At 71.1% G+C, this 229,767-nt stretch carries 197 protein-coding genes, 2 tRNA genes, 3 rRNA genes and 3 pseudogenes (2 of these 205 running past the window's edge); 60 read left to right on the top strand and 145 right to left on the bottom strand.

The features are described from left to right. Positions 1-1,050, top strand: the 3' portion of a protein-coding gene (locus HW566_RS12105; protein ID WP_178013208.1) for an O-acetylhomoserine aminocarboxypropyltransferase/cysteine synthase family protein. It extends 291 nt beyond the left edge of the window; 1,050 of the gene's 1,341 nt are visible here — the last part of the coding sequence; the start codon falls outside the window, past its left edge; the stop codon is at positions 1,048-1,050. Beyond that, on the top strand, positions 1,047-2,372 hold the full coding sequence (locus tag HW566_RS12100) for an NtaA/DmoA family FMN-dependent monooxygenase (RefSeq protein WP_178013206.1): 1,326 nt from the start codon (positions 1,047-1,049) through the stop codon (positions 2,370-2,372). Before HW566_RS12105 ends, HW566_RS12100 begins: the two co-directional genes overlap by 4 nt. A 27-nt stretch (positions 2,373-2,399) precedes the next feature. Here the strand turns inward: HW566_RS12100 and HW566_RS12095 are convergent, their stop codons facing one another. Both HW566_RS12095 and HW566_RS12090 read right to left on the bottom strand, forming a co-directional pair. Continuing rightward, positions 2,400-4,886, bottom strand: coding sequence for an MMPL family transporter (locus tag HW566_RS12095; protein ID WP_178013204.1), 2,487 nt, complete (start codon positions 4,884-4,886; stop codon positions 2,400-2,402). A gap of 57 nt (positions 4,887-4,943) precedes the next feature. Beyond that, positions 4,944-5,498, bottom strand: a complete 555-nt coding sequence (locus tag HW566_RS12090; protein WP_178013202.1) for a TetR/AcrR family transcriptional regulator — start codon at positions 5,496-5,498, stop codon at positions 4,944-4,946. Positions 5,499-5,536: 38 nt separating this feature from the next. On the opposite strand from HW566_RS12090, the gene HW566_RS12085 reads away from it, so the two are divergent. Further along, positions 5,537-6,166, top strand: a complete 630-nt coding sequence (locus HW566_RS12085; RefSeq protein WP_178013200.1) for a LuxR C-terminal-related transcriptional regulator — start codon at positions 5,537-5,539, stop codon at positions 6,164-6,166. 50 nt (positions 6,167-6,216) lie between these two features. Here HW566_RS12085 and HW566_RS12080 read toward each other — a convergent pair whose 3' ends face one another. Then, positions 6,217-6,807 carry a DoxX family protein gene (locus tag HW566_RS12080; protein ID WP_218621628.1) on the bottom strand — a complete coding sequence of 197 codons (591 nt, stop codon included), beginning with the start codon at positions 6,805-6,807 and terminating at the stop codon, positions 6,217-6,219. Between the two features lie 219 nt (positions 6,808-7,026). Here HW566_RS12080 and HW566_RS12075 point away from each other — a divergent pair, with 219 nt between their 5' ends. Beyond that, entirely contained in the window at positions 7,027-7,446 is a 420-nt protein-coding gene (locus tag HW566_RS12075; protein ID WP_178013196.1) for a CinA family protein, read from the top strand. A 280-nt stretch (positions 7,447-7,726) separates the two neighbouring features. Here the strand turns inward: HW566_RS12075 and HW566_RS12070 are convergent, their stop codons facing one another. Next, a complete protein-coding gene (locus HW566_RS12070) occupies positions 7,727-8,704 on the bottom strand; it encodes a Gfo/Idh/MocA family protein (protein ID WP_178013194.1) in 978 nt (325 codons plus the stop codon). 25 nt (positions 8,705-8,729) lie between these two features. Next, a complete protein-coding gene (locus tag HW566_RS12065; protein WP_178013192.1) occupies positions 8,730-9,026 on the bottom strand; it encodes a hypothetical protein in 297 nt (98 codons plus the stop codon). 170 nt (positions 9,027-9,196) lie between these two features. Between HW566_RS12065 and HW566_RS12060 the strand changes: the two genes are divergently transcribed. Next, positions 9,197-9,496 carry a DUF7882 family protein gene (locus tag HW566_RS12060; RefSeq protein WP_178013191.1) on the top strand — a complete coding sequence of 100 codons (300 nt, stop codon included), beginning with the start codon at positions 9,197-9,199 and terminating at the stop codon, positions 9,494-9,496. Between the two features lie 3 nt (positions 9,497-9,499). Here HW566_RS12060 and HW566_RS12055 read toward each other — a convergent pair whose 3' ends face one another. The 5 genes from HW566_RS12055 to HW566_RS12035 form a co-directional block, all read right to left on the bottom strand. Continuing rightward, on the bottom strand, positions 9,500-9,946 hold the full coding sequence (locus HW566_RS12055) for a MarR family winged helix-turn-helix transcriptional regulator (RefSeq protein ID WP_178013189.1): 447 nt from the start codon (positions 9,944-9,946) through the stop codon (positions 9,500-9,502). 89 nt (positions 9,947-10,035) lie between these two features. Next, the gene (locus tag HW566_RS12050) at positions 10,036-11,490 is read right to left on the bottom strand and encodes a phytoene desaturase family protein (protein ID WP_178013188.1); all 1,455 of its coding nucleotides are present in this window, start codon (positions 11,488-11,490) and stop codon (positions 10,036-10,038) included. Next, positions 11,487-11,927 carry an SRPBCC family protein gene (locus tag HW566_RS12045; RefSeq protein ID WP_178013186.1) on the bottom strand — a complete coding sequence of 147 codons (441 nt, stop codon included), beginning with the start codon at positions 11,925-11,927 and terminating at the stop codon, positions 11,487-11,489. Before HW566_RS12045 ends, HW566_RS12050 begins: the two co-directional genes overlap by 4 nt. Before the next feature lie 24 nt (positions 11,928-11,951). Then, complete coding sequence (locus HW566_RS12040) at positions 11,952-13,127, bottom strand: zinc-dependent alcohol dehydrogenase (RefSeq protein WP_178013184.1); 1,176 nt, start codon at positions 13,125-13,127, stop codon at positions 11,952-11,954. Beyond that, positions 13,124-13,339 (bottom strand): multidrug transporter, encoded by a 216-nt coding sequence (locus HW566_RS12035; RefSeq protein ID WP_178013182.1) that lies wholly within the window; start codon positions 13,337-13,339, stop codon positions 13,124-13,126. The genes HW566_RS12040 and HW566_RS12035 overlap by 4 nt, the downstream gene beginning before the upstream one ends. A 106-nt stretch (positions 13,340-13,445) precedes the next feature. Here HW566_RS12035 and HW566_RS16140 point away from each other — a divergent pair, with 106 nt between their 5' ends. Next, positions 13,446-13,568 carry a hypothetical protein gene (locus HW566_RS16140; RefSeq protein WP_256728700.1) on the top strand — a complete coding sequence of 41 codons (123 nt, stop codon included), beginning with the start codon at positions 13,446-13,448 and terminating at the stop codon, positions 13,566-13,568. Between the two features lie 93 nt (positions 13,569-13,661). On the opposite strand, the gene HW566_RS12030 is transcribed toward HW566_RS16140, so the two are convergent. Beyond that, positions 13,662-14,174 carry a MarR family winged helix-turn-helix transcriptional regulator gene (locus HW566_RS12030; protein ID WP_178013180.1) on the bottom strand — a complete coding sequence of 171 codons (513 nt, stop codon included), beginning with the start codon at positions 14,172-14,174 and terminating at the stop codon, positions 13,662-13,664. Between the two features lie 177 nt (positions 14,175-14,351). Here HW566_RS12030 and HW566_RS12025 point away from each other — a divergent pair, with 177 nt between their 5' ends. Continuing rightward, entirely contained in the window at positions 14,352-14,708 is a 357-nt protein-coding gene (locus tag HW566_RS12025; protein WP_256728699.1) for a DUF7882 family protein, read from the top strand. Positions 14,709-14,818: 110 nt separating this feature from the next. Here the strand turns inward: HW566_RS12025 and HW566_RS12020 are convergent, their stop codons facing one another. From HW566_RS12020 to HW566_RS12010, 3 genes are read right to left on the bottom strand one after another with little or no spacing between them, the layout of a single operon-like run. Then, a complete protein-coding gene (locus HW566_RS12020; protein ID WP_178013179.1) occupies positions 14,819-15,646 on the bottom strand; it encodes a BglG family transcription antiterminator in 828 nt (275 codons plus the stop codon). 44 nt (positions 15,647-15,690) lie between these two features. Continuing rightward, positions 15,691-17,142, bottom strand: a complete 1,452-nt coding sequence (locus HW566_RS12015; RefSeq protein ID WP_178013177.1) for a family 1 glycosylhydrolase — start codon at positions 17,140-17,142, stop codon at positions 15,691-15,693. Beyond that, on the bottom strand, positions 17,129-19,033 hold the full coding sequence (locus HW566_RS12010) for a beta-glucoside-specific PTS transporter subunit IIABC (protein WP_178013175.1): 1,905 nt from the start codon (positions 19,031-19,033) through the stop codon (positions 17,129-17,131). The genes HW566_RS12015 and HW566_RS12010 overlap by 14 nt, the downstream gene beginning before the upstream one ends. 217 nt (positions 19,034-19,250) lie before the next feature. Between HW566_RS12010 and HW566_RS12005 the strand changes: the two genes are divergently transcribed. Together HW566_RS12005 and HW566_RS12000 are read left to right on the top strand one after the other, a co-directional pair. Next, positions 19,251-19,946 carry an SDR family oxidoreductase gene (locus HW566_RS12005; RefSeq protein ID WP_178013173.1) on the top strand — a complete coding sequence of 232 codons (696 nt, stop codon included), beginning with the start codon at positions 19,251-19,253 and terminating at the stop codon, positions 19,944-19,946. Positions 19,947-20,026: 80 nt separating this feature from the next. After that, positions 20,027-21,415 carry a glycosyltransferase gene (locus HW566_RS12000; RefSeq protein ID WP_178013171.1) on the top strand — a complete coding sequence of 463 codons (1,389 nt, stop codon included), beginning with the start codon at positions 20,027-20,029 and terminating at the stop codon, positions 21,413-21,415. Here the strand turns inward: HW566_RS12000 and HW566_RS11995 are convergent. From HW566_RS11995 to HW566_RS11980, 4 genes are read right to left on the bottom strand one after another with little or no spacing between them, the layout of a single operon-like run. Continuing rightward, positions 21,412-22,206, bottom strand: a complete 795-nt coding sequence (locus HW566_RS11995) for a glycosyltransferase family 2 protein (RefSeq protein ID WP_178013170.1) — start codon at positions 22,204-22,206, stop codon at positions 21,412-21,414. The two genes, HW566_RS12000 and HW566_RS11995, sit on opposite strands and share 4 nt — an antisense overlap. Beyond that, positions 22,203-23,216 (bottom strand): glycosyltransferase, encoded by a 1,014-nt coding sequence (locus HW566_RS11990; RefSeq protein ID WP_178013168.1) that lies wholly within the window; start codon positions 23,214-23,216, stop codon positions 22,203-22,205. Before HW566_RS11990 ends, HW566_RS11995 begins: the two co-directional genes overlap by 4 nt. Positions 23,217-23,226: 10 nt before the next feature. Continuing rightward, positions 23,227-24,339: a glycosyltransferase gene (locus HW566_RS11985; RefSeq protein WP_178013166.1), complete on the bottom strand. Its 1,113-nt coding sequence runs from the start codon at positions 24,337-24,339 to the stop codon at positions 23,227-23,229. Continuing rightward, entirely contained in the window at positions 24,336-25,463 is a 1,128-nt protein-coding gene (locus HW566_RS11980; protein ID WP_256728698.1) for a glycosyltransferase, read from the bottom strand. The genes HW566_RS11985 and HW566_RS11980 overlap by 4 nt, the downstream gene beginning before the upstream one ends. A gap of 115 nt (positions 25,464-25,578) precedes the next feature. Between HW566_RS11980 and HW566_RS11975 the strand changes: the two genes are divergently transcribed. Together HW566_RS11975 and HW566_RS11970 are read left to right on the top strand one after the other, a co-directional pair. After that, on the top strand, positions 25,579-26,619 hold the full coding sequence (locus tag HW566_RS11975) for a hypothetical protein (RefSeq protein WP_178013164.1): 1,041 nt from the start codon (positions 25,579-25,581) through the stop codon (positions 26,617-26,619). Beyond that, the gene (locus HW566_RS11970; RefSeq protein WP_178013162.1) at positions 26,616-27,896 is read left to right on the top strand and encodes a glycosyltransferase; all 1,281 of its coding nucleotides are present in this window, start codon (positions 26,616-26,618) and stop codon (positions 27,894-27,896) included. The genes HW566_RS11975 and HW566_RS11970 overlap by 4 nt, the downstream gene beginning before the upstream one ends. A 19-nt stretch (positions 27,897-27,915) precedes the next feature. On the opposite strand, the pseudogene HW566_RS11965 reads toward HW566_RS11970, so the two are convergent. Further along, positions 27,916-28,622 (bottom strand): annotated as a pseudogene (locus HW566_RS11965) (hypothetical protein). Positions 28,623-28,686: 64 nt separating this feature from the next. Then, complete coding sequence (locus HW566_RS11960) at positions 28,687-30,753, bottom strand: beta-galactosidase (protein WP_178013161.1); 2,067 nt, start codon at positions 30,751-30,753, stop codon at positions 28,687-28,689. A gap of 61 nt (positions 30,754-30,814) precedes the next feature. Here HW566_RS11960 and HW566_RS11955 point away from each other — a divergent pair, with 61 nt between their 5' ends. Continuing rightward, complete coding sequence (locus tag HW566_RS11955) at positions 30,815-31,438, top strand: TetR/AcrR family transcriptional regulator (protein ID WP_178013159.1); 624 nt, start codon at positions 30,815-30,817, stop codon at positions 31,436-31,438. A 31-nt stretch (positions 31,439-31,469) separates the two neighbouring features. Here HW566_RS11955 and HW566_RS11950 read toward each other — a convergent pair whose 3' ends face one another. The 3 genes from HW566_RS11950 to HW566_RS11940 all read right to left on the bottom strand — a co-directional run bounded on the left by HW566_RS11950 (position 31,470) and on the right by HW566_RS11940 (position 34,006). Beyond that, positions 31,470-32,279: a sugar nucleotide-binding protein gene (locus tag HW566_RS11950; protein WP_178013157.1), complete on the bottom strand. Its 810-nt coding sequence runs from the start codon at positions 32,277-32,279 to the stop codon at positions 31,470-31,472. A gap of 44 nt (positions 32,280-32,323) precedes the next feature. Continuing rightward, positions 32,324-33,043: a copper homeostasis protein CutC gene (locus tag HW566_RS11945; protein ID WP_178013155.1), complete on the bottom strand. Its 720-nt coding sequence runs from the start codon at positions 33,041-33,043 to the stop codon at positions 32,324-32,326. Positions 33,044-33,193: 150 nt separating this feature from the next. Continuing rightward, positions 33,194-34,006, bottom strand: coding sequence for a sugar kinase (locus tag HW566_RS11940; RefSeq protein ID WP_256728697.1), 813 nt, complete (start codon positions 34,004-34,006; stop codon positions 33,194-33,196). Between HW566_RS11940 and HW566_RS16135 the strand changes: the two are divergent. The 4 genes and pseudogenes from HW566_RS16135 to HW566_RS11925 form a co-directional block, all read left to right on the top strand. Next, positions 33,942-34,127 (top strand): annotated as a pseudogene (locus tag HW566_RS16135) (LacI family DNA-binding transcriptional regulator); the annotation flags it as partial. The gene HW566_RS11940 and the pseudogene HW566_RS16135 overlap by 65 nt on opposite strands. A 76-nt stretch (positions 34,128-34,203) precedes the next feature. Next, on the top strand, positions 34,204-34,341 hold the full coding sequence (locus tag HW566_RS16130) for a hypothetical protein (protein WP_256728983.1): 138 nt from the start codon (positions 34,204-34,206) through the stop codon (positions 34,339-34,341). A gap of 303 nt (positions 34,342-34,644) precedes the next feature. Further along, a complete protein-coding gene (locus HW566_RS11930) occupies positions 34,645-34,818 on the top strand; it encodes a hypothetical protein (protein ID WP_256728696.1) in 174 nt (57 codons plus the stop codon). Further along, positions 34,805-35,476: a Fic/DOC family protein gene (locus HW566_RS11925; protein ID WP_178013149.1), complete on the top strand. Its 672-nt coding sequence runs from the start codon at positions 34,805-34,807 to the stop codon at positions 35,474-35,476. Before HW566_RS11930 ends, HW566_RS11925 begins: the two co-directional genes overlap by 14 nt. A gap of 505 nt (positions 35,477-35,981) precedes the next feature. Here the strand turns inward: HW566_RS11925 and HW566_RS11920 are convergent. The 4 genes from HW566_RS11920 to HW566_RS11905 form a co-directional block, all read right to left on the bottom strand. Further along, a complete protein-coding gene (locus tag HW566_RS11920; protein WP_178013147.1) occupies positions 35,982-37,064 on the bottom strand; it encodes a CU044_5270 family protein in 1,083 nt (360 codons plus the stop codon). Then, the gene (locus tag HW566_RS11915; RefSeq protein WP_256728695.1) at positions 37,039-37,632 is read right to left on the bottom strand and encodes an RNA polymerase sigma factor; all 594 of its coding nucleotides are present in this window, start codon (positions 37,630-37,632) and stop codon (positions 37,039-37,041) included. Before HW566_RS11915 ends, HW566_RS11920 begins: the two co-directional genes overlap by 26 nt. 223 nt (positions 37,633-37,855) lie before the next feature. Next, positions 37,856-37,944: transfer RNA gene (locus HW566_RS11910), tRNA-Ser, on the bottom strand. A gap of 81 nt (positions 37,945-38,025) precedes the next feature. Continuing rightward, complete coding sequence (locus tag HW566_RS11905) at positions 38,026-39,336, bottom strand: LCP family protein (RefSeq protein WP_306171774.1); 1,311 nt, start codon at positions 39,334-39,336, stop codon at positions 38,026-38,028. Positions 39,337-39,705: 369 nt separating this feature from the next. On the opposite strand from HW566_RS11905, the gene HW566_RS11900 reads away from it, so the two are divergent. Continuing rightward, positions 39,706-41,448, top strand: a complete 1,743-nt coding sequence (locus HW566_RS11900; RefSeq protein WP_178013143.1) for a helix-turn-helix transcriptional regulator — start codon at positions 39,706-39,708, stop codon at positions 41,446-41,448. On the opposite strand, the gene HW566_RS11895 is transcribed toward HW566_RS11900, so the two are convergent. Then, positions 41,391-43,040, bottom strand: coding sequence for a RecQ family ATP-dependent DNA helicase (locus tag HW566_RS11895; RefSeq protein WP_256728694.1), 1,650 nt, complete (start codon positions 43,038-43,040; stop codon positions 41,391-41,393). The two genes, HW566_RS11900 and HW566_RS11895, sit on opposite strands and share 58 nt — an antisense overlap. 242 nt (positions 43,041-43,282) lie before the next feature. On the opposite strand from HW566_RS11895, the gene HW566_RS11890 reads away from it, so the two are divergent. Further along, positions 43,283-45,757: an acyltransferase family protein gene (locus HW566_RS11890; RefSeq protein WP_256728693.1), complete on the top strand. Its 2,475-nt coding sequence runs from the start codon at positions 43,283-43,285 to the stop codon at positions 45,755-45,757. Between the two features lie 19 nt (positions 45,758-45,776). On the opposite strand, the gene HW566_RS11885 is transcribed toward HW566_RS11890, so the two are convergent. The 3 genes from HW566_RS11885 to serS all read right to left on the bottom strand — a co-directional run bounded on the left by HW566_RS11885 (position 45,777) and on the right by serS (position 48,220). After that, a tRNA-Ser gene (locus HW566_RS11885) sits at positions 45,777-45,864 on the bottom strand. Between the two features lie 125 nt (positions 45,865-45,989). Then, positions 45,990-46,814, bottom strand: coding sequence for an HAD family hydrolase (locus HW566_RS11880; RefSeq protein ID WP_372955803.1), 825 nt, complete (start codon positions 46,812-46,814; stop codon positions 45,990-45,992). 140 nt (positions 46,815-46,954) lie between these two features. Then, positions 46,955-48,220, bottom strand: a complete 1,266-nt coding sequence (gene serS / locus HW566_RS11875; protein WP_178013138.1) for a serine--tRNA ligase — start codon at positions 48,218-48,220, stop codon at positions 46,955-46,957. 125 nt (positions 48,221-48,345) lie between these two features. Between serS and HW566_RS11870 the strand changes: the two genes are divergently transcribed. The 3 genes from HW566_RS11870 to HW566_RS11860 all read left to right on the top strand — a co-directional run bounded on the left by HW566_RS11870 (position 48,346) and on the right by HW566_RS11860 (position 52,205). Continuing rightward, entirely contained in the window at positions 48,346-49,560 is a 1,215-nt protein-coding gene (locus HW566_RS11870; protein WP_178013136.1) for a diacylglycerol/lipid kinase family protein, read from the top strand. 179 nt (positions 49,561-49,739) lie between these two features. Beyond that, positions 49,740-51,110 (top strand): cryptochrome/photolyase family protein, encoded by a 1,371-nt coding sequence (locus HW566_RS11865; RefSeq protein WP_178013134.1) that lies wholly within the window; start codon positions 49,740-49,742, stop codon positions 51,108-51,110. A 48-nt stretch (positions 51,111-51,158) separates the two neighbouring features. Next, complete coding sequence (locus HW566_RS11860) at positions 51,159-52,205, top strand: LLM class flavin-dependent oxidoreductase (RefSeq protein ID WP_178013132.1); 1,047 nt, start codon at positions 51,159-51,161, stop codon at positions 52,203-52,205. 71 nt (positions 52,206-52,276) lie between these two features. Here the strand turns inward: HW566_RS11860 and pheA are convergent, their stop codons facing one another. Continuing rightward, on the bottom strand, positions 52,277-53,239 hold the full coding sequence (gene pheA, locus HW566_RS11855) for a prephenate dehydratase (protein WP_178013130.1): 963 nt from the start codon (positions 53,237-53,239) through the stop codon (positions 52,277-52,279). Beyond that, positions 53,196-54,137: an EamA family transporter gene (locus HW566_RS11850; protein ID WP_178013128.1), complete on the bottom strand. Its 942-nt coding sequence runs from the start codon at positions 54,135-54,137 to the stop codon at positions 53,196-53,198. Before HW566_RS11850 ends, pheA begins: the two co-directional genes overlap by 44 nt. A 72-nt stretch (positions 54,138-54,209) precedes the next feature. Here HW566_RS11850 and HW566_RS11845 point away from each other — a divergent pair, with 72 nt between their 5' ends. Together HW566_RS11845 and pgm are read left to right on the top strand one after the other, a co-directional pair. Further along, a complete protein-coding gene (locus tag HW566_RS11845; protein ID WP_178013126.1) occupies positions 54,210-55,118 on the top strand; it encodes a LysR family transcriptional regulator in 909 nt (302 codons plus the stop codon). Positions 55,119-55,179: 61 nt separating this feature from the next. Further along, entirely contained in the window at positions 55,180-56,820 is a 1,641-nt protein-coding gene (gene pgm / locus HW566_RS11840) for a phosphoglucomutase (alpha-D-glucose-1,6-bisphosphate-dependent) (RefSeq protein ID WP_178013124.1), read from the top strand. Between the two features lie 148 nt (positions 56,821-56,968). Here the strand turns inward: pgm and HW566_RS11835 are convergent, their stop codons facing one another. Further along, positions 56,969-57,463, bottom strand: coding sequence for a MarR family winged helix-turn-helix transcriptional regulator (locus HW566_RS11835; RefSeq protein ID WP_178013122.1), 495 nt, complete (start codon positions 57,461-57,463; stop codon positions 56,969-56,971). 101 nt (positions 57,464-57,564) lie between these two features. On the opposite strand from HW566_RS11835, the gene HW566_RS11830 reads away from it, so the two are divergent. Further along, entirely contained in the window at positions 57,565-58,494 is a 930-nt protein-coding gene (locus tag HW566_RS11830) for an NADP-dependent oxidoreductase (RefSeq protein ID WP_178013120.1), read from the top strand. A gap of 150 nt (positions 58,495-58,644) precedes the next feature. On the opposite strand, the gene HW566_RS11825 is transcribed toward HW566_RS11830, so the two are convergent. From HW566_RS11825 to HW566_RS11775, 11 genes are all read right to left on the bottom strand, one after another. Beyond that, the gene (locus HW566_RS11825; protein WP_178013118.1) at positions 58,645-59,265 is read right to left on the bottom strand and encodes a bifunctional 4-hydroxy-2-oxoglutarate aldolase/2-dehydro-3-deoxy-phosphogluconate aldolase; all 621 of its coding nucleotides are present in this window, start codon (positions 59,263-59,265) and stop codon (positions 58,645-58,647) included. Continuing rightward, positions 59,262-60,194: a sugar kinase gene (locus HW566_RS11820; RefSeq protein WP_256728691.1), complete on the bottom strand. Its 933-nt coding sequence runs from the start codon at positions 60,192-60,194 to the stop codon at positions 59,262-59,264. Before HW566_RS11820 ends, HW566_RS11825 begins: the two co-directional genes overlap by 4 nt. Continuing rightward, on the bottom strand, positions 60,191-61,027 hold the full coding sequence (kduI, locus tag HW566_RS11815) for a 5-dehydro-4-deoxy-D-glucuronate isomerase (RefSeq protein ID WP_178013116.1): 837 nt from the start codon (positions 61,025-61,027) through the stop codon (positions 60,191-60,193). Before kduI ends, HW566_RS11820 begins: the two co-directional genes overlap by 4 nt. 35 nt (positions 61,028-61,062) lie before the next feature. Further along, positions 61,063-61,827, bottom strand: a complete 765-nt coding sequence (gene kduD / locus HW566_RS11810) for a 2-dehydro-3-deoxy-D-gluconate 5-dehydrogenase KduD (RefSeq protein ID WP_218621627.1) — start codon at positions 61,825-61,827, stop codon at positions 61,063-61,065. Further along, complete coding sequence (locus tag HW566_RS11805) at positions 61,824-62,687, bottom strand: fumarylacetoacetate hydrolase family protein (protein WP_256728690.1); 864 nt, start codon at positions 62,685-62,687, stop codon at positions 61,824-61,826. Before HW566_RS11805 ends, kduD begins: the two co-directional genes overlap by 4 nt. Further along, positions 62,684-63,880: a glycoside hydrolase family 88 protein gene (locus HW566_RS11800; RefSeq protein WP_178013115.1), complete on the bottom strand. Its 1,197-nt coding sequence runs from the start codon at positions 63,878-63,880 to the stop codon at positions 62,684-62,686. Before HW566_RS11800 ends, HW566_RS11805 begins: the two co-directional genes overlap by 4 nt. A 20-nt stretch (positions 63,881-63,900) precedes the next feature. Then, positions 63,901-64,572, bottom strand: a complete 672-nt coding sequence (locus HW566_RS11795) for a DUF624 domain-containing protein (RefSeq protein ID WP_178013113.1) — start codon at positions 64,570-64,572, stop codon at positions 63,901-63,903. A 4-nt stretch (positions 64,573-64,576) separates the two neighbouring features. After that, positions 64,577-65,497: a carbohydrate ABC transporter permease gene (locus HW566_RS11790; RefSeq protein WP_178013112.1), complete on the bottom strand. Its 921-nt coding sequence runs from the start codon at positions 65,495-65,497 to the stop codon at positions 64,577-64,579. Then, the gene (locus HW566_RS11785; protein WP_178013110.1) at positions 65,497-66,432 is read right to left on the bottom strand and encodes a carbohydrate ABC transporter permease; all 936 of its coding nucleotides are present in this window, start codon (positions 66,430-66,432) and stop codon (positions 65,497-65,499) included. Before HW566_RS11785 ends, HW566_RS11790 begins: the two co-directional genes overlap by 1 nt. Positions 66,433-66,526: 94 nt before the next feature. Then, positions 66,527-67,810 carry an ABC transporter substrate-binding protein gene (locus HW566_RS11780; protein ID WP_178013108.1) on the bottom strand — a complete coding sequence of 428 codons (1,284 nt, stop codon included), beginning with the start codon at positions 67,808-67,810 and terminating at the stop codon, positions 66,527-66,529. After that, complete coding sequence (locus HW566_RS11775; RefSeq protein ID WP_178013107.1) at positions 67,807-69,825, bottom strand: DUF2264 domain-containing protein; 2,019 nt, start codon at positions 69,823-69,825, stop codon at positions 67,807-67,809. The genes HW566_RS11780 and HW566_RS11775 overlap by 4 nt, the downstream gene beginning before the upstream one ends. 182 nt (positions 69,826-70,007) lie before the next feature. Here HW566_RS11775 and HW566_RS11770 point away from each other — a divergent pair, with 182 nt between their 5' ends. From HW566_RS11770 to HW566_RS11760, 3 genes are read left to right on the top strand one after another with little or no spacing between them, the layout of a single operon-like run. After that, a complete protein-coding gene (locus tag HW566_RS11770; protein ID WP_178013105.1) occupies positions 70,008-71,921 on the top strand; it encodes a heparinase II/III domain-containing protein in 1,914 nt (637 codons plus the stop codon). Further along, positions 71,918-73,030: a substrate-binding domain-containing protein gene (locus tag HW566_RS11765; RefSeq protein WP_178013104.1), complete on the top strand. Its 1,113-nt coding sequence runs from the start codon at positions 71,918-71,920 to the stop codon at positions 73,028-73,030. Before HW566_RS11770 ends, HW566_RS11765 begins: the two co-directional genes overlap by 4 nt. Further along, on the top strand, positions 73,027-74,691 hold the full coding sequence (locus HW566_RS11760) for an acyltransferase (protein ID WP_178013102.1): 1,665 nt from the start codon (positions 73,027-73,029) through the stop codon (positions 74,689-74,691). The genes HW566_RS11765 and HW566_RS11760 overlap by 4 nt, the downstream gene beginning before the upstream one ends. 38 nt (positions 74,692-74,729) lie before the next feature. Here the strand turns inward: HW566_RS11760 and HW566_RS11755 are convergent, their stop codons facing one another. The 14 genes from HW566_RS11755 to HW566_RS11690 all read right to left on the bottom strand — a co-directional run bounded on the left by HW566_RS11755 (position 74,730) and on the right by HW566_RS11690 (position 90,530). Then, positions 74,730-75,728 (bottom strand): Gfo/Idh/MocA family protein, encoded by a 999-nt coding sequence (locus HW566_RS11755; RefSeq protein ID WP_178013100.1) that lies wholly within the window; start codon positions 75,726-75,728, stop codon positions 74,730-74,732. Then, positions 75,725-76,888: a glycerate kinase gene (locus HW566_RS11750; RefSeq protein ID WP_178013098.1), complete on the bottom strand. Its 1,164-nt coding sequence runs from the start codon at positions 76,886-76,888 to the stop codon at positions 75,725-75,727. Before HW566_RS11750 ends, HW566_RS11755 begins: the two co-directional genes overlap by 4 nt. Beyond that, complete coding sequence (locus tag HW566_RS11745; RefSeq protein ID WP_306171773.1) at positions 76,885-77,919, bottom strand: LacI family DNA-binding transcriptional regulator; 1,035 nt, start codon at positions 77,917-77,919, stop codon at positions 76,885-76,887. The genes HW566_RS11750 and HW566_RS11745 overlap by 4 nt, the downstream gene beginning before the upstream one ends. Positions 77,920-77,928: 9 nt before the next feature. Further along, positions 77,929-78,813, bottom strand: a complete 885-nt coding sequence (locus tag HW566_RS11740) for a sugar phosphate isomerase/epimerase family protein (RefSeq protein ID WP_178013096.1) — start codon at positions 78,811-78,813, stop codon at positions 77,929-77,931. Next, entirely contained in the window at positions 78,810-80,012 is a 1,203-nt protein-coding gene (locus tag HW566_RS11735; RefSeq protein ID WP_178013094.1) for a dihydrodipicolinate synthase family protein, read from the bottom strand. Before HW566_RS11735 ends, HW566_RS11740 begins: the two co-directional genes overlap by 4 nt. 14 nt (positions 80,013-80,026) lie before the next feature. Continuing rightward, entirely contained in the window at positions 80,027-81,154 is a 1,128-nt protein-coding gene (locus HW566_RS11730; RefSeq protein WP_178014907.1) for a Gfo/Idh/MocA family protein, read from the bottom strand. A gap of 233 nt (positions 81,155-81,387) precedes the next feature. Then, entirely contained in the window at positions 81,388-82,911 is a 1,524-nt protein-coding gene (gene arfA / locus HW566_RS11725; RefSeq protein ID WP_178013092.1) for an arabinosylfuranosidase ArfA, read from the bottom strand. A gap of 58 nt (positions 82,912-82,969) precedes the next feature. Beyond that, the gene (locus tag HW566_RS11720) at positions 82,970-84,253 is read right to left on the bottom strand and encodes an ABC transporter substrate-binding protein (protein ID WP_178013090.1); all 1,284 of its coding nucleotides are present in this window, start codon (positions 84,251-84,253) and stop codon (positions 82,970-82,972) included. 74 nt (positions 84,254-84,327) lie between these two features. Next, the gene (locus tag HW566_RS11715; RefSeq protein ID WP_178013089.1) at positions 84,328-84,996 is read right to left on the bottom strand and encodes a hypothetical protein; all 669 of its coding nucleotides are present in this window, start codon (positions 84,994-84,996) and stop codon (positions 84,328-84,330) included. Between the two features lie 2 nt (positions 84,997-84,998). Next, positions 84,999-85,925 carry a carbohydrate ABC transporter permease gene (locus tag HW566_RS11710; RefSeq protein WP_178013087.1) on the bottom strand — a complete coding sequence of 309 codons (927 nt, stop codon included), beginning with the start codon at positions 85,923-85,925 and terminating at the stop codon, positions 84,999-85,001. Then, complete coding sequence (locus HW566_RS11705) at positions 85,922-86,914, bottom strand: carbohydrate ABC transporter permease (RefSeq protein ID WP_178013085.1); 993 nt, start codon at positions 86,912-86,914, stop codon at positions 85,922-85,924. The genes HW566_RS11710 and HW566_RS11705 overlap by 4 nt, the downstream gene beginning before the upstream one ends. A gap of 72 nt (positions 86,915-86,986) precedes the next feature. Further along, positions 86,987-88,285, bottom strand: a complete 1,299-nt coding sequence (locus HW566_RS11700) for an ABC transporter substrate-binding protein (RefSeq protein WP_178013083.1) — start codon at positions 88,283-88,285, stop codon at positions 86,987-86,989. A 182-nt stretch (positions 88,286-88,467) separates the two neighbouring features. Further along, positions 88,468-89,442 carry a family 43 glycosylhydrolase gene (locus HW566_RS11695; RefSeq protein ID WP_178013081.1) on the bottom strand — a complete coding sequence of 325 codons (975 nt, stop codon included), beginning with the start codon at positions 89,440-89,442 and terminating at the stop codon, positions 88,468-88,470. Beyond that, positions 89,439-90,530, bottom strand: coding sequence for a Gfo/Idh/MocA family protein (locus HW566_RS11690; RefSeq protein ID WP_178013079.1), 1,092 nt, complete (start codon positions 90,528-90,530; stop codon positions 89,439-89,441). The genes HW566_RS11695 and HW566_RS11690 overlap by 4 nt, the downstream gene beginning before the upstream one ends. A gap of 100 nt (positions 90,531-90,630) precedes the next feature. On the opposite strand from HW566_RS11690, the gene HW566_RS11685 reads away from it, so the two are divergent. Further along, positions 90,631-92,625, top strand: a complete 1,995-nt coding sequence (locus HW566_RS11685) for a DUF6807 family protein (RefSeq protein ID WP_256728689.1) — start codon at positions 90,631-90,633, stop codon at positions 92,623-92,625. A 27-nt stretch (positions 92,626-92,652) separates the two neighbouring features. Next, complete coding sequence (locus HW566_RS11680; RefSeq protein ID WP_256728688.1) at positions 92,653-93,954, top strand: family 43 glycosylhydrolase; 1,302 nt, start codon at positions 92,653-92,655, stop codon at positions 93,952-93,954. Positions 93,955-93,957: 3 nt separating this feature from the next. Here the strand turns inward: HW566_RS11680 and HW566_RS11675 are convergent, their stop codons facing one another. From HW566_RS11675 to HW566_RS11655, 5 genes are all read right to left on the bottom strand, one after another. Beyond that, the gene (locus HW566_RS11675; RefSeq protein WP_178013076.1) at positions 93,958-95,736 is read right to left on the bottom strand and encodes an ABC transporter ATP-binding protein; all 1,779 of its coding nucleotides are present in this window, start codon (positions 95,734-95,736) and stop codon (positions 93,958-93,960) included. 103 nt (positions 95,737-95,839) lie between these two features. Beyond that, a complete protein-coding gene (locus HW566_RS11670) occupies positions 95,840-96,565 on the bottom strand; it encodes a cupin domain-containing protein (RefSeq protein ID WP_256728687.1) in 726 nt (241 codons plus the stop codon). Then, positions 96,562-97,536, bottom strand: a complete 975-nt coding sequence (locus tag HW566_RS11665) for a PmoA family protein (RefSeq protein WP_178013074.1) — start codon at positions 97,534-97,536, stop codon at positions 96,562-96,564. The genes HW566_RS11670 and HW566_RS11665 overlap by 4 nt, the downstream gene beginning before the upstream one ends. Next, on the bottom strand, positions 97,533-98,648 hold the full coding sequence (locus HW566_RS11660) for a Gfo/Idh/MocA family protein (RefSeq protein ID WP_256728686.1): 1,116 nt from the start codon (positions 98,646-98,648) through the stop codon (positions 97,533-97,535). The genes HW566_RS11665 and HW566_RS11660 overlap by 4 nt, the downstream gene beginning before the upstream one ends. 101 nt (positions 98,649-98,749) lie before the next feature. Beyond that, complete coding sequence (locus HW566_RS11655; RefSeq protein ID WP_178013070.1) at positions 98,750-99,772, bottom strand: LacI family DNA-binding transcriptional regulator; 1,023 nt, start codon at positions 99,770-99,772, stop codon at positions 98,750-98,752. A gap of 136 nt (positions 99,773-99,908) precedes the next feature. On the opposite strand from HW566_RS11655, the gene HW566_RS11650 reads away from it, so the two are divergent. Beyond that, positions 99,909-101,213, top strand: a complete 1,305-nt coding sequence (locus HW566_RS11650; RefSeq protein WP_178013068.1) for an ABC transporter substrate-binding protein — start codon at positions 99,909-99,911, stop codon at positions 101,211-101,213. Between the two features lie 92 nt (positions 101,214-101,305). Here HW566_RS11650 and HW566_RS11645 read toward each other — a convergent pair whose 3' ends face one another. After that, on the bottom strand, positions 101,306-102,061 hold the full coding sequence (locus HW566_RS11645; RefSeq protein ID WP_178013066.1) for a hypothetical protein: 756 nt from the start codon (positions 102,059-102,061) through the stop codon (positions 101,306-101,308). A 395-nt stretch (positions 102,062-102,456) separates the two neighbouring features. Here HW566_RS11645 and HW566_RS11640 point away from each other — a divergent pair, with 395 nt between their 5' ends. Continuing rightward, a complete protein-coding gene (locus HW566_RS11640) occupies positions 102,457-103,899 on the top strand; it encodes an HNH endonuclease signature motif containing protein (protein WP_178013065.1) in 1,443 nt (480 codons plus the stop codon). Positions 103,900-104,149: 250 nt separating this feature from the next. On the opposite strand, the gene der is transcribed toward HW566_RS11640, so the two are convergent. The 25 genes and pseudogenes from der to HW566_RS11515 form a co-directional block, all read right to left on the bottom strand. Beyond that, a complete protein-coding gene (gene der / locus HW566_RS11635) occupies positions 104,150-105,676 on the bottom strand; it encodes a ribosome biogenesis GTPase Der (protein WP_178013063.1) in 1,527 nt (508 codons plus the stop codon). Next, complete coding sequence (cmk, locus tag HW566_RS11630; RefSeq protein WP_256728685.1) at positions 105,676-106,377, bottom strand: (d)CMP kinase; 702 nt, start codon at positions 106,375-106,377, stop codon at positions 105,676-105,678. The genes der and cmk overlap by 1 nt, the downstream gene beginning before the upstream one ends. Beyond that, complete coding sequence (locus tag HW566_RS11625) at positions 106,370-107,497, bottom strand: prephenate dehydrogenase (protein WP_178013060.1); 1,128 nt, start codon at positions 107,495-107,497, stop codon at positions 106,370-106,372. Before HW566_RS11625 ends, cmk begins: the two co-directional genes overlap by 8 nt. Further along, positions 107,494-108,270 carry a pseudouridine synthase gene (locus HW566_RS11620; protein ID WP_178013058.1) on the bottom strand — a complete coding sequence of 259 codons (777 nt, stop codon included), beginning with the start codon at positions 108,268-108,270 and terminating at the stop codon, positions 107,494-107,496. Before HW566_RS11620 ends, HW566_RS11625 begins: the two co-directional genes overlap by 4 nt. Next, positions 108,267-108,860 carry an SMC-Scp complex subunit ScpB gene (gene scpB, locus HW566_RS11615; protein ID WP_178013056.1) on the bottom strand — a complete coding sequence of 198 codons (594 nt, stop codon included), beginning with the start codon at positions 108,858-108,860 and terminating at the stop codon, positions 108,267-108,269. Before scpB ends, HW566_RS11620 begins: the two co-directional genes overlap by 4 nt. Beyond that, positions 108,850-109,701, bottom strand: coding sequence for a segregation and condensation protein A (locus HW566_RS11610; protein WP_178013054.1), 852 nt, complete (start codon positions 109,699-109,701; stop codon positions 108,850-108,852). Before HW566_RS11610 ends, scpB begins: the two co-directional genes overlap by 11 nt. Then, positions 109,685-110,569, bottom strand: a complete 885-nt coding sequence (locus HW566_RS11605) for a ParA family protein (RefSeq protein ID WP_178013052.1) — start codon at positions 110,567-110,569, stop codon at positions 109,685-109,687. Before HW566_RS11605 ends, HW566_RS11610 begins: the two co-directional genes overlap by 17 nt. Before the next feature lie 201 nt (positions 110,570-110,770). Then, complete coding sequence (locus tag HW566_RS11600) at positions 110,771-111,400, bottom strand: vitamin K epoxide reductase family protein (RefSeq protein WP_178013050.1); 630 nt, start codon at positions 111,398-111,400, stop codon at positions 110,771-110,773. Positions 111,401-111,515: 115 nt separating this feature from the next. Beyond that, positions 111,516-112,439, bottom strand: coding sequence for a site-specific tyrosine recombinase XerD (xerD, locus tag HW566_RS11595; RefSeq protein ID WP_256728684.1), 924 nt, complete (start codon positions 112,437-112,439; stop codon positions 111,516-111,518). Between the two features lies 1 nt (position 112,440). Beyond that, complete coding sequence (locus HW566_RS11590; protein WP_178013046.1) at positions 112,441-113,007, bottom strand: NUDIX domain-containing protein; 567 nt, start codon at positions 113,005-113,007, stop codon at positions 112,441-112,443. Then, a complete protein-coding gene (locus HW566_RS11585) occupies positions 113,000-114,694 on the bottom strand; it encodes a CTP synthase (RefSeq protein ID WP_178013044.1) in 1,695 nt (564 codons plus the stop codon). The genes HW566_RS11590 and HW566_RS11585 overlap by 8 nt, the downstream gene beginning before the upstream one ends. Positions 114,695-114,712: 18 nt before the next feature. Next, entirely contained in the window at positions 114,713-116,404 is a 1,692-nt protein-coding gene (recN, locus tag HW566_RS11580) for a DNA repair protein RecN (RefSeq protein WP_178013042.1), read from the bottom strand. Further along, a complete protein-coding gene (locus HW566_RS11575; protein ID WP_178013040.1) occupies positions 116,401-117,336 on the bottom strand; it encodes an NAD kinase in 936 nt (311 codons plus the stop codon). Before HW566_RS11575 ends, recN begins: the two co-directional genes overlap by 4 nt. Beyond that, entirely contained in the window at positions 117,333-118,139 is an 807-nt protein-coding gene (locus tag HW566_RS11570; RefSeq protein ID WP_178013039.1) for a TlyA family RNA methyltransferase, read from the bottom strand. Before HW566_RS11570 ends, HW566_RS11575 begins: the two co-directional genes overlap by 4 nt. Beyond that, the gene (locus HW566_RS11565; protein ID WP_178013037.1) at positions 118,136-118,318 is read right to left on the bottom strand and encodes a hypothetical protein; all 183 of its coding nucleotides are present in this window, start codon (positions 118,316-118,318) and stop codon (positions 118,136-118,138) included. Before HW566_RS11565 ends, HW566_RS11570 begins: the two co-directional genes overlap by 4 nt. A 20-nt stretch (positions 118,319-118,338) precedes the next feature. Next, positions 118,339-119,376, bottom strand: a complete 1,038-nt coding sequence (locus tag HW566_RS11560; protein ID WP_178013035.1) for an HAD-IIA family hydrolase — start codon at positions 119,374-119,376, stop codon at positions 118,339-118,341. Continuing rightward, on the bottom strand, positions 119,376-120,959 hold the full coding sequence (locus HW566_RS16125) for an MSCRAMM family adhesin SdrC (RefSeq protein WP_256728682.1): 1,584 nt from the start codon (positions 120,957-120,959) through the stop codon (positions 119,376-119,378). The genes HW566_RS11560 and HW566_RS16125 overlap by 1 nt, the downstream gene beginning before the upstream one ends. Positions 120,960-121,025: 66 nt before the next feature. Then, positions 121,026-121,142, bottom strand: a 5S ribosomal RNA gene (gene rrf / locus HW566_RS11550). Between the two features lie 100 nt (positions 121,143-121,242). Continuing rightward, positions 121,243-124,348 (bottom strand): 23S ribosomal RNA (locus HW566_RS11545). A 375-nt stretch (positions 124,349-124,723) separates the two neighbouring features. Further along, positions 124,724-126,245 (bottom strand): 16S ribosomal RNA (locus HW566_RS11540). Together the 16S, 23S and 5S rRNA genes form the textbook arrangement of a ribosomal RNA operon. Positions 126,246-126,839: 594 nt before the next feature. Further along, positions 126,840-128,420, bottom strand: a complete 1,581-nt coding sequence (gene guaA / locus HW566_RS11535) for a glutamine-hydrolyzing GMP synthase (protein ID WP_178013033.1) — start codon at positions 128,418-128,420, stop codon at positions 126,840-126,842. Beyond that, positions 128,417-128,938 carry a DUF3817 domain-containing protein gene (locus HW566_RS11530; protein WP_178013031.1) on the bottom strand — a complete coding sequence of 174 codons (522 nt, stop codon included), beginning with the start codon at positions 128,936-128,938 and terminating at the stop codon, positions 128,417-128,419. Before HW566_RS11530 ends, guaA begins: the two co-directional genes overlap by 4 nt. Before the next feature lie 10 nt (positions 128,939-128,948). Beyond that, on the bottom strand, positions 128,949-129,776 hold the full coding sequence (locus HW566_RS11525; RefSeq protein ID WP_178014901.1) for an SURF1 family cytochrome oxidase biogenesis protein: 828 nt from the start codon (positions 129,774-129,776) through the stop codon (positions 128,949-128,951). 70 nt (positions 129,777-129,846) lie between these two features. Further along, entirely contained in the window at positions 129,847-130,965 is a 1,119-nt protein-coding gene (locus HW566_RS11520; protein ID WP_178014899.1) for a GuaB3 family IMP dehydrogenase-related protein, read from the bottom strand. Positions 130,966-131,022: 57 nt separating this feature from the next. After that, a pseudogene (locus tag HW566_RS11515) lies at positions 131,023-132,462 on the bottom strand (ATP-binding cassette domain-containing protein). 198 nt (positions 132,463-132,660) lie between these two features. Between HW566_RS11515 and HW566_RS11510 the strand changes: the two are divergent. Continuing rightward, positions 132,661-133,740 carry an FAD-dependent oxidoreductase gene (locus HW566_RS11510; protein ID WP_178013029.1) on the top strand — a complete coding sequence of 360 codons (1,080 nt, stop codon included), beginning with the start codon at positions 132,661-132,663 and terminating at the stop codon, positions 133,738-133,740. A 153-nt stretch (positions 133,741-133,893) separates the two neighbouring features. Here HW566_RS11510 and HW566_RS11505 read toward each other — a convergent pair whose 3' ends face one another. Both HW566_RS11505 and guaB read right to left on the bottom strand, forming a co-directional pair. Beyond that, positions 133,894-134,757, bottom strand: a complete 864-nt coding sequence (locus tag HW566_RS11505) for an endonuclease domain-containing protein (RefSeq protein ID WP_178013027.1) — start codon at positions 134,755-134,757, stop codon at positions 133,894-133,896. A 176-nt stretch (positions 134,758-134,933) separates the two neighbouring features. Continuing rightward, the gene (gene guaB, locus HW566_RS11500; protein ID WP_178013025.1) at positions 134,934-136,439 is read right to left on the bottom strand and encodes an IMP dehydrogenase; all 1,506 of its coding nucleotides are present in this window, start codon (positions 136,437-136,439) and stop codon (positions 134,934-134,936) included. A gap of 249 nt (positions 136,440-136,688) precedes the next feature. On the opposite strand from guaB, the gene HW566_RS11495 reads away from it, so the two are divergent. The 5 genes from HW566_RS11495 (at position 136,689) to HW566_RS11475 (ending at position 141,989) form a co-directional block, all read left to right on the top strand. After that, entirely contained in the window at positions 136,689-137,963 is a 1,275-nt protein-coding gene (locus tag HW566_RS11495; RefSeq protein ID WP_178013023.1) for a branched-chain amino acid ABC transporter permease, read from the top strand. Between the two features lie 5 nt (positions 137,964-137,968). Continuing rightward, a complete protein-coding gene (locus HW566_RS11490) occupies positions 137,969-138,949 on the top strand; it encodes a branched-chain amino acid ABC transporter permease (protein ID WP_178013021.1) in 981 nt (326 codons plus the stop codon). Then, entirely contained in the window at positions 138,939-139,970 is a 1,032-nt protein-coding gene (locus HW566_RS11485) for an ABC transporter ATP-binding protein (protein ID WP_178013019.1), read from the top strand. Before HW566_RS11490 ends, HW566_RS11485 begins: the two co-directional genes overlap by 11 nt. Continuing rightward, complete coding sequence (locus HW566_RS11480; RefSeq protein WP_178013017.1) at positions 139,967-140,689, top strand: ABC transporter ATP-binding protein; 723 nt, start codon at positions 139,967-139,969, stop codon at positions 140,687-140,689. Before HW566_RS11485 ends, HW566_RS11480 begins: the two co-directional genes overlap by 4 nt. 301 nt (positions 140,690-140,990) lie before the next feature. Continuing rightward, entirely contained in the window at positions 140,991-141,989 is a 999-nt protein-coding gene (locus HW566_RS11475) for a hypothetical protein (RefSeq protein ID WP_178013015.1), read from the top strand. A 245-nt stretch (positions 141,990-142,234) separates the two neighbouring features. Here HW566_RS11475 and HW566_RS11470 read toward each other — a convergent pair whose 3' ends face one another. The 3 genes from HW566_RS11470 to groES all read right to left on the bottom strand — a co-directional run bounded on the left by HW566_RS11470 (position 142,235) and on the right by groES (position 145,191). After that, positions 142,235-143,599 (bottom strand): ABC transporter substrate-binding protein, encoded by a 1,365-nt coding sequence (locus tag HW566_RS11470; protein WP_178013013.1) that lies wholly within the window; start codon positions 143,597-143,599, stop codon positions 142,235-142,237. Between the two features lie 218 nt (positions 143,600-143,817). Then, on the bottom strand, positions 143,818-144,756 hold the full coding sequence (gene rarD, locus HW566_RS11465) for an EamA family transporter RarD (protein WP_178013011.1): 939 nt from the start codon (positions 144,754-144,756) through the stop codon (positions 143,818-143,820). A gap of 138 nt (positions 144,757-144,894) precedes the next feature. Further along, complete coding sequence (gene groES / locus HW566_RS11460) at positions 144,895-145,191, bottom strand: co-chaperone GroES (RefSeq protein ID WP_023954390.1); 297 nt, start codon at positions 145,189-145,191, stop codon at positions 144,895-144,897. A 133-nt stretch (positions 145,192-145,324) separates the two neighbouring features. Here groES and HW566_RS11455 point away from each other — a divergent pair, with 133 nt between their 5' ends. Beyond that, on the top strand, positions 145,325-146,512 hold the full coding sequence (locus tag HW566_RS11455) for a class I SAM-dependent methyltransferase (protein ID WP_178013009.1): 1,188 nt from the start codon (positions 145,325-145,327) through the stop codon (positions 146,510-146,512). A gap of 14 nt (positions 146,513-146,526) precedes the next feature. Here the strand turns inward: HW566_RS11455 and HW566_RS11450 are convergent, their stop codons facing one another. The 10 genes from HW566_RS11450 to coaA all read right to left on the bottom strand — a co-directional run bounded on the left by HW566_RS11450 (position 146,527) and on the right by coaA (position 156,155). Continuing rightward, positions 146,527-146,820 (bottom strand): hypothetical protein, encoded by a 294-nt coding sequence (locus HW566_RS11450; RefSeq protein WP_178013007.1) that lies wholly within the window; start codon positions 146,818-146,820, stop codon positions 146,527-146,529. Continuing rightward, positions 146,817-147,884, bottom strand: a complete 1,068-nt coding sequence (tsaD, locus tag HW566_RS11445) for a tRNA (adenosine(37)-N6)-threonylcarbamoyltransferase complex transferase subunit TsaD (RefSeq protein WP_178013005.1) — start codon at positions 147,882-147,884, stop codon at positions 146,817-146,819. Before tsaD ends, HW566_RS11450 begins: the two co-directional genes overlap by 4 nt. Beyond that, a complete protein-coding gene (rimI, locus tag HW566_RS11440; RefSeq protein ID WP_178013003.1) occupies positions 147,881-148,375 on the bottom strand; it encodes a ribosomal protein S18-alanine N-acetyltransferase in 495 nt (164 codons plus the stop codon). The genes tsaD and rimI overlap by 4 nt, the downstream gene beginning before the upstream one ends. Further along, complete coding sequence (gene tsaB, locus HW566_RS11435; protein ID WP_178013002.1) at positions 148,372-149,037, bottom strand: tRNA (adenosine(37)-N6)-threonylcarbamoyltransferase complex dimerization subunit type 1 TsaB; 666 nt, start codon at positions 149,035-149,037, stop codon at positions 148,372-148,374. The genes rimI and tsaB overlap by 4 nt, the downstream gene beginning before the upstream one ends. Before the next feature lie 40 nt (positions 149,038-149,077). Beyond that, positions 149,078-149,581: a tRNA (adenosine(37)-N6)-threonylcarbamoyltransferase complex ATPase subunit type 1 TsaE gene (gene tsaE / locus HW566_RS11430; RefSeq protein WP_178013000.1), complete on the bottom strand. Its 504-nt coding sequence runs from the start codon at positions 149,579-149,581 to the stop codon at positions 149,078-149,080. Further along, positions 149,578-150,723, bottom strand: a complete 1,146-nt coding sequence (gene alr, locus HW566_RS11425; protein WP_178012998.1) for an alanine racemase — start codon at positions 150,721-150,723, stop codon at positions 149,578-149,580. Before alr ends, tsaE begins: the two co-directional genes overlap by 4 nt. Beyond that, positions 150,720-151,076, bottom strand: a complete 357-nt coding sequence (locus HW566_RS11420; RefSeq protein ID WP_178012996.1) for a holo-ACP synthase — start codon at positions 151,074-151,076, stop codon at positions 150,720-150,722. The genes alr and HW566_RS11420 overlap by 4 nt, the downstream gene beginning before the upstream one ends. Positions 151,077-151,101: 25 nt before the next feature. Beyond that, a complete protein-coding gene (glmS, locus tag HW566_RS11415) occupies positions 151,102-152,952 on the bottom strand; it encodes a glutamine--fructose-6-phosphate transaminase (isomerizing) (protein ID WP_178012994.1) in 1,851 nt (616 codons plus the stop codon). A gap of 48 nt (positions 152,953-153,000) precedes the next feature. After that, positions 153,001-154,236, bottom strand: coding sequence for an esterase/lipase family protein (locus HW566_RS11410; RefSeq protein ID WP_178012992.1), 1,236 nt, complete (start codon positions 154,234-154,236; stop codon positions 153,001-153,003). Between the two features lie 962 nt (positions 154,237-155,198). Next, complete coding sequence (gene coaA / locus HW566_RS11405) at positions 155,199-156,155, bottom strand: type I pantothenate kinase (RefSeq protein ID WP_372955775.1); 957 nt, start codon at positions 156,153-156,155, stop codon at positions 155,199-155,201. A gap of 61 nt (positions 156,156-156,216) precedes the next feature. Between coaA and HW566_RS11400 the strand changes: the two genes are divergently transcribed. Next, complete coding sequence (locus HW566_RS11400) at positions 156,217-157,161, top strand: Ppx/GppA phosphatase family protein (RefSeq protein ID WP_178012989.1); 945 nt, start codon at positions 156,217-156,219, stop codon at positions 157,159-157,161. Here HW566_RS11400 and HW566_RS11395 read toward each other — a convergent pair. Next, positions 157,122-158,858: a hypothetical protein gene (locus HW566_RS11395; protein ID WP_178012987.1), complete on the bottom strand. Its 1,737-nt coding sequence runs from the start codon at positions 158,856-158,858 to the stop codon at positions 157,122-157,124. The two genes, HW566_RS11400 and HW566_RS11395, sit on opposite strands and share 40 nt — an antisense overlap. 112 nt (positions 158,859-158,970) lie before the next feature. Continuing rightward, entirely contained in the window at positions 158,971-159,417 is a 447-nt protein-coding gene (locus HW566_RS11390; protein ID WP_178012984.1) for an adenylyltransferase/cytidyltransferase family protein, read from the bottom strand. Positions 159,418-159,799: 382 nt separating this feature from the next. Between HW566_RS11390 and HW566_RS11385 the strand changes: the two genes are divergently transcribed. Both HW566_RS11385 and HW566_RS11380 read left to right on the top strand, forming a co-directional pair. Next, complete coding sequence (locus HW566_RS11385) at positions 159,800-161,278, top strand: sugar transferase (protein ID WP_178012982.1); 1,479 nt, start codon at positions 159,800-159,802, stop codon at positions 161,276-161,278. Next, the gene (locus HW566_RS11380) at positions 161,278-162,591 is read left to right on the top strand and encodes a glycosyltransferase family 4 protein (RefSeq protein ID WP_178012980.1); all 1,314 of its coding nucleotides are present in this window, start codon (positions 161,278-161,280) and stop codon (positions 162,589-162,591) included. The genes HW566_RS11385 and HW566_RS11380 overlap by 1 nt, the downstream gene beginning before the upstream one ends. A 300-nt stretch (positions 162,592-162,891) precedes the next feature. On the opposite strand, the gene HW566_RS11375 is transcribed toward HW566_RS11380, so the two are convergent. After that, positions 162,892-168,417 carry a LamG-like jellyroll fold domain-containing protein gene (locus tag HW566_RS11375; protein ID WP_178012978.1) on the bottom strand — a complete coding sequence of 1,842 codons (5,526 nt, stop codon included), beginning with the start codon at positions 168,415-168,417 and terminating at the stop codon, positions 162,892-162,894. 182 nt (positions 168,418-168,599) lie between these two features. Between HW566_RS11375 and HW566_RS11370 the strand changes: the two genes are divergently transcribed. Beyond that, on the top strand, positions 168,600-169,295 hold the full coding sequence (locus HW566_RS11370; RefSeq protein ID WP_178012976.1) for a CDP-alcohol phosphatidyltransferase family protein: 696 nt from the start codon (positions 168,600-168,602) through the stop codon (positions 169,293-169,295). Between the two features lie 6 nt (positions 169,296-169,301). On the opposite strand, the gene HW566_RS11365 is transcribed toward HW566_RS11370, so the two are convergent. The 3 genes from HW566_RS11365 to HW566_RS11355 are packed head-to-tail and all read right to left on the bottom strand — an operon-like array spanning position 169,302 to position 171,977. Further along, positions 169,302-170,060, bottom strand: coding sequence for an SGNH/GDSL hydrolase family protein (locus HW566_RS11365; RefSeq protein ID WP_178012975.1), 759 nt, complete (start codon positions 170,058-170,060; stop codon positions 169,302-169,304). Then, entirely contained in the window at positions 170,057-170,761 is a 705-nt protein-coding gene (locus HW566_RS11360; RefSeq protein ID WP_178012973.1) for an acyltransferase, read from the bottom strand. Before HW566_RS11360 ends, HW566_RS11365 begins: the two co-directional genes overlap by 4 nt. After that, a complete protein-coding gene (locus HW566_RS11355; RefSeq protein WP_178012971.1) occupies positions 170,754-171,977 on the bottom strand; it encodes a hypothetical protein in 1,224 nt (407 codons plus the stop codon). Before HW566_RS11355 ends, HW566_RS11360 begins: the two co-directional genes overlap by 8 nt. Before the next feature lie 170 nt (positions 171,978-172,147). Between HW566_RS11355 and HW566_RS11350 the strand changes: the two genes are divergently transcribed. The 4 genes from HW566_RS11350 to HW566_RS11335 all read left to right on the top strand — a co-directional run bounded on the left by HW566_RS11350 (position 172,148) and on the right by HW566_RS11335 (position 175,917). Further along, positions 172,148-172,684 (top strand): DapH/DapD/GlmU-related protein, encoded by a 537-nt coding sequence (locus tag HW566_RS11350; RefSeq protein WP_178012970.1) that lies wholly within the window; start codon positions 172,148-172,150, stop codon positions 172,682-172,684. Next, positions 172,681-173,781, top strand: a complete 1,101-nt coding sequence (locus tag HW566_RS11345) for a glycosyltransferase (RefSeq protein WP_178012968.1) — start codon at positions 172,681-172,683, stop codon at positions 173,779-173,781. The genes HW566_RS11350 and HW566_RS11345 overlap by 4 nt, the downstream gene beginning before the upstream one ends. A gap of 136 nt (positions 173,782-173,917) precedes the next feature. Beyond that, positions 173,918-174,943, top strand: coding sequence for a GDP-mannose 4,6-dehydratase (gene gmd / locus HW566_RS11340; RefSeq protein ID WP_178012966.1), 1,026 nt, complete (start codon positions 173,918-173,920; stop codon positions 174,941-174,943). Next, positions 174,940-175,917 (top strand): GDP-L-fucose synthase family protein, encoded by a 978-nt coding sequence (locus tag HW566_RS11335; RefSeq protein ID WP_178012964.1) that lies wholly within the window; start codon positions 174,940-174,942, stop codon positions 175,915-175,917. Before gmd ends, HW566_RS11335 begins: the two co-directional genes overlap by 4 nt. Here the strand turns inward: HW566_RS11335 and HW566_RS11330 are convergent. Then, positions 175,861-177,360, bottom strand: coding sequence for a hypothetical protein (locus HW566_RS11330; RefSeq protein WP_178012962.1), 1,500 nt, complete (start codon positions 177,358-177,360; stop codon positions 175,861-175,863). The genes HW566_RS11335 and HW566_RS11330 overlap by 57 nt on opposite strands. Positions 177,361-177,477: 117 nt before the next feature. Between HW566_RS11330 and HW566_RS11325 the strand changes: the two genes are divergently transcribed. Then, entirely contained in the window at positions 177,478-178,953 is a 1,476-nt protein-coding gene (locus tag HW566_RS11325; protein ID WP_178012960.1) for a polysaccharide biosynthesis tyrosine autokinase, read from the top strand. Positions 178,954-178,968: 15 nt separating this feature from the next. Here the strand turns inward: HW566_RS11325 and HW566_RS11320 are convergent, their stop codons facing one another. Then, positions 178,969-180,831 (bottom strand): endo-1,3-alpha-glucanase family glycosylhydrolase, encoded by a 1,863-nt coding sequence (locus HW566_RS11320; protein WP_178012958.1) that lies wholly within the window; start codon positions 180,829-180,831, stop codon positions 178,969-178,971. Positions 180,832-181,409: 578 nt separating this feature from the next. On the opposite strand from HW566_RS11320, the gene HW566_RS11315 reads away from it, so the two are divergent. Beyond that, complete coding sequence (locus HW566_RS11315; protein WP_178012956.1) at positions 181,410-182,603, top strand: NAD(P)/FAD-dependent oxidoreductase; 1,194 nt, start codon at positions 181,410-181,412, stop codon at positions 182,601-182,603. Positions 182,604-182,609: 6 nt separating this feature from the next. On the opposite strand, the gene glmM is transcribed toward HW566_RS11315, so the two are convergent. The 3 genes from glmM to rplM are packed head-to-tail and all read right to left on the bottom strand — an operon-like array spanning position 182,610 to position 184,940. Continuing rightward, positions 182,610-183,968: a phosphoglucosamine mutase gene (gene glmM, locus HW566_RS11310; protein WP_178012954.1), complete on the bottom strand. Its 1,359-nt coding sequence runs from the start codon at positions 183,966-183,968 to the stop codon at positions 182,610-182,612. Between the two features lie 5 nt (positions 183,969-183,973). Continuing rightward, positions 183,974-184,465, bottom strand: coding sequence for a 30S ribosomal protein S9 (gene rpsI, locus HW566_RS11305; protein ID WP_178012952.1), 492 nt, complete (start codon positions 184,463-184,465; stop codon positions 183,974-183,976). A 28-nt stretch (positions 184,466-184,493) separates the two neighbouring features. Beyond that, positions 184,494-184,940: a 50S ribosomal protein L13 gene (gene rplM / locus HW566_RS11300; RefSeq protein WP_178012950.1), complete on the bottom strand. Its 447-nt coding sequence runs from the start codon at positions 184,938-184,940 to the stop codon at positions 184,494-184,496. A 227-nt stretch (positions 184,941-185,167) separates the two neighbouring features. Here rplM and HW566_RS11295 point away from each other — a divergent pair, with 227 nt between their 5' ends. Together HW566_RS11295 and HW566_RS11290 are read left to right on the top strand one after the other, a co-directional pair. Next, positions 185,168-186,874: a sensor histidine kinase gene (locus tag HW566_RS11295; RefSeq protein WP_178012948.1), complete on the top strand. Its 1,707-nt coding sequence runs from the start codon at positions 185,168-185,170 to the stop codon at positions 186,872-186,874. Between the two features lie 46 nt (positions 186,875-186,920). Beyond that, on the top strand, positions 186,921-187,982 hold the full coding sequence (locus tag HW566_RS11290) for a PAS domain-containing sensor histidine kinase (RefSeq protein WP_178014897.1): 1,062 nt from the start codon (positions 186,921-186,923) through the stop codon (positions 187,980-187,982). Here HW566_RS11290 and HW566_RS11285 read toward each other — a convergent pair. The 6 genes from HW566_RS11285 to HW566_RS11260 all read right to left on the bottom strand — a co-directional run bounded on the left by HW566_RS11285 (position 187,954) and on the right by HW566_RS11260 (position 193,733). Continuing rightward, complete coding sequence (locus HW566_RS11285) at positions 187,954-189,624, bottom strand: ATPase (protein ID WP_178012946.1); 1,671 nt, start codon at positions 189,622-189,624, stop codon at positions 187,954-187,956. The genes HW566_RS11290 and HW566_RS11285 overlap by 29 nt on opposite strands. A gap of 82 nt (positions 189,625-189,706) precedes the next feature. Beyond that, a complete protein-coding gene (locus HW566_RS11280) occupies positions 189,707-191,359 on the bottom strand; it encodes an alpha-amylase family protein (protein ID WP_178012944.1) in 1,653 nt (550 codons plus the stop codon). Further along, entirely contained in the window at positions 191,356-192,366 is a 1,011-nt protein-coding gene (locus HW566_RS11275) for an LLM class flavin-dependent oxidoreductase (RefSeq protein ID WP_178012942.1), read from the bottom strand. The genes HW566_RS11280 and HW566_RS11275 overlap by 4 nt, the downstream gene beginning before the upstream one ends. An 87-nt stretch (positions 192,367-192,453) precedes the next feature. Continuing rightward, positions 192,454-193,065, bottom strand: a complete 612-nt coding sequence (locus HW566_RS11270; RefSeq protein ID WP_256728681.1) for a sigma-70 family RNA polymerase sigma factor — start codon at positions 193,063-193,065, stop codon at positions 192,454-192,456. A gap of 160 nt (positions 193,066-193,225) precedes the next feature. Then, positions 193,226-193,396 carry a CsbD family protein gene (locus HW566_RS11265; protein WP_094260399.1) on the bottom strand — a complete coding sequence of 57 codons (171 nt, stop codon included), beginning with the start codon at positions 193,394-193,396 and terminating at the stop codon, positions 193,226-193,228. Positions 193,397-193,523: 127 nt separating this feature from the next. Next, positions 193,524-193,733, bottom strand: a complete 210-nt coding sequence (locus tag HW566_RS11260; RefSeq protein WP_178012940.1) for a hypothetical protein — start codon at positions 193,731-193,733, stop codon at positions 193,524-193,526. A gap of 104 nt (positions 193,734-193,837) precedes the next feature. Between HW566_RS11260 and HW566_RS11255 the strand changes: the two genes are divergently transcribed. After that, positions 193,838-194,734, top strand: a complete 897-nt coding sequence (locus HW566_RS11255; RefSeq protein WP_178012938.1) for a hemagglutinin — start codon at positions 193,838-193,840, stop codon at positions 194,732-194,734. Positions 194,735-194,753: 19 nt separating this feature from the next. Here the strand turns inward: HW566_RS11255 and HW566_RS11250 are convergent, their stop codons facing one another. The 13 genes from HW566_RS11250 to HW566_RS11190 all read right to left on the bottom strand — a co-directional run bounded on the left by HW566_RS11250 (position 194,754) and on the right by HW566_RS11190 (position 206,996). Then, the gene (locus HW566_RS11250) at positions 194,754-195,290 is read right to left on the bottom strand and encodes an ASCH domain-containing protein (protein ID WP_178012936.1); all 537 of its coding nucleotides are present in this window, start codon (positions 195,288-195,290) and stop codon (positions 194,754-194,756) included. Further along, on the bottom strand, positions 195,287-196,780 hold the full coding sequence (locus HW566_RS11245) for a purine-cytosine permease family protein (protein WP_178012934.1): 1,494 nt from the start codon (positions 196,778-196,780) through the stop codon (positions 195,287-195,289). The genes HW566_RS11250 and HW566_RS11245 overlap by 4 nt, the downstream gene beginning before the upstream one ends. Positions 196,781-196,853: 73 nt before the next feature. Beyond that, positions 196,854-197,675 carry a nitrilase-related carbon-nitrogen hydrolase gene (locus HW566_RS11240; protein WP_178012933.1) on the bottom strand — a complete coding sequence of 274 codons (822 nt, stop codon included), beginning with the start codon at positions 197,673-197,675 and terminating at the stop codon, positions 196,854-196,856. A gap of 121 nt (positions 197,676-197,796) precedes the next feature. Then, on the bottom strand, positions 197,797-198,807 hold the full coding sequence (locus HW566_RS11235; protein ID WP_178012931.1) for an SDR family oxidoreductase: 1,011 nt from the start codon (positions 198,805-198,807) through the stop codon (positions 197,797-197,799). 109 nt (positions 198,808-198,916) lie between these two features. Then, positions 198,917-199,426: a hypothetical protein gene (locus HW566_RS11230; protein WP_178012929.1), complete on the bottom strand. Its 510-nt coding sequence runs from the start codon at positions 199,424-199,426 to the stop codon at positions 198,917-198,919. Positions 199,427-199,509: 83 nt separating this feature from the next. Continuing rightward, a complete protein-coding gene (locus HW566_RS11225; protein WP_178012927.1) occupies positions 199,510-199,851 on the bottom strand; it encodes a hypothetical protein in 342 nt (113 codons plus the stop codon). A 148-nt stretch (positions 199,852-199,999) separates the two neighbouring features. After that, entirely contained in the window at positions 200,000-200,296 is a 297-nt protein-coding gene (locus HW566_RS11220) for a DUF7882 family protein (RefSeq protein WP_178012925.1), read from the bottom strand. Between the two features lie 248 nt (positions 200,297-200,544). Further along, positions 200,545-202,044 (bottom strand): HNH endonuclease signature motif containing protein, encoded by a 1,500-nt coding sequence (locus HW566_RS11215; protein ID WP_178012923.1) that lies wholly within the window; start codon positions 202,042-202,044, stop codon positions 200,545-200,547. Between the two features lie 245 nt (positions 202,045-202,289). After that, positions 202,290-203,819 (bottom strand): SulP family inorganic anion transporter, encoded by a 1,530-nt coding sequence (locus tag HW566_RS11210; protein WP_178012921.1) that lies wholly within the window; start codon positions 203,817-203,819, stop codon positions 202,290-202,292. A gap of 179 nt (positions 203,820-203,998) precedes the next feature. Continuing rightward, positions 203,999-204,400, bottom strand: a complete 402-nt coding sequence (locus tag HW566_RS11205) for an arsenate reductase ArsC (protein ID WP_178012919.1) — start codon at positions 204,398-204,400, stop codon at positions 203,999-204,001. After that, positions 204,397-205,398 carry a metalloregulator ArsR/SmtB family transcription factor gene (locus HW566_RS11200; protein WP_178012917.1) on the bottom strand — a complete coding sequence of 334 codons (1,002 nt, stop codon included), beginning with the start codon at positions 205,396-205,398 and terminating at the stop codon, positions 204,397-204,399. The genes HW566_RS11205 and HW566_RS11200 overlap by 4 nt, the downstream gene beginning before the upstream one ends. After that, complete coding sequence (arsB, locus tag HW566_RS11195) at positions 205,395-206,492, bottom strand: ACR3 family arsenite efflux transporter (RefSeq protein WP_178012916.1); 1,098 nt, start codon at positions 206,490-206,492, stop codon at positions 205,395-205,397. The genes HW566_RS11200 and arsB overlap by 4 nt, the downstream gene beginning before the upstream one ends. Before the next feature lie 114 nt (positions 206,493-206,606). After that, entirely contained in the window at positions 206,607-206,996 is a 390-nt protein-coding gene (locus HW566_RS11190) for a MerR family transcriptional regulator (protein WP_256728680.1), read from the bottom strand. 228 nt (positions 206,997-207,224) lie between these two features. Between HW566_RS11190 and HW566_RS11185 the strand changes: the two genes are divergently transcribed. Continuing rightward, positions 207,225-207,680 carry a MarR family transcriptional regulator gene (locus HW566_RS11185; protein WP_178012914.1) on the top strand — a complete coding sequence of 152 codons (456 nt, stop codon included), beginning with the start codon at positions 207,225-207,227 and terminating at the stop codon, positions 207,678-207,680. A gap of 12 nt (positions 207,681-207,692) precedes the next feature. Here the strand turns inward: HW566_RS11185 and HW566_RS11180 are convergent, their stop codons facing one another. The 4 genes from HW566_RS11180 to HW566_RS11165 all read right to left on the bottom strand — a co-directional run bounded on the left by HW566_RS11180 (position 207,693) and on the right by HW566_RS11165 (position 212,016). Continuing rightward, positions 207,693-208,817, bottom strand: coding sequence for a hypothetical protein (locus HW566_RS11180; protein ID WP_178012912.1), 1,125 nt, complete (start codon positions 208,815-208,817; stop codon positions 207,693-207,695). Next, positions 208,814-209,218, bottom strand: a complete 405-nt coding sequence (locus HW566_RS11175; RefSeq protein WP_178012910.1) for a PadR family transcriptional regulator — start codon at positions 209,216-209,218, stop codon at positions 208,814-208,816. Before HW566_RS11175 ends, HW566_RS11180 begins: the two co-directional genes overlap by 4 nt. Positions 209,219-209,272: 54 nt before the next feature. Beyond that, positions 209,273-210,973, bottom strand: coding sequence for a LuxR C-terminal-related transcriptional regulator (locus HW566_RS11170; protein ID WP_178012908.1), 1,701 nt, complete (start codon positions 210,971-210,973; stop codon positions 209,273-209,275). Positions 210,974-211,047: 74 nt separating this feature from the next. Continuing rightward, positions 211,048-212,016 carry a hypothetical protein gene (locus tag HW566_RS11165; protein ID WP_178012906.1) on the bottom strand — a complete coding sequence of 323 codons (969 nt, stop codon included), beginning with the start codon at positions 212,014-212,016 and terminating at the stop codon, positions 211,048-211,050. 87 nt (positions 212,017-212,103) lie between these two features. On the opposite strand from HW566_RS11165, the gene HW566_RS11160 reads away from it, so the two are divergent. From HW566_RS11160 to HW566_RS11150, 3 genes are all read left to right on the top strand, one after another. Next, positions 212,104-212,892 (top strand): hypothetical protein, encoded by a 789-nt coding sequence (locus tag HW566_RS11160; protein ID WP_178012904.1) that lies wholly within the window; start codon positions 212,104-212,106, stop codon positions 212,890-212,892. Between the two features lie 285 nt (positions 212,893-213,177). Further along, positions 213,178-215,016 (top strand): PTS transporter subunit IIC, encoded by a 1,839-nt coding sequence (locus tag HW566_RS11155; RefSeq protein ID WP_178012902.1) that lies wholly within the window; start codon positions 213,178-213,180, stop codon positions 215,014-215,016. Further along, the gene (locus HW566_RS11150; RefSeq protein ID WP_218621625.1) at positions 215,016-215,708 is read left to right on the top strand and encodes a sugar isomerase domain-containing protein; all 693 of its coding nucleotides are present in this window, start codon (positions 215,016-215,018) and stop codon (positions 215,706-215,708) included. The genes HW566_RS11155 and HW566_RS11150 overlap by 1 nt, the downstream gene beginning before the upstream one ends. Here the strand turns inward: HW566_RS11150 and HW566_RS11145 are convergent. Then, positions 215,659-216,405, bottom strand: a complete 747-nt coding sequence (locus HW566_RS11145; protein WP_178012899.1) for a GntR family transcriptional regulator — start codon at positions 216,403-216,405, stop codon at positions 215,659-215,661. The genes HW566_RS11150 and HW566_RS11145 overlap by 50 nt on opposite strands. A 116-nt stretch (positions 216,406-216,521) precedes the next feature. Here HW566_RS11145 and HW566_RS11140 point away from each other — a divergent pair, with 116 nt between their 5' ends. Continuing rightward, positions 216,522-217,121 carry an arsenate reductase/protein-tyrosine-phosphatase family protein gene (locus HW566_RS11140; RefSeq protein WP_178012897.1) on the top strand — a complete coding sequence of 200 codons (600 nt, stop codon included), beginning with the start codon at positions 216,522-216,524 and terminating at the stop codon, positions 217,119-217,121. 51 nt (positions 217,122-217,172) lie between these two features. On the opposite strand, the gene HW566_RS11135 is transcribed toward HW566_RS11140, so the two are convergent. Further along, on the bottom strand, positions 217,173-218,435 hold the full coding sequence (locus tag HW566_RS11135; RefSeq protein WP_178012895.1) for a hypothetical protein: 1,263 nt from the start codon (positions 218,433-218,435) through the stop codon (positions 217,173-217,175). Positions 218,436-218,543: 108 nt separating this feature from the next. Here HW566_RS11135 and HW566_RS11130 point away from each other — a divergent pair, with 108 nt between their 5' ends. Together HW566_RS11130 and HW566_RS11125 are read left to right on the top strand one after the other, a co-directional pair. After that, positions 218,544-219,914, top strand: a complete 1,371-nt coding sequence (locus tag HW566_RS11130; RefSeq protein ID WP_178012893.1) for a polysaccharide biosynthesis tyrosine autokinase — start codon at positions 218,544-218,546, stop codon at positions 219,912-219,914. A gap of 92 nt (positions 219,915-220,006) precedes the next feature. After that, positions 220,007-221,467, top strand: coding sequence for a polysaccharide biosynthesis tyrosine autokinase (locus HW566_RS11125; RefSeq protein WP_178012891.1), 1,461 nt, complete (start codon positions 220,007-220,009; stop codon positions 221,465-221,467). Positions 221,468-221,547: 80 nt separating this feature from the next. Here HW566_RS11125 and HW566_RS11120 read toward each other — a convergent pair whose 3' ends face one another. Both HW566_RS11120 and HW566_RS11115 read right to left on the bottom strand, forming a co-directional pair. Then, positions 221,548-223,017 carry a hypothetical protein gene (locus HW566_RS11120; protein ID WP_178012889.1) on the bottom strand — a complete coding sequence of 490 codons (1,470 nt, stop codon included), beginning with the start codon at positions 223,015-223,017 and terminating at the stop codon, positions 221,548-221,550. A 2-nt stretch (positions 223,018-223,019) separates the two neighbouring features. Further along, entirely contained in the window at positions 223,020-223,811 is a 792-nt protein-coding gene (locus HW566_RS11115; protein ID WP_178012887.1) for a glycosyltransferase family 2 protein, read from the bottom strand. Between the two features lie 63 nt (positions 223,812-223,874). On the opposite strand from HW566_RS11115, the gene HW566_RS11110 reads away from it, so the two are divergent. Next, a complete protein-coding gene (locus HW566_RS11110) occupies positions 223,875-224,324 on the top strand; it encodes a GtrA family protein (protein ID WP_178012885.1) in 450 nt (149 codons plus the stop codon). A 47-nt stretch (positions 224,325-224,371) separates the two neighbouring features. On the opposite strand, the gene HW566_RS11105 is transcribed toward HW566_RS11110, so the two are convergent. Beyond that, positions 224,372-226,651 carry a hypothetical protein gene (locus HW566_RS11105; RefSeq protein ID WP_178012884.1) on the bottom strand — a complete coding sequence of 760 codons (2,280 nt, stop codon included), beginning with the start codon at positions 226,649-226,651 and terminating at the stop codon, positions 224,372-224,374. A gap of 38 nt (positions 226,652-226,689) precedes the next feature. Beyond that, positions 226,690-228,519, bottom strand: coding sequence for a DUF4012 domain-containing protein (locus tag HW566_RS11100; RefSeq protein ID WP_178012882.1), 1,830 nt, complete (start codon positions 228,517-228,519; stop codon positions 226,690-226,692). A gap of 258 nt (positions 228,520-228,777) precedes the next feature. Here HW566_RS11100 and HW566_RS11095 point away from each other — a divergent pair, with 258 nt between their 5' ends. Next, positions 228,778-229,767, top strand: partial view of a sugar transferase gene (locus HW566_RS11095; RefSeq protein WP_178012880.1) — the 5' portion only. Its footprint extends 459 nt past the window's final position; only the first 990 of its 1,449 coding nucleotides appear in the window; its start codon is at positions 228,778-228,780; its stop codon lies off the right edge, out of view.

The raw sequence follows: 229,767 nt of genomic DNA, 5'->3' as shown, positions 1-229,767 counted from the left end.
ACGGCGCTGCTGACGATCCTCGAGGCCGGTGACCACGTCGTGGCCGCGTCGGCGATCTACGAGGGGACGCGCGAGCTGCTGCGCTCCGACCTCGGCCGGCTCGGCATCACCACGGACTTCGTCGACGACCCGCGCGACCCGGCGGCGTGGGAGGCCGCGATCGGACCCCGCACCCGGGCTCTCGTCGCCGAGTCGATCGCCAACCCCCGCGGCGGCGTGCTCGACATCCCCGCGGTGGCCGACATCGCGCACCGCCGCGGCATCCCGCTCGTGATCGACTCCACCCTCGCGACGCCCTACCTGCTGCGGCCGCTCGAACTCGGCGCCGACATCGTCGTGCACTCCGCATCGAAGTTCCTCTCGGGGCACGGTTCGGCCCTCGGCGGCGTCATCGTCGATGCCGGACGCTTCGCCTGGGCCGCCGCGCCGGGCCGCTACCGGCAGATCGCCGGCGAGACCGGGCCCGACGGGCTCACCTTCGTCGAACGCTCCGGCCCGCGGGCGTTCCTGGATGCCGCGCGGCGGGTCGCCATGCGCTTCGGCCCCTCTCCCTCTCCCCTCAACGCGTTCCTGCTGCTGCAGGGCATCGAAACCCTCTCCCTGCGCGTCGAGCGTCAGTCCCAGACGGCCGGAGTGCTCGCGACGTGGCTGGAGAGCCGTCCCGAGGTCTCCGGCGTCGACTACAGCGGTCTGCCCTCCCATCCCGATCACGACCTGGCCGAGCGGCTGCTGCCGCGGGGCCAGGGAGCCCTGTTCTCCTTCACGCTCGCCGGCGGCCGCGCCGCCGCCGAAGCCTTCACCCGCGCGGTCCGGCTGTTCACCCCCATGACCCACCTGGGCGACGTCCGCTCGCTCGTGCTGCATCCGGCCACGACGACGCACGCGCATCGCACCGACGACGATCTCCGCCGTATCGGGGTGGGTCCGGGCCTGCTGCGCCTCTCGGTCGGCCTCGAGGACGCCGCCGACCTCGTCGCCGACCTCGAGCGGGGTCTCCACGCCGCGAGGCGGGTCGCGGGCGTCGCTGTCCGCGAGGCGGTGCCGGCATGAGCCGCGCGCAGCACTTCGGCTGGTTCCTCTCGCGCGGATTCGGCCCGCACGGGTGGGCGCGCCCCTATCAGCGCTGGAACTGGGCCTGGCAGAAGCCCGACCTGTACCAGCATTCGGCTCGCGAGCTCGAACAGGCGGGGTTCGACTTCGTCCTGATCGAGGACGCCCTCTCGATCGGGATCACCCCCGAGACCCTGAACCTGCGCGTGCGCAAGGCGTACGGCGGTCCCAAGCACGATCCGTGGGCGCTCGCTCCCTACCTCTTCGCCGCCACGCAGCACCTCGGCGTCATCCCCACCGTGAACCCGGCGGCGTGGCCTCCCTACCTCGCGGCCCGTCAGTTCGCCTCACTGCAGCACCTGAGCGGAAGCCGCCTCGGACTCAACGTCGTCACCGACGTGGGATCGGCGCATCACTTCGGCACCGAGCGCCTCGACCACGACGCCGCGTACGACCGTGCGCAGGAATGGCTCGACGCGCTGCGTCTGCTCTGGCACAGCTGGGACGACGACGCTCTCATCGCCGACCCCGATACGCAGATCTACGCCGACGGCTCGAAGATCCACGCCGTCCGGCATCGCGGCGAGTACTTCTCGTTCGACGGTCCGCTCAACGCCGAGCCGCTCCCCGCGGGCGACCCGATCGTCGCATCCCCCGGCGGCTCGCCGCGGGGCATCGGCTTCGCCGGTGCGAACTCCGAGATCCAGCTCGCCCTGTCGAACCTCGATCCGGCGAGCATCCGCGCCTACCGTGCGCGAGTGCGCGAGGCCGCCCTCGCCGCGGGCCGCGACGCGGACGCGATCAAGACCTTCTTCGTGTTCAAGCCGATCGTCACCGCCTCGATCGAAGAGGCCGACCGCATCGTCGAGGCCTCGCGGCACCCCGACGAGGCTGCGCTGCGCGAGGTCGCCGAGGCCTGGTCGAGCGACCTCGAGACCGACCTCACCTCGCTCGACCTCGACCGCCCGCTCGACCCCGCGATCTTCGGCGACCACGTCTCGAAGGGAACGATCAGAGGATTGCTCGGTCGCTTCGGCGACTTCTCCGAGGCGCCGCTGCGCGACATCCTCGCGGGCAAGTCGCGGCTGGGACGCGTGACCGACGGCGCCGGCGGCACGGTCGGCACCGCCGAGGAGATCGCCGACGTCATCCAGGCCCTCGGCGACGATGCCGACAACGACGGCCTCATCTTCTCGGGCGACCTGCACCCGGTCACCCTGCACCGCGCACTCGACGAGCTGGTGCCGGTGCTGCGCCGACGCGGCATCCTCCGCACCGAGCACACCGGCCAGGGCCTGCGCGCAGACCTCGACGCCTTCTGACCCCGGACCCCCGGCCCCGACCGCGGGTCAGGCGTGGGGGTGGGTGCGCTCGAGCTTCGCCCCCTCGACGTCGACATCGGGCAGGATGCGGTCGAGCCAGCGGGGCAGCCACCAGGCGCCGCGGCCGATGATATGCATGAGCGCGGGCATGAGCAGCATGCGCACCACGAGCGCATCGACGAGGATGCCGAAGGCCAGGCCGAAGCCCATCGATCGGATGATCGTCGCCTCGGCGAAGATGAAGCCGCCGAACACCGACACCATGATCAACGCCGCGGCGATGACGACCGACCGGCCCGCGCGGAAGCCCTGCATGACCGCCAGCCGCGCCTCCGACCCGTGGACGAACGCCTCGCGCATGCCCGAGGCGAGGAAGAGCTGGTAGTCCATCGCGAGCCCGAAGAGGATGCCGACGAGGATGACGGGCAGGAAGTTGAGGATCGGGCCCGTGGTGTGCAGGCCGATCAGCTCGGCGCCCCATCCCCACTGGAAGACCGCGACGACCGCGCCGTAGGTCGCGAACAGCGAGAGGATGAAACCACCGGTCGCGATGAGGGGCACCACGAGCGAGCGGAACACCACGATCATGATGAGCAGCGAGAGCCCCACGACCACCGCGAGGTAGACGGGCAGGATGCCCACCAGACCCTCGGAGATGTCGATGTTGATCGCGGCCTGACCCGCCACTCCGAGCGCATACTCGCCCTCCACGGGTGGCAGGGTGCGCAGGTCGCGCACCAGGTCCTCGGTCTCGACGCTGCTCGGCCCCGCGGTGGGGATCATCTGGAACGCCGCGACGGTACCGCTGTCGGATACGGCGATCGGCGCGACGGCGGCCACGTGATCGCGCCCCGCGATCGTCTCGGCCACCGCCACCTGGGCGCGGAGCTGCTCGGTGTCGTCCAGTCCGCCGGGCAGACTCGCGGTCACGAGCAGCGGCGAGTTGGCTCCGGCGCCGAACGCGTCGTCGGTGAGCTCGAAGGCCAGCTGACCGTACGAGCCCTCGGGCTCGGACGCGCCGTCGGGCAGCCCGACGCGCATCGAGAGCGCGGGCACGGCCAGCACCAGGAGGAGCCCCACCGAGACCACCGCGGTCGTGATCGCACGCCAGGTCGGCATGGCCCGCGTCGGCGTCGCGACCGCGTCGGGCGCGCCGATGCGGGCACGGGCACGGCGACCGAGGACGCGCGTCCCGAGCAGGCCGAGCAGAGCCGGCAGAAGGGTGATCGCGATGAGAACGGCGATCGCGACGCACACCGCGCCGGCCGTGCCCATCAGCCCGAGGAACGGGATGCCGGTGATGTTGAGGGCCAGCAGGGCGACGACGACCGTGGACCCGGCGAAGACGACCGCGTTGCCGGCGGTGCCGCCGGCCAGCCCGATCGACTCGTGCAGCTCGACGCCGCGCAGCAGCTGCTTGCGGTGGCGGTTGAGCACGAACAGGGCGTAGTCGATCCCGACCGCGAGCCCGAGCATGACCCCGAGCACGGGCGTCACCGATGCCATCTGGACGACACCCGACAGCGAGAGGACGCCCAGCACACCGGCGCCGACGCCGACCATGGCCGTCAGCAGGGGCAGGGCCGCGGCGATGACGCTGCCCAGCATCACCAGCAGCACGATCGCGGCGACCGCGACACCGACCGCCTCGCCGATGCCGAGGATCTTGGGCACGCCCTGCGAGATCTCCGTCGAGAACCCCACCTCGACACCCGCGATCGGCTTCTCGGTGAAGTGCGCGACGACCGCCTGCTTCGATTCCTCCGCGAGCTCGAGGCGCGCGACGGTGAATCCGACGTTGACGGTCGCCGTGGCGCCGTCGGCCGAGACGAGGGCGATGCCGTCGGCGAGCTCCAGCAGCCGTGCGCCGAGCTGAGCCGTCTCGGCCCGGGCCTCGAGCTCGGTGCGGCCGGCGTCGAGGGTCTGCTGTTCCTCGGCCAGCTGCGCACGGGCGGCGTCGAGGGCGGTCTGCTGCGCCTCGAGCGGGGCGAGCTGCGCGACCGGCGCTCCCGCTGCCTCGGCCTGTGCGCGGGCGGCGTCGAGCTGGCTCTGGCCGGACTCGAGCTGAGCCGTGCCCGCGTCGAGCTGCGCCTGGCCGGCGTCGAGCTGCGCGCGAGCGTCGTCGAGCTGGGCACGGCCGTCGGCGAGCTGCTGCGCCTGCGCCTGGCGCTGCGCCTCGGCGGCGAACGGGTCGGTGACCGTCGCGACGTCGGGCAGGTCGGTGGCCGACGCGACGAGGTCCGAGATCGCAGCACGCTGGTCGTCGGTGAGCGGACCGTCCTCGGCGTGGAAGACGACCGTGCCGGCCGCCCCGGCGAAGTCGGGCAGCTCATCGGCCAGCTGATCGGTGACCTTCGACGATGCCGTCCCGGGGATGTCGAAGCTCGACGACAGCCCGCCGAAGCCCAGGGCGAACGCGCCCCCCGCGATGCCGAGGACGGCCACCCACGCGACGATGACGAGCCACGCGCGTCGCGCCGCTCCCTTGCTCAGGCGGTACAGCAGCTCGGCCAACGGCGTTCTCCTTCGGGGTGAGAGCGCGCCTTGACGAGACGCGGCGTCTCGTCAAGTTTAACCCGGCACCAGGGTGCGGACGAGCGAGCGGATGCTGTCCGGTGTCGGACTCGACCCCATCAGCGCCTGCAGCACGATCCAGCCCGCGATCGCGTCGCCGACGTCGTCCGCCGGGAGCCCCGCGTCGCCGTGCGCCACGACCCGCGCCCGCACCCCGCCGTCGGCGCTCAGCTGATCGCGCAGCAGGGCCCCGATCGCGGGGTCCTCGGTCGCCGCGGCGAGCAGCGAGCGCAGAAGCACGCGCCCCTCGGGAGCGTCGAGGATGCCCGACACCCGCTGCATCCACTCGGCCAGGTCGTGACGGAGATCGCCGGTGTCGCGCACCGACAGCTGGTGGCGGAAGATCAAGCCCTCCAGCAGAGCCTCCGACAGGATGGCCGCCCGTGAGGACCACCAGCGGTAGATCGTCTGCTTGCCCACACCCGCGCGCCGCGCGATCGCCTCGATCGTGAGGTTCTCGTACCCGCGCTCGGCCAGGAGCTCGGCGGCGGCGCCGAGTACGGCCAGTCGGGCCTGCTCGCTGCGCCGCGGCCCCGCGCGGTGCTCGTCCATCCCTTTACCGTAGCCAGCCTCCCGGTACCGTGGTGCCCATGCTCGGCGTCCTGGTGATCGAACGCTTCGATCTCATGCGCCGCGGTATCGCCGACACGATCGACGCCGCCGTCGGCATGCGCGTGGTCGCCGAAGCTTCCACGGTGCGCCAGGCTCTCACCCGCGCGGCGGTGACAGGCCCGGACGTCGCCATCATCGACGCGCACCTCGCCGTCGGCGACGGCGCTGCGGCGTGCGCGGCGTTGCGGGCGACCAGGCCCGGTGTGCGATGCCTCGTCCTCGCCGACACCGACGAGGACGAGGCGCGCGCCGCGAGCGCCGCAGCGGGTGCGGACGGATTCCTCGTCAAGCACGTCCGCGCGCACGAGTTGGTCGATGCGGTGCGCCACGTCGCCGCCGGCCATCCGCTCAGCGCGACGCTGCGGCCTCACTCCCCCCTGTCCGCGACATCCGAGCCGGACCCGACGTCCACGCTCACCCGGCGCCAGCGCGCTGTGCTCGAGCTCCTCGCCGAGGGGATGTCGAATCGCGAGATCGCCGAGCGTCTGGGCCTCGCCGAGAAGACCGTCAAGAACCACGTGACGGCGATCCTCCGCACCCTCGGGGCCGAGCGACGGACACAGGCCGCGCTGATCGCCCGGCACTCCCCCGTCCATCGGCGCCCATGACGAAGACGCGGACCCCGGAGGATCCGCGTCTTCGTGGGGTCGGCTCGATGTCAGACGAGCCACCGGAAGCGCTGCACGAGAGGCAGGTGCTTCCATGCGGCGCCGAGGCCCCAGGTGTCGCCGGCGTGGAGCGCGGCGATCACGATCAGCGCGAGCGCGTAGACGATGTGGTAGTCGACGAGGGGGTTGGTGGATGCCGCGCCCCAGGCGAACGGCCACTCGGCGAGGTACATCAGCAGCATGACGACGCTGCCTGCGACGGCGGCGACGCGCAGGCCGACACCCGACATCACCGCGAGACCGATCGCGAGCATGCCGCCCATGAACAGCACGTCGGCGATCGGGCTCGCCATCGACTGGAACCACGGCTGCAGCGGGCCGGTGACGGCGGGGCTGTTCAGGAAGCCCTGCGCCGGGATTCCGCCGTTGATCCACGCCCGCTCGAACGGCGTCGAGAACCCGAGGCCGAGCAGCTTGTCGAGGAACGCCCAGAGGAAGATGAAGCCGGTCGCGTAGCGCAGGCCCGCGAGGGCGCGGCGCCCCACCGCCGAGGTCACGACGTCTTCCTGCCGGGCGATCGCCTGGGTGCGGGTCCGAGCCTCCGTGCGGGGGATGGCTGCGTGGACCGCGTGCGTGGTCATTTCTGTCTCCTTGCCGCTCATCACCCGTCGGGTGGGAGCTTCTCGTGTGTGGTCTGACCACATAACTATCTCGCACATCGACGGGGGTTGACCGGGACGAAAGTCCCGATTACCCCACTGCAGCGAAGACCGGGTCCGTCGATATCACCGCAGCCGCACGAGGGCAATCCCGCTGGTCGCGCTCGTTGGCCGACCGTAGGGTCCACCGCAGGAGGAAGCATGACCGACATCGAAGAACTCGCCCGCCGCGCACAGGACACGGGGACCGTCGTCGCCGTCGCCGAATCACTCACCTCCGGCAACCTCGCCGTAGCGATCGGAGTCGCCGAGGGCGCCAGCGAGTGGTTCGCCGGGGGCGTCGTGGCTTATGGGACCGCCACGAAACACCGCGTCCTCGGCCTTCGCGAGGGCGTCGACCCGTGCTCGGCGGAGTGCGCGGAGCAGCTGGCGGCCGGCGTGCGGGAGCTCGTCGGGCCGATCTCGCCATGTCCGTCACGACCTGCTGCTGAGTCGGATGCCGCGGCGCTGACGGCGCGGCATCCCGTCAGCTCGTCGACAATGGCGGCCGGTGCGCGATGGGCACGGGCTTCGTCGACATCGGCGACGTCACCTGCCGCGCTGCGGCGTACCGCTGCGTGACAGCCCGTTCCGCGACCTCGAGCGACGCGAACGTCTCGGTCCCCGCGGTGCCGCAGAGCCAGACGATCTCGAACACCCCGTCATTGCGGCGCTCCACGTAGGCGATCACGGCGTCGGCGTCGGAGGCGGGACGGGAAGGGTCGCAGACCCTCCAGGCATCCTCGGCGATCTCATCCCAACGCAATCCCGTGTGGTGCATGATTCGACGATGCAGGCCGCTCCCCCGCAGTCACAGGGCCTTGACAGGCGGAGACCGGGGTGTTCCAGCCGCACGCGGAAGTCAGCGCGTCGTGACGGCCGCCGCCCGGATCCGCTCGAGCGTGCGCAGCGTGGCCGCCGTGCGCGCCTGATCCACCGCTGCCGCATCCGCTGCGACGGATCCCCCGAGCGCGACGAGGTCGACGAAACGCGCCACCTCGCCGTCGAGGGTGTCCACCGGCCCCGGGACGACCGTCTCGGTCGTCGCGGCCCCGTCGATGCGGGTGAGCAGGCGCGGGCTGGCGAGGTGGTCGATGACGAGCGTCGCCGCCTCGCCTTGGATCTCACTCGGCCGCGTGGAGGTGGTGATCTTCGAGTAGGCGACATCGACCACGAGCCCGGAGTAGGTCAGCAGCGCGACGCCGGCCCCGTCGACGCCCGTGACGATCGGCACCGACGATGCCTCGACGCGCGTGGGCTCGCCGAAGAGCAGGATCGCGGCGTGGACGCCGTAGACGCCGAGATCGGCGAGCGCGCCTCCGCCCATGGCGGGATCGAAGATGTTGGGGACGTCGCCGGCGAGCACCGCGTCGTAGCGCGACGACCGCTTGGAGTAGTGGAACGAGGCACGCCGCACCGGGCCGAGCGAGGCGACGGCCTCGCTCACCGCGGCCATGCCCGGGTCGTAGGCCGTCCGCATCGCCTCGACGACGACCACCCCGGCCGCCCGCGCGCGCACGACCAGGCCGTCCCACTCCTCCGCCGTGCCGACGGCGGGCTTCTCGACGAGCACGTGCTTGCCGGCGTCGATGGCCGCGGCGACCTGACCGCCGTGGGCGGAGTTGGGTGATCCGATGTACACGGCGTCGATGTCGCCCGCCGCGAGAACCGCGTCGAGGCCGCCGTAGGCACCGGCCACTCCGAGCCGGTCGGCGAAGGCGCGGGCCTTGGCCTCATCGCGCGACGACACGGCCGCCACCTCGATGCCGGGGGTGCGCGAGACCGCCCCGATGAAGGCGTCGGTGATGACGCTCGTGCCGACGGTCGCTACGCGGATCATGCCTCCAGCCTACGGAGGCGCGGGGTCAATGCCGTCGCGTCGAACGCAGGGTCTGCACGGCGTCCTCGAAGCGCAGCGTCTGTCGCAGCTCCACGCTCGCCGAATACCACGGACCTCCCAGCGCGACGTACACCGCGCCGACCACGTCGATGTAGCCGAGGACGACCTGACCTTCGCGCACCTCGTACCGGTCGACGTCCACGAGCTCCCAGCACACGGCCGCGTCCGTGCGCGCCGGTTCCGGGCGCCGGGTGGGGAGCTGGCGAAGAGCGTCGGAGGTGGCCAACCGGAGGGCGCTCGGCTTGCGGGCGATCGGTGACATGTCCAGGACCATGACGACTCCGTTCTCGTCATCCGAGTGTGGACCCGGACCGACCGATCACCGAGCCACTTGACACGCGAGCTCGGCCCCGTTAGTCACCGCTCCAGCTGACTAGTTCGGCTAACTAACCGGAATTAGTTAGCCACGACCCCGCGCGTACCCTCTCGTTCGTGGGTTCACTCGTTTACGGAAGCCAGGGACGGACGTTCGACGTCGAAGACCGTCTGCTGGCGCATCTCCGCGTCGTCTTCATGAACAAACTGCGCCGCAACGAGCCCTTCATGTTCCACCGCTCGATCGACAACGGACTGTTCAGCGTGTGGGTGCACCCGGCTGTGCCCATCGTGTTCCTCTTCAGCGGCAGTCGGCCCCCGACCATCAACCGCCACTGGGTCGAGGCGCTCATGATCGAGGCCGGCGGAGCCAACGGGCTGCGCGTCGTGCCGGAGCCGCCCTCGACCGAGGGCTGAGCCTCAGCGGCACTCCTCGTCGACCGCGTCGGCGATCGCGTCGAGCATGGCCGTCAGCTTCGCCGAGGTGTCGTCGTCGAGCGCACGCGCCATATCGCGTACGCGCCGCGTGAGGGGATCGACGCCCTCGACGTCGGAGTTCCGATCCGTCGGGACGACGTACTTGCTGCGCCCGTCGTCGGGGTTGCGCTCGAATGCGACGAGCCCGCCGTCGTGGAGTCGCTTGAGCATCGTGGTGGCGGTGGGCGTCGAGACGCCGAGGGTGGCAGCGATGTCGGTCGGCGTGACGCGCTTCCCGGCATCCGCGCTGTCGTACACGATGCGCATGGCCGCCCGCGCCGTCTCACTCGGACCGCAGTCGCTCTGCCGGCGCCGGGCCAGACTCGCCTCGGCGAGACGCAGCCTCTCCACGGCACGAGCGACGGACTCGGGCTCGGACGGATCGGACACGGTGGAACCTCCCGTAGACGGCATGATCCGTCCACTGTAGAAGCCCGCCCCGCGCACGTCGGCGCACTTGACTCGGCTACCCGCCCGCCCTAGGGGCGGGGTGAGAGGTCGGGTCGGGCGCGCACGGCGAACTCGTGCCGCAGGGCGCTCAGCGCGGCCCACCAACCGCCGAGGCCGTGGACGCCCGGTCCCGGGCTCGTCGAAGCCGAGCACAGGTAGACCCCTGGCATGGGCGTCCGCCAGGGGTCGCGGGCGAGCACCGGACGGGCGATCAGCTGATCGAGCGAGGGCACCCCGGCCGAGATGTCGCCGCCGGGATAGTTGAGATTCCGGCCGGCGACCTGCTGGGCCGTCTCGGTGTGGGTGGCGATGATCGTGTCGCGGAAGCCCGGGGCGAACCGTTCGATCTGGCGGACGATGGCCTCGGTGCGGTCGGCCGTGCTGTCGGCGGGGACGTGCGTGTACGCCCACAGCGTGTGGTGCCCGGCGGGGGCGCGGGTGCCGTCGAACAGCGAGGGCTGCGCGACCAGCGCATACGGCGACTCGGGAAGGCGCCCCGCCCTCACCGCGTTCTCGGAGACGGCGATCTCCGCCCGGGTGCCGCCCACGTGTACGGTGCCACTGGCGGCGACGGCCGGATCGCGCCAGGGCACCGGGGCCGAGAGGGCGAAGTCGACCTTGGCGACCGCCCCGCCGTAGCGGAAGCGTTCGAGGCGGCGCCGGTACCGCAGCGGCATTCGTTCCCCGCTCATCTGGATGAGCGCGCGGGGCGTCACGTCGAGGAGGACGGCCCGCGAGGACGGCAGCTCGTCGAGCGAGCGGACGCGATGCCCCGAGAACAGCTCACCGCCGTGAGCGCGGATGTCGTCGACCATGGCCGCGACGATCGCCCCGCTGCCGCCCACCGGGATCGGCCAGCCCTGTGCGTGGCCATAGGTGGCCAGCGTCAGGCCGCCGCCGGCCGCGGCCAGACTCGGGAGCCCGAGGATCGTGTGCGCGGCCACGCCTGTCACGAGCGCGGGCGCCGCCTCCTCGCGGAAGCGCAGCCGCCACGCCGGCGTGCCCTGCTCGAGGGTGCGCGCCCCGAACCATCCCACCGCGACCGGGTCCCCCGGCATCCTCAGCAGCGAGCCGCCGGTGAAATCGGCGACACCGCGTACCCGGTCGACGAGGGGGCGCATGAGACGGGCGTAGGCGCGACCGTCGCGGCCCAGTCCCTCGGCGGTGCGATCGAGGTCGCGATGGGCCAGGGCCGCCCCGTCGTCGAGGGGGTGCGCGTACGACACATCGGGTACGACGAAGTCCACCCGTCGCCGCAGACCGAACTCGCGGAAGAATCCGGACTCGAACGCGAGCGGATGAACCGCCGAGCAGAGATCATGGAGGTACCCGGGCCGGGTGATCTCCCCCGTCGCCGCTCCGCCGCCGAAATGGTCCTCGGCCTCGAACACCGCCACCGCCAGTCCCGCACGGGCGAGCGTGACGGCGGCGGCGAGCCCGTTGGGGCCGGAGCCGACGATGACCGCGTCGTAGTCGTCTCTCACCGACCGGCGCCGCCCTCGGCGAGATGGGCGAGACGCCGCAGGGTCTCGGCGTTGCGCCACGACAGGGGCACGTCGAGCAGGGGCTGCGGGATGAAGGACCCCGGACCCTCCGCCGCGAACTCCTGCAGGCGGACGACGCATCCGTCCTCACGCGCCTTCACGTCGAGCGTGATGCGGGCCTCTCCGATCGGCCAGCCGCGCGCCTGCATCACCATGCGGTGCGGCGGGTCGAACTCGAGCACCGAGGTGCTGTCGTCGATCAGGAACGGCCAGACGCCGAAGGAGTGGTGCAGCCGTGAGCCCACCGTCGGCCAGGATGCCGCGACCTCGCGCATCCGTGAGGCCCCCACGACCCACGCCGGGAACAACCAGCCGTCGTTGACCACGGCGAAGACGTCCTCGGGGGCGCACCGCATGACCCGTACGTTACGCGCCATGGTCGCCGCTCCGCTCGACGGCGTTCACGGCTGGAGCACCACCTTGATGCAGCCGTCCTGCTTCTTCTGGAACATCTCGTACAGCGCCGGCGCGTCGGCCAGCGGCGCACGATGGGTGGTGAGATCCATCACGCCCAGCGGGTCGGCGGGATCCTCGACGAGGGGCAGCAGGTCGTCGATCCAGCGCTTGACGTTGCACTGTCCCATGCGCAGGCTCACCTGCTTGTCGAACATCGTCTTCATCGGGAGCGCGTCGGCCTCGCCCGCGTACACGCCGCTGAGCGAGACGGTGCCGCCACGGCGGACGACGTCGATCGATGCGTGCAGTGCGGCGAGCCGGTCGAGCCCCGCGGTCTCCATCACCTTCTGGGCGAGCGCATCGGGCAGCAGCCCCATCGCCTTGTGCACGGCAGAGACGCCCGGGTTGCCGTGGGCCTCCATGCCGACCGCGTCGACGACGGCATCCGCTCCGCGTCCATCCGTCAGGTCGCGCAGTTCATCCACGACCGAGTCGGTGAGGTCGAACACATCGGCCCCGTGCCGCTCGGCCATCGCCCGACGCTCCGGGACCGGGTCGACGGCGAGGACGCGATAGCCGCGGTGGACACCGACCCGTGCGACGAACTGCCCCACGGGGCCGAGCCCCATGACGGCGAGGGTGCCGCCTTCGGGGACGTCGGCGTACTCCACCCCCTGCCAGGCGGTGGGGAGGATGTCGCTGAGGAACAGGTATCGGTCGTCGGGGAGGTCGGAGCCCACCCGGATGTGGTTGTAGTCGGCCAGCGGCACGCGCAGGTACTCGGCCTGACCGCCCGGAACCTGCCCGTACAGCTTGGTGTAGCCGAACAGCGAGGCGCCGCTGCCGTACTCGGTGACCTGGGTCGTCTCGCACTGCGACTGCAGTCCGCGCCGGCACATGAAGCAGTGCCCGCATGAGATGTTGAACGGCACGACGACGCGATCGCCGACCGCCAGGTCGGTCACGGCCGACCCCACCTCGACGACGACGCCCATGGGCTCGTGCCCGAGCACGTCGCCGCTGTCGATGAACGGCCCGAAGATCTCGTACAGATGCAGGTCGGACCCGCAGATGGCGGTCGAGGTGATCTTGACGATCGCATCGGTCGGTTCGAGGATCTCGGGATCGGGCACGGTGTCCACCGAGACGTTCCGCCGCCCCTGCCAGGTGAGCGCCTTCACCGCGCCATCTCCGCGTCGCCGTCGGCCTCGGGGGTGCCGGGCCCGGGTCCGGGCCGCACGGCCGCGGTGTCGGCGATGTCGATGCGCGTGATCCCGTCGTGCTCGCTGGTCTCGATGCGAGGGGCGGCGTCGGCCTCGGTCGAGCCGCCGGCGCGCAGCAGTTCCTCGCGTCGCTTGTCTTCGTCGGTCTGGAGTTCGGATGAGTCGGACATAGGGCGACCGTAGGCACGCTCGCCCCGCGAGGGCGAGGGGATGGCGACGACCGCGCATGCGTGATAGCCAGGGCGGGAAACCGCATCACCGAGAGAGGACGACGACATGTCGCGAGACGACGCCAAGCCCAGCCAGGCCGAGGGAGAAGATCCCGAACACCCCGACACCGGCCAGGCGCCCGAGGAGATGCCCGGTCACCCCTCGCAGGCCGAGGGCGAGGACGGCTGAGGATCGCCCACTCGGCCGGCGTGCGCTCCGGCGCGCCACCGGCCGGGTCGGGCACCGAAGCCCGGGGTGAGGTACGGAGGGTCGAGGCGGGTGTCAGCCGCCGGATCGCGCGGCGACGTCGTCGAGAGCGCGGGCGATGAGGTCGATGACGTCGGCGGCGACCGCGGCGCGCTCCGGGTCGAGCTCGTCGATGACGGTGACGATCGCGCGATGATGCGCGGCGAACGCCTCGTCGACGCGCGTCACGGCCTCGGGGGTGGGGACGAGATAGTGCGCGCGGCGGTCTGAGGGATGCTGCACGCGCTCGACGTAGCCCTTCGAGGCCAGACGCTCGACGACGTTGGTCACCGTGGCGCTCGAGGTGGCGAGCATGACGATGAGGTCCTTCGGTCCCAGGTCGCGGCCGTCCCGGTGGCCCTGCACGAGGTAGCGCAGTGCGGTCAGGTCGATGGCCGACAGCTCGGAGGCGCGCACGGCGAGCCCGGCCTGAACCTGCTCGGCGCGACGCAGCCGCAGCACGGCATCGCTCAGCTTGCGACCGATCTCGTCGCGCGGCTGGTCGGCGTACAGGTGCAGTCCTTCATGACGGACGACATTTTGAGGCATCGGGTTGCCACCTCCTCGCGAACCACATCATAGAACACTAGCCGGGCATGACAGATTCTGTCTTTCACAGGCGGCGAGATACATAGAACGAGGAATTGACAGAAAGTGTCTTGTCTGGCTAGATACTTAATGAGGGACACACAGATTCCTCATCCCCGTCGATCTCAGGAGGACAGCATGGGACAGCTCCACTACGGAAACTCCGACACGCGCATCGAGATCCCGGACCGCCTGCTCGCGCACCTCAAGGTCGTCATCGCGACCAAGCTGCGCCGCAACGAGAGCTTCATGATGTCGTGGACCGCCGACGACACCCGGTCGTCGATCTGGCTGCAGCCGTCGATCCCGCTGCGGTTCGTCTTCGAGAGCGCCGACATGGAGGTCCTCAACCCCCAGTCGATCCGCGACATGGCCAATGCCGCGACCTCGTCCGCCGGGCTCGTCGTCGCCCTCGACCAGGAGATCCCTGCGGCGCCGCAGCGCGAGCTCCGTCCGGTCACCGCGGGCGTCCCGCGGCTGAAGGTCCCCGCCTGACCCCACCTCCCCGTCGCACCGCCGTCGTTCGCCCCCGCCCGGGGTGAACGACGGCGGTGTCGTCGTTGTCGGGGCAACATGTCCGAGACGCCGGCCCCGGGGCGCCCGGATCAGCCCGGCACGGCCCGCGCGATGTGCAGCGCCAGGTAGGCGACCTCCTCGTCCGGGATCTCGATGCCGTGCTGCGTGCGCACCAGAGCCCGCACACGCTCGGCGGTCGCCGTGGCCCGGGGATGGCGACCGCTCATGCTCTCGAAGAGGAACCCGTCGTCGGTGTCGAGCATGCGGCCCGCGAAGACGCGCTCGGCGAAGAACTGCAGGTGCACCAGGAAGCGCGAGGAATGCAGGTCGTCGCCGAACGCGATTCCGGTCGTGTTGGTGACGATGGTCGTGACGGCGGAGATCAGCCGCACGACGTGCATCGTGTCGGCGCCTGCTCGACCGTTCGCGGCGTTCGCGAGGTGGAAGGCGATGTTCGCCGCCTCCTCGTCGGGTACGTCGACCCGCATGCGAGCGCGCAGCAGGTCCACACCGCGACGCCCCACCGCGTACTCGTCCGGGTAGACCGTCCGCAGCTCCCACGCCAGCCGGTTCACCACGACAAGGCCGCGTCGGTGCCGTTCCACGGCGAAGTGCAGATGATCGGTGAGAGCGAGATAGATGTGCGGGTCGAGATCCAACCCGGCGGCGACGGCATCGCGCACGATCTCGCGGGTGAGCTCGACGAACTCCCCCGGGATCTGAGCCAGGAGCTCGACGAGGTTGCGCTGGTCTGCGTCCTCGAGCGCGACGAACACCCGGTCCGTCGCCTCCTCGTCCACGGCTCCCCCGGGTTTGGCCCCGAAGCCGATGCCCTTGCCCAGGAGCACCCGCTCGACGCCGCGCTCATCCTCGACGAGCACGACGCTCGAGTTGAGCACCTTCTTGATGATCTGCATGCCTGTCCTCATCGACCCGGCGGCCCGCTCGTGGAGCCGAGCGGTCACCCGAGATCTGCGCCGTTGGTCGCGATGACCCGCTGGTACCACCAGAACGAGTCCTTGCGCCGGCGCTCACCGGAGCCTCGACCGAGATCGTCGAGGTCGACGTGGATGAAACCGTATCGCTTCGAGATCTGCGACGACGATGCGCTGATGATGTCGATGGGCGCCCAACTGGTGTAGCCCATCAGCTCCACCCCCTCGTCGACGGCACGGATCATCTCTCGGAAGTGGGCCCGGAAGTAGTCGATGCGGTACGGGTCGTGCACGCGGCCGTCGTCGGTCAGCTCATCGCGCATGCCCAGGCCGTTCTCGACGATGAACAGCGGCTTGCCGTAGCGGTCGTAGAGGTCGATGAGCGAGATCCGCAGCCCGACGGGGTCGATCTGCCAGCCCCACTCGCTGGACTCGAGGTAGGGGTTCTTCACCCCGAGCACCGTGTTGCCCGGGGTCCGCTCGGCATCCGGATCGACCGACTCGGCCAACGTCATGTAATACGACAGCGACACGAAGTCGACGGGGTGCTCGCGCAGCAGTTCCGCGTCGCCATCGGCGAACGGGATGGTCACGCCCTGCCGCTCGAGCGCGTTCAGGGCGAGCCGGGGGTAGGCGCCGCCGGCCTGCACGTCGGTGCAGAGATAGAGCAGCCGGTCCTTCGCCTGCGTGGCCGCGATGTCGTCGGGGTGGCAGGTCAAGGGGTAGGTCTTGAGCATCGTGAGCATGCAGCCCAGCTGCGACTCCGGCCACATCTCGTGCAGCATCCGGGTCACCGACGCCGAGGCGACGAACTGGTGGTGCAGCGCGGTGTAGCACGCCTGCAGCACGCTGCCGTCGACGGTCTCCTCGATGATGCCGCCGGAGGTGAGGGGATGCCGCACGATGCCGTCGATCTCGTTGAACGACAGCCACAGCTTGACGAGGTGACCGAAGCGCTCGAAGCACGTGCGTGCGAAGCGCTCGAACAGCGCGATCGTGCTCCGGTCGACCCAGCAGTTGTTCTTCAGCGCGAGCGCGAGAGGCGGGTCGTAGTGCGAGAGGGTCACGAGCGGTTCGATGCCGAGCCGGCGCATCTCGGTGAACAGCGCGTCGTAGAAGGAGATGCCCTCCTCGTTCGGCTCGGCCTCTTCGCCGGTGGGGTACAGGCGGGTCCAGGCGATCGAGACGCGGAGCACCGTGAACCCCATCTCGGCGAACAGTGCCAGATCCTCGCGGTGGCGGTGGTAGAAGTCGATGCCGCGGCGCTTGGGGTAGTACGTCTCGTCGTCGTCGGCCATCGCGGCGGTGATGCTCTCGACGGTGTGGGCGTGGTGGATCGCGTACTCGCGCGGGTCGACGTCCGGACGATACTTCGCGATGTCGGAGACGGCCGGCCCGCGGCCGCCCGTGCGCCAGGCGCCCTCGGCTTGGTTGGCGGCGAGCGCGCCGCCCCACAGGAACGATTCAGACAGTGCCACGAGCGGCCTCCTTGGTGAGTGCGGTGAAGATGCCGGTGCCTGCCTCGACAGGACCCATCAGGGCCTCGACGACGTCGAAGGCGTCGCCGTTGAGCACGACGACCGGCGTGATGGTGTCGAAGCCGGCGCGACGGATCGCCTCGAGGTCGGCTTCGAGGACGAGCTGACCACGCTCGACGCGGTCGCCCTGCGCGACGTGCGCGACGAACGGCGCGCCGTCGAGCTTGACGGTGTCGAGCCCCACGTGGACGAGGACCTCGACGCCGTCGTCGCCGGTGATGCCGAAGGCGTGCTTGGAGGGAAGCAGGCTCGAGACGACACCCGACAGCGGCGCGTAGACCGCACCGCTGCTCGGACGGATCGCGACGCCGTCGCCGAGGATCCCGCCACCGAAGACCGGGTCGTCGACACGGTCGAGCGCGACGACCTCCCCGGCGACGGGAGCCACGAGACGACCGTCGGCGAGGGTATCGGCGGCAGCGGCGGCGACACCGCCGGTCTGGGCCTCCAGCGCGCGGATCGTGCCCGAGTCGGAGTCCTTCCAGATGACGAGGGCGACGACGAAGGCTGTCGCGAAGGCCACGAGAGCGCCGATGACGGCGTGGATCAGGTTCCACGGGTTCAGCACGTCGATGAACATCGAGATACTGGCGGCTCCCGGGCTGACCAGGGCGAAGGCGCCGACCGCCGCGATGCCGAGGTAGACGCCACCGGTGAGGGATCCGGCGAGGACGGCGAAGAGGGCGCGCCGGTTCTGCAGGGTCACGCCGTACAGTGCCGGCTCGGTGATGCCGAAGAAGGCCGAGATGCCCGAGGAGATCGCCGTGCCCCGCAGCGTCTTGTTGCGCGTGCGGATCGCGACGGCGAGGCTCGAGCCCGACTCGGCGATGTTGTGCGCCAGCGATGCCACGAGGTAGAAGGGGTCGCGACCCTGCTGGGCGACGGTGGCGATCGTCGGCGGGATGAAGGCCTTGTGCATGCCGACGGAGATGATGAACGGCAGCACGACGGCGAGCAGGGCGATCGCGACCCATCCGAGCGTGCCGTAGAGCCAGAGCATGCCGCCCGTGAGCAGCGAGCCGAGGCCGTAGCCGAGCGGGCCGAGCGCGAAGATCGTGATCGGCGAGACGACGATGAAGCACAGCAGGGGCACGAAGAACGTGCGGATGGGCCCCGGGGTGATCCTCGTCGCGAGCTTCTCGACCGGCCAGAGCAGCAGGACGGCGAGGATCGGCGGGAAGACCTGGGCGTTGTAGGCGATCGCCGGGATCGGAAGCCCGAACAGGGCGACGCCGCCCTCCTGGTTCAGCAGGGCCGAGAAGCCCGGGAAGACGAGGAGGCCCACGATGCCGAGGGCGAGCGGGATGTTGACCCCGAGCTTCTTGGCCGCGGTGTAGGTGACCAGCAGCGGCAGGAAGAAGAAGACGGCATCGGGGATCGCCGAGAGCACCTGGTAGCTGGGATCGGTCGTCTGCATCCAGCCGAGCGCCGAGGCGAGGATGAGGAACGACTTGAAGATGCCGGCGCCGGCGATCGCGGGGATGATCGGGGTGAAGACCCCGACGACGAAGTCCATGATCGCCGAGCCCGCACGCTTCCAGGTGAGCCGCGGGCGAGCCTGGCCGCCGGCGGGAGCGGCGGCGCGACCGCCGCGGAGCTTCTCGATCTCGGTGAAGTAGTCGCCGACCTTCGACCCGACGATGATCTGGGTCTGCGGTCCGCGCACGACGCCGATGACGCCGGGCACGGCTTTCAGCGCCGCCTCGTCGGCTCGAGCGTCGTCGACGAGGTTGAACCGCAGTCGGGTCGAGCAGTGCTGGAGCGCAGCGATGTTCTCGGGCCCGCCGACGTGCTCGAGGATCGCGCCGGCGGCATCCTTCGTGGTGGTCATTCGTTTTCCTCCTGTGGAATCCCGGACCGTGCCGCCGGAGCGGCTCCGCTCCGGACCCGGCCGGAGGCAATAAAAAAGGACCCGACCGCCGTGCGATGCACGAACGTTCGGATCCTGCCTGCTTGACCAGTCACATGTCCGCCACGATCGTCGCACGTTCGCGCACCGGACGCAAGCACGCGGCGGATGCGCACCGCGCGGATGGGACGATGGGTGCATGACGCAGACGCACCTCATCACCGGAGCCGGCTCGGGCATCGGGCGGGCGATCGCCCGACGCCTGTCGGGACGTGGCGACCGACTGGTGCTCGTCGGCCGCGACCGCGCTCGGGCCGACGAGCTCGCGGCGCTCTTCCCGGGATCGATCGGGATCGCGGCAGACCTGCGTCAGCCGTCGTCGATGGCGGCCGCTCTCGACGAGGCCGACGTCCCCGACGCGCTCGACACGGTCATCCACGGTGCCGGGATCGTCGAGCTCGGGCCGGTGGGGCAGCTGTCCGCACGGTCGTGGACGGAGCAGCTGACGGTCAACCTCGTCGCCGCCGCCGAGCTGACCCGCCTCACCCTGCCCGCGGTGCGTGCCGCGCGCGGACAGGTGCTCTTCGTCAACTCGGGCGCCGGCCTCACCGCGCACGCGGGCTGGAGCGCCTACGCCGCCTCGAAGCACGGACTCAAGGCGCTCGCCGACGCGCTGCGGGCGGAGGAGAGCGAGCACGGCGTGCGCGTGACCACCGTCTACCCGGGCCGCACCGCCACGCCCATGCAGGAGGAGGTGCACCGGCAGGAGGGACGGGACTACGACGCCGCGGCGTTCATCGATCCCGAGTCGGTGGCGACGACCGCGCTGGCCGCACTCGACCTGCCGCGCGACGCGCTCGTCCCCGACGTCTCCGTGCGTCCGGGACCGCGGTGACGGCCGGCATGGCCGGTCCGGAGCTCCCGCGGGGGCGACACTTCGCCCTGACGTGGGGCATCACCGCACCCTACGGCGGTATGACGACGGCCCTCCTCGATCGCAGCCGTCTGTTCGCCGAGGCGGGGACTCCCGTCGACGTCCTCACCCTCGATGATCGCGCCCGTCCCCTCGGCCCCGACAGCGGCGTCCCCATCGGCGCGGGGGTCCGGATCAGGAACCTCTACGACTGGGCACGGTCGGGCTCGATGTCGCCGGGAACGGCCCTGCCGGAGGCGCCGGCGGCGCTCGACACCGCCGACGACGGGGTGATCGTCGACGAGGCCGACGGCGTGGTGCTCCGCCTGCTCCGGCTGGGCGGGAACGGCAAGCCGCGCGACATCGACCACCTGCGGCCCGATGGGACGATCGCCCTCTCCGAGCGCCGGGTCGGCACGCGCGGCCGCATGCTGCTCGCGCGCGACGCGGCGGGGCGTCCGGTGCGTGCATGGCGTCTTCGATACGACCTCTACTCCGCCTGGCTCGACCACCTCATCGACACGGACGAGGCGTTCGTCATCGTCGACAGCAAGACCGTCGCCCCCTTCGCGGCGGGGTACCACCGTCGTCGCGCGACGACGGTCCACGTCGTCCACGGATCGCACCGCGGCCCCACACCCGGGTCCGTGCGCGCCTCTCGTCAGGCGGTGTTCTCGCGACTGGCGGACTTCGACGCCACCGTGTTCGCGACCGAGGCGCAGGCGGCCGATGTCCGCGAGATCGTCGGAGGGCGGCCGTTCCTGACGAACATCGCGCACCCGGTACGGACGATCCCGCCCGCCGCGCTGCCGCGCGAGGGCAAGCGCACCGGTGCCGTCGTCCTCGCCCGTCTCGAACCGATCAAGCGCGTCGAGGACGCGATCGCGGCGCTGCTGCTGACGCGCGGGCGATCGGGAACCGACATCCCGCTCGACGTATACGGCAGGGGTTCACGCGCCGACGACCTCGCCGCTCTCGCCGCCGGGGATCCCGGCATCCGCTTCCACGGGCACACCGACGATCCCGCGGCCGCCCTGAGCTCGGCGAGCGTGCTGCTGCTCACGAGTCGCTCGGAGGCCTTCGGCCTCGTGCTGCTCGAGGCGATGGCGGCGGGCTGTCTGCCGATCGCCTACGACATCGCGTACGGACCGGCCGAGCTCATCCGCGACGGCGTGAACGGTTGGCTCGTCCCCGAGGGCGACGTCGACGCGCTCGCAGACGCGGTCCGCGCTGCCGCCGAGCTCGACCCCGACCGGCGTGCCGCGATGCGAGCCCGCGCCCGGGCCACCGCTGCCGAGTACGACGGAGCCCGCATCCGTCGGCGGTGGGCCGGCGTGCTGCGCCGTGCCCGACGCCGCCGGCGGCTCCGGGGCGGGATGCGACGCGTGCTGAGCACGGCACGCGGGGTGGCCGGAGCGCTCAAGCGGCGCCTGTCGCCGAAGCGTCGCTAGTCCGCGCGTCGCCATCCGGCCCCGTCGCGCTCGACGGCACCGGCCTCGGCGAAGGCCTCGAGCCACCCGGTCATGGGCCATTCGCCCCATCTGGCCGCGAAGAGGGCACCGTTGCGCAGGATGTCGTCGAGGTGCTGCCAGGGCGGCGAGGAGGTCTCATGGTGCTGGTGATAGGCGTCGGCTCCGCCGACCCACATCATCGGCACCGCGCGTTCCCGGAGTGAGAACGCGAAATCGGTGTCCTCTCCCCCGTACCCCTCGTACGCCTCGTCGAACCCGCCGACAGCACGCCACACGTCGGGTGTCGTCGCGAACGACAAAGACCAGAACAGCGGGTAGTCCGCTCTCGCGGCGGGCTGCACGACCCCGCTCGCCGGCGCCGGGCGGGCCGGGTGGGGCGATGTGGCCGCGCGCAGGGAGTCCGGATCGAGGGCGGCTCCCGCGGGCAGGTAGGTGACGGGGCCGCAGAGCACGGCGTCCGGATGCGCGACCGCCGCGGTGCGGTAGCGCTCGATGAGCTCGGGTCCGGGGATGCAGTCGGCGTCCAGGAAGACGAGCAGGCGTGCGCCCAGCGCCTCGGCGGCGCGAGCGCCCGCGTTGCGTGCGGCGGCGAGCCGGAGGCCCGCGGCCCCCGGGCGCACCCGGACGATCGTCTCGGCATCGAGGTCCGGCGCGTCGTCGTCCCCGATCCAGACGACCACGCGGGGCAGGCCGGCGGTCGCGCGCAGCTGATTGCGCAGGTGCGCCAGCCGCGGCGCGGAACAGAGCGTCACGACGGCGACCTCGCTCATGCGCGACCTCCGGGGCTCGTCGCCGCCAGGATCACCGCGGCGGCACGCTCCGCCGCCCCGTCGGTCCGCCACGCGCCCCACGCATCGCCGAGTTCGGTCGCCTCGGCGAGGAGTTCCGGCCACCGCTCGGCGTCGGGCCATTCGTCCACGGCCACGGCCAGCCCCGCGCGCGCCAGGGCGAGGGCCGTTGCCCGCTGCTCGGAGAACGGTCGCTCCTGCGGGATGATCACGGCGGGCGCCGCCGCGGCGGCGAGGTCGGCGACGGCGTTCTGCCCGCTCCACGACACGACGACGGACGCCGTCGCCAGCGCGTCCCACGGATCGGCGATCCACCCGGCCCCGCCCGCGCCCAGCACGTGCCACGTCCGCGCCGTCGCGCGTTCCGCGTCGGCGATGTCGGACGGGGCGACTCTCGCACCCCCACCACCCCCGAGCAGCACGACGGCGCCGTCGCGCGATCGCGGCCCGGACGGCACTCGGCCCGCGAACCGCGAGATCCCCCCGACGAAGGCGACGCGGTCGCCCAGGGCGCTCAGGTGCGGCGGAGCATAGATCTCGCCCGGCCACGGCGCGATGATCCGCCGTGCCGCCGCGAAGGCGAGCCGGTGCGGCTCGTCGACGCGCTCGCCCGGTTGCGTGATGATCACGACCGGCACGCCGAGCAGCCGGACGAAGAGGGTGACCTCGGCCGACACGTCGACCACGAACGCCCCGACTCCGCCCGTCGCGACAGCCGCCGCGATGACGGCGAGCCGCGACCGGTGTCCGCCGTGGCCCAGCGGCGCCCAGTGCAGGAGGCCCCCCGCGGTCGGGTCGTCAGCGGGGAGGGTCGGGGCCGGGTCGTCGTCGCGGGCGAGCTCGACCCACGAGACGTTGGCCGGCAGCTCGCTCGGAGCGGCTAGCGAGCTGAAGCAGACGACCTCGAGGGGCAGGTGCGGCGCGATCGCGAGCATCCGGGTCAGGTGCCCGCGGCCGTGATGATGCACGTACCAGCCGACCCGCCTCGTCATGCCGGGCCCGTCATGCCGGCAGCTCGGCGGGCGTCGCATCCGCGCTCAGCGCCGCGAAGACCTCTTCGAGCGCCGAGGTGCGGGCATCCAACGAGAAGCGCTCGACGGCGCGCGCCCGGACGGCGGCGCGGAATCGGGGCTCGCGTGCCCGGTCCCACATCTCCTCGACGGCATCCGCCATCGCTACGACGTCACCCGCCCAGACCAGACGCATCCCGATGCTCGCCGCCGCGATCTCGGGCACCCCGCCGACCGCGAAGCCCACGACGGGTGTGCCGCACATGAGGGCTTCGGGACCGACGAGACCGAACGGCTCCGCCCACGCCGGGGTCGCGAGCGCGAGCGCAGAACGACCGACGAGCGACGCGAGGTCGGACGGGGCGAGCTCGCCGACGAACGAAACGTCATCCCCCAGGAGCGGCCCGAGGACACCCTCCGCGTACTCGCGATCGCCGACCCGACCGGCGATCGTGAGCCGGCGGCCGAGGGCGCGAGCCACGGCCACTGCGAGATGCGGCGCCTTCTCCGGCACGATCCGGCCGAACCAGACGAGCTCGTCGCCGCCGGGGCCCGCCGTCCACACGTTCGGATCGACGCCGTTCGACAGCAACGTCGACGCGACGCCGGCGTGCTGCCATTCGCGACGCGTGTGCTCGCTGACCGAGAGGAAGATGCTGCCGCGACCGGCCGCCGCGCGGTGTGCGCGCACGAAATCGTCGTCGACCGGCGTGTGCAGGGTGGTCACCATCGGCACATCCAGCTGCGGTGCGAGCTGCAGGGGCAGCGCGTGCAGGCAATGGTTGGAGATGACGTCGAACTCCCGCGCACCGATCGTCTCGACGGCGCGGCGCAGCATCGGCACGCTGAGGGTCTCGTAGGCCGGCGGATACGTCTTGTCGGTGCGCACCGCGTCGGCACCCCAGCCGAGCTCGGGCATCTCCCACACGCTTCCGCGCTCGACGTGCTCCGACCCGGTGACCGCGACGACGGTCACCGCGTGACCGCGGGCGCGGAGCGCCTCGACCTCGGACCACACCGCGGCTTCGAGACCGCCCGCGTGGGGCCGACGGATGGGGAACCGCAGCGGGGCGATGACGGCGATGCGCAGCCTGCGCCCGCTCACGAGACGCCCTCGCTGCGGAGTCGGCGGTACAGCGCGGCGTGGGCCGTCGCCGTCGCGGCATCCTGCTCACGGCGGTGCGAGCGACGCTCCTCGATGAGCTCGGCACGGGCGATCGAGCCGGGACGGGCCGCCTCATGACGCGACAGCAGGGTCTGCAGGGCCTCCGTCAGCGTGTCGGCGTCCCCCGGTCGGAAGCTCGCGGTGGAGGCGTCGTCGTGCTGGTCGGCGAAGTGCCCGACGTCGGGCGCGGCGACGGGGACCCCGAGGTCCCAGCACAGCTCGAGCCAGCCGGAGTGACTGCCGAAGCGGTAGGGCAGGACGCACACGTCGAGCCCGCCGAGCGCCGTGTTCAGGGCGGCGTCGGGGAGCCTCCCCTGCTCGACGAGCACGGCGAACGGGTGACCCGCCACGGCGGCGCGGACGTCGTCGCGGGCTGCCTCGTCGCGCACCGACCGGTGCATGCGGATCTCCGCCACGACGTGCCGGCCCTGCGCGCGCAACCGCTCGACGGCCGCGACGAGCGTGCGGGCGCTCCCCGGCCCATCGGTGCCGGGCCGGAGGTCCTTCAGGTGCATCCCGATCCGGAGGTCCTCGCTCAGCGCGACCACGGTCGGGGACTCCCCGTCGCGGAGGATCGCGGGATGCGGCAACACGACGGCCTCGCGTCCCCAGCGCTCCCGCACCTCGGCGGCCGCGCCCGCGGTCAGGGTGACGAGCGCATCGGCACGCGGGATGAGCTCGTCGAGCTGCGCGGCGTACCGGCTCTGGTCCATCAACTGCGGATGCGTGAGATCGTGCACGGTGAAGACGACGACCCAGCCGGCCGCGTGCGCCGCCTCGACGCACGCGGTGAGGTGCCCGGCCGCGAAGGACTCGGTGCCGAAGTGCACGTGCAGGACGTCGGCGCGGTCGGCATTCGCGTGGATCCAATCGGGATCGAGCGCGACGGGAGGCCACCACACGCCCTCGGCCGCACCCGGCACGGGCGGGTCGGGGAGCAGCTCGATGCCCGCGGCATCCGTCACCCGCTGAACGTAGGGATGCCCGGCGGGCACCGCGACGACGCGTACGTCGGGCACGCCGGACATATCGTCCAGGGGCGCGCTGACGGTGGCGACGGTCACGGTTCTCCTTGCTGGAACCGCCGGGGTGAGGGGGGTCCGGTTCGGACGCTATCGGAGCGCCCGGGGCGCCGCCTCGCACTTGCGCGAAGCACAGGCGAGCGGTAACGATGACCGGATGCCCGCCGCCGCCCCTCCCCTCTGCCTCGTCTGGGGCCCCCGCGGCCACGGGGTGACCGACTACGGCTCGGATGTGGCCGCCGCCGCGCGGCGCCGGGACGAGCGGACGCGCGTGGTCACCGTGACCGGGCTCGCGGCCGCTCGGGGCGCGATCGAGCCCGGTGAGCGCGTGCACCTGCACGCGACCGACCGGCTCCTGGGCTCGAGTCTCGAGGACGCGGCCGACACGGTCGAGGCCCTCTCCCGCTTCTGCCGGCTGACGCTGACGCTGCACGACCTGCCCCAGGACTCCGACGGGACGAAGTACGACCGCCGCGTCGCCGCCTACCGCCGGTTCTTCGGCGCCGCCGAGGCCGTCGCCGTCAACAGCGAGCACGAGCGGCTGCTCGTCGCCGAGCACCTCGGCGACGCCCTGCAGCCCGCGGTCATCCCCCTCGGCACCCGCGTGCCGGAAGCACCCGACGGCGACGATCCGGCCGCTCCGACCGATCTCGTCGTGCTGATAGCCGGATTCGTGTACCCCGGGAAGGGGCACGAGGTGGCCCTGCGCGCCGCGGCGGCGGCCGTGGCCTCCCTCCGCGCGGCCGGACGACCGGTCGGCACCGCCGTCGTGCGCGCGCTCGGCGCCGCGTCGCCGGGCCACGACGGCGACGTCACCGCCCTCGAGCGCCTGGCCGACGATCTGGGGGCTCGGTTCGAGATCAGCGGGTTCCTCGACGACGACGTGTTCGCCCACCGCCTCCGGGAACCCGGCATCCCCGTGGCCGCGCACGAGCACGTCTCGGCATCGCGATCGATGCTCGACTGGATGGAAGCGGGCCGACGCCCCCTCATCGTCCGCTCGCGCTACAGCGACGAGATGGACCGGCTCCGCCCCGGGACGTCGGTCCTGTTCGACCCTCCCGAGCTGGCCGATCGCCTCCTCGCCGCCTGGGAGGACCCCGCGGGCACGCGCATGACGCCAGGTCACCCGCTGCGGCCCGACCTCGCCGTTGTCGCCGAGGCCTACCTCCACTGGTGGCGCGGGATGCCGCGATGACCCGGCGCCGACAGGGCGTGGCGCTGCCCGGCAACCGGTGGGACCTCCTCGACGGCCGCTGGCCCGATGAGGCCCCCGCGGTCTCGGTGATCGTCGCCCACTACCGTCAGCCCGCGCAGCTCGCCCTCACCCTCGCCGCGCTCCGGCTGCAGGACCACCCCGCGGACCGGCTGCAGATCATCGTGGCGGACGACGGGTCGCCCGAGCCCCCGGCCGTGCCCGGCGACGTCGAACTGGTCCGGCACGACGACCGCGGGTTCCGTCTCGCCGCGGTGCGCAACCTCGGCGCCGCGGCGGCGCACGGCGACGTGCTGATCTTCCTCGATGCCGACACGACACCCGAGCCCGCCTTCGTCCGCGAGCTGTCCCGTCTGCCCGCCCTCGCGCCCGACTGCGTCACCGTCGGTCGGCGCCGCCACGCCCACCTCGCCGGGGTGGCGGCGGACCGGCTCGCCGTCGACGCCGCGCAGCGGGCGCTGCCCGAACCGTCCTGGCTCGCCGAGGAGTACCGGCGCAGCGAGAATCTGCTCCACGCCGGCGATCGCAGCTACCGCCACGTGATCGGCGCGGTGATCGCCTGCTCGCGCGAGATGTTCGACGCGACGGGCGGCTTCGACGAGTCGTTCACGACGTACGGCGGCGAGGATTGGGAGTGGACGTACCGAGCCTGGCTGCGCGGCGCGCTGCTCGCCCACGTGCCGGACGCCGTCGCCTGGCACGACGGACCCGACGCCGCGGGACGCGACGAGGGTGCCGTCGCGCGGCGCAACGCCGAGACGCTCCGGCTGAGCGACCTCATCCCGGTGTCCGGCTCCGCCCCGCGGGGTGTGCGACCCGCGCATGCCGACATCGCGATCGTCCCCCCGGCGGGCACCAGCGCGGGACAGCGGTTCCTCGCGGTCGACAGCACGATCGCCGCGCTGGGCGCATCGGCGGTGCGGGCGGGCGTGCAGCCCGGCCCGGACGACGAGGACGCCGGTGCCGCGTTCGATCGCGTGCGGGTCGTCGTCGAGCTGCTGCGACCGATCCGTGTGGCGGCCGACACCGACGTCCTCTCGTCGGCGGTCGCACGTCTGGAACGCGAACGGCTGGGCGAGATCACCCTCACCACGCCCGCCGGCGATCCCCTCGTGCGGGTCGCCTCGACGCGGGCTCGGGCCCGGGCCGAGCGCTGGCGACGGTCGGACCTCTTCGCGACGGCGTCGGTGCCGACGACGGCCATCCTCCCCGTCACCGACGAGCCGGATCTCGCCGCCTACCTGGGCGGGTGGGGCTGAGCCCGTCCCACCCGCGCGGTCAGCCCTCCCGGGCCGCGTCCCACCACCGCAGCACCCGCCGGGCGCGGAAGGTCAGCCACGGCGACGGCTCGCCCTGGGCGACGTCGATCTCGAACCAGACGCGGCCGGCGAGCGGTGCGCCCTGATGCCAGGTGCCGTCCGCATCACGGGCCTGGCGCACCATCGCCACCGCGTCGGCCAGTCGCGGGTCCGGGGGCGTGCCGTCGTGCAGCGACGCCGCCCGGAAGTGGTCGAGCGCGGCGAGCGCGCTGTAACGATGACGGTCGGGGTAGACGAAGTCCGTGACGAAATCGCCCACCGGCTCCCCCGTCGACGCCCGGAATGCGAGCCGCCGCGACAGCAGGTACTCCTCGCCGCGGTGCCGGCTGTCGCGCAGCACCGGCTCGCCGGTGGTCCGCTCCCATGCGAGCATGCCCTGCAGCGCATTGAGGGTCGAGTGGAACGAGCCGCGCGTCGAGCGTCCCTCTTCGGCCTCGCAGTTCCAGCCGCCGTCCGCGCGCTGATGCCCGGGGAACCACGTCCCATTGACTGACCGTCCTCGCCCTGATGCGCGAGCAGCCGGGCGCCGTTCCCCTCGGTCGCGACGCGCCGCCGTGTGGCCTGCCACACCGCGGGCGCGGCATCCGCGAGATCCCGCTCGACCTGCCAGCGCAGCGACGGGTCGGAGTCGAGGAGCCACGCCACGACACGGTCGACGACGGTCATGCGCACCATTGTGACGGTGCGGATGCGGGAGCGACAGCCCTCTGGGCGGTCGCTCCCGCGGCGCTCACGCCGAACCGGCCGCCGATGCCTGAGCGATCACCGCGACGCCGCGCGGCGCGATCGTGAGCGTGTCCGACGAACCGCGCGCGGCGGGTCCGGCGAGCAGATCCCCAGCCGCCGAGACGGTCACCTCGTCGTCCGTCCGGTTGGCGAGGAAGACGTACCGGGCATCGGCGTCCGCGCGCACGATGACGTCGAGGTCGCCCCCGACGGCGAGCGCGTCGGCGGCGAGCGCACGGATGTCGCCCGCGAGCCCGCGCAACACGTCCCCGGCGCCCTCGCGCCCGATCGACGCCGACACGTACGTCGCACTGCCGCCGTTGACGCCGACGCGGCGTCGCGTGATCGCGGGCGCACCGTCGAGGTCGCCCCCGCGGTAGGCCGCGACGACCTCGACATCCGGCTCGACACGCGAGATCCGCTCGCTCCAGTCGCGCACCACGGCGCCCGACGACAGGGCGCCCGTCTCCCCCGGGAGCAGCGGCACGAACTCCTCCACCGTGACGCCGAGCAGGTCGCGGAGGGCACCCGGATAGCCGCCGAGCCACACCCGGTCGTGCTCGTCGACGACGCCCGAGAAGTACGTCGTGACGAGGTGGCCTCCCGCCGCGACGAACGCGACGAGGCGGTCGCGCGTCGACGCCGGGACGACATGGAGCATGGGAGCCAGCACGACCTCGTACGCGCCGAGATCGGCCGCGACCGGAACGACGTCGACACGGACGCCGAGGTCGAGGAGGGCGCGATACCACTGCAGTGTCTCGTCGTCGTAGGCCGGACGCTCGGAGGGGTGCGAGTCGCGCCCGCTCACCCACCACGACTCGTAGTCGAACACGAGCGCGACGCGCGCCTTCTCGCGGCGACTCCCCGTCACCGTCGCGAGCGCCTGGAGCTGGGCGCCCAGATCGACCACGTCGCGGAACACCCGACTGTCGGCGCCCGCGTGCGGCACCATGCCGGAGTGGTAGCGCTCGCCGCCGGCGCGCGACTGGCGCCATTGGAAGTAGCAGACCGCGTCCGCACCGTGCCCGACGTGCGTCAGCGCATCACGGACGAGCTCGCCCGGGCGCTTGGGCGGGTTGACGGCGCGCCAGTTCACGGCGCTCGTCGCATGCTCCATCAGGAACCACGGCCGTCCGCCCGCGAGGTTGCCGGTCAGGTTCGCCCAGAACGACAGGTCGTCGCGGCCGATCTCACCCGGGCGCAGGTAATGGTCGTTCGAGACGAAGTCGACGTCGTCGACCCACGACGCGTAGTCGATGTCGCGGACGTTCTGGGCGACCATGAAGTTCGTCGTGCGGGGCACGCCGGGGGTCACCTCGGCGAGGACGGCGTTCTCGGCGCGCAGGTGGTCGCGCACGGCATCCGAGGAGAACCGCTCGAAGTCGAGCTGCTGGCCGGGGTTGCGCTGCGTGGGCGCGGTGCGCGGCGGCAGGATCTCGTCCCACTCCCCGTAGTGCTGCGACCAGAACGCCGTTCCCCAGGCCTCGTTCAGCGCGTCGAGGGTCGGGTAGTGCTCCTGCAGCCAGAGCCGGAAGGCCCGCGCGGCGTCGTCGGAGAAGTCGTAGAGATTGTGGCATCCGAGCTCATTGGAGATGTGCCACGCGACGAGTGCGGGGTGGTCGGCGTACCGCTCGGCGAGCGCGCGCGTCAGCCGCAGGGCGTGCTCGCGGAAGATGGGCGAGGTGGGCCGCCAGTGCTGGCGGGCGCCCGGCCAGAGGGTGGTGCCGTCGATCGTCTGCGGCAGGATCTCGGGGTGGCGCTTGGCCAACCACGGCGGCGGCGAGGCCGTGGCCGTGGCGAGGTCGACGTCGATGCCGTTCTCGTGCAGCAGACCCATGATCTCGTCGAGCCAGCCGAAGTCCCACTCGCCCGGGCGCGGCTCGAGCAGCGCCCACGAGAAGATGCCCAGCGAGACGATGTTCACGCCCGCCTCGCGCATGAGCCGGACGTCCTCGTCCCAGACCTCGCGCGGCCACTGCTCGGGGTTGTAGTCGGCGCCGTAGCGCATCCGACCCGCTCCCAGTGATCCGTCCTTCACCCAGCGATACGTCGTGTCGTCCGTTGCCATGCGACCAGCGTAGACCGAAAAACGTGCAGATGCACGGTTTAGTGTGGCCTACGCTCGGGGCATGACATCCGACGCCGAGGGCCACAGCCGCGGCCCCTACGCCAAGAGCGCCGCGCGGCGGGCCGAGATCATCGCATCGGCGACGCTCGTCTTCGGCACGCACGGGTACCGCGGCGGATCGCTGCGTCAGATCGCGAAGCAGCTCGATCTGGGACTGACGACGGTCATGCACCACTTCCCCACGAAGGCCTCGCTGCTGGCTGCCGTGCTCGAGCAGGAGGATGCCGCCGACACAGACTTCTCGGCGCGCTCGGAGCGGGACGGCTTCATCGCGAGCGTGCTCGCGATCGTCGAGCGCAATCTCGGCCGGCGCGAACTCGTCCGCATGTTCTCGATCGTCTCGGCCGAGGCGACCCACCCCGATCACGAAGCACACGCCTGGCTGCTGGAGCGCTACCGCGCCGTCACCGCCACCTACACCGACGCGATCGCCGCCGACCGCGACCGCGGCCGCCTGCGCGCCGGCGACGACCCGCGCGCCCTCGCCGACCTGGTCGTGAGCGGCTGGGAGGGCATCCAGATCCGCTGGCTCACCGACGACACCGATCCGGTCGCGGCGATGCGGCTGCTCCTCACCCGCCTGCTCGAACCCGCTCCCCCGGGTTCGCACCCCTGGCCCGACTAGCCTCTGTCGGGCCGGCGGAAGCCGCCGCGACTCAGGGCCGATCGGCGATCATGCGTCCGTAGCCCTCGGCGAAGGTCGGGAACTCCAGCTCGCCGACGAGCGCCGCCAACCGAGACCCGTCGAGGACCTTGCCGCGGTCGGCGCCGGGTCGCGGCTCCGCGCGCGGCGGGGCATCCACGCCGAGCCGGTCGGCGATGAAGGCGACCACCTCGCCGAGGGTGGCCGGACGACGGTCGACGCCGTGGAGCAGCGCCGGCGGCTCGTCGGCCGAGAGCAGCAGCTCGATCGCGCGCACGAGATCGACCTCGTGGATCCGGTTGGTGCGTCGGTCGTAGTCCACCGCCTCGCCCGCCAGCACCTGCCGGATCAGCCGCTCGCGCCCGGGACCGTAGATGCCGGCGGGGCGGACCACGACGGCGTCGAACAGCTCCACCGCCGCCCGCTCGCCGTCGACCAGCTGCTCGCCGCGCTCGCTGTCGGGTCGGGGCTCGTCGTCCTCGTCGAGGGGGCGGCCGACATCCCATCCCTCGAACACGCGGGTCGACGAGACGAACACGGCGCGCGCCGGCGCGGCGGGCAGGGCATCGGCGAGACGGGCCAGGACGTCGCGGTAGAAGCGCGGATCGTCGCCGGGGGGCAGCGTCACGACCATGGCGTCGACGGCGGGCAGCGGCGTGTCGAGCGGTGCCGCCAGATCGGCGACGAGGGGGGTGAACGTGGGACGGATGCCGGCGGCGGTGCGTCGGATCGCGACGACCTCGCCCCCGGCGGCGACGAGCCGCTCGCCGAGGCGCGTGCCGACCTTGCCCGATCCGACCAGAAGCGTGCGTCCAGGTGTCATCCCGACATCCTCGCAGGCGCGGCCGAGGGTCCGGCCCGTCAGCATCACGGACGGGCGCCCGCCCTCCCGACCAGGCGTCGCAGGGTCGCCGCCTCGTCCTCGTCGGTCACCTCTCGAGCGGCGTCGCCTGCCGACCCGAGGGCGAGTCCGGCACCCGCGCGGAGCGCCTTCGCCGAGGCGTGGATCGCATCGACACCCGTGGCCATCACGCTCGCGACGTTCGCGCGGGTCACCCCGCCGCCGGCCATCACCTCGATCGCGCCCGCGGCGGCACGCACGAGTCGGGTCAGCCCGGCGCGGCCGTCGGCGGCGCGGTCGGCGCCGCCCGACGTGAGCACACGCCGAACGCCGAGCTGCGCGAGCTCGATCAACGCGCCGCTCGGATCCGCCACCACATCCAGCGCACGGTGGAAGGTCACCTCCCTGTCCTCCGCCTCGGCCACCACCGCGCGAACCAGGTCGGCATCGATCCGGCCGCCGCGGGTACCGCCGACGACGACGCCCGCGGCCCCGGCGTCGCACGCCCATCGCACGTCGCGCACGATCATCCGCCTGCCGTCGGCGTCGAAGTCGAAGTCACCGGCGCGCGGGCGGATCAGCACGTGCACCGGCACACCGGCCCCCACCGCCCGCTCGATCAGGCCTGCCGAGGGGGTCAGTCCGCCGAGGGCGAGGGCCGAGCACAGCTCGATGCGGTCGGCACCCGTGCGCACCGCGACGTCGACGCCGGCGCCATCCTGGATCGCCAGCTCGAACGCGACCATCAGGCCGCCGTCGTCGTGGGTCCGTAGAGCATGTGGGTCCTCTCGTCATCGAGCGGGTCGGGCCGGTGGGGCACTCGCCGCCACGGCGATTCTGGCGCACGGCGCCGAGATCGTCATGCTCCTCGTGTCCGCCGCCCGGGGCCGGCTCGCTCAGCGCCGGACGGGATCCGCGCCGACCGCGTGGAAACGGTCGAGGTCCGCGTGGGTCGGCGAGGCCTCCCAGTCGCCGGGGCCGAGACAGGCGATGGCGCCGCACGTGTTGCCGCGGCGCAGCGCCTCGACGACCGAGCCCTCCGCGCCGGCGGTGTCGACCGGGTCGATCGCGAAGCCGGGAGTATCGACGACCTCGCTGCCGACGTGCGCGGTGGCGCCGTCGGCCCCGCGCTTGATGACGACCTCGGCGACCCCAGCGGCGCGCAGCGCCACCGCGGCGGTGTCGGCATCCGTTCCCGAGATCAGTTCGAGTTCGGCCGTCCCGCCGAAGACGATGTCGGCGCTCTCGGCGATCTCGCGCAGCAGCGGCGCCGCGACGACGGATGCGGCCAGCGCCGAACGGTAGTTGACGTCGAAGCTCACGGGCACACCCGCTGCGCGAGCACGCGCCACCGCCTCGCGCACGGTGTCGGCGGCGGTCGACGACAGCAGCGGCGTGATCCCGGTCACGTGCAGGAGCGCCGCTTCCTCGATGCGGCCCGCGGGGATGTCTCCCGCCGCCAGACGGGAGCCCGCCGAGCCGGCACGGTAGTAATGGACGGCCGTCGTCGCCGCCGTCGGTCGCTCTTTCAGCATGAGACCCGTGGGTGCGCCCGGATCGACGCGCACGCCGACCTCGACGCCCTCGGCGCGGAGCTCGCGCACGACGCGCTCGCCCAGGGGGTCGTCGCGCCGATCATCGACCATCGAGCAGGCGTGCGACCGCCACGAGGTGACGCTGACCCGGCTCGGCCACCAGGCGGCATCCATCCAGGGCCGACGCGCCGCCGCGGCCCCGACGGCGGCGAGCGGCGCGACCGCCGTCATCGCCTACAACGACCTCATCGCGCTCGGCCTCGAGGCCGGGCTCTCGGAACTCGGCCTCGCCTGTCCCGACGACATCAGCATCGTCGGGATCGACGACATCGACCTGGCCGGCGCCGTCACACCCGGGCACCGCCGTCCGCATGCCGATCGCCCGCTGCGGCGCGCTCGCGGTCGATCTGCTCGCCGAGGCGATCGCCGGCACCGCGCCCGGCCGCTCGGCCACCCTCGGCTCGCAGCTGATCGTGTGCGCCTCGACCGCCGCTCCCGCCCGCCGCTGATCGGGCGTCCGCGTCCGCGATCGCGGAGCGGACGCGGGAGGCGGGCGGGCGGGCGGAACGACGAAAGCCCCGGCGGACCGGGGCTTTCGGGTGGCGGAGACGGAGGGATTTGAAATCGCGCCGATGTCGATCGAAACGGACTGAATCCGCATGATTCCGCGGAATCTGACGTCGCTGGCATCCGCGAGGAGCATCCATCAGTCGCGACCATGAACTCCGAGTCGGCCCGCTGCTGACCAAGCCACTTTCCAGCTGAAGTCCGACCCTCTCGTTAGAATGGTCAGGAAGGCGGGGAGGGTAAGCGTGTCGATCACAGAAGAGCGGGCGAAGCAGGTCGAAGCGGCGATCCACAGCGCCGAGATCGAAGGACTTACGGTCACCTCGGCAACGCGCGCCGACGCGGACTCCTACGTCGCAGGCACCATCGATTCAGCGGAGCTGCTGGAGCGGGTCCGCTCTCGATATGGCCTCTCCTGAACCGCTCGACCCGTACCTCATCCCGGGAACCGCCGTCCTCCGTAACCTCCTGGGGATCACGACTTCTGACGAGCTGTCCGCGGCCGAAGCCGACCTCTCCTTCGCCCGCGCACTGCAACTCGTCGAAGAGCCGGTCGCGGCGACGAACGACCTGACCGAGCTGCAGCGCATCCACTTCCACCTCTTCCAAGACGTCTACGACTGGGCCGGACAGATCCGCACGATCGACGTGCGCAAGAACATCCCCGGCGCGGAGTTCTTCCTCCCCCACGGCTACATCGAGCATGCCGCGGCACTCTGTTTCGCCGAGCTCGCCGAAGACGGCCACCTCGCAGGGCTCCCCCGCGTCGAGTTCGTCCGCAAACTCGCGTACCACTACGAGAAGATCAACTACATTCACCCGTTCCGGGAAGGGAACGGTCGGATGCAACGCATCTATTGGAATCGCGTCGCCCTCGCCGCCGGATGGCAACTCGACTGGCGAACCGTCCACGGCGAAGAAAACCACTCCGCCGCCCGCGCCGGCTCCGACCAACAGGACCTCGGCCCCCTCATCAGCATGTTCGACAAGATCGTCACCACCCCAGATGCCTCCCGCACCGAGGATTGGGCCGACGACGAGATCAGACGACTCTCGATCGCGCCGACGGACGAGTAGCGCCCGACGAACCACTCCGATCCTCGCATGTGCGGCACGAGGGCGCGCGGCGCCATGTATCCGGTTACCCGGGACTGATCGTCCGCTTTCAGCCGGTAGGTAGCCGTGAACCGTGTCCGATCGTCCGACCAGACGCTCCCCCAGCGCCTCGAGCGCCGACTCGCCTGTGAGGACGAGCGCAGCCTCGGATATCGCGGGATGCCGCGCGGTGAAGCGACGCACGATGATCTGCTGCGCCACCTTGCGCCACAACCTATCCACCTCCGTGGGCCGGATCAGGTCACGCGTCCGCGCATCGGTCGCGTCGGTCGCGTCGGCGCCGGACAACGAGCCTCGGACAAGTCGTGGCCCCTCGCGGATCGCGAGGGGCCACGTCGTCACGGCATCAGGTGAAGTCAGCTCTTGTCACTCACAACAGCGGGCTGATGCGGATCGAGAGGGATCGCCAGCGACTCTGTCGGAGGCAGGATGAGGCTCGCCGGTTCAGCTCCGACGGCTGTTCGCGTCAGCATTGCCCGGTCTCGGGGTTGATGGTCATCTTCCCGCATACCGATCCGCCCTCGGGCGCCTTGTCGACGACGGAGGAGGTGACGCTGGTCCATCTCAGGGCGGTTCCCGCCGGGATTCCGTCCTGGTCCCGGAGGAGAACCTCGCGATCGCCGATGAATGTGCCGGTATCGGGGTCGATGATGATGTCCACCCGAGTGCCCCACGCGTCCTCGACGCGGCCGATCGCAACCCCCGTGCGGCCGTCGAGGGTGGCCTCACCGCTGACGAACGTGACGCCCGGGATCATGGCCGCAGCCTTGTACATCGCGGCGCGCAAATCGGCAGGAACGTTCCCGATCCGCAGCCGGTCGGCCATGTAGACAAGCGCCTCGGTGTCGGGCGACGGGCCGGCCCCGAGGGTGACGCGGTAGATGTAGTTGAGAAGACGATACGGATCGCGCGGAAGCTGACCCAGGTCGGCGAATCCCGCCCCAGCGTCACCCCCGTAGAAGGTTCCGCCCGGCGCCCGAAGGAGATCGCCTGCTTCGAACGAATCCGACGAGGACGAGACGGCGTCCCACCACGCGTTCGCCATCTCCTCGGAAGCCGGGCCGAAGGTCGCCGCGATGGACTGCGGACCGCGCACCCACACCCAGTCATCAGAAGAATCTGCGGGGCGGTAGAGGGTGTCGTCCGACGCATATTGGTACGACGCCACGACATCACCGATGCCGCCGCTTGCGACATGCACTCCCGTCGTACTCACCTTCAAGTACTGGCCGGGCTGCACCACGGGATCGATCGAGGTGATCGCGGCGGCGCTCGCCTCCTCAAGGACGGTCGCGGCAGCAGCATCCGCGCCCCCGCGCCACCCCGCGAACCCGACCACGTCCGTCAGCACGAGCCCCGCCACCAGTGCCGCGGCGCCGACCGTGCTCAGTCCGCCGATCGCGAAACGCCGGGCGCGTTTCGCTCGACTCGGCGTGCTGGTGTGCTGCTGAACAGGGCCGGCGGCTGCGGCCAGCAGCGCCGCCCTCCCCCGATTCAGCGCCGCTTCCGGGGGTTCGGTCTCGCTACGCGTGTTGCGCAGCAGCGTCAACTCGTCCATGTTCCTTCTCCAGATCGGGATCGGTCGTGCCGGCCGCGGTCCGCAGGATGCGGCGGGCACGGTTCAGTCGTGAGCGGACGGTGCCGATCGGCACGTCGAGAGCGCGTGAGATACCCGCGTAATCGAGGTCGCCCCAGGCATACAGCAGCAGGGTGTCGCGATCGGACGCGGGCAGGCCACGCAGCGCCGAAGCCAAGCGCCGCGTGAGCCGTGCCGCGTCCAACCGCGCGCCCGCCTGCTCGATCATGTCGGGCGAGAGCTGCGCCGCGAGATCCGCGACCATGCCCTTCCATGCCCGCGCTTCCAGCCGCACACGCTTACGCATCAGGCGGGTGGCGATCCCGAACAGCCAGGGGCGAGCATCGACGATCGCGAGGTCGTACGCCGCTCGCTTTTCGAAGGCGACGAGGAACGTCTCCGACATCACGTCCTCGGCACTGCCCTCTTCGAGTCGCTGCACCGCGTAGCGGTAGATCGCCGGCGCATGTCGATCGAAGAGCAGTGCGAACGCACTCGGCTCATTCGCCGAACGTTCGATCACCTCGTTGTCTGTGCTCACGTCTGTATTGCTCATTCCTCCCGTTTGAGTTCACGATCCACGACATCAACGCCTAGGACGCGCGAAACGGTGGTGCGACTGAGCTCCAAACGTGCAGCCTGTTCAGCCGCGCGAGGACCGGCTGTCGATTTGGTGAACGCGGACATTGCCGAGAATGTGGCAGAAGTGGCAGATTTCGCGGCAGAAGCCGGAGAAAATGAAACCTGACCAGGGATTTTCAGAGCGGAGACGGAGGGATTTGAACCCTCGGTCCCCTTACGGGGACTCCACCTTAGCAGGGTGGTGCACTAGGCCTGACTATGCGACGTCTCCACGGCATCCGACGCGAGACGGCGCGGATGCACCCGGCAATCATAGCCCGCTCCGAGGCAGGCTCCGAATCGAGCCGGCGTCTTACTGCTCCGCCACCGTGCAGGTGACCTGCGCGGCGCTCGAGCCGGAGATGTCGCTCGGCAGTTCGACGTACTCGGTCGGGGTCTCCGGCGCCTGGGTGGCGTTCGGGTCGGGAGTCTCGCCCTCGGGCGCGGCGCTCTCGCCGGGGGCCGGTGCGGCGGGCTGCTCGGCCTCGCCGATGACCTCCACGCCGTACCCCTGGCTCGCATCGCCGGTCAGCTGAATCGCCCTGTTCTCGGCGAGCGCCTGGAACAGCACGTCGGCGGAGGTCGTGTTCGGCAGCACCCGGAGTCCGTCCGAGGCATAGGTCGTCGGGTACTGCAGGAAGTTGATGTCCGAGAAGGGGACGTCCTTGACCGCCATGGCGATCTGCACCATGCGGGTGGGGCTCGCGAGCGACTCGCTCAGCTGCAGCTGCTGGCTGTTGACCTGCTGGAGCGCGGTCGTGGCGATGCTGAACAGGGCCTGCGGGTTGGCGAGGACGGCATCCGACTGCAGCTTGCGGACCATCGAGCTCATGAACTGCTGCTGGTTCGAGATGCGGGCGAGGTCGGATCCGTCGCCGATCCCGTGTCGGATGCGGAGGAACTGCAGCGCCTCGGCACCGACGAGCGTGTGGGTGCCGGCGGTCAGGTCCAGACCGGTGTGGCGGTCGCTGATGTCCTGCGAGACGCAGACGTCGACGCCGCCGATGGCGTCGGACATGTTGATGACGCCGGTCCAGCGGATGGACGCCGCGAACTGGATGTCGATCCCCGTGAGCTCCTCGACGGTGAGCACGGTGCACGGCAGACCGCCGTAGCCATACGACGAGTTGATCATCTGCGCGCTCATCGCCGCGTGCCGCCCGCCCTGGCCGTCGGGGCACGAGGGGATCGGCACGATCATGTCGCGGGGGAACGAGACGACCGTCACGCGCCGCGGCTCGTCGCTGATGTGCAGCAGCATCGTGACGTCGTTGCGCTCGAGCCCGTCGTCGTCGACGCCGCAGCGCGGGAAGAGCGCGAGATCCTGTCCCTCGCACGAGTCGGTGCCGGCGATGAGCATGTTCACACCGCCCTCGATCTCGCCGATGGACGGCGGCAGCTGGCCGACATCGTCGCCCTCGAGGGCGATGCTGTTGTCGGACACGGAGCGAGCGGCATCCCAGACGGCGAACGCCCCCACCGCGATGCCGCTGACGGCGACGACGGCGACCATCACGCCGAAGACCGCGAGCATCTGCATGAAGGGATTCGGCGAGCGCAGTTCGCCATGTCGCGCGACGGGACGGCGTCGGCGGGTCGCCTTCGCATCGGAACGTGCGCTCACGGGTGTCCTCTCGACGGGCCGGTGGAGAGTGCTCCCGGATGTCGCGACGCCGCACGTCGCAGACAGGGCACTCCCCCGTGACCGACTCATCATAGGGAGGGATCCCTGGAAAGTGCGTGAGCGCGACGGGCATGCGAGGTGGTGACGCCCCCCAGTCGACCGTCACCACCCGACATGCCCCTGCCGCGCTCGTATCGACGGTAATCACCGCCGACGACACCCGTGGAACGGAACGGGCGAAACTGGTAGCCGATCCCAGGGGGACGTCGACGCAACTGGTAATCGTCGGTCCCCGACGGCCGCCCTGTGTCAGCATGGGGCGAACCGCGGGCGGGAGCCGCCGGCGGTTCGCACCCGAGGAGGCTCCGCATGTCCCACCCCGAAGCGGGAGCGCACGGGCTGCCCGAGGACGCTCCCTCGCGAGCACGGGACGCGTGGGCACGGTCGGACTGGGCCACGCTCGCCGACGAGCTGTTCGCCCTCGCCGCCGCCCGGGGCGACTCCCGACTCATCGCCCCGATCCTCCGCGTCGACCTCGAACTGCTCACCGAGCCCCAACTGGTCACGCGCGCCGCCGCCCTGCGGGACCTGCCCCCGGACGCGGTCCGCGACGCCGGTCTGGCGTTCGTCTCGCTGATCACCGACGGCGACGCCGAGCGCGTGGTCGCCCCCGTCCGCTCGGCCGTCGTCGGACTCGAGGGCCACGACGACCTCCTCGCCGCGGCGCTCGCGTCCTGCGCCGCGCTGATCCTCGTCGACCGCGCTCGCTGGGTGGATGCCGCGTGGTTCGTCACCGCCGCCGAACGCGCCATCGGCGAGGCGCGCGATCGTCACGGCGAGATCGACGCGGTGACGGCGGCGTGGTTCCGGATGATGGCGCCCGCCGTCCTGATCGAATGGAACACGTACGACGGCGCAGCGCGTCTCGATTCCCTCGCGGCGGCTCTCGCCGGGCCCCGTTCGCGCAATCTGCTGCGCTCGCACCACGGGCCCGCGCTGGTGGCCATGGGGCAGGTGCTCGCCGCCCGGGGGGAGTTCGGTGCGGGCGCGGTCAGCATCGCGCGCGGCATCCCCCTCTTCGCGCCCCGTTCGCACCTGCAGGCGTCGGCGTACGCGCGCCTGGCGTACGTCAAGTACCGCCAGGGCGACTGGGTCGGTGCCCGCCGCGCGGCGCGGCAGGTGCGCGACGGCCTGCGCCCGTCCTCGGCCTGGACGGACAGCCTGCTCTCGGCCGTCGAGACGCTGGAACCGGCCACGGGCGGCGATCTGGCGGCCGCAGCGACCCGTATCGACGAGGCGACGCGCGCCCTCGCGGTCCAGCCCAGCGTCCAAGCCGAGACGATCCTGCTCCACGCACGACTCGCCCTCACCATCGGCGCCCGGGACTGGGTCGGGATGAACCGGCTGCTCGACGACGCCGAGGAACCGGGATGGCGACGCGTCTTCACCGACCACGAGTGGCGGGCGCTGCGCGGCATGGCGCTGCGCAACCTCGGACGTACCGACCGCTACCGCGAGCTCGTGACGGCGTGGGGCGACGAGCCCGGGGCCGCCGACAGCGCCTACTATTGGGCGCACGTGGCGATGCTCGAGCAGATCCGGGGGGACGCGGCATCCGCGCTGGCGGCGGCGCACCGCTCACGCGGGCAGGTGAGCGACGCGGACGACCCCCTCGGTCGAACGTGGGTGCGCATCGTGGTCGGGACCATCGTGTCGCTCTACGGCGACGCCACCGAAGGCATGGGTTCGTACGAGCAGGCGCGCGTCGAGCTGGCGGCGATCGGTGCGAACGGATTCGTGCGGCTGTGCACCCGCATCATCGAGGATGTGGCGGGCCAGCTCGCCCGCGCCAGCGGAGACGCCCTCACGGCCCTGACGGCGCAACAGCGTCGCGTCGCCGAGCTCGTCGCCGAGGGCTTCACGAGCGCCGAGATCGCCGAGATCCTCTACCTGTCGAAGAAGACGATCGACTTCCACGTCGCCAACATCCTGTCGCGGCTGAAGCTGCGCTCGCGCCGCGAGCTCGGTCGCTGGATGGGGCGGGCGCGCGACGCTCAAGCGGAGGCGAGCAGTCCGCGCTCCGCCACGAGCTCGATCGACAGGACCTTGTAGCCCTGCGAGTCGAAGAAGACGGTGACCCGGTCGTCCTCGACGGCCATGACCGTGCCCTCGCCCCACTCGTGGTGGCGCACCACGTCGTCGACGGCGAACGGTGCGGCATCCGGGCGGGCGTGGTCGCCATCACGGTCGGCGCCCTCGGCGGCGGCCGTGCGCTCCGCGGCCGTCGTGAGGCAGACGTCGCAGTTGTCGCACGGCTCGACGTAGTCCTGCCCGAAGTACCCGAGCAGGATCGCGCGACGGCACCGCCGCGTCTCGGCGTAGCCGCGGAGCATCTCGATGCGCGAGCGGTCGATGCGCTCGCGCTCCTCCGAACGCTCGAGCGCCGCATCGACGGCCCGCTCGACAGTCATGCCGCGACGCAACGCGACGCCGGCGCGGCCCGCCCGCACGGCCCCGGCGTCGATGAGCACCGTCAGCAGCGCCGTGACCCGACGCGACGACAGGCCGCCGGCGGCGGCGAGCTCGGCGCGTCCCCGCGTCGCGCCCGCGATCGCCGACACCAGTCGCTTCAGCTCACCGCGCTTGGGGGCGGATGCCGCGAAGAAACGGCGGAGCGCGAGGTCCTCGGGTCGGTAGTGGAGGGTCGCCGTTGCGGGCTCTCCGTCGCGTCCGGCCCGACCGAGCTCCTGGTAGTAGGCGTCGACGGAGTCGGGGATGTCGGCGTGGACGACGAAGCGCAGATCGGCCTTGTCGATCCCCATCCCGAAGGCCGACGTGGCGACCACGACGTCGACCGCGCCGTCGTGGAAGGCCTCGTGCACGCGGGTGCGATCCGTGGCCGAGAGGCCGGCGTGGTAAGCGACGGCCCGCAGCCCGCGCTGGTCGAGCTCGTCGGCGTACTCCTCCGCCGCGCGTCGGGTGGCCGTGTAGAGCAGTCCCGGCTGTGCCAGCCCGACGACCTCGTCGAGCACCGCGTCGCGCTTGCCGGATTCGTCGTTGTGCCGGCGCACCTGCAACGCGATGTTCGGCCGGTCGACGTCGCCGACGAGGATCGTGGGATCGTCCATGCCGAGCCGATCGATGATCTCGGTGCGGACCGGGCTCGTGGCCGTCGCCGTCAGAGCCAGGATCGGCGGGCGACCGAGCCGCTCGGCGACGTCGCCGAGCATCAGATAGTCGGGACGGAAATCGTGGCCCCAGGCGGCGATGCAGTGCGCCTCGTCGACGACCAGCAGCGAGACGCCCGCCGCGGCGAGCTCGGCCACCACATCGTCCTTGGCGAGCTGCTCGGGGGCGAGGAGGACGTACGACGCCTCGCCCGATCGGATCGCATCCCAGGCCTCGCGCTGTGCGCGGACGCCTCGGCTGGAGTTCAATGCGACCCCCTGCGGCGCATCGGGGGCGTCCTCGAGACGGGCGAGCTGATCCTCCTGCAGCGCGATCAGCGGCGAGACGATGGCCGTCAGTCCCGGACGCAGCGCGGCTGCGACCTGGTAGACCGCCGATTTGCCCGCGCCGGTGGCCCAGACCACCAGCACGTCGCGCCCGGCCACGGCCGCCTCGATCGCGTCGAGCTGTTGCGGTCGCAGCTCCTCGATGCCGAAGGACTCTCGGGCGACACGGGCGATCTCGTCGGGCTGCACGGCATCAGTCCACCTCGATCCGCCGTCGGCCGCATGCCGGTTGCGATCGGCGGCGCTCTGTGGAAGACGAGGCGCCCTCCTCGATCGACCGCTGCACGGCGTCGTACGGAGGGCTGCCGCACGGCGCGCACACACGCAGCGGTCCGGGCTCCGGGGCGCAGTCGCCTGCCCGCGACGCGGAGCCGGCAGCACGAATGGGATCGCTCCCACTACACTCGGGTCTGCCCTTCCCGGACCGGTACGTGAACATCCCGACATCCCCGCACCCGACTCCGCGACGCGACATCCAGGGGCTCCGCGCCCTGGCCGTCGTCGCGGTCATCGGCGCGCACGCCGCGGGATGGCCGCGCGGCGGCTTCGTGGGCGTGGACGTCTTCTTCGTCGTGTCGGGGTTCCTCATCACCGGCGCCCTCCTGCGTGAGATCCGCAGCACCGGCGGCATCCGCCTCGCGGCCTTCGCGGGACGCCGCGCGCGCCGCATCCTCCCGGCGGCTCTGGTCGTGCTCGCCGTCACGGCCGCCATCGCGTCCGCGATCTTCCATCGCGCCCGCGCCGAGCAGACCCTCCTCGACGCCCTGTGGTCGGCGGGATTCGCGGCGAACTGGCGTTTCGCGGCGCTCGGCACCGACTACTTCCACGCGGACGACGCCGTGTCGCCGCTGCAGCACTACTGGTCGCTCGCGGTCGAGGAGCAGTTCTATCTCGTGTGGCCGCTGCTGCTGCTCGCCGTGGTCTCGCTCCTGCCCGCGGCGACGCGACGCGGGCCGCGGGCCGCGGTCGCCGTGGGCACGCTGGCGGCGGCGGCGGCGACGGCCTCGTTCGCCTGGGCGCTCGCGCAGAGCGGCGACGCGGCCGTCGCCGCGTACTTCTCGACGCTGACCCGCGCATGGGAGCTCGCCGCCGGCGCGATCGTGGCGACCTGCGTCCCGGCGCTCGCACGGATGCCGCGGGCGCTCGGCGGCACGCTGAGCTGGCTCGGGCTCGCGGCGATCGTCGTGGCGTTCGCCGTGATCGACCCCGAGGCTGCGGGCTTTCCGGCGCCGTGGGCGCTGCTGCCGATCGGAGCGACGGTGCTCGTGCTCGCCGGCGGAGCAGCCGGCGACCCGCGTCATCGTCACCTGTTCCCGCTGACCAACCCGGTGAGCGTGGCGGTGGGCGATCTGTCGTACTCGCTGTACCTGTGGCACTTCCCGGTGATCGTCTTCGCGGCGGTTCTCCTGCCCGCGCGAGAGGCGTCGACGTGGCTCGTCCTGGGGGTGATCGGCGTCCTCGCCCTGGCCTCGTACCACCTCGTCGAGCGGCCGTTCCGCTACGCCCCGTACGCGGCCCACCGGGCGACGACGGCGCCCGCGGCCACGGTCGCTGCCGTCGGGGCCCCGAGCTCGACGCCGACCCCCGCCCCGGATCCGATCCCGGCCCCGGACGCAGCTCCGGGTGCGGGTCTGGGCCCGGCGCCGGGCGCGGGTCTGGGCAGCCGCCCGGCGGGCTGGACGCCCGGGACGCGGTACTACCCGGGCATGACGCGTCCTGTTCCGGCGGCGGCCGCGTCCCCGGCGGCGGCCACCCCCGAACCGACCGGCGCGACCGACGCCGTCCCGCAGGCGATCGCCTCGACGTCGACGAGCACCCCCGCACGCGAGACGCCCGCAGCCGCAGCGCCGACGACCGGCGGGATCCCGGTGGCATCGTCGCCCTGGAGCGCCTGGCGTGCGCGGTTCGGCCCTCCCGCTCTGCTGGCCGCATCGGGGCTCGGCATCGCCGCCCTCGCCGTGGTCCTCGTCGTACAGAACGTCTTCGGCGGGCTCAGCGCGCCGCCCATCGCCCGTCCGCCCGCGAGTGCCGCGGACTCCGCGCCGGCGGCGGACGGAGAACCGCTCGACCCGATCGCCGCTCTCCAGGACGAGCTGGCCTCCGCGGCATCCGCGAGCGCGTGGCCCGAGCTGCATCCGTCACTCGACGAGGTCATCGCCCGCTCATCGGCGAGCAACCCGGCGCGCGACTGCTTCTCGCCCGACATCACCCCGACGGCGGCGGGATGCAGCACCGGCAGCGCCGATGCCGCCACCCGCATCTATCTCGTGGGCGATTCGACGGCCATGGCCTACGCCCCGGCGTTCCGCACCCTCGCGGACCAGAGCGACGGCGGCATCCGTGTCACGACGGTGGGCCTGTACGGATGCCGCTTCACCGACGTCGCCGTGCAGAACGACGGCGTCGGCGTGATGGCGGCCTGCCCGCAGCGCAAGGCCGACGTGCGCGCGATGATCGCCGCCGAGGAGCCGAGCCTCGTCGTGATGAGCAACGCCTACACGCTCGGTCACACACCCGACGGCTCCGACCTGTCGGCCGATGCCCTGCTCGCGGCGCAGGAGGCCGAAGCGGACGCCTACGGTCTGCCCGGGCGGATCGTCCATCTCGCGCCGCCGCCCGAGGGCGCGGATCTGGGCCGCTGCTACTCCCCCGCCACCTCGCCCTACGCGTGCGCCGCCGGCGTATCGAGCACCTGGGGGCAGATGGAGGCCGCCGCCGAGCAGGTCGCCGCCGCGTCGGGCAACCATGCGATCAGCTCATTGCCGTTCACCTGCTGGGAGCTCGTGTGCCCGGCCTTCGCCGGCGACATCCCGACGCGTTACGACAAGACCCACCTCACGGTCGCATACGCCGAGCACATCGCCCCGGCCCTGCGCGCCGAGCTCGTCGGCCGCGGCCTGCTCTGACGCGCAGGACGGCGACATCTGGCGGAGGGTGTGGGATTCGAACCCACGGGACATTGCTGCCCACCAGTTTTCAAGACTGGATCCTTCGGCCGCTCGGACAACCCTCCCAGCGGCGCGAACCGCTGAGCTTCGATCCTACCCGGGGCGGCTCACCCCCGAGAAAGCGACGCCCACGCAGGGAATCCGCGCCCGGTGACCGGGCGATGCCACACCTTCGCGACGTGCCGGGGTGTCAGAGTGCACGGAGGATGGCGGCGACGCCGCCCTCCTGCACCGACACCGTGGTCTCGGACGCCTCGGCAAGCACCTCAGCCGGGCCCTGAGCCATCGCGATGGCCCGGCCGCCGTGCTCGCGCGCCCAGCGGAACATGCCGACGTCGTTGCGGCCGTCGCCCATCACGAGCACATCGCTCGGGACGATGCCCAGCCAGGTGCGAACCCGCTCGAGCGCGGTCGACTTGTCGACGCCCTGCGGCGCGATGTCGAGCCACGCCGACCACCCCACCGCGTACGAGACCTTGTTGAGCCCGATGCGGTCGACGAGCTCGACGAAGTCCGAGTCGGTCTCCTCGGGCGAGACGACCACCACGCGGCACACCTCCTGATCCGACAGGCGCTCGAACGCGACCTTGTCGGCGTCGCGCAGGTTCCAGTCGTGCAGCTCCTCGGTGTAGAGCCGGCTCCCATCGGGCAGCTCGACCATGTACCGCGCATGCGGCAGGTGCTCGCGCAGCAGGCCCAGCACCTCGGTCGGATCGAAGGTCTCGATGTAGAACCGCTCGTATGCGAGCGCATCGGCGAACGCGTCGTCGGTGCGCTTGAGGATGACGGCGCCGTTCGAGCAGACGACGTAGTCGGGTGTCAGTGCGAGCGCACCGAGGATTCCGTGGGTCCCCTCCCACGATCGCCCCGTCGCGAGCATCACCTCGTGCCCGGCGGCGTGGGCGTCGGCGACCGCGTCGACCACACCGGGGCTGAGGGTCTCGTCCTCGAGCAGCACGGTGCCGTCGATGTCGAGCACGATCAGCAGCCGGGGCGAGCCCGCACCCGCCGGCATCCCCTCGGCGACGTCCTCGACGATCTCGGCGGCGTCGCGGGGTGCGACGACCTCGATCCCGCCGGCGTCGGGAAGCGCGTCCGGAACGACCTCCGCGACCGTGTCGGTGGCGTCGGTCATGCCGCCGTCGGCACCGCCGGTCATGCCAGCGGCTCCGCGACCTCGAGGCCGCCCAGGTACGGGCGCAGCACCTCGGGGATCACGACGGAGCCGTCGGCGCGCTGGTGGGTCTCGAGCAGGGCCACGAGCCACCGCGTGGTGGCGAGGGTGCCGTTGAGCGTCGCGACGGGCTCGGTCTTGCCTCCCTCGGGACGGTGGCGGATGTCGAGGCGGCGCGCCTGGTAGGTCGTGCAGTTCGAGGTCGAGGTCAGCTCGCGGTAGGCGCCCTGGGTGGGCACCCAGGCCTCGATGTCGTACTTGCGGGCGGCGCTCGAGCCCAGGTCCCCGGCGGCGACGTCGATCACGCGGTACGACAGCCCGAGGTCCTGCAGCATCCGCTCCTGCATCGCGACGAGGCGCAGGTGCTCGGCCTCGGCGTCGGCCGGGGTCGTGTAGACGAACATCTCGAGCTTGTTGAACTGATGCACCCGGATGATGCCGCGCGTGTCCTTGCCGTACGAGCCGGCCTCGCGGCGATAGCAGGTCGACCAGCCCGCGTAGCGCTTCGCGCCGCGATCGAGGTCGAGGATCTCGTCCATGTGATACCCGGCGAGGGGAACCTCGCTCGTGCCCACGAGGTACGCGTCGTCCTCCTCGAGGTGGTACACCTCGGCGGCGTGCTGCCCGAGGAAGCCGGTCCCGCGCATGACCTCGGGACGAACGAGCGTCGGCGGGATGAGCGGCGTGAATCCGGCGGCGAGCGCACGGTCGAGGCCGAGCATCATGAGAGCGAGCTCGAGACGGGCGCCGATGCCGCTGAGGAAGTAGAACCGGCTGCCCGAGACCTTCGTGCCGCGCTCCATGTCGATCGCGCCGAGCTTCTCGCCCAGGGCGAGGTGGTCGAGCGGTGTGAAGTCGAAGGCCGGCGGCTCGCCGTGGGTCCGCAGCGTCACGAAGTCCGCCTCGCCGCCGGCGGGCACGTCGTCGATGACGATGTTCTCGATCCGGGCGAGAGCGACCTCCGCAGCCTCCTCGGCGGCGGCCACGGCGTGCTGCGCCTGCTTGACCCGCTCGCTGAGCTGCTTCGCCTCGGCGACGAGGGCGGCCTTCTCTTCCTTCGGAGCCTGCGCCACCTTCTTGCCGTGGGCGTTCTGCTCGGCGCGCAGCCGCTCGAAGGCGGTGAGGGCTTCGCGGCGGTCGCGGTCGGCGGCGAGCGCCGCGTCGACGGTGTCGGCCGATTCGCCGCGCTTCACCTGCGAGAGTTTGACCAGGTCGGGCTGTTCACGGAGGAGGGCGAGGTCGATCACCCGTCAAGTCTAGGGTCGCGGGACGCCGGGGCAGCCGGACGCCCGGCATCGACGGCGCCGATGCTCGCGAGGCCAGGCGGCGCAAGGGGCAATCCTGCATCCCCGGGCACCTCTATGGTGTAGCCATGGCGACCCAGTCCGGCGACACCTCCCCTCGGGAGCGCTCCGACGATCTCACCTCCACGGCGAACGACCGGACGGATGCCGCGGCTCCCGACCCGGAACAGGCGGCGGCCCCCGACGACGTCATCCGCGAACCCGAGGACGTCGCCCCCGACACCACCGACGGCGAGACCGGGGAGGCGCGTCGCGTCGGCCCCGAGGGCGAGACCGAGCCGATGGGCGGAGGCGCCGAGAAGCCGAACCCGAAGGCCGCGCTGGTCTACAACCCGACCAAGGTCGACGGCGATGCCCTGCGCGAGCAGGTGCTCCGCGCCTCGGAAGAGGCGGGATGGGAAGAGCCTCTCTTCTACGAGACGACCGTCGACGACCTCGGCGACGACGTCACGCGTCAGGCCCTCGAGGCCGACGCGAGCGTGGTGCTGGTCGCGGGCGGCGACGGCACGGTGCGAGCGGTGTCGGGCGAGATGAGCGGCAGCGGCATCCCCCTCGCGATCGTCCCGAGCGGCACCGGGAACCTGCTCGCCCGCAACCTCGGGCTGCCCCTGACCGAGCCCGAGACCATGATCGAGGCGGCGTTCACCGGCGACCGGACGCCGATCGACGTCGGCTGGGCGCGGATCACGCGCGAAGGCGGCGAGGTCGAGGAACACGCGTTCGTCGTCATGGGCGGCATGGGACTCGACGCCGCGATGATCGCGAACACCAACCCCCAGCTGAAGAAGAGCGTCGGCTGGGTCGCCTACGTCGACGGCGCCACCCGCTCGCTGGTCAAGGCCAAGCCGTTCCGGGTCGTGTACCAGCTCGACGGGCACCGGATGCACGCCGCCCGGGTGCAGAGCGTGCTGTTCGCGAACTGCGGGTCGCTGCAGGCCGGCATCGAGCTGATCCCCGAGGCATCGATCACCGACGGCGAGCTCGACGTCGTCATCATGCAGCCCAAGGGGTTCTGGGGCTGGCTCCTCGTCTGGCGCCGGGTCGCGTGGGACAACAGCTTCCTGCGGAAGTTCCGCGCCGGCCGCCGCGTGCTGTCGCTGCGCACCAAGGACAGCGCCGTCGTGTACTCGCGCGGCCGGGGCGTCGCGCTCGCTCCGCAGGAGCCGCACCCCGTGCAGCTCGACGGCGACGAGTTCGGCGAGGCCAAGCACGTCCAGACCCGCCTCGACGCGGGCGGACTCATCGTGGCGATGCCCGCCGGCCACGAGCTGCCCGGCGACTGAGCGAGCCCGCGGCGCGATGACTCCTCAGATACGGCCGGCATGCCGGAGGCCGCCGCTGCGACGGCGCGGATGTCGGCGCGCGAGGTCGAGGTTCTGAGGAGTTCGCGCGGAGCCGCACCGGGCACGACGCGGCTGTCAACCGTTCGCGCCGGTCGTCGCCGTGCAGCCAGGATGACGGGATGAGCTCGCCCTCGATCGTCTGGTTCCGCGACGACCTGCGCCTGGCCGACCACCCTGCCCTGCGCGCCGCCCTCGACCGGGGCGAGCCGGTGATCGGGCTGTACGTCCTCGACGAGGAGTCCGACGGCATCCGCCCGCTCGGCGGCGCGGCACGGTGGTGGCTGCATCACTCGCTCGCCTCGCTCGCGTCCGACCTGCGCGACCGGGGCTCGACGCTCGTGCTGCGCCGTGGACCTGCGGCCGACGTCGTCGCCTCGGTCGTGGCCGACACCGGCGCCGGAGCGGTCTTCTGGAACCGGAGGTACGGGGGCGCCGAACGCACCATCGACGCCGGGCTGAAGGAGCGCCTGCGTGCCGACGGAGTCGAGGTGCGCTCGTTCGCGGCGTCCGTGCTGTTCGAGCCGTGGACGGTGAAGACCGGCAGCGGCACGCCCTTCTCGGTCTTCACCCCGTTCTGGAACGCCGCACGCAACCTGCCGGCCCCTCGCGAGCCGCTCCCCCGCCCGCAGCAGATCCCGGGGGTGCGCTCCGCGCCCGCCGGCGACGACCTCGACGACTGGGAGCTGCTGCCCACGAAGCCCGACTGGGCCGGCGGCCTGCGCGAGCGCTGGGTGCCCGGCGAAGCCGCGGCCCGCGCTCGGCTTCGCGAGTTCCTCCACGAGGATCTCGGCTCCTACGATGCCGCCCGCGACGAGCCGAGCGCCGGGGCGACCTCGCTGCTGTCTCCGCGCCTGCGCTGGGGCGAGCTGAGCCCCCACGCGGTGTGGCACGCCGGGGTCGAGACCGGCGGCGGAACCGGCGCGCACGCGGCATCCGCCTCGCGATTCCTCTCGGAGCTCGGTTGGCGCGAGTTCGCCTGGCACACGCTGTACCACTTCCCGGATCTCGCGACGGCGAACTGGCGCAAGGGGTTCGACGCCTTCCCGTGGCCGCAGCTCGACCCGAGCCACCTCACCGCGTGGGAGAAGGGCGAGACAGGGGTGCCGATGGTCGATGCCGGCATGCGCGAGCTCTGGCACACCGGCTACATGCACAACCGGGTGCGGATGGTGACGGCATCCTTCCTCACCAAGAACCTGCTGATCGACTGGCGCCTCGGCGAGCAGTGGTTCTGGGACACGCTCGTGGATGCCGACGGCGCGAGCAATCCGTTCAACTGGCAGTGGGTCGCGGGGTCGGGCGCCGATGCGTCGCCGTACTTCCGCATCTTCAACCCCGAGCGGCAGGCCGAGAAGTTCGATCCGCGCGGGCTCTACATCGGGCAGTGGGCGCCCGACAGCGCCGACCGCGATCCGATCGTCGACCTCGCCGCGACCCGCAAGGCGGCCCTGGCAGCCTATGACCACGTCAAGCGCGCCGCCACGTCCTAGCCTCCGCGCGGGAATGCCGACGGATGCCGCGGGGTTCACCGAAGGGATATGACTGATGCAGCCCGCCCCGCCCTGTCCGTGCTCGATCTCGTGCCGGTGCGCACCGGGCAGACCAGCGCCCAGGCGATCGCCGCCTCGCTGACCGTGGCCGAGCGGGCCGACGAGCTCGGCTACCGCCGCTACTGGTTCGCCGAGCACCACAACATGCCGGCGGTCGCTTCGACGACCCCGCCGGTGCTGATCGCCGCCGCCGCAGCCCGCACCACCCGCATCCGGGTCGGGTCGGGGGGCGTCATGCTTCCGAATCACTCGCCGCTGGTCGTGTCCGAGCAGTTCGCGGCGCTCGAGGCGATCGCACCGGGCCGCGTCGACCTCGGCATCGGCCGCGCGCCCGGCAGCGATCCGGTGATCACCCAGCTGCTGCGCCAGTCGGGCACCACGAGCGACGTCGACCGGTTCCCCGACAACGTCCGCGACATCCTGGCGCTCGTCTCGGGCGACGGCGCGACCGTGCGCTTCACCTCGGGCGGCACGTACGACGTGCACGCGACCCCGTCCGCCACCACCGTCCCGGAGGTGTGGCTGCTCGGCTCGAGCGACTACTCCGCCCAGCTCGCCGCCGCGCTGGGGCTGCCCTACGTCTTCGCGAACCACTTCTCGGGCGAGGGCCTCGACCGCGCGCTCGGTCTCTACCGCGACCAGTTCCGGCCGTCCGAGACGCTCGAGGCGCCGCGGACCTTCCTCACCGCCAACGCCGTCGTCGCCGACACCGCGGCCGAGGCCGAGGCGCTCATGCTCCCTCAGGCGCGCATGATGGCGCGATTGCGCAGCAACCGACCGCTGGTCGCGCTCGAGACGGTCGAGGAGGCCGCGGCCGCCGAGGCGTCCGATCAGCTGGCGACCCCGTTGCTCGACGCGCTCCGCTCGCGATGGTTCGTGGGCACCGGCGCCGAGGCCCGGGCCGCGCTCACCGCGTTCGCCGCGCAGCACGGCGTCGACGAGGTCATGGTCTCGCCCGTCTCGGCCGCTTACGACGGCGAGCAGCCCGATGCCGCCCCGGCGCGCATCCGCACGCTGGAGCTCCTGGCCGCCTGACCCGGCCCCCGGGCCGGGCGGGCCCCCGGGCCGGGCGGGCCCCCGGGCCGGGCGGGGCAGAGTCGTCCGGTTCAGACCTCGGGTTCGCCCGAGAGGAGAGCCCGCAGCCAGTCGCGCGCCTCCACGAACACGTCGTCGGAGTAGCGCTCGGGGTAGCGGACGATGGCGCGGTCGGCGCGTGGGTACGAGCCGAGGAACAGCACCTTGGGGCTGAATCGACGCAGGCCCATCAGGGCGTCCGCCATCCGCTCGTCGGCGATGTGGCCCTCGGCGTCGATGACGAATCGGTAGCGGCCGAGGGCGTCGCCGATGGGCCGCGACTCGATGAGCGAGAGGTTGATGCCGCGGGTCGAGAACTGCTCGAGCAGTTCGAGGAGAGCGCCCGGGTGATCGTCGGGCAGCTCGGCGATCAGCGAGGTCTTGTCGGCACCGGTCGGCGGTGCCGGCGCGACCGTACGGCTGACCAGGACGAACCGGGTGACCGCGTGCTGGTTGTCGCCGATGTCCGAGGCGAGCAGCTCGAGATCGTAGTGCTCGAGGATGCCGGGGGGCGCGATGGCCGCGTCGGCGTCGCTCGCTCCGTCGACCAGGCCGACGGCGGCGGCGACGTTGCTCGCGGCCGGCAGGTGGGCGTGCTCGGGAAGGGCCTTCAGCAGCCACTGCAGGCACTGCGCGTACGCGACCGGATGCGCGGCCACCAGCGAGACGTCCGCGAGGGTGGCACCGGGCCGGGCGACCAGCACGAAGTTCACCGGCACGAGGTACTCGCCGATGATCCGCAGGCCGGGCATCGTGGCCAGGGCGTCCTGCGCGGTCGAGACGCCGCCGTCGACGGAGTTCTCGATCGCGATCATCGCGGCGTCCGATCGTCCTTCGACGACGTCGGTCAGCGCCTCGCCGACGTTGCGCACCGGGCGCCAGATCTGATCGCGCGCCTCGGGCACCTGCGCGAGCGCGGCCTCGGTGAAGGTTCCGGCCGGCCCGAGATAGCTATACGTGCGGCGGGTGGGCGTGGTCTCGTGCTCGGGCGTCACGGGTCGAGCCTAGACGGCCCGGCGGCCGGCTCCCACGCGCAACGGTGGTCACCAGCACGCCGACGACGAGCAGCACGCCTCCCACCACCTCGGCGGGCGCGGGTGTCTGCCCGAGCAGCAGGGCCGCCGTCACCATCGCCACGACCGGGGCGAGGAGTACCCAGGGCACGACGGCCGCCGACCGGTTGCGCGCGAGCAGGCCGTTGAACACGGCGTAGCCCACCAGGGTGCACAGCCCGGCGGTGTAGACGGTCGAGAGGGCCGCCTGCCACCCGAAGGCGCCGAGACCCGCGACGACGGCATCCGGACCGTCGACGACGAGCGCGAGCAGCAGCGCCGGAACGGGCACCACCGCCGCCGACCAGACGGTCAGCGACAGCGCACCGAGCCGTCCCCGCCCGCCGACTGCCCCCGCCCGGCGCGAGATCACGTTGCCGATCGCCCACGACAGCGCCGCGGCGAGCGCGAACACCACCGCGATGGCGGGGGCATCGCCACCGCGCCCGAGCGCGACGACGGCGAGCCCCAGCACGCCGACGGCCACTCCCGCCGCTTGACCGCGGGTCGGGACCTCGCGCAGCACGCCGGCGGCGATGACGACGGTGAACACCGCCTGCGCCTGCAGCAGGAGTGCGGCGAGCCCGGGCTGCAGCCCGAGCGCGAGCGAGGTGTAGAGCAGACCGAACTGCCCGAGGCTCATGAAGACGCCGACGCCCCAGATCGCCCGTGCGGATGCCGCGGGCCGGGGCACCACCACGACGAAGGCCGCGACGACGGCGAACCGTATCGCCACGAAGAGCAGCGGCGGCACGCCCGCCATGCCCCACTCGATGACGAGGAAGTTGAAACCCCACAGCGCCGCCACCGTGGCGGCCAGGATCATGTCGCGTCTGCTCACGGCATCAGTCCACCCCCGCCATTCATGAAGCACAAGCGATGGTTTCTGCACGTAAATCGGTAGCATTGCTGCATGATCGATCTGGACGCCGTGCAGTCGCTGCGCACCGTCGCTCGCGAGGGCAGCGTGTCGGCGGCCGCCGCCGCGCTGGGCTTCACACCCTCGGCGGTCTCTCAGCAGATCAAGCGGCTCGAGCGCGAGACCGGCCTCGCGCTGCTCGAGCGGGTCGGGCGCGGTGTCGCGCTCACCGACGCGGGCACCCAGCTCGTCGTCGGCTCGACGGCGATCCTGGCCGACCTCGAACGGCTGCGGGCCGACCTGCACGCGGCCGCGCCCGACGACGGCACCGTCGCCGGAGAGCTGCGGATCGCCGCGTTCTCGACGGTCGTGCGCGGCCTCTTCGGGAGCGTCCTCGTCGACCTCGCCCGGGCGCACCCCGGGCTGCGGGTCCTGCTGCGCGAGAGCGAGCCGTGGGAGACCGTCGCCCTCGTCGCATCCGGCCAGCGCGATCTCGGCATCGTGCACCAGTGGGGCGGGGTGACCCTCGCCATCCCCGATCACGTCGTGGTGACGCCGCTGTTCACCGACGTCGCCGACGTCATCGTGCACCGCGGGCATCCCCTGGCCTCGCGTTCCGTGCTCCGCCCCGCCGATCTGGCGCAGGAGCAGTGGGTCGCCACCTTCGACACCTCCATCTGCCGGCAGTGGCTCCGGCGCCTGTTCGACGGCGTGCGCAATGCGCCGCGCGTGGTCTACGAGTCGATGGAGTTCGACAACCACCTCGAGCTCGTCCGCACCGGTGCCGTGATCGCGCTCGTACCCCGTCTGGGACGCGGCGACCTCGGCCCCGATCTCGTGGCGATCCCCACCGCCGAGCCCGCGTCCACGCGGGACATCGTCGCGGTCCACCGCCGATCGCAGGCCGATTCGCCCGCCGTGCGGGCGGCGCTGGGGGCTCTCCTGGCCCACAGCGCTCCGTGAGTGCCGTGGGTGCCGTGTCAATCGGCGACACGAGGGTCCGGGAACAGGCAGACTAAGCACCATGAGCCGTGCAGGAGCGCCCGCAGAAGCATCCGACCTCATCGACATCGATGAGCTGATCGCCGCCTACTACGACCGCAAGCCGGATGCCGCTGTGCCCGCGCAGCGCGTCGCCTTCGGCACGAGCGGCCACCGCGGGTCCTCGCTCGCGACGAGCTTCAACGAGGACCACATCCTCGCCACGACCCAGGCGATCGTGGACTACCGCCGCGCGCAGGGCATCGAGGGGCCGCTGTTCCTCGGTCGCGACACCCACGGCCTGTCGCTGCCCGCCGAGCGCAGCGCCATCGAGGTGCTCGTCGCGAACGGCGTGGACGTGCGCGTCGACTCTCGCGACTCGTGGGTGCCCACACCGGCGCTCAGCCACGCGATCCTGACCTACAACCGGGGCCGCGCGCTCGATGACGCGGGCCGGGCCGACGGCATCGTGGTCACCCCCTCGCACAACCCGCCGCGCGACGGCGGCTTCAAGTACAACCCGCCGCACGGCGGCCCGGCCGACACCGACGCCACCTCGTGGATCGCCGACCGCGCCAACGAGCTCATCGCCGCCGGGCTCGAGGGCGTGCACCGCACCCGCCACGCCGACATCGACCTGGAGTCGCTCGGGCAGTACGACTTCCGCGGCGCCTACGTCGACGATCTCGCGACCATCATCGACATCGACGCGATCAAGGCCGCCGGCGTGCGCATCGGAGCCGACCCGCTCGGCGGGGCATCCGTGGAGTACTGGGCGCTGATCGCCGAGGTCTACGGGCTCGACCTGACCGTGGTCAACCCCGAGGTCGACCCGACCTGGAAGTTCATGACACTCGACTGGGACGAGAAGATCCGCATGGATCCCTCTTCGCCCTCGGCGATGGCCTCGCTCGTGGCGCGCAGCGCCGAGTACGACATCCTCACCGGCAACGACGCCGACGCCGACCGCCACGGCATCGTGACGCCCGACGCCGGGCTGATGAACCCCAACCACTACCTCGCGGTCGCGATCGACTACCTCTTCGCGAACCGGCCCGGCTGGCCGGCGGATGCCGCGGTCGGCAAGACCCTCGTGTCGTCGATGATCATCGACCGCGTCGCCGCCTCGCTCGGCCGCACGCTCCTGGAGGTGCCGGTCGGGTTCAAGTGGTTCGTACCGGGCCTGCTCGACGGCTCGGTGGCGTTCGGCGGCGAGGAGTCGGCCGGGGCGTCCTTCCTCCGCAAGGACGGCACCGTGTGGACGACCGACAAGGACGGCATCCTGCTGTGCCTCCTCGCCGCCGAGATCCTCGCCGTGACCGGCAAGACCCCGTCGCAGCGCTACGCCGAGCTCGAGGCGGAGTTCGGCTCCTCGGCGTACCAGCGTGTCGACGCGGCGGCCACGCCCGAGCAGAAGGCGGCCCTGGGCAAGCTGTCGGGAGACGCGGTATCGGCGACCGAGCTCGCCGGCGAGCCGATCACGGCGAAGCTGTCGCACGCGCCGGGCAACGGCGCGGCCATCGGTGGCCTGAAGGTGCAGACCGAGCACGCCTGGTTCGCCGCGCGCCCCTCGGGCACCGAGGACGTCTACAAGCTCTACTCCGAGAGCCTGCGCGGCCCCGAGCACCTCGCCGAGGTGCAGGCCGAGGCCCGCGCCGTGGTCACCGCCGCCCTCGGCGGCTGAGCCCGCGACATCCTCGCATCACACGCCCAATGCACGGCTGAGCACCGAGTGCACGGCCTTCGAGCATGAGCAGGCCGTGCGCTCGTGGCGAAGCCGTGCGCTCGTGCGAGTCCGCGGCGAGCGCGCGGACGCGGACGCCCGGTGCCGGTCAGGACGGACGGCGCCGGGATGCCGAACGCGGCGGCGCCGAGCGCAGGTGCCCAGTCACGCTGCCGAGGATGCGCGCGAGGTCGGCGGCATCCGTGTCGGACAGCGGCGCGAAGAGCAGGCGGTGCACGGTCTCGATGTGCCCCGGGAACACCGCGGTCAGCACGTCGCGCCCAGCGCTCGTCAGGGCGACCACCGTGCTCCGCTCGTCGTCGGGCGACGGTGATCGAGTGACGTATCCGCGCTGTTCGAGCAGCGTGGCCTGGTAGGTCAGGCCGCTGCGGCTGTACACCACCCCGTCCGCGAGGTCGGTCATGCGCAGGGTGCCATCCGGGGCGTCGTTCAAGCGCGCCAGCAGCTGAAACTGCACGTAACTCAAGCCGCCGGCATCCTTCAGCTGCGTCTCGACGGCCGGGCGCAGCAGGCTGCCCACCTCTGTGAAGGCGAGGTAGGCCTCGAGCTGCGTCGACGTCAGGGAGCGTGGCGCGTTCGTCATGCTTCGAGCCTACCCGTTGCTTCACATTCGAAGTAGTGGTACCTTCGGTTCAACGCTTCGAATTCGAAGCACCTCGAACGACTCGGACGAAGGATCACATCATGAAGGCAGTGCAGTTCTCCCAGACCGGCGGTCCCGACGTCCTCGAGGTCGTCGACATCGACCGCCCCGAGCCGGCAGCCGGGCAGGTGCGCATCCGGGTCGTCGCGTCGGCGTACAACGCCGCTGACGGCGGAATGCGCGGGGGCTTCCTCCCCATCCCGATCGAGCTGCCCCACGTGCCCGGGTACGACGTCTCGGGCTCCATCGACGCCGTCGGCCCGGACGTGACCGACCTCGCCGTGGGCGACGCGGTGATCGCCTTCCTCCCCATGGAGCGCGACGGCGGTGCCGCGGAGTTCGTGCTCGCACCCGCCGAAGCCGTGGTCGCCGCGCCGACGAGCGTGCCACTCGCGGACGCCGCCGCGCTGCCCTCCGTCGCGCTGACCGCCTGGCAGGCCCTCTTCGACGACGGTCGTCTCGAGTCGGGCCAGCGGGCGCTGATCGTGGGCGCGGGCGGCGTCGTGGGCAAATACGCCGTCCAGCTCGCCCGGCGTGCCGGCATCCACGTCACCGCCACCGCGAGTCCCCGCAGCATCGACGGCGTCCGCGCCGCCGGCGCAGACCGGATCGTCGACCACACCACGAGTGACGTGCTCGCCTCGCTCGACGGGAAGGTCGACGTGCTGCTGAACTTCGCGCCGATCGACCCCGATCTGTTCGAGAGCTACGTCGCAGCCGTCGCCGACGGCGGCGCCGTCGTCAGCACGACGGCCTTCATGGCCACGCCCGGCGACGAGGAACGGAGCGTCCGCGCTGCGACGGTGTTCGTCCGCCGCGACCGCGAACGCCTCGCCGAGCTGGTCGGGCTCGTGGACGAGGGCGCGCTGACCGTCGAGGTCACACGTCGCATCCCCCTCGACGAGCTGCCTGCGCTGCACGCGGAGGCCGCCGAGAGCGGCATCGCGGGCAAGGTCATCGTCCTCCCCTGAGCGAGGTCGCCTGTGGCCCTGGGCCGGGGAAGAAGCCCCGGCCCAGGGCATCCTCGCATCACACGCCCAATGCACGGCTGAGCACCGAGTGCACGGCCTTGGAGCGTGAGCAGGCCGTGCGCTCGCGGCGAAGCCGTGCGCTCGAGCGCGTCAGCGGGAGAGCAGGGCGGCGAGGCGGGGCAGCTGCGACTCGTCCTCGAGGGCCGAGCCGACGGCCACCACGCGCACGCCGGCATCGAGGAAGGCCCCGGCGTTCGTGGCGTCCATGCCCCCGGTGGCCACGAACCGCACGCCCGGGAACGGGCCGCGGATGTGCGTGAACCAGTCGGCGCCGAGCCACTGCGCGGGGAACGCCTTCAGCCACGTCAGGCCGAGGCCCACCGCCTGCTGCACCTCGCTCGGCGTCGAGACGCCGGGCAGGACCGGGATGCCGCGCTCTTGCGCTGCCCGCACCACCTCGGGGTCGAGCCCCGGCGAGACCAGATAGGCGGCACCGGCCGCCACGGCCTGGTCGACCTGGGCGATGGTGAGGATCGTGCCGGCGCCGACCGCTTTGCCGCGCACGGCGCCGAGCCGCACCACTTCGCGCAGCGCCCGCTCGTCCTCCGCCGTCTGCAGCGGCACCTCCACCGAGTCGATGCCGAGGTCCCAGGCCGCCGTCGCGAGGCGCACAGACCGGTCGAGCCCCATCCCCCGCAGGATCGCCATGAGCGGCGCCCCGGCGAAGATGTCGTCGAGGGCGGCGGTCGGGTCGGTGGAGGCGATGGTCATGACGGGGTCCTTTCGGAGAACGGGGTGGAGGCGACGACGGCGCCGTCGGGGAAGTCTCCGGTCGTCGCCATCGTCAGCGCGGCGCGGGCGTGGCCCGAACGGAGCCGATCGGATGCCGGCGCTCCGGCGAGGAGCGCCGCGAGATAGCCGCCGGCGAACGCGTCTCCCGCGCCGACCGGCTCGACCACGTCGACCACGAGGGCGGGTTCGAACACCCGCTCGTCACCCGCGAAGAGCGTCGCACCGACCGCACCGTCCTTGACCACCAGCTGCGGCACCGCCACGAGCAGTGCCCGCGCGGCGTCGGCCGTCGCGGCGTCCCAGAGCGTCTCGGCCTCGTCGCGGCCGACGAAGACGATGTCGGCGCGGCGCGCGAGCGCGAGGAGGGGCTCGGAAGCCGCGTCCGCGCGCCACAGCGGCGCGCGGTGGTTCACATCGACGCTCACCAGCACCCCGGCCGCCCGCGCCCGGTCCACGACGCGGTCGAGGAATGCCGGGGCGGTGCCGCCGAGCGCCGCGGTGATGCCCGAGACGTGGAGCACGGCCACCCCGTCCCACGACAGCTCGTCGGCGTCGGCGATCGTCAGGTGCGCCGCGGCCGATCCGGCGCGGTAGTACGCGACACCGGCGCCCGGGTCCTTCACGTACAGGCCCGTCGGACGGTCTCCGTCGACCACGACGCGCGAGACGTCGACCCCGCGCGCGCGGATGCGGCCGAGCACGCGACGCCCGAGGGCGTCGTCGCCGAGCCGCGAGAACCACGCCGCGGGCTGCCCGAGGGCGGCGACGTGGGCAGCGACGTTGGACTCCGCTCCCCCGGCGTCGACGCGGAAGAGCTCGGCCTGCTCGACCGGCTCCGCGGCGATCGGCGCGACCATCGCCATGGTCTCGCCGATCGCCAGCAGCATCCGGTTCACCGATCCGGTCACTTCAGGGTCGTGACGGGCGCGGCATCCATGTCGTCGAACGTCTGGTTCTCGCCCGCCATGGCCCAGATGAACGAGTAGGCGGCGGTTCCCACGCCCGAGTGCAGCGACCAGCTGGGCGAGATGATGGCCTGCCGATCGGCGACGACGAGGTGACGGGTCTCCTCGCGCTCACCGAGCAGGTGGATGACGCGGGCGTCCTCGGGGACGTCGAAGTACAGGTAGCACTCGGTGCGGCGGTCGTGCGTGTGCGCGGGCATGGTGTTCCACATCGAGCCCTCGTGCAGGCTCGTCACCCCCATGACGATCTGGCAGCTCTTCACGCCGTTCTCGTGGATGTACTGGTTGAGCGTGCGGCGGTTGCTCGTGGCCTGGTCGCCGAGCTCGCGCACCGTGCCCTCGCCGGGCGAGACGAGCGCGGCCGGGTAGGTCGTGTGCGCCGGAGCGGAGAACAGGTAGAACTGCGCCCCCGCCTCGGCGCCCTCGGCCGCGTCGGCGAAGACGACGTCGCGGATGCCGCGCCCGAGATACAGGCAGGCGCCCGTGACCAGCGTGTAGACCTCGCCGTCGGCGGTGACCGTCCCGGTGCCGCCGACGTTGATGATGCCGACCTCACGGTGCTGGAGGAAGTAGTCGCTGCGGATCTCCGGGTATCCCGGCAGCACGAGGTCGCGCCCGGCGGGCACGGCGCCGCCCAGGACGATGCGGTCGTGGTGGGTGTAGACGACCGTGATCTCGCCGGGCAGGAACACCTCGGGGACGAGGTACTGCTCGCGCAGGTCGGCGGTGGTCATGCCGGGGATCTGTGCGGGGTTGGTCGCGTAGCGCTGCTGCATGGGTTTTCCCTTCCGGGGTCGTTCGGGGGTCGGGGTCAGCGGACGAGCCAGCCGCCGTCCACCGGCACGATGGCCCCGGTGACGTAGGCGGCGGCATTCGAGGCGAGGAAGACGAAGGCTCCCTGCAGGTCGCCGGGAGTGCCCCAGCGGGCCGCGGGGATGCGGGCGAGGATGGATGCCTCGCGGTCGGCGTCGGCGCGGATGGGCGCGGTGTTGTCGGTGGCCATGTAGCCGGGGGCGATGGCGTTGACGGTCACGCCCGACGCCGCCCATTCGTTGGCCAGCGCCTTGGTGAGCCCGGCCACGGCGTGCTTGGAGGCGGCGTAGCCGGGAACGAGGATGCCGCCCTGGAAGGAGAGCATCGAGGCGACGTTGAGGATGCGGCCCGATCCCTGCGCGATCATGCGCCGCCCGGCGGCCTGCGAGAGGTGGAACACGGCGTCGAGGTTGACCGCGAGCACCTCGTTCCAGTCGGCGACGGGGTGCTCGGCGGCGGGGGCGCGGCGGATCATGCCGGCGTTGTTGACCAGGATGTCGATGCGACCGAGCTCGGCGACGGTCTCGTCGACGGCAGCGGCGAGCTGATCCGGCGTGGCGGTGGCCAGGTCGAGCCGGATGCGATGCGCGCGGCGGCCGAGCGCCTCGATCCGCTCCGCGGTCTCTGTGGCGTCACCGCGATCGAGCAGCGCGACGTCGGCGCCCGCCTCGGCGAGCGCGATGGCCGCGCCCTGGCCGAGGCCGCGGGTGGAGCCGGTCACGAGCGCGACGCGGTCGTCGAGGCGGAAGGAGTCGAGGATCATGCGGGGCCTCCGATGAAGGTGGTGGTGAGCTCGCCCAGCCGCTCGATGCGCACGGTGACCGCGTCGCCCGGGCGGAGCGGTCGATGCGATCCCTGCGCGGCAGGGAGCTTCTGGGGGGTGCCGGTGGAGATGATGTCGCCGGGCTCGAGGGTCATGACGCTCGAGAGGTACGACACGACGAAGGCGACGGAGAAGATCGTCGTGGCGGTCGACTGCGAGACGGTGACGACACCGTCGCGCACGACCTCGACGAGCATGTCCTGCGGATCGCCCGCCTCGTCGGGGGTGACGAGCCAGGGCCCGAGCGGCGCGAAGCCGTCGAAGCACTTGCCCATCGCCCACTGGCTCTGCCGGCGCTGCCAGGAGCGGTCCGACACGTCGTTGAGGATCGTGAAGCCCGCGACGTGGTCGAGGGCATCGTCGATGCCGACGTCCTTCGCTCGGCGTCCGATGACCACGGCGATCTCGCCCTCGTAGTCGACGTCGTCGGCCACGGCGGGCACCACGACCGGGTCGGCCGGGCCGCCCAGGGTGTTGGGCGTCTTCACGAACACGTCGGGGAAGTCGGGGTCGTCGGCGGTCGGATCGACGCCGTCGGGCACGTGACCGCGGTAGTTGTAGCCGAGGCAGAGGATCTTGCCCGGGCGCACCGGCGCCTCGAGTCGCACGTCCGACAGCAGCGGGGCCGCTGCCGCACCGGCGGCGATCGCGGCGTGCAGCGGCGCCGACCCTGCGGCCAGGAGCTCGGGAAGGGTGTCGGCGCCGAGGTCGACGACCCGGTCGACGCCGGCCACCTCGACGACGGCACCCGAACGGGCGACGTCCCCGCCGAGCGGGGACCGATAGCGGACGAGCCTCACCAGTACGGCTTCCAGTCGGGGCGCGCGGCGCGCACGAGGGCCTCGAGGTAGAAGTAGTCGCCCCACAGGGTGCCCTCGTCGACGCCCACCGACTTCGGGAAGTCGTAGACGCTGTGCAGGATCACCGCGTCGGACGCTTCGGGCGTCTCGGGCGTGTAGTTCTCGATGAGCGAGGCGAGGATCTCGTACGCGGCGGCGCGATAGCGACGCGCGGCCTCGGGGTCGGTCTCGACGCCGGCGAGCTCGAACAGGCCCGACACGGCGATCGCCGCCGACGAGCTGTCGCGGGGGGCGTCGGCACCGTCGGTGTAGACCATGTCCCAGAAGGGCACGCGGTCGCTCGGCAGGTGAGAGAGGAACCGCTCGGCGCAGCGACGCGATGCGTCCAGGAGCGCCGGGTCTCCCGTGGCGCGGTGGTTGAGCGCGAAGCCGTAGACGCCCCACGCCTGCCCGCGCGCCCAGCACGAGTCGTCGAAGGCGCCCTGCTCGGTGGCGCCCCGGAGCGGCTCGCCGGTCTCGGCGTCCCAGTAGAAGGTGTGGAAGGTGGTGTCGTCGTCGCGCAGGATGTGGGTGCGCAGCTGCGTGGTGTGGCGCCGGACGGCGTCGGCGAAGCGGCTCTGCCCCGTCTGCTCGCCGGCCCATGTCAGCAGCGGCATGTTCATGAGGCTGTCGACGATCGTGCGCCCGCGCTGGGCCGGGTCGGAGAGGTCGCCCCACGCCTGGATGATGCCCGCGGGTTCGAGGAACCGGCGCATGAGGTGATCGGCCGCCTCGAGCGCGGCTGCTCGGGCGTCCTCGTCGCCGAGGAGCCGCGAGGGTGCGACCGAGGCGAGCGTGTAGAGGAACCCGAGGTCGTGGGTGTCGAGGTCGTCCTCCTCGCGCACGCGACGCGCGAAGTCGGCGGCGTGGGCGAGGCCGGCGTCGCGGAAGAACGTGTCGCCGGTGATCTCCCACGCGATCCACATCATCCCGGGCCAGAAGCTCGTGGTCCAGCCGCGGTTCGCACCCGCGGCGAAGCCGCCCGCCGCGGGGCGGATCGGATAGCGGTCGCCGTCGGTGGTGTCGTCCGGGTAACTGAGGCCGAACGTCTCGATGTTGCGGCGCAGGGTCGCCAGGGCGTCGGCGATCGCCGCGTCGATCGCGGCGGTGGCCGCGGGCGAGACGTCGAGGTCGGTGCCGGGGAGGGATGTCATTGCGAGGGTTCCTTCGGGGGTCAGACGGTCTGGGGCTCGGGGTCGCCGAGAACCGGACGGAGGATGTAGCGGGCGTTGGCCCACGCGAGATAGAGCGCCGGTGCGGCGGTGAGCCCGATCGCGATCGCCGGCATGGTGACGAAGAGTCCGGCCTGCAGCGCGATGACCGCGAGTGAGACCAGGCTCAGCCACCAGCGCCGGACGCTGAGGTACAGCGCCGCGCGGGCGATCGCCCGGAAGGTGGCGCGCGGCTCCTCGGCCAGGGCGGCGAAGGCCACGAGTGCGCTGGCGAGCAGCAGCACCGTGAGCACGGCCAGCACCGGCACGACCGCGACCCCGGCCTGCAGGGGCGCGAAGAAGCGCACATCCACGAGCACGATGACGAGCCCCGCCGTGGCGGCGGTGCCCAGCAGCATCGCCTTGCGCCACGAGCGCTTCCAGTTGCGGGCGAAGGTGCGCACCACCTGGTTGTCGCCCTCGCCGTGGGCGCGGAAGGTCGCGAACGCCGCCGTGATGCCGGGTGCGCACGGAGGGGCGACCACGGCGAGCAGCGGCCACGACAGCGCCGGATCGGTGATGACCAGCAGGATCACGAACGGCAGGCACGACGCGAGCAGCAGCAGGTTGGTCATCAGGCCCAGATAGACCACGCCGAAGACCGTCGCGTAGGTGTTGTGCGAGATGCGCTTCACGGCCTCAGCCCTTCATGCCGCTCGTCGCGATGCCCTCGACGAAGTACTTCTGCCCGAGCAGGAAGATCAGCGCGATCGGGACCACCGAGATGACCAGGCCGGCGAACAGCAGCGCGTAGTTCGTGTCGTACAGGTTGCTCACGAAGCTCTTCAGGCCGAGCTGGATCGTCCACAGGTCGGGGTTGCGCAGGTAGATGAGCGGCCCGAGGTAGTCGTTCCAGGTGTTGACGAACGTCAGCAGCGTGAGGCTCGCGAGGGCCGGCACCGACAGCGGCAGCATGATGCGGCGCCAGATGCCGTACTCGCTCAGTCCGTCCAGGCGCGCAGCCTCGGACAGCTCCTCGGGGATGGTCTCGTAGAACTGCTTCATGAGGAACACCCCGAACGCGCCGAAGGCCTGGATCAGGATGATCGCCCACAGCGTGTTCGACACCTTGACGTTCGAGAGCAGGATGAACTGCGGGATCATGTACGACTGCCACGGCACCGCGATGGTGCCGATGTAGGCGAGGAAGAGCACGTCGCGACCGGGGAAGCGGATGCGGGCGAACCCGTAGGCCGCGAACGAACCGGTGAGCACCTGCAGGAAGGTCACGACCACCGCGAGCACGAGCGTGTTGCGGATCCAGGTCAGCATCCCGGACTGGCTCCAGATGTCGACGTAGTTCTGCCAGATGAAGACCTCGGGGATCCACTGGATCGGCACCGAGAACACCTCGTTCGCCGTCTTCAGCGAGCTCATGATCATCCAGAAGAACGGCAGCAGCAGCGCTGCGGCGGCGATGATGAGCGCGATGTAGCCGGCGATGCGGCCCACGCGGCGAAGCGGGGTGACGGTGTCGGGGCGGTGGCCCTCGGGGGTCGCGTCGGCGGCGAGCTTGCGCAGCGCGCGACGGTCGTCTTGGGGCACGAGCAGATCGGTCATCAGACGTTCCTCCGCTTGTTCCAGATGAACTGGATGATGGTCACGAAGATGCAGAGGAAGAAGAGCGCCACGGCCGCCGCGGAGGCGTAGCCGAACTGGTTCTCCTCGAACCCCTTGCGGTAGATGAACTGCGAGATCACGAGCGTCGACTGACCCGGCCCGCCCTCGGTCATGACGAGGATGAGGTCGAAGATCTTGAACGAGTTGATCGTGAGCATGACGGTGACGAAGAACATCGTCGGCCGCAGGCACGGCAGCGTGACGTTCACGAAGCGCTGCCACGCGTTCGCGCCGTCCATGCGGGCCGCCTCGTACAGCTCGCGGGGCACCGTCTGGAGCCCGGCGAGGAAGAGGATCATGTAGTAGCCCATGTCACGCCAGGTGCTGACGATGACGACGGCGGGCATCGCCCATTCCGACGAGGTGAGCCATCCGGGCGGGTTGGCGATGCCGATTCCGCGGAGGATCTCGTTGATGGGGCCGTACTCGGGGCTGAAGAGCAGGTTCCACACCACGGCGATCGCGACGATCGAGGTGATGTAGGGGAAGAACGCGGCGGTGCGGAAGAAGGCGACGCCGCGGAGCTTGTTGTTCAGCAGCAGGGCGAGACCGAGCGAGGCGACGATCGTCAGCGGGATGTGCAGCGCTGCGTAGTAGAGCGTGTTGACGAACGAGATGCGGAAGCTGCCGTCGCCGAGCAGCCGCTCGAAGTTGGCGAGCCCCACCCAGTTGGCCGTGCCGAAGATGTTCCAGTTCGTCAGCGACATGTAGAACAGCGTGATGACGGGAACGAGCGTCAGCAGGGCGAATCCGACGAAGTTGGGGAGGATGAAGCTCCACCCCAGCAGCGTGTTGCGCAGGGTCAGCTTCGATCGCCGACGGCGCTGCGTCGGCTCGGGGCGGCCGGCCTTCGGGGCGGCGGCTGTGGTGGTCATGGGTTCTCCTGGGGAGGACGGAGGGGGATGCGGCCGGCGCGGGCGCGCCGCGCCGGCCGCAGGTGCCGTCGCACGAGGCGACGGCGGGGCGGGCTCAGTCGAGTCCGACCTCGCTGGCGACGCGGTCCTCGGCCTCGGTGATGGCCTGGTCGACCGGAGTCGAGCCGGAGAGGATCGCGCTGTGCATGTCGTTGAGGATGTTCTGGATCGCCGCCGTCTTGTTGGACGTCGGGTTCTCCGGAGCCACCTCGCCGGTCGACCAGGCGAACTTCGACAGGTCGTCGGTGGGTGCACCCTCGACGGCGAAGTAGGCCTCGGTGACGTCGTCGTTGGCGACGGCCGGCGTGATGCCGATCTTCGCGAGCTCCTCCGCGGCCTCGAGGCTCGCGGCGTAGGCGAGGAAGTCCTTCGCCGCCTGAGTCTTGGCGCCGTCGATGTTCGCGTTGATCGAGAAACCGGTCGGGTCGCCGAAGGTCACCGGGGTGTTGTCGGTGCCGGCGGTCGAGTCGTCGAGCTGCGGGATGGGTGCGATGCCCCACTCGAAGTCGTTCGCCTCACCCGAGGCCTGCTGCGAGATGAGGGTCGCGACGTACCACGTGCCCATGGGCAGCATGGCCGCCTTCTGCGTGCCGAACTCGCCCTGGTAGGTGAGCTGGTTCGCGGTCGAGGTGTTGAAGTCGACCTGGGCGCCGGCGCTCTGGAGGTCCAGGACCCGGTTGTAGTAGTCGGCGAAGTAGCCGTAGTCGCCCGAGAGCACGTCGGTGTCCTCCTGCGCCGAGGCGAAGCCCTGGACGGTGGACTGCCAGCGGTGCTGGTAGGCGCCCTTGGCGACGCCGGCCTCGTTGATCGCCTCGGCCGCTGCGTCGTAGTCCGCCCACGTCCAGCTGCCGTCGGGGTACTCCTGGCCGGCGGCGTCGAACAGCGCCTTGTTGTAGAACAGCACCCAGCGGTCCTGGCGGTACGGCACGCCGTAGGCGGTGCCGTCGATCTCGTACGAGGATGCGCCGCCGACGCCGTCGGGGAGCTCGACGTCGGAGACGTCCATGAGCTGCCCGCCCTCCTGGAAGGTCGTGACGAACTTCACTTCCTTCTGGGTGATGATGTCGGGGCCGACGCCGGCTGCCAGGTCGGCGGTGACCAGCGTGTTGTACTCGGCGGCGTCGTACTGCTTCAGCTCGACGGTGACGTCGGGGTTCTTCTCGTGGAAGGCGTCGGCGAGGACCTGGAACTCCGGCGTGGTGTCGAGGCTCCACCCCGACAGCGTCAGGGTGACGGGTCCGTCGGCGGTCTCGGCGGGCTCGGATCCCCCACCGCAGGCGGCGAGCGACAGGGTGGCGACGACCGCCACACCCGCCGCGGCTGCGAACTTGCGCTTCATGCGTGCTGCTCCTTTGCGATTGCGTGCGAGGTCCCACTTCGGACCTCGTGGTGCCGAGCCGCCGGGGCGGGCGATTCGGAGTCGGTGAGGCGGCTGACGGTGCGGACCCCATCGGGCCAGCGGACCGTCACCGCGCCGTCGTCGAGGACGACGGCGGCCGTCGGGGCGATGCGCTCGCCGCCGGCCAGGTCGAGCAGGACCACGACGGGTTCGCCCGGTCGCACCGGGTGCTCCGTCGTGGGAACGAGGGTGCGGACCCCCAGCGGGTCGGCGTCGGTGCGTGTCACCACGCCCGGCACGGCGTCGCCGCCCAGGCTCCGGATGCCGCTGCTGCGTCCGCGCCCGTGGACCCAGGCGCCGGTCTCGTCGCTGCCGCCGGCGGGCTCGTCGCCCGAGAGCGGCCACCCGCCCACCCGCAGCCGCAACGCGGCGGCATCCTGCCCCGGAGCCAACTCGTCGACGACGACGATGCGCACCTCCGCCGAGCCGCGCACGAGCGAGTGCACGGTGATGCGCCCGACCGAGGTCGCGGTGCCGGCCAATCCCGAGCCGTGACGGTGGGCGGTGGGCGCGGGCTCGACGAGATGGGCGTCCCACGTCGAGGCGGCGATGCCGATACGGCCGCCGTCGTCGTCCTGCACCCGGGCTCCGAGCAGGGTCATCGCCGTGCGGTGCGTCGCCCGGCCGTCGGGGTGGACGAGGGCCACGGACTGCTCCAGCGGCTCGAGCCAGCCGCGCTCGTCGACGATCGGCGAGGTCGCGGTCGAGTACCCCAGGCGGGCGTACAGCGGGGAGTCGGCCGTGCGGGCGACGGGGAACGCGTGGTCGGTGCCGTGATTGACGACGCGCACGATGCCGTCATCCGTCGTGCCCGAGACGATCCAGCCCGGCGACGCGATCGCGCGGAGCAGATCGCCGCGCTCGACCGGGAGCGCTTCGGCGGGGGCGCTCCACACAGGGTGATCGGCGGGCAGCAGCAGACCGAGAAAGCCCTTGACCGCCCAGTACGGCGACCCCGGCCCCGAGTACGACTGCGCGAGCTCCCGCCAGGTCCCGTGCCAGCCCATCGTCAGGATGCCGTCGGTGTCGGGGGCGCCGTGGTCGGCGAAATGTCCGACGATGCGGTCGGCGGCGTGCCGCAGCGCTCCGGCGGAGTGGGAGGGCACCTCGGCGACGGCGCCCGCCCAGAACGGGGCGGCTGCGGCGAAGCGGTAGATGAGGCTGCGGCCCTGGATGAGCGGCGAGCCGTCGCCGCCGACGAGCGCCAGGGCGTCGTGGAGGAACTCGTCGAGGCGCGCCACGTCGGCGGCCGTGCGGTCGCCCGCCAGTTCCGCGGCCCCGGACATGCGCGACCACAGGATGGGGTACACGTGCAGCGCCCAGCCGACGTAGTGGTCGTAGGAGCGTTCGTCGCCGTCCGAGAGCCAGCCGCCCTCGCGCACGAAGGAGTCGTGCCGGGCGAGGTCGGCGGCGATGTCGTCGGCCGACCACGGGCCGTCGACCGAGCGCAGGAAGGTCTGCACGACCAGTCGGAACCAGACCCAGTTCGTCTGGGGGTAGGTGTCGTCGCCGACGACCGGCGCGAGGTACGAGACGACGCGCTGCTGGGTCGTGGTGTCGAGTCGGTCCCAGATCCACGGGCGCGTCAGGTCGAGCACGAGCGCGATGGACGCCGCCTCGACCTTGGCCTGCGCGTGCTCGTCCATCCGCACCCAGCGATCGTCGGCGTCGGGGTCGACGCCCGCGGCGATACCGCGGGAGTACTGCTCGATGAGGTCGTCGACTCCCGCGCCGCGGGCTCCCGCGATGCGGAATCCGGCGAGCAGGAACGTCCGCGCGAAGCCCTCGAGACCGTCGACCGCGTGACCGTAGCCGCCTTCGGCTCCCGGGAAGTGGATGCGGCCGCCGCCGGGTGTCGCGTGGCGACGGGCGGCGTCGAGCAGGACGTCGGCGCGGGCGATCCAGGCGTCGCGCGTCGCGGCGCCGTGGGGCGCGTTCGGTTGCTCGGGTGCCACCGGTTCTCCTTTGAAGGGCTGTCTCGGTCGTCGTCGTCGATCTCGACCGATTCGGAGATTAGCAACGCATTTCGATCATTGCAAGATCTTCTTCGTTTCCTTATGATCGATTCTGATCGGTTCGCAGGACCGACGCCGGAGATCGCACCACGCGGATCCGTTCGAACTCGACGAGGAGTCCCGTGCTCTGGAACACCGACGGCTTCGCCGGCCCGCTGGCCGCGCTCTGCCGCGACGTCGCCGCGACGCTGCTGCCCGTGGGCCGCGCCCTGCCGGTACCGGCCGCCGGGCTGCGCGGTGGGCGCGGGATCCCGCACGCCACGCTCGCGCCGCTGCTGGCCCGCGCTCGCGCCGATCTCGACACCGCGTGGCCGCAGCCGCTGGCGAGCCAGGCGGCCCGGGTGCACGGCGACGGCGATCGCGACATGTACGAGCAACGGGTCTTCGAGCGTCAGCGGAGGCTGAGCCGAGCCGTCGTGGCTGCGCTGGTCGACGACGACCCGCGATGGCTCGACGAGGTCGCCGACGGTGTCTGGCTGCTGGCCGAGCAGTCGTCGTGGTGCTGGCCGGCTCACGATGACACCCGCAGCCGGCACGGCAGCGTGCTGGCGACCGTCACCGATCCCTTCCTCGATCTGGGGGCGGGCGAAGTCGTCGGGCAGCTGGCGTGGATCGACCACGTGCTCGGCGCGCGCCTCGACGAGCGGTACCCCGGCGTGCGACGGCGCGTGCGACACGAGGCCGAGGTGCGCGTGTTCGCGCCGTTCCTGGAGCGCCGCGACTGGCACTGGATCGGCCTCGACGGCGACGTGCACAACTGGAACCCGTGGATCCACGGGAACGTCCTCGTGGCCGCGCTCGCCCTCTGCGACGACGAGGTGCGCCGGGAGCGGCTGGTCGCGCTCGCGGCCCAGGGCATCGATCGCTACGTCGCCGCCCTGCCGGGCGACGGTGCCATCGACGAGGGCTACGCGTACTGGTGGAACGGCGCGTGCCGCGCGCTCGAGGCCCTCGACCTGCTGGCCTTCGCCACCGGGGGCGCGTGGGATCCCGTCGCCGCGGTTCCGGCGCTGCGCGAGACGGTGGCCTTCCCGCACCGCTCCCACCTGGGCGGGCCCTGGTACGTCAACCTCGCCGACGGCCCCGCCCGGCCACCGGCCGACCAGCCTTGGCACGCCCTGCACCGCGCCGCCCGGGTCGTCGACGATGCGGCCGCGCAGCGCCACGCCATCGTCGCCCAGCGCACGCTCGACGGACCGGCGGCCGGCGAGGACGCCGGGCTGGGCCGGATGCTGCGCGCCCTCGCCGACCGCGAATGGCTCGCCGCGACGAACCCGGAGACCCCCGCGCCGGAGGCGAGCCCCCTGCCGCGCAAGGTATGGCTCCCCTCCACGCAGGTGTGGCTCGCCCGCGCGTCCGAAGGCTCGCCCGCCGGGCTGACCGTCGTGCTCAAGGGCGGCCACAACGACGAGAACCACAACCACAACGACGTCGGCTCGGTGATCGTCGCCTCGGACGGGGTGCCCGTGATCGTCGACGCGGGCCGCCCGACCTACACCGCGCAGACCTTCGGCCCCCACCGCTACGACATCTGGACGATGCAGAGCGACTGGCACAGCGTGCCGCGGGTGTCGGGCCTGTCGCAGCCGCCCGGGCGCGCATTCGCGGCATCCGATGCCCGCCTCACCCGTTCGGATGAGATACCGGCGATGGATGTCGAGATCGGCGGGGCGTACCCGCCGGGCGCCGTGGCGACGTGGCGGCGGCAGACGAGCCTGGACCGTCGGGCCGCTCGGGTCGAGATCCACGACCGCTGGCAGGGTGCGGGCCCGGCGACAGCGGTGCGCCTGCTGCTCGCCGGCGAGGTCACGGCGGGCCCGGGCTGGGCGCGCGTGGTCCCGCTCGACGGCGCGGGCCCCGTCCGCATCGCGTGGGCAGCCGACGCGCCCCACACCCTCGAGGCCCGCGACCTCGACGACCCGATGCTCTCGGATGTCTGGGGCCGCAGCCTCACGCGACTCGAGATCGGCGTCGACGGCCGCACCGAGCTGCGTGTCACGGTAGAACAGGAACGGAACGAGGACGAGCGATCATGACCGACCCCACACCGGCGCTGCTGGCCGCCGAACGCCGTGCGCACATCCTGGCCGCCATGGAGCGCGAGGGCGCCGTGCGCATCTCGCAGCTGACCGACGAGCTGGGCGCCGCGACCGTGACGCTGCGCCGCGACCTCGCCCAGATGGAGCAGGAGGGCCTGCTGCAACGCGTGCACGGCGGGGCGATCCCCACCGGCGCACAGCACGCCGGCCCGACCGCCGCCCCCGCCGCCCGCGAGCGCACCACCGGATCGATCGCCGTGCTCGTCCCCTCGCTGAACTTCTACTGGCCCGGCGTCGTTCGCGGCATGGAGACCGCGGCACGACGCCACGGCCTCAAGGTGCAGCTGCGCGGCGCCTCGTACGAGCTGCAGGACGAGCGCCCGGTGCTCGAGCGGCTCGTCGCCAGCGGCGACGTGCGCGGCCTCATCGTCGCCCCCAACACCGACACGCCCCACTCGCAGGACGTCGTGCAGTGGCTCGCGGAGTGCGGCACGCCGAGCGTCCTCGTCGAGCGCGACGCGACCGTGCAGCCGGCAGGGGTCCCGGTCGAGGCGGTGACCACCGACCACGCCCTCGGCGCGGTGCTCGCCGCCCGCCACCTCGCATCGCTCGGGCACCGCAAGGTGGGCCTGGTGCTCTCGCGCAACTCCCCCACCTCGCGCAAGATCGCCGCGGGCTGGCAGTCGGCCTGCGAGGAGCTCGGACTCACCCCGGGCGAGCACATCGAGACCACCCTCCCCGACCGCGCGAGCGCCGAGTTCTCGGCGGCGGTGGACGCGACGCTCGACCGGGCGCTCGGCAGCGGCGTGACCGCCCTCCTGGTGCATTCCGACCCCGAGGCGATGGCGTTCGTCGACCTGGCGCTGAACCGCGGCATCTCGGTGCCGGAGGACCTGTCGATCGTCGCGTACGACGACGAGGTCGCCGAGTTGTTCACCCCGGCGCTGACCGCCATCGCTCCCCCGCGGGTGAGCGTGGGCGAGACCGCGGTCGAACTGCTCGTCTCGCGCATGGCCGACCCGGGCCGGCCCACCCGCCGGGTCATGCTCAACCCCACCCTCGTGGTCCGCGAGTCCACGGTCGCGCCCCGGACGGACCCGGCATGATCGAGCGCCACGACTACTCGCCGTGGGACTTCTGGACCACCGCCTCGGATGAGGCGCGGGCGGCTCAGCGGAGCCGGCAGGACGACGCGCTGCGCGAGCATCCGACCTGGTCCATCGGCGAGGGGTGCTTCGTGTCATCGCTCGCAGCGCTCGACGCCGACGCCCTCGCGCTCGGCGACCGCTCGTACATCGCTGCCGGCGCGTACCTCACCGGCACGCTGCGAATCGGCGCCGACTGCTCGATCAACCCGTCGACGGTCGTGCGCGGCGACGTGGTCTTCGGCGACGGTGTGCGCATGGGCGCGCACAGCTCGGTCCTCGGCTTCAACCACTCGATGGAGCCGGGGACGCCGGTCTTCCGGCAGCCGCTGACCAGCCGCGGCATCCGTGTCGGCGACGACGTGTGGATCGGCTCCCACGTCGTCGTGCTCGACGGGGTGAGCGTCGGCGACTCGGCCGTGCTGGCGGCCGGAGCGGTCGTGACCAAGGACGTCCCGGCCGGTGCGATCGTCGGCGGGAACCCGGCCCGGCTGCTGCGATGGCGGGTGCCGCCGGCCGAGGGCGCACCCGTATCCGACCCGACGGTCCCCGCCCGCGCCGGCTCGCGCGACCGGCCCGCCGACGCCGCTCGCGACGCGCGGCTGCGGGTCTTCGCCGACACCGCCCGCGCCGAGGCCGTCGGCATCCTCGAAGGCGCGCTCGACGACCGCACCGGGCTGTTCGCCGACCGCCCCGGAGCAGCCGCCACGGTGCGCGCACAGGGCGACGCGATCGAGATCGCCGACCTCCTCCTCGGCACCGTGCCCCCGCGAACCGACCGCGACGAGCTCGTCGCCCGCCTTCGGCGGTGGCAGGATGCCGTCACCGGTGCGGTGCCTCCGCTCGGCGCCATCGCCCCGCCCGACTGGACCGACGGCGACACCGCCTACCACGTACTGAGCACCGGCTACGCCCTCGACCTGCTGGGGTCCTCGTTCGCGCACCCGGTCGGGCTCATCACCGACGCCACCCCGGCCTCGCTGATCGCGCGCCTGGAGGAGCTGCCGTGGGAGAGCGACCCGTGGAACGCCGGACATCACGTCGACGCCCTCGGCACCGCGCTCCTGTGGGCGCGGCGCCGCGGTGACGCGCTCGCTCCCGGTGCCGCCGAGGCCCTCTTCGGCTGGCTCATCACCCGAGCGGATGCCGCGAGCGGCATGTGGGGGCGAGCCACGCCCGACCGCGGCCTGCTGCTGCTCGTCAACGGGTTCTACCGCGCGTCGCGGGGGACGTTCGCGCAGCACGGGCTGCCGCTGCCGCATCCCGAGGCCGTGATCGACACGGTTCTGCGCCACGCCCGGGACGACCGGTGGTTCTCGCCCGGCGCCTTCGACGCCTGCAACGTGCTCGATGTCGCGCACCCGCTGTGGTTGACCCGCGCGAGCGGACACCGCCGCGCGGAGGTCGACGAGCTCGCCGGGCGCCTCCTCGATGCAGCCCTCGACGGTTGGCATGCCGGTTCTGGAATGAGCTTCCGGCTCCTCGGCGACGACCCGGGGCTGCAGGGCACCGAGATGTGGCTGGCCATCGTCTGGTACCTCGCCGACCTGCTCGGGCACGCCGAAGCGCTCGGCTATCGGCCGCGTGGCGTGCACCGCCCGGAGCCCGCTCCCCTTCGCTGATCTCGCCCGGCCTTTCCCGGTCAGGGTCGCCCGCGCGGTCAGGCGTGGCGCAGGGCCGCGGCCCAGTCATCGAGCAGACGCGCGACGGCGATGCTGTGCGCCCACGGCATCGCGGGCGACTCGATCTCGCCGCGGACGAGCAGCTCCGCCACGGCGTCGGCCTCGGCGGCGAACGGATTCACCACGGCGGGCCGCTCGACCCGCTCCCCCGCGTCGTCGACGATCCGCAGCTCGCCGGCCGAGGCGAGCCGCGAGCCCCACGCGTCGGGCAGGACGACACGGCCCCGGTCGCCGACGACCTCGGCCGAGCGCGGCAGCTCGGAACGGATCGAGGTCTCGACGTGCGCGGTGAACCCGGGAGCGATGACGACGGCCCGGGCGTGCTCGTCGACGCCGGTGGGCCCGATCCGCCCCGCGACGTCGCCGATCCGGAGAGCGCCGAGCGCCACACCGGCGGCCTCGGCCACCTGCACGGCGAGAGCGAGCGGGTATCCGCCCACATCCAGCAGAGCACCGCCGCCGAGTGCCGGATCGAACAGACGTCCCTCCCGGGGCTCGGCCCGGAACCCGAACGAGGCGCGCAGGCGCAGGCCGCCGCCGATGCCGCCGAGCGCCACGGCGGACTCCAATGCCCGCGCGAACGGCGAGAAGCGGTTCTTGTACGCCTCCACGAGGGGAACGCCGACCGCGGTCGCGGTCGCGATCAGATGGGCCGTGTCCGCAGCCGTCAGGGTCAGCGGCTTCTCGCACAGCACGGCTCGGCCGGCACGGAGGGCGGCCTCGGCCAGCTCGAGATGCGCCGGGTGGATGCTCGAGACGTACACGGCGTCGACGTCGTCCCGGCCGATCATGTCGTCGTAGCGTCCGGCGTGCTGGGCACCGAGACGATCGGCGACGGCGCGCGCGCGGTTGGGATCGGAGCTGCCGATGCCCGCGAGCACCCCGGTCCGGGTCTCGCGCAGGCCGGCGACGAAGCTCTCGGCGATCCGGCCCGGCCCGAGCACCGCCCAGCGCACCGGGCCCGCCTCGCCCGTCACGGCGCGTTCGACGACGCCGCGCCGTCGCGCCGTTGTCGCTGCGCCAGCATCGCTCCGGCCTCATGCAACCACCGGGCGGGTTCGGCCAGCGACGCCGCGGCGCTCCCGGCCCGCTCGGTGAGCGAGACGGATGCCGCGAACGCGGCGGTGTCCGCGTCGGCGGCGATGCGGCCGGCGACCAGAGCCGCCGGCGCGCCCGCGCGTGCGGCGAGCTCGGCGACGAAGGCCGGCACCTTGCCGGCGGCGGACTGGCCGTCGAACGATCCCTCGCCGGTGATCACCAGCTCCGCCTCGGCGACGGCCTCGGCCAGGCCGATGAGCTCGGCGACCTCACGCGCCCCGGGCGTCAATCGCGCGCCCCAGGCGAGCAGTCCGAACCCGGTGCCGCCGGCCGCGCCGGCGCCCGGTGTCGCCGCCAGCGACGCGCCGTCCGGCACGCTCGCGCTCCACCGCGCCAATCCCGCCTCGGCATCGGCGACGCCGGCCGGCTCGAGGCCCTTCTGCGGGCCGAACACGGCGGCGGCGCCGCGCTCTCCCAGGAGCGGGTTCGAGACGTCGCTGAGCACGACCGCTCCCCCCGCCGGGAGCGGTCGCAGCGCCGACAGGTCCACGTCGGCGATGGCGGACAGCCCGCGGACCCCGGGTGCGACCTCATGACCGGTGGCGTCGGTGACGCGGGCGCCGAGGGCGCGCAGCATCCCGATCCCGCCGTCCGTCGACGAGCTCGACCCGATGCCCAGGACGAGGCGGTCCACGCCGGCGTCGAGCGCGGCGGCGATGGCCTGGCCGAACCCGCTCGTGTCGGCGTCGAGGCCGCGACGCCGGGCGCCGAGCAGCTCGATGCCCGAGGTCGAGGCGAGCTCCACGACGCCGACCGTTCCCGCCGCGCCGCCGTGACCGGCGGGCAGGAGCAGCCAGGATGCCGCCACCGCGGTGCCGGCGGGACCGATGACCTCGACGGGCATCCGGCGCGCGCCGGGCACCGCGGCGGCGAACGCCTCGAGGGTGCCCTCGCCGCCGTCCGCCATCGGGCGCAGCTCGACGGCCGCCTCGGGGTCGACCGCATGCCAGCCCGCGGCGATCGAGCGCGCAGCGTCGGCGGCCCCGATCGAGCCCTTGAAGCTGTCGATCGCGACGACGACGCGGGACGTGCCGGTCACGGGCGCGCAGGGGTGCTCTCGCGCACCAGCACGTCGAGCGGCAGCGACGACGCGTCGGCACCGGCATCGCCGTCGACCGCCGCGCGGAGCGCGCGGTAACCGACGTCGGGCAGGGGGACGCGCACGGTCGTGAGCGGCGGGGTGACGTCGCGCCCGGTGGGGATGTCGTCGAAGCCGGCGAGGGCGATGTCGGCACCCGGCTCGCGGCCGGCTGCCCGCACCGCCGTCAGCGCGCCGATCGCGACGACGTCGCTGATGCCGAACACCACCGTTCCCGGGGCGACGCCGTCGGCGAGCGCGGCCGTCATGGATTCCGCGCCCGACTCACGACTGAACCCGCCGCGGTACACGCGCGGCTCGGCGCCGCCACCGGCGGTGAACCCCGCGGCGAAGCCGGCGAGTCGGTCGTCGCTGGTGACGACGCCCTCGGCGGCGGCGAGCACGACGGCGTCGCGGTAGCCCCGCTCGGCCAGCGCAGCCCCGAGCGCGTGCGCCCCGCCCCGGTTGTCGATCGCGATGCTGCGCACCCCGGGGGCACCCGGGCCGAGGGCCACGACGGTGCCGCCGCCGGCGGAGATGAGGTCGAGCTCGGCCGCCAGCTCGGGGGTCATCTCGCGCGAGGTGCGCGAGGCGGCCAGGATGATGCCGCGGGGACGCTGCCCGCGCAGCGCCCGCACGAGGCGCAGCTCACGGGCGGGATCGCGCTCGGTGATCGCGACGGTGACGACGAGGCCGGCCTCGTCCGCGCCGCGCGCGACACCGGCGGCGAGCTGGCCGAAATACGGGTCGGCGATGTCGGCGACCAGCAGCGCGACGATGGCCGAGGTGCCGCGGGCGGTGGCCTGGGCCGACAGGTTCGCGGTGTAGCCGAGGCGGGCGGCTGCCTGTTCGACGCGCTCCCGATAGGCGTCGGCCACCTTGCGTGTCGATCCGTTGAGGGCGCGCGATGCCGTCGCCAGCGACACCCCGGCCTCGCGTGCCACGTCGTGCAGCGTGGCCGACCCACGCGGCGACATCCCCGTCTGTCCCACGAGCAGAGTCTAGGCGGTGGCCGCTCGCGCAGCCGCGAGGTGCGGCGACACGACGGCGCCGAAGGCCGCGGCGGTGCGCTCCACCACGGCGGCGGCATCCGTCGCCCAGATGTCGGCGTTGAAGATCTCGACCTCGATGTCGCGGTCGTACCCCGTCGCCTCGACCGCACGGGTCAGGGTCGCGAAGTCGATGACCCCGTCGCCCGGGTAGTGCCGGCTCAGCAGCACGTCCGCCGGCAGCGGCGTCTTCCAGTCGCACACCTGATAGGTGGCGATGCGACGCTCGCGGCCCGCGCGCTCGATGGCGGGCAGGACGTCGGGATCCCAGAAGATGTGGAACGTGTCGACGGTGGCGCCGACGACCTCCGGCTCGAAGTCCGCCGCGATGTCGAGGGCCTGCCCGAGCGTCGAGACGACACACCGGTCGGAGGCGAACATCGGATGCAGCGGCTCGATCGCCAGCGTCACGCCCGCGGCCTTCGCGTGCGGCGCGAGCTCGCCGATCGCGTCGCGGACCAGCTCGCGGGCGCCGACGATGTCACGCGACCCCTCGGGGAGGCCCCCGGCGACGAGCACCAGGATCGCGGTGGATCCCGCGGCGCCGGCCGCCGCGAGGGTGGCCGCCTCGTCGATGGCGACGCGGTTGTCGTCGAGGGAGGCGCGGCGGGCCGGGCCCTCGGGCATCGTGAAGAAGCCCGCGCGGCAGTGCGTCGTGAAGCGCAGGCCCGAGTCCGAGAGCATGGCGGACGCCGTGGCGAGCCCGACCTCCTGCACCGGTTCGCGCCAGAGCCCGATCGCCTCGACGCCCGCTGCCGCGGTCACGCGGAGGGCCGTGGCGAGATCGGCGTACTTGATCGTGGCCTGGTTGATCGACAGCCGCGGGTCCGCGCTCATGCGCCGAGCCCGTTCAGACGGAGCATGCCGTGCCAGCGGTCGGCGGCGAGCTCGGGGTCCTCGAGAGCCGACGCCGCGTTGGCGAGCTCGACGATGCGCGAGAGGTGGGGCAGGCTGCGCGCGGAGTGTAGTCCGCCCACCATCTGGAAGGCGGCCTGATGGCCGTTGAGCCACGACAGGAAGGCGACGCCCGTCTTGTAGTAGAAGGTCGGGGCGGCGAACACCTGGCGGCTGAGCTCCTCCGTCGGCTCGAGGATCGACAGATAGCGTTCCGCGTCGCCGGCGTCGAGGGCCTGGATGGCCGCCGAGGCGACCGGGGTGATCGCCGCGAACGCGCCGAGGAGCGCGTCGGAGTGCTGCCGCGACGAGGCGGCATCCCGGTCGGGCTGACGCGCCTGCGGTACATCGGCGCCACCGATGAGGCCGACGTAGTTGAAGTCGTCGCCGGTGAACATGCGTACGCCCTCGGGGAGCCGCTCCCGCACCGAGACCTCGGAGGCGGCATCCAGCAGGCTCATCTTCACGCCCGCGACCTTCTCGACGTTCTCGCCGATGATCTCCACGAGCACATCGGCCGCGATCCGCCAGTCGGCGGCGCCGAAGTATCCCGCCAGGGTGGGGTCGAACGCGGTGCCGAGCCAGTGGAGAACGACGGGCCCCGACGCCGACGCGAGCACCTCGCGGTACACGTGGCGGTAGTCCTCGGCCGACTGCGCGGCGCGCGCCAGGTGGCGCGAGGCCATGAGCACGGGACCGGCACCCTGCTCCTCGGTGAAGGCGAGCTGGCTCTTGTACGCGTCGATCACCTCGTCGAGCGAGATGTGCTCGGCCTCGACGTGGTCGGTGTTGACGCCCACGACGACCGAGCCGCCCTCCTCGCGCGCGACCTCGGCCGAGCGGGCGATGAGCTCGCGCGTGGCCGCGGCGTCGAGGCCCATGTTGCGCTGGGCCGTGTCCATCGCATCAGCGACGCCCAAGCCCCAGGAGTACACCGCCCGACGGAAGCCGAGGGTCGCGTCCCAGTCGATCCGCGCCGGCTGGCCCGGGGTGTTGTCGCCGTGGGTCAGCGGCACGACGTGTGCCGCGGCGTACGCCACGCGGCTCCGCAGCGGGGCGGTGGGGCGGGTGAACGCGGGGGCGTCTGCGAGGGCGACGGACGACAGCGCGCCGTCGGCGCCCAGGAGGGTGAGCTCGGTCATCGTGATGGTCCCGTTCAGTCCAGCGCGAGGACCGGCAGCTCGACCTTGCGGCCTTCGCGGCTCGAGCGCAGGCCCGCCTCGGCGAGCTGCACACCGCGCGCACCGGCGAGCAGGTCGAACTCGTAGGGCGTCTCGGTGACGTAGGAGGTGAGGAACTCCTCCCACTGCTGGCGGAAGCCGTTGAGGAAGACGTCGTTGGTGGGGACGTTCTGCCAGTCGGCGTCGTAGTCGTGCCCGTCTTCGAGGTCGGGGTTCCACACCGGCTTCGGGGTGGCGTTGCGCGGCTGGATCTTCGCGCCGAACAGGCCCACGACCGCCGAGCCGTGGGTGCCGTCGACGTGGAACTCCACGAGCTCGTCACGGTTCACCCGCACGGTCCACGACGAGTTGATCTGCGCGACGACCCCGCCCTCGAGCTCGAAGACGCCGTAGGCGGCATCCTCTGCCGTGGCGGTGTAGTGCTCGCCCTGCTCGTCCCAGCGGTCGGCGATGTGCACCGCTGCCTGGGCGTAGACGGTCTTGACGCCGCCGAAGAGGTTCTCGAGCACGTAGTTCCAGTGCGGGAACATGTCGACGATGATGCCGCCGCCGTCTTCGGCGCGGTAGTTCCACGACGGACGCTGCGCGGGCTGCCAGTCTCCCTCGAAGACCCAGTAGCCGAACTCGCCGCGCACCGAGAGGATGCGGCCGAAGAAGCCCGAGTCGATGAGGCGCTTGAGCTTCTGCAGCCCGGGCAGGTAGAGCTTGTCGTGCACGACGCCCGTCTTGACGCCGGCCTCGGCGGCGAGCTTCGCCAGCTCGATCGCCTCTTCCACCGACTCGGCGGTGGGCTTCTCGGTGTAGATGGTCTTGCCCGCGGCGATCGCCTTGCGCAGAGCCGTGGCGCGCGCCTTCGTGACGAGGAAGTCGGCGTAGATCTCCCAGCGGGGATCGGCCAGCGCGGCGTCGAGGTCGGTCGTGTAGTCGTCGATGCCGTGGCGCGCGGCGAGCTCGGCGAGCTTGGCCTCGCTGCGTCCGACGAGGAGCGGCTTGACGGTGACCTTCGTGCCGTCGGGCAGCTCGATGCCGCCCTGGTCGCGGATCGCGAGGATCGAGCGCACGAGGTGCTGGCGATAGCCCATGCGCCCGGAGACGCCGTTCATGATGATGCCGATCTCGCGGACCTGCGGGGCGGTCGCCGAGGCCGGCGCGGGGCTGAGGGTTGTCGTCTCTGACACGGATCGTCCTTCGAATCGTTCGCTGTCCACCCAGAGTGGTAAGCGCTTTCCCATACTGTAGATCGAGGTGGTTGCCCCGCGCAACCGATCTCCGGCGAGAAGGTGGCGCACGCGCCGGAACCTCGACGGGACACCCGGCGGAAGCGCCACCTCCGCCGTCAGGACAGCCGGACGGCCGCCCAGGAGATCGGGGGCAGCGACAAGCTCAGTTCGCCCTCGTGCGTGCGGACGTCGGGCAGGGCCCGCACGCCGACGCGTTCCGGCTCGGCGAGGGTGTTGGCCGCGTACCGATCGTCCTCGTGGAGCAGGTGCGACTCGGCGACGCGCAGGTCCCGACCGAAGGATGCCGCGACCGCGGCGATGTCGATGCTCAGGGCCTCGGTGTCCGTCGTCGACCGGTTCACGACGAACAGCGACACCCCCTCGCCGTCGATGGTCGCGACGGCGTTGACGTTGGCGACCGTGCCGAACCGCTCGCTGTCGAACGACCCCGACGAGACGGGCACCGAGACGGCCCGCTCCCCCGCCAGGCGGGAGGTGAGGGCGAACGGGAAGAAGGTGGTCTGCCGCCACGCCGGGCCGCCGGGCTCGGTCATGATCGGCGCGATGACGTTGACCAGCTGCGCCAGCGACGCCGATCGCACGCGATCGCTGTGCTGGAGCAGCGTGATGAGCAGGTCGCCGAAGACGACGGCGTCCAGCGCGTGATAGCGGTCCTCCAGCAGGCGGGGCGCCACCGGCCAGCCCGCCTCGAGCGGCTTGTCGTCCTGACCGCCCTCGTCGTTGTGGAGGTACCAGACGTTCCACTCGTCGAAGGAGATCATGATGCGCTTGTCGCTCTTCTTCGTCGCCGCCACCGCGTCGGCGATCGAGACGACCGAGGAGATGAACCGCGACATGTCCACGCCCGAGGCGAGGAACTCCTGCGCATTCCCGAAGCGCTCCTGGTAGTAGGAGTGGCACGAGATGAAGTCGACGTCGTCGAAGGTGTGCTCCAGCACCGTGCGCTCCCACGAGCCGAACGTCGGCATGCCGCTGCCGGACGACCCGCAGACGACCAGCTCGACGTCGGGGTCGAGCATCCGCATCGCCTTGGCGGTGCGCGAGGCGAGCTTGCCGTAGTCGTCGGCGTTGCGGTGGCCGAGCTGCCACGGGCCGTCCATCTCGTTGCCCAGACACCACATGCCCACCCCGAACGGCGACGGCCGGCCGTTCGCCGCCCGTCGGCGCGTCCACGCCGTGTCGGCGTCGGCGTTGACGTATTCGAGCAGGTCGATGGCCTCCTGCGTGCCGCGCGTGCCGAGGTTGACCGCGAGCATCAGATCGCTGCCGACCAGCTCGAGCCACCGGGCGAACTCGTGGAGACCCACCTCGTTGGTCTCCGTCGAATGCCACGCGAGGTCGAGCCGGCGCGGTCGATCCTCCCGGGGGCCCACGCCGTCCTCCCACCGGTACCCCGACACGAAGTTGCCGCCGGGGTAGCGGATGGTCGAGACCCCGAGCTCGCGTACGAGCTCGATGACGTCGGCTCGGAATCCGTCGGCGTCCGCTGCCGGATGCCCGGGCTCGTGGATGCCGTCGTAGATGTGACGGCCGAGGTGTTCGACGAATCCGCCGAACACCCGGCGGTCGATGCGAGCGATCTCGAACCGGGGATCGATGACGGCGTTCGGGGTGGTCATGGGGTCTGCTCCTGGAATGGGCGGGGCTGCCGCGACGGTGCACGGCAGCCCCGGATGATCATCCGTTGATGACGACGTCGGCTTCGGAGAAGAACTGCTCCACCGCCTGGTCGACGGTCGTCGTGCCGAGGCCCAGCGACTTGCCGAGCTCCCAGAACGTCTGCTCCAGCGTGCCGTAGCCGGCGATCGGAACCGGCGGGGCGTCGCCGATGCGGTCGGCCGCGGACTCGATGTAGTCGGCGACCTGCTTGTCGGGCCCCTCGAGGGTCGCACCCTCGAGCTTCGAGGTCGAGGCCGGGAAGCCCAGCGTCGTGCCGAAGATCTCGCCTGCGGCGGCGGAGTTGACGACGAAGTCGAGGAAGAGCGCGGCGGCCTCGGGGTGCTCCGTCTTCGACGAGATCGCCACCTGCAGCCCGGCCTGACGGTACAGGTCCTTCGAGCCGGCCTTGGCGGTGGGCGGGGCGACGATCGAGATCGACGATGCGCCCGAGTCGGCGAGGTAGCCGCCGAGGAAGTTGCTCCAGCTCATCTCGCTCGCCGTCAGAGCAGCGCCGAAGCCGGACTTGGGCGAGAGCTCCTCGAGGCGCTGCTGCGGCACGGTGATGCCCTCGCGCAGTTCGGCACCGCTCTCCCAGTAGGCGCGCAGGTCGTCCTCGGTGAATCCGAGCTCGCCCTCCTCGGTGTACAGGTTGCCGCCGTCCGCACGCAGCGCGAGCTCGAAGCCCTGGATGCGCTGCGTGTAGTCGGTGCCGCCGTACACGGCGCCGCCCGTCTTCTCGGTGACCTCCGCCATCCAGTCGTCGAACTCGGCGACGTCGGTGCCGGACTCGGGCGCGGCGACGCCGGCCTGGGCGACGAGGTCGTCGTTGACGAAGTTCGCCCAGAGGCTGTAGCCCGTCGGGAGCGAGTACTGCGTGCCGTCGAGCGCTCCCGTCCCGAGGAGCCCTTCGTCGAAGGTCGACATGTCGATCTGGTCGGAGACCTGAGCGAGGTCGAGGAGGTTGCCCGATTCGCCGTACTGGCGCAGGTAGCTGTCGGAGAACTGGAAGACGTCGGGCAGACCGCCGCCGGCAGCCTCGGTCTGACGCTTCTCCCAGTAGCTGGGGAAGTCGGTGAAGCTGACGTTGACGGTGATGTTCGGGTATTCCTCGTTGAACGCCGCGATCAGCTGATCGTAACGCTGGGCGCGGTCGTCGTTGCCCCAGAACGCGTACGTCAGCGTGACCTTCTCGTCGGGGTCGAACGCAGCTGCGGTCGGTGTCGCTGCGCCGCCGCATCCGCTGAGGGCCAGCGCACCGGCGGCGGCGATGCCGATCGATGCGAGCAGCCGGGTGGTCTTCATGGGTGTCCTTTCATCGGGAATGAGCCCGGGGGGACGGGTCGGAGGGAGGCCGCCGGGGCGGCGTGCGGTGGCGGTCAGCCCCGGCGCGGGCGGGCGGGGATGGCGACGACCGCGAGGGCGGCGCAGCCGATGCCGGCGAGGAACAACGGCGGGAGCGCCCAGGTGACCACGACGACGAAGCCGGCGGTCGCGACGAGGTAGAGCACGCCGACGACGTCGCCTCGGGCGGCATCGGGGATGGCACGGACCGCGCCGCGCCAGCCGAGCTCGGGGCTCCAGGCCCCCGCGGCCAGGAGCAGCGCGACCGACACGACGGCGAGCCCGGCCCAGCCGACCGACTCGACGAGGGCGCCGCCGGGGAGGAACCCCGAGCGGGCGAGGTCGATGTCGATGAGCAGGACGAGCGTGGCGACCAGCGCGGCCGCGCCCACGGCCGAGCCGCCGAGGAGGCCGGAGCGGACGTCGACCCAGAACAGCGCGAACCGCGAGTCCTCGGCGGCGACGTAACGTCGCAGGTGGCGGATGCCGGCGGCGAGCGCCGCGGGCAGGGTGACGACCGCGAGCGACACCACGGTCACGAGCAGCCCCACGATCAGCACCTCGCCCAGCAGCGCGAAGGCACCCGCAGCGCCCGGGTGGCGCAGCTGCGGACGGGCGTCGCGGGTGGGCCCGCTGCCGGTACGGTCGGCGCGGATGGCCGCCCGCTCGTCGCGCCGCGTGCGCGGCCGCTCGTCGGTCGACATCGCTAGCCCTTCAGACCCTGGGTCGCGACGCCGTCGACCAGGAACTTCTGGAAGACGATGAAGAACAGCAGGATCGGCACCAGCGCGATGAACGAGGCGGTGACGGTGGCACCGTAATCGCTCGACGACGTCTGGTCGTTGTAGAGGCGCAGCGCGATGGGCAGCGGGTAGTTCTCGGGGCTCGTGAGGTACAGCAGCGGCCCGAGGAAGTCGTTCCACGACCAGATGAAGCTGAAGATCGCGCAGGTGATCAGCGCGGGCTTGATCAGCGGCAGGATGATCGACCAGAAGATCCGCAGGTGACCGGCGCCGTCGATCTTCGCGGCCTCGTCCATGTCACGGGGCATCTGACGGATGAACTGCACCATGAGGAAGACGAAGAACGCCTCGGTCGCGAGGAACTTCGGCAGCAGGAGCGGCCAGTAGGTGTCGACCATGCCGAGGTTGTTGAACAGGATGTACTGCGGGATGATCACGACGTGGAACGGCAGCAGCAGCGTGCCGATCATCGCCGCGAACAGGATCCCGAGACCCTTGAACTGCAGGCGGGCGAAGGCGTACGCCGCGAGGGCCGACGAGATGACGGTGCCGATGACCGAGACGCCGGCGATGAGCAGCGAGTTCGCGAAGAAGCGCCACATCGGCACGCCCGCGATGCCCTCGGCGACCTTGACGTAGTTGTCGATGGTGGGGGCCTCGGGCAGCAGCCCCATGTTCTGCCCGAACTCGCTGTTCGGCTTGAACGTCGAGAAGAGCAGCCAGACCAGCGGGTAGAGCACCACGACGGTGATGACGATGAGGACGGCGAACCAGAGGACCGTCTGCCAGGTCTTGCGCTTGACCCGGCGCCGCCGCGGCGGCGTCGGGGTCGTCTGCTGAGCGGCGAAGACGATGTCGGTCGCCAGCGGGGAGGTCGGTGAGGTGGTCATCGGTTGTCTCCCGAGTAGTGCACCCACGACTTCTGGGTGCGGAAGAGGATGAGGGCGATGATGGCGACGGCGACGAGGAGCACCCACGCGATGGCGGCGGCGTAGCCCATGCGTCCGTCGGCGAAGCCGGTCTTGTAGAGGTAGACCGTGATGAAGTTCGTCATGCCGGCGGGGCCGCCGGTGCCGTTCGAGATGATGTAGGCCGACCCGAACACCTGGAACGCGCCGATGAGGCCGAGGAGCAGGTTGAAGAAGATGACCGGAGAGAGCATCGGCACGGTGACCGCACGGAACCGGCGCCAGGCGTTCGCGCCGTCCATCTCGGCCGCCTCGTAGAGCTCCTTCGGTACCTGCTTGAGGCCGGCGAGGAAGATCACCATCGTCGCGCCGAACTGCCAGACGGCGAGGAGGATCATCATCGGCAGGATGAGCGAGGGGTTGCCGATCCAGCCGCCGAGTTCGATGCCGAGGACGTTGAGGCCGCTGTCGACCGGGCCGTCGGTGGCGAACATCGCACGCCACACGATCGCGACCGACACCGAGGCGCCGATGAGCGAGGGAGCGTAGAAGGCGGACCGGAAGAACGCGGCGCCCTTGTCGCGGTAGTTCAGCAGCAGGGCGATGAGCAGCGCCGCGATCAGCGAGATCGGGGTGCCCACCAGGACGTACACCAGGGTGATCTGCGCCGACTGCATGAAGCTCGGGTCGTCGGTGAACAGCCGGATGTAGTTGTTCAGGCCGATCCACTTGGGCGGCGAGAAGATGTTGTAGCTCGTGAACGACAGGTACAGCGAGTACGCCATCGGCACGAGGGTGAGGCCGAAGAAGCCGACGAGCCACGGCAGCAGGAAGGCGTACCCCGCGACGTTCTCGCGCACCGCGCGCTTGCGGGCGCCGGGCCGGTCGAGGCGTTCGGGACGCTGCTTGCGGACGAGGCCGCGACGCGACGAGTCCTTGGTGACGATCACCCGGGTGGCGGTAGTGGTCACGATGCTCCTGAGGATGCGGGGAGGAAGGGGAGCCCGTGGGCCGGCGCTGCGCGCCGGCCCACGGGGATCGGGTCATCCGTTGAGGACGATGTCCATCTGCGAGAAGAAGCGGCTCACCGCGTCATCGACCGTGATGGTGCCGAAGGCGAGCTCGAGGCCGATCTGGCGGAACTCCTCCTCGAGCGTGCCGTAGCCGACGATCGGCACGGGCGGGGCGTCGCCGAGGCGGTCGGCGATGGCCTCTTCGTAGTCCTTCACCTGCTGGCTCAGCGGGTCGAGGTCGGCCGCGTCCAGCGCGGTCTGCGAGGCGGGCAGACCACGGTTGGTACCGAAGATCTCACCCGACTCGGGCGAGTTCACGAGGAAGTTCACCAGCGTGGCGGCGGCCTCCGGGTGCGCGGTCTTGGCCGAGATCGTGTGCAGCATCGAGGGCTTGAGGTAGAGGTCCTTGGTGCCTTCCTCGGTGACGGGCGGGGCGACGAGGCCGAGCTCGGTGTACCCCTCGCCGAGTCCGCCGAGGTAGCCGGCGCCGAAGTTGTCCCACGTGAGTTCGCTCGCCGTCAGGGCGGAGTCGAAGCCGCCCTTCGGGGCGAGCTCCTCGACGCGGGCCTGCGGGATGATGGTGCCGTCCTCGCGGATGTCGGCGCCCTCTTCCCAGAACTCCGCCAGGCGCTCCTCGTCGAAGCCGGGCGTGCCGTCCTCGTTGAAGAGGTTGCCGCCCTCGGAGCGCAGCTGGAGCTCGAAGTTCTGGATGCGACCGGTCCAGTCGCCGCCGCCCCAGAACGCGCCGCCGGCACCCTCGGTCACCGAACGCATCCAGTCGTCGTAGTCCTCCCAGCTTCCGCCGGCGAACTCCTCGACTCCGGCCTGCTCGAGCAGGACGGGGTTGGTGAACAGGCCCCACGCGTTGGTGGAGGTGGCGATGCCGTAGGTGGTGTCGTTCACGACGCCGATGCCGAGGATGTTGTCGGCCAGGCCATCGGTCTCGATGATGCCGCCGAGGTAGGGCTCGAGATCGAGCAGGAGGTTGTTCTCGGAGTACTGGCGCAGGTACGAGTAGTCGAACTGCATGACGTCGGGGAGGCCGCCGCCGGCAGCTTCGGTCTGACGCTTCTCCCAGAACTCGGGGAACCCGAGGAACGTCGAGTTGACCGTGATGTTCGGGTACTCCTCGTTGAACGCCGCGATCGCCTCGTTGTAGAGCTCGGCGCGAACGTCGTTGCCCCAGAACGCCAGGTTGAGGGTGACCTCTTCGTTCGGGTCGAACGTGGCCTCGCCGGCCGGGGTGTCGCCGCCGGCGCATCCCGCCAGGGCCAGAGCGGCGCCGGTCGCGATCGCGACTCCGGTCAGTGCTCGCTTTCTGGTGAACATCGTTGTCCTCTCTGCCGAACGTCGTCGTCTCGGTGCGCGCGAACGTCCATTGTCCGTGTGTGCAGGTGCGCGCGTCCCCATCCGGGAAAGCGCTTGCCGGCAACCGTACTACGCCGTGAAACGTTTCGCAAGGATGACGGCGCATCCGATTCCATCCCGTGATCTCGGGGCTGTTACCGGTCTCAGTCCGCCGCCTCAGCCTCGCACACGAGACGGCCCCCGTCGACCCGCAGGCGCACGCGGTAGACCGCGCAACGGCGCGCATCGATCCCGTCGGCCGACGCGCCGTCGTCGCCCGCATCCGGTGTCGCGGCAGGCTGGGCGAAGAAGTAGTACCAGAGGTCCTCCCCGTCGCGCGCCGGGGCGCCGTGATGCCCGCACCCCGTTCCGGGCACGGTTCCCGGCCCGAGCACGACGTCGTCGGCGCCGCCCTGCCGGCGCCAGCTGACGGCGTCGTCCGAGACGTGCACGCCCATCCCCCGCCACTCGTCGACGATCATCCACCAGCGCCCGGCGAGCTCGAAGACGCTCGGGCCCTCGTGCGGACGCCCGCCGATCGCGACGCCCTCGTCGCGCCACGAGTCCAGGTCCTCCGACACCGCCGCCATGGTCACCGAGTCGGCCGCCTCGTCCTTGTACCACAGGCGCCACCGGCCGTCGGGGGTGCGCGCGACGGCGGCATCGATCACGCGATCGCTCGAGAGCGCGAGCGGGCCGACGCGCCGCCACACGGAGAGGTCGGCCGAGACGTACTCGACGATCGCCCGTGCGTGACCGGGCCAGCGGTCGGGAACGCCGTCGATCTCGGTGAGGTACATGCGCCACGAGTCGCCGTCGAAGACGACCTCGGGGGCCCAGTGGGTGCGGTCGGTCTCGCTCGGCGGTGCACCCGGTTCGAGGCTCAGGCCCGCAGCATCCGGCTCGAGCGTCCCCGCGTAGCGCCACGCGACGCCGTCGGCGGAGCGGGCGACACCGATGCGCGACCCGTGCACCCACGCGACCCCCGGGCCGGGGTCCGGGTGCGTCGCGCGGCGCTGCGTGTAGAACATCCACCAGCCGTCGGGCGCCACGACCACTACCGGGTCGGTCGCCCCGTCGTAGACCGGGTCGCGGTACAGCTCCGCGGGCCCGCCCCGCGCCGCGCCGTCGGCGGTCACGGGTTCGGCCGCAGATCGACGACCGGGCTCGCGAACCCCCGCCGATGGGTCGGATGCCCCGCCAGGTCGGTGGGCGTCACCACGGCCCCGTCGGCGGCCGCCGACGCGTAGACGGCGGCGACGAGCTCGAGCGAGCGCGCCGGGTCGGATGCGGTGTCGGGCAACGGCGTGCCGCCGATGATCGCATCGAAGACGTCGCGCAGCAGGGGCGCGTGGTCGCTGCGCTCCTCGGCCTCGGGGAGCGCCCACGCCCGCGCCTCGTCCTCGAATCCCGGCGCAGGCGTGATGGCCCAGTTCTCGTGGCCGTGCCCGTAGAGGTGGTCGACGGTGACCGTGGCCTTCTGTGTGTCGATGCGGATCGAGCTCGTCTCGCGCGGCGACACCGCGCTCGTGACGACCTGTGCCACGACGCCGCTGTCGAAGAGCACGGTCGCCGTCGAGGCGTCCTCGGTCTCGGTGTCGCGGTCGAGGCGCCACAGCCGCGCCTGGACCGTCCGCCAGTCACCGAGCAGGTACGCGAGCAGATCGAGCTGATGGATGCCGTGGCCCAGAGTCGTCCCACCCCCCTCGGTCTGCCAGGTGCCCCGCCACGGCACGGCGAAGTAGTCCGCCCCGCGGTACCAGAGGGTCTGGCAGGTGGCGATGAGCGGCCGCCCGAGCGCTCCGGAGCTCAGCAGCGACCGCACGTGGGCGGCGGCCGTCCCGGTGCGCTGCTGGAAGACCACCGCGAGGTGGCGGACGGCGGCCGAAGCCGCCGCACGCATCTCGTCGAGCTCGTCGAGCGAGGGCGCCGGCGGCTTCTCGACCACGACGTGCGCCCCGGCGGCGAGCGCGGCGAGCGCCTGGTCGCGATGCACCGCCGGCGGTGTGCAGATCAGCACGACATCGGGGCGCTCGGCGCTCAGGAGGGCGTCGAGGTCGTCGTGCACGCGCGGATCGCCGTAGCGGCCGGCGAAGGCCTCGGCCGCGCCCCGATTCACATCGGTGACGGCGACGAGCTCGGCCCGCGGGTGGGCGGCGACGGCTCGGGCGTGCAGGTTGGCCACCGAACCGGTGCCCACCAGAGCACAGCGCAACACAGGGCTCATCGATTCTCATCTCTTTCGGCGGTCGGGAACATGGTAGACGGCGCCGGCCGCCGATGGGAAAGCGCTTGCTGACATGATGGACGAGTCGTCAGGAGCCCGGATGCCACGCCCCACCACCATCGCCCTCGTAGGCGTGCACGGCTACGGAGCCGTTCACCTCGACAACCTCCGCCGCCTCGGCGATCGCGTCCGACTGGTGGCCGCCGCCGATCCGCGGGAGCCCGACACGGGCACACTGCCGAGCCACACCCGCGTGTTCCCGGACCTCGCCTCGCTGCTGACCGCAACCGACGGGATCGACGTGGTCATCGTCGCCACGCCGCTGCACACCCATCTCGAACTCGCCCGACTGGTCGTCTCGCGCGGGATCGATCTGTACCTCGAGAAACCCCCCGTGCTGACCCTGCACGACCTGCAGGTGCTCGAGGAGGCCGCCGACCGCTCCGGCACGCAGGTTCAGGTGGGTTTCCAGAGCCTCGGGTCCCGCGCGCTCGCGGCCTTCGCCGCGGACCGGTTCGACCTCGGCCCGGTCCGCGCGATCGGCGCCGTCGGACTGTGGTCTCGCGACCGGGCCTACTGGCAGCGCAGCCGATGGGCCGGGCGGCGGGAGCTCGACGGCGTCGCGGTCGTCGACGGTGTCACGACCAATCCGCTCGCCCACGCGACGGCCACGGCGCTCGCCCTGGCCGGGACGACCGCGGCGTCGGAGATCGCCCAGGTGACCGCGGACCTGTATCGCGCCAACCCCATCGAAGGCGACGACACGAGCCTGGTGCGGGTGACGACCACCGGCGGCATCCGGGTCACCGCCGGGCTCACGCTCTGCGCCGACGACCCTCACGAGCCCTACGTCGAGGTGCACGGGCGGCGCCGGTCGGCACGCTTCTTCTACACGGAGGACGTCGTCGAGGTCGACGGGCGCCGCGAGCGCTTCGACCGCGACGACCTGCTGGAGAACCTGCTCGACCATCGCGACGCGGGCACTCCCCTGCTCTCCCCCCTGTCGGCCGCCGGCGCCTTCGTCGCGGTCGTCGACGTCATCGGCCGCACCCGCCCCCTGCCCATCGACCCGGCGTATCTGACGGCGCACGGCGACGGGCTCGCACGCCGTGTCGTCGTGCCCGGGATCGAGGACGCCATCACGCGCGCCGTCGATGCCGAGGCCACCTTCGCCGAGCTCCACGTGCCCTGGGCCCGCCCGGCGACCGCTCCCGAGCCTGCGCTCGTTCTGCCGGGTCCGGACGACCCGCTCGCGGTCCTGGTCGACGGCACGGGCACGGCCCGGTCGTCGAGTCCGCGGCCCTACCTGCACCCGCTCCGCACGCCCGGCGGCGTCGTCGTCACCGATCACCACCCGGCCGACCACGACTGGCATCTCGGCGTCGGCGTCGCGCTGCAGGACGTCGACGGCGCGAACTTCTGGGGCGGACGCACCTTCACGCCGGCCGCGGGATACGTCTGGCGGGGCGACCATGGCCGGGTCGACATCGAGCGCGTCGAGCCCGGTTCCGACGGCGCGACGCTCGATCTGCGATGGGTCGGCCCCGACGGCAGCCTCCTGCTGCGCGAGCACCGCAGCATCCGCCTGCTCCGTCGCGCCGACACGAGCGTGGTCTGGGAGATCGACTTCGCGCTGACACCGGCATCCGATCGGACCGTGCTGCTCGGAAGCCCCGGCAGCAACGGCCGCGCGGGCGGCGGATACGGCGGCCTCTCCTGGCGTCTGCCCGCGTGCACCGACGTCGATGTGCGGACCCCGCACGCGCGGGGGGAGGGAGCCGTGCACGGCTCCCTCTCGCCGTGGCTCGCCTGGTCGGCGAGCTTCGCCGTGGCGCCCGGCGACGAAGGCACGCGCCACGGCCGCGACGACCTCGGCGACCGGGCGGCGACGATCGCCCTCGCCCCTGCCGATGAGGCCTCGGCCCGGGACCCGTGGTTCGTGCGCGTCTCGGACTACCCCGGCGTGGGCGCGTCGCTGGCCTGGGATCGTGCCGTGGCGGCATCCCGCTCGGCACCGGTGCGGCGTTCGTACCGCGTGCTCGTCGCGGACGGGCGTCTCGGCGACGATGCCGTCGCCGAGCTCGTGGCGCCCTGACCCGATCCCCGACTCGAAGGAGCGCCCGTGCCGCAGCATCCGATCCCCGTCGTCAGCGGCGTCGCCTGGTTCGACGACTCCGGCTCGCCCGTCAACGCGCACGCCGGCTGCATCGTCCGAGAGGGCGACCGGTTCTTCCTCTTCGGCGAGTACAAGACCGATGACCGCAACGCCTTCGCGGGGTTCTCGTGCTATTCGTCCCCCGACCTGGCGACCTGGACGTTCGAGGGACTCGCGCTCCCGCCGCAGCCCGACGGCCTGCTCGGCCCGGATCGCATCGGCGAGCGCCCGGCCGTGATGCGGTGCCCGAGCACAGGGCGATACGTGATGTTCCTGCACGCCGACGACCTCGGATACACCGACCCGCACATCGCCTTCGCCGTCGCCGACGACCTCCGGGGGCCCTACGTGCTCGGCGGACCCGTGACGTTCGCGGGTGAGCCGCTGCGCCGGTGGGACGTGGGGTCCTTCCAGGACGACGACGGCACCGGGTACCTCCTCGTCCACGAGGGCGATGTCTACCGGCTCGCCGAGGACTACACGAGCGCCGCGGAGAAGGTCGCCGCCGGGGTGGCGCCGGGCGGGGAGTCGCCCGGGATGATCCGGGCGGGCGGCCGGTACCACCTGCTGTTCTCGAACAAGACGAGCTGGGAGCGCAACGACAACTACGTCCTCAGTGCGCCGTCGCCCGCCGGACCGTGGGAGCCCTCGGGTCTGCTGGCGCCCGCGGGTACGCGCACCCACGACTCGCAGTGCGGGTTCGTCTTCGTCGACGCCGGACCCGAGGCGCCGCCGATGTACCTCGGCGATCGCTGGTCGTTCCCCCGCCAGGCCTCGGCGGCCACGTCCGTCTGGCAGCCGCTGCATCTCGACGATGCGGGCGTGCCCCGTCTCGGCCCCTTCCTTCCGGCTTGGCTCCCGACCTCGGGCGAGGCCGTCGACCTGCTCGCCGACGCGGCCGTGCTGCCCGCGGCAGCCGACCTCACCGCCGGGCGGTCGCACGTCACCGCACCGTTCGCCATCGACGCGGGAGACCGCGTCGCCCTCATGGGCACGGTCGGCCCCGACAGCGGCTACGCCCGCGTCACGCTCGAGTCGTCGGCTGCGGACGGCGACGGCGACCGTCTCACCGCGATCGTCGACTTCTACAGCGGTGTCGCCGCCGACGGCATCCGGTTCCTCACCGGGCCGCTCGCGGCGGGGCGGTATCGGCTGCGGGTCGAGGCGACCGGAGAGAGGCCGACGTGGAGCACGAAGGACGGCACGCCCTACGGCGCAACGGACTGCCGCGTGCGCACGAGCGCTGTGCGGGTGCTCCCGGCGACCTGACGCTCAGCCGGCGAGACCGGCCTGCGTGGCGTGCAGGTGCGCGTAGCGCCCGGCGGCGTCGAGCAGCTCGTCGTGCGTGCCCTGCTCGACGATGCGGCCCCGCTCGAGCACGACGATGCGGTCGGCCTGGCGAACGGTCGACAGCCGGTGCGCGACGACGAGCGTCGTCCGGCCGCGCATGAGGCGGCTGAGGGCGTCCTTGACCAGCTCCTCCGACTCGGGGTCGAGCGCCGAGGTGGCTTCGTCGAGCAGCAGGATGCGCGGGTCGCGCACGAGCGCACGGGCGATCGCGAGCCGCTGCCGCTGCCCACCCGAGAGCCGCGCGCCCCGCTCGCCGACCACGGTGTCCCATCCGCGGGGCTGCTCCTGCACGAACTGCCACGCGTTGGCGTCGCGCAGCGCCCGCTCGATGCGCTCGTCGGTGACATCGGGCAGCCCGTAGGCGACGTTCTCTCGGATGGTCCCCTCGAACAGCACCGACTCCTGCGGCACGACCGACACCGACCGGCGCACCGTGCGCAGGTCGAGTTCCTGTACATCCGCGTCGTCGATCGTGAGGCGGCCCGAGGTGGGGCGGACGAAGCCGAGAACGAGGTTGAGCAGGGTCGATTTGCCCGAGCCCGACGAGCCCACGAAGGCGTACGTGCGCCCGGCGGGGATGTGCAGGTCGATCTCGTGCAGCGCGTCGTCATCGGCGCCGGCGTAGCGGTGACTCGCTCGCTCGAGTCGGATGTCGCCGGTCACGGCGTCGACGCGGCGCTTGCCCTCGTTCTGCTCGAGGTCGGGCTCCTGCAGCACCTCGGCGATCGACCGCACCGATTCCAGACCGCGGGCTCCCACCGGGATGAGCATCAGCAGCTGGGTCAGCCCCTGCGTCAGGAGGGTGAAGTAGGTCGAGAGCAGCACCACCTCGCCCGGGGAGATGGGAAGGATGCCGGTCAGCGAGAAGATCGCGGCCAGGACGAGGCATCCGACCCCCAGCAGCTGCATCGCGACCCACGAGATCGAGGCGACGTGGCCGTTGAGCATGTCGAGGTGCAGCCCCGCCCGCCGCACGCCCTCGGCGCCCGTGCTGACCCGGGTGACCGCGGTCTCTTCGAGGCCGTGGGCTCGGGTGACGGGGATGAGGGAGGCCATCTCGCCCACACGGGCGGAGAAGACCTCGACCTCGCGGCGGAAGACCTCGTTGCGCTGCCTCGACCGGTTGCGCATGCCGTACCGGATGCCGATGGCGATCGGCACGGCGAGGGCGTACACGGGCAGGAACTGCGGAACGGCGACGGCCGTCATCGTCAGCGCCCCGATCATCACCATGGTGGCCGAGAGGAGGGGGTGCGTGACCTGCTGGAGCATGAGCTCGACGTTCTCGACGTCGCGTACGACCTTGGTCTGCACGATGGAGGAGCTCACCCGCGAGTGGTAGCCGATCGAGAGGCTCTGCAGCCGGGCCGCGAGCGCATTGCGCAGGTCGGCGCCGGTGTCGCGGACCACGGTCATGAAGTTGCGCGTGTACAGGATGTGGTTCGGGTAGTTCTGCAGCAACAGCGCCACGGCGAGGATGAACCACCCGACCACCGAGCTCACCGCGCCGCCACCGGCGACGATGTCGATGATCGCCGCCGTGATGACCGGGAGGAACCACAGCGGGATCTCTTTGAACGTGAACGCGAGCACGGCCAGCGACATCCGCCCGGGACGACGGGCCAAGAGCCGCAGGACGGATCGAGCGGGGTGAGCGCCGTCGATCAGGTCCGCGGGTCGGGAAAGCGGTTTCCTTGCCACCCCTCCATGCTAGGCCCGCCGCGGTGCATCACAAGGCCCGGGCCGGAATCGGATGCCGCCCGTTCCGCGCGGCCCGCGGCGCGTGCCCGCCGGCCGCGACGCGTCAGTCCGAGACGTCGTAGGGGCGCAGCCGCCCGCACATGCCGAAGCCGCGGGGTCCGTCCGCCGACGGGGCCACGTGGACCGCGGCCGCGGCGAGGTGTCCGCCCTCGCCGCGGGCGATGGCCGCGGCGCTCGCGACCGCCTGTTCCGCGAGGCGGAGCGGTCGCTGCCGGACGATCTCCTCCCATCCGGCGGCCCGCGGCGCGACGATGCGCACCGCGGCCGCATGGAACTCGGCGAGCGCGTCGGCGTCGCCGGCCTCGACGTGTTCCCGGAGTCGGTCGAATCCACGCACCGCCTCGTCGCGGCGGGCGGCCGCGGCGGCGGCGCGGTCGCGCTCGTCGGCGTCGGTGGGGATGCGAGCCGTCCGCGCGTAGCGCGCGGGATCGGCCAGCACCTCCGGGGGAAAGGTCATCACGGCGTCGCCCGCCTCCGGGAGCCCGGCGTTGCTCATGACGACGACGACCCGAAGGTCGCCGGTGTTCACGGCGCGGTGGATCGTTCCCGGGGTGAACCAGACCACGGCTCCCGGTGCCAGCGCCGTGCGCCGGAAGCCGCGGGCGTCGATCGTGTGCAGCTCGCCGGTCCCCGCGGTGACGATGTAGGCCTCGGTCGAGGCGAGGTGCATGTGCGGGGTCCCCCCGCAGATGCCGTCGGGCGCCGCGTCGGCATAGACGGCGAGGTCGGTGACCGAGGTGCCGCCGGGAAAGCTCGAGGGCGCGATCACGCCGCACCCGTCCGCCCGGCCGCGGCGGTGCCGGCGCCTTCTCGCGCAGCGAGCACCGAGCGAACGGCCGTCGCGACGGCCCCGGCGGCGTCGGCGTCGGCATCGGCGATCCCGACCCCGTATCGGAAGGCGACGGTCTCGCCTGCGGGCACGACGACCTCCTCGCTGAAGAACGGCGCGGGGTTGAGGCACGCGAACTCCTCGGAGCGCGCGAACCACTGCGGCGGGTGGTGCGGGTTCTCGGCGGCGTCGACCATCACGATGAGCGACGAGGCGTCGACGTCGTCGTGGCGCCCGGCGAATCCCATCCACTCGTGGCGCTGCCCCCGCACGTCATCCCCCGACCCGGTGCCGTCCGCGGTCACGAGCACCCCTCCGGTGAACGAGCGCGGCCCGCGCCAGAACAGCCCGCCGTATCCCGCGTTCTCACGTCCCTTGGTCGTGGGCGACCCGATCGCGATGGGCTCGGCGGTGACGTTGGTCATCTCCGTCTCGAAGGTCAGCGCCCAGCACGCTTCGTCGACGATGCGCGCGGTGATCGTGCGGCGCTCGGTGAACATCCGCACTCCGCCCTGCGAGATCCACTCCAGGTCGTGCGCGACCCGGGCGACCCGCCCCTCGGCGCTGCCCTCGGCTGCGGGGTCGACGGACAGCCGCGTGATCGCTTCGTGGCGCTGGGCGCCGTCGTTGTCGAGCTGCACGTAGAAGCGGCCGTGGATGTAGGTCGGGCCGCCCCAGAAATTCTCCTCCCCCACAACCGGCAGCGACCAGGCGATCCCCTTGTGCCAGACGTGGTCCCACGGGCGGAACAGGCTCACCGTGCGCCCGGCGCGGGTGCGGATCGGATGCAGGAACGGCTTGGGCGACTCCAGCTGCGGCGAGTCGGGCTCGTAGGTGTATCGGAAGAGCTCGACGTCGTCGTCCCGGACCGCGAGGGCGGTGCCGAGCTCGTGGACGATGGACAGCGTCATGCGGTGGCCTCCTTCAGTGCCGGCCACGGCACGGCTCCGCCGTCCATGGCCCGGTAGAACGGGTCGTCGGGGGCGATCTCGCCCGCGAGCACGGGCGCGCCACGGAAGGCGGACGCGTAGGTCGCCGCCGCGAACTCCAGCGTGCGCCGTGCCTCCTCCGCGGCGACCCCCGGGGTGCGTCCCTCGGCGAGCGCGTCGAGCACGGCGGCGAGCTGCGAGGTGTGGCTGCTGCGCTCGTCGGCGGGAGCGGCCGCCGACGCGGCATCCCATCGGTCGGCGAGGGCCTCGTGCCCGGGAGCGGCGGTGAAGGTCCAGTCCGCTTCGGTGTAGCCGTAGAGGTGCTCGACCTCGACGGTCGCGTACTCGAAGTCGAATCGCAGCCGCGAGACCTCGCGCGGAGAGACGATCGAGTTCGTGACGTTCGCCAGCGCGCCGTTGGCGAACTCGACGACAGCGAGCGAGACGTCCTCGGTGTCGGTGGGGAGCGCCTGGCGGGCGGCGAAGGCGGTCAACCGCCGCCAGGGACCGAGCACCGCGAGCAGCAGGTCGAACTGGTGGATGCCGTGACCCATGGTCGGGCCGCCTCCCTCGACGTCCCAGCGACCACGCCACGGGAGGTCGAAGTAGTCGGGGGTTCGGTGCCAGAGCGTCTCGCAGGCCGCGACCAGCGGGCGCCCGAGCACTCCCTCGTCGAGCATGGCCATCAGGCGCTGCGCCGGCGCGCCGAAGCGGTGCTGGAAAACGGTGAGCGCGGGCACGCCGGTCTCGTGCGACACCGCGACCAGCTCGTCCATCTCGGCCAGGCTCAGGGCGGTCGGCTTCTCGATGAGCGCGGGCGTTCCGGCACGGAGGGCACGCACCGCGAGGGGAACGTGGGTCTGCGGCGGCGTGCAGATGTGGACGAGGTCGAGGCGCTCCTCGCGCAGCAGCGCGTCGAGGTCGGCGTGCACCGCACCGGCGCCGAAGCGTTCGGCGAAGGCGCGCGCCCGCTCGGAGTCGAGGTCGACGACGGCGACGAGCTCGACGCGCGAGCCGAGAGCACGGATGGCCTCGGCGTGGGCATGGGCGATGGCACCGGTGCCGACGATGGCGGCACGCAGGAGGGTGTTCACGGATGTCCCTCTCGGGGAGTGGATGAGCATTCGATCGACAGTGAACGATCACTATTCAATGGCGACGGTAGCCAACGGTCGCAGGCCGCGTCAACCGGCGCTCACTCCGGACGGTCCGGGCGACCGACGTCGGGCCCGGTCGACTCCCGCCAGATCACGCGCTGCATGCCCTGCGGCGGGCCGTCGTCGAGGGGCGTTCCCGACATCGCCGCCACGAGGCGACGGGCCTCGTGCGCACCGAGCACGTCGAAATCGCTCTGGACGGTCGTCAGCGAGGGGAAGAGGAGCCCGGACAGCGGCAGATCGTCCCAGCCGGTGACGGCCACCCGCTCGGGCACCGGGATGCCGCGCCGCGCGAGCGCGCGCACCATCGCGGCCGCGACGACGTCGTTCGCCGCGAGCACGGCGATCGGCTCGCCCTCGGCGACGAGCTCGGCGGCCACCTCACCGGAGGCCGCCGACCAGTCTCCGATGTGCACGAAGTCGGGCCGGATGCCGTGAGCGCCGACCGCCGCCTCGAACGCCGTACGGCGGGCGCGTGCCGAGGCGTACGCGAGGTCTCCGGTGATGTGGGCGAAGCGGCGGAAGCCGCGGTCCACGAGCCCGTCGACGAGCTCGACCACCGGCGAGCTGTCGGCCAGCGCACCGATCACGCGACCGGCGTCGTCGTAGTCGGAGGAGGCCAGCACCGTCACGCCGCGGTGGCTGCCGAGCAGATCGCTCGGGAGCGGGGCGAAGCTCAGCACGCCCTCCACGGCCCCGGAGCCGACCAGCTCGCGCACCCGCTCGGCGCGCACCTCGCCCTCGCCGTCGACGGTGAGGATCTCGACGGCGTACCCCGCGTCCTGGACGACCTGCGACGCGCCCGCCAGCAGGCGTCCCGGATTGTGCACGCCGCTGCCCGCGAGGACGAGCGCAACCCGTCCGGATCGACGCGTCCGCATCGATCGGGCGACGAGGTTCGGCCGGTAGTCGAGTTCCTGGATCGCGGCGGCGATCCGCTCGCTCGTGGCAGGCTTCAGCCCACCGTTGAACCGGAGGTACCGCGACACCGTCTGGTGCGACACCGCGGCGCGCGTCGCGACATCGTGGATCGTCGCCGGCCGTCTGCCCTCACCGCTCATCCCGCACCCTCCCGCCGCCCGCCGGGGCCGCGGGATCAATCTAGTGCTTGACAGAAAAGTGATCGATCACTCACAGTGTGATCGATCACTTTCGCGTCGGCAACGTCGCCCGCGAACGAAAGGAACTGGCCCGATCATGAGACACCGCCCATTGCTCTCCGCCTGCGCCGCCCTCGGGACCGTCGCGCTCCTCCTCACGGGCTGCGCCGCCCCTTCCGGGGCCGATCCCGCCGCATCGCTCGACCCGGACGAACCCGTCACCCTCGACTTCGCGTTCTGGGGAAACGACGTCCGAGCGGAGATGTACGACGAGGTGCTGGCGGCTTTCGAGGACGAGCATCCGAACATCACCGTGCGGACGACCTTCCTCGACTACACCGCCTTCTGGGAGAAGCGTCAGACGGAGGCGGCGGGCGGCGGGCTGCCGGACGTCTTCCAGTTCGGCACCTCGTTCATGCGCCAGTACGACCAGAACGGGCTCCTCCTCGACCTCACGCCGTACCTCGGAGACGTCATCGACACCGAGCCGCTCGCCGAGCCGGTGCTCGCAACCGGTCGGATCGACGAGCGCACGGTCGCGGTCACCATCTCGACGAACTTCTGGTCGATGTGGTCGAATCCGACCCTCATCAAGCGCGTCGGCGCCGATCCGTGGGACGGCGGGACGTGGGACGAGTACGCCACGTGGATCTCCGACTTCACCGATCGCGCCGTGGCGGCCGGTGTCGAGGCATGGGGCGGCACCGACTATGCAGGCCGCATCCAGTCGTTCGAGCTGCAGCGGCGCGCGGCGGGAGAGGACCTCTTCACGGCAGACGGTGAGCCCGAGTTCACGGAGGACGACCTGGCGGAGTTCTGGAACAGCACCGCCTCCCTGCGCGAGAGCGGGGCGGTCGCTCCGCAGCAGCGGATCGAGGAGGCACTGCCGAAAGCCGCCTTCGATTCGGCACTGACGGCGACGGACGTCTCATGGGACAGCCTGGGCGCCGGATTCCTCCTCAATCTCGGGCCCGACTATCCGACCCTCGACCTGCAGGCCCCGCCCACCGGCGCACCGGGGGCGGCCGACATGTACCCCAACGCGGGCATTCAGCTGGCGGCATCCGCGCGGACGGAACACCCGGCGGCGGCGACGACGCTCATCGACTTCCTCGTCAACTCTCCGGTCACCGGCGAGGTCTTCGGCCTGAACCGCGGGATGCCGGCATCCGAGACGGCCCTCTCCGGGGCCGAGCTCAGCGGGCTCGACGCCGAGATCGTCGAATACGAGCAGTCGCTGGGCGACCGCGTCGGGGATCCGCCGCCGACCCCCATCGTGGGGTACGGCACGCTCGAGGAGAAGTTCCGCCAACTGGGCGTCGAGCTCAACTTCGGCACGATCACCGTCGACGAGGCCGTCGCGCAGTTCTTCTCCGAGATGGACGTCGTCATCTCGGAATGACGCCGACGCACCCGGACCCCTCCCACCCTGCGGGGTAGAGGGGTCCGGGTGCGTGACGCCGCGGGCATGCCGGCAGGGTGTGCCGGAGGCGGTCAGCCTGCGGCGGGCAGCCGGTCGATGAACAACTGGGTCGCCTGCGGCACGTAGTCGGTGTTGGTGGCGGGATCCCAGCCCACGAGGGCGATGGCGTTCTGCCCCACCCGGACGGTGGCACCCACCAGCGCGAACGGCGTCCCGCCGACGTCGCCGGTCACCCGCCAGCCGCGCGATTCGTCGGCGCCCGAGAGCGAGAGGTCGAACGGCTCGACGCTCGTGGTGACCGGCGTGCCCTGCATCGCGAAGAGCTCCTGCCCGTCGGCGCACCGGGCGATCGCGTCATCCGCCTGCGTGACGAGGTCGGTGGCGGCGGCGTCGTCTGCCGTGGCCGCGACCACGGCCGTCATCGACCGGTCGTTGCTGGTGCCGAACTCGACGGCACTGGCGGCGGCGGACTCCCACCCGGCACCGAAGGGGGCGAGGCAGCTCGCGTCCGAGACGGTGAGCCCCGGATAGATCGACTCGAGCATCGCGGCCGTGGTGTCGTACTGCCCCGGCTGGAACTGGATGCCGGTGAAGAGGGCCTCGAGATCGGCGTCGCTCAGCGCCGCCGATCCGGTCCCGGCCTCGACTGTCGGCGTCGCGCTCGCCTCGGGCGCCACTGAGGAACTCGTCGGGGCTCCGGAGTCGGGAGAGTCCGCCGGGGTGCAGCCGGCGAGGGCGACCAGCCCGACCGCGGCGACGATCACACCGACGTGGGTGCGGGCGATCGCGCGCTTCGAGGGGGCGGGGGTCTTGGTCACGAGCGGCATCACGTCACGTTCTCCTGGGGTCGATGGTGACTCGACGCTATCCGCCGGCCCAGACGCCCGTCGACGGGGAGCGCTGCCCATCGCCGACGCGGCCCGAGTGCCGTAGTGTGTCGCCTCGCGCGGTGCCGTGCGGTGCGGTCGTGGGGCGGTGCGGTGCGGTGCGGTGCGGTCGTGGGGTGGTGCGGTGCGGTCGTGGGGCGGTGCGGTGCGGTGGGGGCGGGGCGGTCGTGGGACGGTGCGGTGGGCGCGGCGCGGTGGGCGCGGCGCGGTGGGCGCGGTGCGGTCGTCGGGTCCTGGCGCGATGCGTGTTGCGGTGCGCAGCGACTCGCGCCGATCCCGTCGGAAGCCCGACCTCGATCCGGGTCGATGTCGGAGGTCCGTGACATGATTCGAACATGCATTCGAGTGTGGGGTATGGCAGCGACGGAGACGTCGCCGCGCTGGCCGCGCTCGTCGGAGACGCCGGGGCCGCGAAGGATGCTGTGCGGTTCGGGCAGATCCGCGAGGTCCGGGTCCTCGCCGCAGCCGGGCAACTCGCCGAGAAGCAGGCCGCCGGCGCGTCCGAGCGGGTGAAAGCCCACGAGATGGCGTTGCGGTCGATCGCCGCGGAGTTGGCGGGGGTATTCGTCGCCACCGACCGCACCCTGCAACGCCGGATCGATGACGCCCAGGACCTGGTGGAGAACTACCCCGCGACCATGTCCGCGTGGGAGGACGGCCGCCTCGTTCGCGGGCACGTGCTGGTGATCCAGGATGCCGGGGCGATCGTGCCGGGTGAGGTGCGGGGCGAGTTCGAACGGCAGGCCATCGTGGCCTGTGAGGGTGAGACCCCGAACCGGGTGCGGGAGCGTCTGCGGATGCTCGCCGAACGGTTGCACCCGCGGACGTTCACCGAACGCCACCGGGAAGCAGCAGCGGGACGTTGCGTTCGGGTGCAGCCCGGGGTGGACGGGATGTCGGACCTCGTCGCGACCGTACCGACCGTGATCGCGGAGGGGATCGTGGATCGCCTCACCCAACAGGCCCGGGAGATCGTCCACGCCAGAGACCGGGCGGGTGCGACCGAGCCGATCGACCCGCCGGGCTCGTCGTTCGTGGGCGACGCGCGCACGATCGATCAGGTCCGCGCGGACGTGTTCTCCGACCTCCTCCTCGCCGGAACACCCAGCCTGGACCCCACCGACACCGGAGACGGCAACGGGACCCTCGGCGCGATCCGCGCGAAGGTGCAGGTCGTGGTCTCAGCGCTCACCCTCGCAGGGCAGGACGAGCACCCCGCTGACCTCGTCGGCCGAGCCCCCATCGACGCCGCCACCGCACGGGTCCTCGCGGGCGAGAACACGTCCTGGGACCGGCTCCTCACCCACCCCGTCACCGGCACCGTCCTGGAATGCGACACCTATACGCCGACTGCGGCGATGAAACGGCTCCTCCGTGCCCGGGACCGGCACTGCCGGTTCCCCGGATGCCGGCAACCCGCCATCCGCTGTGAAAACGACCACACCATCGCCGCATCCGAAGGCGGACCCACCCACATCTGCAACCTCGCCAACCTCTGCAAACGACACCACGACACCAAACACCACACCCGATGGCGAGTCAGACAACTCCCCGGCGGAACCCTCGTCTGGACCTCACCCACCGGACGCACCTACCGCGACAACGCACCACCACCCCTCGTCACCTTCACACCCGCCGCGGGCTTCCCGGCAGAGCAGCCACCACCGCTCACCCCACCAAGGGAGAAACAACCCGGGGAGAAATCACCCGGGGAGAAACCACCCGGGGAGAAACCACCGGGCGAACCGCCCGGCCGGCTCGAACCACCCCCGTTCTGAGCCCGAACGCGCGCGGCCTGATCCCGCACGTGCCTGTGGAAGCCCGCTACCGCGCCTCGATCTCGACGCCACGGCTCCGAGCGCCCCGCGACTGCTGCGCCCACCCACCGCGCCACGGTGGTTTGCGCGCCCACGCACACGCACACCAGCGCCGAGCCCGAGCAGCGGCCCGGAAACGCCGACGGCCGCGGCATCCGATCTCCGGAGCCGCGGCCATCGGTGCGGTGGCAATCCTCGCCACCGCCGCGCTTCAGCGCTGGCGCTTCTCGCGTACCCGCATGTTGGTGACGATCGGCGTGCCCTCGAAGCCGAAGATCTCGCGCAGGCGCCGCTGGATGAAGCGACGGTACCCCGGGTCGAGGAACCCGGTGGTGAAGAGCACGAATGTGGGCGGGCGCGTCGACGCCTGCGTTCCGAACAGGATGCGCGGCTGCTTGCCCCCGCGCAGCGGGTGCGGGTGCTCGGCCACGAGTTCTGCGAGGAACGCGTTGAACTTTCCGGTCGGAATGCGCTGGTCCCACGACTGCAGCGCCGTCTCGAGTGCGGGCACGAGCTTGTCGAGGTGGCGCCCGGTGCGCGCGGACAGGTTCACGCGCGGCGCCCAGGTCACGTGCGCGAGGTCCTGCTCGATCTCCCGCTCGAGGTATCGCCGGCGATCGGCGTTGTCCATGTCGGTGTCGTTCAGGCGGTCCCACTTGTTGAACGCGAGCACGAGCGCGCGTCCGGATTCGAGCACCAGGTCGATGATGTTGAGGTCCTGCACGCTGATCGTCTCGGTCACATCGAGCACGACGACGGCGACCTCGGCCTTCTCGAGCGCGGCGGACGTACGCAGCGATGCGTAGAAATCGGCGCCCTGCTGCAGGTGCACCCGGCGGCGGATGCCGGCGGTGTCGACGAGGCGCCAGAGCTTGCCGCCGAGCTCCACGACCTCGTCGACGGGATCGCGGGTGGTGCCCGCGAGGTCGTTGACGACCACGCGCTCCTCGCCCGCCGCCTTGTTCAGCAGCGACGACTTTCCGACGTTCGGACGACCCAGGATCGCGACCCGGCGAGGACCGCCGAGCTCGTTCTTCGCGACGGCCGAGACCTCCGGCAGCACCTTCATGATCTCGTCGAGCAGGTCGGCCACACCACGACCGTGGATGGCCGACACCGGGTGCGGCTCCCCGAGACCGAGGTTCCAGAGAGCAGCGGCCTCGGGCTCCTGGCGAGCATCGTCGATCTTGTTCGCGACGAGGAAGACCGGCTTGTCGGACTTGCGCAGCAACCGCACCACGGCCTCATCGGTCGCCGTGGCTCCGACCATGGCGTCGACGACGAACATCACCACGTCGGCGAGGTCGATCGCGACCTCGGCCTGCGCCGCGACGGAGCGATCGATGCCGCGCGCGTCCGGCTCCCACCCGCCGGTGTCGACGAGCGTGAAGCGACGGTCCATCCACTCGGCCTTGTAGCTGACGCGGTCGCGCGTGACACCCGGGGTGTCCTCGACGACGGCTTCGCGCCGACCCAGGATGCGGTTCACGAGGGCGGACTTGCCGACGTTCGGGCGTCCGACGATCGCGACGACCGGCAGCGCCGGCAGCACCTCGACGGCCTCGCCGCCCGCGGTCAGCCCTGCAAGGAGCTGAGCGTCTTCGTCGTCGAGCTCGTAATCGGCCAGCGTCGCCCGAAGCGCCGCCGCCCGCTGCTCGGCGAGCTCCTCGTCGAGGTTCGCGAGCTTCTCCTCGATCTGGTCGGGGCGACCCTCGTACTCGTCGTCGGTCGTAGCCATCAGTTCTCTCCTGTCGCGGTGCGCACGACGTCGATGACGGCGTCCACGGTCCGATCGAAGTCCAAGTCGGTCGAGTCGACGACCACCACGCCGGGAGCGGCGGTGAGGAAGTCGACGACCTGCGCGTCCGAAGCATCCCGGCGGTGCAGCGCCTCCGCGACAGCGGCGGCATCCTCCCCCGTCAGCTCGGCGCTGCGGCGCGCGGCGCGCACCTCGGGAGCGGCGGTGAGCAGGATGCGCACCGGCGCGTCGGGGAAGACCACCGTCGTGATGTCGCGTCCCTCGACCACGACACCGGGAACCCCCGATGCGGCAACCAGCGCGCGGAACAGCGCGGTGACGTGCTCGCGCGCACGCGACACCCGGGCGACGCCGCTCACGGCTGCCGTGACGCGTGGCTCGCGGATCTCGGCGGTCACGAACGTGTCACCCACGCGCACCCAGTGATCATCCGGATCGAGCGAGATGGCGTAGTCGAACGTGTCGAGCGCACCGGTCACGGCATCCGCGTCGGCGGTGTCGTCACCGCGCGCGAGCACGTGCCAGGCGAGCGCACGATAGGCCGCGCCGGTGTCGAGGAAGCCGTATCCCAGCATCCGCGCCACCTGCTTCGAGACGCTCGATTTGCCGCTACCGGCCGGGCCGTCGATCGCGACGGTCGCGGGCTGGACGGGGTCGGGGGTGGTCACGGTGTCAGGCACGGGGCACGCTCGCGATCTTCCAGCCGCGCTCCTCGAGCCCGGCGACGGCATGGTGGACGACGCTCGGCACCACGCTCAGCTCGGCCAGACCGAACTGGGCGCCCGGGGAGTGCTCGAGTCGGAAGTCCTCGACATTGACCTCGAGCTCGCCGAGGTCGCCGAACAGGCGGCCGAGCTGACCCGGCGTGTCGTCGACACGGACGACGACCTGCTCGAACCGGCGGTTCTGACCGTGCTTGCCCGGGAGTCGCTCGACCCCCTCGTTGCCGCGCCGGATCGTGTCGGCCAGCGTGCGGCGGGCACCGGGGGCGGCCGGTGCGCGCAGTGCCCCCGCTACAGCGCGCAGATCGTGGGCCAGCTCATCGAGCACGGCGGCGACGGGCGCGGCGTTCGCACCGAGGATCTGCACCCACAGCTCCGGAGCGGACGCGGCGATACGGGTGGTGTCGCGCACGCCCTGGCCGGTCAACCGCAGCGATCCCTCGGGTGCCGCGACGAATCGGCCGGCCAGCAGGCTCGCGACCAGCTGCGGCACGTGCGAGGTCAGCGCCACAGCCTCGTCGTGCTCCTGAGGGGTCATCTCCAACGGCATCGCACCGAGGTCGAGCGCCAGCCCCTCGACCACGGCGAGGTCGGCGGCGAGCGTCTCGTCGTCGCGGCAGACGACCCACGGCCGTCCCACGAAGATGTCCGCCCGTGCGGAGATCGCGCCGCCACGCTCGCGACCGGCGAGCGGGTGGGACCCGATGTAGTGGGCCAGGTCGACGCCGCGCGAGCGCAGCTCGAGGTAGGGCTCCAGCTTGACGCTCGCGACATCCGTCACGACGGCTTCCGGATGCTGCCGCAGCTCGCGCTCCACGACGTCGGCGGTGACGTCCGGCGGGACGGCGACGACGACCAGCGCCGGACGATCGTCCGCGGCGGCGAGGCGTCCCGCGCCGTAGTCCACGGCGAGGCGCAGCTGGGCGGGCGAAGCGTCGTCGAGCACGACATCGACCCCGAGCAGGCGCAGAGCATGACCGATGCTCGATCCGAGCAGACCGGCACCGACGATGCGCACGGTGCCGGCCGTGCGCGCGGCACGGCCGGGGCGCACGGGATCGAGCGAGGAATCGGTCACGGGTTCTCCGGAGAAGTCGGGTGCTCGGCGGCACCGTCGGCGCTGCGCGAGAGCGTCAGCAGCGCACCGCGTTCCACTGTAGTCAACTCGCGGGCACGCCCCGCCGGGAGGGTTCCCAGGTGCAGCGGACCGAACTGGCGTCGGACGAGCTCGATGACCGGGTGCCCGACCTCCGCCATCATCCGGCGCACGATGCGATTGCGGCCCGAGTGCAGCGTCAACTCGACCAGACTCGTCTCTCCGGAGGTGTCGAGCAGCCGCGCCTTGTCGGCCGCGATCGGGCCGTCCTCGAGCTCGACGCCCTTCGTCAGCCGCGCGATCACCTGCGGGGTGACGCGGCCTCGCACCTTGGCGATGTAGACCTTGGTGACGCCGAACGAGGGATGGGCGAGCACGTGGGCGAGCTCGCCGTCGTTGGTGAGCACGAGCAGCCCGCTCGTCTCGGCGTCGAGCCGGCCGACGTTGTAGAGGCGCTCGTCCCAGTCCTGGGTGAACTGCCGCAGGTCGGCCCGCCCCTTCTCGTCCTTCATCGAGCTGACGACGCCGGTCGGCTTGTTGAGCATCACGTAGCGCTTGGTGGCATCCAGCTGCACCGCGGTGCCGTCGACGTCGACGATGTCGCGCTCCGGGTCGATGCGACTGCCGAGCTCGGTCACCGTGACGCCGTTGACGCGCACCCGCCCCGCGACGATCATCTCCTCGCACACGCGGCGCGACGCCACGCCCGCATTCGCCAGAACCTTCTGCAGGCGTACGCCCTCGGCATCCGTCATCGGATCCCCTCTCCCTCGAAACCCTCGGTGCCGTCGTCGAGCAACGGCGAGATCGGCGGCAACTCGTCGAGCGAGTTGATACCCAGATTCACCAGCAGCGCGTCCGTCGTGCCGTACAGGATGGCGCCGGTCTCGGCGTCGTTGCCCATCTCGGTCACCAGCCCGCGCGAGAGCAGCGTCCGAACCACCGAGTCGACGTTGACCGCGCGGATCGAGGCGACCTGACCGCGCGAGACCGGCTGCTTGTAGGCGATGACCGCGAGCGTCTCGAGCGCGGCCTGCGACAGCCTCGACGGCGCCTGCGTGTTGACGAACTCGCTCACGAGGGCGTCGTGCTCACCGCGCACGTACAGCCGCCACCCCCCACCGACCTCGCGCAGCTCGAAGCCGCGGCGGGGGCCGCCGGTGTCGCCGTCGTAGTCGGCGACGAGGCCGGCGACGGCCTGACGCACGGCGGCGACCGGGGAGCCCACGGCGGCGGCGAGCGCGACCAGGCTCTGCGGCTCGTCGACCACCAGCAGGATCGCCTCGAGTCGCCGCGCGACATCGGCGATCGGGGTGGCGACGGTGGGCGTCGGATCATCGGTCATAGTCGGCTCCCAGGGTGGCGAGGTTCTCCTCGGACCAGCGCTCGGCGGTCCAGCGCAGCGTCAGCTCACCGAGCGGCTCGAGCTGCTCGAACGACAGCGCCGCGTGCCGGTAGAGCTCCAGCACGGCGAGGAAGCGGGCGACGACGATGCCGGGCTGGCCGACACCGGCGACGAGGTCTCGGAAGTTCAGGGTACCCGCGCCGCGCAGCAGCGTGACGACGATCGCCGCCTGCTCGCGGATCGACACGAGCGGCGCGTGCAGGTGATCCAGCCCCACGACGGGGATCTCCTTCGGCGCGAAGGCCAGCATCGCCAGTGCCGCGAAGTCGTCGGGGGTGAGAGTCCACACGAGCTCGGGCGCCGCGGCCCGGTACCTCTCGTCGAGGCGCACCGAGCGGGTGTGCCGGCGGTCCTCGGCGACGACCCGCTCGGCGAACCAGCTCGACACCTGCTTGAACGCCCGGTACTGCAGCAGGCGTGCGAACAGCAGGTCGCGAGCCTCGAGCAGCGCCACCGACTCGGCATCGATGAGCTCGCCCTGGGGCAGCAGCCCGGCGACCTTCATGTCGAGCAGGGTTGCAGCCACCACGAGGAACTCCGATGCCGCGTCGAGCTCTTCGGGCTCGAGCCCGCGGAGATAGCCGATGAACTCGTCCGTCACCTTGCTGAGCGACACCTCGGTGATGTCGAGCTCGTGCTTGCCGATCAGGTTCAGCAGCAGGTCGAACGGGCCGTCGAAGTTGGTCAGCGAGACGCGGAAGCCGTCGCCGGAGACCGCCTCAGCGGCATCCGCGGGCCGGCCGGCGGCGGGATCGACGGTGTCGTCAGGCGACGGCGCCACGGGCGACGAGCTCCCGCGCGAGGCGCAGATAGGCCTGCGCGGCCTGGTGCTCCGGCGCGAAGGTGGTGATCGGCACGCCGGCGACCGACGCGTCGGGGAACTTCACGGTGCGGCCGATCACGGTCTCGAGCACGTCGTCGCCGAACGCCTCGACCACTCGCTCGAGCACCTCGCGGGAGTGCAGGGTGCGGGGGTCGTACATCGTGGCGAGCACGCCGTCGAGCATGATCGACGGGTTCAGCCGGTCGCGCACCTTGTCGATCGTCTCGATCAGCAGAGCCACGCCGCGCAGGGCGAAGAACTCGCACTCGAGCGGGATCAGCACGCCGTGGCTGGCGGTGAGCGCATTGACCGTGAGCAGACCGAGTGAAGGCTGACAGTCGACGAGGATCACGTCGTAGTCGGCGGCGACGTTGCGGAGCACGCGCGAGAGGATCGTCTCGCGCGCCACCTCGTTGACGAGGTGGACCTCGGCGGCCGACAGGTCGATGTTCGCGGGGATCACGTCGAGCCCGGGCACCGAGGTCGAGACGATGACCTCGCGCGGGTCGCGCTTGGTGTCCAGCAGGAGGTCGTAGATGGTGGGCACGTCGTGGGTCGCGATGCCGAGGCCCGCCGAGAGCGCACCCTGCGGGTCGAAGTCGACCGCGAGAACCTTGCGCCCGTAGTCGGCGAGCGCGGCGGCCAGGTTGATGGTCGTCGTGGTCTTGCCGACGCCACCCTTCTGGTTGCACAGCGCGATGATCCGCGCCGGGCCGTGACCGTCGAGCTTCGGCGGGGTCGGGAAACCTCGGTAGGGCCGACCGGTGGGTCCGATCGGGGTGTCTTCCGTGGGGGCCTTCCCGGCCTTCCGCGACTTGTCCGTCACCGAGACTCCTGCTTTCCGTAGCGTGCGATCGATTCTCGCACAGGCACGCACCGCGTGCCGTGACTCCTCGCGGCGGGGCGCCGGCGGCGGACCCCGCCGAGCTGCGTCTGCCCGGTCGCCGATGCCGGTGAGGCGTCGCACGGCTCCGACGACGACACGAGCCCCGCCGCTGCGACGGACGCACCGCTGCGGAGGTGCGTGTCACAGACTCCCGAGGACGTCGAGGCGCAGCTGCGCGGCGACGGCGATCACCAGGTAGTCGAGGACGACGATCAGCGGCGTCCACGCGAGGATCACCGCGCCCAGGCTCTCGACGCGGCGGCCCCAGATACCGGCCCGCAGACTCCATCCTGCGGTCGTCCAGAACAGCGGGATCGTCACGAGCCACACGACCATGCACCACGGGCAGAGCGAGCCGTACTCGAACACGCTGCGGTACGCGAAGACGTGGACGAGCACGACGGCCGCCGCGACGAACAGCGCGTACACCCGCCAGTACCACCGCCGCAGGCCCGCCGGCGCCGCGAGCGACGAGACCCCCGCGAACACAGCTCCCGGGAACAGCACGATGCCGATGATCGAGTTGCTGAAGCCGAGGAGATTACCGCCGGGGCTCAACAGGTTCGGGCCGCAGGTGACGATCGGGCTGATGTCGCACGAGATCATCGCCTCGGCCCCGGTGAGCTGGCCGATGTACTCGTGGTAGAGCAGAAACGACACCACCCACCCGACGACGCCCGCCACGACCCACACGATCGCGACGGCCGTTCCGGGCGCGACGGCGTGCCCGGGCGCGACGGCGCGCCCGGGGGCGACGGATGCGGTGGACATGCCGCCATCATCCGGCGGCGCGGTCGCGGGCGGCGGGGTCCGGGGCCGGGAGAAATCGACCGGCTCGGCGGCGGACCCCGCGGGCCCAGGCCCGACTCGGGGGCTCGTGCCCCGCTCAGCGGGCGCGGGGATGCGAGGTGGCGTAGATCTCGCGCAGCGCGTCGACCGTGACGTGGGTGTAGATCTGCGTCGTCGCGACCGAGGCGTGGCCGAGGAGCTCCTGCACGACGCGGACGTCCGCGCCGCCCTGCAGCAGATGGGTGGCGAAGGAGTGCCGCAGCGTGTGGGGCGATACGTGTGCGGTCAGGCCCGCGCGCTCGGCCGCCTGTTGGATGACCAGCCATGCGCTCTGTCTCGACAGCGGCGCCCCGCGCAGCCCGAGGAAGAGCCGCGGCGTCGCCCTCCCCCGCCGCGAGAGCTCCGGGCGGGCACGGGCGAGGTACGCGTCGACCGAGGCCCGCGCGTACGACCCCACCGGCACGACGCGCTCCTTCGCACCCTTTCCGCGCACCCGCAGCACATCGCCGCGGGCCAGGTCGTCGACATCGAGCTGCACGATCTCCGAGACGCGGGCCCCCGTCGCGTACAGCAGTTCGAGCAGCGCTCGGTCGCGGAGGCCGCCCAGGTCGGTCTCGGCCGTGTCGCCGGGGGCCGGGCCCGCGGCATCCAGGAGGCGCTCCACCTGGTCGATCGTCAGCGCCTTCGGCAGCCGGCGCGGCGTCTTCGGAGGTGTCAGGCGCTGCGTCGGATCGTCCGGGACGAGCCCCTCACGTGCGAGGAAGCGGTGCAGCCCGCGCAACGACGACTGCAGCCGCGCGATCGACGTCGCCGCCGGCGGTGGATCGGCCGACGCGGCATCCTCGGCGAAACGCGCGACGACCTCCGCGGTCACCGCGGTGACATCGTCGATTCCGCGCTGCGCCAGCCACGACGTGTAGGCGTCGAGATCACGCCGGTACGCGGCCACGGTGTGCGCCGACAGGCCCCGCTCGACCGAGATGTGGCGCAGGTACGCCGCGACGGCTCGGTCGAGTCGCACGTCAGCCCCGGCGCAGCCGTTCGGCGGCGGCGAGCACTCCGGTGGCGAGGATGCCGTTGCGGAACCGGCCCGCGAGCACGCCGTCCACCGCATCCGCCAGCGGCACACGCTCCACGCGCATGTCGGCCTCTTCGTCCTCGCGCTCGTAGGCGCTCGGGGCCGGGCTGAGTCCGCGCGCGAGGAAGACGTGGATGACCTCGTCGTTCCCGCCCGGCGTCGTGAAGATGCTCACGAGCGGCTCCAGGGTCTCGGCGACCAGGTCGACCTCTTCCGCGAGCTCGCGACGCGCGGTCTCGATGGGGGGCTCGCCGGCGACGTCCAGGAGTCCGGCCGGGATCTCCCAGTCGCGATGCCGGATCGGGTGGCGGTACTGCTGGATGAGCACGACGCGCTGCTCGTCGTCGATCGCCACCACCGCCGCGGCACCGGGGTGGTCCACGAACTGGCGCGTGATCTCACCGTCGCCGAACCGCACCGTCTCACTGCGGACGTCCCAGACGCGGCCGGAGTAGACCAGCTCGCTCGAGACGACATCGGGCTCGACGGGCTCGTCGCGCAGCTCAGGCATCCTCGACCTCGAACAGCTCGCTCGAGCGGTGCCGGTCCAGCGCCGCCGCGATGAGACCGCGGAACAGCGGGTTCGCCTCGGTGGGGCGGGAGCGAAGCTCGGGGTGGGCCTGCGTGGCGATGTAGTACGGGTGCACGTCGCGGGGCAGCTCGACGTACTCGACGAGGTTGCGGTCGGGCGACAGGCCCGAGAACACCATGCCCGCCTCGGCGATCTGATCGCGGTAGCGGTTGTTCACCTCGTAGCGGTGACGGTGACGCTCCGAGGCCTTCGTCGCGCCGTACACCTCGGCCGCGAGCGATCCCTCGGCCAGCTCGGCCTCGTAAAGACCGAGCCGCATCGTGCCGCCCAGGTCGCCGCCGGCGATGATGTCGACCTGCTCGGCCATCGTCGCGATGACGGGGAACTCCGTGTCGGGGTCGAACTCGCTCGAGGAGGCGCCGGTCAGCCCGGCCTCGTTTCGCGCGTACTCGATGACCATGCACTGCAGGCCGAGGCAGATCCCCAGGGTGGGGATGCCCTGCTCGCGCGCGAACTTCAGCGCGCCGAGCTTGCCCTCGATGCCGCGGATGCCGAACCCGCCGGGAACCACGATGCCGTCGACGGCGGCGAGCGCCTTCTCGGCGCCCGCGGGGGTCTCGCACAGATCGGAGGGGATCCAGGTGACGTTGACCTTCGTCTCCTGCGCGAACCCGCCGGCCTTCAGCGCCTCGGTGACCGACAGGTAGGCGTCGGGCAGATCGATGTACTTGCCGACGAGACCGATCGTCACCTCGTGCTTGGGGTTGTGGACCGCGTCGAGCACCTTGTTCCAGCGCGTCCAGTCGACCTCGTCGGCCTTCTCGGCCAGCCCCAGACGACGGGCGATGTAGGCGTCGAGTCCCTGGTCGTTCAGCGTCGAGGGGATGTCGTAGATGCTGGGCAGGTCGACCGTGTTCACGACACCTTCGACGTCGACGTCGCACATGAGCGCGATCTTGTTGCGGTTGCTCTCGCTGACGGGCCGGTCGCTGCGCAGCACGAGCGCGTCGGGCTGGATGCCGACCTGGCGGAGGGCGGCGACGGAGTGCTGGGTGGGCTTGGTCTTCTGCTCGCCCGAGGCGCCCATGAACGGCACGAGCGAGACGTGGACGAAGAAGACGCTGTCGCGCCCGAGCTCGTGGCGCAGCTGCCGGGCCGCCTCGAGGAAGGGCTGCGACTCGATGTCGCCGACCGTGCCGCCCACCTCGGTGATGATCACGTCGGGGCGGGGGTCCTCGGTCGCCTGCAGGCGCATGCGGCGCTTGATCTCGTCGGTGATGTGCGGGATCACCTGCACCGTGTCGCCGAGATACTCGCCGCGACGCTCCTTGGCGATGACCTGGGAGTAGATCTGGCCGGTCGTGACGTTGGCCGCCTGGCTGAGCTCGATGTCGAGGAAGCGCTCGTAGTGGCCGATGTCGAGATCGGTCTCGGCGCCGTCATCGGTGACGAAGACCTCGCCGTGCTGGAACGGGTTCATCGTGCCCGGGTCCACGTTCAGATACGGGTCGAGCTTCTGCATCACGACACGCAGACCGCGGGCGGTGAGCAGATTGCCGAGGCTCGCGGCGGTCAGTCCCTTCCCGAGAGAGGAGACGACACCGCCGGTCACGAAGATGTGCTTGGTGGTGTCGAGAGAAGAGGCCGCGCGATGAGTGTCCGTCACGGGCTTCTAATCTATCAGTCAACTGCGGGCGAGGCTCAGCAGTTCGCGCGCGTGCTCGATCGCGGCATCCGAATCGGGCAGTCCCGACAGCAGCCGCGCCATCTCCGCCTCGCGTGCACCGCCGTCGAGTCGCCGGACGCTCGAGGCCGTCACCGAGCCGTCGTGGGACTTCACGACCGTCAGATGGTTCGAGGCGAAGGCGGCGACCTGCGCGAGGTGCGTCACGACGATGACCTGACTGTTCTCGGCGAGCCGGGCCAGGCGGCGGCCGACCTCGATGGCCGCGGCGCCGCCGATACCGGCGTCCACCTCGTCGAAGACGAACGTCGGCACCGGGTCGGTCGCGGCGATGACGACCTCGATCGCCAGCATGACGCGACTGAGCTCTCCGCCCGACGCGCCCTTGGCCACCGACCGCGGCTCGGCACCGGGATGCGGCGCGAGCATGATCGTCACGTCGTCGCGACCCGCGGCCGACGCCGCGCCGGGTTCGACGGTGACGACGAGGCGCGCGTCGGGGAGCGCCAGCTCGCGCAGCTCGGCCGTGACGGCGGACCCCAGGCGCTCGGCGGCGGCCACGCGGGCGGCGGTCAGCTCGCCCGCGGCGGCATCGACACGCGCGGTGAGCTCGTCGCGCTCGGCCCGCAGCCTCTCGATGCGGTCGCCGTCGTCGTCGAGCTCGACGAGGCGGGCCGATCCGCTCCGGAGCAGGTCGAGGGCATCGTCCAGGGTGCCGTGCACGCGCAGCAGGGACCCGAGCGCGGCGCGGCGCTCCTCGACGGCCGCGAGCTCCTGCGGTCCTCCCTCGTCGAGGTCGGCGAGGTAGGCGCTGAGGCCGGTCACGAGGTCGGTCGCACGGTAGCCGAGGTCGGCGAGCGGTTCGACGAAGGCCGCCAGCGCGGGGTCGCTCGTCGAGGCACGCTCGACCGCGCGTCGAGCCTCGGCCAGCAGCGAGACCGCGTCCGGGAGCTCGTCGTCGTTCGAGAGCGCATCGTGCGCGACGGCCGCGGCCTCGCGCAGTCCCTCGACGTTCGCGAGCCGCTCGGCCCGCTCGGCGAGGACGGCGTCCTCGCCCGGCTGCGGATCCACCGCCTCGATGTCGGCGATGCGGGCGCGCAGGTCGTCGGCTTCGCGGCGTCGCGACTCGCGGTCGGCGTCGAGCTGGGCGAGCTCCGCGTCGACCGCGCGCCAGGAGTCGTACGCCTCGCGGTACCGTGCGCGGACGGCCACGAGGTCGGGGCCGCCGAAGCGGTCGAGAGCATCGCGCTGGGCCACCGCCGACTTCAGCCGCAGCTGATCGGACTGACCGTGCACGACGATCAGCTGCTCGGCGAGGTCGGCGAGCACGGCTGCGGGCGCGGGACGCCCGCCCACGCTCGCCCGGCTGCGCCCCTCGCTCGAGAGCACCCGACCGAGGTAGAGCTCGGCCCGGCCGCCCCCGATGGGCTCGACCTCTCCCCCGGCTTCGCGCACGCGTTCGGCGACGGGGCCGTTCTCGTCGACGATCCAGACGCCGTCGACGGATGCCTGCGCGGTTCCGGCGCGTACCGCACCGGAGTCCGCCCGCTGCCCGAGCAGCAGTCCCAGGCCGGTGACGACCATGGTCTTGCCCGCCCCGGTCTCACCGGTGATGGCGGTGAACCCCGGCCCCATCGGCAGCGTGGCCTCGGCGATCACACCGAGTCCGCGCAGCCGCATCTCCTCGATCACGACAGACCGCCCAACCGGCCCGGCGAGGGCCCGCGCCAGCCCACCACGGGCAGCCGGAACTTCTGCACCAGACGGTCGGTGAAGGCCGCGGGATGCAGCCGCGCGAGGCGCACCGGCGTCGCCGAGCGCCGCACGACGACGCGCGCCCCCGGGGGAAGCTCGTGCGAGCGGCGTCCGTCCGCCCAGAGGATGCCGGTGCCGTTGGTGCCCGCGCCGACCTCGATCGCCACGGACGCCTCGGGGCTGATCACCAGGGGGCGCGCGAACAGCGCGTGCGCCGAGAGCGGGACGACGGCGACGGCCTCGACCGTCGGCCAGATCACCGGTCCCCCGGCGGAGAAGTTGTAGGCGGTGGATCCGGTGGGGGTCGCGATCACCACACCGTCGCAGCCGAAGGCCGACAACGGGCGGCGGTCGACCTCGAGCACCACCTCGAGCATCCGCTCGCGGCTCGCCTTCTCGACCGTGGCCTCATTGAGCGCCCAGGTCTCGTAGACGACGGCGCCGGTCTCGTCCTTCACCCGCACCGAGAGCGCCATGCGCTCCTCGACGTCGTAGTCGCGGTCGATGGCCCGGCGCACGGCGTCGTCCATGTCGTCGGCCTCGATCTCGGCGAGGAATCCGACGTGACCCATGTTGATCCCCAGCACGGGGGCGGCGCCGCCCCGGACGAGGTCGACCGCGCGCAGGATCGTGCCGTCGCCACCGAGAACGATCGCCAGTTCGAGGTCGGCGACCGTGACGTCGCGATCGAGGGTGAGCACGCCGTCGAGCTCGCCGAGTTCGGCCACCAGCTCGGCCCGGTCGTCGGCCGCCAGCACCGGGCGCGCGCCCGCGCCGGCGAGCGCCCCCAGGACGCGCTGGGCCGCCGCGACCGTGGCGGGACGGCGCGCGTGAGCGACGACGAGGATGTTGCGCTGCGCGTCGGTCATCGGGCTCCCGCCAGTCGGTCCACGGTACGGATCCATTCTGTCGGATTGCCCGCGTCGCCTTCGCGGGCTCGCAGGTGGACGAGGTACTCCTGATTGCCGTGGGTACCCGGCAGCGGCGACGAGGTCACCCCGTGCGTCCCGAGTCCGGCATCCCAGGCAGACCACAGCACGCCGGCGACGGCATCGGCGCGCAACCCCGGCGAGGTGACCAGGCCGCCCTTGACGGCTGTGCGCCCGACCTCGAACTGCGGCTTGACCAGCAGCACGACATCCGTGCGGGGTCCCGCCACCGAGCGGACCGCGGGCAGCACGTGGGTGAGCGAGATGAACGACAGGTCTCCCGTGACGATCTCGGGCGACACCGTCCGGCCGGCCGCCTCGGCCAGCGTGTCGGGGGTGAGGGCGCGGACGTTGAAGCCCTCGACCGGGATCACGCCGGGGTCGGCGGCGATCTCGTCGGCGAGTTGCCCGTGTCCGACGTCGACGGCGACCACCGGCTCGGCTCCGCGCTCACGCAGCACCTGGGTGAACCCGCCCGTCGAGGCCCCCATGTCGAGCGCCACCCGACCGGAGACCTCGATGCCGAAGGCGTCGAGGCCCGCGATGAGTTTGTGCGCGGCCCGACTGACGTAGTGATCGGCGCCCGCGACGACGATGACGGCCTCGTCGGTGACGACGTGCGCGGCCTTGACCACGGCCTTCCCGTCGACGCTGACCAGACCCGACGAGATGAGCCCGGCGGCGTGGGTACGCGAGCGCGCCATACCTCGCGCGGCGAGCGCCGAATCGAGTCGGGGACTCACGCGTTGTCGGACGGGCCGGAGTCGAGCCGTCGCGACAGCTCGTCGTGGAGAGCCGCGTACGAGGCGGAACGCTCACTCAGCGGCTGGTCCTCGATGACGTCGAGGGTCGAGACGAGGTCGTCGCGCCAGCGATCGGCGACGCTCTCGCCGGCGGCGGGGTCAGCGGCATCCATCGACATGACTCCCACGATACGCGTGCTCAGGGACGGTGGAACGGATCCGCGTACAGCCGTTCGGGCACCCGGAACCCGTAGATCGCACGTCCGGTGGACCAGATGGCGGCCGCACCGGCTCGCACGAGGTCGATGGGCCGGTCGCCCTCATCCAGGATGACGATGTCGGCACCGTCGATGCGCACGCTCGCGCGGCCCACCATGGTGATGTCGCCCTTCGTGCGCGTCTCGGGATAGGGCTCGTGCAGTTCGCGGAGATCACCGACGATGTAGGTCGGGCGGGCGTTGCTCGGCGCCGCGAGCACGTGCTTGGGCCGGTCGATGCCGGTGAGCACGAGAGCGGATCGGATGCCGGCGGCCTGAGCACCGGCGATGTCGGTGTCGAGCCGGTCGCCGATGAAGAGGGCATCGCCCGCACCGAAGCGGGCGACCGCCTCATCGAAGATCGGACGCTCCGGCTTGCCCGCGACCGTCGCCAGCCGCCCGACGGCGGTGTGCACGGCCGACACGAGGGTGCCGTTGCCCGGCGCGACGCCCCGGGACTGCGGGATCGTCCAGTCGGTGTTCGTGGCGATCCACGGGATGCCGCCCTGCTCCTCGGGCAGGGCGAGGGCGTACGCCGCCTCCGCGAGCTGCGCCCACCCCACGTCCGGCGCGAAGCCCTGCACGACGGCCGCCGGTGCGTCGTCGGCGGACCGCGTCGGCACGTACCCGGCTTTCTCGAGCTCGTGGACGAGACCGTCCCCACCGACGACGAGGATCGTCGAGCCGACGGCCACGCGATCGCGCAGCAGCCGCATTGCGGCCTGCGGGCTCGTGATGACGTCCTCCGGGCGGGTGCGCGAGAGTCCGAGGTCGCGCAGGTGCTCGGCGACGACGGCGTCGCGCCGTGAGGCGTTGTTGGTGATGTAGCCCAGCCTGCGGGTCTCCCCGGCGAGATTCAGGCTCTCGACGGCATGCGGCAGTGCGCGTGCACCGGCGTAGACGACCCCGTCGAGATCGGCCAGCACCGCGTCGGTGCCGTCGAGCGGTGTCGCCCCGGCGCCGCGGGAGAACAGGCCCATCAGCGGGACGCCTCCTCGTCGGATGCCGCCGGCGCCTCGCTCCCGCCGTCGGCCCGGTCAGCCGTCTCGCCGGTGTCGCCTGTCGCATCGGCCTCGGCCGTGTCGTCGGTGTCGGACGTCTCGTCAGTGTCGGACGTCTCGTCAGTGTCGGACGTCTCGTCGGTGTCGAGAGCCTCGTCGAGCGTCTCGTCGATGTCGTCGACGACGATGAGTTCACGAGCGGCATCGGTCGCGCCCAGCGCGTCCTCCGCAACGACCGCGCGACGCTGCCACAGGGCGGCCTCGTCAGCACGCCCGAGATCCTCGAGCACCGCAGCGCGGGCGGCGAAGAGCGCCGGACTCCACGAGAACGCCCGATCGGGGTCGAGCTCGGGGATGTCGAGCTCCTGCAGGGCGCGCTCGGTCTCGCCGAGATCCAGGCGTGCTCCCGACATCGCGATGGCGAGTTCGACGCGCACCTCGATCGGCAGTGAGGCCCGGTCGACGGCACGTCCCACTTCGAGGGCCCGGTCGGGGCGGCCGACACCGCGTTCGCTGTCGACCATCAGCGCGATCTGGTCGTCGTTGCCGGAGATGCGGCGGTAGGTGCGCAGCTCGCGCAGCGCGAGCGCGTAGTCGCCCGTGGCGTACGCCGTGATGGCGACGGTCTCACGAACGACGCCGACGCGTCCGGCACGACGGGATGCCGCGAGCGCGTGCTCGTGCGCAAGCGCAGGATCCTCGTCGATGAGCTGAGCGACCATCGCGAGGTGGCGAGCCACCTGTTCGGCGTTCTCCTTGCTCAGGGTCTTGAGCTCGTTGCGGGCGGCGCCGGGAAGGTCGCGGGCGGTCACCTCGTCGGGGATCTCCGGCCCGCGCGGAATCTCGCGCCGATCGGACCCCTGCGGGGGACGGGATGCGCGATCGCCGTCACGACGCGGATACGACGGGCGATCCCCGTCGCGGCGGGGACGAGCGTCGCCGTCGCGGCGCGGGTACGAGGGACGATCCCCGTCGCGGCGCGGATACGAGGGACGGTCGCCGTCGCGGCGCGGATACGAGGGACGGTCGCCGTCACGACGCGGACGGGCATCGCCGTCGCGCTGCGGACGCGAGTCACCGTCGCGACGCGGGTAGGACGGACGATCCCCGTCGCGGCGCGGGTACGAGGGACGGTCGCCGTCACGACGCGGCCGCGAGTCGCCGTCGCGCCGCGGACGCGAGTCGCCATCGCGACGCGGGTACGACGGGCGATCACCGTCGCGACGCGGCCGCGAGTCGCCGTCGCGCTGGGGACGGGAGTCGCCATCGCGACGCGGACGGGCATCGCCGTCACGCTGCGGACGCGAGTCACCGTCCCGACGCGGGTACGAGGGACGATCCCCCTCGCGACGCGGCCGCGAGTCGCCGTCGCGCTGCGGACGGGCATCGCCGCCGCGCCGCGGGCGATCGGAGTTGTCGCGGCGCGGGCGATCGGAGTTGTCGCGGCCGGGACGGCCGTCGCGCTTCGGCGCATCGCCGTCGCGACGAGGGCGCCGTGCACCGGAGTCCGCAGCGGAGTATCGGGGCTTGCGCTCCGATCGCGGGCGGTCTTCTTCAGTCACGACGTTCCTTTCGTCCCGGAAACGAGAAATGGCCACCCAGCGTTGGGTGGCCATTTCACGAAAGAAGTCCGGCGGTGTCCTACTCTCCCACAGGGTCCCCCCTGCAGTACCATCGGCGCTGTGAGGCTTAGCTTCCGGGTTCGGAATGTAACCGGGCGTTTCCCTCACGCTATGGCCGCCGAAACACTATTGATGTTTCAGTCTGCACAACGATCAATTCGTTATGCGGTTCTCGACCGTACATCGAGAACCACTCAGTGGACGCAAGCACCAAAAACGGTGTGTTATCAAGTCATCGGCTTATTAGTACCGGTCAGCTTCACGTGTTGCCACGCTTCCACATCCGGCCTATCAACCCAGTAGTCTGGCTGGGAGCCTCTCGCCCGAAGGCATGGAAATCTCATCTTGAGGCCGGCTTCCCGCTTAGATGCTTTCAGCGGTTATCCATCCCGAACGTAGCTAACCAGCGGTGCTCCTGGCGGAACAACTGGCACACCAGAGGTTCGTCCAACCCGGTCCTCTCGTACTAGGGTCAGATCCTCTCAAATTTCCTACGCGCGCAGCGGATAGGGACCGAACTGTCTCACGACGTTCTAAACCCAGCTCGCGTACCGCTTTAATGGGCGAACAGCCCAACCCTTGGGACCTACTCCAGCCCCAGGATGCGACGAGCCGACATCGAGGTGCCAAACCATGCCGTCGATATGGACTCTTGGGCAAGATCAGCCTGTTATCCCCGAGGTACCTTTTATCCGTTGAGCGACAGCGCTTCCACAAGCCACTGCCGGATCACTAGTCCCGACTTTCGTCCCTGCTCGACCTGTCAGTCTCACAGTCAAGCTCCCTTGTGCACTTACACTCGCCACCTGATTGCCAACCAGGTTGAGGGAACCTTTGGGCGCCTCCGTTACTTTTTGGGAGGCAACCGCCCCAGTTAAACTACCCACCAGGCACTGTCCCTGAACCGGATTACGGTTCGAAGTTAGATATCCAGAGTGACCAGAGTGGTATTTCAACAATGACTCCACGGTAACTGGCGTCACCGCTTCAAAGTCTCCCACCTATCCTACACAAGCCACACCGAACACCAATACCAAGCTATAGTAAAGGTCACGGGGTCTTTCCGTCCTGCTGCGCGTAACGAGCATCTTTACTCGTAATGCAATTTCGCCGAGTTCGCGGTTGAGACAGTTGGGAAGTCGTTACGCCATTCGTGCAGGTCGGAACTTACCCGACAAGGAATTTCGCTACCTTAGGATGGTTATAGTTACCACCGCCGTTTACTGGGGCTTAAATTCTCAGCTTCGCCTTGCGGCTAACCGGTCCTCTTAACCTTCCAGCACCGGGCAGGCGTCAGTCCGTATACATCGTCTTGCGACTTGGCACGGACCTGTGTTTTTAGTAAACAGTCGCTACCCACTAGTCTCTGCGGCCTCCACACCCTTTCGGAGTAAATCCTAATAAGTGGAAGGCCCCCCTTCTCCCGAAGTTACGGGGGCATTTTGCCGAGTTCCTTAACCACGATTCTCTCGATCTCCTTGGTATTCTCTACCTGACCACCTGAGTCGGTTTGGGGTACGGGCAGCTAGAACCTCGCGTCGATGCTTTTCTCGGCAGCATAGGATCACCCACTTTTTATCCGCATCGTGTCTCAGCCTATGTGAGAGACGGATTTGCCTATCTCTCGGCCTACGCACTTGCCCCGGGACAACCATCGCCCGGGTTGGGCTACCTTCCTGCGTCACACCTGTTAATACGCTAGCCGCACCAGCATGGGTTCGAGCGTTAGACCGGCCGGCATCACCCCGAAGGGATCCACTCAGCCGGGTTAGGACTCTTAGCACCACTGGATTAGCTTGGGCGGTTCTTCGCCGGTACGGGAATATCAACCCGTTGTCCATCGACTACGCCTGTCGGCCTCGCCTTAGGTCCCGACTTACCCAGGGAAGATTAGCTTGACCCTGGAACCCTTGGTCTTTCGGAGGACGTGTTTCTCACACGTCTTTCGCTACTCATGCCTGCATTCTCACTCGTGTGGCCTCCACGGCTGGTTCACACCGCCGCTTCGCTGGCCACACGACGCTCTCCTACCCATCAACACGGCTGGACCACGAAGGCCTACCAATAATGCTAATGCCACAACTTCGGTGGCGTGCTTGAGCCCCGTTACATTGTCGGCGCGGAATCACTTGACCAGTGAGCTATTACGCACTCTTTCAAGGGTGGCTGCTTCTAAGCCAACCTCCTGGTTGTCAAAGCAACTCCACATCCTTTCCCACTTAGCACGCGCTTTGGGACCTTAGTTGGTGGTCTGGGTTGTTTCCCTCTCGACTATGAAGCTTATCCCCCACAGTCTCACTGCTGCGCTCTCACTTACCGGCATTCGGAGTTTGGCTGACGTCAGTAACCTTGTAGGGCCCATCGGCCATCCAGTAGCTCTACCTCCGGCAAGAAACACGCAACGCTGCACCTAAATGCATTTCGGAGAGAACCAGCTATCACGAAGTTTGATTGGCCTTTCACCCCTATCCACAGCTCATCCCCTCAGTTTTCAACCTAAGTGGGTTCGGTCCTCCACGACGTCTTACCGTCGCTTCAACCTGGCCATGGATAGATCACTTCGCTTCGGGTCTAGGACACGCGACTGAATCGCCCTATTCAGACTCGCTTTCGCTACGGCTACCCCACACGGGTTAACCTCGCCACGTATCGCTAACTCGCAGGCTCATTCTTCAAAAGGCACGCTGTCACCCCTACTAAGGAGGCTCCAACGGTTTGTAAGCAAACGGTTTCAGGTACTATTTCACTCCCCTCCCGGGGTACTTTTCACCTTTCCCTCACGGTACTTGTCCGCTATCGGTCATCTGGGAGTATTTAGGCTTATCAGGTGGTCCTGACAGATTCACACGGGATTTCTCGGGCCCCGTGCTACTTGGGATACTCTTCACGCCAAGAGAAGCATTTCGACTACGGGGTTCGCACCCTCTATGACCAGGCATTCAAACCTGTTCGTCTATACCTTCTTGTAACGTCGACCACTCGGCAGAATGATCAAAAAAGTCCCACAACCCCCAACGTGCAACGCCTGCCGGCTATCACACACGCAAGGTTTAGCCTGTTCCGGTTTCGCTCGCCACTACTAACGGAATCGCGGTTGCTTTCTCTTCCTGTGGGTACTGAGATGTTTCACTTCCCCACGTTCCCTCTACCCGCCCTATATATTCAGGCGGGAGTCACTAGGTCGGCACGCCGCCCAGCGGGGTTTCCCCATTCGGACACCCTCGGATCACAGTGTGCTTATCCACTCCCCGAGGCTTATCGCAGATTGCTACGTCCTTCTTCGGCTCCAGATGCCAAGGCATCCACCGTTTGCTCTTAAAGACTTGAAATCACATGAGTTGAATCGTCAAAAAATTGACTAATGATCTTTAAGATCATCTTCACGACACAACACCCGAAGGTGTCGCATCGAAGATGCTCGCGTCCACTGTGTAGTTCTCAAAGTACGGGCGGTACCCTCCCCCCACACCGACCAGCAGCATGAAGAAAAGGCCCAGAGGTTGCGGACTCTCATCCGGTCCCTCAGGACCCAACAGCGTGCAGGTGCGACACCCGAAACCCTCCCCGTTCCCACCGCAAGCGGCGTACTAGAGAAGAACCTCATCCTTCGCACCATGTCAAATGTTCCACCCATGAGCTCCCAGCGAAGAACATGTGCCTTCGAACTGGGTTCTGGAAGTCCGAAGACTTCAGATGCTCCTTAGAAAGGAGGTGATCCAGCCGCACCTTCCGGTACGGCTACCTTGTTACGACTTAGTCCTAATTACCGATCCCACCTTCGACGGCTCCCTCCACAAGGGTTGGGCCACCGGCTTCAGGTGTTACCGACTTTCATGACTTGACGGGCGGTGTGTACAAGACCCGGGAACGTATTCACCGCAGCGTTGCTGATCTGCGATTACTAGCGACTCCGACTTCATGAGGTCGAGTTGCAGACCTCAATCCGAACTGGGACCGGCTTTTTGGGATTCGCTCCACCTCACGGTATTGCAGCCCTTTGTACCGGCCATTGTAGCATGCGTGAAGCCCAAGACATAAGGGGCATGATGATTTGACGTCATCCCCACCTTCCTCCGAGTTGACCCCGGCAGTATCCCATGAGTTCCCACCATTACGTGCTGGCAACATAGAACGAGGGTTGCGCTCGTTGCGGGACTTAACCCAACATCTCACGACACGAGCTGACGACAACCATGCACCACCTGTTTACGAGTGTCCAAAGAGTTGACTATTTCTAGCCCGTTCTCGTATATGTCAAGCCTTGGTAAGGTTCTTCGCGTTGCATCGAATTAATCCGCATGCTCCGCCGCTTGTGCGGGTCCCCGTCAATTCCTTTGAGTTTTAGCCTTGCGGCCGTACTCCCCAGGCGGGGAACTTAATGCGTTAGCTGCGTCACGGAATCCGTGGAATGGACCCCACAACTAGTTCCCAACGTTTACGGGGTGGACTACCAGGGTATCTAAGCCTGTTTGCTCCCCACCCTTTCGCTCCTCAGCGTCAGTTACGGCCCAGAGATCTGCCTTCGCCATCGGTGTTCCTCCTGATATCTGCGCATTCCACCGCTACACCAGGAATTCCAATCTCCCCTACCGCACTCTAGTCTGCCCGTACCCACTGCAGACCCGAGGTTGAGCCTCGGGATTTCACAGCAGACGCGACAGACCGCCTACGAGCTCTTTACGCCCAATAATTCCGGATAACGCTTGCGCCCTACGTATTACCGCGGCTGCTGGCACGTAGTTAGCCGGCGCTTTTTCTGCAGGTACCGTCACTTTCGCTTCTTCCCTGCTAAAAGAGGTTTACAACCCGAAGGCCGTCATCCCTCACGCGGCGTTGCTGCATCAGGCTTGCGCCCATTGTGCAATATTCCCCACTGCTGCCTCCCGTAGGAGTCTGGGCCGTGTCTCAGTCCCAGTGTGGCCGGTCACCCTCTCAGGCCGGCTACCCGTCGACGCCTTGGTGAGCCATTACCTCACCAACAAGCTGATAGGCCGCGAGCTCATCCCTGACCGAAATTCTTTCCAACTGCTGAAGATGCCTTCGCAGCTCGTATCCGGTATTAGACGCCGTTTCCAGCGCTTATCCCAGAGTCAGGGGCAGATTGCTCACGTGTTACTCACCCGTTCGCCACTGATCCACAGAGCAAGCTCTGCTTCACCGTTCGACTTGCATGTGTTAAGCACGCCGCCAGCGTTCATCCTGAGCCAGGATCAAACTCTCCGTAAAGAAAATTTGCTGACCCCGATCGGAAAAAGACCGGAGCAGCGAGTTTGATGCTGACCAAAGAGATAAATCATTGCTGACTATCCATTGCCTCCCCGAAGGAAGGTCTTTGATCCAAAGGAATCTCACCCCACCGAAGTGGAGACGAGGTTATTTGGCATTTGACAAGTGCACGCTGTTGAGTTCTCAAGGATCGGACGCTCCCCCAACTGACCTCACAGCCAGCCCAGAGGGCAACTTCACAACCATACCCACCCCGCGCGCTTCTGACTGCTTCGGAGATCGAGCTCCGCGACAGTCGAAGACTGATGTTCGGGGTGGAGTTTCCATCCTAGACGCAAGCGTCTTGTTCTCGCAAGGAGGTTTGGGATGGGATTCGTTCTCCGCTTGAGGGGGCGTAGGCCTTCCGGCCTTCTCGCTCTTCCCTGTGGGGCGAACAAGTAATAAGTTACGCGGCGCGGGCCGACGTGGCAAAGCGGAGTGACATCCCGGGCGTGTCGCGCGGGCGCCGACGCCGCGGGATCCCTGTCACGACGCGGAAAACGGCGGATGCCGCGACCCATCGGCCGCGGCATCCGCCGTCGTCGCGCGAAGCGCTCACTCCCACTCGATCGTCCCCGGGGGCTTGGACGTGACGTCCAACACGACCCGGTTGATGTCTCGCACCTCATTGGTGATGCGGTTCGAGATCTTCGAGAGCACGTCGTAGGGCAGCCGCGTCCAGTCCGCCGTCATCGCGTCCTCGCTCGACACGGGTCGCAGCACGATCGGATGCCCGTACGTCCGGCCGTCTCCCTGCACCCCCACGGAGCGCACGTCGGCGAGCAGCACCACCGGGCATTGCCAAATCTCGGAGTCCAGCCCCGCCTTCGTCAGCTCGGCGCGCGCGATGGCATCGGCCTCACGCAGGATCTCGAGACGGTCAGCGGTGACCTCGCCCACGATGCGGATTCCGAGGCCGGGCCCCGGAAACGGCTGACGCCCGACGATCGCCTCGGGCAGCCCGAGCTCGCGACCGATCGCCCGCACCTCGTCCTTGAACAGGGTCCGCAGAGGCTCGATCAGCTCGAACTGCAGATCTTCGGGAAGACCGCCCACGTTGTGGTGGCTCTTGATGTTCGCGGTGCCGGCGCCTCCACCGGACTCGACGACGTCGGGGTAGAGCGTCCCCTGGACGAGGAACCGGATCGGCTCACCGTCCGCTGCCGCCTCGGCCATCAGGTCGCGTTCGGCCTGTTCGAAGGCGCGGATGAACTCCCGCCCGATGATCTTTCGCTTCTGCTCGGGGTCGCTCACACCCGCGAGCGCCTCGAGGAAGCGTTCCCGAGCGTCCACCGTGATCAGTCGCACGCCGGTCGAGGCGACGTAATCGTTCTCGACCTGCTCGCGCTCGCCCTTCCGCAGCAGACCGTGGTCGACGAAGATCGCGGTGAGCTTGTCGCCGACAGCCTTGTGGACGAGGGCCGTCGACACGGCGGAATCGACACCTCCCGAGAGCGCCGAGATCACCCGTCCCGAGCCGACCTGCTCCCGGATCCGGTCGACCTGCTCGGCGATGACGTTGCCGCTGTTCCAGTCGGCGGGGAGCCCCGCGGCCTTGTGCAGGAAGTTCTCGATGACGCGCTGGCCGTGATCGGAGTGCTTCACCTCGGGGTGCCACTGGACCCCGTAGAACTTGCGCGCATCGTTGGCGAAGGCAGCCACCGGCGTCGCCGCCGTCCGCGCGAGGACGTCGAAACCGTCGGGAGCCCGCGACACCTGGTCGCCATGGCTCATCCACACGTTCTGCTCGGGCGGCTGCCCTTCCAGCAGCGTGCCCTCGGTCACCACGGTGGCATCGGTCGCACCGTACTCGCGCAATCCCGTGTTGGCCACCTCGCCGCCGAGCGCCTGCGCCATCACCTGGAAGCCGTAGCAGATGCCGAGCGTCGGCACCCCGAGGTCGAACACCCCGGGGTCGAGCGACGGCGCGCCCGGTTCGTACACCGACGACGGACCCCCCGAGAGGATGATCCCGACAGGATCCTTCTCGGCGATCTCCTGCGCCGAGGCGGTGTGCGGAACGAGCTCGCTGTAGACGCCGGCCTCGCGGACGCGACGGGCGATCAGCTGCGCATACTGCGCGCCGAAGTCGACGACGAGGACGGGCCGCTGGGACGTTTCGGTCTGAGTGGTCACCGGGTGCCTTCCGTGGCGGGGATGGATGCGGCGGACTCCGCGGCTTCGCGCTCGGCGAGGTAGGCCCTCACCTCACGCCCGACGCGGGCCTCCATGAAGAACGAGAGGGCGGGGACGACCCCGCCGAGGGCGAGCAGGATGAACCGCGGGAACGTCCAGCGCATGAGACTCCACACGCGGAAGCACGCGAAGAGGTAGACGACGTAGAACCAGCCGTGCACGACGAGGATCGCGAGCGAGATGTTGAATCCGTCGCCGGTCGAGATCATCTCGCACGAGTTCGTCTGCGGCACGAACAGCGACCACCACTCGCAGTCGGCTCCGGCGATCACGGGAGCGAACCAGAGCAGACCGCCCGTCCCGCCGGCGAAGAGCTCGAGGTGGATGGGCGTGTACTTCAGGATCATCTCCGCCAGCAGCAGGAGCAGACCGACACCGGTGATGACCGAGCAGATCTGGTAGAAGCGCAGGGCGTTCCGGATCGCCGGGAACGTGGCGAGTTTCGGGGCGCGAGGCATGCGGTCCAGTCTAGTCGCGGGGCGCGGACGGGCTTCCCGTCGCGACGGGCGCATCGTTGGGGCCGGCGGCGACATCGCCCTCGTCCTCGAGGTCCTCGAGCTCCTTCTCCCACGCGTCCTTGGCGAGGCGGTACCACATGTAGAACGCGAAACCCGCGAACACGGCCCACTCGACGGCGTAGAAGATGTTGAGCCAGTTCACGTTCGACCGCTCGTCGGGCGCCGGCGAATCGATCGCGGTCAGACCCGCCAGCGGCTCGGCCGAGGTCAGATACCCGCGGTACACATCCAGTCCGGCGGTGTCGCTCCACCGGCCGAGGAGGGCTGCGGGCGACATCCGCGTCATCTCCTGCGGGTCGGCGCCCCGGGCGGGCGCGGCCGGCCCCTCGTCGGAGATGATGCGTCCCGTGAGCGAGACGTCGCGGGGCGCATCGGCGTCGAGCGCGGCTGCCGCACTCTCCGCCTCGGTCAGCTCGGCCGTCCAGCCGACCGCGACGGCCAGCGACGTCGGAGCCGCAGAGCGGGCATCGGCGGGGTCGACCCGCAGCTGGCCGGTCACCCAGTAGCCCTCGACGCCCTGATCGAAGCGCGACGAGACGATGTCGAAGTCACCCGGCACGAACGACCCCCGCACCTCGATGCGCTGGCCGACGAGCGGCTCCGGCAGGTACTCCCCCGGTGAGGCGACATCGGCGAGCGGGCGCACCTGCTCGGTCTGCCCGGGCGCCGGCGGCGAGGTGTCGACCGCTCGCGAGAGCTGCCACTGCCCGAGCCACGCGAACACCGCCGCCACGAGCAACGCGAAGGCGAGCATCCCGAGCCACCAGGGCCGGAGCATGACCTCGCGCAGCGTCGGCGCGAAGGCCGAGGCCGACGCGGCCGGGGGTGCGGAGCGGGTCGAGCTCATGTCACCGCACGCTGTAGGGCGCGACCACGACCTCCACGCGCTGGAACTCCTTGAGATCGGAGTAGCCGGTGGTCGCCATCGACTTCTTGAGCGCCCCGATCAGGTTGGCGGTCCCGTCGGCCACCGGTGCCGGACCGTAGAGCACTTCCTCGAGCGGGGCGACCTGCTCGACAGCCACGCGGTGACCGCGCGGCAGCTGGGCGTGGTGCGCTTCAGGACCCCAGTGGAAACCATGGCCGGGAGCATCGGTGGCACGGGCGAGCGCGACGCCGAGCATGACGGCATCCGCCCCCATGGCGAGCGCCTTGACGATGTCGCCCGAGGTGCCCACGCCGCCGTCGGCGATGACGTGCACGTAGCGGCCGCCGGACTCGTCGAGGTAGTCGCGACGGGCGCCGGCGACGTCGGCCACCGCCGTCGCCATGGGCGCGTGGACGCCGAGGGTGACCCGCGTCGTGGACGCCGCGCCACCGCCGAAGCCGACGAGGACGCCAGCGGCACCGGTGCGCATGAGGTGCAGCGCCGCGGTGTAGGTCGAGGCGCCGCCGACGATCACGGGGACATCGAGGTCGTAGATGAACTTCTTGAGGTTCAGCGGCTCGTCGACGCTCGAGACGTGCTCCGCCGAGACGGTGGTGCCGCGGATGACGAAGAGGTCGACGCCGGCGGCGACGACGGTCTCGTAGAGCTCCTGGGTGCGCTGCGGCGTCAGCGAACCGGCGACGGTCACGCCGGCGGCTCGGATCTCGGCGAGGCGGTCGCGCACCAGCTCGGGCTTGATCGGCTCGGCGTAGAGCTCTTGCATCCGGCGCGTCGCCGACGCATCGGGCAGAGCGGAGATCTCGGCCAGCAGCGGCTCGGGGTCGTCGTACCGGGTCCACAGCCCTTCGAGGTCGAGCACGCCGAGCCCGCCGAGCTGCCCGAGCATGATGGCCGTGCGCGGGCTGATCACGGAGTCCATCGGAGCGCCCAGCACCGGGATGGAGAACTGGAACGCGTCGATCGACCAGGCGGTCGACACGTCCTCGGTGTTGCGGGTGCGCCGCGAGGGCACGACCGCGATGTCGTCGAACGCGTAGGCCCGACGGGCGCGCTTGGCGCGGCCGAGCTCGATCTCCATGGTCACCCCCTCAGCCTACCGGCCGCCCCGGACGCGACATCCGGAACGGCCGCCCTCTCACCGCGCACGGACGACACGTCGCTCGTCCCAGACCGCCTCGTCGGACTCGTAGACCCGCCCGTCGCCGCCGAAGACGACGAACCGATCGAACGAGCGCGCGAACCATCGGTCGTGCGTCACCGCCAGGACGGTCCCCCTCGAATGCGGCGAGCGCCCGCTCTAGCGCCTCCGGTGCGTCTGGGCGAACCAGCCGGGGACGACACGCGCGCCGAGCGTCGCCCTCCCGGCGTGCGCGACGGGCTCGAGGGCGGCGCCGACCGCGGTGACGTGCCCGAGAAGGGAGTCCGGGGCCGATCCGCCCGCGGCGAGGAGGCGGAGGAAGTGCGACTTCCCCGAACCGTTCGAGCCGAGCACCGCGACGCGGTCGCCGAACCACACCTCGAGGTCGAACGGTCGCATGAGCCCGGTGAGCTCCAGTCCGTCGGCGACGACCGCTCGTTTGCCCGTGCGCGAGCCGCGCAGTCGCAGCTCGAGGTTCTGTTGCGGCGGACGTTCCTCGGGCGGCCCGGCATCCTCGAAGCGGCGCAGCCGCGTCTGAGCCGCCCGGTAGCGGGAGGCGAACTCGTCGCTGGCCGCGGCCTTCGCCTTCATGTCGGCGACGAACCTCTTCAGCTTCGCGTGCTCCTCGTCCCAGCGCCGACGCAGCTCGTCGAGGCGGGCCATCCGATCGTCGCGGGCGCGGTGGTAGGTCTCGAAGCCCCCACCGTGGACCCACGCCGTGCTGCCCGCCGCCCCCGCCTCGAGGGTGACGATCCGATCGGCGGCGCGTGCGAGCAGCTCGCGGTCGTGCGAGACGAGGAGGACCGTCTTCGCCGTCTCGCGCAGACGCTCCTCGAGCCACCGCTTGCCCGGGACATCGAGATAGTTGTCGGGTTCGTCGAGCAGCAGCACCTCGTCGGGACCGCGCAGCAGCGCTTCGAGCGCCAGCCGCTTCTGCTCTCCCCCCGACAGCGTCGTCAGCTCGCGGTAGCGCGCCCGCTCGAACGGGATGCCGAGGGCCGCGGTCGTGCAGGTGTCCCAGACGGTCTCGTACTCGTAGCCGCCGGCATCGGCGTAGTCGGCGATCGCGGCGGCGTAGCGCATCTGCGTGTCGAGCTCGTCGGAGGCGATCACGGCGTTCTCGGCGTCGTCGAGCTCGCGCGCGGCTCGGCGGACCCGCTCGGGCGCGACCGAGATCAGCAGGTCGTGCACGGTGTCGTCGGCACCGCCGTGTCCGACGAACTGGTCCATCACCCCGAGACCGCCGTCGATCTGCACGACGCCGCCGTGCGCCGCGGCATCCCCGCGGACGATACGCAGCAGGGTCGTCTTGCCCGCGCCGTTCTGGCCGATCAGCGCTGTGGTCGAGCCCGCGGAGACGCGGAACGCGACCTCGTCGAGCAACGGTCTGCCGTCGGGGAGGGTGAACGAGACACCCAGGATGTCGAGCGATCCCATGGTGGACCGGGCCTTTCCGCTCCGCTGCGGAGCCGACCAGGCTATCGCACCGCGGTGCGGCATGACGCCCGGGTTCGGCGGGACGGACGAAGCTCGGAGGATCGCGCGGGAGTCGGATGCCGCGGGCGGATGAGTCCGAAGATGACGCGTTCGTCCGACGACGACCCTGGCGCACGGGGTGGGTGGGAGGCTGGCCGCATGACTCGCATCGTGATCGTCGGGGCCGGCGTGATGGGCCTCGCCACCGCGTGGGCGCTGACCCGGCGCGGTGAGCGGCCGCTCGTGCTCGAGCGCTTCGGACGCGGACACGCGCACGGGGCGTCGCACGGCGAGACGCGTAACTTCAACGACGCCTACGCCGAGGCGCACTACCTCGATCTGCTGCAGCGGGCACAGGAGGGCTGGGACGCGCTCGGCGAGGTGGGCGGCGAACCGCTCCTGCGGCGGCACGGGCTCGTCACCCACGGCGGCGCCGGACTCGAGACGATCGCGCGAGGACTGCACGACCGCGGCATCCCGACCCTGATGCTGTCGGGAGCCGAGGCGCGAGCGCAGTGGCCGGGCATGCGCTTCGAAGCCGACGTGCTGTACTCGCCGGGCGCCGGCGTCGTGCGGGCGTCGGCAGCGCTGCTCGAGCTGGAGCGACGGGTGCTGGCAGCGGGCGGCGAGGTGCGGTGGGGCGCGCCGGTGGCGGGGCTCGACGACCTCGGCGAGCGCGGCGCGCGCGTGCGGCTCGCGAGCGGGGGCGAGATCGAGGCGGACGTCGTCGTCGCGACGGTGGGCGCGTGGACCGAGGGTCTGCTCGCCGGCATCCGCATGCCCCGCTTGACGGTGACCGAGGAGACTCCGGCGCACTTCGCGCCGACGATCGGTCCGTGGCCCTCGTTCAACCATCGGATCGACCCGGGACGCTATCCGGCCCCGGTCTACGGCATGCCGACGCCGGGCGAGGGGGTGAAGGTCGGCTTCCACCGCGTCGGCGACGTTGTCGATCCGGACGAGCGCCCGCACCGCGTCACGCATCACGACGCACTGGCCGAGTACGTGCGCGAATGGATGCCGGGGCTCGACCCGGACTCGGCGGTGCACCTGTCGTGCACCTACACCTCGACCGACGACGGCGCGTTCGTGCTCGATCGCGTCGGCTCGGTCGTGGTGGGCGCCGGCTTCTCGGGCCACGGGTTCAAGTTCGCCCCGGGCGTCGGCGCGACGCTCGGGGCGCTCGCGCTCGACCCGGCCGCGCGTGCGGCTGCGCCGTTCCGGCTGATGGCCGCCTGATCGGGCCGCGGACTGATCGGGCCGCGGGCACGTGCGAGACACCAGCTTCGGACGATGTCGCGGAATTCGGACCGATCAGCTCGATCCCTCCGACTTTCGGGGTCCTCTCCGACTTTCGGGGTCCTCTCCGATGTCCGCGCGGGCATGCCGGGCTCAGGGCCGGAGGTGGAGCCGTTGGGCGAGGGCGCGCTGGAGTGTCCACTCCACGCCGGCCCGCTCATGCACCAGCTGCCGATAGGTGAACCGCAGCACCGTGTAGCCGCGCAGCCGCAGTTCGGCGTCATGCGCGACATCCGCCGTGCGCTGCGCGCTCGAGGAGTGGAAGGCGAACCCGTCGACCTGCAGGACGAGCCGGTCACCGACGAGTGCGTCGACGAAGCGACCCGCGATCTTCGCCTGCTGCACGACGGGGAGGCCGCGCTCGCGCAGTGGCGCGAACAGGATCGTCTCGAGGCCCGAATCGGCCAGCCCCGTCACGGCGGAGGCGAGCTCGCGCGCCGCAACAGATGTCCACGGCACGGCCTGGAGGGTCTCGGGCGCGAGCGCCTCGACACGGGCAGCCGACTCCCAAACCACGAGTGCGTCGTTCCACGACAGGCACTGGGCGATGTGGCCGAGCGCGTCCTCGATTCCGGCTTCGAGATCGGTCCGGGCCACGGGGCACAGGGGCCGGGTCCAGTGCGTCGCCGTCGCGGCGTCGAGTCCGGTCGTCGACGCATGCGGCACGAGGTGTACGTGATGCTGCGCCGGGATGCCGTCCGGCATCCACCACCCGCGCCGCCGCGCGAGCGAGACGCAGGTCAGCCTTCCGCCGGCGGATGCCGCGGCGAGCAGATCGCCGGGAGCGGCGCCGGACACGCACCAGGCGCGGCGAACCATCCGCAGCTCTCCTCCGGCGACCGACTCGCGGAGCACGCCTACCGGGAATCCCGCAGCCAACACCGCGCTGCGATGCGCGATGCCGCCGGCGGCATCCACCCAAGCGGTGACATCGGATGAGGCGGGACGGCGCGGCATCCCGTCATCCTGGCGTCGATACCGCGCCGCGCGGCATCCCACCCCCGAACCCGGGACAGCCACCCGTCCCGGGCGCTCTGGGGAGGAGCCGGGGTCGGACGTCGGGGAATACGACGAAAGTCGGACGATCCGGGGGGATCGGTCCGACCTTCGTCAGAAACTCCGCTGCTCGCGGGTCAGCGCTTGTAGTTGGGCGCCTCCACGACGATCTGCACGTCGTGGGGGTGCGACTCCTTGAGCCCGGCAGAGGTGATGCGCACGAACTTGCCGCGTGCCTTGAGCTCGTCGACGGTGCGGGCACCGACGTAGAACATGGACTGACGCAGGCCGCCGATGAGCTGGTAGGCCACAGCCGACACCGGGCCGCGATACGCGACCTGGCCCTCGATACCCTCGGGGATGAGCTTGTCGTCGCTGGGTACGTCGGCCTGGAAGTAGCGGTCCTTCGAATACGACGTCTTCTTGCCGCGCGTCTGCAGCGCACCGAGCGACCCCATGCCGCGGTACTGCTTGAACTGCTTGCCGCCCTGGAACACGATCTCGCCCGGCGACTCGTCGGTTCCTGCGAGCAGCGAGCCCAGCATGACCGAGTCGGCACCCGCTACCAGGGCCTTGGCGATGTCGCCCGAGTACTGCAGGCCGCCGTCGGCGATGATCGGGATGCCGGCTTCGCGCGCGGCCAGCGACGCCTCGTAGATCGCGGTGACCTGCGGCACGCCGACACCGGCGACGACGCGCGTGGTGCAGATCGAGCCCGGACCGACGCCGACCTTGACGGCATCCACGCCGGCGTCGATGAGCGCCTGCGCGCCCTCGCGGGTGGCGACGTTGCCGCCGATGACGTCGATGTGCTCGAAGGATGCGTCGGACTTGAGGCGGCGGACCATGTCGATCACGCCCGCGGACTGACCGTTCGCGGTGTCGACGACGATGACGTCGACACCGGCGTCGCGGAGGGCCTCGGCACGCTGCCATGCGTCGCCGAAGAATCCGATCGCCGCGCCGACGCGCAGCCGGCCCTGATCGTCCTTCGTGGCCAGGGGGTACTTCTCGCTCTTGTCGAAGTCCTTGATGGTGATGAGACCGGCGAGCTTGCCGTCGTCGTCGATCAGCGGCAGCTTCTCGACGCGGTGCTGCGCGAACAGGGCGATCACCTCGTTGGCACCGATGCCGACGCGGCCCGTGACGAGGTTCTCGCGGGTCATGACGTCGCGCACCTTCGTGGTCTGGCGCTCGAAGCCCGAGACGAAGCGCATGTCGCGGTTGGTCACGATGCCGAGCAGGTGGCCCTCGTCGTCGATGACCGGCAGTCCCGAGATGCGGTACTGGCCGCAGAGGGCATCGACCTCGTCGATCGTGGCGTCGGGGGTGGTGGTGATCGGATCGGTGATCATGCCCGACTCGCTGCGCTTGACCCGGTCGACCATGGAGGCCTGATCCTCGATCGAGAGGTTGCGGTGGATGATGCCGAGCCCGCCCTCCCGGGCGATCGCGATGGCCAGTCGCGACTCCGTCACCGTGTCCATCGCTGCGGACAGCAGCGGCGTGGCCACCGTGATGCGGCGCGTCACCCGTGACGAGGTGTCGGCCTCGGAGGGGATGACGTCGGTATGCCCCGGAAGCAGGAGGACGTCGTCGTACGTGAGGCCGACGAATCCGAACGGGTCGTTGTAGTCACTCATGCGCGCTCCCTTGAAAGTCTCAACGATTCTAAGCGCCGCGAGCGCCGCGGAATTCCCGGCTCGCGGTCACGAAACCGACACACCGCGATCGAAGTTGCGCACCGGTAACACGCAGGCAACAATCGGCGCATACGTTCAGGTGTCGCCGAAGCCACCGAACCGGTACCTCTCGGCGCGTTCGACCACTTATCTCAGGAGGTGCCAGTGGCGATCACTTCGATGACGCGCGCTGCTCGTCGCCCGAGGCGCATGTTCTCGACGTTGATCGCCGGCCTCCTGGCCGCCGTGGCGTTCCTGGGCATCGCCTCTCCCGCAATGGCCGCTGGCGACGATTCCGAGTCGTTGCCCTTCACGATCGCCGGCAACGTCCGCACCGGCGGCGAACCGGTCGAGGGGGTGACCATCACCGTCACCGGCGGCGACTTCGAGGCCGAGGGCGAGACGGGTGAGAACGGCAGCTTCGCGATCGGCGTCCCCACGAAGGACGTCGCCTACACGGTCGAGCTCGTCGAGGACAGCCTCCCCTCGGGTGTGAGCGTGCCGGATGGCTTCGAATCGACCATCGAGGTCGAGTTCGGGGCGACGAGCACCATCACCCGCAACTTCACCCTCGAGGCCGCCGAGCGCCAGACCACGAGCTTCGTCGACCAGCTCATCTCGCGGACGGTCAACGGATTGAACTTCGGTCTGATGCTCGCCCTCGCCGCCATCGGCCTCTCGCTCGTGTTCGGCACCACCGGGCTGTCGAACTTCGCGCACGGCGAGATGGTGACTTTCGGAGCGCTGGCCGCACTGCTCTTCTCCGCCGGCCTCAGCCTGCCGATCTGGGTGGCCATTCCCCTGGCGGTGGGCGTCTCGGCGTTGTTCGGGCTCACGATGGATGCCGGACTGTGGCGGCCGCTGCGCCGCCGGGGCCTCGGCACCGTCCAGCTGATGATCGTCTCGATCGGACTCTCGCTGGCCCTGCGCTACGTCTTCCAGATGTTCGTCGGCGGCGGGACGGCCCAGCTGCCGGGCGGCTCGACCACCGTGATCGCCGGTCTCGGACCGGTGCGGCTGACCGTGACCGACCTGGTCAGCATGGGCGTCTCCCTCGCCGTGATCGGCGTGTTCGCCTGGTGGCTGATGCGCACGCGCATCGGCCGGGCCACGCGCGCCGTGTCTGACAACCCCTCGCTGGCGGCCGCCAGCGGCATCGACGTCGACGCGGTGGTCCGGGTCGTCTGGGTCGTCGCCGCTGCACTGGCCGGCCTGTCGGGCGTGCTCTGGGCGTACTTCCGACCCGGCATCAAGTGGGACATGGGAACCAGCATCCTGTTGCTCATCTTCGCCGCGGTCACCCTCGGCGGACTGGGCACGGCCTTCGGCGCCCTGCTCGGCTCCATCATCGTCGGGCTCCTCGTCGAGGTCTCGACGCTGTGGATCCCGTCCGACCTCAAGTACGTCGGCGCGCTGGTCGTGCTGATCGTCATCCTGCTGTTCCGCCCGCAGGGTCTCCTCGGGCGCCGAGAGCGAATCGGATAGGCATCGTGAACTTCCTCCAGATCCTCAGCAACACCGCGGCGCAGATCCTCGCGCCGGCCACGCTCGGCTACGTGCTCGCGGCGATCGGCCTCTCGGTGCACTTCGGCTTCGCCGGGCTGCTCAACATGGGCGTCGCCGGCTTCATGGCGATCGGCGCGTACGGCTTCGCGATCTCCATCCTGACGTTCGGACTGGCGTGGCCTGTCGCCGCGCTGATCGGGCTCATCGCCGCCGTCGTGTTCGCCCTCGTGATGGGCATCCCCACGCTGCGGCTGCGCGGCGACTACCTCGCGATCGTCACGATCGCGGCCGCCGAGGTGCTGCGGCTGCTCTTCCTCACCTCGGCCTTCCGCAACCAGACCGGATCGGCCGACGGCCTCTCCGGCTTCCAGGCCGGATTCCGGGCGAGCAACCCGCTCCCTCCCGGGCGCTGGGGCTTCGGCCCGTGGACCTATCAGTCCGACCAGTGGTGGGTCATCATCGTCGGCGTGATCGCGATCGCGATCGTGGTGACGCTGGTGTGGCTGCTGATGCGCAGCCCCTGGGGCCGCGTCATCCGCGGCATCCGTGAGGACGAGGATGCCGTGCGCTCGCTCGGCAAGAACGTCTTCGCGTTCAAGATGCAGGCGCTCATCGTCGGCGGTGTCATCATCGCCGCCGGCGGCATCGTCACGGCGATGGGCACCAACGTCAACCCGAACGTGTACGTCACCTCGCAGACGTTCTACGTCTGGACCGCCCTGCTGCTCGGCGGCGCCGCGACCATCTTCGGCCCGGTGCTGGGCGCGGTGCTGTTCTGGGTGGTGCGCGCGTTCCTGTCGAACCTGCTGCCCGCGCTCGTCAACATCGGATGGCTGCCGTTCCTGACCACCGAGCAGAGCCAGATGCTCGTGTTCGTCCTGGTCGGCGCCGCGCTCATGCTGCTGGTGATCTTCCGCCCGCAGGGCATCCTCGGAAGCAAGAAGGAGCTGACCTTTGTCCGCTGATGTCGTACCCCCCACGCCGCGCCCGAAGGCGACCGGTCTTCACCACGACGACGGCAGCGGCGAGATCCGCCCCGGCGTCGCGAAAGTCGACCCGATCATCGTCGCCGACGGCGTCAAGCGCGTCTTCGGCGGCCTGACCGCCGTCGACGTCGAGCACCTCGAGATCCCCCGGGGCGCGATCACCGCGCTCATCGGGCCGAACGGCGCCGGCAAGACCACGCTGTTCAACCTGCTGACCGGGTTCGACAAGCCCAACGCGGGGTCGTGGTCGTTCGACGGCACCAACCTCGCCGGGATCCCCGCGTACAAGACCGCCCGTATGGGACAGGTGCGCACGTTCCAGCTGACGAAGTCGCTCGGGCTCCTCACGGTGCTCGAGAACATGAAGCTCGGAGCCCCCAAGCAGACCGGCGAGGGCATCTTCGCCGGCATCCTGCCCTTCCTGTGGCGCAAGCAGGAGAACGAGATCGATGAGAAGGCCCGCGGCCTGCTGGCCCGCTTCAAGCTCGACGCCAAGGAGAAGGACTTCGCCGCGTCGCTCTCGGGCGGTCAGCGCAAGCTCCTCGAGATGGCCCGCGCCCTGATGAGCGACCCGGTGCTCGTCATGCTCGACGAGCCGATGGCGGGTGTGAACCCCGCGCTCACGCAGTCGCTCCTCGACCACATCCTGGATCTGAAGGACCTCGGGATGACGGTCGTGTTCGTCGAGCACGACATGCACATGGTGCGCCACATCGCCGACTGGGTCGTCGTCATGGCCGAGGGTCGGGTCGTCGCCGAGGGCCCGCCCGAGAGCGTGATGCAGAACCCCGCGGTGATCGACGCCTACCTGGGCGCCCACCAGGACGTCGACCTCGGCGTCGTCACCGGCCGCCATGCCGGTGAGCTACCGCCCGAGGCGGAGGATCTCGTCGAGAGCGTGAACGAGCTGGACCACGCGATCGACGAGGCGCCCGTGGCGGCTGCGGACGGCCCGACCTCGGGTGCTTCCGTCGACCAGAAGGCAGAGGACCAGAAGTGACCGATTACGTCGTCGAGCTCGCGGATGTGCACGCCGGGTATCTGCCCGGGGTCAACATCCTCAACGGCGCGAACCTCACCGCCGCGAAGGGCGAGCTCGTCGGGATCATCGGCCCGAACGGAGCCGGCAAGTCGACGATGCTCAAGGCCATCTTCGGCCAGGTCAAGGTGCGCTCGGGGTCGGTCAAGCTCAACGGGGACGAGATCACCGGGCTGCGGGCGAACAAGCTCGTCTCCAAGGGCGTGGGCTTCGTGCCGCAGACCAACAACGTCTTCCCGAGCCTGACGATCGCCGAGAACCTGCAGATGGGCGGCTATCAGCGTCCCAAGGCCGTCGCCGAGCGCACCGACTTCGTCACCTCGATCTTCCCCGACCTCGCCAAACGCCTGCAGCAGCGGGCGGGCTCGCTGTCGGGCGGTGAGCGCCAGATGGTCGCGATGGGCCGCGCGCTCATGATGGACCCCTACGTGCTCCTCCTCGACGAGCCGTCCGCGGGCCTGTCGCCCTCGCGTCAGGACGAGGCGTTCCTGCGCGTCTCGGAGATCAACAAGGCCGGCGTGACCACCATCATGGTCGAGCAGAACGCCCGCCGGTGCCTACAGATCTGCGACCGCGGCTATGTGCTCGACCAGGGCCGCGATGCCTACACCGGCACCGGGCGCGAGCTGCTGAACGACCCCAAGGTCATCGGCCTGTACCTGGGTACCCTCGGCACCTGAGCCCGGGCGGCGCGGGCTGTTTGCTGAGCGGCCTGTGTGCCGAGCCGGCGTCCTGGCCACCCGGGCCGCATGTCGAGCGTGGCCGCATTCGCCTGGCACCCGCCGCCGCGATCCTTCGAGGATGCGGGCGGCGGGCGCCAGGCGAATGCGCTGTTGCGGCACCTCCCTGGCGGGGGGCTCCTCCCCGGGCGGGGACTCATCCCCGGGCGGGGACTCATCCCCGGGGCGGAGCGCGAGACGGGTGTCCACGGATCGCGCGCGTGTGCACCGAGACGGAGGGCGGTCGGTCGACGCTCGGAGCATGTCCCGGCCACCTGCACCTCTGCCGAGCGCCCTCGGCGGCGAGTTCTCGTGCTCCGCCGCATCCGCGATCGGGATCTCAGCGAAACGGATGCGGGCACGCGACCTCGAGACACCGTTCCGCGGCGTGCGGCGCCGCGTTCCTCCCGCCGGCGACGGTGCCGCCACCGATGCCGCCGACCACACGCCGCTCGCCGCGGACCGGGCCCTCGAACGCCGAGTCCGCGCGGACGCTCGTGCCTATGCGCTGATCATGGGGCCGGGCTCCTTCTTCTGCGGCCGAACGGCGGCAGTGCTGTTCGGCATCGGCATCGGCCACGGTGACGAGCTCGAGGTCGGCGTGATCGCGCCGGCGCGCGCGCCGCGCCGGCGCGGCATCCGGGGCCGGCAGTGGGCCCCGAGCCATGTCGAGGTCACCGAGGTCGCGGGCCTGCGGGTCTCGACGCCGGCGTCGACGTGGGCGATGCTGGCGCGGGAGTCCGACGTCGCTGAGTTGGTGCGTGCGGGGGACGGATTCGTCCGCGTGCCGCGCGGTCCCGGCAGGCACCCGATGCCCCTCGACCGGCTGGCTACGCCGGAGGAGCTGGCCTCCGCCGCATCCGCGGGCAGGCGGGTCGGCGCCGCCAGGCTCGCTGAAGCGCTGACGCTCATCCGCGTCGGCTCGATGTCGCCACTCGAGACCGACTGCCGCCTCGTCCTGACGGCCGCCGGGCTGCCCGAGCCCGTGCTGGACGTCGAGATCCGCGATCGCGCCGGAAGGCTGGTCGGTATCGCGGACGCCGCGTGGCCCGACTACCGCGTCCTCGCCGAAGTCGAGGGCGACCACCACCGCACCTCGCGCCGGCAATGGGTACGCGACATCGAGAGGCACGCGGCACTCACCGCTCTCGGGTTCGACGTGGTCCGGCTGACCTCCGCGCACATCAGGCATCCGCGACCCGCCGCAGTCTCTCTGGTCGGCGACGCGCTGCGCCGCCGAGGCTGGTCGCCGCAAGCCTGAGCGTCTCACCTGATCCTCCGGGCGCTCACCTGGCAGCTCGTGCCCCCGCTCCCTCGGGACAGCGGCGCCACCTGCCAACCCAAGCCACACAGGACCCAACCCACTGCATCCAACCTGGCAGCTCATGCCCCCTCCCCCACGGGACAGCGGCGCCACCTGCCAACCCGACCCGCGCCCACCCCAGCCCCGGGGCAAAAAGGTGGGCCCCGGTCCGAAGACCGGGGCCCACCCTGTGTGTGACGAGATCAGCCCACGCGGACGAACTCGTAGTTGTTGTCGTCGCCGTACTCGAAGACACCGATGGATGCCTCGGTCGGGTCGCCCACCTCGTTGAAGGTGATCGGACCCGAGACACCGTCGTAGTCGGCGGCCTCACCGGCGATGATCAGGTCGGCGCACTCCGCGAACGTCGTGCACTTCGTGCCGTCGCCGGCACCACCCGAGACAGCCTGCAGGTTCGCCGCGACGTCCGGGCCAGCCGTGGATCCCGCCTGCAGCGCCGCGAGGGCGAGCAGGACGACGGCATCGTACGACTCCGGTGCGTAGGTGTAGTCCTGCAGCTCGGCGTTGCCGGCGCCCGTCCAGAACGCCTGGAGCTCGTCGCGGAACGACGAGATCGACGCGGGGTCGACCGCCGGGTAGGTGCCCTTGGCACCGGCGAGCGTGCCCGCCTCGAAGTCCTCGCTGAAGTTCGCGAGGTTGCCGTCGACGAAGTACAGCTTGTCGGCTGCGAAGTCGGCTCCGATGAGCTCGGGGATGATCGTCTTGACCTCCTCGAACGTGATCAGCGCGATCGCGTCGGGGCCAGCGGCCAGAACGTCCTCGACCTGAGCCGAGAAGTTCGTGTCACCGGTGTTGTACAGCGAGGTCGCGACGACCTCACCGCCGGCGGCCTCGAAGGCGGCCTTGGTGAAGCAGGCGAGGCCCGTGCCGTACGAGTCGTTGAGCACGATCATGCCGAGCGTCTCGTTGCCGTCGGCACCGATGAGGTTTCCGAGCACCTCGCCCTGGAGGACGTCGGAGGGAGCGGTGCGCCAGTAGAGGCCCTTGTCCTCGTAGCCGGTGAACGCCGCCGAGGTGTTGGCCGGGGAGAACTGGACGGCGCCGGCCGCGATCACCTGGTCGATGAACTGCAGCGACGTGCCCGAGGACGCCGCACCCACGATCGCCGTGGCGCCCTCGCCCAGCAGACGCGGGATCTCCGTCTCGTACGCCTTGTTGTCGGTGTCGCCCGAGTCGCCCTGCTTCAGGTCGATGGTGATGCCCTTGGCGGCCGCGTTGATCTGCGACGCGGCGAACTCGGTCGCCGAGATCTCGGGCGGGCCGAGGAAGGCGAGGTTACCGGTCTGCGGCAGCGCCGTGCCGATCGTGTAGGTGAGGTCGGTGCCGGGGCCGGTCGAGGTCGAGCTGTACTCGGGCGTGTAGGACGCGGGCTCGGCAGCGGCGCAGTCGATCGGGAAGTCGGCCGCCGCCGAATCGCCGCCGCCGGCGTCACCCGAGGCTGCGGGTTCGCTGCCTCCGGCACATCCGGCGAGGACGAGGGCACTCGCGCCGATCACGGCGATACCGCCGAGGACCTTCGCAGTGCGGGAACGGGTGAGAACGCCCATTGTGCTCCTTGATGAGTGGGAACGCGCGGCCGAAGCCCCGCGAGGTTGGGTCAAACCTAGTGGCGGCGCCGCACCGGGGATGTTGCGATGTGTTAACGGTCTGTTACGCGACCGAATCGTTACCTACGGGCCCGACTGTTCCGCGTCGCGGCGCGGATGGTACCGGTGCCACACCGCCCCTCGCCGCCCCGGGTCGGGGCGCCTGCGACGGACCGAGGTCAGACGACCGGAGCGACGTCGGCAGGGCCGCCCCGCCGCGGTCGGCGACCAGCGCGCAACGAGTCCAGGCTCAGCACGACGAGGGCGAGCCACACGAGGCCGAAGCCGATCCAGCGCTCGATCGGCATCGGCTCACCGAGGATCCAGGCGCCGGTGATGAACTGCAGGATCGGCGCGGCGAACTGCAGCAGACCGATGACCGTCAGGCTGCTGCGCCGCGCGCCCGCGGCGAAGAAGAGCAGGGGCGTCGCGGTGACCACGCCGGCCAGCAGGACCAGGAGGGTGTGTCCGCCGCTGACCGAGCCGAGCACCAGTCCGCCGGTGACGGCGACCACGATGGCCTGCACGATCGCGATGGGCGCGAGCCAGAGCGACTCGAGCGTCAGCCCGCTGACCGCGTCGACCGACGGCCCGATCTGCTTCTTGACGAGGCCGTAGGCGCCGAAGCTCGCGGCGAGCGTGAGCGCGATCCAGGGGAAGTCGCCGTAACCGACCACGATGACGCCCACCGCCACGACGGCGATGCCGATCGCGACCCACTGCGCCGTGCGCAGCCGCTCCTTCAGCACGAGGACGCCCAGCAGCACGGTCACGATCGGGTTGATGAAGTAGCCGAGGCTGCCCTCGATGACATGACCGGTGAGGGTGCTGATCAGGAAGACCTGCCAGTTGACGTAGATGAGGATGCCGGCGACGATCGTCCACAGCACGAGCCGGGGCGTGCGCAGGATGGCGATCAGCTTGGGCCACGCCCGCAGAACCGTGAGCAGCACGGCGCAGAAGACGAGCGAGAACAGGATGCGCCACGACACGACCTCGAACGGGCCCATCGGCGCCAGCACCAGGAAGTACAGGGGCATGAAGCCCCAGAGGACGTAGGCCGCGAAGGCGTAGACACCACCGAGCGTCCGTTCGCGGGCCGGGTCGAGGGGTGTCACGGGCCAAGCCTAGTTCGGTCGTGACATGCCCGCGGTCCGCGCGACTGCCAACGATCGCCGCTCCCCTGCCACGACCCGCCCACCGGGAACGACGAAGGCCCGGGTGCGGAGCACCCGGGCCTTCGGAAGAGCGTCGCGTCAGCGAACGACGACGGCGAGCACGTCGCGCGCCGAGAGCACGAGGAACTCGTCGGCACCGAACTTGACCTCGGTCCCGCCGTACTTGCTGTAGATCACCCGGTCGCCGACGGCGACGTCGAGCGGAACACGGTTGCCGTTGTCATCGATGCGGCCGGGGCCCACGGCCACGACCTCGCCCTCCTGGGGCTTCTCCTTGGCGGTGTCGGGGATGACCAGACCACTCGCGGTGGTCTGCTCGGCCTCGACCTGCTTGATGACGATGCGGTCCTCGAGCGGCTTGATGGAAACCGACACGGTCTACCTCTTTCTTCGACAAGACTGGTTGGCAATCTCACCCTGAGAGTGCCAAGTCCGAGTGTAGAGCGACGTTGGCACTCACGCAACGCGAGTGCCAATCCGATGCGGGGTCGGGGCGTAGGCTGGCCGAGTGGATCACGCCGAGCTCGCCGCGCTGCTGACCCCCGAAGGGCTGCGGCTGGTCGACTCGCTGCAGATCACCTCCACCGCCGACGCCGCTGCCGCCGTCTCGCGGCTGCGGCGCGAGGGGCTCTCGCCCGATCTCGTCTCCGCCGCCGTCGGACAGGCTCGACTTCGCGAACGTGCGATCCAGAAGTTCGGTCCCTTCTCGTCGCGGATGCTGTTCACCCGCGCGGGTCTCGAGCAGGCCACGCGACTCGCCGTCGCCGCACGCCACGCCGGGCGTTTCCGGGACGCCGGCGTCCGCCGCGTGGCGGACCTCGGCTGCGGCATCGGCGGCGACGCGCTGGGTTTCGCCGGCATCGGGCTCGAGGTGCTGGCCGTCGACGCCGACGAGACGACCGCGGCGATCGCCGCCTACAACCTCGCCCCGTTCGGCGATGCAGCGCAGGTGCGCCACGGCCTCGCCGAGGAGACGGCGCTCGACGAGGTCGATGCGGTATGGCTCGACCCTGCTCGTCGCACGGCCGGGCACGGCGAGACACGGCGCGTGACGGCATCCGCCTACACGCCCTCACTCCCCTGGGCGTTCGATCTGGCCCGTCGGCTGCCGACGGGGATCAAGCTCGGTCCCGCGTTCGATCGCGAGGACCTCCCCGGCGATGTCGAGGCCCAGTGGATCAGCGCCGACGGCTCGACGATCGAGCTCGTCCTCTGGTCGGGGTCCCTCGCCCGGGAGGGTGTGGGACGCGCCGCGCTGGTGCTGCGCGGCGACAGCGCGGCCGAACTCACCGCGACGGGCGACAGCCCCGACGCCGAACCCCGACCGCTCGGCGCCTACCTGCACGAGCCGGACGGCGCGGTCATCCGAGCACGGCTGATCGGCGAGGTCGCTCGATCCCTCGACGCCGGCATGCTCGAGGGGGGCACCGCGTATATGACCTCGGACGACGGGCGACGGAGTCCGTTCGCCACCACCTTCCGTGTGCGCGAGGTGCTGCCTCTGAAGACCCGCGACATCGACGCGGTGCTGCGCCGCGAGGGCATCGGGACCCTGGAGATCAAGAAGCGGGGCGTCGACATCGATCCCGCGCAGTTCCGCAGGAAGCTCGCACTGTCGGGCGGTGCCGCCGCGACCCTCTTCCTCACCCGTGTGGGCGAACGGCGCGTGGCCGTGCTCGCCGACCGTCTGCACTGAGCCGCAGCACGCGCTCAGCCGCCGATGAGCCCCGCACGGAACGCGCCCCACGTCAGCCACCCGGCGCTGTAGACGAGCGAGAGCGCTCCGAGCGCCAACGCCCAGCCCCCGACCAGCCGGCTCTCCCACGGGCGGCGGAGCGAGAGGACGGCCAGCACGACGGCGGCGATGCCGAGCGGGAACGCCCACCCGACGAGGAGCGAGAGGGCCAGCCCGACGACGGCCAGGGCGAGGGCCCATCCCCCCGACCGCGGCAGCACCTCGGGCTCGGGAGCCCACTCCACCCGGGGGCGTGCCGGCTCGGTCATCCGTGCACCTGGATCTCGGTGACCGGCAAGGTCGAATCGGCTCCGAAGCCGAGGGTCGACGGCGCCGCCCCCGACGCGATCAGCTCGGCGGCGAGCGCGGCGATCATCGCGCCGTTGTCGGTGCACAGGCTCAGCGGCGGGATGCGCACCGCGACCCCCGCCGCAGCGGCGCGCTCGAGTGCGACCTCGCGCAGACGCCGGTTGGCGATGACCCCGCCGCCGAGGAGGAGCCGCGGGACCCCGTGCTGCGCGCAGGCGTCGAGCGCCTTCGTGACGAGGACGTCGACCACCGCCTCGCGGAACGAGGCCGCGACGTCGGCGACGGGCACCGGGTCACCGGCCGCCTCGCGCTGTTCGATCCAGCGCGCGACGGCGGTCTTGAGTCCCGAGAACGAGAAGTCGTATCGATGCGCGGCGAGGTCGGAGGCTCGGGAGAGCCCCCGCGGGAAGCGGATCGCACCCGGGTCGCCGGTGGCAGCGGCGCGGTCGATCTCCGGGCCGCCCGGGTAGGGAAGACCGAGGATGCGGGCGATCTTGTCGAAGGCCTCGCCGGCGGCGTCGTCCATCGTCTCGCCCAGCATCTCGACGTCCGAGACGAGGTCGCGCACGAGCAGGAGCGAGGTGTGTCCGCCGCTGACGAGCAGGGCGACGGTGGGGTACTCCACGTCGTCGCCGGTGAGGATGTCGGCGGCGATATGCCCGACGAGGTGGTTCACGGCGTAGAGCGGCTTGTCGAGGGAGACGGCCAGCGACTTGGCGGCGCCGATGCCGACCATCAGGGCGCCCGCGAGCCCCGGGCCGCTCGTGACGGCGACGGCATCGAGGTCGGCGAGGGTGACGCCGGCCTCGGCGACCGCGGCCTCGATGGCGGGCTGAAGAGCCTCCAGGTGGGCGCGGGCCGCCACCTCGGGCACCACACCGCCGTAGCGGGCGTGCTCGGCCATCGAGCTGGCGATCGTGTTCGACAACAGGGTGCGCCCCCGGACGATTCCGATGCCGGTCTCGTCGCAGCTCGTCTCGATCCCCAGGACGAGGGGCTCGGCGCGGTGGTCGACGCGCGTCATCGGTCGGCCTCCCCGGCACGTTCGGAGCCCGGGCCGCCGGCGGGCGACGCGAGACGCAGCTGCATGATGATCGCATCGACGTCGTCGGGCTGGTAGTAGCGGGGACGCCGGGCGATCTCGACGAAGCCCTCCGAGAGGTACAGGCGCTGGGCGACGGGATTGTCGGCGCGCACCTCGAGGAACACCTCGCGCGCACCCCGATGGCGGGCCTCGTCGAGCAGCGCGCGCAGCAGGCCCCGGCCGCGTCCGGTGCCGCGGGATCCGGGGGCGAGCGCGATCGTCTGGATGTCGGCGTCGTCCGCTCCGCGCGCGGCACGCACCCCGCCGTACCCGATGACACGGCCGTCGTCGTCGTCGACGAGGTAGCGACCGTGCGGCGAGGCGAGCTCCGCCGCCATGGCGGTGCGACTCCAGGCGTCGGTCGGGAAGGACTCCTGCTCGAGCGTCATGATCGCGTCGAGGTCGTCGCGGGTCGCCGCGCGCAGCGTCACGTCCCCACCTTCTTCGGCCCGGCGGGCACCGTCACGTCGGGGGCCCGGAGATACAGCGGCTCGATCGCCGACACGTCGGCCGTGCCCGCGCGCAGGCGCGACGCGGCGATGCGGGCCAGCGCGACCGCGCTGATCCCGGTCGTCTCCGGCAGCCGAGCAGCGGGGAAGCCGAGCGGGTCGACGGTGTCGGCCGACGCGCGGAGAACCAGGCGGGGCTCGGCGACGCGGACAGGCGCGCCGTCCTCGACGCGGTAGACCGACACGGCCAGCTCACGCCGGCGCGCATCGGTGACGATCGCGAAGTGCTCCCCCTCGACGGCCGCACCGACGCCGTCCTCGTCGCCCGTCGGGTGCGTCCGTTCGAGGGCGGCGGCGTCGTGGCTCGCGACGGCGACGACGGGGATGCCGCGCCCGAGCGCGAACGCCCGCGCCGCGGCGATCCCGACGCGCAGTCCGGTGAACGGCCCCGGTCCCATCCCGGCCGCGACAGCGGTGATGTCAGCGGCACGGATCCCGGCCTGCGAGAGGGCACGCGCGAGCAGGTCGCCGATCACCTCGGCGTGACCTCGCGCGTCGCCGCTGACGGCCTCGGCGCGTACGGCCCCGGCCGGGTCGACGATCGCGACGGCCGTGCCGATCGAGGTGTCGATGCCCAGAATCACGTGATCCAGGGTAGTCGGCCCCGGCGCCGGCGCGTCCCTGTCAGGGGCGACGGCTGACCGTGACGATGCGGGGAGCGGCATCGGCCATCTCGGCCGCCGCGGGGCCGCTCGTGCCGCAGGCGTTGTCGAGGCCCGTTCCGCTCCAGCCGCGTTCGAGCTCGATCTCCCACCAGCTCTCGCGCAGTCCGTCGACCATGCCGCGCCCCCATTCGACGATCGTCACCGAGGCGTCGAGGTCGAGGTCGAGGTCCGACAGCTCCGCCGCGGACCCGAGCCGGTAGGCGTCGACGTGAACGAGCGGGGGGCCGTCGACGAGCGAGGGGTGGGTGCGGGCGATGACGAACGTCGGACTCTGGATCGGCCCGCGCACGCCGAGGCCCGCCCCGATTCCGCGGGTCAGCGTGGTCTTACCCGCCCCGAGGGGCCCGGTCAGCACCAGGAGGTCGCCGGCGCGCAGCCGCTCTCCGATCTCGCGACCCCACGCCTCCATGTCGCCGGCGGAGGTCACCTCGCGCTGACCCAGGTACTCGTCCAGTGAGCTCATGATCCGTCTCCCGTCGCCTCGTCCGTGACCGTGATGCGTCGCACGCGCGGCCCGACCCGCGTGACGATCTCGTAATCGATCGTGTCGGCGGCATCCGCCCATTCCGCGGCGCTCGGCGCGCCCAGGGTCGGGTCGCCGAACAGGACCACCTCGTCGCCCACCGACACCTCCGCGTCCCCCACGTCGACCACGAACTGGTCCATCGCGATACGACCCGCCACGGTGAACCGGCCTCCGCCGATCACGACGGGGCCGCGGCCCGATGCCTGCCGCGGGACGCCGTCGGCGTAGCCGATCGGCACGAGGGCGAGCGTCGTCTCGGCGGCCGCTCGGTGGGTGTAGCCGTAGGAGACGCCCTGTCCCGCGGGAACGCGTCGGACGGCGGCGACGGTGCTGCGCAGTGTCATCGCCGGGCGCAGCCCCAGGTCGGCCGAGGTGCGGTCCGGCGTCGGCGAGAGCCCGTACACGGCGATGCCCAGCCGCACGCAGTCCAGTCGCGACTCCGGAAGGGCGAGCGCCGCGTGGGAGGCGGCGATGTGGCGCAGCCGCGGCGAGACCCCGACCGCTGCCGCATCGGCCACGGCCTCGTGGAACCGCGCGAGCGCGGCACGGTCGTCGTCGATGCTCGTGTTGGAGAGATGACTGAAGACACCCACGACACGGATCCGGCCGATGCGCTCGAGCCGGGCCGCCTCGGCGCACACCCGACGCCATTCGCGCGGCTCGACACCGTTGCGGCCGAGACCCGTCTCGACCTTCAGATGCACTCCCACCGGGCTCTCCCCCGTCGCGGCCGCGGCGGCCGCCTCGAGCTGCGCGAAGCTCGAGATCCCGAGCTCGACGCGGTGGGCGGCCGCGGCGCGGAAGTCGGCGTCGGGGGCGTGCAGCCAAGCGACCACGGGGGCGGTGATGCCCGCCGCGCGCAGCGCGAGCGCCTCGTCGATGTCGGCGACGCCGAGGCGCGCGGCCCCGCCGGCCAGGGCCGCCTCGGCGGCGCGCACCGCGCCGTGCCCGTAGCCGTCGGCCTTGACCACGGCGATGACCTCGGTCTGCACGAGGCGACGCAGATGCCGGACGTTGTGCTCGATCGCGGCGACGTCGATGAGCGCTCGGCGCATGCTCGCGTGCGTCGATCCGCTCATGCGGACGCCTCGGCGATCACGTAGGCGGTGGCGATGTTCGCGTCGTGCGAGAGCGACAGGTGCAGCGCCGCGACACCCCGCGCCGCCACGGTGCGGGCGGTGTCGCCGGTGAGCGCGAAGACCGGGCGGCCGGATGCCTCGGACGCCACCTCGATGTCGACCCAGTGCACGCCCTCCGAGCCGCCGAGCGCCTTGATCAGCGCCTCCTTGGCGGCATAGCGCGCCGCGAGCGAGCGCGGCTTGAGCGTCCGTTCGGCGGGCGAGAAGAGCCGCTCGAGCAGGCGCGGCGTGCGCTCCAGCGAGCGCTCGAAACGCGGCACGTCGACCAGATCGACGCCGATGCCGACGATCACGGCATCCCCTCTCGCCCCGACGGGCTCACTCGACCGTGACCGACTTCGCCAGGTTGCGCGGCTGGTCGACGTCGAGCCCCTTGGCCGTCGCGAGCCCCATCGCGAAGATATGGAGCGGGACCACGGCCAGCAGCGGCTCGAACAGCGGCTCGGCGAGCGGGATGCGCAGCACCTCGTCGGCGAACGGCAGCACGGCGGCGTCGCCCTCCTCGGCGACCGCGATGATGCGGGCGCCGCGGGCGCGGATCTCCTGGATGTTGGAGACGACCTTGGCGTGCAGCAGCGGCGAGCTGCTGGGCGACGGCACCATGACGAACACCGGCTGACCGGGCTCGATGAGCGCGATCGGACCGTGCTTGAGCTCGCCCGCCGCGAAGCCCTCGGCGTGGATGTACGAGATCTCCTTGAGCTTGAGGGCTCCCTCGAGGGCGATCGGGTAGCCGACGTGACGGCCGAGGAAGATCACCGAGCGGGTGTCGGCCATCCAGTGGGCGAACTGCTCGATGTGCTCCTGCTCGGTGGCGAGGACACGCGCGATCTTCTCGGGCACCGCCTCGAGCTGGCGCACCTGGTCGGCGATCGTCTCGGGCGTCAGGCTGCCGCGCACCCGCCCGATGTGGAGGGCGAGCAGGTAGAGCGCGGTGATCTGCGCGACGAACGCCTTCGTCGAGGCGACGGCGACCTCGGGACCGGCGTGCGTGTAGACGATCGCGTCGGACTCGCGCGGGATGGTCGCGCCCTGCGTGTTGCAGATCGACAGCGTGCGCGCACCGGCCTCGCGGGCGAACTTCACCGCCATGAGCGTGTCCATCGTCTCGCCGGACTGGCTGATCGAGACCACGAGCGTCCGCTCGCCGATCACGGGGTCGCGGTAGCGGAACTCGTGCGCGAGCTCGACGTCCACCGGCACCCGCGCCCACTGCTCGAGGGCGTACTTGCCCACCATCCCGGCGTAGGCCGCGGTGCCGCACGCGATGACGACGATGCGGTCGATGCCGGTGAAGATCTCATCCAGCCCGTCGAGCTCGGGGATCTCGACGAGCCCGTCGTGGACCCGGCCGCGGATGGTGTTGGCGACGGCCTCGGGTTCCTCCGAGACCTCCTTGGCCATGAACGAGGACCAGCCGCCCTTGTCCGCGGCCGCGGCGTCCCAGACGACCTCGAACGGCTCGACGTCGACCGCGTCGCCGGAGAAGTCGGTGACGGTGACCTCCTGCGGCGTGATCGCGACGATCTCGTCCTGCCCGATCGCCAGTGCGTGGCGGGTGTGCTCGACGAAGGCGGCGACGTCGGAGCCGAGGAAGTTCTCGCCGTCGCCGAGACCGATCACCAGCGGTGAGTTGCGGCGCGCACCGACGACGAGGCCGGGCTGGTCGCGGTGGAGGGCCAGCAGCGTGAAGGCGCCTTCGAGACGCGACACGGTGGCCCGGAAGGCCTGCACCAGGTCGCCGGTCGCCGCGTACTCGCGGCCGAGCAGCACGGCGGCGACCTCGGTGTCGGTCTCGCTGCGGAACGTGTGTCCCTCGGCGACGAGCTCGGACTTCAGCTCGGCGAAGTTCTCGATGATCCCGTTGTGGATGACGGCGAGCTTGTCGTCGTCGGCCAGGTGGGGGTGCGCGTTGAGGTCGGTGGGGCCGCCGTGCGTTGCCCAGCGCGTGTGGCCGATGCCGGTCGTGCCGTCGGCGAGCGGGTGCGCCGCGAGATCGTCCCGCAGCACCTGCAGCTTGCCGGCGCGCTTGCGGGTGCCGAGCACCCCCTCGCCGTCGATGACGGCGATGCCGGCGGAGTCGTAGCCGCGATACTCGAGGCGGGCCAACCCCGAGATGAGGATGTCCTGCGAGGGCCGGGGGCCCACGTAGCCGATGATTCCGCACATGGGCTCCATCCTAGATCGCGCGAGCCGCGCGGCCCCGCGACCGGCCGGCTACCCCTGGGCCCGCGCCGTGGGCGGGTGACCGAGGTCCGAGAGCACGGCGTCGACGACCTCGAGGTTCGCGAAGATGGCGTCGTGTCCGCACGCGCCGCCGAACGGCGGCGCCGCCACCTCCCCCGACAGCACGCTCAGGATGCCGCCGAGGCCCGGGGCCAACTGCGTGCGGCACGTCACGACGGTCGCATCGTCGCTTCCGGCCGTGGCCGACGGCTCGGCGACCAGGCCGTCGCCCAGGTGCGCATCCCACGTCGCCCCGGTGGCCAGTGGCAGCGAGACCACCGCGTCACCGGCGATCGCGTGCACCCGCAGCCCGGAGGGCCAGTCCGGAAGGTCGGCGAGGTCGTCCGACCCCGCCCGCAGAGCCGTGCCACCCGGTCCGAGAGCGGCGATCCCGGTGCGGATGACCGGCGGCAGGTCGCAGCCGTCGAGAGCGTCGCCGGCGAGCTGGTTGTTGCAGACGGCCCCGATCCACGGGAGCACCAGGGTCTGCAGCACGGGCAGGGTCGACATCGTGGCGCGGATGACGGCGGCGATGTCGACGGCGACGTTGGCGATGTCGGAGCCCTCGGTGGGGGTCCCGACCGTGACCACCTCGCCGATGAGGTCGGTCAGGCCGGGGGTGTCGCGGAGGGCGTATCGCAGCGCGAGCCCGCCCATGGAGTGCGTCACGATGTCGACCGGTCCGTGCACGGCGGCGGCGATCGAGCGGATGGCGGCGGCGAGGTTCTCGGCCGACCCGTTCGAGCCCACCCAGCCCGCCGAGTTGGCCGAATAGTCGAAGGCGTACACCGCCAGGCCGGGCACCGCTTCGAGCCGCTGCTGGAGGGATGCCGACATGCCGCGTCCCACGGGTTCCCCCGAGCCGTCCTTCCACTGCACCGGACGGGCGAACGGCGAGCGCGCGAAGGCGGATTGGCCGGCTTCGGTCGGCAGCGTCGTGCTCAGCCATCCGTGCACCAGCAAAACGGCTCGTCCGTCCTCGGCCGCGGCGTCGCCGAAACGGACCACCCGGTCGCCCGCGGCGGCGGCCGCAGGGCCGGCCACCGTCGCCGGAGCGAAAGCGGACGAGGCTGCGGCCGGGGCCAGGGTGGCGGTGGCGGCCAGGAGCGCCACGGTGCTCAGCGCGACGGCGCCACGCCACCGGGAGGCCCGGGCGCGACGCCGCAGTCGTACACGCATGCGGACGGTCGCGCGCACGAGCGCGCGTGAGCGACGCCCCAGTTCCATGGATTCATACCTAGCAGGTCGTGATGACGGGTGCGTAACACGATCCGGCGCATGTATCGTTCGCCGGACGAAGACGAGGGCCCTCTCGAGTCAGCCATTTGGGGACTGATTTACTCGAGAGGGCCCCGCAACCCACGCGCTCTCGGTCGGGCCGTTGGGGACGGCGGGGCGACCGAATCACCGCTTGGGGAACGGTTCGAGTACTACGCAGGCGGTTGAAGCCTACCGGATGCGCGCGGCGAGAACACCGATCGCGGCGAGAAGTCCGACTCCCGAAACTGGCGTGTCCCCCTATTGGCGGACACCGACATCGGTTGTACGATCAACCACGACGCGCAGGCTCCCTGCTTTTGGGGGGTGTGGGAGTCACGAAAACGCGTCGAACTCAAGGTGTCGATGGGGATCTGTGCACCGTGAGGGCGTTGTGCAGTGCGCAGCCGCGCACGCGCACTGCACAACGCACACGGTCCGCTCTCGGTTCGGTCGCAAACCTTGCGAGATTCATGCTTCCGGCAACCACGACGCTCTGACATACTGAGCGCAGTCCGCGGCCACGGCCCGGACGAAACGCAGAGTGATTCGACACGCCGGGATGGGACCCGGCGCGATCGGCTCGGCGGTGTTGGGGAACGGGATCACGGCTACGGCCGGTCCCGCTGGGGAATTGGGGACGAGCATGACGAGGCGATTGCATGCGCTCGCACGGCTGCTGGGGAGCAGTCGTCGCGCCGGCGCACGCCGCGTCGGACCGACTCCGCCCGCGCGGCTGCGGCCGACGTCCGAACACGCGCCGTACGGATGTGGCGGCTTCTGCTCGATCACCGCGACCCGGGCCCCGGCCTCGACGGCTCTGCCGACCGGACCGCTCGGTTTCGGGTCGTACCCCTCCCCCTGAGCGGGGGCCGTCCACACCAGGTGTGCCCGTCGATCCTCCGGGGTCGGCGGGCATGCCGCTCTCGGGCTCAGACCTTGCGCAGCAGGACCCGCTCCACGGCGTGGGATGCACCCTTGTGCAGGATGAGCGTCGCGCGATGCTTCGTCGGCAGGACGTTCTCGACCAGGTTCGGCAGGTTGATGTCGTTCCAGAACGTCCGCGCCATCGCGACCGCCTCCTCGTCGTCGAGGTCGGCGAAGGTGTTGAAGTACGACGACGGATTGTTGAAGGCGCCGGCCTTGAGCGTCATGAACCGGTCGACGTACCACCGGCTGATGTGCTCGACCTCGGCGTCGACGTAGATCGAGAAGTCGAACAGGTCGCTCACCGCGACCTCGTGGGGCGCCGGCGGCGGCGCCAGGACGTTGAGCCCCTCGACGATGACGACGTCGGGTCGACGGACGGTGATCTGGGCGTCGGGGACGATGTCGTACCGCATGTGCGAGTAGAAGGGGGCGTGCACCTCGGCTGCGCCGGACTTGACGTCGGTCAGGAACGACAGCAGGGCCCGGCGATCGTACGACTCGGGGAACCCCTTGCGCGCCATCAAGCCGCGGCGCTCGAGCTCGGCATTGGGATAGAGGAAGCCGTCGGTGGTCACGAGCTCGACCCTCGGCGTGCCCGGCCACCGGCTCATGAGCTCGCGCAGCAGGCGCGCCACGGTGGACTTGCCCACCGCGACCGATCCGGCGACGCCGACGACGAAGGGCGTCGTGCTGTCGTCGTCGCCCAGGAAGGCATCGGTGTCGGCACCCAGCCGCCGGGTGGCGCTGGCATACAGCGAGAGCAGCCGGCTCAGCGGCAGGTAGACCTGAGACACCTCACCGAGGTCCATGCGATCGCCCAGACCTCGAAGCTGCACGATCTCGGTCTCGCTCAACGGCTGCAGCGCGCCGGCGGCCAGCCGAGCCCAGTCGGCGCGATCGATCTCGCGATACAGCGAGGGGGCGAGCGGCGCCAGCGCCAGCAGATCTTCAGGTGACATCGCGCTCATCGTAACGTCCTCGGGCCCCGCCGGCCCGGCACCCGGCCGCTACTGTGAAGCTGTGCGCCTGGGAGTCCTCGACATCGGTTCGAACACGGTCCACCTGCTCGTCGCCGATGTGCGCCCCGGTGGCCGGCCTCTGGCACGTACGAGCAAGCGCACGGTGCTGCGCCTCATGCGGTACCTCGAGCCCGACGGCTCGATCAGCGCGGACGGCGTGAGCGCCCTCGTCTCGGCCGTGAGCGAGGCGGTGGCTGTCTCGCGCACCGAGAACGTGGTCGAGCTGCTGGCCACGGCCACCAGCGCCGTGCGCGACGCGACGAACGGCGCGGCGGTCATCGCCGCGATCGAGGATGCCCTCGGCCAGGACCTGCAGGTGCTCGGCGGCGAGTCGGAAGCGCGGTTCACCTTCTTGGCGGTCCGGCGCTGGTTCGGATGGTCCGCCGGGCAGATCCTGCTCTTCGACATCGGCGGCGGGTCGCTCGAGGTCGCCGCGGGCGGCGACGAGCTGCCCGACGTCGCGGCATCCGTCCCCCTCGGCGCCGGCCGCATGACCGTGCAGTTCCTGCCCCAGGACCCGCCGGGCGAGGACGCCGTGGAGCGCTTGCGTGACCACGCGCGCGCCACGCTCCGGCCGGTCGTGGCCTCGATGGCCGACACGGCGCGGCCGGATCACGTCGTCGGCTCGTCCAAGGCGATCCGCTCGCTCGCGAAGCTGGCGGGCTACCCGGTGCCGGGGTGGTCGGGGATCGAGCGGATGACGCTGCCCCGGTCCGCGCTCGGATCGTGGATCCCGCGCCTCGCCCGCCTCCCCGCGTCGGCGCGCCAGGAGCTGCCGGGGATCACCGCCGACCGTACGTTCCAGATCGTCGCGGGAGCGGTCGTGCTGCACGAGGCCATGCGCGCGTTCGATGTCGACGAGCTCGAGGTCTCGCCGTGGGCGCTGCGCGAGGGCGTGCTGCTGCGCTACATCGAATCGCTGTCGTGGAGTGCACCGCCGGCCTGACCGGCACCCACGAGACCGGTTCCCCCGGCGGGCACCGACGCCTCGAGGACGACGTCGCCGGAGCGCTGGAACACCCGGGCCGTCGGACCGAGGGCGATGATCCCCAACCCCCCGCGCGCCGGATCCTCGCGCAGCTCCCCGGGGCTGATGACCCGCACCGTCAGCCCGCCGTCGGCGGCGCTGGTCACCTCGATGAACGCCGTCCTCTCGGACGCGTGTTTGACCGCGTTGACCAGCCCCTCGGCCACGACCGCGACCACCTGCACAGAGACGAGCGGGTCGGACATCGCGGACTTCGCCCCCGCGTCCACCCGTGACTCGACGGCCAGCACCGGCTGCCATGCCGCGACGGTCTCGTCCAACCCGGCGACCCTTCTCGTTCCCGGCCCGGTGGTGCCGAGCGCGTCGGTGAGCGCGTCGGCCACCGCGGCTTCGAACTCCTCGATGTCCGACGCGGTCGCGAGATCATCGTCCACCCGGGCAGCGAGCACGACACAGGTCCCCTGCACCCGCCCGTGGAGGACGTCCGACGCGTGGACGAGCGACTGGCGCGTCGCCGTCGAACGCTCGGCCGCCGAGCGGACGACGGCGCGCAGCGCGCGTCCGAGACGTCGCGCCTCGACCCGGCCCCGGTGCACGGCGTCGGCGCACAACGCCGCGATGACGGCGATCCCCGGCAGGGCGATGATCGTCACGAGCGGGACGAGCCCCCCGGCGCCCGCGACCGCCGCCCCCGCCCCTGCCACGACGAGCCCGGTGATCGACCACACGATCACGAGGATCGCGCCGCGGTCGCGGACCGACCGGTGTCGGGAGAGCCGTCGCACCCCGTGATCGGCGACCAGCGACAGCCCGAGCACACCCGACGCGACCACCAGGAGCAGAATCGGGCCACCCGTGCGGAATGCGAAGGGCGCGCTGCCCGCCGCGAAGATCGTCCCCGCCAGGGCGACCGGGGCGGGTCGCAGGCGCGCGAGGAACGACCGGCCGGGAGGCGGAGGGAAGATCGTCGCGCGATCGGGCAGGACGTCGGCGAGTGCCGTCCGCGCGCGTGCGCGGGCACGATGGCTGGCCGTCCGCACGATGTCGGAGAAGTCGCGGACGTTCTCGAACTCGAGCTTCGACAGCAGCAGCGCGGAGAGCGCATCGCGGAGGGTGCCGATCTCGGCCTCGAGGAACTCACGGCTCTCGCGCTCGAAGCGGCCGGCGCGGCGCTGCTCGTCGCTCACGGCGCGCAGCGCGTCGCTCAAACGCGCCATCGCGGCGTGCGAGCTGGCATACAGCTGCTCGGTGATCGCCACGAGCGAGAGCACGCTGACCCACGCGACGACGTTCGTGAGGATGCGCTCGAACCAGGCGGGGTCGGGAGAGAGCCCGAAGACGCCGACGGTCGCCGCCTCGTTGAGGAACGGTCGGGCCGCGGCAGCGGCCACGAGCGAGGTCAGGACCACCACGCCCCGCGCGGCGCCCCACGGCAGCCGGCGCTCCGCGAGCGCAACGGGCACCAGGACCACGATGAGCACGACGGTCACCGCCAGCGACGACACCAGAGCGGCACCCAGGTCGGACGCTGCCTCGACGGAAGCGTAGGGGGCGAGCACCAGGACGCCGAGGGGAAGCGCGACCACGACGCTCCATATGGTGAAGAACCGTCCACTCGTGACGGCATCCCACCACATCGCGGTCCCCGGGCGCACGCGCGGACGACGTCGCGACAATTGCCCCCGGGTCACATCCGCCCCCTCGAACTCGGCGGGTCGATCTCTCGCTGGCCGAAAGCTTAGCGAACGCCGCGACCAGCCGGTGACGCTACGCGGAGGCTGCGGCGCGACCCCGATCTGCCGCGGCGGTGAGCGCACGGCGCAACTGGGTGCTGGAGGTGTGGGCGGTGTACGGGAAGTACACCACCTCGACCCCCACCCGCGCGAAGCGCCGCTCGAGCTCGCGCCCGCGCTCGGTGTCGCGCCAGTCGTCGCCCTTGAAGAAGTGGGTGAAGCCCACCTCGCGCCAGGCGTCGAGCTTGTCGGGCACCCGTTCGATGTGGACGTCGTCGACGAAGTCGATGTGTCGCACGATCTCGGCGCGTTCGTCGGTGGGGATGAACGGCGAGATGCCCTTGGTGCGCAGGAGCATCTCGTCGCTCACCACCCCTGCGATGAGGACGTCGCAATGCTCCCGCGCACGCCGAAGGATCTGCAGGTGCCCGATGTGAAAGACATCGAACGCCCCGGCGGCATACCCGATCCGCTGTGTCATAGCGCCCCCAAAACGCATGTCACGTCGACCCCCGGTCCCACCCGGCGGACGAATTCCCCAATACCGGCGTAGAGCCGGTGCGATCGACAGTACACCGCAATGACCCGTATTCGGTACTCGGCGTGTCGCGGCTCACGGGGCGCCCCCGACGACGCGCCGGGCAATGCCTCCGCAGCACTTCCCCCGGAGCCGCCGATGGTGTAGAAATCGAGAGCACGGTCGTTTTGGGACGGCCGCGGAGAGATCCGACGCAAACGGGTGCGCGCTTGGGAACGCGTGTCCGTCTGAGCGACATCGTCGCGATGTTCCATTGGGGGGAGCAGATCATGCGTGTTCGTCATGCGACCGATCGGATGCCGGAATCCGGCGTCGGGTCGAGGCAATGACCGCCGTCGACGACCGCGCCGGAATGACCTCGGGCGATGTCCGAGATCCGGCCGTGTCGCCGCGGCGGCAGCCGAGCCTCGCCCTGCGACGTCAGCGGGAACGCCGCTACGCACGGCGGCTGCGCGTCACCGACACGCTGAGCACCGTCGGCGCCGTCGGCGCGGCCGGGGTGCTCACCGTTCAGACCGGCACGTCGGCACCGGTCGCCTTCGCGACGGCAGCGGCGACGCTGCTGGCGTGGCTGACGGCTCTGACGCTCTTCGGTTCGCGTGAGCCGCGCATCATGGGCACCGGATCGACCGAGTACAAGCGGGTCGCCAATGCCACGGGCGTGGCGTTCGGCATGCTCGCCGTGGCGTTCGAGATCGCGCAGTGGAACGGTCTGCGCATGCAGATGCTCATCGCCCTGCCCGCCGGTCTCGCGGCCCTCCTGGTCGCCCGATGGCGGTGGCGCGCCTGGCTGCGCACGCGACGGCGACGGGGCGAGTACGCATCGCCGACGCTGATCACGGGGCGCCGCCGCGACGTCGACTACGTCACGCGCCAGCTGGCCTTGGCCGACAACGGCTTCGCAGTCATCGCGCTCGCCCTCACCGACCACGACGGCGTCGGCGATCCCGGTCGGGTGCACGCGGTCCACTCCGCAGCCGACATCGCACGGGTCGCGCGGGAGGTCAACGCCGACACCATCGTCGTGGCGAGCGTGCCCGATGACGATCCCGATTTCACGCGATCGCTCGCGTGGCAGCTCGAGGGCACGGCGGCCGAGCTCATCGTCTCGAGCCGCCTCGCCGACGTCGCCGGCCCGCGCATCAGCCTGAGTCCGATCGAGGGCCTGCCCCTCATCCACGTCAAGATCCCCGTCTTCGAGGGCGCGGCCCACACGCTCAAGCGCCTGCTCGACCTCGCGGTCGGGGCGCTGGCCTCGGCCGCCGTCGCATTCGCGACCCCCGCGATCGCGCTCGCGATCAAGCTCGACTCCCCCGGGCCGGTGTTCTTCCGTCAGCAGCGCGTGGGTCGCGACGGGCGGGAGTTCACCATGTACAAGTTCCGCTCGATGACCGACACCGCCGAACAGGAGCTCGCCGAGCTGCTTCCCGGCAACGACGGCGCCGGGCCGCTGTTCAAGCTGCGGGACGACCCGCGGGTCACCCGCGTCGGACGCATCCTGCGCCGCTACTCGCTCGACGAGCTGCCACAGTTCTTCAACGTGCTGCGCGGCGAGATGAGCATCTCCGGACCCCGCCCACCGCTGCCCTCGGAAGTGCGCAACTACCAGGGTCGCGTCTTCCGGCGCCTCTACATCAAGCCCGGCATCACCGGCCTCTGGCAGGTGAGCGGCCGTAGCGACCTGTCGTGGGAGGACAGCGTCGCGCTGGACCTCCGCTACGTCGAGAACTGGTCGGTGACCCTCGACCTCATGATCATGTGGCGCACCGTCAAGGTGATGCTCCGACCCGTGGGAGCCTACTGATGAGCCCGCAGCCTCACTCCGTCCCCGGCTCCGTCCTGTTCGTGGGCATCAACTACGCGCCGGAGCCCACCGGCGTCAGCCCGTACACGACCGGAATGGCCGAGGGTCTCGCCCGCGAGGGGTGGGACGTCCGCGTCATCACCTCGTATCCGCATTACCCCTGGTGGCGCACGCCTGACGAATTCCGCGGCCTCCCCGCGGAGGCGACGGTGTCGGGGGTCAAGGTGCGGCGGGTGCGCCATTACGTCCCGCGTGTGCCCAGCACGATCAAACGGGCCCTGTTCGAGGTGTCGTTCGGTGCGCGTGCGCTGATGTGCCGTTGGGACGACCCCGACGCCGTCGTGGTGGTATCCCCCGCACTCCTCGCATCTCGTCTGATCGCCCTCCGTGCCAGGATGCGGCGCATCCCCGTCGTGACCTGGGTGCAGGACATCTATGCGCTCGGCGTCCAAGAGGCCGGCGGCGGGACGGGCGCGGGCGCCATCGGCGCGGTCGAGGCCGGCCTGCTCGCGGCATCCGAACGCGTGGTCGTCATCCACCGGCGCTTCCGCGCCGCCCTCGAGCAGCAGCTCGGGGTCACCCGGCCCATCGATGTCGTGCGCAACTGGTCGCACGTGCCCGAGACCGCGCCTCACGACCCCGCCGACACCCGGCGCCGTCTGGGCTGGCGCGAAGACGAGATCGTCGTCCTGCACACCGGGGCCATCGGCGCCAAGCAGGGCCTCGAGAACGTCGTGGAGGCCGCCGTGATCGCGCGCGCCCAAGGGTCGCGCGTGCGCTTCGTCCTGGTGGGCGACGGCGGTCAGCGCGCGGCGCTCCAGCAGCGTGAGGGCGCGGATGCCGTCACCTTCATCGATCCGCTGCCCGAAGCGGACTACCTGCAGGCGCTCGCGGCCGCAGACGTGCTTCTGGTCAACGAGCGTCCCGGGCTGACCGAGATGTCGGTGCCGAGCAAGCTCACCTCGTACTTCGCCGCGGGGAGGCCCGTGCTCGCGGCGGTGGATACCACCAGCACCACCTTCGCGGAGATGGAGGCAGCAGGAGCGGGACCGATCGTTCCCGCGGCGGCACCGGCGGCACTCGTGACGGCCGCCGAGCAGCTCGCCGCCGATCCGCAGCGGGCTGCACGCTATGGCGCCGCGGCGCAGAGCTATCGCCGACGCATCCTCACCGAGGAGGCCGCCGTCGCGGCCTTCTCACGCAGCCTGGGCGCCGCGATCGCGAGCGTCCGCTCCACCGTGCGTCGCACGTCGAGCCCGGCCCGACCGGGCGGCTCGACCACGACGCTGTCGGCGCGTCGCGCGCCGTCGTGAGCCCGCCACCGTCGTCGGGCTCACCAACGGACGGGGGTCGCGTGATGCGGCCCCCGTCTCGTCGTTCTCGGCACCTCGTGGTCGGGGCCTGAGCCCCCCTTTGGAACGCCTCTCTCAGACCCTCTCGGAACACCCCTATAAGACCCTCTCGGAACACCCCTATAAGACCCCCTCGGAACACCCCTATAAGAGGTGTGTGCGACGGAGTCCGCAGTGCGGGTGACGCGAGCAGGACGAAGGGCCCGGATGACGGTGCGATCATCCGGGCCCTTCCCGCGACACTCGTGCCGCGGCGCGCCCTCAAGGGAGGGTGTAGGTGAGCGTCAGCACGGGCCGCTGCGCGGCCGAGCCGGCCTCGCGCGAGAGGAAGCGGAGGTTGTCGCTTCCCGCCGTCGAGACGCGGACCGTGACCGCCTGCCCGAGCAGTGGCGCGAGCTGGTCGATGGCGAGCGCGGCGGTGTAGGCGGTGTTGGTCGCGGTGGCACCCGTGAGCGATCCGAGCGCCGTCGTGCCGCGCACGGTGGTCGGGCGGTTGTTCCAGGTCAGGGTCGCCTCGTCCCACGCGCCGTCCATCAGATGGAGCTCGTGCGCGCCGGAGCTGCCCGCCGTCGGGTCGGTGGAGGTTCGGAGGCCCAAGCTCGCCGACACCAGGGAGGCGCCGGACGGCAACGTCGGCAGGGCGAGCCTCAGGAAGCTCTGCTGCCCGACGTCACCGCGTGAGACCAGCTGGTTCAGCGTGCCGTAGTTCTGGGCCGGCGTACTGGCATAGCCGGCGGCATCCGCCTCGACCGGCACCGTGACGGTGACCGTCTGCACCGGCGCGACGAGTGTCGCCGACGCCGCGTCCGAAGGTGCGCCGGTGTTGCCGGCCGCATCCCGCGCCACCACTCGGTACCAGTACGTCCCCGGGGCGAGCGGGCCATCGGCGTGCGACGTCGTGGTGACGGTCGCGACGCGCGAACCGGCGTCGGGCGTGAACCCTGCGCTGGCACCGCGGTACACGTCGTAGCTCACCACCGCGACGTCGTCGGTACTCGGTGCCCACGAGAGCTGCGCGCTCGTCCCCGACACCGTCACCGCCGGGGTGCCCGGGCCGCTCGGTGCCGTCGTGTCGGGCGCGGTGATCGTCACCGCGGCCTCGGCCGAAGCGGGCCCGGCGTTGCCGGCCCCGTCGACCGCGACGACGCGGTACACGTACGTACCGGGCTGGAGCGGCCCGTTCTGAGCGCCGAGGCCCGTGGTCTCGGCGACCTTCGTGGCCGCCGAGACGGCGAAGCCCGGTGTGGTGCTGCGGTGGATGTCGTATCGCACGACGCCCCGGTCGTCGGTGGCCGCGGTCCAGGCGAGCGACACCGTGCCGCCCGCCGCACTGGCCTGCACTCCCGACGGTGCCGTGGGCGCGGCCGTGTCGGGTGCCGACAGCGGGGTGAACTCGAGCACGAGGCTCGGGCGGTAGGTCGCGTTGGCCGCCTCGGACGACCACAGCCGCAGGTTGTCGGCGCCCGTTCCCGTCATCCGCAGGCTCGCGGTCTGGCCGAGGAGCGGCCGCAGGGCCGCCGCCGAGAGGTCCACCGTGTAGGCCGTGTTCGTCGCCGGGGCCTGTGCGAGCCGGCCCAGCGGGCTGCCCGCGCCGGTGGGCCGGGTGTTCCACGTGACGGTCGACTCGTTCCAGCTGTCGGGGATCACCGCGACATCGGTCGCCTCCACGCTCGCGGCCGTCGTGTCGGTGGACGTGCGCAGTCGGAGCGTGACCCGGGTCAGGGTCGTACCGTTCGGCGCGGCCGGGAGCTGCGCCGACAGCAGCGACTCGATGAGGCTCGATCCACCGCGGGCGGAGATCTGCGTGTTGGCGCCGTAGTTGGTGCCCGGCACCCCCTGCACGACCATGGCGTCGTCGGCGATCGGCACGGTGACCACAACCGGTTCGACCGACTCGATCGTCACGGCGACCGATACCGCGTCGCCCACGTTGCCGGCCGCGTCGACCGCCCGGATCTTGTAGTGGTAGACGCCGGGGGCCAGCCCCGGGTCGTCGAACCGGAGGTCGGCGACCTCCCCGATGCGGTTCGCCGCGTCGGGGACGAAGGCGGCGTCCGAGCCGCGATGCACGACGTAGCCCGTGACGGCGCGGTCGTCCGTCGCGGCCGTCCACCGCACCTGCACGGTGCCGTCGACCAGTGTCGCCGTCGCTCCCGCCGGTGCGCTGGGCGCCGTGGTGTCGGGAGCGGCGACGGTGCCCGAGGTCGCCGGCGACGCGGCGCTGACGTTCCCGGCCGCGTCGGTCGCGACGACACGGTAGTAGTACGTGCCGGGCGCGGGCGAGGGATCGGTGTACGCCGGACCCGCGACCGTGGCCAGCACAGTGGCGGCCGAGACCGTGAAGTCGGCGGTGGAGCCGCGATGCACGGTGTAGCCCGTGACCCCCACGTCATCCGTCGCCGCGGCCCACGTCAGCGCGACGCCCTCGGCCCCCACCGTCACCGACGGTGCGGCCGGAGTCTGCGGCGGTGTCGTATCGGGCAGCTCGACCTGCACGGCGTCGGTGGCCGGGCCGGCGTTGCCGGCGCCGTCGACCGCGATGACGCGGTAGTAGCGCGTTCCCGGCACCTGGGCGGAGTCCACGAAGGTCGTCGTCGTGCTCGTCCCCAGCCGGGTGTCCTCGCTCACGGCGAAGTCCGGCGTCGTCCCTCGGTAGACGGTGTAGGAGACGACCGCGTGGTCGTCCGTCGCCGCCGTCCACGAGAGGTGCACACCGTCGGCGAGCGCCTCGGCCCCGAGCCCCGAAGGCGCCGTGGGAGCCGTGGTGTCGGCCACGCCGATCGCATAGTGACGGGCGACGTCGGCGGCATCCAGGGTCGTGCCGTAGATCGCGAACTCGTCGAGCTCGCCGTCGAAGTAGAAGGAGCTCGGCTGCCCGGGCCAGCCGCCGAGGTTGCCCCCGCCGACGCGCCAGCGTCCCTGACCCATCTCGGCACCGGTGACGTTGCTCGAGGCGACGAGCTGTCCGTCGACGTACAGCTTGCGCCCGGTCTCGTCGATGACGGCGACCGCCTGGTGCCACCGGTTGTCGTTGTAGGCCTGCGGCGATTCGATGACCGCCGCAGAACCGATCCACGAACCCCAGACCAGTCGCCCCTCGTTGGTCATGTAGAGGTGCTTGTCGTAGTTCCCGCCGTTGCCGGTGAGGGTGTTCTCGAAGCCGAACAGCTTGCCGCCGGCGGTGGTGTCGGTGCGGAACCAGATCTCACCCGATGTGGTGCTGGACGGAGCGGTGGGCTCGGTGAGTCCCACCGTGCCCGACTCGTTGCCGGGCAGGATGATCGAGCCGCTGCCCGATACCGCTCCCGAGGGCTGGGTCGCGGCGCCGGTGTTGTAGGTTCCCCGGCTCCCGCCGAACAGCGAGGCGTCGTCGGCGATACCGGTGGTGTCGTCGAATCGCCAGTACAGCGCGGGGTCGCCGGCGAACACGGCGGCGCCGTAGGCGTCTGCCGGCGCGGAGTTCAGGTCGAGCGTGCGCCCCGAAGCGACGTAGTGCGCGGCGACCCGGTTGGCCGTGAGCGCGGTCGGGTAGATCGCCACCTCGTCGATGAGGCCGGCGAAGAAGTTGCTGGCGGGTTGACCGGGCCAGCCGTTGAGCTGATCGCCGCCCACGCGCCAGACGCCCCAGTAGGCCTGCTGGTTGGGGGTGGTGTTCGCACCCACGCGCAGTCCGTCGACGTACAGCGCCATACCGCCCGGCCCCTGCGTGGCCACGACGTGGTGCCACTGGCCGTCGTTGAGCGCCTGCGGCGTGGTCAGGATGGAGGCTCCCCCGGTCCAGACGCCGAAGGTGACGCGGCCGTCGTTCTGCATGTAGACGTGCCGGTCGTAGGAGCCGCTGAGGTTCGAGATGTTCGAGCCGGTGCGGGGCCGCCCGTTGCCGAAGCCGGCGATCTTGCCGCCCGCGGTCGTCGTGGTGTTGATCCAGGCCTCGACGGTGTAGGTCGAGGGGCCCGAGCGCAGCTGGTCGGTGATGGCGTAGTCGTTGACGCCGTCGAACTGCAGCGATCCGCCGCCGGCCGGCACGGCGCCGGTCGCCGAGACCGTCGCGCCGTCCATCAGCGCGGCGGGAACGGCATCCGTGCGCGTCTGCGCAGCGGCGGAGTCGTGCACCCAGGTGCCGTTGGTCGAGCCCGACCACAGGCTCGTCGGGCCGTCGGCACGGACGGCGGCGGGGTAGTCGGCATCCGCCGACCGTGCCGTCGCGCTGACCGCAGCCGATCGCGCAGAGGTGTTGGTGCCGTCGCTCGCGGTGACACGGTACGAATAGGTAGCCCCGGGGGTGACGGCCGCGTCGACGAAGGTGACCTGCGGCCGCTCCCACCACAGCGAGCGTCCCGTTCCGGTCCAGATGGGCTCGGCGGCGTTGTTGCGGTACACGCTGTAGGTCAGGTGGCTGTCGTCGGCGTCGACCACGGTGCGGAAGCGCACCTGCACGGTGCCGTCGCTCGTGGCCTGCGCGCTCGCGACCGGCGTGGGCGGAGCCCCGGTGTCCTGCGGGCCGAAGCGGGTCAGCCCCTGCTGGGCGCGGCCGTTGATCGAGGTGAAGTCACCGCCGGACCACAGGAACCGCTGGCCGGTGGTGCGTCCGGTCGCGACGACCAGCGCACGCGGGCCGATGCCCTCGCCGATGCCGTCGTTGCCGAGCGGGAGCCAGCCGAGCACCTCCATCGAGTCGGGGTTCTGGGCCATGAAGTAGCGCCGGATGCCGTCGTTGAAGGCGTTGATGCCGCTGCAGTCGTGCGCGTGGCTGGCCGAGTACAGGGTGCCCTCGTACATCACGAGCGACTGCGTCGCACCGAGGCACGTGTCGCGCCACACCTGGTCGCCCGTCGCCCACGAGAAGGCGGCCCTGCCGTCGAACACGCCGCCGCCGGTGCCCTCGTTGCCGATGTAGAACCGGCCGTCGCCGCCATCGATGATCGCCTTGGTGATCGAGTGATCGTGGATGAAGTGCCGGTCGTAGGCGCGCAGGACGGTGCCGCCGGAGCCGTCGACGGCGTCCGCGCCGCTCACGATCGCGATGGAATGCGACTCCACTCCGTTGACGCGCGCAAGGTCACCACCGATGACGACCTTCGACCCGTCGGGCGAGACGGCGACCGCGCGCCCTTCGCCCATCTGCTTCGGAAGCTCCGGTTCACCCGGCCCGGGCGTAGCGCGCACCGCGTTGGCCGTCCAGGGCAGCAGCGCACCCGAGGTGGCGTTGAAGGCGGCGAACGCCTCGCGGGTCTGGCCTCCGACCGTCCTGAACAGACCGCCCGCGTAGAGCACGTCGCCGTGCAGTGCGAGCGCGGTCACCGTCGAGCCGGGCAGCGGCGCACGGAAGGGCGCGACGGTGCAGGCCTGCACGTCGAGCACCGCGACGCGCGCGACGTTCACGCCGCCGACGGCCGAGAAGTTGCCGCCGATGTAGACCCGCGACTGGTCGGCGCTGACGGCGATGGCGCGCACCGTGGGCGTGCCACCACCGAGCGTGACCGGGAACTGGCACGCGTCGGGCTCGCCGGTCTCTGCGTCGAGGACGACGAGCGCGTTGGCTGCGCGGGCGGCGTCGGACCGACCTGCCGGCGGCCGGATCTGCGAGAAGGTGCCGCCGGCGACGACCTTGCCACCCGCGGCTCCCAGCGCGTAGACGGTTCCGTTCGTCTGCCACGTCGTCTGATCCTCGGCCGCGAAGGCGACTCCGGGCGACAGTGCCGACGCGGAATCGGCGACGCTGACGACGCCGGCTCCGATGATGAGTGCCAAGACGGCAGCGGCGACGGCCGCGATGCGTGTACGCACGTGTATTCCCCAAGTGTTTCGCGCCCTCGCGGACGCTCCCCCGAGCGCACGACCCCCGCCGCACGCTTTCCCCAGTGCGTCGGACGCATGCCCCAGCACGAGTCCGACTGGGTGCATCGTACACTGTCGTTCAGGGGACGCATAGGTCGGATCGGGCCGGCCGGGCGGAAATGGGGATATCGATGCGATTTCGGGATGCGTGGAACAGTCTGCGGGCGGCACAGAAGGGCAAGCGGGGGGTCTCGCTCTACTCGCGGTGGGTGAACCGTCCGCTGGGCCGGATCTTCGCTGCCGGGGCGGCGTCGGCGGGCATCGGCCCGAATGCGGTCACGGGGGTCTCGGCTCTCGCGACGATCGCCGCCCTGGTCGTCGTCGCGGCGGTGCCGATGAGCATCGGGAGCGGGATCGCCGCGGCGACGCTCCTCGTGCTCGGATTCGCGCTCGACGCTGCCGACGGGCAGGTGGCGCGACTCACGGGTGCGTCCTCACGCGCGGGCGAGTGGCTCGACCATGTCGTCGACGCGGGCAAGATGGTCGGCGTGCACGCCGCCGTCCTCATCGGCTTCGTCGCGAGCGGACGCGCCAGCGGGCCCTGGCTGTTGCTGCCCCTGGCCTACGCGCTCGTCGCCGTCGTGCTGTTCGCGGGCCTCACGCTCTATTCGCTGCTGGCCCCGCCCGCTGACGCCGGCAGCCGACCGCCCTCGACCCTGCGCGCGGTGCTGCTGCTGCCGGCGGACTACGGCGTGCTCGCCATGGCGTTCGTGCTGTGGGGCGCACCGACCGTGTTCATCGCGGTCTATGCGGCGCTGCTCCTGGCGACGAGCGTCATCACCGCACTGCTGTGCCGCAAGTGGTTCCGTTCGCTCGCCGCCGCGTGAGCGCGTTCACTCCAGGGCGCTGATGACGGCACGGGCGATCGCCGCATGGCCGGCATCGCTCGGATGGATGCCGTCGTCCGCCAGCAGCTCGCCGCCGCCGGCGAGCGGCTGGCCGATGTCGAGCCAGGTCGCGCCGATGCGCTCGGCGTCGTCATGGACGACGTCCGAGAGGCGCGCGACCGCCTCGGGCTCCTGTTCGTGCCAGAGGACGTCGGTGACGTAGATCCGGCTGCCCGGATATGCCGCGGCCACCGTTTCGAAGAAACCGTCGACCTCGGCGTCGACCGGGTCGCCGCCGACGTCGTTGCGTCCGCCCGAGACCACCACGATGTCGGGCAGCAGCGACGCCCCCTCGATCGCCATCTGTCCGAAGGTCGGACACACGTCGCGGCCGCACGCCGCGGGGGCGTCGTCGCCGGTGACCGTCGAGGCGAACCCCGTCCCGCCACGGGCGAGGTTGCGCACGCGCCAGCCCTCCGCCTCCCCGACCAGGCTCGCCCATCCTCGCGCCCTGTCGGAGGCCCCGACCCCGGCCGTGTAGGAGTCACCGAGGAAGACGACGATCGGCGAAGGCACGTCCTCGACCGCCTCGCTCGGACGCAGCGCGGCTCCGCCCGCGATCAGGCCGCCGACGGCGGCGACCGAGAGCACCACCGACCACACCGGCATCCCGCCCCAATCGCGCTGCCACCAGTGGGCGCCGCCGATGCCGCGGTGTCGACGCGGTGGGGCCGCCGCACGGCGCGATCGCGACCGCTGGATCATCGGCCGCTCACGATCGTGTCGGTCTCGGGGATCCACAGATCGTGGGTGGAGGTCTCGTCACGGTCGAACCAGGCACCCGAGACCGCCCCCCGGTGCCGCGCGGGCACGCCGGCCCACAGGCCCGGCTCCGGGTCCGGGCGCGAGCGCGTGAGCACCGACCCGGCGCCGAGCACCGACCTCGGCGGCAGCATCGCCCCGCCCAGGATGAGCACGCGCGTGCCCACGAAGGAGCGCTCGCCGATCACGACCGGGAACGCCGCCTGCGCGTTGCGGGTCAGGTCGACGCTGTGCGACATGACCCGGCTCTGGTGCCCGGCGATCGACGCGAAAGCGCCCAGGGTCACCGAGCCGGAGCAGTCGAGCTGATGCCGACTGGTGATCTTGGCGTGGTCGCCGAGGATCAGCGAGCCGCCGCCGGGAAGGTGCCGGACGAACAGCGGGTGCGACGACATCAGGTTCCAGCGCCCGATCATCGCGTCCGCCCCGAGGCTGATCCGGCTCATGTTCTTCACCACGTTCGCCGAGCCGAACGAGGCCCGCGGCCCGAGCTCGAACGAGCGGACGCGCCAGACGATGCTGGACCGGGCTCGCGCGGCGGGATGCACGCGGTGCCCCGCGCGGCGCAGCAGGGCGTTCTTGACCTGGCTCGCCGGCAGCAGCCAGAGCGCGAGCAGCAGCAGGTCGCGGACCTTCTCAGGCATCGATCTCCTCCCGGACGATGACGGTGTCGCTCGACCGGATGGTGCGCGAGGCGGCGACCACCTCGACGGCGCACCGGGTGAGCAATCCGACGACGACGGCGGCCAGGGCGCCCACGGCGCCCCAGAAGACGGCTCCGACGGCGACGAGCGGCAGGGCGACGAGCGTGCTGACGATCGTCGCGTGGGAACCGATCCGCAGGCGCCCGAGCGAGGGCAGCAGCGCCTTCGCGACGAGCGACTCGAAGAAGTTGATCGCCACGAACAGCGACATCAGCACCACGGCCAGCGGGGCGACGGCGATCTCGCCGCTGCCGAGCCAGCGCAGCGCCGGATCACCGGCGAGCACGACCGCGACGCCGATGACGAGGGCGGTGCCGCCGCCCACCAGCAGCGCGCTGCGGGCGCGGGACGCGCTCTGGGCGGCGTCGCGCCGCGGGACCCATCCCTGCGCGACGGTGATGACCGGCTGCAGGGCGACGCTGATCTGCCGCTGGAACTTGTCGACGAGGGCGAAGACCGGTTGCGCCGCCGGAGCGAAGACGGTGACGACCACGAGCGGGAGGGCGATGTACGCCGCCGAGCCGAGGGCGGATCCCATGCCGTGACGCTGATCCGACAGCACTCGCGCGAGACGCGCGGGTCGCGGCGCGAGCGCGCGGTCGCGGCGCGTCCGCAGCAGGATCCAGGTGGTCGAGCACACGAACGCGGCGACCATGCCGCCGAGCATGCCGCCCAGGCCGGCGGCGCCGCCGGCTCCCCCGAGCATGAGCGCGATGCCGACGGCGGTGCCGATCACGCGGGGCAGCGTCTCGGCGAGCAGCAGCGCGTACGGCGCACCGACGCCGACGAAGTACCAGTTGGCCGAGACGCCGGCGGCGGCGGCGGCGACCGCACCGAGAACGGCGAGCGCCGGCGACTGCGGAGCCAGCAGCGCCGCGGCGAGGCCGCTGAGCGCGGCGATCGGCGCGAAGAGGGCGAGTCGCGCGCGCACGGACTCGACGTAGGCGGTGCGGCGGAGCGGGCCGTCCGAGACGGCGATGCGCGCCGGGCCCGACACGCCCCAGCCGAAGCCGATGGCCGCGGCGGCGATCGCGCCGACCGCCTGCCCCAGCGCGATCGCGCCCCAGCCGCGGTCGCCCTCGGCGGCCACCATCACCGGTATCGCTGCCAGCGATGCGATCGCCAGCAGACCGATCGACAGAGCGAAACCCGACATCCTGCCGAGCCCACCCGAAAGACGGCGCAATCGCCGTCGCACGTCGGACATCCCCCAACACCCCCGATTCCGGGCGACGTCCCCACGTCCGCCCGTACGGGGAGACCGTACCGCATCCGCGGACGCTGTGTCTGCAGCGCGGACGCGCCCCGTGTGTACGATGAGGCGCCATGGGGGCAGGGCGACACCTCGCTGGGTTCAGCGGAACGGGATACGACAAGGGCCGCGGGCTCATCTGGCAAGCGGCATGGCAGCTCGCATCGGCGGTCGCGGTGATGCCGTGGTTCGTGCCGGTGCGGGTGCGCGTAGCGGTGCTGCGCGCGTTCGGAGCGCGGATCGGGCACGGGGTGAACCTCCGCGCCGGGGTGCGGGTGCACTGGCCCTGGAAGCTCGAGATCGGCGACGACACGTGGATCGGCGAGCGCGCCTGGATCCTGAACCTGGAACCCGTGACCATCGGCAGCGACGTGTGCATCTCGCAGAGCGCGCTGCTGTGCACCGGCAGCCACGACCGCCGCTCGCCCACGTTCGAGTTCGACAACGCGCCGATCGTCGTGGAGGACGGCGCCTGGGTCGCCGCCCGGGCCACGGTGCTGCGCGGGGTGCGGATCGGCGCCGGTGCACTCGTCGGCGCGACGGCGCTCGTCGTCCGCGACGTCCCCGCCGGCGGGACCCTGCTCGCCCCGGCCGCGGTCGTGCGCTCGTGAGGGTCCTCGCGGTCGTCACCCTGGTCAGTCCGCACGGGGAGTACGGCGGACCCGTGCGCGTGGCGGTCAACCAGCTCGCCGCCCTCCGCGACCTCGGTCACGACGTGGTGCTGGCGGGCTCCGCCCGCGGCTACGACACGATGCCGACCGAGGTCGACGGCGTGCCGGCCCGCCTGTACCCCGCCCGCACGATCGTTCCCGGCATCGGCTTCGCGGGCGTGGGCTCACCCGCACTCCTGCGGGCGCTGCGGCGTCACGTCGGGGAGTTCGACGTGGTGCACGTGCACGCCGCGCGCGATCTCGTCACCCTGCCGGCGGCGCGCATCGCGCAGGCGCGCGGCATCCCGACCGTCCTGCAGACCCACGGCATGATCGACGAGACGTCGAACCCGCTCGCGGTGCCCCTCGATGCGCTTCTGACGCGGCCCGCCCTGACCGCGGCTCGCGTGGTCACCCACCTGACCCCTCGCGAGCGAGCGTCGCTCGAGGTGGTCGGACGCGGCCGGGCCCGCCTGACCGAGCTGCCCAACGGCGTCCCCGCGGGTCCCGCCGCCGCCGCCGACGGGCCGGAGCTGCTGTACCTCGCGCGTCTGGCTCCCCGCAAGCGGCCCGGCCACTTCGTCGAGGCCGCCTCGATCCTGGCGGCGGAGTTCCCGGCGGCGCGCTTCACGCTCGTCGGGCCCGACGAGGGCGAAGGCGACGCCGTCCGCGCGGCCATCGCGGCGTCGGGTCACCACGACCGCATCCGCTGGGAGGGCGCCCTCGCGCCGGCACTGACCGGCGAGCGGATGCGGCAGGCGACCGGCTACGTGCTGCCCGCCGTCGACGAGCCGTATCCGATGTCGGTGCTGGAAGCGATGTCGGCGGGGCTCCCCGTGGTCGTCACCGACACGTGCGGGCTCGCCGGCGCCGTGCGCACCGCGGACGCGGGCATCGTCACCGACGGCGGGCTCGACGACCTCGTCGTGGCCATGCGCAGACTGCTCGAGGACCCCGCTGCCGGTCGGGTGCGCGGCGAACGCGGCCGGGCCCTCACCCGGGAGCGATTCACGATGCCGGCGATCGCCCGGAGGTTGGTCGGTCTGTACGCGGAGTGATCCGCGCTTGCCGTGAGGCGATCCGCATCCCTATACTCGCAACACCGTCGATTTGGGGATCGGCACGCGCCGGGTGGAGGGGTCCACACGGGTCGCGCGACGGGGCTGCAGCGCCGAGGCTTTGGGGGAGACGCTCATGAAGCGTGCATTCATCACCGGTATCACGGGCCAGGACGGCTCCTACCTCGCCGAGCTGCTGCTCGCGAAGGGGTACGAGGTCCACGGACTCGTGCGTCGCGCCTCGACGTTCAACACGTCGCGGATCGACCACCTCTACGTCGATCCGCACGAGGTGGGGGCACGGCTGTTCCTGCACTACGGGGATCTCAGCGACGGCGTGCGCATGACCACGCTGCTGGCGCAGATCCAGCCCGACGAGGTCTACAACCTCGGCGCGCAGTCGCACGTGCGCGTCTCGTTCGACGAGCCCGAGCACACCGCCGACACCACCGGCACCGGCTCGGTGCGCCTGCTCGAAGCGGTGCGCATGGCCGGGATCCAGACGAAGTTCTACCAGGCGTCCTCGTCCGAGCTCTACGGCGCGACACCGCCGCCGCAGAGCGAGACCACGCCGTTCTACCCGCGTTCGCCCTACGCCGCCGCGAAGCTGTACAGCTACTGGATCACCAAGAACTACCGCGAGGCGTACGACATGTTCGCCGTCAACGGCATCCTGTTCAACCACGAGTCGCCGCGCCGCGGCGAGACGTTCGTGACGCGCAAGATCACCCGCGCGGTCGCCGCCATCAAGCTCGGCGTGCAGGACCACGTGTACCTCGGCAACATCGACTCCGTGCGCGACTGGGGCTACGCCGCCGAGTACGTCGAGGGCATGTGGCGGATGCTGCAGGCCGACGAGCCGGAGGACTTCGTGCTGGCCACGGGCATCGGCATCACGGTGCGCGACTTCCTGTCGGCGGCCTTCGAGCACGCCGGCCTCGACTGGCAGCGCCACGTGCGCTTCGACGAGCGCTACCTGCGCCCGACCGAGGTCGACGCACTGATCGGCGACCCGAGCAAGGCCGAGGAGAAGCTCGGCTGGAAGGCGACCGTCGGGCCGCTCGAGCTCGCCCGCATCATGGTCGACGCCGACATCCGCGCCCTCGAGTACGCCGGCCGGCCCTGGATCGACACGGTCGCACTCTCGGGTTGGGCAGCGTGAGCGACGACCTGTCGTTCACCCCGAGCCGTCTCGATCGCCACGCGGCCTTCTTCGTCGCCGGCCATCGCGGGCTCGCGGGCAGCGCGGTGCTGCGCCATCTCGAGGCCGAGGGCTTCGACCGTCTCGTCACCCGGACCTCGTCCGAGCTCGATCTCACCGAGCGCGACGCCGTGTTCCGGTTCTTCCGCGACGAGCGGCCGCGCTACGTGGTGCTGGCTGCGGCGAAGGTCGGCGGGATCCTGGCCAACAGCACCTACCCGGTCGACTTCCTGAGCGTCAACCTGCGGATCCAGTCCAACGTGATGGATGCCGCGGCCGAGGTCGGTGTCGAGCGGCTCGTGTTCCTCGGGTCGTCGTGCATCTACCCGAAGTTCGCGCCGCAGCCGCTGCGTGAGGACAGCCTGCTGACCGGGCATCTCGAGCCGACCAACGACGCCTATGCGATCGCCAAGATCGCCGGCATCCTGCACGCGCAGGCGGTGCGCCGTCAGTACGGGCTGCCGTGGATCTCGGCCATGCCGACGAACCTCTACGGCCCGAACGACAATTTCTCACCACTGGGCTCGCACGTGCTCCCCGCCCTGATCCGCCGCTACGACGAGGCCGCCGCGTTCGGCAGCCCCGTCGTGACGAACTGGGGCTCGGGGCGTCCGCGCCGCGAGTTCATGCATTCGGACGACCTCGCCGCCGCCATCCTGCACCTCATGGAGCGCTACGACGGCGCATCGCACGTGAACGTCGGCACGGGAAGCGACACCACCATCCGCGAGGTCGCCGAGCAGATCGCCGACATCGTCGGCTTCCGCGGTGAGACGCGGTGGGACACCGACAAGCCGGACGGCACCCCGCAGAAGCTGCTCGACATCTCGCTGCTGCGCTCCACCGGCTGGGAACCGGGCATCGGACTGCGAGGCGGACTAGCTCGGACGATCGCCTGGTACCGGCGCAGCCACGCCGAGCTGCGCGTCGCCTGAGGCGACGCCACCCGAACCCTCGTCGCCGGGCGAACCCAGACGCCCGGCGACGAGAACCAGGCACACGATCATGACCGTCGTGGCCCCTGTGGCCTGCAGCAGCGAGCCCCGCATGAGGATGGTCATGTAGACCGGGAGCACCGCTCCCACGATCGCCCAGACTCCGCCGGTCGGGAACGCCGATACGATACGCACGTCCATCGCCCGCAGCAGCAGCCCGAGGGCGGCGAAGACCACGACGACCGCGATGACGCCTCCGTTGACCATGGCTTCGGCCCACAGGGGTGCCGACAGGTTGTCGAAGCTGTAGCCGCGGTACTCCGCGAGCACGATGCCCGTGTCGGTCGGCTTGTCGGCCCAGACCGCTCGCGGCACCCAGAACAGGATGCTGCCGAGGAACTGTCGCGCGGGCTCCACCAGCCCGTCCAGCCAGTACGCCAGCGAGTTGGCGACCTGCCAGAAGGCGTCGTAGTCGGGGTTGGCGAGGTACTCCCCGAAGAAGCTCGTGCGGTTCACCCGGACCTCGTCGGTGCGGAAGGCGTCGGCGATCGGGAAGAGGAACAGGAACGCCACGATGGCGCCGAGCATCGTGACGCGGGCCCGCAGCCGCGTCGCTGCCGCCCCGGCGAAGATCGCCAGCGCGACGGCCACGGTGCCGAAGGTGTAGCGGGCGCTCGCGATCGGGTTGACGATCAGCAGCAGCACGACCGCCGCGGCGACCGCGGCCGCCGTATAGGCGATGCGCACCGAGCGGGAGGTCGCCGACCGCCGCAGCTGCGCCATCGCGCCCGTCGCGATCAGGAGCGGGTAGACGGCGGCGGCGTACATGACGGCGCGGACGGCGGGGTCGGGCCAGCGGGCCTCGCGGGCGTCGAACGCGGCCTCACGGCTGCCGAGGGCGGCGGCCGGGCCGAGCTGCACCACGAAGAACGCGCTGATGCCGAGACCGATCACGGCCAGCGCGATCGCGCGTACGGGAGCGACGCTCCGTGGCACCTGCGCCGTGCGGGGCGGCCGGGAGTGCTGACGCAGCATCCACGCGGCGCGGGCGAGCTCGTAGCATCCGATGCCGAGGGCGACGATACCCGCGGTGGGCAGGTCGAAGGCGGAGTCGATGCCGGGAGTCGTCGTCGACACGGCGTCGGCGCGGATCTGCGCGGTCGGGGCGAGCCCCATGAAGATGTACCCGAAGACCCAGAAGAAGAAGTCGAACAGGTGCGGCCGGCCCGACACCCACGTCACCGACAGGCGGATGCCGCCGTAGATCATGATGAGCAGCGTCACGATCCACGCGTCGCTGCGCCCGCTGTCGGGGATGTCGGAGACCAGCGCCACGGGCAGCGCGACGCTCAGGACGCCGATCGACAGCGCGAGCAGGGCGATGCGAGCGCCTCCGCGCAACGGCGCCTCGGACGCGACGTGCGCGCCCGGGTCCGAGAACATTCCGGTTTGCTTCCCCACGAGCCCCCCCTCGCATATCATGTCAGACGGGGGTCCGCGTGTTCGTCACGCGGCGTATTGGGGCCGCGTCGAGTGATCGACGCGCGAATGGGGGACGCTATGGAGTCCAATCGTGTTCTGCGGGTGATCCGCTATCACTGGATGACGGTCATCGTGCTGATGGCGCTGGGTGCTTCTGCAGCACTCGCCTACGCCTGGTCGGTGCCGCGCGAGTACACGGCGCGAGCCGACGTCTTCGTCGCGGTGACGGGCAGTTCGACGACGGGAGAGCTGGCGCAGGGAAGCAACTTCTCGCAGCAGCAGGCGCGGAACCTCAGCACCGTCGCGACGCGCGAGATCGTCCTCGCGCCGGTCATCGACGAGCTGGGGCTCGGGGATTCGACCGCCGAGCTGCGCTCCCGCGTGACGACCGCGGTGCCGCTGAACACCTCGATGATCTCGATCTCGGCGGTGGACCCGTCGCCCCGCGAGGCGGCGCGCATCGCGAACCTGGTGGCGGCCAAGCTCGCCGAGGTCGTGCCGACGCTCTCGCCCCAGGTCGACGGCACGTCGCCGGTGCGGCTGCGCGTGATCGAGAACGCCGTGCCGCCGAACCTGCCGTCCGCACCGCACACCCCGATGCTCGTCATCCTCGGCGCGCTCGGCGGCCTCGTCGCCGCCGCCGTCGTCGTGCTGATGCGTCTGATGTTCGGCACGCGCGTGCGCACCGTCGAACAGGCGCAGGAGGCGTCGGGCGCCGCCATCATCGGAACGGTGAGCTCGGATCGCACCGCCGACCGCGCCCCGCTCGCGCTCCTCTCGGCCCCGCACTCGCTGCGGTCGGAGGACTACCGGCGTCTGCGCGGCAACCTGCGGTTCGTACAGGCCTCTCAGGCGCACCGGGTGTTCGTGTTCACCTCGTCGGTGCCCAGCGAGGGCAAGAGCACCACGGCTGCCAACGCCGCCGTCGCGCTCGCAGCGACAGGCGCGTCGGTGTGCCTCGTCGAAGCGGATCTGCGACGCCCGAGCCTCGGCCGCATCCTCGACCTGCCGCCCGACCTCGGTTTCACAAGCGTGCTGGCCGCCGAGGCGACGCTCGACGACGCCCTGGTGGCCTGGGGCCCCGACCGCCTGCACGTGCTGCTGGCCGGGCCCATCCCGCCGAACCCGTCGGAGCTGCTGGAGTCGGATCGTGCGCTCGAGATCCTCGAGAGCCTGCGCGAAGCGCACGACATCGTGATCATCGACGCCCCTCCCGTGCATCCCGTCTCGGATGCCGCCGTGCTGGCACGTGTCTTCGGGGGCGCGGTGCTCGTCGTCGGGGCCGGCCGGGCACGCGAACGCGACGTGCGACGCGCGGTGGCGCGTCTGACGTCGGTCGGGGCGACGATCCACGGCACCGTGCTGAACCTGGCACGTCCCTCCCGCGCGGACCGTCGCAGTTACACGACCTACTCGGCCGCGCCCGAGACGCCCCGCCGCACGCGCGGGCGCGGCACCGCGACGCCCGCGGATCCGGGACCGGCGCCGGAGGGAGACGACCGCCCCGCGGCCGACGCGCTCCGGGAGGAACGGTCGCCCGCGGGGCGGCGGTGATGAGTGCCGGGGGTGTCAGCCGAGGCTGCTCACCCCGTAGTAGCTGAGGTCCTGCACGGTCGGAGCCTTGACCACCCGGTAGGGCGACGTCAGGGCGATCACCTGGCGGCCCGAACGAGAGACCGTCGCCGAGACGACGCCCTCGCGCAGCGGAACCGTGTGCACCGATCGGCCGGCGGGAGCGGCGAACGTCGTCGACGTCCCCCCGGCGGTGATCGTCAGGGTCGCCGGTGCCGTGAGGTACACGACGGCCTCGACCTCGTCGGTCACCGTCCCGGAGGTGCCGCCGAGCGTCGGCGTGGCCAGCAGATGCCCGATGGTCGGGCGTGCGCCGGCGAACTGGGTGCGGTGCACCAGGAACGCCTGGTCCTGGGTCACCCGGGGTTGGGTGCCGGAATGGAACCAGTCGAGGTAGGGCCTGCTGATGTCGAGGAACGTGTCGCCGTGGTCGGCCGACGGCGCGAACTGGGTGCTCTCGCTGTAGTCGTTCCAGGTGACGAGCTGCACGTACTGCGCGCCGCTGTCGATGGCCCGCTGCCACGACGCCCGGAGGTTGTCGGTGTTCCCCGACTCCGCGAACACGCCGGCGCGCGGGCGGTAATCCTGCACCGACACCGGCGCGATCCACGTCTTACCGAGGGCGGCCGCGCGAGCAGCGTAGTCGGGCCCGTTCGACGTGTGCCACGCGGTGCGGACGCCCCAGTTGCCGTAGCCGTCGGCGATACCGCGGAACGCGGACATGTTCGCGTCCGAGGCGTTGAGGAACACCGCCTGGAAGGTGATGGGAACCCCATGGACCCGTTGCAGCCGGTCGATGATCCGAGACCACCAGTCGACGCTCTGCTTCTCGGCCGCGAACGACGACAGCAGCAGCCGGTCGTCGACCCGGAATGCCGCGCTGGAGCGGTACAGCTCGGCGAGACGATCGGCCACCGTCGCCGGGTCCGAGTTGCGCACCGATGCCGACGCGTCGATCATCGGCACGACGGCGAACCCGCCCTGCCGCTCGGCGGCCGTGAAGAGGTTCTTCGTCGCCTCCCAGTTCGTACCGCTCAGACTCATGATGTTGACGGTGAAACCGTCGAGACCGGCGGCCTTGGCCTGGCGCACCTCGCGCTGCAGATTCTCGAGCTTCCACGACGACGACCCCGACGGCGCCACCGGGGCGGGGCGGTCGCGCAGCAGACCGCCGTACCGGGCGTGCTTGCCGTTCTCGCCGTTCGGGGCGAGGTAGTTGCGGGTGTAGTAGTCGGCGTCGGCGGGCTTGTTGTCGATCGACACGGGGTACGGCGGGAAGTAGTGCGCGAACACCGCGCGCCCCTCCTCCCCCGTCGCCGGCGGCGCGGGCTGGGCCGGCGGCGCGGGTTGAGCCGGCGGCTTGGTCGGGGCCGGGGCGGCTGCGGGCTTGGGCGTGTAGGTCACCTTGAGCGTCGGGGCCTTGTCGCCGGTGCGGTAGAACGTCGTGGAGACGTGCTTCTGCCGATAGGCGACGCGCAGCGAGAGCTGTCCCTTCGCGGCGATCTTCGCGACGTCGCCCAGCGACACCGTCAGCCGAGCGCCGGAGCGCGCGGCCGGTGCCGACTGGCTCAGGCGCTCACCGGCCTCGGCCGGGCGATTGGCGTACGTGAGGTTCGAGCTCGACCACGACCCGCTCTCGCGGAAGACGTCGATGCCCGCCGCGGTCGCCGTGGTGTGGCGGACGGTGAGCGAGAACGAGGCCGAGACCGGCTTCGTGACGTCGATGTCGGCGGGCAGCGCGAACCGCGCGTAACTGCGGTCCTGCGTCGAGGTGGCACTCAGCGACTGCGTCTTCAGCGCGGTCTTGGGGGTCCGCGACGAGACGGTCGCCGTGTCGCTCGGGCCGAGCGTCACGGTCACGGTCTTCGGCTTCGCCGCTTGCGGGGCGAGGTCGGTCGACGCCTGTGCCGCCGGGGCACCGGCGAGCACGACCGCGAGCGCCGCAACGGCCGCGATCAGAGTGCGTGGGGTCCTTCGTCGAGATGGGTACAGGGGATCCGGATGTGCTGGTTTCATGACTTCCTCGTGGGTATCAATCTCCTCGGCAAGCGCGCACCGCTGCCGATTCCCTCCCCCAGCAATCCCCACGAGTGTGGCATGAACCCTCATCCGCTCAAAATGCGGGGCCTCCGGCGCCCACCGCAAGATCACCCGAAGACAAGCGCAACGTTGGCGCAACGTTGCCACGAGGGGCCCTTTTCGACGGCCCCGCGTCGTACGCTGAGACCAGTTCCGAGACCGACAGGGCCGACATCCGATGAGGCCCCCACTCGGGCCCGTGCGCTGGTTTGGGGACATCGTGACGGGCTGGCTCACTGCCTGTGCGCGATGGGGAAAGCGCGCGCGGGCAGTGGGTCCTCGGACGGCGAATCATACGCCTGCGCCCGCTCGGCGGCACTGCGCACGACACCGGAGTCGCGCGGCCGTAGCGTGACGGCATGCAGAGCTTCGATTATCTGATCATCGGCGGCGGGATGGTCGCCGACGCGGCGGCCCGCGGCATCCGCGAACTCGACGAGACGGGCACCATCGGCATCCTGAGCGCCGACATCGACGAGCCCTACACGCGGCCGGCGCTGTCGAAGAAGCTCTGGACGGACCCCGATTTCACCTGGGACCAGGTGCCGCTCGGAACCGCGTCCGACACCGGGGCCGAGATCCGTCTGCGCTCACTCGTGACCTCGATCGATCGCGACGGCCGCAGCGTCGAGACCGACGCGGGCGAACGCTTCGGCTATCGCCGGCTCTTGCTGGCGACCGGATCGCGTCCCCGCGAGATCGAGGCGCGGGACAGCGACCGCGTCCTGTCGTTCCGGTCCGCCGAGGACTATCGACGGCTGCGCGAGCTCGCCGGACGGAGCGAGCGGATCGCGGTCGTCGGGGGCGGCTACATCGGTGCCGAGATCGCCGCCGCCCTCGTGCAGAACGGCGTCGCGGTCGAGGTGGTGTTCCCCGATGCCGTGCTCGGCGCGGGGACGTTCCCGCTCGAGGTCGCCGAGCGCTACCAGCGCCTCTTCGCCGATGCCGGTGTCGGCCTCGTGGCCGGGCGACGTGTGGACGGGATCGACGCGGGCGACAGCGGGATCGCACTCGTCCTCGACGACGGGTCCCGGCGGGACGCCGACGCGGCGGTCCTCGGGCTCGGTGTCACGCCCGTGACCGACCTCGCCGAAGCCGCCGGACTGTCGGTCGACGACGGCGTCGTCGTCGACGAGACCCTCGCCACCGGCGACGACGCGATCTGGGCGGCCGGTGACATCGCGTCGTACCCCGATCGTCTACTCGGCCGGACGCGCGTCGAGCACGTCGACAACGCCCAAGAGATGGGGCGCGCCGCAGGGCGTTCGATGGCGGGCGGTGGCGAGGCCTACCGCCATACCCCGTACTTCTATTCGCAGGTGTTCGGTGTGCGCTGGGAGGCGGTCGGCACCCTCGACCCCGACCTCGACACGCTCGTCGTCGAGCTGGACCCCGACGAGACGGGACCGCGGACCGTCGTGTACTTCCGTGACGACGCCGGCGCACCGGTGGGCGTGCTGCTGTGGAACGTCGCGGACGCGCGCGACGCCGCGCGGCTCGTGCTCGCCGACGCGCCCACCGACGAGTCCGAGCTGCGCGGCCGCATCGGCTGAGTCGGGCTAGAGGGCGAGGCGCTCGCGGACGACGGCGGCGAGCTCCTCGGCGACGCGGTGCGCCTCGCCCTCGCTCGTCGCCTCGACCATGACCCGCACGAGCTGCTCGGTGCCCGACGCGCGCAACAGCACGCGGCCGGAATCGCCCAGACGCGCGGACTGGGCGGCGACGGCATCCTGGAGCTCCGCGTCGCTGCCGACGCGATCGCGGTCGACGTCCCGCACGTTGATGAGCACCTGCGGGAACACCGTCATCACGGCCGCCAGCTCGGCGGCGGTCTTCTGCTGACGCGCCATCTCGGCAGCCAGATGCAGACCCGTCAGCAGGCCGTCGCCGGTCGTGGCGTATCGGCTCATGATGACGTGACCGCTCTGCTCGCCGCCCAGTCCGAACCGACCCTTGTTCATGCGCTCGAGCACGTACCGGTCTCCGACGGCGGTCTGCTCGACCGCGATCCCGTTCTCGGCCATCGCGCGGTGGAGGCCGAGATTGCTCATGACCGTCGCGACGAGGGTGTTGTAGGGCAGCCGGCCGCGCTGCTTCATCGCGACCGCGAGGATCGCCATGATCTGGTCGCCGTCGATGACGCGTCCGTCGGCGTCGACGGCGAGGCAGCGGTCGGCGTCGCCGTCGTGGGCGATGCCGATGTCGGCGCCGGTGCGAACGACCTCGGCCGCGACGCGCTCAAGGTGCGTGGAGCCGACGCCGTCGTTGATGTTGAGCCCGTCGGGATCGGCGCCGATCACGGTCACCTTCGCCCCGGCGTCGCGGAAGGTCTGCGGCGATACCCCGGATGCTGCGCCGTGCGCGCAGTCGAGCACGACGTGCAGGCCGTCGAGGGTGTGCGGGAGCGAGCCGAGCAGGTGCACGACGTAACGGTCCTCGGCGTCGGCGAAGACGCGGATGCGGCCGACGTCAGCGCCGGTCGGCTGGAGCTTCGGTCCGGTGAGGGCCTCTTCGATGCGCCGCTCGACCTCGTCGGGGAGCTTGACACCGCCGCGGGCGAAGATCTTGATGCCGTTGTCGGGGGCCGGATTGTGCGATGCCGAGACCATCACGCCGAAATCGGCGTCGATGTCGCCGATGAGGAACGCCGCCGCGGGCGTCGGCAGCACGCCAGCGTCGAGCACGTCGACACCGGACGACGCGAGACCCGCCGAGACGGCGGCCGAGAGGAACTCCCCCGACACCCGCGGGTCGCGTGCGACCACCGCGGTCAGCCGCTTGCCTGCGGCCTTGCGCGCCTCGGCTATACGACCCTGGCCCAGGACGACGGCAGTCGCCTGGGCCAGGGTGAGTGCGAGTTCGGCGGTGAGGGGGCCGTTGGCCAGCCCCCGCACACCGTCCGTACCGAACAGCGCCACAGAGCTTAACGCTTCGAGTACTGAGGAGCCTTACGCGCCTTCTTGAGACCGGCCTTCTTGCGCTCCTTGACGCGGGCGTCGCGCGAGAGGAAGCCGGCCTTCTTCAGGGTGGCGCGGTTGTTCTCGACGTCGATGCCGTTCAGCGAACGGGCGATGCCCAGACGCAGCGCGCCGGCCTGGCCCGAGGGGCCACCGCCGGAGATGCGGGCGATCACGTCGTACGAGCCGGCGAGCTCGAGCACCGTGAACGGGTCGTTGATCAGCTGCTGGTGCAGCTTGTTCGGGAAGTAGTCCTCGAGCGTACGGCCGTTCACCGTGATCGTGCCCGTGCCGGGGACCAGACGCACGCGGGCGATGGCCTGCTTGCGGCGACCCACGGCAGCGCCGGGGACGGAGAGCACCGGACGCGGAGCGGCGGCAGCGGCCGCCTCCGTCGCGGGCGTCTCGGTGGAGTAGTTCTGGGGGGTCTCCTCGAGGGAGTCAGCGATCTTCGCCATCAGTGTTTCCTTGAGTGTTTCGCGGCGCTTACTGGGCGACCTGGTCGAAGGTGTAGGTGGTGGGCTGCTGCGCAGCGTGCGGGTGCTCGGCACCGGCGTAGACCTTGAGCTTCGAGAGCTGCTGGGCGCCCAGGCTGTTCTTGGGGAGCATGCCGCGGATGGCCTTCTCGACCGCGCGGACGGGGTTCTTCTCGAGCAGCTCCTCGTAGGTGACCGACTTCAGACCACCCGGGTAGCCGGAATGGCGGTACGCCTTCTTCTTCTGGAGCTTCTGGCCGGTCAGGGCGACCTTTCCGGCGTTGACGACGATGACGAAGTCACCGGTGTCGACGTGGGGGGCGAACGAGGCCTTGTGCTTGCCGCGGAGAAGGACCGCGGCGTGCGAGGCGAGGCGGCCGAGGACGACATCGGTTGCGTCGATGACCAGCCACTCGCGCTGGATCTCGCCAGCCTTGGGGGTGAAAGTGCGCGTCATAGTAGTGCTGCTTTCTTGAATCGAACGGAGAAGTTCGTGAATCCCGCTCCGGGGTGGTTCTCATGGAGAACACGCCAGTGGAGGGCTCACGTTCGTCGGTGCCGGGCCAGCGGGCACAGGCACCAAAGATACAGCGTACGCTATCGACTGCCGTTATCAAAGCCGCGCCTCCTCCCCCCGGGTCGCTCTTCGATCTCGGATGTCCGATCGAACCGGAGAGGACCCGGATGCCGCTGTTCGAACTCGCCCGCTCGCGCCGCGGCCGCGTGCGCGTGTTCACCCGTGCGCAGTTGCCGTTCGCGATCGGCGCCCTCTTCGTACTCGCCGCCCTCGCGTTCGGAGCGCCCGCGACGATGTCGTCCCCCCTGGTGGTGAGCGCGGTGGTGCTCATCATCGTGGCGACGGGGGCCGCGGCGGTGGTCCCGTGGGAGCTCTTCTCGCCCTCGTGGCTGCTGCTGATCGCCATCGCCGACATCGTCGCGGTCGCGCTGCTGCGCACGGAGGCGATATCGGTGCTGCCGGCGGTCAGCATGCTCGCCATCTTCCCCATCCTCTGGATCGCCTACGGCTTCCCCACCATCGCCTTCCTCGCCGCGGTCGGGGGCGCGGCGTTCATGACCTCGCTGCCGTTCGTGATCCGTGGCGCCTGGCCGAGCGCTCCGGTCGAGTGGATCAACGTCGTCACCCTCCCCGCCCTCATCCTCGCGATCGCCGTGGTCGTCAACATCGCCGCGCAGCACCTGCGCCGCAGCGGCCGCCGGCTGCGCGAATCCCACGAGGCCCGCGCGCGTGCGCTCGCCCAGGCGCGGGACAACGCGCTGGTGCTGCGCACCGTGCTCGACACGGTGCGCAGCGCCGTAGTGCTCTACGACGACGCCGAGCGGCTGGTCCTCGCGAACCGGACCGCCGAGCAGATGTCGCAGGCGATGGGCCTTCGCCTCGAGGAGCCGCCGTTCGCCGGCGATGCCGTCCTGGCCGCCGACCGTCGCACCCCGGTGCCGCCCGACGCCCAGCTCATCCCCCGTGCGCTGCGGGGCGAGAGCGTGAGCGACGCGATGGAATGGATCGGCCCGCCGAACCTGCAACGCGCCATCACCGTCGACTCCGACCGGGTGCGCCGCGCGGACGGCACCCTGCTGGGCACCCTGCTCGTCGCCCACGACGTGACCGATATGGCCGACGCGGCGCAGCTGCGGCAGGACTTCCTCCGCACCGTCTCGCACGAGCTGCGCACCCCCCTCACGAGCGTCACCGGCTATCTGGATCTGCTGACCGAGCACCTGCAGGCGTCCGATCCGACGGCGGGCCGCTATCTCGGCATGGTCGAGCGCAACGTGCTCGTGCTGACCGACCGCATGAACGAGCTGCTCTCTGCGGCATCCTCCGACAGTCCCGTGTCGCCGCGCCCGGTGACTCTCAGCGACCTCATCGCCTCGGCGGTGCGGGCCGTGTCGCCCCGGGCTGAGCACCGGGGCAGCTCCATCCAGCAGATCGGCGCGACGGAGCACCGGGTCGTGCTCGACCCGGTGCGCATCCGCCAGTCGCTCGAGGAGCTCCTGATCAACGCCGTCAAGTTCAGTCCGCCGTCGTCGGCCGTGGTCATCGGCCAGCACGTCGACGACGGCGGCGTCCACATCGTCGTCAGCGACAGCGGTCCGGGACTCACCCCCGCCGAGCGCGCTCGCGTCTTCGACCCGTTCTACCGGACCGCGTTCGCGCGGGAGCACGCGATCCAGGGGTTCGGGATCGGTCTGTCCGTCGTGCGCGATGCCGTCGTCGCTCACGGCGGCCGCGTCCGCGTGGGTCCGTCGGCCTCGGGCGGCACGGCGATGACGATCCTCCTGCCTCCGACCGACGCGGGGGCGCCCGCGGATCGCGTGCCGATCGGGGCGATGTCAAGCGGCGACGCGAGATCGTCCGCTTCGGAAAAATAGCCTCGACGCTGAGACCGATCCCTCGGCAGAGTTCGAGGTGACGACGATGGTTGTGCTCCGGCCCGCAGCGACCCCTCGCTCGGAGGCGGGCGAGACGGAAGAGGCGGTCGACTGGGCGGCTCAGGTCTCGTCGGTGGCGATCGTCCGCCTGGATGCCGTCGGGCTCGTGCGTTCGTGGAATCCCGGCGCCGAGCGACTCAAGGGCTACGCCGCCGCAGACATCGTGGGCACGTCGTTCTCGCGGTTCTACCGGCCCGACGATCGCGACCGCGGCTGGCCCGAGAGGCTGCTGTCGACCGCACGCGACGAGGGCTCGGTGGAGGACACCGGATGGCGCGTGCGCTCGGACGGTTCGCTCTTCTGGGCGCACGTGCTGATCACGGCGGTACGCGACGGCGAGGGTGTGATCACCGGTTTCGTGAAGATCGTTCGCGATCTGACCGACGCCAAACGGCTCGACGACGAGAAGGACGACTTCCTCCGCGCGTTCGCGCACGACCTGATCTCGCCGATCACGGCGCTGCGCGGCTACGTCGACCTGCTCGAGGACGAGGTCCCCGCGGCGCAGGCGGGGCTCGTCCAGCACGTGTCGCGGGTCGCCGACCACCTCATCGCGATGGCGGGCGAGCTCGCCGCCCATGCGCGGGGCGCCCCCGGTGACGAGAGCGCCGAGACCGACATCCTCCCCCTCGTTCACGAGGCGGCCGAGCTCGTGCTGCCGGGGGATGTCAACGACCGCGTCCGCATACGCGGCGCCGGCCGCGCGAACCTGACCACCGACCGGGCGATGCTGCGCCGGGCCGTCGCCAACGTCATCGACAACGCGGCGAAGTACAGCGAGGACGTCATCGTCGTCACCGTCGCCGAGCAGACCGACGCGACGGTGGTGACGGTCGCCGACACGGGACGGGGCATCGACCCGGCCGACGTGCCGTCGATCTTCGAGCCCTACCACCGCGGCAGACTCTCCGACCCCGGCGACGGCGGCACCGGCGTCGGTCTGGCCAGTGTCCGCGACCTCCTGCATCGGCTGGGGGGCGACGCGTCCATCGCGAGCGCCCCGGGGGTCGGAACGACCGTCACCCTGCGGTTGCCGCCCGCGGGCTGAGCGAGGCGACGGCGACGACCGCCTCGAGCACGACGTCGCCGCCGTCCTGGTAGACCCGTGCCGCGGCGGTCCCCAGGCCCCGCCGGCTCACGGCGGCGAGCCGACCCGGGGCGGCGACGCGCAGACGCAGGTCGCCGGCGGGCGTGCGGTCGAGGTCGATCGCAGCGCGGCGGGCGCCGGAGTGCTTGACCGCGTTGACCAGCGCCTCGTTGACGACGGATGCGATCCCGTCGGCGGCGGCGTGGGTGTCGAGCATGGCCGTCGCGGCGGCGGAGACGCGGCTCTCGACGCGGATCACGGGACGCCAGACCTCCAGGAGGTGCTCGAGGGCGGCGCGGCCGCTCACGGCCGGCGCGAGGACCGGGGAGGTCAGCTCGTCGAACGCGGCATCGGTGCGAGCGCGGAAGCGCGCGAGATCGTCGGGCGCGGGGTCGTGTTCGTCGACGATCGCGCCGAAGACCACGCAGGCGCCCTGGGCGCGCCCGTGCAGCGCCTCGATGGCGCGTCGCAACGGCTCGTGGAGCCGCCGGTCGGCGAGCGCCGCCTGCCGGGCGACCTCGGCGAGGCCGGCGGCTGCGGCCCGTTCGTCGGCGTGCGCCCGCGCCAGCGCATCACGGCAGAGGCTCACGAGCACCGCGACGACGGGCACCGCCGGCACGGGCACCAGCCCGAGCGTCCCGATGCCCGGAAGGAGGACGTAGGTCGCGCCCGCCATGGCGATGCCCGCCGCGAGCCAGACGAGCGCGAAGGTCGCGCCCCGCCCGGGCGGGCGGGCCCAGCGACGGGTGGCGACTCCGGCGGCGAGGTCGACGGCGATCCCGGCGAGGATCCCGCCGAGGGCGACGCCGATCCCGCCCGCGGCGACCGCGAACGGGAGACACGCGATGGCATAGAGGGGTCCGGTGACGAGCCACGGCGTCGGGACGAGCCGGTGCGAGAGCGGTGGCGACTCGACGGGCACCGGCGGGCCGGGCGGCACCGACGCGGCATCCGGTTCGGCACGCAGCCGGCGGTCGAGGCCGTGGCTGACGTCGCGGACCTCGTCGGCGAACGCCCGGACGCCGTCGAAGTCGACCGTTCCCGCCAGCATCCGCTCGCGGGAGGCCCGCAGCCGGGCGCCGGCGCGACGCAGTTCGCGATCGGAGGCGCGGGCGAAGGCGTCGCGGGCCGCGCCGGCGACCTCGACGCGCTCGCGCGCCGCCCGGAGGCGCTCGGCGGCCGCGCGGGCCGCGGCATGCCGGGAGGTGATCATGGCGACGATCGACAGGAGCGCGAACGCCGTGACGAGGTTGGTCGCGACGCGCGCGAGCGCGGACCCATGCGGCACGATGTCGAACAGCAGGGCGCTGATCGCATCGTTGATCCCCGAGCGCGCGATCGCCGCGAGCGCGAGAGATCCGAGCACCACGACGGCGCGTGCGGGACGCGCGCGCAGGCGTCTCTCGGCGAGGACGGCGGGCAGCACCAGCACGGCCAGCGGGACCCACCCGAGCGTGGCGACCAGCGCGCCGCGCAGGTAGGACTCGAGGCCGGTCCCCCCGATCGAGGGCACCGAGAACACGCCGGCGACCAGCAGCGACAACGCCGCGCTCCAGCGCGTGAAGAAGGCGCCGCCGGTGACGGCGTTCCACCAGATCGTCATGGCGTGAAGGACGTCCCCCCGAACCGACTCGGGCGTCGGGTACGCCTGAGGTCGGCGCGATGCTACCACCGCGGCTCCGGCGTCAGCGCAGGCGGCCGTCGCCGGGGCGGCACACGCGCATGCGGCGGGCGCCGTAGCCGTCGAGCGCCATCGTCACCGTGCCGCCGGTGACCGGCCAGCTCTCGCCCGAGGCCAGGCACACCAGCTCGGTGCCGGGGGGCTCCTCGCCGAGCTCGACCTCGAAGCGCACCGGCTCACCGGCGAAGTTGTGCAGCGCCACGAACCGGCTCTCGTCGGTGCTCACCGCATGTCCGAGCACGGACGGCGCGCTCACGGGCGTGATCTCCAGCTCGCCCCACCCGATCTCCGGCGACTGCCGGTACGAGCGCGCGAGGCCCCGTACGAACGCGAACAGCGAGTCGCCGGCCAGCAGCTGGTCCTGGACGTTCACGTGGGCCGGGCCGTACGCCCCCGTGGGTGCGGGAAGCGGATGCTTCGACGGCGGCGCCGTCGAGAAGCCGCCCTCGGGGCGCCACTGCATCGGCACGCGCACGGCGTCGCGTTCGTCGATGTCGAGGTTCTCGCCCATCCCGATCTCCTCGCCGTAGAGCAGCACGGGGGTCCCGGGCAGCGAGAAGAGCAGGCTGTAGACCAGCCGCACGCGGCGCGGATCGCCGCCGAGCATCGGGGGCAGTCGACGGCGGATGCCGCGGCCGAACACGCGCATCGACTCCTCCGGCGCGAACGCATCGAACACCTCCGCACGCTCGTCCTCGCTCAACTGATCCAGGGTCAGCTCGTCGTGGTTGCGCACGAAATTGGCCCACTGCGAGATCGTCGCGATCGGCGGGCGGCTCTCGAGCGATGCGCGCAGGGGCGCCGGGTCCTCGCGGGCGAGGGAGAGGTACAGCGCCTGGTTGCTCGCGAAGTCGAACTGCATGTGCAGCTCGCCGTCGCCGTCCTCGCCGAAGTAGGCGGCCTGCTCCTCGTGCGGCACATTGACCTCACCCACGAGCATCGCATCGCTCGAACGCCGCTGCGCGAACCGCCGCAACGCCTTGAGCACGTCGTGATCGCGCTGCGGTTCGCGGCGCTCGGGCGACGAGACGAACGACGGAACGGCGTCGACGCGGAACCCCGACACGCCCAACTGCAGCCAGAAACCCATGACCTTCGCGAGCTCGCGCCGGACGGCGGGGTTCTCGGCGTTGAGGTCGGGCTGGTGCGAGTAGAAGCTGTGCAGGAAGTACTGCTCGGTCTTCTCGTCCCACTCCCAGACACCGTCCTCCTCCCCCGGGAACTGCGTCTCGCGCGGGTCGTCGGGGATCTCGTCGCGCCACACGTAGAAGTCGCGATACGGGGACGTCCGGCTGCGGCGGGCCGAGACGAACCACGGGTGCTTGTCGGAGGTGTGGTTCATGACGAGGTCGACGATGACCCGGATGCCGCGGTCCTCTGCCGTGCGGATGAGCTCGACGACGTCGCCGTGCGTTCCCAGGCGGGCATCGACGCCGTAGTAGTCCGAGACGTCGTAGCCGTTGTCGCGACCGGGGGTGGAGTAGAACGGCATGAGCCAGAGGCAGGTCACCCCGAGATCGGCGAGATAGGGCAGCCGACGGGCGAGCCCCGTGAGGTCGCCCACACCGTCGCCGTCGTCGTCGAGGTACTTGTCGACGTCGACGCAGTAGACGACGGCGTTCTTCCACCACAGGTCGCTGGTGTCGGCGATCCTCATCGTCCACCTCCCCCGGCGTCGGCGGGGCTGCCGAGGCGCCGTCGGAGGGCGGCGAGCAGGCTCGCGGCACGGTGGCCCAGGAACGCCCGCTGATCCTGGGAGATCTCGTGCACGTAGAGCCGGTCGAAGCCGGCGCCGACGAGATCCGCGAGCCGATCGGCGAGCGCGTCGATGCCCTCCGGAGAGTCCACCGCGATGACGACGTGCTCGGCCAGCTCGGCGTCGGTGGGCTCGCCGGCGCGAGCGGCGAACTCCTCGGGCTGGGCGATGTCCCAGGCTTCGGGCGGGGTCACGACGCCGTGCGCCCACTGGTCGCGGACGAGGGCCGTCCCCTCCTCGACGGTGGATGCGAGTGCGATGTGCACCTGCAGGCAGGTGGGACCGAGCCCGCCGGCGTCGAGATAGGCGTCGACGATCTCGGCCACCTGGTCGCGACGGGTCCCCATGGTGACCAGGCCGTCCGCCCAGTCCGCGGCCCAACGCGCCGTCTCGGGCGACGCGGCGGTGGCCATGAGGTTCGCCGGCGCGGTGGGCAGGGTCCACAGCCGCGCCTCGTGCACGCGGACGCGTCCCTCGTGGGTGACGGTCTCGCCGGCGAGCAGGCCGCGCATGACCTCGACGCACTCGCCGAGACGGGCGGTGCGCTCGTCCTTGGCCGGCCACGGGGCGCCGGTGACGTGTTCGTTGAGCAGCTCGCCGCTGCCGAGCGCCGCGAAGTACCGGCCGGGGAACATCTCCACCAGCGTCGCGATCGCCTGCGCGCTGACGACGGGATGGTAGAGCTGTCCGGGGGTGGCGACCGATCCGATCGAGAATCGCGTGGAGGCCAGCGCAGCACCCAGCCACGCGATCGTGTTGCCGGAGTGACCCTGGTTCGGCGTCCAGGGCGCGAGGTGGTCGGCGCTGAAGGCACCGTCGAAACCGACCTCCTCGGCCGCGACGACGGCCTCGAGCAGGGCGCTGGGCGCGAGTTGTTCGTGCGAAGCGTGGTATCCGATGAAGGCCATGCTCCAGTGTTCCCGGGGGCTCCCGTCGGATTCTCGCGCTTGCCGGATGCGGGGCCGTGCGGTAACGGGCCCGGCACCCCGGGACGCTCAGGCCGCGGCGGCCGCAGCCCGGCGGAGCCGGGTGAGGGCGTCGCGCATCCGCGACTTCACGGTGCCGAGGGGGTGCCCGAGCCGGTCGGCGATCTCGGCCTGGCTGTAGCCGCCGACGTAGGCCAGCGAGATCACGAGCTGCTGCGCCTCGGTGAGTTGGGTCATGTGCACCCGCAACTGCTCGATGGCCCGTCGCAGGTGCAGGTCATCGGCCATGTCGGACCCCAGCGACGCCGCGTTGCGCGTCCCGTCGGCGATGTCGCGGGCCGTGGCCGCGCGGACGGATCGCACGCAGTCGACCGCGCGTCGGTGCACGAGCATGAGGATCCACGACTTCGCCTTGCCCCGCGCGACGTCGAAGGCCGCCGCGTTCTGCCAGACGTGGAGGAACACCTCCTGCAGCACCTCCTCGGCGAGGTGGTGGCTGTTCGTGACCCGCAGCGCCAGTCCGAACGCCGCAGCCGAGGTGGCGTCGTAGAGAGCGGCGAACGCGGCCTCGTCGCCGTCGACCACCCGGACCATGAGCCGGGCGAGCTCTTGCGTCCCGGCCGGCTCGCTCATCGGCGGCGACATGTCGGCCCCGGACGGCGGGGCGAGGAGCTCTGACATGGTTGAATACTGCGCCCGTGACGCCGAATCACTGAACGGTTGCACCACGGTCGCCGTCCTGCTATGTGATTCCAGTCAGGTGAATGGATCGACGGGCAGCCGCACCGCAGAGCGCCCCGGGTCGCAGGGACCCGGGGCGCTCGCGCGTTGTGGAACGTCTTTACTTGAAGGCATCCTTGACGTTCTCGCCGGCCTTCTTGACGTTGGCAGCGGTCTGGTCCTTGTGGCCCTCGGCTTCGAGACGCTCGTTGTCGGTGGCCTTGCCGGTGGCTTCCTTAGCCTTGCCGGCAACGTCCTGAGCGGCGTTCTTGATCTTGTCGTCGAGTCCCATAGCGGCCCCTTCCGTCGATCTGCGTCCGGGGACGTGTCCCCGGATGCCGGGACGCTTCATCCCGGTGATCCCACGCTAGGTCGGCGAGATCGTACGCGCACCCGCTCGCGTTCCGCGCCCGGATGCGCTAGTGGCGCCCAGCGCCGCCGCCACGGCCGCGACCACCACCGGGTCCGCCGCCGCGGAGCCGGATGAGACCCACGACGGCGAACAGCGCGCCGGCCACGATGTAGAGCGCTCCGGTGCCGGCGGAGCCGCCGACGAGCGAGAAGATCCCCGCGACCGCGAACAGCGCCGCGGCGACGAAGGACAGGATCATCACGGTTCGGTTCGTCATCAGCACCTCGAAAGAGACGGGGGCCGAGATCCGGCCGCGCCCGCAACGCTACGGCATCCGCTCGTTCCCAGCTTTCTCGTGTGCGGGTGCGTCACGATCGATGCATGGCCTCGCGATCCCGGATGCGGCAGCGACGACGGCGTCGCATCGGGATCGCGGTCACACTGCTGCTCGTTCCGACCCTGCTCGTCGTCCTCATCGTCGCCGTCGGGGTGACCGCCGCGGGCCTGCTCTCCGGTGCACCCGACGCCGCACCGCCGCTGGGCGATGAGGCGCGGGAGCTCCCTCCGAACGCCGGTGCGCTCGAACCGGGCAATCTCATCGACGACGACCTCTTCTTCGATCGCGACGCGCTCTCGACGGCGCAGATCCAGGACTTCCTCGACGAGCGGATCGGCGACTGCGCGAACGACGCGTGTCTGAACGTCGCGACGGCGGGGATCTCCTCGCGGGACGCCCGCGTGTCGGAGCGCACCGGCGAGGTCGTCTGCCGCGCCCTCGAGGGCGGCGAACTCGCCGTGTCGGAGATCATCTATCGAGTGCAGCAGGCGTGCGGCATCTCCGCCCGCGTCATCCTGGTCATGCTGCAGAAGGAGCAATCGCTCATCGAGGGCCGCGCCGCACGCGCACCCTCCGAGGGGCGGCTGCGCGCGGCGATGGGAGCGAGCTGCCCCGACACCGCTGCGTGCGACCCGCAGTACGAGGGGGTCGGCGCGCAGATCGTCGCGGGTGCGACGGACCTGGCGTCGTATCGGGCGGCGCGCTTCATGCGCCAGCCCGGCACCCACGTCATCGCCTTCCACCCCGACCGCGACTGCGGCGGGGCCGAGGTGCGCATCGAGAACGCTGCGACCGCCGCGCTCTACAACTACACGCCCTATCAGCCCGATGCCGCCGCGCTCGCGGCGGGCTGGGGCACGGGTGGGCCGTGCTCGTCCTACGGCAACCGCAACTTCGCCTACTACTTCGCACTGTGGTTCGGGTCCGTCCGCGCCGGATGAGCCGCGACGTACGAGTCCGTCAGCGCGGCGCGACAGGCGTCGAGGCGTGCTCGGGCGGCCAGACGACTGAGAAACGCTCGAAGACGATCTCGTCGTCCTCCGACCAGACGGCGCCTCGCGCCGCGGCGACGCGGATCCAGTAGCGGCGGTGCTCGCGCTGCCAGCTCTCCAACGACCCGTCATCCTCGCCCTCGTCGGCGGCGAACGCCGCGTCGGCGCTCGCGAAGGGGCCGAGGCGCAACTCGGTCGTGCGGATGATGATCCGCGGGGCACCGGTGCCGTCGCACGCGATCCAGTGCGATCCGATCCGGGGCACGGGGTCGCCGTGCGCGACGAAGTCGGCGACGAGCTCCGCGGTGGCACGCTTTCGACCCGACAGGACGATCTCGAGCAGCTCGTCGGCGAGACGGGCGGAATCACCGAAGTGCTCGACGGTGTACTCCTCCGAGGCGATCGTCGCTTCGGGGTGCGCCGCCCGATACGCGTCCCACATCCGGGCGGCGGCGTCGGTGTCGAGCGGCAGGGAGTGCGAAGAGGCGGCGGCGATCTCGGTCATCCTCCGATCCTGGCATCACGCGAGCCGAAAGCGACGGAGTGCACGCCGCCGGCCCCGGCCTGCTCGGCGGCGACGGCGCGCTCGGCGCGCAGGTCGAGCCCGCGCGCGAGGAGCAGGTAGGCCACGGCCGAGGCGACGAGCCCCACGAACAGGGCGATGTCGATGTCGCCCATCGCGTGCGCCACCGGTCCGACGTACCAGGTCGTGACCACGAACGGGATCATCGCGACGATGCCGATCGCGTACGAGATCAGGCCGCGCCACCCCCAGTTCCCGTAGATGCCGCCCGGGACGAACATCTCGCCGATGGCGTAGTGGCCGCGCCTGACGGCGTAGTAGTCGACGAGGTTCACCGAGGTCCACGGCACGAGCACGTACAGGAGCACGACCAGGAAGCTTCCGAAGGAGTCGAGGAACTCCCCCGTCGCCAGGAGCGCGCCGAGCAGCCCCGCCGAACCGATGACGATGCACGCCGCGACGCGCACCGCACGGGTCGGGCGGACGGTGACGAAGGACGAGACGACGGTGATCAGCTCGATGCTGGCGGCGTAGACGTTGATGGTGATGACCGTGACGAGGGCGGGCAGCGACGACCACAGCAGCACGGCGCCGAGCCCGGGTGCGATGGCGTCGGCGGCAGCGGTGATGGCGCCCACCGGGTCGGCTCCGGCGAAGAGCGAGGCCACGAAGGCACCCAGCGCCATCAGCCAGCCTGCGCCGACGACGACGCCGGATGCGGTGAAGACGAGCGCGCGGCGCGGGCTCGTCTGCGGCGGCAGGTAGCGCGAGTAGTCCGAGACGTAGGGCGCCCAGCCCAGGGCGTAGGCGGCCGCGGCGGCGAACTGCACGAGGAATGCGGGCCATGCCACACCGCCGCCGGCCAGGGCGCCGGTCGGCAGGGGGATCGCGACGACCGCGATGACCGTGAAAACGCCGAAGGTGGCGAGGAAGAGCCATGTGAGCCACTTCTGCACGCGGTGGATCCAGTGGTACCCGATGATCGCGAGGGTGATGGCGAGGACGGCGATCAGCACGAACCACAGGGCGCCCAGGTCCGTCCCCGTCGTCTGCGCGAGAACGTCGCCCGCCAGCAGCAGGTTGAAGATGTTGAACCCGACGATGCTCGCGATCACGACGAGGCAGATCAGCGCGACGCCGCGGTAGCCGAACTGCGCACGCGACTGGATCATCTGCGGCAGCCCGAGCTGCGGTCCCTGAGCGGAGTGGAACGCGGTGAAGACGGTGCCCACCGCCACTCCGAGCACGATGGCGGCGAGCGCGGTGAGCAGGTTCGCCCCCAATGCGACGCCGACCATCCCGGTGGCCAGCGTCGTCAGGTTCGCGTTCGACATGAACCACAGCGAGAAGAGGCTCCCGGGCTTGCCGCTGCGCTCCGTGAGCGGCACCCAGTCGATCGATTTCACCTCGATGCCGCGCGTGGTGGGCACTGCCTTCGTGGTGTCGGCGATCTCGAGGCGCGGGTCGTCCATGGCGGGTCCTCTTTCGGGAGGGGAGGGTCTCGGGCGGTTCTCGGGTGTGCGGGTCGCGGCGGGGCCGAGCCGCTCAGCCGTACAGGTCGATGCGGCGGTCCGCGAAGAGGTCGTTCAGCTCGCCCAGCGCCTTGTGCCCCGGGGCGACGGCGACGTCGGCGGCGGTGAACGGGCCGTCACCGGAGGCGACGATCCAGCCGTCCCCGTCGATGACCGCGGTGCCGCCGGTCCATACGACGCCGCGTTCGGTGCCGGTGCGGTCGGCGATCACCGTGGGCAGGCGCGAGGAGCGCGCCGCGGCCATCGCCTGGATGAGCTCGGGTGCGCGCTCGCCGTCGGGCCGTGCGACGAGCGGCCAGTTGACCGGCAGGGCCAGCACGTCGGCGCCGGCGAGCGCGAGCCGCCGGGGCACCTCGGGGAACTCGTTGTCGTAGCAGATCGCCACACCGACGCGGCCGATCGCGGTGTCGACGACGAGCCCCGCCGACGGGCCGGGTCGGAACACCTTCTTCTCGTCGGCCCACAGGTGCGACTTGCGGTAGACGGCATCCACGCCGCCTCGCGAGAGGACGGCGGCGCTGTTGTACAGCTCGCCGTCGAGGGTCTCGCAGAACCCGACGACCGCCACCGTGCCGGCGCCCAGGCGACGCGTCACCCGGTCCCAGCGCGGATCGTCGCGGGTCATCGCCAGCCCGGCCGCCTCGTCACGGTCGGTGAAGACATAGCCGCTCGTCGCCAGCTCGGTCGCCACGATGAGCTGCCGCCCGCGGCCACCGGCCTCGTCCAGACTGTGCGCGATGCGGTCGAGGTTGCCGTCGACATCCCCGAAGACGATCTCGGGGGTCAACGCGATGCACCGGAGCGCGTACGCACCGTCGGCGTGCGGTTCGACCATGGTGCACCCTCCTGCGCGGCTGTCCGGCCAAACTACGGCGCGGCCGATCCATCGCACAACGGGGTGCTTTCCGGTGCCGACCATAGGTCGAGCCGATGGCCGGCTCCGAGGACGGGCTGGTTCAGCGGCGGCGGAGGAGCGAGACCACCCCTGCTGCCGCTCCGGCCACCGCGGCCGACGCGGCGGCGTAGAGCGGCGCGCGATGCCGGATCGCCCAGGTCTGGATGCTGCCGTTCCGGGCGCGGTCGTCGAACGCACCGTGGGCACCGTGATCGCCCGGGACCGGCTCGTAGAGGTTGGCCTTCGAGCCGGACGGGGTCGAGTCGGGGGCGAACTGTCCCTCCCACGCGTTCTTGGCGAGGTACCAGTCCAGGAAGCGCCCGGCGACCCGGGTTCCGAGGATGAGTCCGACCGTCGACTCCCCCACCCAGGTGCGTCGCCGAGGCTTGTCGGCCACGTCGGCCACCGCGCGGGCACCCACCTCGGGCTGGAAGATCGGCGGCACCGGCTGCGGGTGGTGCGGGAAGTCCGACTTGACCCAGCCGAACTGCGTCGTGTTCAGCGCCGGCATGTCGACGATCGACACGGCGATGCTGCTGCCCTCGTGCGTGAGCTCGGAGACGACGGAGTCGGTGAACCCGTGGATGGCGTGCTTCGCGCCGCAGTAGGCGGCCTGCAGCGGGATGCCGCGATGCGCGAGTGCGGAGCCGATCTGGATGACGTGCCCGCGGTCGCGGGTGCGCATGCGGGTCAGCGCGGCTCGCGTGCCGTTGACCGCGCCGAGGTAGGTGACGGCCGTCGCGCGATCGAAGTCCTCGGGCGTGGTGTCGAGGAAGGTCGAGATGGCGCCGGACATGACGTTGTTCACCCAGAGGTCGATCGGGCCGAGTCTGCTCTCGACCTCCTGCGCCGCCCGGTCCACCGCTGCGGCATCCGATACGTCGACCGACACGGCCAACCCGCGGCGGCCGGTCGCCTCGATCTCGGTCACGGCGGCGTCGAGCCCGTCCTGTCCGCGTGCGAGGACGGCCACATCCCAGCCGCGCTGAGCGAGCTCGCGCACGATGGCGCGGCCGAGCCCCGCGCTTCCTCCTGTGACGACGGCGACTCCGCGCTGGTTCGAGTGCGGCATGACGGTCTCCTTCCACCGGGGCATCCACGGTGGACACTCGCGATCAGGCGACCATTCTCGGCAGGACCGCCGCATCGGACAGACCTGTTGCCCCGGGGCCCCTCATGGTCTAGGAGGTCGGCGAGATGCCGATCAGGTACGCGCCGGCCTGCCCGCCGCTGTCGAGCATCACGACCAGCCCGCGCTCGGTGAGGTCGACGGGCAGCGTCGTGGCGGCGGGGCAGGCGACGGCGACGGGGTCGCCCAGGCGCGTACCGGCCGAGGTCTCCACGGTGACGGTGAGCCCGTCCGGACCTTCGCACCGGACGGTCACCGCATAGCCGCCCGGCTCGAGGGTCTGATTTTCGGAGCGGTTGACGGCGACCCCTCCGACGTCGCCGAACGAGCCCCAGAACTGCGTGGGAACCTCCCGCTGGTTCGCTCGCGCCTCCTCGTCGAAGTATCCGGCCCAGGGATCGGGTGTCACGGCCGCGCTGGACGGCGCTGCCGGGGTGGCGACGGGGCCCGAGGTGGGGGCGGGCTGCTCGGGCGCGAGGTCACCCTGCGGGGTGCACGCGGCGAGGATGCCGAGGGATGCCGCGACGCCGGCGATGACCATGGGGATCGGGGCTCTGCGCATTGGGCGATGCTAGGCGAGCGGGGCCGAGGCGACAACACCCCTCACTCAGGTGCGGGGGTGGGGCGCAGGGTGTCGGGTGCGCGTCAGCGCATGCCCGACATGCGGTCCCACTCGATGGACTTGAACTGCAGGAAGGTGCAGAGGTTTCCTGCGAGCGCGACCTCCGCGGCGAGCCCGGCCATCTCGTAGGGCGTGAGGGTGAGGTCGTCGCTCCGAGCGGTGAGAGTCGCCTCCCACTGCGGTTCGTCGATGCCGCGTGGCTGCATGTAGATGTCGGCGGGCGCGTTCTGCAGGTGCATGATGACCAGCCCCGTGTCGAGACCGTCGGAGCCGTCCTGGATGGCGACCTTCACGCGCGTGGCCTTCGCCTGCCCCTGCTCGAGGAACTCGGCGACCCACTCCTCGAGGAGGGTCTTGGTCCTCACCGGGACACGCGGTGCATCTTCTGACATCAGCAGGAATGATGTCACACATCGAACCAGTTCGCCTGGGTTTTCGCAGTGTTTTCCTCGACGGTCACGAACTACCTGCGACATGTCGACCCGGCGCCCGCCCGGACGCGGCCGGGTGGTTTCAGCCCTGCGGCTCGGGAACCATCCGCAACCCGTCGGCGCTGTTGGCCGACTCCATCAGAGCGTCGACCCAGCGGGGGTTGATCTGCGGCTGGCGGCTGCCGGCGAACTGGAACTGGACCGAGATGGTGGGGTGCAGCCAGAAGTCGCGACGGCTCGTGCCGTGGGGTGAGCTCGTCTCGAACATCAACGGTTCTCCGCGGCGGAGTTTGGTCATGACGACCAGACGCAGGTGCGCCAGCGCACGGTCGTCGATCTCTACCGCGTTCGCGGCGTTGTCGTAGAAGAATCTGCCCACCGGGTCAGCCTAAGCCGCAGCGCCGACAGTGTCCGCGCTGCGCTCGAAGGCGAGCCCGATCCGACGCATTAGCGCGGACCGCTGCTGCGCGACGCGGCCGTGGCCGGGAGGGGCGCAGGACCGAGTGCACCGAGGCAGAACGTCGTCCGTCGCGGATGGCATCGCGTCGCGGACGACCGATGTCGCGCATGGCGACGCTTTCACGGAGGACCACGTCGCGGAAGCCCGATGTCGCTGAAAGAAACGCGTCAGAAGGGCGGTCGCGCGTCGGGTGGTGCGCCGGCGCCTCGGCCGGGTGGGCCGGACGGGCCGGTTGGTGCGGATGGTGGTGTGGCAAGTTCTGGTGTGAAGCAGACCGCGGGGATGGGGATGTCTTCTCGGTAGACCCTGCCGTGGGGTGAGGTCCACACGAGCACCCCGCCGCCGGCCTGTTCCACCCGCCAGCTGGTGAATTGCTTCATGGAGTGGTGTCGTTGGCAGAGGTGGGCGAGGTTGTAGATGTGGGTGTGACCGCCCAGGGCGTGGTCGATGGTGTGGTCGATCTCGCATCGGATCGCGGCTCTGCGGCAGCCGGGGAACCGGCAGTGCTGGTCGCGGGTCTGCAGCAGCCGCCGCATCGCGGGCAATGGCCGGTAGGCGTCGGTTTCGACCGGTGTGCGGGTGATCGGGTCGATGAACATCCGGTCCCATGTCGCCGTCTGTCCGGCGAGTTCCCGGACCGTGTCGGCGTCGACCAGTCCGGTGCCGATCGCTTCTGCGGGGTGTTCGTCGTTGCCGGTGAGGGTGTCGGCGGTGATCACGACCTGCACTTTCGCGCGGATCGCCCCGAGGGCGCCACGCCCGTCCACCCCGGTGGTCGGGTCGATGACGGGTGCACCACCGAGGACGAGGTCCGAGAGAACATCCGCGCGGAGCTGATCCATCGTCCGGGTGTCAGGGGTAGGGGCAGCGGCACCGGCATCTCGTTCGGCATCCACTCCGAACGCGGCGCCATCGCTGACGCCCGCGCCACCCACCGCGCCCGCACCGCCCGCCTGCGCGCCAGCGCCCGCGCCGTCCACCGCGCCGGCGCCATCCACCGCCACGGCATCCGCCCGGGCGTCCTTCACCGACTGCGCCATCTGCGTCAACCGGTCGTAGATCCCCGCCGCGATCACCATCGGCACCGTCGCCGACAGATCCGCCATCCCATCCACCCCCGGCGACAACCGCACGCACCGCCCGGCGGCGGCCTCCCGGTGACGCTCCGAGAACGACCGCGGGTGCATCCGCTCCGCCAGGTTCTGCAACGCCCCGGCCACCCGCGTCGCGATGTCCCGCTGGCACACGACCACCGCAGCCTGATCGAACTCCGACCGCACCTCCTCCGGCACCACCCGCCCGACCTTCACCACCACATCGACGTGCTCGCGCGTGACGAGGCGCTGCTCCCACGCCGCGAACATCGCCGGGTACTCATCCACCACCGTCATCGCGTGGTCGATCTCCCACTGCACCCGCCGGTCACCCCGCCGGGCCATCCCCGCCGCCTCCGCGGCGACCGACCGCAGCTCCATGTCGGAGGCCATACCCCGCACGCCGTCGCGACGCGCTTCTCGCAGCGCGGACCGGCCGAGCTGGGCCAGCGCACGCACCGAGGCGATCTCAGCGGTACGCGCCAGCATCAACGCGTGGGCGAACTCCGCGAACGCCGCCGCGTGCGGCGCCCCGCCTGCCACCTCGTCGCCTCTGCCGCCGTTCGCTTGCATGTTCTTATTCTCGCAGAACCCACCGACACCCCAATAGAACATATCTACGTACTGCGAACTCTACCGCGAGGCACCGATGGGGAGGAGCGTGCGCACCACCCCGCCCCGCCACCCCGAGCCACCCGCGCACCGCCCCGAGCCACCCCGCACCGCCACCCCGAGCCACCCGCGCACCGCCCCGCACCACCCGCGCCCTCGCCGCGCCCGCCGCGCTGCGCTCGCGACGCCGGCCCCGACAGTCGCGCTCAGTGGCCGCCGACGACGTTCCCGGTGAGGCGCGCGTGCAGGGCGGACGCCGTCGCGTTCAGCCCCTCGATCGCGACGGTCTTCCCGTGGCGCTCGTACTTGCTCACGATCGCATCGAGTGCGGCCACGGTCGAGGCGTCCCAGACATGGGACCGGCTCATGTCGATCACGACGCGGTCGGGGTCGTCGAGATACCAGAACTGCGTCGTCAGGTCGTTGCTCGACGCGAAGAAGAGCTCGCCGTCGACGACGTAGTGCGCGGTCGGCGCGGTCGCCGCGGTGTCGACCGTTCTCGTCACGGTCACCACGTGGGCGACGCGGCGGGCGAACATCACCATCGCGGCGAGGACGCCGAGGATGACGCCGATGGCGAGGTTGTGGGTCCACACCGTCGCGACGACGGTGATGAGCATGACGGCTGTCTCGCTCTTCGGCATCCGGCGCAGGGTTCGCGGACGGATGCTGTGCCAGTCGAACGTCGCGACCGTGACGATGATCATGACCGCGACCAGCGCGGCCATGGGGATGATCGCGACGATGTCGCCGAGCGCGAGCACGAGCACGAGCAGGAAGACCCCCGCGAGGAAGGTCGAGATGCGCGTGCGCGCCCCCGACGCCTTCACGTTGATCATGGTCTGACCGATCATCGCGCAGCCGCCCATGCCGCCGAACGCGCCGGAGAGGATGTTGGCGGCGCCCTGGCCGAGGGCCTCGCGCGTCTTGCGCGAGTGCGTGTCGGTGATGTCGTCGACGAGCTTGGCCGTCATGAGCGACTCGAGCAGGCCGACGACTGCCATCGCGAGCGCGTACGGAGCGATGATCTGCAGGGTTTCGAGGGTCAGCGGAACGGTCGGCACGAGGAGCGCCGGCAGGCTGTCGGGCAGCTCGCCCTGATCGCCGACCGTCGGAACCTGCCAGCCGAAGGCGACGACGGCCCCGGTGAGCAGCACGATCGTGACGAGCGGGGCGGGCACGACGCGGGTCACCCGCGGCAGCAGCACCAGGATGAGCAGTCCCGCGATGACCAGCGGCCAGACCAGCCACGGGATACCGGCTCCGAACAGCTGCGGGAGCTGGGCCAGGAAGATGAGGATCGCGAGGGCGTTGACGAACCCGACCATCACCGAGCGTGGGATGAAGCGCATGAGCTTCGCGACGCCGAGGAGGGCGAGGACGATCTGGATGAGCCCGCCGAGGATGACGGTCGCGATCAGGTAGTCGACGCCGTGCTCGCGGGCGACGGGGGCGATGACGAGCGCGATCGCACCGGTCGCGGCGGTGATCATGGCGGGCCGCCCGCCGAGGAAGGCGATCGCGACGGCCATGACGAACGACGAGAACAGCCCGAGTCGAGGATCGACGCCGGCGATGATCGAGAACGCGATCGCCTCGGGGATGAGCGCGATGGCCACGACGAGACCGGCGAGCACCTCGCGGGTCAGGAGTCGGGGGCTGCGCAGCGCCTGCAGCACCGTGGGCTCGATGCGGTGGCGCGACGCGCCGCCCCGTGCGGGAGTGAGAGCGGACACGAGTCCTCCAGGTGGCGTGGCGAGCGGCGGCACGGCGCAGGGCTACCGGCGATGGGACCGCGGACGGGGCGGAGAGGGCGCGGGACGGCGCCGGGTCCAAATCTTACGTAACGTGAGGTTTGCTGTCGAATCACGCTCCCGCCCGACTGTCCCGGCCGGCGATGTCGGGATGCCCGCGGTCAGACGAGTTCGCCGACGAGCCGCCGGATCCGCTCCTGGATGTCGTCGCGGATCGGCCGGACCGCATCGATCCCCTGCCCGGCGGGGTCGTCGAGCTTCCAGTCCTCGTACCGCTTGCCGGGGAAGAACGGGCAGGCGTCGCCGCATCCCATGGTGATGACGACGTCGGAGGCCTGCACCGCCTCGGTGGTGAGGATCTTCGGCTGCTCGGCGGTGATGTCGATGCCGAGTTCCGCCATCGCGGCGACCGCGACGGGATTGATCCGGTCGGCGGGCATCGACCCGGCGGAGCGGACCTCGATGCGGTCGCCCGCGATGTGGCGGAGGAACCCGGCAGCCATCTGCGAGCGCCCGGCGTTGTGGACGCAGACGAAGAGGACGGAGGGCGGGGTGCTGGTCATGACGACTCCGGTCGGTGTTCGGCGGTGAGGGTGGCGAGGAGGGCATCGACGCGGTGGGCGATGTCGTCGCGGATCGCGGCCACGCCCTCCGCAGAGGCGAGGGCGGGGTCACCGACGGTCCAGTCCTCGTAGCGGACGCCCGGGATGATCGGGCAGACGTCGCCGCATCCCAGGGTGACGACGACATCGGCCGCGCGGACGGCGTCGTCGGTCAGGGGCTTCGGGAACCTCGGCTCGTCGGTGTCGGTGATGAGCTCGTCGAGGAGGGGCTGCACATGGGGGTGGATCTCCGCAGCAGGCGTGGACCCGGCCGACCGCGCCACGACGGTGCCGCCGGAACGCTGGTTCACGAGCGCATCCGCGAGCTGCGACCTCCCCGCGTTCGCGACGCAGACGAAGAGGACCTGCGGCCGTCCCTGCGTGCGGTCACGGGTGATGTCGGCGAGTCGCTGGCGGGCGAAGCGGTCGGTGAGGGCCAGCAGGTGGTTTTTCACCCGGGCGGTCTTGGCCAGCGAGGTGTACGACTCGCGCACGATCGTGGCGACGAGACTCGCGTCGAGGTGCGGATACGCGCGACCCCGCGCTTCGGCCAGGCGGGTGAGAGCGTGGTCGACGTTCTCGAGCCCGGCGTGTCCCCCGCCGATGGTCGGGGCGACGGCCGCCGGAGCGAACGAGTCGAGCAGGGTGGTCACCGCCGGACGGAGCTCTGGCGAGATCCGATACCAGACCCACGTGCCGCGACGTTCGGACGAGACGACGCCGGTGTCGCGGAGCACCTTGAGGTGGTGCGACACGGTGGGCTGCGAGACGTCGGCCAGTTCCGCGAGGTCGCAGACGCAGGACTCCCCGCGTGCATCGGTGGCGATGGCCGAAAGCATGCGCAGTCGCAGCGGGTCCGAGAGCGCTTTCAGCGTGGTGGCGATCGAGGCGGCGGCCTCGTCGCCGATGGCGTAGGTGGCCGACGGTGCGCAGGCGGCGGGTGCGAGGGGTGCGCTCATCGTCGGGTCCTTTCGAGGGCGGGTTCGGTGATCGCGGCGGGCTCGGTGCGGAACCAGGCGCGCGCGGCCCACAGCGAGACGTACACGAGGCCGACGAGCACGGGGACCTCGATCAGGGGGCCGACGACGCCGGCGAGGGCCTGCCCGGATGCGGCACCGAACGTGCCGATCGCGACGGCGATGGCGAGTTCGAAGTTGTTGCCCGCCGCGGTGAACGCGAGCGTCGCCGATCGGGCGTATCCGAGCCCGAGTGCCCTGCCGGTGAGGAGCCCCGCGAACCACATGACGGCGAAGTACACCAGCAGCGGAAGCGCGATCCGCACGACGTCCAACGGCCGCGACGTGACCTGTTCACCCTGGAGGGCGAACAGCAGCGCGATGGTGAAGAGCAGGCCGTAGAGCGCCCACGGCGCCACCCTCGGCAGGAAGGACCCCTCGTACCACGCGCGGCCCCGGCGGCGCTCCCCGACGAAACGGGACGCGAACCCTGCGGCGAGGGGGATGCCGAGGAACACGAGCACGTTGAGGGCGATGTGCCCGATGGAGACGTCGAGGCCCTGGCTGTCGAGGCCGAGCCACCCGGGCAGCACGGTGAGGTAGAACCAGCCGAGGATCGAGAAAGCGACGACCTGGAACACCGAGTTGATGGCGACGAGGACGGCGGCGGCCTCGCGGTCGCCGCAGGCGAGGTCGTTCCAGATCACGACCATGGCGATGCAGCGGGCGAGGCCGACGATGATCAGCCCCGTGCGGTACTCGGGCAGGTCGGGCAGGAAGACCCACGCGAGCGCGAACATCAGTGCCGGGCCGGCGATCCAGTTCAGAGCCAGCGACGAGATGAGGAGCCTCTTGTCCCCCGCGACGGCGGCCACCCGGTCGTAGCGGACCTTCGCCAGCACGGGGTACATCATCACCAGGAGCCCGAGCGCGATCGGGAGCGAGATGCCGCCCACCTCGAGCCGCACCAGCAGTTCCGACAGCCCGGGCACGAATCGGCCGAGGAGGATGCCGCCGGCCATGGCCGCGCCGATCCACAGGGGCAGCCACCGGTCGAGGGTCGACAGGCGTCGGGCCGCGGGTGTCGCGTTGGTCACGAGAGCACCGGCAACGCCAGGGGGTCGGGTTGGATCGACATGCGTCTATATTGACGCACGTCTATGCAACTCGCATCCGGCCCCTCGCGCACCAGCGACGAGCGTTCGAGGCGGTCAGCCTTCCGTCTGCGGCGACAGCCCCTCGAGCCTCGCCACGAACTCATCGGCCATGGCGAGCTGCGAACGCAGCCTCTCGCGCCGCTCTCGCGCGTCGGCGAGATAGGCCGCCAGCTTCTCCTCCGCGCCCGGGTCGTCCGGCCCGGCGGCCGCTCGCGCCTCGAGGGTGCGCAGCAGCTCCGCCATGTCTTCGAGAGCGAACCCCAGCGGCTTCATCCGACGGATGAGCAGCAGTCGCTCCAGATCCGGCTGCGTGTACAACCGGAACCCGCCCTCGGTCCGCCCGGACGGCTTCAGCAGACCGATCTCGTCGTAGTGCCGGATCGTGCGCAGAGACAGCCCGGTGCGCTCGGCGAGCTCGCCGATGTGCATGGTGGCGTCGGTCATCACTACCTCGAATCGAACTCCTTCCCGCGCACCGCGGGAGAGCCTCGGATGCCGATCGCCCGCCGGCGACCGCAGCGCAACGGGGCGCCCCTCGACCCTATCCGCGCCATCGTGCGGGCACCCGGTGCGCCCGTCGCCATACCAGGTGAGCGCTCCCACGGGAAGAGCTCCCCTTCGCGGTACCGCTCCGCAAGACTGGGGCTCGGACGACCGAACGCGGGAGAGTGCATGACACTGCAGGGTGAGACCTCGTCGGCGTCGGCCGTCCTCGATGCGCTGTGGGCCTACGAGGCCGCGGAGGGCGCGATCCGCCTGAGGCTGCGCGACTCGATGCTCGTGTGCGAGAACGACCTGCTCGCGCTCGAGAAGCTCATCGAGGCGCAGGACCGCGAGGTCGCCCTCACCCCGTCGAACATCACCCGCGAGCTCGGCATCTCCTCGGCCAGCACCACCGCGATGCTCGACCGGCTCGAGCGCTCGGGCTACCTGCGACGCGAGCCGCATCCCTCCGACCGTCGCAAGGTCTTCGTGACGCTCGGCGATCGGCCGATGGAGGGACTGCGCCGCTCGGGTTCGGAGGTCCAGCACCGCGTCGAGGACGTCATCGCCGACATGCCCGCCGGGTCGGCGTCGGTGCTCGTGGACTTCCTGTCGCGGATGCGCCGCGCCGCCGAAGCCGCCTGACCCCGAGCGCGGTCAGGTCGCCGGGACCGGCTCCGCCTGCTCGCGGGCCGCCGGCGCCCACCCGAAGAGGATCGCCGCGACGGCGACGGCCGACGGCCCCACCAGCTGGAACACCAATGACAGCGGCGACTCGTCGGCCCCCGATGTCCAGAACGTGTCGGCCAACGACATCCCGATCGAGAAACCCGCGAACAGCCGGAAGAACAGGGCCGCCCCGACGATCGTGAGGAAGAGGATGCCGAGGCGGCGCGGCGTCAGCCACGCACCGGCCGGTGAGAGCGCGAACACCGCCACGAAGAGCGAGGCCAGCAGCCAGATCGCCGCCCAGGCCGCGACGTGAGCGGCGGCGAAGGCGGGTGAGAACCCGTCGGCCGCGATCATCTCGTCGTAGATCTCGCCGATGGTCAGGCCCGGCACCTTCGCGCGAGGGTTCCACACCAGGGTGTCGACCGCGCCGAGCGCGATCAGCGACGCGACGGCGGTCACCCCGAGCACGGCGAGCGGCCAGCGCTCACGCACCGGCGCCGACCGCGGCACCAGCGCGAGCGCCGTGGACCGCCATGCGGCGGCCAGACCCACCGCGATCCCGCCCACCGCCAGTCCGAGGGCGAGGGGCGAGACGGCGGCGGCATCCGACCAGATCGTCGCGACCATCAGCATGAGCAGTCCGAGCGCGGCCGAACCGAATGCGATGCGCGCGATCGCGCGGCGCGAGACCACGGCGGCGCCGATCACGTAGGCGGCGGCGAGCGCGATCCCGCACCCGGCGAGCGCCTCCAGCGCCACGCGCGCGGCGTCGATGCCGGCCGCGAACCCCGGGTCGAGACGGACCGCGGAATCGAGGTCCCGTCCCCCGGTCACCCACAGCGCCGCCGCGAGCACCGCGGCGGCGAGCGCGACCGACACCCCGCGGCGACTCAGCCGCCGCGGGGCAGCGCCGCGCGGCTCGCCGGTCAGTCGCGGGGCATCCCGGTCCGCCGTCGCAACCACGGCCAGAGCGCCGCGGACGACGTCCCCTCGTCGGAGCCCCGCGTCCTCTGCCCCGGCGGCATCCGCTCGCCACTGCTCGAGGTAGCGGTCCCGCGAAGCGGCGGGCATCGTCCGCGCGAACGCGCGGAGCAGCAGGTCGACGCTCATGACGGGACCCCGTCCAGGCGCGGCGCCCCGAGGGCCGTGGCCACGACTCCCGTGGCGCCGCCCGTGACCGCCGCGCCGGCTCCGGCATCCGCACCGCGGGAGCGGGCCGCCTCTCGACGCTGCGCGCGCAGCTCGAAGGCGGCGACCGCCGCTCGAGCGGCCGGGATGCCCTCGTCCGTCAGGGCGTAGAAGCGTCGCCGCGGCCCGCTGCGGGCGGCGTCGGTCTCCCACTCGGACCTCACCCAGTCGAGCGATTCGAGTCGCTCGAGAATCGGATAGACGCTGCCGGCGGGCCGATCCGTCCGCCCGATCACGAGGAGGCCCCACACCGGGCCGGGTTCTCCGATCAGCACGCGGAGCACGTCGACGGTGGCCGGCGTGATCCGCCGCAGGGGTTGCATGCCGGCATCCTATCTCTATATAGCTAGAGATGTCCGACAAGCCTGCCGTCCGGTCTAGCGACCCGCGAGAACGCGCACGATCTCGCGCCGACTCGAGACGCCGAGCCGGCGCATGATGTTCGCCACGTGATAGTCGACGGTGCGCGTCGACAGATGCAGGATGCCGGCGATCTCGCCGCTCGTGTAGCCCTGGGCCACCGCCCGGGCGACCTTGCGCTGCTGATCGGTCAGCCGGGTCGCGGGGTCCTCGCCGCCGTTGTCGCGCAGCAGCTCGGCCGTCGTCTCGGCCACCACGGCGTCGTACCGCGCCGCGAGGCCGGCCGCGCCGAGGGCCTTCAGCTCGGCACTGGCACCCTCGTAGACGTCGAGCGCCCGCAGCGGATCGGGTCTGCCGCGCGAGCCGAAACGACTGACGTAGATGCCGGCGACGACCCGGACCCACACGCGCCCGAGCGGGTCGTCGTCGAGCGAGAGACGGGCGAGCGACTCCCGCACGGCGTCCGCGGCCTCGGCAAGGCGCTCGTCGTACTCGGCGAGGATCGAGACGAAAGCCCAGTAATAGGCGGTCTCGGTCGCCCCGGGCTGTTCGCCCCAGGCGTCCACGCCACGGCGGAACTCGTCGATCCGCCCGAGGTGCCACGCGGCCAGGAGCGTGAGCGTTCGCCACTCCTCGGGGCGATAGGGATGCCGGTACCCCGGCTCGGCGGTGTCGTCGAGCGCGGCGCGCAGCTCGGGCCAGTCGGCGCGGGTGATGGCGGTCAGGATGCGCGCGTGCGTCAGCACCGTCCGGCCGAGGAGCACGGGCGTCTGCCGGCAGAGCTCTTCGGCATGCTCGAGCACCGGACGGCTCGCGTCGAGCTCACCGCGCAGCGCCGACAGCAGGCCGTGCATCGCGAGCGCCTGCGGCTCGAGCCAGTCGTGCTCGACCGACTCGACGGGCGCGATGGTCGAACGCACGACAGCCGCGGCGTCGTTCCATCTTCCCTGGCGCACGCGCACGAACGCGAGCTCGACCTCGGCGTGCACTCGCACGCCCGGGCGCCAGGACGGGGTCAGCCGGGCTCCCCGCGCGAGGTTGAGCGCCGCCTCGCCGAGCCTGCCGGACGTGTGCTCGACGCTCCCGAGGCAGACCAGCGCGAGCGCGTGCTCCGACGACAGGTTGTTGCGCACCCGCAACGGTGCGATCGTCTCCACGAGGGCATCCCGAGCCCTCGTGCCCGACCCGGCGTGCAGTTCGACGAGCGCATCGAGCCCCAGCAGGTCGAACGGCACGTGCTCGGGCACACGCGGTCGCCGCCCCTCGACGGATGCCGCGGCCATCACCGCCCGCGCCGCGTCGATGCACCGCCGGGCGTGCGCCCACGAGGCCGACGCCACGCCGCCCGTGGCGAGGTACGCGCACAGCAGCGGCAGCAGCATCCCCTCCTCCCCCTCCAGCGGATCGGGCAGGGTGTCGATCGGCGCGCCCTCCGCCATCGCGACGATGCTCGCGACGGCCGCGTCGAGGTCGCCGTCGCGGACCCGCCGCATCGCGAGCACGCCGTCGCGCAGCATCCCGCCCGGCAGTGCCGTGATCTCGTCGGAGGAGGCGTCGAGCAGCTCTGTCCGATAGCCCCGCAGCGCGATGGAGCAGGCGAGCGGAAGGCCCCGGGGGTCGCTCGCTCGGTGGGCGGCGAGCGCCGCGCGCAGCGCGGGCTCCGTCTCGCGACGTCGCCAAGCCGCCCGCGCTTCATCGAGCAGGGTGTCTGCAGACATTCGCGGTCCTCCTGGTCGCGCTCAGTCTGTCAGGCGCAGAGACGGGATGCCGCGTGCCGGCGCGGCGGCCGCCGTCACAGTTCTGCGAGGCGCCGCATGAGCGACGCGAGGCGCTCCTCCGGCTGACCGGCCCCGATCATCCCGAGAGGCAGCTGATAGACCCCGCGCGCCGCGTCGAGGTCGCACGAGAGCAGCTCGGCGATGCGATCGACAGCGCCCTGCGACGACGGCTCGCTCCTCACGATCTCCGCGACGGAGGGCAGCACCTCGCGCGCGGCGATCGCGGCCCGGCATTCCGCGATCTGCTGCTCCAGCCAGCGACGCTCGTCTCGGCGCACGCGCGCGGGCCGCCGCGCCGAGGCGCGGGCCCGATCGATCTGCTCCGCGGTGACGGTGATGGTCAGGGGCTCGGCGTGCAGGCCGAGCTCGACCAGCACGGCGCGCAGCCGGTACGACCCCGGGTCGAGGCCGCGCCACACGTCCCCGCCCAGCCCCACCCGGGTCCGCGCATACTCGCCGGGATCGAGCGGCACCGCCGCCGGCATCCCCGAGTCCATGTAGGCGAAGCTGAACTCCTGCTCATCCGACGTGACGATGCCGCCCATCACGAGGAAGCTGTCACCGTCGGGCACCCACCGCCGGGCGCCGACGTTGACGATGTCGACGACGAAATCCGTTGCGTCCCGGTCGTCGGCCGTCATGAGCGGGGGCCACCGCAGCTCGAGTCCCCACCGCCGCTCGGCGCGGCTCGGGCGCAGCCGCAGCGGGTCGCCGTGCACCGAGAGCATCGGCTGCGGCTCCGACAGCCCGGCCTGCGCGAGATGCCAGTCGCCCGCGGATGCGGCGGGCGTGCCCAGCATGACGACGTCGCCGTCGCGCCGCAGCATCCGCCAGCCGTCGCCCGGAGCATCGGCCGCGTCGTCTTCGTCGACGGTCAGACCGAGCGATGCCGCGAGCTCGCGCAGCGGCATCCCGGGTTCGTCCAGCGCCCGCCGATCGACGGTGACGTGTCCGAGCTGGGGGGAATCGTCGTCGCGTTCCATGCCCCCCATGCTCGCTCGTCGGCCCGCCCGAACGCCACCCGCCGGCTCGACGCGACACCCGCAGCGGCGATATGACACGATGCGCTGGTGTCTGATGGTCGCGATCGAGAGCTGGCAGAACTCGAGGAGCGGGCCTACGGGCCGCACGCGGACATCGAGACCGACCCCGCGGCGATGCTCCGCTTGCGCCGGCTGCAGGAGCAGCGCCGCATCAGCCGAGCGGGCCGAACGCGCGAAGCACCCGAGACGCCCGAGACGCCCGAGCCGCCGGCCTTCGAGTCCCCTGCGGCCGGAGCCGGGCGCCGCAGTGACGCCGCCTCGTCCGGGGCCGAGGAAGACGACGTCTGGATCGACGCGGACGACGGTGCCGACGACGGGGACGACGACGGAGACGATGCGGAGACCGGCGCCGAGGACGCGGGCGTCGCCGATGGTGGCCGTCGCCCACGGCGCACGCTCCGGGTGGCCGCCGCGGTCGTCGCCCTGTCGGCGGTCGCCGGCGCATCATCGGCGACGACGTGGGCGATCGCCCGCTTCGACCCACGTCAGGTCGCGGTCCTCTCCCCCGACTCCGAGGCAGCACCGCAGGACGAGACGGGGGAGCTGTTCGGCCCGCTCGTGCGTTACGAAGACCTGTTCGGTATCGAGGTGTCGGCCTGCACGCGCGACCGCGACGGCGTCGCGGAATCGTGCCTCGTGGCCTCGCAGACGGGGCGCTACTGGGAGGGAACCTGCGCGTCGGTCGAGCTCGGCGTCACGACGCTCGTACCCGTCACCGACAGCTCGCCGGAGGCCGCGCGGGCCCGCTTTCCCGCCGACACGTTTCTCGAGCTCACCTATCGCGGCGGTGACATCACCGTCCGCGCGAGCGCGTGATCAACCCATCCCCGTCGAGCACCGGCGCCCGTTAGCCGGGGCGGCCCGCCACGCGACGGATCGTTCGCCTGGCAGGTGCCGCCGCCTCCCGCGAGCGGAAGGGGCACGACCTGCCAGGCGAACGGCGCGAGTCCCAGGCGAGCGACACGAGTCCCAGGCGAACGGCGCGAGTCCCAGGCGAACGGCGCGAGTCCCCGGCGAGCGACGCATCATGTCTCGCAATGGAAGCAATTGGGCTATACCATTGCCGGTACCCGACCCCACCCCTCCCGAGACCGGAGCCCGATGTCATCTTTCGAAGACCTCATCGAGGTCATCACCAACAACCTGTTCAGTCAGGTCGCCGTGCTCATCGGCATCATCGCGATCGTCGGCCTGGCGCTGCAGCACAAACCCGTCGAGCAGGTCGTCGCCGGGGGCCTGCGCGCGACGATCGGCGTCGTGGTGCTCAACATCGGCGTCGAGATCTTCACCGGCGGCCTCGCCAGCTTCCAGGTGATCGTCGCCAGCGCGATGGGGCTCGAGCCCCCGGCGGCCGACACCACCCTGAGCGAGTTCACCGCGGGTCAGGGCTCGGTGGTCCCGCTGATCATCGCGGGCGGGTTCGTCGTGCACCTCGTGCTCGTGCGCATCTTCCGCGCCGCGCGGTTCGTCTACCTCACCGGACACCTCATGTACTGGATGAGCGTGGTCATCGCCGCGAGCCTCGTCGAGGCGTTCGGCGACGTGAACCGGTGGGTGCTGGCGGGCGTCGGCTCGCTGCTGATCGGCTGCTACTGGGTGCTCCAGCCGCTGTGGACGGCGCCGCTCATGCGCCGCGTGATGGGCGACGACGAGGTGGGCCTCGCGCACACCGACTCGACCATCGCGATCGCCGCGGGGTACGGCGCCAAGGCGCTCCGGCTCGGCGACCCGCGCAAGCACGACTCCGAGCAGCTCAAACTCCCCCGCGCCCTGTCGTTCTTCAAGGACATCAACGTCTCGACCGCGTTCGTCATCGGCGTGATCATGCTGATCGCGATCCTCTTCGCCGACGGCGCCGTGGTGCGCGAGCAGATGGGCGACGCCACCGTGCTTCCCTGGGTGTGGGCGCTGCTGCAGGCGCTGCGGTTCGCCGCCGGCATCGCGATCCTGCTCTTCGGCGTGCGCATGTTCCTCTCCGAGATCGTTCCCGCGTTCAAGGGCCTCTCCGAGCGGGTGCTCCCCGGCGCGAAGCCGGCCCTCGACCTGCCGGTGACCTTCACACGGGCCCCCACCGCGGTCATGATCGGCTTCCTCGCCTCGACGGTGACCTTCCTCGTGCTCATGGTCGTCTTCGCCGGGGCGGGGTGGTTCGTGCTCGTGCCGCCGATGATCATGCTGTTCTTCGGCGGCGGCGCGGGCGGCGTGTTCGGAAACGCCGTCGCCGGCTGGCGCGGTGCCGTCTTCGGCGGCGTGCTCAACGGCGTCGTCCTCGCCGTGGGCCAGTGGATCGGCTGGGGCGTGTGGGGCGACACCGCGCCGCAGCTGGCCACGCTCGCCGACTCCGACTGGTTCGTCGTCGGCTGGGCTCTGGTCGGCATCGGCACCCTGCTCGCTCCCCTCGGCAGCACGGCGGCCCTGTGGATCATCGCCGCCGTCGTCGTGGCCGTGACCGCACTGGTGCTCGTGCTCGTCGGGCGACGCACCCCGCGGGTCGACAGCACTGCCGCATCGGATGCCGCCACCGGCAGGCCCGCGCCCGATGCGAGCACCCCGGCCGGCAGCACGGCCACCTCTGCCACCGGCACCACCGCCACCACCACGACCACCACTGCTGCCACCGCGTCTCCTGTCACGGCGGTGACCGACCGGCCGGCGACGCTCAACGTGCTCGCGGTCTGCGGCGCGGGCATGGGATCGAGCCTGATCCTGCGGACCACCGCGCAGCGCGCCCTCGACCAGTTGGGCGTCACGGCCACGGTCGACAACGCCGACATCGGCTCGGCGCGCGGCCGGCACTCCGATGTCGTCATCGGTCAGCCCTCGTACCTCTCGGAGGTCCCCGACATCGCACCGGTCCGCGTCGAGGTGATGCAGTTCGTGGATGTCGCGCACGTGCGCGAGCAGCTTCGCGCGGCGCTCGTCGAAAAGGGATGGCTGTGATGCTGGGGCTCGGTGCGTACGTCGACGACGTCCTCGACCGCAACGCCGACGCGATCGATCGCACCGCACGCGCGATCGCGGCCACCGCGGCATCCGATGGTCTCGTTCGCCCCACGGGTGCCGGGCACTCGCTCGCGGCCGTCCTCGAGACCTTCTTCCGCGCCGGCGGCCTGGCCTTCGTCCGGCCGATCTGGCACCCGCGGGTGCTGCCGCTGCACGGCGCGCTCGCGGCGACCGCGGCCGAGCGCGAGGTCGGGCTCGGGGCCGAGGCCGCCGCGGCCGCGGGCATCGGGGCCGACGACACCGTCGTGGTGTTCTCGAACTCGGGCACCAATCCGTTCCCCGTCGAGGTCGCCGCTGCGGGCCGGGATGCCGGAGCCACGGTCGTCGCGATCACGTCGCTGCGGGCGGGCGAAGCGGCGCCGCGACGCGCGAGCGAGCGCCTCGTCGAGGTCGCCGACATCGTGATCGACACGACGGTGCCACCGGGTGACGCCACCTGGCCGGCCGAGAATCCGGTCACCGCTCCGGTATCGAGCCTCGCGACCAACGCGGTGTGGACGCAGGTGCTGCGTCAGGTCTTCGACCTCGCGCCCGAGGCGCCGCGGTGGCGCAGCGCGAACGTCGCCGGCAACGACGGCGTCAACGCCGCACTCGTAGAGCGCTTCGCGGCTCGGATCCCGGAGCTGTAGCCGGCGCGATCCGGGCCGAGAGCTCCAGGCGCGCGGCCGGGTACGTCGAGGTGGTCCATTCGACGACCCGGCCGTGCGACTCCGAGGTGCGGATGAGCTCGAGCACCGGCGCCCCCGTCGGAACCCCGAGCGTCGCGGCATCCTCGTCGTGCACGATGCCCGCGCGGATCACCTGCTCGCCGGCGTCGAAGAGCACGCCGTAGCGTTCGGTCAGCACGCTGTAGAGCGAGTCGTGCGAGAAGTCGTAGGAATCCAGTCCCGGAAAGGCCGCGGCCCGGAGGTGGCTGCGCTCGATGGCCATCGGGATACCGTCGGCCAGGCGCAGCCGCGAGAGCACGATCATGCTGTCGGCGGGCTCGATGCCGAACACCGCGGCGGCCTGGTCGCCGGCCGGGGCGGTCTCGAAGCCCAGGACCCGGCTCGACGGCTCGTATCCCCGGGCGCGCATGTCCTCGGTGAAGCTGGTGAGCTGCAGCGGCACCGTCACCACGCGGCGGGCGACGAAGGTGCCTCGACCGACCTCGCGGGTGAGGAGCCCCTGCCGTACGAGCTCGTCGATGGCCCTGCGGGCCGTCATGCGCGAGACACCGGTCTGGTCGGCCAGCTGCCGCTCGCTGAGGGTCGGGGTGCCGACCGGGGCGCCGGCGATCTCGCTGAGGATCATGTCAGCGAGTTCGCGATACTTGGGCGCCGTCACTCTCCGATCATTCCATCCCCCGCCGCTCGGTGCCCGCGCCGCCTGCGCACAGCGGTCGCTCACGGCGCGGCGGCTAGGCTGACGGGGTCGTTCACCCCCGACGGAAAGAGCTCCCGATGTTCGAGATCATGACCGTCTGCACCGGAAACGTGTGCCGCTCACCCCTCGCCGAGCAGCTGCTCCGCACGCGCCTGGCCGATCTGCCGGGCACCGTGACGAGCGGCGGCACGTACGACATGGGCGGGGCGCCGATGCCCGACGACGCGCAGCGCCTGGCGGCCGAGAACGGCGTGAGCGCCGACATGTCGAGCGCGCACCGCTCCCAGCTCATCTCGCCGGCTCGGCTGTCGTCTCCCGACCTCATCCTCGCCATGGCGCGCGAGCACCGTCGCAGCATCGTCGAGCTGGCACCCAGCCGGCTGCGCGCAGCGTTCACGGTGCGGGAGTTCGCCCGTCTCGCCTCCGACGCCACCGACGACGAGCTGCGCTCGGCAGCGGATGCCGCGGGCACCGACCCCTCGGCTCGCCTCCGGGCCGTCGTCGCCGCCGTCGCCTCGCACCGCGGCATGGCGCTTCCGCCCGAGTCGCCCGACGACGACGACGTGATCGACCCCTACCGCCGGTCGTGGAACACCTACCAGCTCTCGGGCTCGCAGCTCGTTCCCGCCGTCGACGAGGTCGTCCGCGTCGTCCGCCTGGCGGTCGCCCCGGCCTGAGCCGGGGCCGCGGCCCGTCGGGGTCCCGCCCTGTCGGGGCCGCGGAGGCGGTCAGCCCTCCCCGGGCGTCGGCGTCTCGCCGCCGCCCGTTCCCGGCTCCGTGCCTGGGTCCGTACCTGGGTCCGTACCCGGGCCCGTGCCCGGGCCCGTGCCCGGGTCCGTGCCAGGGTCCGTGCCCGGGTCCGTGCCAGGGTCCGTGCCCGGATCCGTGCCTGGGTCCGTGTCACCGCCGGTGCCGCCACCGGTGTTCCCGCCACCGCCGGTGCCGGGGTTCGTGAACCCTCCGCCACTGTTGTTGTTGGCGTTCTCGCGCTCCGCCTCGCGCTCGGCGAGGATCTCGGCGATCGCGCGCTCGTGGTCGAGGCGCAGGGCGTCGACCAGCGCGGGGTAGGCGGTCATCTCGGCGACGCCGAGCCCACCGGCCGCCTGGGCTGCGGGAACGGCTGCAGCTGCGGCGCTGACCGCGTCGATGAATGACTGGTCGGCCTGGCCGTATTCCTCGATCTCGGCCTCGGCCGCGGTCGGGAAGGTGGCGCCGAGTGCAGCCATCGACGCGACGAAGGCATCGCGCAGTGCGACGACCTGCCCCCGCACCGTGCGCACCTCTTCGGTCAAGCCGGTGATCGCGTCCGAGCGCTCGCGCACGACGTCGATCTGCGCGCCGACCTCGGCCAGATCGTCGGTGTTCAGACCGGCGGGGCGCGCGTACGGCTCGGGCATCGCCGGCGGCTCGACCGCGTCGAGGCCGGCTCGCAGGTCGGCTACTGCCTGTACCGCCGCGCCGCGCGCGGGCTCGTCGACGTAGCCCTCGATCGCGGTGAGAGCCGGCTCGACGGAGTCGGCTTCGGTGCGCGCCTCGGTGACGAGGGTGTCGATCCGGGAAGCGCCCGACTGGATCGCCTGCTCACCGTTGGCGAGCGACGCCTCGTCGACCGACAGGGCACGCAGCGCGGATGCCGCGGGGCTGGCGTTGGCGAGCTGGATGCCGCCGAACACGCCGACGACCGCGACCACGGCGACCGCCAGCACCGCGAACGAGACGTTGAGCCAGTCGGTGCGTTTGTGGCCGCGCTTCGGCATCTTCGGGGCGCCGCCGGCACCCGCGATCTGAACCGGCGAGGCCGATCGTGCCGCCTCGTCTACGAGAGCGGTCAGACGAGCGGCCTCGTCGACGCGCCTCGGCGCCGTCTGCTGCACGAGCGGAGGGCCGACGAGCGCAGCGAGGCGGCGGTCGTCGACGACCGCATCCATGACCCGCGCAGAGTCGTCGCTCGAGCGGCGATCGTCGGTGAAGAGATCGGCGAGAGAGTTCATGAAGAGGGGCCTCGGACTCGGACTCTGGCGCTCGGGAAGGCGCGCGGGTGTCGGTGGAGCGGCTGGTCTCGTGAAAGGATACCCGGCGACACCGACGACAGGAGAACCGTGGAACTCCGCGACTACATCCGCATCCTGCGCCGCAACATCGTGCTGATCATCGCGACCACGCTGATCGGCCTCGCTGCCGGCGCGGCGTCGGCGTTGGTCACGCCGCCGCGTTACGACGCCTCGACGCAGCTCTTCGTCGCGACGCAGTCCGCCGGCGGCGCAACGAACAACGAACTGCGCCAGGGAACCGACTTCGCCCGCCAGGCCGTGCAGAGCTACGTCAACGTGATCCCGACCGCGCTCGTGCTCGACCCGGTGATCGATGAGCTCGGGCTCGATGAGACCGCCGATGAGCTGGCTGACCGCGTCTCCGTCTCGGCCGGCCAGAACACGGTGGTCATCTCGATCACGGTCTCCGACCCCGGCCCCGAGGGCGCCGCGCGCATCGCGAATGCCATCGCAGACAGCTTCACGACCGTCGTGGCCGAGCAGCTGGAACGCTCCACCGCGGAGCGTCCGAGCCCGGTGCGCGTCGAGACGGTGCAGCCCGCTCAGGTTCCCGTCGACCCGGCCGCGCCGAACCTGCGCCTGTCGCTCGCTCTCGGTGGTCTCGTCGGCCTCGCGATCGGCGTCGCCATCGCGATCGTGCGAGCCCTCGCCGACACCCGCATCCGCACCGTCGAGGACGTCGAGAAGATCGTGCCCGCGCCCCTCCTCGGTGGCATCGCGCTCGACCCCGAATCCAAGAAGCGCCCCCTCATCGTCGCGGCGTCCGCGCGAGACCCCCGGGCCGAGGCGTTCCGCGCGCTCCGCACGAATGTTCAGTTCCTCACAACGAGTGGCGGTCCGCTCGCTTTCGTCGTCACGAGCGCCAACCCGTCGGAGGGCAAGTCCACGACCGCGGCGAACCTCGCTCTCGCGTTCGCTGAGACCGGCGCGAAGGTCGTTCTCGTCGACGCCGATCTTCGGCGTCCGAAGACCGCCGAGTACTTCGGCATCGAGGGTGGCGTCGGCCTCTCCGACGTGCTCGTCGGACGCGCGAGCCTGCTCGATGTTCTGCAGCGGTGGGGGCAGGGGACGCTCTTCATCCTGCCGTCGGGCGCGGTGCCGCCGAACCCCGCGGAACTGCTTGGTTCGACTTCGATGACGAACTTGCTCGATGAGCTGCGTATCGCCTTCGACGTCGTGATCATCGATGCTCCTCCGGTGCTCGCCGTGACCGACGCCGCCGTGGTCGGCCGCGCCGTCGACGGTGTCATCCTGGTCGCCGCCGCGGGCGGCACGACACGCACGCGGCTCGCCTCGGCCGTCACGAACATCGAGACGGCGGGGTCGCGCATCGCCGGCAGCGTCGTGACGATGCTCCCCACCGCCGGCGCGGATAAGACGTCGTACGGCGTTTACGCATACGTGTCGAAAAGCGACTGACCAGCGATAATCGGCGCGTGGCGAGGCCACCCTAAGCCGTGTGGAACAATGACAGAGCCGTCGACCCGGACACCTATAGGGGGAATTACCACGTGGAACTCCGCGATTACCTGCGCATCCTGCACAGGAACTGGATCCTCCTGCTCGCTCTGCTGATCGTGGGTACCGGCGCCGGTGCCGCTTATGCCCTGCTGCAGACGCCGCGCTACGAAGCATCGACGAGCCTCTACGTCTCCGTCCGCACCGAGGGGGCCGCGACCGGCGAGCTCGTTCAGGGAACGACATTCGCTCGGCAGATGGTGACGAGCTACGTCGACGTCATCCCCACCTCGCTCGTTCTCGATCCGGTCATCGACGAGCTCGGGCTCGAGCAGTCGTCTGCGCAGCTCGCGTCCCGCATCACGGCGACGACGCCGGTCAACACGGTCCTCATCAACATCGGCGTCACCGACACCGATCCCGAGCTGGCTGCCCGCATCGCCAACGCGACGGCAGAGAGCTTCACGACCGCCGTCCAGAACACCATCGAGCGACCGGCCGACGGCCAGGGCGTCAGCCCCGTTCAGGTGACGGTCACCCAGCTCGCGACGGCCCCCGAGTCGCCTTCGAGCCCCAACATTCCCCTCTACATCGCGATCGGCGCCCTCCTGGGGCTGGCCCTCGGGGTCGGCTTCGCCGTCCTGCGATCGGTGCTCGACACCCGTATCCACACGCTGCACGACCTGGAGCAGCTCACCGACAAGCCCATGCTCGGCGGTATCGCGTTCGACAGCGAGGCGTCGAAGCGTCCGCTCATCGTGCACGCCGATCCGCGGAGCCCTCGGGCCGAGTCGTTCCGCACGCTGCGTACGAACCTGCAGTTCCTCAACGTCGAAGACGGCCCGCGGAGCTTCGTCGTCTCGAGCGCGGGACCGGGCGAGGGCAAGTCGACCACGACGGCCAACCTCGCGATCGCGTTGGCCGAGACCGGCGCCCGCGTCGCTCTCGTCGACGGCGACCTGCGCCTGCCGCGCGTGGCCGACTACATGGGCATCGAGGGCGGCGTGGGTCTCACCGACGTCATCATCGGCCGAGTTCCGCTGGTCGACGCACTGCAGAAGTGGGGCGCGAACCAGCTCTTCGTGCTGCCCAGCGGCCCCGTGCCGCCGAACCCGAGCGAGCTCCTCGGCTCGACCTCGATGGACAACGTGCTCGCTTCGCTCACCGAGCACTTCGACTACGTCCTCGTCGACGCTCCGCCGTTGCTGCTCGTCACCGACGCCGCCGTCCTGAGCAAGAAGACACGCGGCGTGATCATGGTCGCCGCCTCGGGCCGCACGAAGAAGCAGGAGCTTCAGGGCGCCTTCCGCACCCTCGACACCGCCGGCGGCACGCTGCTCGGTGTCGTCGTGACCATGCTCCCCACCAAGGGCCCCGACAGCTACGGCTACGGCGCGTACACGTACGGTTCCACCCACGTCGTCGATCAGGCGCCGGTTCAGCTGAGCCGCGCCGAGGCGAAGGAGAAGCGCCGCGCCGGTCGCGGTGAGACCACCGGAGCCCGCCGCAGCTAGCAACGGCCGCTATCAACGATCGAGCCCGCGTCGCCTCACGGCGGCGCGGGCTTCGTCGTTCCCGGCGGTGTCTGCCCCGGTCAGCTTCCGGGGCAGACAACGATGCCGGGCGCCTCGGCGAGCGGCGCAGCGGTGCCGCAAAGCTCCGCTCCCCCGGGCTCGAGCCGCGGGTACCCCGCGATGTTCTCGGGAGGGGCGTCGAGCAGCCCGACGTGCGAGCCCGACATCACCACCACGGCCACGAGACCGCCCCAGTGCGTCGCGACCCAGTCGGCGTCGAGTGACGCGACCGCCGCTGCCTGAGCGCGCTGCTGAGCGAGCTCCGCGCCGTCGCGGCTGAGGGCCGTGATGACGGCACTCACCGCTGGCACCGCCAGGCACGCGACCAGCGCAGCCGAGACGACCGCGGATGCCGCGCGCGCGGGCACGCCCGAACGCCACAGCTGCCGGAGTGCGGGAACGAGGCACGCGACGAGCACGGGAGCGAACGCGAGAATCCCCGGCGCGGGATGCCGCACCCACAGCGGCAGGTGTCCCGCCGTCGACCACCAGCCGACGAAGGCCCCGAATCCGAGGACGGCGGCGACCGCGAGATGCGCCCGCGGGTCGCCGACGACCGATGCCCAGAACCGGTCGGTGCGGCGCGGCGGGAATCGCAGCAGCAGCCCGGCGACGAGCACCGCGATCGCGACGATGACGGCCGCGATGACCACACCGGCCGGCAGGTGCCACGACGCGGCCAGGGTGGTCAGCTTCTCGGGCAGGGTGGTGTGCGCCACCTGCCCGCCGCTGCGGATGAAGTCCCGGGTGGCCCGCAAGTGGTCGACGAATGCGGCCGGTCCGAGGGAGATGAGGGCGTAGATCTCGATGACCACCGTCGGGACGGCAACGAACAGCGCGGGAACGATCAGCGCGCGCAGACGTCGGAGCCACGTCTCGCGGTACTGCAGCACCAGCACGGCGACGACGAAGGCCGGCAGCGCGAGGAGCGAGATGTACTTGGCCTGGAGCGCCAGCCCGACGAGCAGGCCCGCCAGCCAGGGCCGCTTCCGGAGCGCCACGAGCCCCCAGGCGAGGAGCGCTGCAGCGGGCACCTCACCGAGCACGTCCGCGGGGCCTTGGATGGGCGACGGCAATGCAGCGGCGGTGAACGCCAGCGGAACGGCCAGCGCGACCAGTGCGGCCCACCGCCCGCCGATACGGTGACCGAGCATAGCGAGCGCCGCGAGGAGCGCGATGAAGAAGGCGGCGGGCACCAGTCGAGCACCGACGACGAGGTCGACTCCCGTCGCGAGGACCGCCGCGATCGGAAGCAGAACGACGGGGCCGGTCGAGATCCGGGCATCGAACGGCACGAGCTCACTGCCCGACAGCGTGCCGTCGCTGGTGTACCCGAGGCCGCTGAGCAGGTTCACCGGAACGGTGAGGTTGAACGCTTCGTCCTCCCACACCCGCGTCGCCGCGACGCTCTGCCACAGCACGATGCCGTGCGCGACCACGAGCGCGACAGCGATGATCCAGAACGCGACGGACCGCACCGGACGCGTCATCCTCAGGCTCCCCGTCGCACCGGTTCGCTCATCGCGCGCATCGGTGCCGATGGGCGCAGCGACAGGCGCCACAGCTCGACGAGCGCGTCGCGGGCGAACGTACGCAAGCGTCGGGGCGGCAGCACCGGCTGTCCGGTGGCCCCCCACATCGTGCCGGTGCTCTCGGCTCCGCGGCGCGGGAGGCTGCGCACGGCGATGTAGCGGACGCGCATCCGGCTGCGGGCCTCAGCGAGCGAGAAGTGCACGTGCGGCACGAGCGCATCGGGCCCGACGGCGTCGACCAGGGTCTCCAGCGCCGCCGGCTGGTAGGCGCGCAGCGGAGTGTTGATGTCGGGGATGCCGCGCCCCGCGAAGGGGCGCACGAGCAGCCGCAGCCCCGCGCTCAGCACACGGCGGTACCACGGGTCCTCTCGGCCGCGTCGCACACCATGCACGACCTCGGCGCGCTGTTCGCGCGACACGGCGACGATGCGCGCGATGTCCGCTCCGGCGAACTGCCCGTCCCCGTCGACGTGGACGATCAGCGACGCGCCGGTCGCGAGCCCGGCCCGGTACGCCGCGAGAGCGGTGGGGCCGTGACCGCGGTTCGCGGCCTGCGTCTGCACCTCGACGCCGTCGATCCCGAGCTGCGCGACCACCGCGGCGGTCGCATCCGTCGATCGGTCGTCCGCCACGATGATGTCGACCCTGGTGCACAGCGGGGTGACGTGCTCGACGATCTCCTGCAGAAAGCCGGCGATGCCGTCGGCTTCGTTGTAGGCGGGCATGACGATGGCGATGTGCTCGAAACTCACGTGGCTCCCCGTGCTTACCGGTGATGTCCCGGGCGCGGACAACGCATGTAGCCTAGTCGAGCCATGTCCCTGACCCCCCGCGTGAAGCGCGCTGCCGCCCTGAGTGCCCGCTTCCTCACCGTCGGTGGGATCAGCACGCTGATCGAGATCGTCACGTTCAACATCCTGCTGCTGGCGTTCGGCTGGGACGCTGTCGCCGCCAAGATCGTGGCGTCTCTCGTAGCCCTCGTGAACGCCTACTTCGGCAACCGGCAGTGGACGTTCAAAGATCGCGCGCGCAGACGGCGGTGGGTGGAGATCACGCTGTTCGTGATCGTGAACGCGGTCTGCACCGTCCTGGGCGCCCTGATCGTGTGGGGTGGCGTCGAAGCCGCCTCCAGTCTGCTGGGCCGCCCCGCGGGTCCTTTCGCGGTCAACGTCGTGAACCTCGTCAGCATCGTGATCGTGGTGCTCGCACGGTTCGGCTTCTACCACGGGCTCGTGTTCCGCGCCGGGCCGGCGTCCCCCGCTTAGAGATCGAAGTCGACGGGATCAGGAATCAGTGTCGCCGCGCCAAACGTTCATGGCGGCGATCCCGGCGCTTCAAGTGTCCTCCCCACCGATGCGCTGAACCGCGACACGCGACGCCCATCACCCCGGTAGACCTCGACGCTGATGGTCTGGGGGACTTCCGGCGGGGCGAACGTGCGTTCAACGATGCCGAAGCCTGAGCCGCTATCACCCACCCTGATGTCAGAAGTGACACCGGTCCCGATGACGCGCACCCGGGTCGACGCGTCGACCACCCGCTCGTCGAGAACCACCCGCACCGACACCTCGCCCGCATTGCTCGCATGCGCCTCGGCTGTCACCCCTGATTCGTCGCGGCGGCCTAGGAAGATGATCTGAATATCAAGCTGCCTCTCGAAAATAATCGAGACACGATGGATGCTCCCACCGGCGATTCTTGCCGGGCTTCGTTCGATGCGTGTCGGAAGAGATTCGTTTCCGTAAGCGAACAGCACGCGGTGCCCATCGCGCTCCAACACAAGGCTGCGCGCTAGCGCCACGCCGCTGGTAGCGCCTTCATCGAAAACCGACCCGTCCGAGAATGTGACGGTGTCGCCCTCCTTCAGCAGCAAAGGAAGTGAGTGCGTACACTCGCCCACCCGGTCGGTGAAAAATGTGAATCCGAGTCCTCGATCCCAGTGACGCCACGCGGTCGCATAACCCGCTGCGTCCGACACGGTACGGTGCATAAAGAGCCCGCCCACTCGAGAGACGTCGGCAGAGTCAATGCCGCGGGCATGCGAAGTACGGCCGTCGAAGTAAAGGCTGCGGGAACTCGATCTTCGTGTTGAGAAAGCCCTCTCCGGCCCGAGGGTGTCCCAGCCCTCGGCAAGACCAGGATCGTTCGTGCTCGTAAGGACAGTTCCAATAGCCGGGCTCCATAGCGTGCCCAGTTGCCGAGTGGAGAGACCTGGAGGACGATGCCCGAAGACTCCGACCATGTAGTAGGCGGGCCGCCGGACGAAAAGGTAGGAATCACCCTCCGAACCCTGTTCCAGCCGGGTGAAGCGCTGATTGGTGAGCAGCGGGAGCGCGGCTTCGACTGCCTTTCGATGCGAGGCGTAAGGTCCCTTCGGCGCGATCGAACCATACATCCAAGTGCGTGGCGAGGTGTGAGGCTTCGCGAGCGGCTGAATGGGCCCAGCTGCCGAGCGAAAGGCGTCACGTGCGGCATTCTTTTCTTCGCGCGTCGGTAGAAACAACGCGAGGTCAGGCACTTCCGTCAAGAACACCTTGGCCAGCGCGGCTCGGTCGCCCAGATCATCTGCGGGGCGCCTCAGGCCGCTCACGGTATTCCGATTATGCAGAGCAGGAACGTGCGACAGCTCCGCCCCCCGAGGCTCCGGAATGACCGCGTAGCGCATGAACTCAGTGTAATTCTTAACCAGTGAAACTAGCGCAGGGTGCCGGGTTTGGAGGTACAGCCACGCCAGGTCGGGCATCGCCACCGTGAAATTGTATCCATAATCGACCCCGAACGGCTCGTGGGGGAATCCCGCGTCCGCGACACCGTGATCGCAAAGGAAAGATATCCGTTCGCTGATCATCGCCTGATCTATCGGCATGAAATCCAGCACCTGCAGTGCACGCTGTGCGCCAACTAGCCCGGCAGCGACCTGATTGAAGTATCCTATTGGCGGTTGCCAGTGCGCCGCGTCCGTGTTCATAAACCAAACGGCTGCGCGCTTGATGCTTCGCTCAAGCCGCGAACAGCTAACGCGAGCGGCTCCCGATGTGCGAAGCATTTCGTACGTGTCCGACTGCGCCACGAGGCCGAAGGCTGTCGCAGCTAACGAAGACTCACCCCCGTATTCCGGGTAGGTCCCATCCTCAAATTGCATTTCAGTGTAATAACGAACCGACGCTTCCAGTCGAGCCAGCAATGCCGGGTCACGGTACAATTCGAATCCGCGCCTGTTCCAAGACCTTTCGTTGGCGTAGAACCACGACAAGGTTGACACATGTTCCATCATCCGTGAATTGCGGGGGTCATGGGTCCCCTCCGGGCGCCACCATCCTCCGCCCATGAATCCGAAGTCATCCCCATAGTCGATGATGTCGTTCGACATGGGAACGACGCTCATGAGGTACTGGGCAAAGACTTGCTCATTCTCACCGAACAGCAAACGATCTGGGGAAGGAAAAGGGACTACCAACGGCAGCGCCGATGACTCGCGGAGGGGAGATGACGGGGCGAGCGCCGGTATGGCCGCCACAGCACCCAACGCCACGGCACCCCGGACAAATGCGCGACGCGACAGCCGCACCCCTTCGTCCTCGCTCGTTCGCATACCGCTACCGTTCGGCTTGCTAAGTCGCAGCGAACTCGTCAGCCTGCGCAGCCCGGGGCATCGATCGTCACGGGAGTCTCGCGCACCATCGGGGTGTACCACGCCTCGAGCGGGCCGTACTCGGCGTCTGCGACGCCGGTGAACGTCGCGCTGACGGTGTGCGAGGAGGCCGGATCATTCACGACGTTGACCTTCACCGCAGGGCGGCCGAGGTGTTCGACCGGGGTCGCTTCCACGGCGTTCCCGTCGACTGTCGCTGAAGCGAAAGTCGAGCCGACCGGGCCGTAGAGCACGAGATCGGTGCTGATGACGCCCTTGGGAAAGAAGCGGGCCGTCGAGACGTAACGTGGCAGATCAGCAACCTCATCCGGCTGCAGAGTCGAAGTCAGCGACGAGTTCACCGTGAAAGTTGGAGCGGCACCAGCGGCGACGTTGCACACGTCGGACGACACCGTCACGGCCGTGTCCATGTAATAGTCCAACTTGCCCTCGGTGATGTCATTCACGTACGAGCCCACCATCGTCATCTGCGAGTTGTCCCCGGGCAGCGCGCCCGTCATACGGCTGCCCGAGATGATCTCCGCCTCCGCCGGAGAGGTCGGCACGTAAAGGATGCGCCCCTCTTCGGCAGCGCGCGCGACCTGATCGACAAGGGCACGCGGGTTGGACACCGAGGTGATGGAATCAAAGACGGCCGCCGCCGCTACAGCGAAGAACGCGTCCTGGCGCGGGTTGTCGATCACGCCGACACCGCTGTTGAAGCGGTAATAGACGTCGCTGAGCAACGTCGAAACGACGTTGCTCGCGTCCAACACCTCGCCCGTTGGCAAGGTCACGGGGCCGGTCGCATTCATGATGTAGCTCAGCGCGACAGGGTCGATCGACAGCGTGCCGTCGATGGGCGTACCGAACTCCTCGGCCCAGAAGGCGCCCATGATGCGGGCGGAGTCGGGGAAGTCCGGCGTCGTGGTGACATCCTGCATGTAGCGCCCGACCTTGTCGCCGTAGAGGGCGAGGACAGCGGGGTCGAGTTCGACGATCGGGTTCGGCCGGCCGTTGTTGAAGTCGGTGCTCGAGGCTTGCTGCGTGATCGAGATCGCGCCATTGTCTGCCGTGATCATGACGAGCGATGCGGGGTTTCCGCCCGTGCCTCGCGACTCGGCGTTGTTCTGAACCAGCACGAGATAGTTACGCGCTCCCTCGGCGCCCAGAATACCCGGGAGGATCGCCAGCGTCTTCTGCGCGGGCTCGACCACCGGTTCGATCTCGGCCAACGCGTCATCCAGCTGCGCGACGCCGGACGACACCTGATCGATCAGTGCCGATCTGTCGATACCGTCGACCGTCGCGCGTGCCTCGCTCAGAGCGATCGCGGCCTGATCGAGGATGTCCGACGCCACATCGAGCTGTGCGACGTCGATACGACCGTCGACGGGGGCAAGGCTCGACAGACTCAGCCCGGCCGCGGGTTCGAGCGCCTCGACAACCAGCGTGTCGATCGTTTCAGCGATTTCACGCACGGCCGTCAGATTGGCGCCGACGACCGGTACAGCTTCCCCGAACCGCCACAATCCTCCGTCGGCCTGCTCCTTTGCTTCACCGGTGAGGGTCCGCAGCTGAGCGACGGTGGCTTGCGCCGCCGCGGTATCGCTCGCGAGCACCTGCTCCTTCGCCGTCGACGCGAGAGGGATGGCGGTCTGCAGGGAGTCGCGAGCAGCGAATGCACGGTCCGCGATGGCTTTCGCCATGAGAGCCCCGGTGACGCCGACGGCGACGATCAGGACGAGGATGCCGACAGGCACCCAGAACCGGAAACTCCGGAGAAGCGGTCGCTTCGGTTTACGGGATCGACGAGTCTCTTCGGGCACCAGCACATCCTAGGTCGCGCACTCTGCATGCTTGCGGTGCGCTCGCGACGCGTCAGCTCACGTGGCGGATTGCTTCGGCCGTTTACACACTGGACACACGCTGAAGGTAGCCTGAGTATCTGCGATGTACCGAACGAGGGGTGCGGTGTGACGTCAGAGGCAGGGTTCGCACTATTGTCGACCGATTCGTCGGTCGCATCCTCAGCGAGCCAGACGGACGCAGGTCCGCAACGGCCTTCCACCTCTCCCATCCCCACTATGCCGACCCCGCGTGACTGGCGCCCCGCATACGCTCGTCGACTGCGCATCACGGACTTCGTCGTTCTTGTCGGCGTTGTTTTCGGCGCACAGGTCATCTGGTTCGGAACCGGGAATGTCGAAGTCGCGATCCGCGCCGACTACCGGGTGACGGAGCTTTCTTACTGGTATTTCTCCACGGCTCTTGTGCTCGCCTGGATGATGGTGCTCCATCTCATCGATTCGCGGAGCCATCGCGTCGTCGGCACCGGTATGGACGAATACAAGCGGGTCGTGGATGCGAGCTTCCGCCTGTTCGGATTCATCGCCATCTTCGCCTTCTTGCTTCAAGTCGACGTCGCACGGGGATTCCTTCTGATCAGCCTGCCCGCCGGGGTTGTCGCGCTCGTCATCGAGCGATGGATGTGGCGACAGTGGCTCATTCGCAAGCGCCGGCGCGGCGAATACTCGGCACGGGTGCTTCTGGTCGGGTCGGAGCAATCGGTCTCACACATCGCGGCTGAACTGACTCGCACGCCTCAAGCCGGGTACTCGGTCGTTGGCGCCTGCGTACCGACGGGGCGCATCGCAGACGTAATCCCGGGGACCGCGATTCCGATTATGGGCAACGTCAACACCATCGACAGGGCTCTCTTGGTGACGGGGGCAGACACCGTAGCGGTGACCAGCACCGACGACCTGCCGGCATCGAAGGTCAAGCAGATCTCGTGGCAGCTCGAATCCGGCCGCCAGCACCTGGTGCTTGCGCCGAGCATCATTGATATCGCTGGCCCGCGGCTGCACACCCGGCCGGTTGCGGGACTTCCGCTCATCCACGTCGAGACACCGCGTTTCAGCGGCGGACAGCGTCTCGTTAAGCGGATGGTCGACCTCGTAGCGAGCGTCCTCGGGGTGATCGTCATCAGCCCAATACTCGCTGCACTGGCCGTCACGGTTCGCCTGAGCTCGAGCGGTCCCGTGCTCTTCCGTCAGAAGCGAGTCGGATTGCGC

It is taken from the genome of Microbacterium oleivorans (genome assembly GCF_013389665.1).
Taxonomy (GTDB): Bacteria; Actinomycetota; Actinomycetes; order Actinomycetales; family Microbacteriaceae; genus Microbacterium; species Microbacterium oleivorans_C.
Note: the sequence above shows the minus strand (reverse complement) of the source record. Positions and strands in the feature narration are given on the sequence as shown.

Excerpts from the sequence above, each read along its gene's own strand:
- HW566_RS12100 (WP_178013206.1), top strand. The coding sequence starts at position 1,047 with ATGAGCCGCGCGCAGCACTTCGGCTGGTTCCTCTCGCGCGGATTCGGC.
- HW566_RS12090 (WP_178013202.1), bottom strand. The coding sequence starts at position 5,498 with ATGGACGAGCACCGCGCGGGGCCGCGGCGCAGCGAGCAGGCCCGACTG.
- HW566_RS12085 (WP_178013200.1), top strand. The coding sequence starts at position 5,537 with ATGCTCGGCGTCCTGGTGATCGAACGCTTCGATCTCATGCGCCGCGGT.
- HW566_RS12080 (WP_218621628.1), bottom strand. The coding sequence starts at position 6,807 with ATGACCACGCACGCGGTCCACGCAGCCATCCCCCGCACGGAGGCTCGG.
- HW566_RS12075 (WP_178013196.1), top strand. The coding sequence starts at position 7,027 with ATGACCGACATCGAAGAACTCGCCCGCCGCGCACAGGACACGGGGACC.
- HW566_RS12070 (WP_178013194.1), bottom strand. The coding sequence starts at position 8,704 with ATGATCCGCGTAGCGACCGTCGGCACGAGCGTCATCACCGACGCCTTC.
- HW566_RS12065 (WP_178013192.1), bottom strand. The coding sequence starts at position 9,026 with ATGTCACCGATCGCCCGCAAGCCGAGCGCCCTCCGGTTGGCCACCTCC.
- HW566_RS12045 (WP_178013186.1), bottom strand. The coding sequence starts at position 11,927 with ATGGCGCGTAACGTACGGGTCATGCGGTGCGCCCCCGAGGACGTCTTC.
- HW566_RS12035 (WP_178013182.1), bottom strand. The coding sequence starts at position 13,339 with ATGTCCGACTCATCCGAACTCCAGACCGACGAAGACAAGCGACGCGAG.
- HW566_RS16140 (WP_256728700.1), top strand. The coding sequence starts at position 13,446 with ATGTCGCGAGACGACGCCAAGCCCAGCCAGGCCGAGGGAGAAGATCCC.
- HW566_RS12030 (WP_178013180.1), bottom strand. The coding sequence starts at position 14,174 with ATGCCTCAAAATGTCGTCCGTCATGAAGGACTGCACCTGTACGCCGAC.
- HW566_RS12025 (WP_256728699.1), top strand. The coding sequence starts at position 14,352 with ATGGGACAGCTCCACTACGGAAACTCCGACACGCGCATCGAGATCCCG.
- HW566_RS12020 (WP_178013179.1), bottom strand. The coding sequence starts at position 15,646 with ATGCAGATCATCAAGAAGGTGCTCAACTCGAGCGTCGTGCTCGTCGAG.
- HW566_RS12010 (WP_178013175.1), bottom strand. The coding sequence starts at position 19,033 with ATGACCACCACGAAGGATGCCGCCGGCGCGATCCTCGAGCACGTCGGC.
- HW566_RS12005 (WP_178013173.1), top strand. The coding sequence starts at position 19,251 with ATGACGCAGACGCACCTCATCACCGGAGCCGGCTCGGGCATCGGGCGG.
- HW566_RS12000 (WP_178013171.1), top strand. The coding sequence starts at position 20,027 with ATGACGACGGCCCTCCTCGATCGCAGCCGTCTGTTCGCCGAGGCGGGG.
- HW566_RS11995 (WP_178013170.1), bottom strand. The coding sequence starts at position 22,206 with ATGAGCGAGGTCGCCGTCGTGACGCTCTGTTCCGCGCCGCGGCTGGCG.
- HW566_RS11990 (WP_178013168.1), bottom strand. The coding sequence starts at position 23,216 with ATGACGAGGCGGGTCGGCTGGTACGTGCATCATCACGGCCGCGGGCAC.
- HW566_RS11975 (WP_178013164.1), top strand. The coding sequence starts at position 25,579 with ATGCCCGCCGCCGCCCCTCCCCTCTGCCTCGTCTGGGGCCCCCGCGGC.
- HW566_RS11970 (WP_178013162.1), top strand. The coding sequence starts at position 26,616 with ATGACCCGGCGCCGACAGGGCGTGGCGCTGCCCGGCAACCGGTGGGAC.
- HW566_RS11960 (WP_178013161.1), bottom strand. The coding sequence starts at position 30,753 with ATGGCAACGGACGACACGACGTATCGCTGGGTGAAGGACGGATCACTG.
- HW566_RS11955 (WP_178013159.1), top strand. The coding sequence starts at position 30,815 with ATGACATCCGACGCCGAGGGCCACAGCCGCGGCCCCTACGCCAAGAGC.
- HW566_RS11950 (WP_178013157.1), bottom strand. The coding sequence starts at position 32,279 with ATGACACCTGGACGCACGCTTCTGGTCGGATCGGGCAAGGTCGGCACG.
- HW566_RS11945 (WP_178013155.1), bottom strand. The coding sequence starts at position 33,043 with ATGGTCGCGTTCGAGCTGGCGATCCAGGATGGCGCCGGCGTCGACGTC.
- HW566_RS11940 (WP_256728697.1), bottom strand. The coding sequence starts at position 34,006 with ATGGATGCCGCCTGGTGGCCGAGCCGGGTCAGCGTCACCTCGTGGCGG.
- HW566_RS16130 (WP_256728983.1), top strand. The coding sequence starts at position 34,204 with ATGCCGATCGCCCGCTGCGGCGCGCTCGCGGTCGATCTGCTCGCCGAG.
- HW566_RS11925 (WP_178013149.1), top strand. The coding sequence starts at position 34,805 with ATGGCCTCTCCTGAACCGCTCGACCCGTACCTCATCCCGGGAACCGCC.
- HW566_RS11900 (WP_178013143.1), top strand. The coding sequence starts at position 39,706 with ATGTCCCACCCCGAAGCGGGAGCGCACGGGCTGCCCGAGGACGCTCCC.
- HW566_RS11880 (WP_372955803.1), bottom strand. The coding sequence starts at position 46,814 with ATGCCGGCGGGTGCGGGCTCGCCCCGGCTGCTGATCGTGCTCGACATC.
- HW566_RS11870 (WP_178013136.1), top strand. The coding sequence starts at position 48,346 with ATGGCGACCCAGTCCGGCGACACCTCCCCTCGGGAGCGCTCCGACGAT.
- HW566_RS11865 (WP_178013134.1), top strand. The coding sequence starts at position 49,740 with ATGAGCTCGCCCTCGATCGTCTGGTTCCGCGACGACCTGCGCCTGGCC.
- HW566_RS11860 (WP_178013132.1), top strand. The coding sequence starts at position 51,159 with ATGACTGATGCAGCCCGCCCCGCCCTGTCCGTGCTCGATCTCGTGCCG.
- HW566_RS11845 (WP_178013126.1), top strand. The coding sequence starts at position 54,210 with ATGATCGATCTGGACGCCGTGCAGTCGCTGCGCACCGTCGCTCGCGAG.
- pgm (WP_178013124.1), top strand. The coding sequence starts at position 55,180 with ATGAGCCGTGCAGGAGCGCCCGCAGAAGCATCCGACCTCATCGACATC.
- HW566_RS11835 (WP_178013122.1), bottom strand. The coding sequence starts at position 57,463 with ATGACGAACGCGCCACGCTCCCTGACGTCGACGCAGCTCGAGGCCTAC.
- HW566_RS11830 (WP_178013120.1), top strand. The coding sequence starts at position 57,565 with ATGAAGGCAGTGCAGTTCTCCCAGACCGGCGGTCCCGACGTCCTCGAG.
- HW566_RS11825 (WP_178013118.1), bottom strand. The coding sequence starts at position 59,265 with ATGACCATCGCCTCCACCGACCCGACCGCCGCCCTCGACGACATCTTC.
- kduI (WP_178013116.1), bottom strand. The coding sequence starts at position 61,027 with ATGCAGCAGCGCTACGCGACCAACCCCGCACAGATCCCCGGCATGACC.
- kduD (WP_218621627.1), bottom strand. The coding sequence starts at position 61,827 with ATGATCCTCGACTCCTTCCGCCTCGACGACCGCGTCGCGCTCGTGACC.
- HW566_RS11800 (WP_178013115.1), bottom strand. The coding sequence starts at position 63,880 with ATGACATCCCTCCCCGGCACCGACCTCGACGTCTCGCCCGCGGCCACC.
- HW566_RS11790 (WP_178013112.1), bottom strand. The coding sequence starts at position 65,497 with ATGACCGATCTGCTCGTGCCCCAAGACGACCGTCGCGCGCTGCGCAAG.
- HW566_RS11785 (WP_178013110.1), bottom strand. The coding sequence starts at position 66,432 with ATGACCACCACAGCCGCCGCCCCGAAGGCCGGCCGCCCCGAGCCGACG.
- HW566_RS11780 (WP_178013108.1), bottom strand. The coding sequence starts at position 67,810 with ATGAAGCGCAAGTTCGCAGCCGCGGCGGGTGTGGCGGTCGTCGCCACC.
- HW566_RS11765 (WP_178013104.1), top strand. The coding sequence starts at position 71,918 with ATGACCGACCCCACACCGGCGCTGCTGGCCGCCGAACGCCGTGCGCAC.
- HW566_RS11760 (WP_178013102.1), top strand. The coding sequence starts at position 73,027 with ATGATCGAGCGCCACGACTACTCGCCGTGGGACTTCTGGACCACCGCC.
- HW566_RS11740 (WP_178013096.1), bottom strand. The coding sequence starts at position 78,813 with ATGAGCGCGGACCCGCGGCTGTCGATCAACCAGGCCACGATCAAGTAC.
- HW566_RS11735 (WP_178013094.1), bottom strand. The coding sequence starts at position 80,012 with ATGACCGAGCTCACCCTCCTGGGCGCCGACGGCGCGCTGTCGTCCGTC.
- HW566_RS11730 (WP_178014907.1), bottom strand. The coding sequence starts at position 81,154 with ATGAACGGCGTCTCCGGGCGCATGGGCTATCGCCAGCACCTCGTGCGC.
- arfA (WP_178013092.1), bottom strand. The coding sequence starts at position 82,911 with ATGACCACCCCGAACGCCGTCATCGATCCCCGGTTCGAGATCGCTCGC.
- HW566_RS11720 (WP_178013090.1), bottom strand. The coding sequence starts at position 84,253 with ATGAAGACCACCCGGCTGCTCGCATCGATCGGCATCGCCGCCGCCGGT.
- HW566_RS11715 (WP_178013089.1), bottom strand. The coding sequence starts at position 84,996 with ATGTCGACCGACGAGCGGCCGCGCACGCGGCGCGACGAGCGGGCGGCC.
- HW566_RS11710 (WP_178013087.1), bottom strand. The coding sequence starts at position 85,925 with ATGACCACCTCACCGACCTCCCCGCTGGCGACCGACATCGTCTTCGCC.
- HW566_RS11700 (WP_178013083.1), bottom strand. The coding sequence starts at position 88,285 with ATGTTCACCAGAAAGCGAGCACTGACCGGAGTCGCGATCGCGACCGGC.
- HW566_RS11690 (WP_178013079.1), bottom strand. The coding sequence starts at position 90,530 with ATGAGCCCTGTGTTGCGCTGTGCTCTGGTGGGCACCGGTTCGGTGGCC.
- HW566_RS11685 (WP_256728689.1), top strand. The coding sequence starts at position 90,631 with ATGCCACGCCCCACCACCATCGCCCTCGTAGGCGTGCACGGCTACGGA.
- HW566_RS11665 (WP_178013074.1), bottom strand. The coding sequence starts at position 97,536 with ATGACGCTGTCCATCGTCCACGAGCTCGGCACCGCCCTCGCGGTCCGG.
- HW566_RS11655 (WP_178013070.1), bottom strand. The coding sequence starts at position 99,772 with ATGAGCGGTGAGGGCAGACGGCCGGCGACGATCCACGATGTCGCGACG.
- HW566_RS11650 (WP_178013068.1), top strand. The coding sequence starts at position 99,909 with ATGAGACACCGCCCATTGCTCTCCGCCTGCGCCGCCCTCGGGACCGTC.
- HW566_RS11645 (WP_178013066.1), bottom strand. The coding sequence starts at position 102,061 with ATGCCGCTCGTGACCAAGACCCCCGCCCCCTCGAAGCGCGCGATCGCC.
- HW566_RS11640 (WP_178013065.1), top strand. The coding sequence starts at position 102,457 with ATGCATTCGAGTGTGGGGTATGGCAGCGACGGAGACGTCGCCGCGCTG.
- der (WP_178013063.1), bottom strand. The coding sequence starts at position 105,676 with ATGGCTACGACCGACGACGAGTACGAGGGTCGCCCCGACCAGATCGAG.
- HW566_RS11620 (WP_178013058.1), bottom strand. The coding sequence starts at position 108,270 with ATGACGGATGCCGAGGGCGTACGCCTGCAGAAGGTTCTGGCGAATGCG.
- scpB (WP_178013056.1), bottom strand. The coding sequence starts at position 108,860 with ATGACCGATGATCCGACGCCCACCGTCGCCACCCCGATCGCCGATGTC.
- HW566_RS11600 (WP_178013050.1), bottom strand. The coding sequence starts at position 111,400 with ATGTCCACCGCATCCGTCGCCCCCGGGCGCGCCGTCGCGCCCGGGCAC.
- HW566_RS11590 (WP_178013046.1), bottom strand. The coding sequence starts at position 113,007 with ATGCCTGAGCTGCGCGACGAGCCCGTCGAGCCCGATGTCGTCTCGAGC.
- HW566_RS11575 (WP_178013040.1), bottom strand. The coding sequence starts at position 117,336 with ATGACCGACGCGCAGCGCAACATCCTCGTCGTCGCTCACGCGCGCCGT.
- HW566_RS11565 (WP_178013037.1), bottom strand. The coding sequence starts at position 118,318 with ATGTCGATGGATGCCGCTGACCCCGCCGCCGGCGAGAGCGTCGCCGAT.
- HW566_RS11560 (WP_178013035.1), bottom strand. The coding sequence starts at position 119,376 with ATGGGCCTGTTCTCCCGCGGCGCCGGGGCGACACCGCTCGACGGCACC.
- HW566_RS11530 (WP_178013031.1), bottom strand. The coding sequence starts at position 128,938 with ATGCCTCGCGCCCCGAAACTCGCCACGTTCCCGGCGATCCGGAACGCC.
- HW566_RS11525 (WP_178014901.1), bottom strand. The coding sequence starts at position 129,776 with ATGCTCCGGCCCTGGTGGCTCGGGATGCTCGCCTTCGCGTTGCTCGTG.
- HW566_RS11520 (WP_178014899.1), bottom strand. The coding sequence starts at position 130,965 with ATGGAGATCGAGCTCGGCCGCGCCAAGCGCGCCCGTCGGGCCTACGCG.
- HW566_RS11510 (WP_178013029.1), top strand. The coding sequence starts at position 132,661 with ATGACTCGCATCGTGATCGTCGGGGCCGGCGTGATGGGCCTCGCCACC.
- HW566_RS11505 (WP_178013027.1), bottom strand. The coding sequence starts at position 134,757 with ATGCCGCGCCGTCCCGCCTCATCCGATGTCACCGCTTGGGTGGATGCC.
- guaB (WP_178013025.1), bottom strand. The coding sequence starts at position 136,439 with ATGAGTGACTACAACGACCCGTTCGGATTCGTCGGCCTCACGTACGAC.
- HW566_RS11495 (WP_178013023.1), top strand. The coding sequence starts at position 136,689 with ATGTTCTCGACGTTGATCGCCGGCCTCCTGGCCGCCGTGGCGTTCCTG.
- HW566_RS11475 (WP_178013015.1), top strand. The coding sequence starts at position 140,991 with ATGTCCCGGCCACCTGCACCTCTGCCGAGCGCCCTCGGCGGCGAGTTC.
- HW566_RS11470 (WP_178013013.1), bottom strand. The coding sequence starts at position 143,599 with ATGGGCGTTCTCACCCGTTCCCGCACTGCGAAGGTCCTCGGCGGTATC.
- HW566_RS11450 (WP_178013007.1), bottom strand. The coding sequence starts at position 146,820 with ATGACCGAGCCGGCACGCCCCCGGGTGGAGTGGGCTCCCGAGCCCGAG.
- tsaD (WP_178013005.1), bottom strand. The coding sequence starts at position 147,884 with ATGACGCGCGTCGACCACCGCGCCGAGCCCCTCGTCCTGGGGATCGAG.
- tsaE (WP_178013000.1), bottom strand. The coding sequence starts at position 149,581 with ATGAGCTCACTGGACGAGTACCTGGGTCAGCGCGAGGTGACCTCCGCC.
- alr (WP_178012998.1), bottom strand. The coding sequence starts at position 150,723 with ATGAGCGGATCGACGCACGCGAGCATGCGCCGAGCGCTCATCGACGTC.
- glmS (WP_178012994.1), bottom strand. The coding sequence starts at position 152,952 with ATGTGCGGAATCATCGGCTACGTGGGCCCCCGGCCCTCGCAGGACATC.
- HW566_RS11410 (WP_178012992.1), bottom strand. The coding sequence starts at position 154,236 with ATGGAACTGGGGCGTCGCTCACGCGCGCTCGTGCGCGCGACCGTCCGC.
- coaA (WP_372955775.1), bottom strand. The coding sequence starts at position 156,155 with ATGTCACCTGAAGATCTGCTGGCGCTGGCGCCGCTCGCCCCCTCGCTG.
- HW566_RS11390 (WP_178012984.1), bottom strand. The coding sequence starts at position 159,417 with ATGACACAGCGGATCGGGTATGCCGCCGGGGCGTTCGATGTCTTTCAC.
- HW566_RS11385 (WP_178012982.1), top strand. The coding sequence starts at position 159,800 with ATGACCGCCGTCGACGACCGCGCCGGAATGACCTCGGGCGATGTCCGA.
- HW566_RS11380 (WP_178012980.1), top strand. The coding sequence starts at position 161,278 with ATGAGCCCGCAGCCTCACTCCGTCCCCGGCTCCGTCCTGTTCGTGGGC.
- HW566_RS11370 (WP_178012976.1), top strand. The coding sequence starts at position 168,600 with ATGCGATTTCGGGATGCGTGGAACAGTCTGCGGGCGGCACAGAAGGGC.
- HW566_RS11365 (WP_178012975.1), bottom strand. The coding sequence starts at position 170,060 with ATGATCCAGCGGTCGCGATCGCGCCGTGCGGCGGCCCCACCGCGTCGA.
- HW566_RS11360 (WP_178012973.1), bottom strand. The coding sequence starts at position 170,761 with ATGCCTGAGAAGGTCCGCGACCTGCTGCTGCTCGCGCTCTGGCTGCTG.
- HW566_RS11355 (WP_178012971.1), bottom strand. The coding sequence starts at position 171,977 with ATGTCGGGTTTCGCTCTGTCGATCGGTCTGCTGGCGATCGCATCGCTG.
- HW566_RS11350 (WP_178012970.1), top strand. The coding sequence starts at position 172,148 with ATGGGGGCAGGGCGACACCTCGCTGGGTTCAGCGGAACGGGATACGAC.
- gmd (WP_178012966.1), top strand. The coding sequence starts at position 173,918 with ATGAAGCGTGCATTCATCACCGGTATCACGGGCCAGGACGGCTCCTAC.
- HW566_RS11330 (WP_178012962.1), bottom strand. The coding sequence starts at position 177,360 with ATGTTCTCGGACCCGGGCGCGCACGTCGCGTCCGAGGCGCCGTTGCGC.
- HW566_RS11325 (WP_178012960.1), top strand. The coding sequence starts at position 177,478 with ATGGAGTCCAATCGTGTTCTGCGGGTGATCCGCTATCACTGGATGACG.
- HW566_RS11315 (WP_178012956.1), top strand. The coding sequence starts at position 181,410 with ATGCAGAGCTTCGATTATCTGATCATCGGCGGCGGGATGGTCGCCGAC.
- rpsI (WP_178012952.1), bottom strand. The coding sequence starts at position 184,465 with ATGGCGAAGATCGCTGACTCCCTCGAGGAGACCCCCCAGAACTACTCC.
- rplM (WP_178012950.1), bottom strand. The coding sequence starts at position 184,940 with ATGACGCGCACTTTCACCCCCAAGGCTGGCGAGATCCAGCGCGAGTGG.
- HW566_RS11295 (WP_178012948.1), top strand. The coding sequence starts at position 185,168 with ATGCCGCTGTTCGAACTCGCCCGCTCGCGCCGCGGCCGCGTGCGCGTG.
- HW566_RS11290 (WP_178014897.1), top strand. The coding sequence starts at position 186,921 with ATGGTTGTGCTCCGGCCCGCAGCGACCCCTCGCTCGGAGGCGGGCGAG.
- HW566_RS11285 (WP_178012946.1), bottom strand. The coding sequence starts at position 189,624 with ATGACGATCTGGTGGAACGCCGTCACCGGCGGCGCCTTCTTCACGCGC.
- HW566_RS11280 (WP_178012944.1), bottom strand. The coding sequence starts at position 191,359 with ATGAGGATCGCCGACACCAGCGACCTGTGGTGGAAGAACGCCGTCGTC.
- HW566_RS11275 (WP_178012942.1), bottom strand. The coding sequence starts at position 192,366 with ATGGCCTTCATCGGATACCACGCTTCGCACGAACAACTCGCGCCCAGC.
- HW566_RS11270 (WP_256728681.1), bottom strand. The coding sequence starts at position 193,065 with ATGTCAGAGCTCCTCGCCCCGCCGTCCGGGGCCGACATGTCGCCGCCG.
- HW566_RS11265 (WP_094260399.1), bottom strand. The coding sequence starts at position 193,396 with ATGGGACTCGACGACAAGATCAAGAACGCCGCTCAGGACGTTGCCGGC.
- HW566_RS11260 (WP_178012940.1), bottom strand. The coding sequence starts at position 193,733 with ATGACGAACCGAACCGTGATGATCCTGTCCTTCGTCGCCGCGGCGCTG.
- HW566_RS11255 (WP_178012938.1), top strand. The coding sequence starts at position 193,838 with ATGGCCTCGCGATCCCGGATGCGGCAGCGACGACGGCGTCGCATCGGG.
- HW566_RS11250 (WP_178012936.1), bottom strand. The coding sequence starts at position 195,290 with ATGACCGAGATCGCCGCCGCCTCTTCGCACTCCCTGCCGCTCGACACC.
- HW566_RS11245 (WP_178012934.1), bottom strand. The coding sequence starts at position 196,780 with ATGGACGACCCGCGCCTCGAGATCGCCGACACCACGAAGGCAGTGCCC.
- HW566_RS11240 (WP_178012933.1), bottom strand. The coding sequence starts at position 197,675 with ATGGTCGAACCGCACGCCGACGGTGCGTACGCGCTCCGGTGCATCGCG.
- HW566_RS11235 (WP_178012931.1), bottom strand. The coding sequence starts at position 198,807 with ATGCCGCACTCGAACCAGCGCGGAGTCGCCGTCGTCACAGGAGGAAGC.
- HW566_RS11230 (WP_178012929.1), bottom strand. The coding sequence starts at position 199,426 with ATGCGCAGAGCCCCGATCCCCATGGTCATCGCCGGCGTCGCGGCATCC.
- HW566_RS11215 (WP_178012923.1), bottom strand. The coding sequence starts at position 202,044 with ATGCAAGCGAACGGCGGCAGAGGCGACGAGGTGGCAGGCGGGGCGCCG.
- HW566_RS11205 (WP_178012919.1), bottom strand. The coding sequence starts at position 204,400 with ATGACCAGCACCCCGCCCTCCGTCCTCTTCGTCTGCGTCCACAACGCC.
- HW566_RS11200 (WP_178012917.1), bottom strand. The coding sequence starts at position 205,398 with ATGAGCGCACCCCTCGCACCCGCCGCCTGCGCACCGTCGGCCACCTAC.
- HW566_RS11190 (WP_256728680.1), bottom strand. The coding sequence starts at position 206,996 with ATGACCGACGCCACCATGCACATCGGCGAGCTCGCCGAGCGCACCGGG.
- HW566_RS11185 (WP_178012914.1), top strand. The coding sequence starts at position 207,225 with ATGACACTGCAGGGTGAGACCTCGTCGGCGTCGGCCGTCCTCGATGCG.
- HW566_RS11180 (WP_178012912.1), bottom strand. The coding sequence starts at position 208,817 with ATGAGCGTCGACCTGCTGCTCCGCGCGTTCGCGCGGACGATGCCCGCC.
- HW566_RS11175 (WP_178012910.1), bottom strand. The coding sequence starts at position 209,218 with ATGCAACCCCTGCGGCGGATCACGCCGGCCACCGTCGACGTGCTCCGC.
- HW566_RS11170 (WP_178012908.1), bottom strand. The coding sequence starts at position 210,973 with ATGTCTGCAGACACCCTGCTCGATGAAGCGCGGGCGGCTTGGCGACGT.
- HW566_RS11165 (WP_178012906.1), bottom strand. The coding sequence starts at position 212,016 with ATGGAACGCGACGACGATTCCCCCCAGCTCGGACACGTCACCGTCGAT.
- HW566_RS11155 (WP_178012902.1), top strand. The coding sequence starts at position 213,178 with ATGTCATCTTTCGAAGACCTCATCGAGGTCATCACCAACAACCTGTTC.
- HW566_RS11150 (WP_218621625.1), top strand. The coding sequence starts at position 215,016 with ATGCTGGGGCTCGGTGCGTACGTCGACGACGTCCTCGACCGCAACGCC.
- HW566_RS11140 (WP_178012897.1), top strand. The coding sequence starts at position 216,522 with ATGTTCGAGATCATGACCGTCTGCACCGGAAACGTGTGCCGCTCACCC.
- HW566_RS11135 (WP_178012895.1), bottom strand. The coding sequence starts at position 218,435 with ATGAACTCTCTCGCCGATCTCTTCACCGACGATCGCCGCTCGAGCGAC.
- HW566_RS11120 (WP_178012889.1), bottom strand. The coding sequence starts at position 223,017 with ATGACGCGTCCGGTGCGGTCCGTCGCGTTCTGGATCATCGCTGTCGCG.
- HW566_RS11110 (WP_178012885.1), top strand. The coding sequence starts at position 223,875 with ATGTCCCTGACCCCCCGCGTGAAGCGCGCTGCCGCCCTGAGTGCCCGC.
- HW566_RS11105 (WP_178012884.1), bottom strand. The coding sequence starts at position 226,651 with ATGCGAACGAGCGAGGACGAAGGGGTGCGGCTGTCGCGTCGCGCATTT.